This window comes from Denitrobacterium sp. (assembly GCF_056180635.1).
This window is the reverse complement of record NZ_JAZZJS010000079.1, coordinates 1-181,103: the sequence shown is the minus strand read 5'-3', so window position 1 is coordinate 181,103 and position 181,103 is coordinate 1. Positions and strand designations below refer to the sequence as shown.

Annotated in this window: 138 protein-coding genes, 3 tRNA genes, 1 other RNA gene, 2 pseudogenes and 1 riboswitch; of the genes and pseudogenes, 111 read left to right on the top strand and 33 right to left on the bottom strand. The window is 61.5% G+C overall.

Annotated elements, in window-relative coordinates:
- From AC04P6_RS07540 to AC04P6_RS07500, 9 genes are all read left to right on the top strand, one after another.
- The coding region (locus AC04P6_RS07540) for a cyclic pyranopterin monophosphate synthase MoaC (protein ID WP_475566012.1) at positions 1 to 275 on the top strand (275 nt) is incomplete at its 5' end.
- 173 nt (positions 276 to 448) lie between these two features.
- On the top strand, positions 449 to 1,249 hold the full coding sequence (locus AC04P6_RS07535) for a YebC/PmpR family DNA-binding transcriptional regulator (RefSeq protein WP_475566011.1): 801 nt from the start codon (positions 449 to 451) through the stop codon (positions 1,247 to 1,249).
- A 257-nt stretch (positions 1,250 to 1,506) separates the two neighbouring features.
- Positions 1,507 to 2,409, top strand: coding sequence for an FtsB family cell division protein (locus tag AC04P6_RS07530; protein WP_475566010.1), 903 nt, complete (start codon positions 1,507 to 1,509; stop codon positions 2,407 to 2,409).
- A 7-nt stretch (positions 2,410 to 2,416) separates the two neighbouring features.
- The gene (locus AC04P6_RS07525; RefSeq protein ID WP_475566009.1) at positions 2,417 to 3,349 is read left to right on the top strand and encodes a Ppx/GppA phosphatase family protein; all 933 of its coding nucleotides are present in this window, start codon (positions 2,417 to 2,419) and stop codon (positions 3,347 to 3,349) included.
- Between the two features lie 42 nt (positions 3,350 to 3,391).
- Positions 3,392 to 3,476: transfer RNA gene (locus tag AC04P6_RS07520), tRNA-Leu, on the top strand.
- 450 nt (positions 3,477 to 3,926) lie between these two features.
- Positions 3,927 to 4,994 (top strand): polyprenyl synthetase family protein, encoded by a 1,068-nt coding sequence (locus tag AC04P6_RS07515; RefSeq protein ID WP_475566008.1) that lies wholly within the window; start codon positions 3,927 to 3,929, stop codon positions 4,992 to 4,994.
- 80 nt (positions 4,995 to 5,074) lie between these two features.
- Positions 5,075 to 5,977 carry a peptidoglycan-binding domain-containing protein gene (locus AC04P6_RS07510; protein WP_475566007.1) on the top strand — a complete coding sequence of 301 codons (903 nt, stop codon included), beginning with the start codon at positions 5,075 to 5,077 and terminating at the stop codon, positions 5,975 to 5,977.
- A gap of 21 nt (positions 5,978 to 5,998) precedes the next feature.
- A complete protein-coding gene (gene glmU, locus AC04P6_RS07505) occupies positions 5,999 to 7,366 on the top strand; it encodes a bifunctional UDP-N-acetylglucosamine diphosphorylase/glucosamine-1-phosphate N-acetyltransferase GlmU (protein WP_475566006.1) in 1,368 nt (455 codons plus the stop codon).
- Positions 7,367 to 7,398: 32 nt separating this feature from the next.
- A complete protein-coding gene (locus AC04P6_RS07500) occupies positions 7,399 to 8,364 on the top strand; it encodes a ribose-phosphate diphosphokinase (protein WP_475566005.1) in 966 nt (321 codons plus the stop codon).
- Positions 8,365 to 8,742: 378 nt separating this feature from the next.
- Here AC04P6_RS07500 and AC04P6_RS07495 read toward each other — a convergent pair whose 3' ends face one another.
- Positions 8,743 to 9,855 (bottom strand): IS110 family RNA-guided transposase, encoded by a 1,113-nt coding sequence (locus tag AC04P6_RS07495; RefSeq protein ID WP_475566004.1) that lies wholly within the window; start codon positions 9,853 to 9,855, stop codon positions 8,743 to 8,745.
- Positions 9,856 to 10,101: 246 nt separating this feature from the next.
- On the opposite strand from AC04P6_RS07495, the gene AC04P6_RS07490 reads away from it, so the two are divergent.
- The 6 genes from AC04P6_RS07490 to AC04P6_RS07465 all read left to right on the top strand — a co-directional run bounded on the left by AC04P6_RS07490 (position 10,102) and on the right by AC04P6_RS07465 (position 19,122).
- The gene (locus tag AC04P6_RS07490) at positions 10,102 to 11,169 is read left to right on the top strand and encodes a DUF6994 family protein (RefSeq protein ID WP_475566003.1); all 1,068 of its coding nucleotides are present in this window, start codon (positions 10,102 to 10,104) and stop codon (positions 11,167 to 11,169) included.
- Between the two features lie 7 nt (positions 11,170 to 11,176).
- Positions 11,177 to 11,734: an aminoacyl-tRNA hydrolase gene (pth, locus tag AC04P6_RS07485; RefSeq protein ID WP_475566002.1), complete on the top strand. Its 558-nt coding sequence runs from the start codon at positions 11,177 to 11,179 to the stop codon at positions 11,732 to 11,734.
- A gap of 136 nt (positions 11,735 to 11,870) precedes the next feature.
- Positions 11,871 to 15,224 carry a single-stranded-DNA-specific exonuclease RecJ gene (gene recJ / locus AC04P6_RS07480; RefSeq protein ID WP_475566001.1) on the top strand — a complete coding sequence of 1,118 codons (3,354 nt, stop codon included), beginning with the start codon at positions 11,871 to 11,873 and terminating at the stop codon, positions 15,222 to 15,224.
- A gap of 2 nt (positions 15,225 to 15,226) precedes the next feature.
- On the top strand, positions 15,227 to 17,650 hold the full coding sequence (locus AC04P6_RS07475; RefSeq protein WP_475566000.1) for a RelA/SpoT family protein: 2,424 nt from the start codon (positions 15,227 to 15,229) through the stop codon (positions 17,648 to 17,650).
- A 31-nt stretch (positions 17,651 to 17,681) separates the two neighbouring features.
- Positions 17,682 to 18,353: an MBL fold metallo-hydrolase gene (locus AC04P6_RS07470; RefSeq protein WP_475565999.1), complete on the top strand. Its 672-nt coding sequence runs from the start codon at positions 17,682 to 17,684 to the stop codon at positions 18,351 to 18,353.
- Positions 18,354 to 18,492: 139 nt separating this feature from the next.
- Positions 18,493 to 19,122: a DUF47 domain-containing protein gene (locus AC04P6_RS07465; RefSeq protein WP_475565997.1), complete on the top strand. Its 630-nt coding sequence runs from the start codon at positions 18,493 to 18,495 to the stop codon at positions 19,120 to 19,122.
- Positions 19,123 to 19,140: 18 nt separating this feature from the next.
- Here AC04P6_RS07465 and AC04P6_RS07460 read toward each other — a convergent pair whose 3' ends face one another.
- Positions 19,141 to 19,914 carry a trimeric intracellular cation channel family protein gene (locus AC04P6_RS07460; RefSeq protein ID WP_475565996.1) on the bottom strand — a complete coding sequence of 258 codons (774 nt, stop codon included), beginning with the start codon at positions 19,912 to 19,914 and terminating at the stop codon, positions 19,141 to 19,143.
- Between the two features lie 214 nt (positions 19,915 to 20,128).
- Between AC04P6_RS07460 and AC04P6_RS07455 the strand changes: the two genes are divergently transcribed.
- The 9 genes from AC04P6_RS07455 to AC04P6_RS07415 all read left to right on the top strand — a co-directional run bounded on the left by AC04P6_RS07455 (position 20,129) and on the right by AC04P6_RS07415 (position 32,400).
- Positions 20,129 to 21,409, top strand: a complete 1,281-nt coding sequence (locus AC04P6_RS07455) for an aspartate kinase (RefSeq protein WP_475565994.1) — start codon at positions 20,129 to 20,131, stop codon at positions 21,407 to 21,409.
- Positions 21,410 to 21,457: 48 nt separating this feature from the next.
- Positions 21,458 to 22,498, top strand: coding sequence for an aspartate-semialdehyde dehydrogenase (locus AC04P6_RS07450; RefSeq protein WP_475565993.1), 1,041 nt, complete (start codon positions 21,458 to 21,460; stop codon positions 22,496 to 22,498).
- A gap of 205 nt (positions 22,499 to 22,703) precedes the next feature.
- Positions 22,704 to 25,274 (top strand): polyphosphate kinase 1, encoded by a 2,571-nt coding sequence (gene ppk1 / locus AC04P6_RS07445; protein ID WP_475565991.1) that lies wholly within the window; start codon positions 22,704 to 22,706, stop codon positions 25,272 to 25,274.
- A gap of 78 nt (positions 25,275 to 25,352) precedes the next feature.
- Positions 25,353 to 27,038, top strand: coding sequence for a polyphosphate--AMP phosphotransferase (locus tag AC04P6_RS07440; RefSeq protein ID WP_475565989.1), 1,686 nt, complete (start codon positions 25,353 to 25,355; stop codon positions 27,036 to 27,038).
- A gap of 20 nt (positions 27,039 to 27,058) precedes the next feature.
- A complete protein-coding gene (srtB, locus tag AC04P6_RS07435) occupies positions 27,059 to 27,952 on the top strand; it encodes a class B sortase (protein WP_475565988.1) in 894 nt (297 codons plus the stop codon).
- Positions 27,949 to 29,409, top strand: coding sequence for an amidophosphoribosyltransferase (purF, locus tag AC04P6_RS07430; RefSeq protein ID WP_475565987.1), 1,461 nt, complete (start codon positions 27,949 to 27,951; stop codon positions 29,407 to 29,409). The genes srtB and purF overlap by 4 nt, the downstream gene beginning before the upstream one ends.
- 12 nt (positions 29,410 to 29,421) lie before the next feature.
- Entirely contained in the window at positions 29,422 to 30,654 is a 1,233-nt protein-coding gene (gene purM / locus AC04P6_RS07425; protein WP_475565986.1) for a phosphoribosylformylglycinamidine cyclo-ligase, read from the top strand.
- A 3-nt stretch (positions 30,655 to 30,657) separates the two neighbouring features.
- The gene (purN, locus tag AC04P6_RS07420) at positions 30,658 to 31,278 is read left to right on the top strand and encodes a phosphoribosylglycinamide formyltransferase (protein ID WP_475565985.1); all 621 of its coding nucleotides are present in this window, start codon (positions 30,658 to 30,660) and stop codon (positions 31,276 to 31,278) included.
- Between the two features lie 138 nt (positions 31,279 to 31,416).
- Positions 31,417 to 32,400: an XdhC family protein gene (locus AC04P6_RS07415; RefSeq protein WP_475565983.1), complete on the top strand. Its 984-nt coding sequence runs from the start codon at positions 31,417 to 31,419 to the stop codon at positions 32,398 to 32,400.
- 78 nt (positions 32,401 to 32,478) lie between these two features.
- On the opposite strand, the gene AC04P6_RS07410 is transcribed toward AC04P6_RS07415, so the two are convergent.
- The 3 genes from AC04P6_RS07410 to AC04P6_RS07400 all read right to left on the bottom strand — a co-directional run bounded on the left by AC04P6_RS07410 (position 32,479) and on the right by AC04P6_RS07400 (position 35,208).
- Positions 32,479 to 33,657 carry a phosphoribosylaminoimidazolecarboxamide formyltransferase gene (locus AC04P6_RS07410; RefSeq protein WP_475565982.1) on the bottom strand — a complete coding sequence of 393 codons (1,179 nt, stop codon included), beginning with the start codon at positions 33,655 to 33,657 and terminating at the stop codon, positions 32,479 to 32,481.
- A 15-nt stretch (positions 33,658 to 33,672) separates the two neighbouring features.
- Positions 33,673 to 34,305 carry an IMP cyclohydrolase gene (locus AC04P6_RS07405; RefSeq protein ID WP_475565981.1) on the bottom strand — a complete coding sequence of 211 codons (633 nt, stop codon included), beginning with the start codon at positions 34,303 to 34,305 and terminating at the stop codon, positions 33,673 to 33,675.
- A 114-nt stretch (positions 34,306 to 34,419) separates the two neighbouring features.
- The gene (locus tag AC04P6_RS07400; protein ID WP_475565980.1) at positions 34,420 to 35,208 is read right to left on the bottom strand and encodes a DnaJ domain-containing protein; all 789 of its coding nucleotides are present in this window, start codon (positions 35,206 to 35,208) and stop codon (positions 34,420 to 34,422) included.
- A gap of 204 nt (positions 35,209 to 35,412) precedes the next feature.
- Between AC04P6_RS07400 and AC04P6_RS07395 the strand changes: the two genes are divergently transcribed.
- The 3 genes from AC04P6_RS07395 (at position 35,413) to aspS (ending at position 39,256) form a co-directional block, all read left to right on the top strand.
- The gene (locus AC04P6_RS07395) at positions 35,413 to 35,886 is read left to right on the top strand and encodes a hypothetical protein (protein ID WP_475565979.1); all 474 of its coding nucleotides are present in this window, start codon (positions 35,413 to 35,415) and stop codon (positions 35,884 to 35,886) included.
- Positions 35,887 to 36,021: 135 nt separating this feature from the next.
- Positions 36,022 to 37,326 (top strand): histidine--tRNA ligase, encoded by a 1,305-nt coding sequence (gene hisS, locus AC04P6_RS07390; RefSeq protein ID WP_475565978.1) that lies wholly within the window; start codon positions 36,022 to 36,024, stop codon positions 37,324 to 37,326.
- Between the two features lie 151 nt (positions 37,327 to 37,477).
- The gene (aspS, locus tag AC04P6_RS07385) at positions 37,478 to 39,256 is read left to right on the top strand and encodes an aspartate--tRNA ligase (RefSeq protein ID WP_475565977.1); all 1,779 of its coding nucleotides are present in this window, start codon (positions 37,478 to 37,480) and stop codon (positions 39,254 to 39,256) included.
- A 159-nt stretch (positions 39,257 to 39,415) separates the two neighbouring features.
- On the opposite strand, the gene AC04P6_RS07380 is transcribed toward aspS, so the two are convergent.
- Complete coding sequence (locus AC04P6_RS07380) at positions 39,416 to 40,837, bottom strand: helix-turn-helix domain-containing protein (RefSeq protein WP_475565976.1); 1,422 nt, start codon at positions 40,835 to 40,837, stop codon at positions 39,416 to 39,418.
- Positions 40,838 to 41,155: 318 nt separating this feature from the next.
- Here AC04P6_RS07380 and AC04P6_RS07375 point away from each other — a divergent pair, with 318 nt between their 5' ends.
- Together AC04P6_RS07375 and AC04P6_RS07370 are read left to right on the top strand one after the other, a co-directional pair.
- Complete coding sequence (locus tag AC04P6_RS07375) at positions 41,156 to 42,898, top strand: FAD-dependent oxidoreductase (RefSeq protein ID WP_475565975.1); 1,743 nt, start codon at positions 41,156 to 41,158, stop codon at positions 42,896 to 42,898.
- 192 nt (positions 42,899 to 43,090) lie between these two features.
- Entirely contained in the window at positions 43,091 to 44,281 is a 1,191-nt protein-coding gene (locus AC04P6_RS07370) for a hypothetical protein (protein WP_475565974.1), read from the top strand.
- Positions 44,282 to 44,646: 365 nt separating this feature from the next.
- On the opposite strand, the gene AC04P6_RS07365 is transcribed toward AC04P6_RS07370, so the two are convergent.
- Positions 44,647 to 45,624 (bottom strand): LuxR C-terminal-related transcriptional regulator, encoded by a 978-nt coding sequence (locus AC04P6_RS07365; RefSeq protein ID WP_475565973.1) that lies wholly within the window; start codon positions 45,622 to 45,624, stop codon positions 44,647 to 44,649.
- Between the two features lie 292 nt (positions 45,625 to 45,916).
- Between AC04P6_RS07365 and AC04P6_RS07360 the strand changes: the two genes are divergently transcribed.
- The 5 genes from AC04P6_RS07360 (at position 45,917) to vapC (ending at position 53,057) form a co-directional block, all read left to right on the top strand.
- Positions 45,917 to 47,515, top strand: a complete 1,599-nt coding sequence (locus AC04P6_RS07360) for a YfcC family protein (protein ID WP_475565972.1) — start codon at positions 45,917 to 45,919, stop codon at positions 47,513 to 47,515.
- 249 nt (positions 47,516 to 47,764) lie between these two features.
- Complete coding sequence (locus AC04P6_RS07355) at positions 47,765 to 49,606, top strand: NAD(P)-binding protein (protein WP_475565971.1); 1,842 nt, start codon at positions 47,765 to 47,767, stop codon at positions 49,604 to 49,606.
- Positions 49,599 to 52,301, top strand: coding sequence for a formate dehydrogenase subunit alpha (gene fdhF, locus AC04P6_RS07350; protein ID WP_475566013.1), 2,703 nt, complete (start codon positions 49,599 to 49,601; stop codon positions 52,299 to 52,301). The genes AC04P6_RS07355 and fdhF overlap by 8 nt, the downstream gene beginning before the upstream one ends.
- A gap of 199 nt (positions 52,302 to 52,500) precedes the next feature.
- A complete protein-coding gene (locus AC04P6_RS07345) occupies positions 52,501 to 52,653 on the top strand; it encodes an AbrB/MazE/SpoVT family DNA-binding domain-containing protein (protein ID WP_475565970.1) in 153 nt (50 codons plus the stop codon).
- Entirely contained in the window at positions 52,650 to 53,057 is a 408-nt protein-coding gene (vapC, locus tag AC04P6_RS07340; protein WP_475565969.1) for a type II toxin-antitoxin system tRNA(fMet)-specific endonuclease VapC, read from the top strand. The genes AC04P6_RS07345 and vapC overlap by 4 nt, the downstream gene beginning before the upstream one ends.
- Positions 53,058 to 53,059: 2 nt before the next feature.
- Here the strand turns inward: vapC and selA are convergent, their stop codons facing one another.
- Complete coding sequence (gene selA / locus AC04P6_RS07335) at positions 53,060 to 54,331, bottom strand: L-seryl-tRNA(Sec) selenium transferase (RefSeq protein ID WP_475565968.1); 1,272 nt, start codon at positions 54,329 to 54,331, stop codon at positions 53,060 to 53,062.
- Between the two features lie 246 nt (positions 54,332 to 54,577).
- On the opposite strand from selA, the gene AC04P6_RS07330 reads away from it, so the two are divergent.
- From AC04P6_RS07330 to AC04P6_RS07290, 9 genes are all read left to right on the top strand, one after another.
- Complete coding sequence (locus tag AC04P6_RS07330; protein ID WP_475565967.1) at positions 54,578 to 55,936, top strand: Na+/H+ antiporter NhaC family protein; 1,359 nt, start codon at positions 54,578 to 54,580, stop codon at positions 55,934 to 55,936.
- 211 nt (positions 55,937 to 56,147) lie between these two features.
- On the top strand, positions 56,148 to 57,698 hold the full coding sequence (locus AC04P6_RS07325; protein ID WP_475565966.1) for a S1C family serine protease: 1,551 nt from the start codon (positions 56,148 to 56,150) through the stop codon (positions 57,696 to 57,698).
- 107 nt (positions 57,699 to 57,805) lie between these two features.
- Positions 57,806 to 58,519 carry a UMP kinase gene (gene pyrH / locus AC04P6_RS07320; protein ID WP_066660998.1) on the top strand — a complete coding sequence of 238 codons (714 nt, stop codon included), beginning with the start codon at positions 57,806 to 57,808 and terminating at the stop codon, positions 58,517 to 58,519.
- A gap of 80 nt (positions 58,520 to 58,599) precedes the next feature.
- Positions 58,600 to 59,157, top strand: a complete 558-nt coding sequence (gene frr, locus AC04P6_RS07315) for a ribosome recycling factor (RefSeq protein ID WP_475565965.1) — start codon at positions 58,600 to 58,602, stop codon at positions 59,155 to 59,157.
- Positions 59,158 to 59,163: 6 nt separating this feature from the next.
- A complete protein-coding gene (locus tag AC04P6_RS07310) occupies positions 59,164 to 59,952 on the top strand; it encodes an isoprenyl transferase (protein ID WP_475565964.1) in 789 nt (262 codons plus the stop codon).
- A gap of 1 nt (position 59,953) precedes the next feature.
- Positions 59,954 to 60,901, top strand: coding sequence for a phosphatidate cytidylyltransferase (locus AC04P6_RS07305; RefSeq protein WP_475565963.1), 948 nt, complete (start codon positions 59,954 to 59,956; stop codon positions 60,899 to 60,901).
- Positions 60,888 to 62,087 carry a 1-deoxy-D-xylulose-5-phosphate reductoisomerase gene (gene dxr, locus AC04P6_RS07300; protein ID WP_475565962.1) on the top strand — a complete coding sequence of 400 codons (1,200 nt, stop codon included), beginning with the start codon at positions 60,888 to 60,890 and terminating at the stop codon, positions 62,085 to 62,087. Before AC04P6_RS07305 ends, dxr begins: the two co-directional genes overlap by 14 nt.
- 513 nt (positions 62,088 to 62,600) lie before the next feature.
- Positions 62,601 to 63,827, top strand: a complete 1,227-nt coding sequence (locus AC04P6_RS07295) for a c-type heme family protein (protein WP_475565961.1) — start codon at positions 62,601 to 62,603, stop codon at positions 63,825 to 63,827.
- 149 nt (positions 63,828 to 63,976) lie between these two features.
- The gene (locus tag AC04P6_RS07290) at positions 63,977 to 65,293 is read left to right on the top strand and encodes an ammonia-forming cytochrome c nitrite reductase subunit c552 (protein ID WP_475565960.1); all 1,317 of its coding nucleotides are present in this window, start codon (positions 63,977 to 63,979) and stop codon (positions 65,291 to 65,293) included.
- Between the two features lie 184 nt (positions 65,294 to 65,477).
- Here the strand turns inward: AC04P6_RS07290 and AC04P6_RS07285 are convergent, their stop codons facing one another.
- Positions 65,478 to 67,157, bottom strand: a complete 1,680-nt coding sequence (locus AC04P6_RS07285) for an L-lactate permease (RefSeq protein WP_475565959.1) — start codon at positions 67,155 to 67,157, stop codon at positions 65,478 to 65,480.
- Between the two features lie 519 nt (positions 67,158 to 67,676).
- On the opposite strand from AC04P6_RS07285, the gene AC04P6_RS07280 reads away from it, so the two are divergent.
- The 5 genes from AC04P6_RS07280 to fdhD all read left to right on the top strand — a co-directional run bounded on the left by AC04P6_RS07280 (position 67,677) and on the right by fdhD (position 74,483).
- Positions 67,677 to 70,838 (top strand): molybdopterin-dependent oxidoreductase, encoded by a 3,162-nt coding sequence (locus AC04P6_RS07280; protein WP_475565958.1) that lies wholly within the window; start codon positions 67,677 to 67,679, stop codon positions 70,836 to 70,838.
- Positions 70,839 to 70,854: 16 nt separating this feature from the next.
- Positions 70,855 to 71,745, top strand: coding sequence for a 4Fe-4S dicluster domain-containing protein (locus tag AC04P6_RS07275; RefSeq protein ID WP_475565957.1), 891 nt, complete (start codon positions 70,855 to 70,857; stop codon positions 71,743 to 71,745).
- Positions 71,745 to 72,437: a formate dehydrogenase subunit gamma gene (locus AC04P6_RS07270; protein ID WP_475565955.1), complete on the top strand. Its 693-nt coding sequence runs from the start codon at positions 71,745 to 71,747 to the stop codon at positions 72,435 to 72,437. Before AC04P6_RS07275 ends, AC04P6_RS07270 begins: the two co-directional genes overlap by 1 nt.
- A gap of 6 nt (positions 72,438 to 72,443) precedes the next feature.
- Positions 72,444 to 73,352 (top strand): formate dehydrogenase accessory protein FdhE, encoded by a 909-nt coding sequence (locus AC04P6_RS07265; protein ID WP_475565954.1) that lies wholly within the window; start codon positions 72,444 to 72,446, stop codon positions 73,350 to 73,352.
- A 285-nt stretch (positions 73,353 to 73,637) separates the two neighbouring features.
- Positions 73,638 to 74,483 carry a formate dehydrogenase accessory sulfurtransferase FdhD gene (gene fdhD, locus AC04P6_RS07260; RefSeq protein ID WP_475565953.1) on the top strand — a complete coding sequence of 282 codons (846 nt, stop codon included), beginning with the start codon at positions 73,638 to 73,640 and terminating at the stop codon, positions 74,481 to 74,483.
- Between the two features lie 7 nt (positions 74,484 to 74,490).
- Here the strand turns inward: fdhD and AC04P6_RS07255 are convergent, their stop codons facing one another.
- Entirely contained in the window at positions 74,491 to 76,059 is a 1,569-nt protein-coding gene (locus tag AC04P6_RS07255) for a helix-turn-helix transcriptional regulator (protein WP_475565952.1), read from the bottom strand.
- A 159-nt stretch (positions 76,060 to 76,218) separates the two neighbouring features.
- Here AC04P6_RS07255 and AC04P6_RS07250 point away from each other — a divergent pair, with 159 nt between their 5' ends.
- Both AC04P6_RS07250 and AC04P6_RS07245 read left to right on the top strand, forming a co-directional pair.
- A complete protein-coding gene (locus tag AC04P6_RS07250) occupies positions 76,219 to 77,907 on the top strand; it encodes an FAD-dependent oxidoreductase (protein ID WP_475565951.1) in 1,689 nt (562 codons plus the stop codon).
- 144 nt (positions 77,908 to 78,051) lie between these two features.
- Complete coding sequence (locus AC04P6_RS07245; protein ID WP_475565950.1) at positions 78,052 to 78,822, top strand: phage tail tip lysozyme; 771 nt, start codon at positions 78,052 to 78,054, stop codon at positions 78,820 to 78,822.
- Between the two features lie 90 nt (positions 78,823 to 78,912).
- Here the strand turns inward: AC04P6_RS07245 and AC04P6_RS07240 are convergent, their stop codons facing one another.
- Positions 78,913 to 79,152 (bottom strand): hypothetical protein, encoded by a 240-nt coding sequence (locus AC04P6_RS07240; RefSeq protein WP_475565949.1) that lies wholly within the window; start codon positions 79,150 to 79,152, stop codon positions 78,913 to 78,915.
- 42 nt (positions 79,153 to 79,194) lie between these two features.
- Positions 79,195 to 79,521 carry a hypothetical protein gene (locus AC04P6_RS07235; protein ID WP_475565948.1) on the bottom strand — a complete coding sequence of 109 codons (327 nt, stop codon included), beginning with the start codon at positions 79,519 to 79,521 and terminating at the stop codon, positions 79,195 to 79,197.
- Between the two features lie 304 nt (positions 79,522 to 79,825).
- Here AC04P6_RS07235 and AC04P6_RS07230 point away from each other — a divergent pair, with 304 nt between their 5' ends.
- From AC04P6_RS07230 to AC04P6_RS07210, 5 genes are all read left to right on the top strand, one after another.
- A complete protein-coding gene (locus tag AC04P6_RS07230; protein ID WP_475565947.1) occupies positions 79,826 to 80,905 on the top strand; it encodes a site-2 protease family protein in 1,080 nt (359 codons plus the stop codon).
- Between the two features lie 3 nt (positions 80,906 to 80,908).
- The gene (ispG, locus tag AC04P6_RS07225; protein WP_475565946.1) at positions 80,909 to 81,973 is read left to right on the top strand and encodes a flavodoxin-dependent (E)-4-hydroxy-3-methylbut-2-enyl-diphosphate synthase; all 1,065 of its coding nucleotides are present in this window, start codon (positions 80,909 to 80,911) and stop codon (positions 81,971 to 81,973) included.
- Positions 81,974 to 82,072: 99 nt separating this feature from the next.
- Positions 82,073 to 83,860, top strand: a complete 1,788-nt coding sequence (locus tag AC04P6_RS07220) for a proline--tRNA ligase (protein WP_475565945.1) — start codon at positions 82,073 to 82,075, stop codon at positions 83,858 to 83,860.
- Positions 83,861 to 85,195 (top strand): peptidase U32 family protein, encoded by a 1,335-nt coding sequence (locus AC04P6_RS07215; RefSeq protein ID WP_475565944.1) that lies wholly within the window; start codon positions 83,861 to 83,863, stop codon positions 85,193 to 85,195.
- A gap of 103 nt (positions 85,196 to 85,298) precedes the next feature.
- Positions 85,299 to 85,616 carry a CDP-alcohol phosphatidyltransferase gene (locus tag AC04P6_RS07210; RefSeq protein WP_475565943.1) on the top strand — a complete coding sequence of 106 codons (318 nt, stop codon included), beginning with the start codon at positions 85,299 to 85,301 and terminating at the stop codon, positions 85,614 to 85,616.
- Positions 85,617 to 85,664: 48 nt separating this feature from the next.
- Here AC04P6_RS07210 and AC04P6_RS07205 read toward each other — a convergent pair whose 3' ends face one another.
- Positions 85,665 to 87,119, bottom strand: coding sequence for a helix-turn-helix transcriptional regulator (locus AC04P6_RS07205; protein ID WP_475565942.1), 1,455 nt, complete (start codon positions 87,117 to 87,119; stop codon positions 85,665 to 85,667).
- A gap of 187 nt (positions 87,120 to 87,306) precedes the next feature.
- On the opposite strand from AC04P6_RS07205, the gene AC04P6_RS07200 reads away from it, so the two are divergent.
- The gene (locus AC04P6_RS07200; protein ID WP_475565941.1) at positions 87,307 to 88,938 is read left to right on the top strand and encodes an FAD-dependent oxidoreductase; all 1,632 of its coding nucleotides are present in this window, start codon (positions 87,307 to 87,309) and stop codon (positions 88,936 to 88,938) included.
- Between the two features lie 116 nt (positions 88,939 to 89,054).
- On the opposite strand, the gene AC04P6_RS07195 is transcribed toward AC04P6_RS07200, so the two are convergent.
- Positions 89,055 to 89,450 carry a hypothetical protein gene (locus tag AC04P6_RS07195; RefSeq protein ID WP_475565940.1) on the bottom strand — a complete coding sequence of 132 codons (396 nt, stop codon included), beginning with the start codon at positions 89,448 to 89,450 and terminating at the stop codon, positions 89,055 to 89,057.
- Positions 89,451 to 89,566: 116 nt separating this feature from the next.
- Here AC04P6_RS07195 and AC04P6_RS07190 point away from each other — a divergent pair, with 116 nt between their 5' ends.
- Positions 89,567 to 92,470 (top strand): insulinase family protein, encoded by a 2,904-nt coding sequence (locus tag AC04P6_RS07190; RefSeq protein WP_475565939.1) that lies wholly within the window; start codon positions 89,567 to 89,569, stop codon positions 92,468 to 92,470.
- 91 nt (positions 92,471 to 92,561) lie between these two features.
- On the opposite strand, the gene mazG is transcribed toward AC04P6_RS07190, so the two are convergent.
- Positions 92,562 to 93,491, bottom strand: a complete 930-nt coding sequence (gene mazG, locus AC04P6_RS07185; protein WP_475565938.1) for a nucleoside triphosphate pyrophosphohydrolase — start codon at positions 93,489 to 93,491, stop codon at positions 92,562 to 92,564.
- Positions 93,492 to 93,702: 211 nt separating this feature from the next.
- Between mazG and AC04P6_RS07180 the strand changes: the two genes are divergently transcribed.
- Positions 93,703 to 93,778 (top strand) — tRNA-Ala (locus AC04P6_RS07180).
- 116 nt (positions 93,779 to 93,894) lie between these two features.
- Here AC04P6_RS07180 and AC04P6_RS07175 read toward each other — a convergent pair.
- Positions 93,895 to 94,017 carry a hypothetical protein gene (locus tag AC04P6_RS07175; RefSeq protein ID WP_475565937.1) on the bottom strand — a complete coding sequence of 41 codons (123 nt, stop codon included), beginning with the start codon at positions 94,015 to 94,017 and terminating at the stop codon, positions 93,895 to 93,897.
- Between the two features lie 341 nt (positions 94,018 to 94,358).
- Between AC04P6_RS07175 and AC04P6_RS07170 the strand changes: the two genes are divergently transcribed.
- The 3 genes from AC04P6_RS07170 to AC04P6_RS07160 all read left to right on the top strand — a co-directional run bounded on the left by AC04P6_RS07170 (position 94,359) and on the right by AC04P6_RS07160 (position 96,120).
- Entirely contained in the window at positions 94,359 to 95,372 is a 1,014-nt protein-coding gene (locus AC04P6_RS07170) for a M15 family metallopeptidase (protein WP_475565936.1), read from the top strand.
- Positions 95,373 to 95,383: 11 nt separating this feature from the next.
- Positions 95,384 to 95,623 (top strand): hypothetical protein, encoded by a 240-nt coding sequence (locus AC04P6_RS07165; RefSeq protein WP_475565935.1) that lies wholly within the window; start codon positions 95,384 to 95,386, stop codon positions 95,621 to 95,623.
- 137 nt (positions 95,624 to 95,760) lie between these two features.
- A complete protein-coding gene (locus tag AC04P6_RS07160; RefSeq protein ID WP_475565934.1) occupies positions 95,761 to 96,120 on the top strand; it encodes a hypothetical protein in 360 nt (119 codons plus the stop codon).
- 230 nt (positions 96,121 to 96,350) lie between these two features.
- Here the strand turns inward: AC04P6_RS07160 and AC04P6_RS07155 are convergent, their stop codons facing one another.
- Positions 96,351 to 101,015 carry an InlB B-repeat-containing protein gene (locus AC04P6_RS07155; protein ID WP_475565933.1) on the bottom strand — a complete coding sequence of 1,555 codons (4,665 nt, stop codon included), beginning with the start codon at positions 101,013 to 101,015 and terminating at the stop codon, positions 96,351 to 96,353.
- 393 nt (positions 101,016 to 101,408) lie between these two features.
- Positions 101,409 to 101,852 (bottom strand): hypothetical protein, encoded by a 444-nt coding sequence (locus tag AC04P6_RS07150; RefSeq protein WP_475565932.1) that lies wholly within the window; start codon positions 101,850 to 101,852, stop codon positions 101,409 to 101,411.
- A gap of 387 nt (positions 101,853 to 102,239) precedes the next feature.
- Here AC04P6_RS07150 and AC04P6_RS07145 point away from each other — a divergent pair, with 387 nt between their 5' ends.
- From AC04P6_RS07145 to AC04P6_RS07095, 11 genes are all read left to right on the top strand, one after another.
- The gene (locus tag AC04P6_RS07145; RefSeq protein ID WP_475565931.1) at positions 102,240 to 102,845 is read left to right on the top strand and encodes a cytochrome c3 family protein; all 606 of its coding nucleotides are present in this window, start codon (positions 102,240 to 102,242) and stop codon (positions 102,843 to 102,845) included.
- Entirely contained in the window at positions 102,846 to 104,588 is a 1,743-nt protein-coding gene (locus AC04P6_RS07140; protein ID WP_475565930.1) for an FAD-dependent oxidoreductase, read from the top strand. It begins immediately after the preceding gene.
- Positions 104,589 to 104,693: 105 nt separating this feature from the next.
- Positions 104,694 to 106,154, top strand: coding sequence for a helix-turn-helix transcriptional regulator (locus tag AC04P6_RS07135; RefSeq protein WP_475565928.1), 1,461 nt, complete (start codon positions 104,694 to 104,696; stop codon positions 106,152 to 106,154).
- A 175-nt stretch (positions 106,155 to 106,329) separates the two neighbouring features.
- Positions 106,330 to 106,629, top strand: a complete 300-nt coding sequence (locus AC04P6_RS07130; RefSeq protein WP_475565927.1) for a hypothetical protein — start codon at positions 106,330 to 106,332, stop codon at positions 106,627 to 106,629.
- Positions 106,630 to 106,858: 229 nt separating this feature from the next.
- Positions 106,859 to 111,433 carry a YhgE/Pip family protein gene (locus tag AC04P6_RS07125; protein ID WP_475565926.1) on the top strand — a complete coding sequence of 1,525 codons (4,575 nt, stop codon included), beginning with the start codon at positions 106,859 to 106,861 and terminating at the stop codon, positions 111,431 to 111,433.
- Positions 111,434 to 111,567: 134 nt separating this feature from the next.
- Positions 111,568 to 112,527, top strand: coding sequence for a 3'-5' exonuclease (locus AC04P6_RS07120; protein WP_475565925.1), 960 nt, complete (start codon positions 111,568 to 111,570; stop codon positions 112,525 to 112,527).
- A 92-nt stretch (positions 112,528 to 112,619) separates the two neighbouring features.
- Positions 112,620 to 112,702, top strand: a riboswitch (adenosylcobalamin-variant (AdoCbl-variant) riboswitch).
- A gap of 70 nt (positions 112,703 to 112,772) precedes the next feature.
- The gene (locus AC04P6_RS07115; protein ID WP_475565924.1) at positions 112,773 to 114,221 is read left to right on the top strand and encodes a hypothetical protein; all 1,449 of its coding nucleotides are present in this window, start codon (positions 112,773 to 112,775) and stop codon (positions 114,219 to 114,221) included.
- The gene (locus tag AC04P6_RS07110; RefSeq protein ID WP_475565923.1) at positions 114,208 to 115,002 is read left to right on the top strand and encodes a DUF4430 domain-containing protein; all 795 of its coding nucleotides are present in this window, start codon (positions 114,208 to 114,210) and stop codon (positions 115,000 to 115,002) included. Before AC04P6_RS07115 ends, AC04P6_RS07110 begins: the two co-directional genes overlap by 14 nt.
- Positions 115,002 to 115,853, top strand: coding sequence for an energy-coupling factor transporter transmembrane component T (locus tag AC04P6_RS07105; RefSeq protein WP_475565922.1), 852 nt, complete (start codon positions 115,002 to 115,004; stop codon positions 115,851 to 115,853). The genes AC04P6_RS07110 and AC04P6_RS07105 overlap by 1 nt, the downstream gene beginning before the upstream one ends.
- The gene (locus AC04P6_RS07100; RefSeq protein ID WP_475565921.1) at positions 115,838 to 117,223 is read left to right on the top strand and encodes an ABC transporter ATP-binding protein; all 1,386 of its coding nucleotides are present in this window, start codon (positions 115,838 to 115,840) and stop codon (positions 117,221 to 117,223) included. The genes AC04P6_RS07105 and AC04P6_RS07100 overlap by 16 nt, the downstream gene beginning before the upstream one ends.
- On the top strand, positions 117,223 to 117,900 hold the full coding sequence (locus AC04P6_RS07095) for an ECF transporter S component (protein ID WP_475565920.1): 678 nt from the start codon (positions 117,223 to 117,225) through the stop codon (positions 117,898 to 117,900). The genes AC04P6_RS07100 and AC04P6_RS07095 overlap by 1 nt, the downstream gene beginning before the upstream one ends.
- Before the next feature lie 95 nt (positions 117,901 to 117,995).
- Here AC04P6_RS07095 and AC04P6_RS07090 read toward each other — a convergent pair whose 3' ends face one another.
- Positions 117,996 to 118,175 (bottom strand): hypothetical protein, encoded by a 180-nt coding sequence (locus tag AC04P6_RS07090; protein ID WP_475565919.1) that lies wholly within the window; start codon positions 118,173 to 118,175, stop codon positions 117,996 to 117,998.
- 78 nt (positions 118,176 to 118,253) lie between these two features.
- On the bottom strand, positions 118,254 to 119,111 hold the full coding sequence (locus AC04P6_RS07085) for a P-loop NTPase (protein ID WP_475565918.1): 858 nt from the start codon (positions 119,109 to 119,111) through the stop codon (positions 118,254 to 118,256).
- 244 nt (positions 119,112 to 119,355) lie between these two features.
- Here AC04P6_RS07085 and glmS point away from each other — a divergent pair, with 244 nt between their 5' ends.
- From glmS to AC04P6_RS07040, 9 genes are all read left to right on the top strand, one after another.
- Positions 119,356 to 121,182, top strand: a complete 1,827-nt coding sequence (gene glmS / locus AC04P6_RS07080; RefSeq protein ID WP_475565916.1) for a glutamine--fructose-6-phosphate transaminase (isomerizing) — start codon at positions 119,356 to 119,358, stop codon at positions 121,180 to 121,182.
- Between the two features lie 9 nt (positions 121,183 to 121,191).
- Positions 121,192 to 121,818 carry a holo-ACP synthase gene (acpS, locus tag AC04P6_RS07075; protein WP_475565915.1) on the top strand — a complete coding sequence of 209 codons (627 nt, stop codon included), beginning with the start codon at positions 121,192 to 121,194 and terminating at the stop codon, positions 121,816 to 121,818.
- Complete coding sequence (locus AC04P6_RS07070) at positions 121,815 to 122,690, top strand: NAD(P)H-hydrate dehydratase (RefSeq protein ID WP_475565914.1); 876 nt, start codon at positions 121,815 to 121,817, stop codon at positions 122,688 to 122,690. Before acpS ends, AC04P6_RS07070 begins: the two co-directional genes overlap by 4 nt.
- A 35-nt stretch (positions 122,691 to 122,725) precedes the next feature.
- Positions 122,726 to 124,861, top strand: coding sequence for an NAD-dependent DNA ligase LigA (gene ligA, locus AC04P6_RS07065; protein WP_475565913.1), 2,136 nt, complete (start codon positions 122,726 to 122,728; stop codon positions 124,859 to 124,861).
- 4 nt (positions 124,862 to 124,865) lie between these two features.
- The gene (locus AC04P6_RS07060; RefSeq protein WP_475565912.1) at positions 124,866 to 125,633 is read left to right on the top strand and encodes a TlyA family RNA methyltransferase; all 768 of its coding nucleotides are present in this window, start codon (positions 124,866 to 124,868) and stop codon (positions 125,631 to 125,633) included.
- A 153-nt stretch (positions 125,634 to 125,786) separates the two neighbouring features.
- Positions 125,787 to 127,151: a DUF711 family protein gene (locus AC04P6_RS07055; protein WP_475565911.1), complete on the top strand. Its 1,365-nt coding sequence runs from the start codon at positions 125,787 to 125,789 to the stop codon at positions 127,149 to 127,151.
- A gap of 56 nt (positions 127,152 to 127,207) precedes the next feature.
- Positions 127,208 to 128,785, top strand: a complete 1,578-nt coding sequence (locus AC04P6_RS07050; RefSeq protein WP_475565910.1) for a polysaccharide deacetylase family protein — start codon at positions 127,208 to 127,210, stop codon at positions 128,783 to 128,785.
- A 203-nt stretch (positions 128,786 to 128,988) separates the two neighbouring features.
- Entirely contained in the window at positions 128,989 to 129,639 is a 651-nt protein-coding gene (locus AC04P6_RS07045; RefSeq protein ID WP_475565909.1) for a TetR/AcrR family transcriptional regulator, read from the top strand.
- A 36-nt stretch (positions 129,640 to 129,675) separates the two neighbouring features.
- Positions 129,676 to 134,157 (top strand): acyl-CoA dehydratase activase-related protein, encoded by a 4,482-nt coding sequence (locus AC04P6_RS07040; protein ID WP_475565908.1) that lies wholly within the window; start codon positions 129,676 to 129,678, stop codon positions 134,155 to 134,157.
- 112 nt (positions 134,158 to 134,269) lie between these two features.
- Here AC04P6_RS07040 and AC04P6_RS07035 read toward each other — a convergent pair whose 3' ends face one another.
- From AC04P6_RS07035 to AC04P6_RS07000, 8 genes are all read right to left on the bottom strand, one after another.
- Complete coding sequence (locus AC04P6_RS07035; protein WP_475565906.1) at positions 134,270 to 135,943, bottom strand: helix-turn-helix domain-containing protein; 1,674 nt, start codon at positions 135,941 to 135,943, stop codon at positions 134,270 to 134,272.
- 2 nt (positions 135,944 to 135,945) lie between these two features.
- Positions 135,946 to 136,812 (bottom strand): dimethyl sulfoxide reductase anchor subunit family protein, encoded by an 867-nt coding sequence (locus AC04P6_RS07030; protein WP_475565905.1) that lies wholly within the window; start codon positions 136,810 to 136,812, stop codon positions 135,946 to 135,948.
- Positions 136,805 to 138,217 carry a radical SAM protein gene (locus AC04P6_RS07025; RefSeq protein ID WP_475565904.1) on the bottom strand — a complete coding sequence of 471 codons (1,413 nt, stop codon included), beginning with the start codon at positions 138,215 to 138,217 and terminating at the stop codon, positions 136,805 to 136,807. The genes AC04P6_RS07030 and AC04P6_RS07025 overlap by 8 nt, the downstream gene beginning before the upstream one ends.
- Before the next feature lie 48 nt (positions 138,218 to 138,265).
- Positions 138,266 to 138,889 (bottom strand): Tat proofreading chaperone DmsD, encoded by a 624-nt coding sequence (gene dmsD / locus AC04P6_RS07020; protein ID WP_475565903.1) that lies wholly within the window; start codon positions 138,887 to 138,889, stop codon positions 138,266 to 138,268.
- 102 nt (positions 138,890 to 138,991) lie between these two features.
- On the bottom strand, positions 138,992 to 139,858 hold the full coding sequence (locus AC04P6_RS07015; RefSeq protein WP_475565902.1) for a dimethyl sulfoxide reductase anchor subunit family protein: 867 nt from the start codon (positions 139,856 to 139,858) through the stop codon (positions 138,992 to 138,994).
- Positions 139,859 to 140,482 (bottom strand): DMSO/selenate family reductase complex B subunit, encoded by a 624-nt coding sequence (locus tag AC04P6_RS07010; RefSeq protein ID WP_475565901.1) that lies wholly within the window; start codon positions 140,480 to 140,482, stop codon positions 139,859 to 139,861.
- An 11-nt stretch (positions 140,483 to 140,493) separates the two neighbouring features.
- The gene (locus tag AC04P6_RS07005) at positions 140,494 to 142,923 is read right to left on the bottom strand and encodes a DMSO/selenate family reductase complex A subunit (RefSeq protein WP_475565900.1); all 2,430 of its coding nucleotides are present in this window, start codon (positions 142,921 to 142,923) and stop codon (positions 140,494 to 140,496) included.
- A gap of 220 nt (positions 142,924 to 143,143) precedes the next feature.
- The gene (locus tag AC04P6_RS07000; RefSeq protein ID WP_475565899.1) at positions 143,144 to 144,592 is read right to left on the bottom strand and encodes a response regulator transcription factor; all 1,449 of its coding nucleotides are present in this window, start codon (positions 144,590 to 144,592) and stop codon (positions 143,144 to 143,146) included.
- A gap of 253 nt (positions 144,593 to 144,845) precedes the next feature.
- Between AC04P6_RS07000 and AC04P6_RS06995 the strand changes: the two genes are divergently transcribed.
- Positions 144,846 to 146,591 (top strand): FAD-dependent oxidoreductase, encoded by a 1,746-nt coding sequence (locus AC04P6_RS06995; protein ID WP_475565898.1) that lies wholly within the window; start codon positions 144,846 to 144,848, stop codon positions 146,589 to 146,591.
- Between the two features lie 17 nt (positions 146,592 to 146,608).
- Entirely contained in the window at positions 146,609 to 147,139 is a 531-nt protein-coding gene (locus tag AC04P6_RS06990; protein WP_475565897.1) for a cytochrome c3 family protein, read from the top strand.
- 82 nt (positions 147,140 to 147,221) lie between these two features.
- Here AC04P6_RS06990 and AC04P6_RS06985 read toward each other — a convergent pair whose 3' ends face one another.
- From AC04P6_RS06985 to AC04P6_RS06975, 3 genes are read right to left on the bottom strand one after another with little or no spacing between them, the layout of a single operon-like run.
- The gene (locus AC04P6_RS06985) at positions 147,222 to 147,698 is read right to left on the bottom strand and encodes a pyridoxamine 5'-phosphate oxidase family protein (protein ID WP_475565896.1); all 477 of its coding nucleotides are present in this window, start codon (positions 147,696 to 147,698) and stop codon (positions 147,222 to 147,224) included.
- 21 nt (positions 147,699 to 147,719) lie between these two features.
- Positions 147,720 to 150,224 (bottom strand): excinuclease ABC subunit UvrA, encoded by a 2,505-nt coding sequence (locus tag AC04P6_RS06980; RefSeq protein ID WP_475565895.1) that lies wholly within the window; start codon positions 150,222 to 150,224, stop codon positions 147,720 to 147,722.
- Between the two features lie 50 nt (positions 150,225 to 150,274).
- Positions 150,275 to 150,934, bottom strand: coding sequence for a TetR/AcrR family transcriptional regulator (locus AC04P6_RS06975; RefSeq protein ID WP_475565894.1), 660 nt, complete (start codon positions 150,932 to 150,934; stop codon positions 150,275 to 150,277).
- A gap of 113 nt (positions 150,935 to 151,047) precedes the next feature.
- Between AC04P6_RS06975 and AC04P6_RS06970 the strand changes: the two are divergent.
- Positions 151,048 to 153,018 (top strand): annotated as a pseudogene (locus AC04P6_RS06970) (FAD-dependent oxidoreductase).
- A 139-nt stretch (positions 153,019 to 153,157) separates the two neighbouring features.
- Here AC04P6_RS06970 and AC04P6_RS06965 read toward each other — a convergent pair.
- Positions 153,158 to 154,732 carry an FAD-dependent oxidoreductase gene (locus tag AC04P6_RS06965; RefSeq protein WP_475565893.1) on the bottom strand — a complete coding sequence of 525 codons (1,575 nt, stop codon included), beginning with the start codon at positions 154,730 to 154,732 and terminating at the stop codon, positions 153,158 to 153,160.
- A 283-nt stretch (positions 154,733 to 155,015) separates the two neighbouring features.
- Between AC04P6_RS06965 and AC04P6_RS06960 the strand changes: the two genes are divergently transcribed.
- The 23 genes and pseudogenes from AC04P6_RS06960 (at position 155,016) to AC04P6_RS06850 (ending at position 176,213) form a co-directional block, all read left to right on the top strand.
- Positions 155,016 to 156,398, top strand: a complete 1,383-nt coding sequence (locus AC04P6_RS06960) for a LuxR C-terminal-related transcriptional regulator (protein ID WP_475565892.1) — start codon at positions 155,016 to 155,018, stop codon at positions 156,396 to 156,398.
- A 176-nt stretch (positions 156,399 to 156,574) separates the two neighbouring features.
- Positions 156,575 to 157,381, top strand: coding sequence for a nitroreductase family protein (locus AC04P6_RS06955; RefSeq protein ID WP_475565891.1), 807 nt, complete (start codon positions 156,575 to 156,577; stop codon positions 157,379 to 157,381).
- 167 nt (positions 157,382 to 157,548) lie between these two features.
- The gene (rsmI, locus tag AC04P6_RS06950) at positions 157,549 to 158,406 is read left to right on the top strand and encodes a 16S rRNA (cytidine(1402)-2'-O)-methyltransferase (protein ID WP_475565890.1); all 858 of its coding nucleotides are present in this window, start codon (positions 157,549 to 157,551) and stop codon (positions 158,404 to 158,406) included.
- 20 nt (positions 158,407 to 158,426) lie between these two features.
- Positions 158,427 to 158,957, top strand: coding sequence for a M48 family metallopeptidase (locus tag AC04P6_RS06945; protein WP_475565889.1), 531 nt, complete (start codon positions 158,427 to 158,429; stop codon positions 158,955 to 158,957).
- A gap of 238 nt (positions 158,958 to 159,195) precedes the next feature.
- A complete protein-coding gene (locus AC04P6_RS06940; RefSeq protein ID WP_475565888.1) occupies positions 159,196 to 160,407 on the top strand; it encodes a coiled-coil domain-containing protein in 1,212 nt (403 codons plus the stop codon).
- A gap of 47 nt (positions 160,408 to 160,454) precedes the next feature.
- Complete coding sequence (locus AC04P6_RS06935; protein WP_475565887.1) at positions 160,455 to 161,426, top strand: coiled-coil domain-containing protein; 972 nt, start codon at positions 160,455 to 160,457, stop codon at positions 161,424 to 161,426.
- Positions 161,427 to 161,526: 100 nt separating this feature from the next.
- Positions 161,527 to 163,107: pseudogene (gene metG / locus AC04P6_RS06930) on the top strand (methionine--tRNA ligase).
- A gap of 3 nt (positions 163,108 to 163,110) precedes the next feature.
- Entirely contained in the window at positions 163,111 to 164,058 is a 948-nt protein-coding gene (locus AC04P6_RS06925) for a TatD family hydrolase (RefSeq protein WP_475565886.1), read from the top strand.
- A gap of 41 nt (positions 164,059 to 164,099) precedes the next feature.
- A complete protein-coding gene (locus AC04P6_RS06920; RefSeq protein ID WP_475565885.1) occupies positions 164,100 to 164,627 on the top strand; it encodes a flavodoxin family protein in 528 nt (175 codons plus the stop codon).
- Positions 164,617 to 165,573: a 16S rRNA (adenine(1518)-N(6)/adenine(1519)-N(6))-dimethyltransferase RsmA gene (gene rsmA, locus AC04P6_RS06915; RefSeq protein ID WP_475565884.1), complete on the top strand. Its 957-nt coding sequence runs from the start codon at positions 164,617 to 164,619 to the stop codon at positions 165,571 to 165,573. Before AC04P6_RS06920 ends, rsmA begins: the two co-directional genes overlap by 11 nt.
- 137 nt (positions 165,574 to 165,710) lie before the next feature.
- Complete coding sequence (locus tag AC04P6_RS06910) at positions 165,711 to 166,052, top strand: Veg family protein (RefSeq protein ID WP_475565883.1); 342 nt, start codon at positions 165,711 to 165,713, stop codon at positions 166,050 to 166,052.
- Positions 166,053 to 166,119: 67 nt separating this feature from the next.
- Positions 166,120 to 166,195 (top strand) — tRNA-Ala (locus AC04P6_RS06905).
- Between the two features lie 80 nt (positions 166,196 to 166,275).
- Positions 166,276 to 167,103, top strand: coding sequence for a TrmH family RNA methyltransferase (locus tag AC04P6_RS06900; protein WP_475565882.1), 828 nt, complete (start codon positions 166,276 to 166,278; stop codon positions 167,101 to 167,103).
- A 278-nt stretch (positions 167,104 to 167,381) separates the two neighbouring features.
- Complete coding sequence (locus tag AC04P6_RS06895) at positions 167,382 to 168,086, top strand: cytochrome c3 family protein (protein WP_475565881.1); 705 nt, start codon at positions 167,382 to 167,384, stop codon at positions 168,084 to 168,086.
- 202 nt (positions 168,087 to 168,288) lie between these two features.
- A complete protein-coding gene (locus AC04P6_RS06890) occupies positions 168,289 to 168,957 on the top strand; it encodes a cytochrome c maturation protein CcmE domain-containing protein (RefSeq protein ID WP_475565880.1) in 669 nt (222 codons plus the stop codon).
- A gap of 28 nt (positions 168,958 to 168,985) precedes the next feature.
- Complete coding sequence (locus AC04P6_RS06885; protein ID WP_475565879.1) at positions 168,986 to 171,181, top strand: heme lyase CcmF/NrfE family subunit; 2,196 nt, start codon at positions 168,986 to 168,988, stop codon at positions 171,179 to 171,181.
- Position 171,182: 1 nt separating this feature from the next.
- A complete protein-coding gene (locus tag AC04P6_RS06880) occupies positions 171,183 to 171,908 on the top strand; it encodes an ABC transporter ATP-binding protein (protein ID WP_475565878.1) in 726 nt (241 codons plus the stop codon).
- Positions 171,908 to 172,621 (top strand): heme exporter protein CcmB, encoded by a 714-nt coding sequence (locus AC04P6_RS06875; protein ID WP_475565877.1) that lies wholly within the window; start codon positions 171,908 to 171,910, stop codon positions 172,619 to 172,621. Before AC04P6_RS06880 ends, AC04P6_RS06875 begins: the two co-directional genes overlap by 1 nt.
- 46 nt (positions 172,622 to 172,667) lie before the next feature.
- Positions 172,668 to 173,432 (top strand): cytochrome c biogenesis protein CcsA, encoded by a 765-nt coding sequence (gene ccsA / locus AC04P6_RS06870; RefSeq protein ID WP_475565876.1) that lies wholly within the window; start codon positions 172,668 to 172,670, stop codon positions 173,430 to 173,432.
- A gap of 15 nt (positions 173,433 to 173,447) precedes the next feature.
- On the top strand, positions 173,448 to 173,666 hold the full coding sequence (locus AC04P6_RS06865; protein WP_475565875.1) for a CcmD family protein: 219 nt from the start codon (positions 173,448 to 173,450) through the stop codon (positions 173,664 to 173,666).
- On the top strand, positions 173,667 to 174,479 hold the full coding sequence (locus tag AC04P6_RS06860) for a UTP--glucose-1-phosphate uridylyltransferase (RefSeq protein ID WP_475565874.1): 813 nt from the start codon (positions 173,667 to 173,669) through the stop codon (positions 174,477 to 174,479).
- 576 nt (positions 174,480 to 175,055) lie between these two features.
- Positions 175,056 to 175,937 (top strand): homocysteine S-methyltransferase family protein, encoded by an 882-nt coding sequence (locus AC04P6_RS06855; RefSeq protein WP_475565873.1) that lies wholly within the window; start codon positions 175,056 to 175,058, stop codon positions 175,935 to 175,937.
- 6 nt (positions 175,938 to 175,943) lie between these two features.
- Positions 175,944 to 176,213, top strand: coding sequence for a hypothetical protein (locus AC04P6_RS06850; protein WP_475565872.1), 270 nt, complete (start codon positions 175,944 to 175,946; stop codon positions 176,211 to 176,213).
- 49 nt (positions 176,214 to 176,262) lie between these two features.
- On the opposite strand, the gene ssrS is transcribed toward AC04P6_RS06850, so the two are convergent.
- Positions 176,263 to 176,440, bottom strand: a non-coding RNA gene (gene ssrS / locus AC04P6_RS06845) — 6S RNA.
- Positions 176,441 to 176,677: 237 nt separating this feature from the next.
- On the opposite strand from ssrS, the gene AC04P6_RS06840 reads away from it, so the two are divergent.
- From AC04P6_RS06840 to AC04P6_RS06825, 4 genes are all read left to right on the top strand, one after another.
- The gene (locus AC04P6_RS06840) at positions 176,678 to 177,667 is read left to right on the top strand and encodes a glycosyltransferase family 2 protein (protein ID WP_475565871.1); all 990 of its coding nucleotides are present in this window, start codon (positions 176,678 to 176,680) and stop codon (positions 177,665 to 177,667) included.
- A gap of 107 nt (positions 177,668 to 177,774) precedes the next feature.
- Entirely contained in the window at positions 177,775 to 179,292 is a 1,518-nt protein-coding gene (locus tag AC04P6_RS06835) for an LCP family protein (protein ID WP_475565870.1), read from the top strand.
- Positions 179,293 to 179,375: 83 nt separating this feature from the next.
- Positions 179,376 to 180,323: an LCP family protein gene (locus AC04P6_RS06830; protein WP_475565869.1), complete on the top strand. Its 948-nt coding sequence runs from the start codon at positions 179,376 to 179,378 to the stop codon at positions 180,321 to 180,323.
- 183 nt (positions 180,324 to 180,506) lie between these two features.
- On the top strand, positions 180,507 to 181,103 hold a 597-nt coding region (locus AC04P6_RS06825), incomplete at its 3' end, for an ABC transporter permease (RefSeq protein ID WP_475565868.1).

Below are 181,103 nucleotides of genomic sequence, written 5' to 3'. Positions count from 1 at the left end.
CCATGTGCCATCCGCTGCTCATCACGAAATCGAAGGTCGAGTGCACTCCCGTGTATGCGGGCGATCGCGCCGATGGCCGCGTTGGCATTCACATCACGTCGACGTTCGGTGTAACCGGAAAGACGAGCATCGAGATGGAGGCGCTTACCGCCGCCAGCGTTGCGTGCCTTACCGTGTACGACATGTGCAAGGCCGTCGACCGCGGCATGGAAATCATGGACGTTCGCCTGCTGAAGAAGGATGGCGGCAAGAGCGGTCTGTGGGAGCGTGCCTAGCGCTAGCCCCACGGTAAACGCCTCTCATTCGTTCACGCGCCCCAGCCTTGTCTGTACGTACGCTGTAGACATGGGCCGCTGGGGCGCGTTGTTCGTAGGGTGTGCTACACTAGGCAATTGCGTTTTGCGCATGTGCGCACGCTGAGCATCAACGAGTATTCGAAGGGAGTGCTATGTCAGGGCATTCTAAGTGGGCAACCACCAAGCACCGCAAGGCGGCCCAGGACGCCAAGCGTTCGGCGCTGTTCGGTAAGCTTTCCCGCAACATCACCGTTGCGGCTAAGGAAGGGGGCGACCCCAACCCCGACAACAACGCATCCCTGGCGGCCGCCATCGAAAAGGCGAAGGGCTATTCTCTTCCCAAGGATAAGATCAAGACCGCTATCGATAAGGCGTTTGGCAGTGGCAAAGACGCCGCCGCTTACGAGTCGGTAGTCTACGAGGGCTACGGTCCTGCGGGCATCGCCATCTACTGCGAAGCCCTTACCGACAACCGCAACCGCACGGCTGCCGATGTGCGCAGCGCGTTCACGCATGCGGGCGGTAACCTGGGCACCAGCGGCTCCGTTGCGTTCATGTTCGAGCGCAAGGGCCAGATCATGGTTCCCAAGGAAATCGACGGCGGCAAGAAGGAGGGCATGAAGCCCAACGGCACTGCTGGCGACGAGGAAGAATTCATGATGACCGTCGACGAAGCCGGCGGCAAGGATTACGAAGACGCCGACGAGCAGTGGATCGTCTACACCGCTCCCACCGACCTCATGGCCGTCAAGAAGGCTCTCGAGGCTGCGGGCGTTGAAACGCAGGGCGCCGAGTTCATCATGGAAGCAACCACGCCTACCCAGGTAAGCGCTTCCGACGCCAAGAAGGTCATGCGTCTGGTCGACCGTCTGGAAGAGCTCGAAGACCTCCAGAGCGTGTACCACACCATGGACATCACCGACGAAATCGCGGCTGCTCTGGAAGAAGAATAGCAAGCGATATTTCGCAACTGCAGGGCACCCGTGCGCATATGTGCGTGCGGGTGCCTTTTCTTTTCAAAAGTGTTGAATTCGTACGTTTCCCATGTAGTGGGCTGAAAATGAATCGCACCAGGTAGATAGCCTGTTCCGCGGCTGCGCGCCACTCGATTATGAATTCAGGCCCGATTTGCCTTCCCGGTGGAATGCCCATCGCCGTGCGTGATAAGATAAACGCACCGAAGCATTACACGCACTATAAACCAACTACGATGCTCAAGGGGTCTGTTCAGGTGTCAAGCCAAGCGCATATCGTCGATTTCGAAACCGCGAAATCCGCTTCTCGCGCACGTCGAGGCTCCCGCACCTCCTCCGTATCATCTGCATCCGGCGCACGTGCGCGCTTCGCTTCGGGCGAAGACTATCGCGCCTCTGCCGAAGAGCGCCTTCAGTCGCGCATGTCGTCTCGCGGTTCTGCGAGCGCATCCCGTTCCAACCGCCGCGCTTCATCGCGTCGCGAACGCTCTCATGCTGAGCCTGCTCGCGCCGAGCGTACGGAACGCAAGCAGAGCGCGTTCCAGAAGCATCGTCATGATGCGCGCAAGAAGAAGGCGTCGCGTGCATTCGATCGCTTCGAGCAGAAGCAGCCGTCGACGCCGTCCGAGTCGGGTCCCCGTGCCGCCGTCTACCGCGGTCAGATGGGGTCCACGCATCGCAAGTCGGCGCGCATGCAGAATGAGCGTTCCAGCATGCAGCGTGCCAATTCCGCACCCGCCCGTCAGGCGGCTCGCAAGGTGCGCCTCGCCGTCGCCGTGCCGCTCGCGGTGCTTGCTTGCATCACGGCTTGCGCCGTCTTCCTGTATTCCCCCGCGCGCGATTACTACACGGCCGTTCGCGATCAGGCGAAGATGGAGGCCGAGTACGTGATCGTCTCGCAGGAGAACGAAGAGCTTCAGTCCGATGTTGCCAATCTCTCCACCGATGAGGGCATGGAAGATGCCGCACGCCAGGGGTATGGCATGGTGCGCGAGGGCGAGACGTCCGTGCACGTCTCGGGCCTTTCGGCGGATAGCACGTCCGTCGATGTGACGAGCCTCACGCCTTCAAGTGATATCAAAGCTCCCGACACATGGTATTCGGGGGTGCTCGATACGTTTTTCGGCTATTCGGGATAGGAGCGCCATGGGTCGCTATGCAGCCATCGATATCGGCACGGTCACGTGCCGTTTGTTCATTGCGGATGTCGACGAGAGCGGCTTGCATGTTTTGGAACGCCGCTCGTCCATCGTGAATCTGGGCGAGGGCGTGGATGCGACGGGCGTCCTGAAGCCCGAGGCCATGGAGCGCGTGCGTGCATGCGTTGCCGGATATCAGCAGGTCATTGCCTCGTACTCGGCTCCCGATCGCGAAGTCTCGCTTACTGCGGTGGCAACGTCTGCTTCCCGCGATGCAGCCAATGCCGCCGAGTTCGCCGAAATCCTGAAAGGGGAGGGCGTTCAGCTTTCCGTTATCCCCGGTACGCGCGAGGCGGCGCTGTCATTCATGGGCGCGTCGTGCGATTTCGTGGGCGAGCGCTTGCTGGTGGTGGATTCCGGTGGCGGCTCCACCGAAATCATCGCGGGCGTGGGCGGCGAAGAACCCCTGGTGGCGCATTCGTTCGATATCGGTTGCCGTCGCGTGACCGAGCGCCTTCTCGCGGGCGATCCGCCTACGGAAGACGAGCTGCAATCTGCGCGCGACTTGTGTCGTAGGAACTTCCAACCATTCTTCGAGCGTCTTGCCGAAAGCGGATTCGCGCCGCAGCGCATGGTTGCCGTTGCCGGCACCGCCACGTCGGTGGTTTCCGTTCACGAGGCCATGGACCCGTACGATTCGTCGCGCGTGCATGGCTATACCGTTTCCCGCGACGTCCTTGCGCAGGAAACGGCCCGTCTTGCCGCCATGCCCGTCGAGCAGCGCCGTACGGTTACGGGGCTGCAGCCCGATAGGGCTCCGGTCATCGTTGCCGGCATGGAAATCCTGGGTCAGGTGCTCGATTGCGCGGGCCTGAATGCGTTCACGGTAAGCGAATCGGATATTCTGCAGGGCATCATCATGGCCGCTTCGTCGAAGTAGGCTTCTGCTATCATGTCCTAAGCCTTGCGGGGCCAGTCACTCGGGAGCGTGGCGGAATTGGCATACGCAGCGGACTTAAAATCCGCCGCCTTCGGGCTTGTGGGTTCGAACCCCACCGCTCCTACCATTTCATGTCCATAAACCTCGTCGGTGGGGTTCGAACCGATGAGGTGGAAACGCGACAAGCGGACGCCACGGTGTGGCGTCCGCCGCGTTTCGGTCGAGCGCCCCGGGCGCGAGACGTGGATTTCCGCGAAGCGGAAATCGTGAACCCCACCGCTCCTACCATTTCATGTCCGTAAACCTCGTCGGTGGGGTTCGAACCCCACCGTCCAACGGCGTTTGCGCCCATACACCGAATGACGTATCGAGTCGTTATGCGTCTGTGGGGTTAATGCGCCGTATTCATGCGCATGGGCGCGTATGCATTGCTTTCTATCCTATAATGCACAATATGGTGTTAGGGGTGCATAGCAACGGCATTTTATCAAGTCTGGCCCTTGTCGTGCATCGTTACAAAAGATAGTACATGCAGATGGGGTCGGGCACCGCCTATGCCCGGGGAAGAGTTCGCATCGTGAGACAGCAACAGTCCGCTCGCGCTTTTGCCGAGTTCCTTGCGTCCGCCGATTATGATTCTGCCACGTTCGGGGAATACCTCGACCATTACGCAGACAAAGTGGGCGAAGTCGTCAATTCCTTCATTCCCGAGGGCAGTCATCCCGATATGGATCGCTACCTCTATGGGCCCCTGTACAAATACAGCGAAAACGGGGGGAAGCGTCATCGCCCCCTCATCTGCTTCGCCGCGTGCCGTGCGGTTGGCGGAGACGTCGCACGTGCTGTTAGCGCCGCTGCGGCCATCGAGCATTTCCATACGGCCGCCCTCATTCACGACGATATCGCCGACGAGGCGGAACTGCGCCGTGGCGTGCCCTGCCTCCACCTCACCGAGGGCATGGGTCTGGCCATCAACGCTGGCGACCTGGGGCTCACGCTTGTGAACGGCACGGTCGCCCTCGACCCCACGCTCGACGACTCCACGAAGATCCGCATCATCACAGAGCTCACCGAAATGACGCGCCGCACCATCGAAGGCCAGGCGCTCGACATCGGCTGGGCGCGCGATGGGCGCTACGACATCACGCCGGAAGACTACTTGGTCATGGCAACGCATAAGACGGCCCACTATTCGGGCGCGGTGCCCCTGGCCATCGGCGCCATCGTCGCCGGCGCTTCCGAAGCCGAAATCGAAGGCCTGCGCAACTACGGCCTCGATACCGGTCTTGCGTTCCAGATTCAGGACGATCTGCTCAACCTCATCGGCAGCGAGGAATCCACGAAGAAGGATTTCCGTAACGACATCACCGAGGGCAAGCGTACCCTGTGCGTGGTACATGCCCTGCAGAATTCGCCCAAGCGCGATAGGCTCGTCGAAATCCTCAGCTCGCATGAGAAGGACCCTGCCATCCTGGAAGAGGCCACGATGATCATGCAGGAATCGGGCAGCATCGACTACGCCCGTTCCTATGCGGAAAACCTCACGAGCATCGCGAAGAACCGCCTGCTGGAAATCGTCGGCCCGTCGCCCGCGCGCGATTTGCTCATCTCCATGGCCGATTGGTTCGTCAACCGCCTCAACTAGCCCTCTTGCCGTTCGTAGGGAACGTATGAAAGCCTGCCGCGGGCGTGTTATACACATGTCCGCGGCGCTACAATGGCTGTATGGATACAATGCAAAAAAATGACACGGGCGCTGGCGTCCTCGACGTTCAGCAAAAGCTCGCGGAACTTAATTTTCTCGCGGATAGCCAGGTAACTGGTACGTACGACGATGCAACCGCCGTCGCTGTCTCCGCATTCTGCCAGGCGAATGGTCTTCCTGGCACCACCCAGGTGAACGAAAAGGTGTGGGCGGCCCTGCTCGACGCCACGTTCCATCTGGGCGACCGAACACTCTATCTGCGCATGCCGTATTTCCACGGCAACGACGTGAAGCAGCTTCAGAATGCCCTGAACGCGCTGGGCTTTGCTTGCAACGACGATGGCATCTTCGGTGCGTATACCGAACTCGCCCTTCGCAAGTTCCAGCTGAACATGGGCCTTCCTTCCGACGGCATTGCCGGCGCTTTCACGTATCGCGCGGTGCATAACCTGCATCATTCGTGGGAAGGCAAGCCTGGCCCCCAGGCCGCCGTCCACGTTGGGTTCGCGCGCGCTTCCGACGTGCTCGAACGCAACGCGCTCTGCCTGTTCGGCACCGATTCCTTCACGCGTTCCGTTGCGGCGCGCATGTCTAACCTCGCGCTTGCAACCAACCCTGCGTCGAAGATCGTCAGCGCCGATTCCCTGCTTGTCGCGCCCGACGAGGACATGCTCCTCGTTCAGATCGTGGTGGGGCAGGAAGAGCCTCAGCAGAACATTCCCTTCGTGACGTTCGATTCCGAGGAAACGCTCGGCCTGCGTCTGCGCACTGCCATGGGTGCAGCTGTGCAAACGCCCCCGCGCATCGCCATCAGCCTTCCTTCGGCGCAGTGGCAGGATGCCGGCGAAGGCCGTTCCGCACAGCATTACGCCATCGCACTGCTCGATGCCATCTGCGCGGCGCTTTCCCCCGAAACCGATTAATTCCGCAGGAAGAAGGATAGAATGAACGCTTCCGCGATTATCTTGGCCGCGGGTGAAGGCACTCGCATGAAGTCTCGCCATCCCAAGGTGAGCCATAAGCTTCTTGGCCGTCCCCTGGTGCGTTGGGTCGTCGAGGCCGCGCATGATGCGGGCATCGAGCGCGTCGTTACCGTTCTGGGTCACGCACGCGAGGTCGTCGAGCCCATCGTTTCCGACACGCGCATCGTCGTGCAGCAACAGCAACGCGGCACTGCCGATGCGGTTTCGTCGTGCGCATCCGAATTCGAGGGCGTAACGGGTTCGCTCCTCGTTCTTTCGGGCGATAGCCCGCTCATTACCCCCGAAACCCTTTCGGCGCTTGTTGCCGCTCGCGAGCAGGACAATGCCGGCGTCGTGGTGCTCACCATGCAGCCTTCCGACCCCACGGGATACGGGCGCATCGTTCGCGATGCGGCAGGCCAGGTCGAGCGCATCGTCGAGCAGAAAGACTGCACGCCCGAGCAGGCGCGCATCGCCGAATGCAACTCGGGTTTCTACTGCTTCGACGCCGAGCTCCTCTTCGGGGCGCTTTCGAAGGTGGGCACCGATAACGCTCAGGGCGAGTTCTATCTCACCGATGTCATCGAAATCGCCCGCAATGCGGGCCGTTCCGTTCTGGGCTTCTGCGCGAAGGACTCCAGCGAATGCCTGGGCATCAACACGCGCGTGCAGCTTTCGGAAGCCACGCTGGTTATGCAGCGCCGCATTAACGAGCGCCATATGCTTGCCGGCGTTACCATGGTCGACCCGTCCACGGTGTGGATTGGCCCCGACGTGAAGCTCGCGCAGGACGTCGAGATTCTGCCGATGACCACGCTCATGGGTGCGGTCGAGGTTGGTCCCGACACGGTGCTTGGCCCGAATACGCGCCTCACCGATACGACGGTGGGAGCTGGCTGCGTCATCGATGAAACGGTCGCCGTGGAAGCGGTTATCGACAACGACTGTACGTGCGGCCCCCGCGCGTATCTGCGTCCTGGAACGCACCTGTGCGAAGGCGCGAAGGCCGGCACGCACGTCGAAATCAAGAAGTCCACGATTGGCCCGGGCAGCAAGGTCCCGCATCTCAGCTACATCGGCGACACCACCATGGCTGGCGGCGTGAACATCGGCGCCGGCTCCATTACCTGCAACTACGATGGCGAGCGCAAGTGGCCTACCGTCATCGGCGAGGGCGCGTTCGTGGGTAGCGACACCATGATGGTCGCGCCCGTGAACATCGGCGCGAACACCATCGTGGGCGCTGGCTCGGTTATCACGGAAGACGTTCCCGATAACGCCCTGGCCCTGGGCCGCGCGCGCCAGTTCGTGAAAGAAGGATACCGTGCTCCCAAGCAGGAGCAGCAGTAAGCACGTCATTAGCTATTGGGAAGGTTGAAGCAATGGCACACATCATCGACATGAAAAAGCAGATGAAGCTCTTCTCGGGGTCGGTGAATCGCGAGCTCGCCGAGCAGATTGCCAATGAGCTCAAGATCGATCTTGGCAATGTGAAGCTCGAGAAGTTCGCCAATGGCGAAATCTACGCGCGCTACCTGGAAAGCGTGCGCGGCTGCGACGTCTTCATCGTTCAGAGCGTCGCGGGCTCGCACATCAACGATGCGCTCATGGAGCTGCTCATCATGATCGACGCCGCCAAGCGTGCGAGCGCCCGCACCATTTCCGCGGTCGTCACGCATTACGGCTATGCGCGTCAGGAGCGCAAGGCCGCTCCCCGCGAGCCTATCACGGCTCGTCTGGTGGCCGACATGCTGGAAGCCGCCGGTGCCACGAACATGATTTCGGTCGACCTGCATCAGAACGCCATCCAGGGCTTCTTCGAGATTCCCGTTAACCACATGACGGCAATGGGCCTCTTCGTCGACTACTTCAAGAACAAGGGCTGGGACCCCGACGAGGTCTGCGTCGTTTCCCCCGATGTGGGTCGCGCCAAGGCTGCCAAGAAGTTCCAGACGAAGCTCGACAGCAGCATCGCCATCATGCACAAGGACCGCCCGCGTCACAACCAGAGCGAAATCACCGCGCTCATCGGCGATGTGTCCGACAAGATCTGCATCATCAACGACGACATGATCGACACGGCGGGTTCCCTGGTGGCCGCTGCCGATACGCTGAAGGCCAAGGGCGCTCGCAGCGTGTACGCTTGCGCAACGCATGGCCTGTTCAGCGGCCCGGCGTACGAGCGCATCGCGAACTCCTGCATCGAGGAGGTCGTGGTCACGAATGCCGTGCCCGTGCCCCTCGATCGTCAGAACGGCAAGATCAAGGTTCTTTCCGTTGCCCCCGTGTTCGCCAAGACGATCAAGAACGTTTTCGAATACGGCAGCGTTGCCGCACTGTTCGAATAGGCTCGTCTGCATAGAGCTTATGCCGGAGCGTCTCGCGCGAGCGGGGCGCTCCTTTTAATATGAGCAGGACATTGTCAAGAGGCAAAATCGGGCCTGACCCCAATCAATCGGGGCCAGGCCCTTCCTCTATCTCCACCCGGTCGCGGCGACCTCGGCGTGTCTTTCCGACGCTCGTCCTTGCAGTTTAATATCCGCCCATGGCGCCTTCGCGCTGGGCAATCCGTTGCTACGGCTGGGGTTGCCTCGTCGCTCGACAGTCTTTTGACGCGGGTGGCGCCTGATGGCGCTCGCAAAAAAGGAGACTGGAGTCCGCCCCAACGGCCTCGGATTTACCGCGATGCGGGAGGGATGGCTCTATGCCGCCGGCACCCGCGCCGGCTACGCCCCCTCGGCCATGAGGCCGATCGCCCACGCCCAGCATGCCAGCTCGCGGGCGGTGGCCACGTTCGCCTTGTTCTTGTGGACGCCCCGGTCGAGCAGCGCCTCGCGCCTCCCGACCAGCCTGCGCACGCCCTTGGCCGCATGCCGCCTCGCGGCCGGGTCGGGCGCCTGGCCCGGCGAGAGCTCCTTGCCGTGCGCGGAGCAGCTCGCGTAGTGCCAGGCGGACTCGACGAGCGCGCGCCGCAGGTGGCGGTTGCCCGCCTTGGTGATTCCGCCCTTGCGCACGCTCTCGCCGCTCGAGTGCTCGGAGGGGACGAGCCCAATCCACGCCGCGAACGACCTCGCGTTCCCGAACCGGGAGAACTCGCCGGCCTCGAAGACCAGATCGGCCGCCGTGGCGACGTCGATGCCCTTCAGGCAGCGCAGCGAGTCCACCCGCCTCTTCCAGCGGGGCCTGGAGGCCTCGGCCGCCACCAGCTTCTCGAGGCGCGCCTTCTCCTCGCACGCCGCCTCGACCCGGTCGATGTAGTAGGCCAGGACGTCGCCGTCGGCCTTCTCGGGGAAGGATATGGACTTCGCCCATGCCCAGTAGGCCGCCGTCCAGTTCTTCTTGCGCCGCCCCGTCGGGGTGAGCTCGTCGAAGACGTGGCCGTGCCTGAGCAGGAACTTCGACATGAGCTGCTTGGAGCGCGTGACCTCCTCGCGGGCGTCCTCGAGGGCGCGCGCCAGGTCGCGGGCGGCCTCGCAGCCGTCGTCGGGGACCCACACCTCCACGACGTTGCCGACCGAGAGCATGCGGGCGAGGAACGCCGCGTCGTTGCGGTCGTTCTTGCGCCTGCGGTCCGCCGCGGGCTTGATCATCTTGGAGACCGCGCCGACGGCGCAGTCGACGCCGAGCGCCGAGAGCTTCTTCTGCAGGTCGAACCCGGTGACGCCGGATTCGTAGACGCACCTGACCGGCTGGGCCAGCGTCCCGAGCCATTCCGCCAGCGCGACGTGGTCGTAGCCGAACGAGGCGTTGGTTACCTCGCCGGTCATCACGTCGAGCGCGGCGGCCCTAATCGAGCGGGCGTGGACGTCGAGACCTACGAACGTGGTAGCATTCATCATGAGGTAGCCCCTTCCATGTATGCGGCGTGGCCGCTTGGCGAATTTGACACTCACATTGTCGGCCTAATCCGCGCGATATTCATGCAGGAGGGGCTTCCTTTGTCGCGTCCTGCTCATATCGTCTTTCGCCCGCGCGGGCCCAGGGCGAGCGCTCGTCAGACCGTTTGCTAGCTTATCAGGGTATTTGCGACTTGGTGAGTTATAATCTGTTCCATTGGCGGCGAGCACGAAATGGGGGAGATTGCCGTGTCTGGGTCCAGCATCGAAAAACTGTATGGCAAGAAGAAGTGCCAAGCGGCCTTTGCAGAGGGCGTTCCGGCGAAGAAGCTCATCGAGCAGATTGCCGAAATGGTCTCAGACGACGATCGCTTTACCCAGGTTTTCAACGACGTCAGCTCCCAGCTGCGCAATTTCGAGGACTACGCTGGCCTGGAGGATTGGGCCGACAAGATCGCCGCGTATAATGCCCTGCGCAAGAAGGGCGCTCAGGTGCGTCTGCGTACGGCGGCCGATGCCCTCGCCCTCATCGAATACGAGTGCGCGGCGCGTCAGATGGCGCGTGGCACGTCGTTCGATTCCGATGGTTCCATGGCCGAAATCGTGGATGCTGCGGCTAGCGGCAACAAGGGTTCCGTCTCCAAGATTGGCACCACCGAAGGCGGTATCGACCTGCAGTTCGTCTTCGACGAGGCGACCGCGCCGCGCGCCGCTGCGGTGCTCTACGCGTACCTGTGGAGCCCCGACTCCCTGAAGATGCTCGAGGGTTCGTTCTGCTCCTGCACGCTCAATACCATCGATGCGCTGCTCGAGGCGGGTGCCGAAGAAGGCGCCTCCAAGCAGCTCGCGCTCCTCACGTATCTCTCGCATACCATAGGCAATTTCATGCCTGGCACCAATGCGGGCGGAAAGGGCCAGTTCAACGCCATGCGTGCCGAACAGGAACGCGTGCAGGGCTACTGGGACCTCACGCTCATGTGCATCAAGGCCTGGTATTCCAACATGCAGAACCCGCTGGGCTTCCCCCTGAAGAGCGGCGAGGCCTGGTGGAAGAGCTTCGGCGACTGGAATGGCTTCATCGAGGCGAACTACCTGCAGGATTACGTCACGGTTGGCGAAGATGGCATTTACGAGGTCGTCCCGTTCTACGAGGGCCATAGCCTTGCATCTCCCGTGCCCCACGGTGCCGAGGTGGCGAAGTGCATTCAAGCAATGAATGTGCGGATTATCGCCCGCGGCCTCCGCATGCGCTATGCTCTAACGCAGCGTAACGCGAAGGGCGGCGACTTGAAGCTGTTCTTCAATTCACAGAAGTAGGAGATTCATGTATCTGGTGGTTGGCCTGGGGAATCCCGGCGAAGAGTACGAACATACGCGCCATAATGCGGGGTTCGACACGCTCGATTGCCTTGCCGAAGAGGCGGGTGCGCGCTATTGGAAAACCGAGTGCGGAGCGCTCACTTCGAAGGGGGCCCTCGCTGGCGAAGACGTCGTCTTTGCCAAGCCCCAGAGCTACATGAACACGTCGGGTGGCCCCGTAAAGCAGCTCCTGGCTGCGCATGGCGTTACGCCCGACCATCTCATCGTCATCCACGACGACCTCGATATCGAGCCCGGTAACATCCGCGTGAAGTTCGGCGGTGGGCATGCCGGCCATAACGGCCTGCGTTCCATCTGCGACAAGCTCGGCACGCGCGATTGGTTCCGCGTGCGCTGCGGCATCGGGCGCCCGCCCGGACGCATGAGCGTTGCCGATTACGTCCTTTCCCGTCCGCGTAAGCAGGCGGAAGAGGAATTTCGCGCCAGCGTGGAAACGGCTGCGCGTGCGGTTCCCTTCCTCATTCGGAACGGCTTGGAAAAGACGCAGCAGGAATTCAACTAAGCTCGAAGCAGAGGGGCGAAACGGGTTCGAACGTTTCGCCCCTCTTTGTTTACGGGAGCACCCCACTCGTGGCAATGCCGTCCGCTTTGTGCGAGAATGGATTGCGAAACACAGTGACGCAGTTAGGTTTACGCATATGACGGCTCGATTTTGCATTCGCGCGGCCGATGAGGCCGCTGTATCGGTATTGCAGCGAACACTCGACATCCCTCGCTTCATGGCGAGGGCGATGGTTGCCCGCGGCATCTCCACGCCGCAGCAGGCCACCGACTTCCTTTCCCCTTCGCTCGCGCGCGACTGGGCCAATCCCTATGCCATTCCCGGCATGAAGGAAGTGGCCGACGGCATGGAATCGGCGCTGCGCACGAACCGCCGCATCTTGGTGTTCGGCGACTTCGACCTCGACGGCGTGTCGGCAACTGCGGTGCTCACGCGCGGCCTGCGCGCTCTGGGTGGCGACATCGTGCCGTTCATTCCCCGTCGCAGCGACGAAGGCTATGGCCTCACCGCCGCGGCAATCGACCGCTTCATGCAGTATCGCCCCGACGTGGTCATCACCGTCGACTGCGGCATCGCCTGCCGTGAAGAGGTGAAGACGCTCCAGCATCGTGGGGTCGAGGTGTTCGTTACCGACCATCACGAACCCGCCGACCTGGTGCCCGTCGACGTTCCCGTATGCGACCCGAAGATCGACGACTCCTGCAGGCAGAGCATGCTCGCGGGCGTGGGCGTGGCCCTGAAGCTCGTCCAGGTTCTGGGCGCCCGTTTCGGGCAGCCCCATCTGTGGCGCGAGTATACCGACCTGGCAACGCTGGGCACCGTGGCCGACCTCGTGCCGCTCGTGCGCGATAACCGCGCCTTGGTGGCCGATGGCGTCGCGCGCATGAACGATGTGCCCCGTCCCGCTATCGCCGCGCTGCTTGCCTGCGCGGGCGCGCTCGAGAATCCCGTTGCCTCCACGTCCCTTTCCTTCAGCATCATTCCGCGCCTTAATGCCGCGGGCCGCATGGGCGACGCTGCAGCTGCGCTCGACTTGCTTCTGGAAGACGACTTCGACAAGGCGAGCGAACTTGCTTCCGCGCTCGAGGGAATTAACGACCAGCGCCGTGCCATCGAGCTCGAGCTCACCGAAATCGCCACGCTGCAAGCCCAGGAAACCTACCATGGCCAGCGTGCGCTCGTGGTTTCCGGAAAGGGCTGGCACGAGGGCGTGAAGGGCATCGTCGCGAGTCGCCTCGTGCGCTCGTATGGCGTGCCCGTCATTCTGTTCACCATCGACGACGAGGGCGTTGCGCGTGGCAGCGGCCGAAGCGTTGGCCAGGTGAACCTGTTCAAGGCCGTGGAGAGCACGGCCGATCTGCTCACGCGCTTCGGTGGCCACGAGGCTGCGGTGGGCGTTACGCTTCCCGCGGAAAACCTCGATGCGTTCGCCAAGAGCCTCTGCGAGTACATGGATGCGCTTCCCGAAGACAACTTCCATCCGCGCATCGACATCGACGCCTGCGTCGACCTCGATGAGCTCACGTTGGAAAACGTCGAGAAGATGCAGCTCATGGCTCCGTTCGGTCAGGAAAACCGCCAGCCGCGCCTTCTCGCGCGCAGCGTTTCCCTTGCCAAGAGCCGCGCCGTGGGCGCCGACAAGAACCATCTTTCCACGATGCTCACCGACGGGCGCAATACCTGCGCGGGCATTATGTTCCATTGCCCCAACATTCCGCAGCTCATGAACTGCGGATGCGTGGTGAATGCCGCGTTCGAGGTGCAAATCGACACGTGGCGTGGCCGCCGTTCGGTGAAGGCCATGCTGTCGTCCATCTCGCCCGTGCAAACGTGCCGTGCGCTCGAGGCTTGCATCAGTTCCGAGCACCGCAACTACATGGACGGCCTCTTCGCCATCGACGAGGAAAGCGATTTGGCTGGCACCGCCCAGGAAGACGACGCGGAAGTCGACCGCATGGAAGAGGAGCGCGAACGCAATCGCCAGACCTGGGAAGAGCTTGCCGCAAACGACCCCGAGGCCCTGCGCAGCGCCATCGTCGCGTCGTTCATCGGTGAAGATAACGAACTCTTCGACTCGCAGCGCCAGGTGCTCGATGCCCTGAAGGAGCGCGAATCCACCCTTGCCGTCATGGCCACGGGCCGCGGCAAGTCGCTCGTGTTCCAGGTGCATGCCTCGATGTGCGCGCTCGCCAAGCATACGGCTAGCCTGTTCGTGTATCCGCTGCGCGCGCTCATCGCCGACCAGGCATATCACATGCGCCAGGCTTTGCAGCCCTTCGGCGTTAACGTCGAGGTGCTCACGGGCGAATCGGCTCCCGAGGAGCGTTCTCAGATCTTCGACGGCCTTGCGAATGGCGCGGTCGACCTGGTGCTCACCACGCCCGAGTTCCTGTCGTTCCATGCCGCCGAGTTCGCCCAGTCGAAGCGCATTGGTTTCGTGGTGGTAGACGAAGCCCATCATGTGGGGCTTGCGAAAGCGGGCAATCGCGATGCGTATGCCCATCTCGACGAGGCTGTTCGCGCGTTGGGAAACCCCGTGGTGCTCGCGCTTACCGCTACGGCTCCCGCCGATGTCGCCCATGACATCGAACGCGTGCTGAACGTGGGGGAGTGTGTGCTCGACCGCACCGAACGCGAGAACCTGCGTCTCGACGACCAGCGCAACATCAAGTACCGCGATCCGTATGTCGCGAACCTCATCGCTTCGGGCGAGAAGACGGTCGTGTACGTGAATTCGCGCCAGCAATCGGTGGCGCTCGCGCGCACGCTTCGCAAGCTCGTTCCCAGCATGGCCCCGTTCATTGGGTTCTACAACGCGGGGCTCACGCGTGCCGACCGCATGCATGTCGAGGAGATGTTCCGCACGGGCGCTCTTTCGGTGCTCATCTCCACGTCGGCGTTCGGCGAGGGCGTGAACATCCCCGATATCCGCCATGTGGTTCTCTACCACATGCCCTTTAACGAGGTCGAGTTCAACCAGATGAGTGGTCGAGCCGGCCGCGATGGCCAGGAAGCCTGGGTGCACCTGCTGTTCGGTTCGGCCGATGCCGCCATTAACGAGCGCATTCTGGGCGACGCCACGCCCAGCCACGATACGCTCGGTGCGTTCTATCGCGTGCTGAAGCGCATCGGCAACGAGCATGGCGATTCGTTCTTCGCGATATCCGACGAGCAGCTCGCTGAGGAAGTCGCGGCGTTCGACCCGCGCGTGAACGTTTCCGCCGCTTCGGCGGCGTGCGCGGTCGCCGTCTTCCGCGAACTGGGCCTCATCGAAACCGACAGCGCCGACAAAGCCGGGTTCCGGCGCTCCATCCGCATCGTCCCGGCCGAAGGAAAGGTCGAGCTCACCGATAGCGTGCGCTATCGCGAGGGGCTCGATGAGATTGGCATCTTCCGGTCGTTCTGCGATTGGGCGACGAAGAGCAGCGTGGCCGTCTTGCGCCAGCGCATTGCGCGTCCCATTCTGCCCGACGAGAAAAGCCAGGGGTAAGTATGAACGAAATTCCCAACAGCAACGATATGGCGAACGGCGTGGGCGACGAGCTTCTGGGCGAAGCGCGCGAGCCTAATGGCGGTGCGTCGCGCTTCACCGATGGCTCCGATGCCCTCATCGGGCGTTCGCATGCCTACGAGCTGGCTATTGGCTCTACGGCGGGCATGGCCGACCCCGCAATGGTCACGGAAAGCCGCACGCCCGAAGAGCGTTTTGCCTACCTGCAGGAATCTACCCGTTCCTATCTAACGCAGGAGGATGAAGACCTGCTCGAGCGCGCGTTCGTGTTCGCGCGCGACGCCCATGCGGGGCAGTGTCGCAAGAGCGGCGAGCCCTTCGTGTCGCATCCCGTGGAAGTGGCCATCGTTCTGGGCGACCTTCGCATGGACGTGGAAACCATCGCCGCTGCTCTGCTGCACGATGTGGTGGAAGACACCGATACCACGAAGGAAGACCTCGCAGAAACGTTCAACGAGTCCATTGCGGAACTGGTGGATGGCGTGACGAAGATCACGCGCATCGAGGTCGAGAACCTTTCCGACGAGCAGGCGCAGACCATCCGCAAGATGTTCGTGGCCATGAACAAGGACATCCGCGTCATCGTCATCAAGCTCGCCGACCGCCTGCATAACATGCGCACGCTTTCCGCCCTGCGTGAAGACCGTCGCATCTTCAAGGCGCGCGAGACGCTGGAAATCTACGCTCCCATTGCGCATCGCATGGGCATCAGCCAGATCAAATGGGAGCTCGAAGACCTGGCGTTCTTCTACCTCGAGCCGAACAAGTACAAGCAGATTTCGCGCATGGTTGCCGAAAGCCGCGTCGAGCGCGAGCAGTACCTGGGCAATGTCATCAACATCCTGCGCGGCGAAATGGAAAAGGTGCACATCAACTGCTCGGTCATGGGCCGTCCGAAGCACCTGTACTCCATCTACCGCAAGATGACCACGCGCGGCAAGGGCTTTTCGGAAATCTACGACCTCATCGCCGTGCGCATCATCGTCGATACGGTGGCGCAGTGCTATTCTGCGCTGGGTGCGGTGCATAGCCTATGGCATCCCATGCCCGGGCGCTTCAAAGACTACATCGCCATGCCGAAGTTCAACATGTACCAGAGTCTGCATACCACGGTCATAGGCCCGGCGGGCCGTCCGCTCGAAGTGCAGATTCGCACCGTGGAAATGCATCGCATGAGCGAATACGGCGTTGCCGCCCACTGGCGTTACAAGGAAGGCTCCAGCAGGGGGGACGCCAATTTCGACCAGCAGCTTGCCTGGCTGCGCCAGATGGTCGACTGGCAGGGCGAGACGCAGGACTCGCGCGAGTTCCTGAAATCGCTGAAGGTTGATTTGGCTCCCAGCGAGGTGTTCGTGTTCACCCCGCAGGGCGACGCCATGCAGCTGCGCGCCGGCTCGACGCCCGTCGACTTCGCATACGCCGTTCACACCGAAGTGGGCAACCATTGCGTAGGCGCCAAGGTGAACGGCTCGATCGTGCCCTTGTCCTACGAATTGCAGATGGGCGACCGCGTGGAAGTGCTCACGCAGAAGAGCGCAGGCCCGTCGCGCGACTGGATCGACCTGGTGAAGACGCCGCGTGCCCGCAGCAAGATCCGGGCGTACTTCACGCGCGCGTCGCGCAGCACCGACGTGCAGGAAGGCCACGAGCGCCTCACGCGCGAAATGCGCAAGCATGGCCTGGGCATTTCCAGCACGAACGGCATCCGCGCCCTGAAGTCGGTTGCCTCCCAGATGGGCTTCAACGATACCGATGACATGCTCGTGGCCGTGGGCACGGGCAAGGAAAGCACGCAGGGCATTGCGAATCGCCTGCTGAAGATTCTGGCCGACAAGGGCAGCGAGGAAGTGGACGAGAAGGCGTTGGGGAAGTCCGATTCTTCGACGGGCAAGCTTCCCCCGATGCTCACCTCGGTGCGCCATCCGAAGACGAAGAAGCACGCGAAGCCCAGCAACGGCATCATCGTGAAGGGCCTCGATGGCGTGCTCGTGCGTCTGTCGCGCTGCTGCAACCCCGTTCCGGGCGACGACATCGTGGGCTTCATCACGCGCGGGCGTGGCGTTTCCGTGCATAGGCACGACTGCCCCAATGCCACGAGCCTCATGGAGCATCCCGAACGCATCATCGATGTCGAATGGGAAAACTCGCCGCATGGCACCACCTCCTACAAGGTGGAAGTGCACATCGATGCTCTCGACCGCATGAACTTGCTGCGCGACGTCGTGGCCGTGCTTTCCGAGGCGGGTGCCAACGTGCTCACGTCGTCCACCGCGTCGCATCGCGATAGCATGGTCGAGATGCGATTCCTATTCCAGGTGAGCAGCGTTTCCTCCATCGAGCGCATTCTCACCAAGCTCAAGGCCGTCGAAGGCGTCTTCGACGCGCATCGTATGATGCCGAAATAAGTCGCGCCATCTGGCGCATGGAAGGATACTCATGTCGTTTACCTACCATAAGGGCAATGAAACGCGCACGGTGAAGGGCGGGTGCGTCGACGTTCGCTACGTGGTGCTGGGTCCCATCGCGAACAACACGTACCTCGTCGACGACGGGGAAGGCGGCGTAATCGTGGTCGATCCGTCCGCGAAGCCTCGCGCCATCCTGGACGCGTGCAAGGGCGCGAAGGTTTCCGCCTATTTCATCACGCACTGCCATTGGGACCACGTAAGCGCGCTGGCCAAGTTGGTGGAGGAGGCTCCCGCGCCCGTGTACTGCGGACGCATCGACGCGCCGCGCGTCGAGAGCGGCCAGAAGGCCTACGGCATGGACATCGCCGGGTGCCCGGTCGACCATGCGCTCGAGGACGGCGCGACGTTCCAGGTGGGTGCCACCACGTGGAAGGCCATCCTTACGCCAGGGCATACGCCGGGTGGCATGTGCTTCTTCGCCACGCGCGGAACGCACCCGGGCGCTCCCGTGCTCCTTTCGGGCGACACGCTCTTCTGCGGCAGCATTGGCCGCACCGATTTCGAGGGCGGCAGCATGACGGCCATGCGCGCATCGCTGCGCAAGCTCGGCAAGCTTTCCGACAAGACCCTCGTGCTTCCCGGCCATAACGAAATCACGTCCATCGGCAACGAACGCCGTCGCGTGCTCGAGGCATTCTAAAACGCAATCCCACAATTAAGCTCGTTTTAAGCCCATAGTGGGATGCTGTCCCGTAAAATGCCAGGTTTTAATGCGATAGCGGGAAATCCAAATACGTTACAATGGGAACCTGCTTGTGTATGCTGCCAGAGGAGAGTAGATGGCTCGCAAACAGAAATACGATTACTTCAAGGCTTTTGAAAAGCAGGCCGATTTCGCCTTGCAGGAAGCCGATTTGCTGATTGACGTTATCGAGAACTTCACCACCGCCGAAGCGGTGCGCGAGGTTATTCCGAAGGCTCACGAAATCGAGCATCGTGCCGACGAAGTGAACCACGAAACGTATATGGCAATCGCCAAGTCGTTCATCACGCCCATCGACCGCGATGACATCCTTGCCATCGCCGGCGCGCTCGACGACGTAATCGACGACATCGAAGACATCATCAACCTGTTCTACATGATGGACGTGCACTTCATGCACAAGGACATCATTGGCGTGGCGCACCTGCTCCGCAAGAGCTGCGAAGCGCTGAAACTCGCCATGACGGAGTTCCCGAACTTCCGCAAGTCGCCCGAGTTCGCTCAGGCCCTCATTTCCGTGAACGACTTCGAGGAGCAGGCCGACGAGCTGCACGAGAAGCTCATGCACAACCTGTTCACCGTCGATGCGGAAAACCCCATGCGCGTGGTGGTGTGGAGCCGTATCTTCCTGAAGCTCGAGAACTGCTGCGATGGCTGCGAGCATGTCGCCGACGTTCTTTCCACGGTGCTGCTGAAGAACGTGTAGGCGCCTGCCGCAAAAGCATTATCGAAGGTGAAGCCGCTCCCGCCACGTGGGGCGGCTTTCTTGTGCGCGCTTGCGGCGCTTCGCCTCGTCGGCAAGGTTTTCGGGCGTGCGTCGCTTGTAGCGGATGGTGCGCACGGGCTGCGCGACCACGTCGGAGACCGTCTGGGTGAGGTCGTGCGCGGGCGTGGTGTGCCAGCCGAATGCCATCGAGCCGAAGCGGATGCCCATGATGAGCAGCAGGCAGATGATGGCCGACCAGCTGTCGAGGAAGTGGAAGCTCTTCATGATGGCGAACACGGTGGTGCCGAACAGGGCGGCGGTGCCGTAGAGCGAGCCAGGGCGGAAGGCGCTGATCTGCTTGTTCATCATGATGTCGCGCATTACGCCGCCGCCGATGGACACGACGGTGCCCAGCACCACGGCGGGCACGATGCCCAGGCCAGCGGAAAGGCCCTTGCCTGCGCTGATGATGGCCCACATGCCAACGGAAAGGCCATCGACGATGTCGATGACGGGGTTCAGGTACGTGGTGAGGCGGCCGAAGTAGAACACGAGGAACGCCGTGATGACGCACGCGATGATGAGCTCGGGTTTCTGGAAGGCGTAGATGCCGTAGTCCTGCAGCAGGATATCGCGCAGGATGCCGCCGAACAGGCCCATGATGATGGCGATGACCATGGTGCCGAAGATGTCGTACTGCGCTCGCGACGCACTCATCGAGCCGGAAATGGCGCCGGTGATGGTAGCTAGCATTTCAAACCAGAACGGAATGGTGAGCACGACTTCGAGCACTGAAAACCCCCTTTAAGCGAACGTGATGCCGTGCTGCCATCATACCCGCATGGCATTCGCCCGCAACACCCGTGGCGGCAAATCGCGAAGGACTTTCACGATGACTGGTTACGGCTAGTTTGTGCACTTTAGTCTGAAAAAGTGCCGCAGTCTTCGGACGGCTTGTCTGGGACTGGTATGATGGGGGCGTCGAAGGTCGATCAGAAAGAACCAGATGGCACTAATCGTAGCTAAATTCGGAGGCACGTCGGTTGCCTCTCCCGAGCGCATCAAAATGGTCGCGCGCCGTCTCATCGCCATGAAACAGGCTGGTAACGACGTCGTCGCCGTGGTGTCCGCCATGGGTAAAACCACCGACGAACTCGTTGGCTTGGCGTCGTCGCTCTCGAGCAATCCTCCCGCGCGTGAAATGGACCGCCTGCTGTCCACCGGCGAGCAGGTTTCCATGACGCTTCTGGCCATGGCCATCGAAACGCTGGGCTACCGCGCGATGAGCTTCTCGGGCCGTCAGGCGGGCATCGAAACCGACACCGAGCACGCCAAGGCGAAGATTCGCCTGGTCCATGCCGACCGCATCAAGAATGCCGTCGAGTCGGGCATCATCCCCGTTGTCGCGGGCTTCCAGGGCATCGACCAGAACGGCGACATCACCACGCTTGGCCGCGGTGGCAGCGATACCACGGCCGTTGCCGTTGCGTACGGCATCGGCGCCGATATGTGCGAAATCTATTCCGACGTCGATGGCATCTACACGGCCGATCCGCGTGTCGCGCCGCGCGCCAGCAAGCTCGACGTCATCAGCTACGAGGACATGCTCGAGCTTTCCAGCGCCGGTTCCGGCGTTCTTCAGAGCCGCGCCGTCGAATTCGCGCGCAAATACCATGTCGTTATTCATTCCCGCTCGGCGTTTTCCGATGCGCCGGGCACGTTGGTCAAGGAGGCCGATCCTATGATGGAGCAGGCGGTCATTACCGGCATCGCCCACGATACGTCCGAGGTGAAAGTCACCATCCGCGATGCGGATGACACGCCCGGCATCGCCGCCAAGGTGTTCTCCTCCCTGGCCACCAACAACGTGAACGTCGACATGATCATTCAGAACGTTTCCGAAGATGGTCACACCGACATGACGTTCACCTGCCCCGAGGCCGATCTCCCGCGCGCTCGCGCTACGGTCGAGCGCCTTCTGCCGAAGGTTGGGGCCCGCGAGTATCTCGTCGACGAGAGCATCGCGAAGGTCTCCATCGTGGGCACGGGCATGAAGTCGAGCCCCGGCGTTGCCGCCAAGGCCTTCACCACGCTTGCGGAAAACAACGTGAACATCGAGCTCATCTCCACGAGCCCCATCCGCCTTTCCGTGGTGGTGAACGCCGAGCAGGTCGAGCTCGCCGTGCGTTGCCTCCATACCGCGTTCGGCCTCGATGCCGACAGCGTGTTCGAGGAGACCATGCTTTCCGCCGAGGAAATCGCGGCCAAGAAGAACAAGGGCCGATAGGTTTTGCTTTCCCAGTCTGCACGATAGAACACGAAGGAGCTTACAAACATGGCGTGGACCAAAGAAATGCCCGCTCATCCCGTTGTCGCCGTCTGCGGAGCCACGGGTGCCGTGGGGCAGGAATTCCTGAATGTCCTCCACGACGTCGACTTTCCCGCTGCCGAGGTGCGCGCGCTGGCAAGCGCTCGTTCCGCGGGCAAGGAACTTCCGTTCGAGGGCTGTGGTCTGCAGAAGCCCGGAAACCTCATCGTGCAGGAAATGACCCCCGAAAGCTTCGAGGGCGTCGATATCGCGCTGTTCTCCGCGGGCGCCAGCGTGTCCAAGCAGCTGCGCGAGGCCGTGGTTGCCGCAGGCGCCGTGATGATCGACAACTCCAGTGCCTTCCGTATGTGCGAAGACGTGCCCCTGGTGGTGCCCGAAGTGAACCCCGACGACGTGAGCTGGCACAACGGCGTCATTGCCAACCCGAACTGCTCCACCATCGAAATGGTCGTGGCTCTGAAGCCCCTGGCGGAAATCGCCCCCATCAAGCGCATCGTGGTTTCCACGTACCAGGCTGCCAGCGGCGCGGGCATGCCCGCCATGCTCGAGGTGCAGGAGCAGACGCGCCAGTACCTGGCCAACGAGCCCATGAAGGCCGAAGCCTTCGCGCATCCGCTGGCATTCAATTGCATTCCGCGCATCGACGTCATGCTCGAAGACGGTTCCACCAAGGAAGAGTGGAAGATGGTCGTGGAAACGAAGAAGATCATGCATGCTCCCGAAATTGGCGTGAGCGCCACGTGCGTGCGCGTGCCCGTCATCCGCTGCCACGGCGAGTCGCTGAACGTCGAGTTCGACGGCCCCGTTTCCGTGCAGGCTGCCTACGATGCCTGGAAGGAAGCTCCCATGATCGAGGTCATGGACGACCCGGCCCAGGACGTGTATCCCATGCCTGGCGCGCTCGCCGGCACCGACCCGGTGTACGTGGGTCGCGTGCGCGAAGACGCCTCCGTGGAAAACGGCTTGAACTTCTGGCTCGTCATGGACCAGATTCGCAAGGGCGCTGCGCTTAACGCCGTGCAGATTGCCCAGCTGCTCCTTCCGTAGCAGCCGCTCTCTCAACGCGTTTCCAGCCCCGCCGTCCGCACGGCGGGGCTTTTCGCTTTATGGCCCCTAAACTTCCAAAACCCCGCCTGATGGCAGGGGGGAATAGCGGTAGAATTGGAACGTATCGAGTGCTAAAGCGTTTTGGCGAGAGTGGGGGAAGCCAAGCGAAGCTCCACCCGCTTCTTCAGATAGAAGGAGGACGCCGATGATGGAAAAGAAAGCACACGTTCCAGGGGGGTTCAGCGAACCGGAATTTCTAAGCGCCGATGCTCGGGCGCGCATGGCGGCACGCTGTCCGTACATGCAAAACCGCGAGCTTTCCTGGCTCACGTTCAACGAACGCGTTCTCGACCAGGGTGCCGATGAAACGGTTCCCCTGCTCGAGCGCCTGCAGTTCGTCTCCATTTTCTGGAGCAACCTGCAGGAGTTCTTCATGGTACGCGTTGGCAGCCTCACCGACCTTTCGCTGCTGAAGAAGGAAGTCATCGACACCAAGTCGAACATGACGCCCAACGAGCAGCTCGACGCCATCTATGCGCGTTGCCACGAGCTCTATCCCCAGCAGGAGCGCATCTTCAACGAAGTGCAGAGCCAGCTTGCCGAAGCGGGCGTGCGCCATCTTTCGTATGCGCAGCTCGACGATGACCAGCGCGCCTACGTAAGCGATTGGCTGAAGACCAACGTCTCGCCGTTCCTCAGCCCGCAGATCATCAATGCGCGCCATCCGTTCCCTCATTTGGAGAACGGCGCGCTCTACATCGTCGTGCGCCTGGTGGAGTCTTCCTCGAAGAAGAAGTCGGACATGACGAAGGAAGAGCGCCGCGCCCTGAAGGAGCAGCGCAAGAAGGTGAAGAACCAGGGCGCCGAGGGCGTTACTCTGGGCATCATCCCGCTTCCCGCGAAGTCCCCGCGCCTCATCAAGGTGCCTGGCGATGGCGTGAACTACGTCCTTCTGGAAGACGCCATCGAAGCCAACGTGGCCGAGGTCTTCTCGATGTACACCGTGAAGCACACCAACATCATCTGCGTCACGCGCAACGCAGACCTCGATGCCACCGAAGGCGCCGACGAGCGCGAAGAGGACTATCGCGAGCACATGAAGAAGATCCTGAAGCGCCGCGGCCGCCTTGCCCCGGTGCGCCTGGAGAGCAAGCGCAAGCTATCCTCCACGGTGGGCGAGTTCCTCATGTCGCGCCTGAACCTGAAGCCGCATCAGTGCTTCGTCACGAGCGTGCCCTTGAACATGGGCTTCGTGTTCGGCTTGCCCGGCATGGTCGACGACATCACGCGCGCCCAGCTTACCAGCGCGCCGTTCGCGCCGTGCTGGCCGGGGCAGTTCAAGCGCTCCCGCCGCATCATCGAGCAGGTGCAGGAACGCGATGTGCTCCTTTCGTATCCGTACGAGAGCATGGACCCGTTCGTACAGCTCCTGCGCGAAGCCGCTGCCGACCCCGACGTGGTGTCAATCAAGATCACGCTCTATCGTCTGGCCAGCCAGTCGCACCTGGCCGAGGCGCTCATCGCCGCCGCCGAAGTGGGAAAGGAAGTCACCGCGCTGTTCGAGCTGCGCGCGCGTTTCGATGAAAGCAACAACATCGAATGGTCGCAGCGCTTCGAGGAAGCTGGCTGCAACGTCATCTACGGCTTCCACGATTACAAGGTGCATAGCAAGATCTGCTGCATCACGCGCCAGACGGCCGATGGGCTGCAGCACATCACGCAGCTTGGCACGGGCAACTACAACGAGAAGACGGCCAAGCTCTACACCGACTTCAGCTTCATCACCGTCGATCCGCGCATCGGCCGCGATGCCATGGAATTCTTCCGCAACATGGGCCTGGAAAACGCCTCACGTAACTACGAGACGCTCTGGGTTGCTCCGCTGCAGATCAAGCAGAACATCCTCGATGGCATCGACGAGCAGATCGAGCTCGCGCGTTCGGGTGCGGAATGCGGCTTGTTCTTCAAGACGAATTCCATCACCGACAAGCAGGTGATCGAGAAGATCGCCGAGGCGAGCCAGGCGGGCGTGCCCGTCACGCTGCTCGTGCGCGGCATCAGCTGCCTCGTGCCGCAGGTGCCTGGCCTTACCGACAACGTGCGCGTCGTTTCCATCGTGGGTCGCCTGCTCGAGCATAGTCGCATCTACGGCTTCGGCCCGCGCGAGAGCATGCGCATCTACCTTTCCAGCGCCGACCTCATGACGCGCAATATGGACAAGCGCGTGGAAATCGCATGGCCCGTGGAAGACGAGGCGTGTCGCAAGCGCGTGTTCTCGTTCATGGATGCGTGCATGCACGACAACATGAAGCTGCGCGAACTGCGTGCCGACGGCACGTATACGCCGCTGCGTGCGTTCCTGGGCGAGAAGGACACGCCCTACAATGCGCACGAGGCTCTCATCCTCGCCGCGGCCGCAGAATCGAAGGCAGCGCAGGAAGAGGAGCTTTCTGGCAAGACGGCGTTCGAGAAGCTCAGCATGCAGGCGCAGGAATCGCGCCGTGCACAGGTGCGTGCGCGTCAGGCGAGCAACCTCGAGGAAATCTACCGCGAGGCGCTCAATCACGAGGTCGTGAGCGAGAACGACGCCGCACTCGAGCCGTACGTGAAGGCGGCCGTGCAGGCCGTGCAGGCTATCGAGGGAATCGATGCCGCCACGATGGTTCCCGCCGTGGCCGCGGCCATTGCCGCCGCCATGCCCGCGGCGCAGGTGGCCGTCGAGCCCGAGGAAAAGAAGCCCGCAGATGAAGAGCCCGATACGGGGTTATCGGAATAGGGGATTGAACGGTACGGGGCGCCGCTCGACGGCGCCCCGTTGTTTGGAGCGCGATTCGGCGCGTAGGGAGAGCAAGTGATGCTGGATAAAATCGATTTCAATGTGGCGCCCATCACCAAGGAGGAATACAAGCCCATTCACGACGTCCTGGTGAATAAGCTGGTCGTTCTGCAGCAGGAGGCGCATGAGAAGGGCATCGGGCTCGTGGTGCTGTTCGAGGGCTGGAACGGCGCGGGCAAGGGCGGCCGCATTTCCGACTTGCTGTACAACCTCGACGCGCGTGCCACGAGCGTGTGCGTAACCGAAAGCTACGACGCGAAGGCAGCGAAGCGATTCGCCAAGAAGGGCTACGATTCCACGGGCTTCTACCCCATGATGCAGGAGTTCTGGAAAAATCTGGGGCCGCGCGGCAATATGACGTTCTACGACCGCGGATGGTATGCCAAGGGCATGGAGCGTCTCTCGGGGCGCGCGCATGGTTCGGTGCGTCATCTGGGCAGGGATATCGACGACGAGACGCTTGCGCGCTACGTCGAGGCGACGAAGTCGTTCGAGCGCCAGCTGGTCGACGATGGCTACATAGTCGTGAAGTTCTTCCTGCATATCGGCAAGAAGACGCAGCGCCGACGCTTGCGTGCCCTGGCTAGCAACGAGGCTACGGCATGGCGCGTGGAGGATGGCGAGCTCGAGGCCACGAAGAACTACAACGACGTGTACGAGTTCTTCGACCGCCTTCTGCCCCTTACGAACTACGATTTCGCGCCATGGGTGGTACTGAATGGGGAAGACAAGCGCCGCGCGAACCTCGCCATCGTGCGTACGCTCGTGAATGCGCTCGAAGAAGCGGTGAACGTCGCGCCCAACCCCGATGATGCAGCGGCGGCTGCGAAGGCCGCAGCCAATTCCGCGGGTGGGAACCTGCAGCCGCAGGCCGACGAGCGCACGCGCACGCCCGAGGAGCAGGCTGCGGTGCGCACTGCGAACGAAACCCAGGCGAAAGCCCAGGCAGCGTTGGCGCCCGCGTCGTCGCGCTTCGCCATCGTGAGCGACCATCCCACGCTGAAGGGCGTCGACTACCATCTACGCCTCGATCCCGAGCAATACAAGACCCAGCTCAAATACGAGCAGAAGCGCTTGTTCAATCTCGAGCTCGAGATGTACCAGAAGCGCGTCCCCCTCATCCTCATGTACGAGGGGCAAGACGCTGCCGGAAAGGGAGGCTCCATCAAGCGCGTTGCGCAAGCGCTCGATGCGCGCGCCTACACCATCTATCCCAGCCCGGCTCCCACGAAACCCGAACTCATGCACCCGTTCCTTTGGCGCTACTGGACGCGCCTTCCCAAGGCGGGGCATGTGGGCATCTACGATCGCAGCTGGTACGGCCGCGTGCTCGTGGAGCGCGTGGAGGGCTTCGCATCTCCTGCGGAATGGGCGCGCGCGTACGACGAGATCAACGAATTCGAGCGCGACCTCACCAATTGGGGTGCCATCCTGCTGAAGTTCTGGGTCGAAATCGACCGCGAGGAGCAGATGCGCCGCTTCCAGGCACGCGCCGACGACCCCAGCAAGCAGTGGAAGATCACGGAAGAGGATTGGCGCAACCGCGACAAGTACCCGCAGTACCGTGAAGCCGTGGAGGATATGTTCCGGCTTACGTCCACCGAGTTCGCGCCCTGGATTATCTTGGAGAGCAACGACAAGCGCTATGCCCGCGTGAAGGCGCTGCGCATCATCAACGATGCGCTTGAGGCGCGTTTGCACTAATCGGGTTGCAGGAGGTTCGCATGGCTCAGCATGCAGGCGATGAGTCGCAGGAAATGCAGGAATCGCAGGAAAAGAAGAAGCGGAAACGGGGAATCTGGGGCATCGTCTTCTGGGTTGCCCTTGCGGTGTTCATCGTGGCCGCTGGCGCCCTCGCGTATATCGTGTGGGGCTATTGGTCGGCTAGCAAGGCTTACGACGATATCGCCTCGAACGCATTCACGGCGGAAAAGAAGGAAGCGTCCACGCTCGCGCAGTTCACGGTCGATTGGGATTACCTGCGCTCGGTGAACCCCGACGTGGTCGCATGGGTGTACATCCCCGATACGAACGTGAACTACCCGGTGGTGCAGGGCTCCGACAACGAGGAATACCTGCATAAGGATTTCGGCGAGGGCGAGGGCTTTGCCGCGCGCGGCGGCACGATCTTCCTCGATGTGCTCGACAAGCCCAACATGGCCAGCCAGAACAACGTGCTCTACGGGCATCACATGCGCGACGGCTCGATGTTCGCGGTGCTTTCCGACGACTACATCCACCAGGATTTCTTCGATTCGCATCAGACCATCTACGTGCTCACGCCCACGATGAACTACGAGTGCAAGGCGTTCTCGCTCGTGCTCACCGACGGGTGGGATGCCATCGTGGAAACCGACTTCCCCACATCGGAGGCATGCACCCAGTACGTGCAGGACAAGATCGACCGCAGCGTGGTAGAACCGGCGTCCGGGTTCCCCAATGCGGCCAGCGTTACGAAACTATTCTCGTTTTCGACGTGCGACTACCAGGAAACCAATGGTCGTGCTGTATTGTTTTCGCAAGTTGTCGATACTGCCGTTCCAAATGCGGATAATAGCGGTAGTGAAACCAATCAAGACGCAGCGGCGGTGAAAAACGCTGCGAAGGAGGGTGCATGAGTACAAGCGTCATGCCGGGCGAGCGTCCGGACAGGCTCGAGGAAGCCTGCGCGGTATTTGGTGTATTCGCTCCCGGTGAAGACGTAGCGCGTCTCACGTGCTTTGGCTTGCAGGCGTTGCAGCATCGCGGCCAGGAAAGCGCCGGCATTGCCGTGGGCGATGGCGAAACGGTGATGGTGTACAAAGACCTTGGCCTGGTAACTCAGGTCTTCAATGAGAATGCCCTTTCGGCTCTGCGTGGAAACGTTGCCGTGGGGCATTGTCGTTATGCCACCGCTGGCGGTGGCGGATGGGAATCCTCCCAGCCGCATATTTCCGCCATCGACGACGTGCTCATCGCGCTGGCGCATAACGGCACGCTCGTGAACACGGGTTCCGTGCGCGCCCGCCTGGTGGGCGAGGGCATCGACCTTCGTTCCAACACCGACAGCGAAGTCGCCGCGAAGGTTATCGGCCAGGAAACGAAGCGCACGCACCATTTGCGCGACGGTATCCGCGCCATGATGCAGATTCTCGAGGGCGCCTACGCCATGGTGGTTGCCACGCCCGTTTCCCTGTACGCGTTCCGCGACCCCAATGGCATCCGTCCGCTGTGCATTGGCCGCCTCGCCAATGGCGGTTGGGTCGTGGCCAGCGAAACCTGCGGCCTCGACATCGTGGGCGCCGAATACGTGCGCGACGTCGAACCGGGCGAAATCGTTCGCTTTTCCGCCGATGGCATGCATAGCGAGCAGGGTGTTCCTGCCGGCAAGCGCGCATCGTGCATCTTCGAATACGTGTATTTCGCACGCCCCGACAGCGTGCTCGATGGCCAGGGCGTTTATCAGTCGCGTCGCGACATGGGCCGCATCCTGGCAAGGGAGGCTCCCGTGGATGCCGACCTCGTCATCGGCGTTCCCGACTCGGGCCTTCCCGCGGCCATGGGCTATGCCGTCGAAAGCGGCATTCCGTACGCCGATGGCATCGTGAAGAACCGCTACGTGGGCAGGTCGTTCATTCAGCCCACGCAGGCCATGCGCCAGAACGCCATCCGCATCAAGCTCAATCCGCTGCCCAGCGTTATTTCCGGCAAGCGCCTCGTCGTCATCGACGACAGCATCGTGCGTGGCAATACCAGCAAGAAGCTCGTTTCCATGCTGAAAGACGCGGGCGCCTCTGAAGTTCATTTGCGCATTGTTTCCCCCGAGGTGCTCTGGCCGTGCTTCTACGGCATCGACACCGACACGCAAGACCAGCTCATCGCCGCGAATATGGACAACGCGCAGATGTGCGAGTTCATTGGCTGCGACTCCCTGGCGTTCATTTCGCTCGAGGGCCTGCACAGTGCGGTGCATGTCGACCATCCCGGGTTCTGCGACGCCTGTTTCTCGGGCGAATACGTTACGGAAATCCCCGCGCCCCTTCAGGAGAAGGGCTTTTTCGAGAAGAATCGCCACAAGACCAGTTCGATAAGTTAGGAGCTTATACGTATGACGGAACGAATTACCGTGAGCGCGGCCCACGCCGATGACGCCCCCGCTATGCCGAGCTGGGTGGCGGAAGACACGGTTACCTATGCCCAGGCCGGCGTCGACACCGCCGAGGGCGCTCGTGCGGTGGATGCCATCAAGGAAGCCGTTCATGGCACGTATCGCCCCGAGGTCGTGGGTGACATCGGCGGCTTCGGCGGCCTGTTCTCCATCGCCGCTGCGAAGGACATGGAAGATCCGCTGCTCGTTTCCGGCACCGACGGTGTGGGCACGAAGCTGCAGGTTGCCAAGCTCGCCGGCAAGCATGACACGGTGGGCATCGACCTCGTTGCCATGTGCGTGAACGATATCCTGGCCACGGGCGCCGAACCGCTCTTCTTCCTCGATTACATCGCCATCGGCAAGCTGAAGAGCGAAGCGGTTGCCGAAGTGGTGAGTGGCATCGCGGAAGGCTGCAAGCAGGCCGGATGCGCCCTCATCGGCGGCGAGATGGCGGAACATCCTGGCGTTATGGACCCCGACGAGTACGACCTTTCCGGTTTCTGCGTCGGCGTGGTCGATCGCCCCAAGATGCTCGACCCCGAGCATGTGAAGGTGGGCGACGTGCTGCTGGGCCTGGCTTCCAGCGGTCTGCACTCCAATGGCTACTCCCTGGCACGCAAGGTGTGCATCGAGGGCCGTACGCACTACGAAGTGCGCCTGCCGCGTCCTAGCCTGGGCGGCAAGAGCGTCCAGGACGCCATGCTGGCTCCCACGCGCATCTACGTCAAGCAGGTCCGTGGCGCCGTCGAGGCTAATCCTGGTGCCGTGCATGCCCTGGCCCACATTACGGGTGGTGGCATCACCGAGAACCTGAACCGTGCGCTGCCTAAGAACGTCGACGCCCTGGTGAAGGTGGGCACGTGGGATATGGAGCCCATCATCCCGTTCGTGTGCCGCGCTGCCAAGCTCGATGAAACCGAGGCCCTGAAGACCTTCAACATGGGTCTGGGCATGGTGCTCATCGTCGACCCGAGCCAGGCCGATGCCGTGAAGGCTTCCCTGGAAGCTGCTGGCGAGCGCGTGTTCCGCGTGGGCGAAATCGTGGAAGGCACGGGCGTCGTGCGCTACGAGAATGCCGAAGCGCTGTTCCCCGAGCTTCCCGCCGACGAAGAGCAGCCCGCTGCTCCCGAGGCTCCTGCGCCCGAAGCGCGCACGAGCGACCGCGACATGTACGAAGTAGACGGGGAGTAAATCATGGCAGAGCCCCTGAAGATCGGCGTTCTCATTAGCGGTAGCGGCACGAACCTGCAGGCCATCATCGACGAAGTGGCGGCGGGTAACCTCAACGTGCAGGTAGTGAAGGTCATTTCCTCGCGTCCCGACGCGTACGGCTTGAAGCGTGCGGCTGAAGCGGGCATCCCCACGGTTTCCCTGAATCGCGACGTGTACGCCGACCGCGCCGTGGCCGATTCGCTCATCGTGTCGGAATTCCGCGACGCGGGTGCCGAATACGTGGTTATGGCTGGCTACATGCGCATGCTTGGCCCCATCGTGCTCGACGCGTTTCCCGATCGCGTGCTGAACCTGCATCCTGCATTGCTGCCCAGCTTCAAGGGCGCGCATGCCATCCAGGATGCGTTCAACGCGGGCGTAAAGGTTACGGGCGTCACGGTTCATTTTGCGAACGCCGAATACGACAAGGGCCCCATCGTCGCCCAGCGCGCCGTTCCCGTGTGCGAAGACGACACGCTCGATACGCTTGAAGAGCGCATTCACGAAGTGGAGCACGAGCTCTATCCGTGGGTTCTGGCGCATCTGGCGGCGGGCGACATCACGGTCACGGAAGACCGCAAGGTCCATATTGCCAACGCGTAAGCGCTAGCGAATACGCCTGATAGGGCGGTGGGGCGGCCATTCGGCTTCGCCCTGCCGCCCTTTTCGTTTTCCGCTTGACGCGAGAGGCGGAAGGGTTATCCTTCAACAAGAATAGGTACATGGCACGAGGAGGGATCGATGCGCGAGGAAACCTTGCTGCAAATTATCGAAGCACTGAAATCGGGGGAGACTCCGCAGCTCAGCGAAGAGGCGTTTGCCTGCTTTAGCGTTCAGGCCACGGAAGGCAATCCCCATATTTCGCCTGCAACGGCGCAGGCGATTGCCCAGGAGCTCACGAGCGACGATATACCCACGTTCGAACGAGCGCTCGACGCGGTGCGCGCGGGCGAGCTTGCCTGGCTTGGCTTCAAGGTCGTGTACGATGCCACGGCCGCACAGGCGAATACCGATAACAACGTGACCAAGAAGTACGGGGAACAGGGTTCGGCCAATGGGCAAAGCGGCGTGTTCTTCTGCAGCGATGCGAAGGAAATCGTGGCGTCGTGGGAGTATTCCCCGCGCGATACGTTCCAGATGAAGGACGTCACGCGCGGTCCTTCCATGCATACCGAGCAGTTCGAGGGGCTAACTTGGTGCTCGGTGCCGTTGTTCGGCAGCGTGCGCGTATGGCTTCTGGGGGCGAGCGATGCGGCTGCGGAAGTGGCGGCGCTTGCGCACCATGTGGGCTTCCGCGTTACGGTGGTCGACGATGATGCGGCGTATTTGAACGAGGATCGTTTTCCGCGGGCCGAGCGTATCTTGCTGAGTAGCTTCGACGACTTGTTCGAGCTCGAGGCTTCTCCCGCGGATTACGTATGCGTGCTCACGCGCGGGCATATGCACGATCCCGAGGGCTGCCTGTGGGCTACGCGCCATAACGCGCATTACGTGGGCATGATGGGCTGCGCCGGCAAGAACAATACCGTCTACGAGCTGTGCAAGGCGCAGGGCATCACCGACGAGCAGTGGGAGCGCGTGAAGCGCCCCATCGGCTTGAAATTCGGCGCGAAGACGCCTGCCGAACTTGCCATCGCCATCGTGGCGGAGCTCGTGGACGTGCGCTATCGCGAGCGCTACAGCCAGGCGGCGCGCGACAAGCATGATGCAAGCTTGGGTCGATAAGCTGCGTGTTTCGGAATGAGGGCATGAAAAAGCCGCCTCGTGTGAGGCGGCTTTCTTGTTGCGCTTGAGCGCTCGATCCTAGTGATGGAACAGGCGCATGCCGGTGAAGCACATGACCATGTCGTACTTGTCGGCCGTTTCGATGACGTTGTCGTCGCGGATGGAGCCCCCGGGCTCGGCCACGTAGCGCACGCCGCTCTTGCGGGCGCGCTCGATGTTGTCGCCGAAGGGGAAGAAGGCGTCGCTGCCCACGCTCACGCCGTCGAGCTTGGCAATCCATTCGGCCTTTTCCTCGGCGGTGAGCACTTCGGGCTTCACCTTGAACGTCTGCTGCCAGGCGCCTTCGGCAAGGACGTCCATGTATTCGTCGGACGTGTACACGTCGATGGCGTTATCGCGCGCGGGGCGCCTGATGCCGTCGACGAACTGCAGGCCCAGTACCTTCGGGTGCTGGCGCATCCACCAGTTGTTGGCCTTGTCGCCTGCCAGGCGCGTGCAATGGATGCGGCTCTGCTGGCCGGCACCTACGCCAATCGTCATGCCGTCCTTCACGTAGCACACCGAGTTGCTCTGCGTGTACTTCAGCGTGATGAGGGACAGGATGAGGTCGTTCTTGGCCTCGCGCGAAAGCTCCTTGTTCTTCGTGACGATGTTGTCGAGCAGTTCGTCGTTGATTTCGAAGAAGTTATGACCCTGTTCGAACGTGATTCCGAAGACGTCCTTGTATTCCTGGGTTGCGGGAACGTAGGTGGGGTCGATTTTCACGACGTTGTAGGTGCCCCTGCGCTTGGTGCGCAGGATTTCCAGGGCTTCTTCCGTGAAGTCGGGGGCGATGATGCCGTCGGAGACTTCGCCCTTCAGGAAGGCAGCGGTTGCCGCATCGCACGTGGTGCTAAGCGCTGCCCAGTCGCCGTAGGAGCAGAGGCGGTCGGCGCCGCGAGCGCGGATGTAGGCGCAGGCAGCGGGGGTGAGTTCCGCGTCGTCTTCCACGAAGTAGATCTTCTTTTCCAGGTCGGTGAGCTCGGTGCCCAGGGCGACGCCGGCGGGGGAGACGTGCTTGAAGCTTGCCGCCGCAGGCAGGCCCGTGGCCTCGGACAGCTCCTTCACGAGCTGCCAGGAATTCAGGGCGTCGAGGAAGTTGATGTAGCCGGGGCGACCGTTCAGCACCTCGATGGGCAGGTCGCTGCCGTCGCGCATGAAGATGCGCGCGGGCTTCTGGTTCGGATTGCAACCGTATTTGAGTTCGCATTCCTGCATGATGGTTCCTCTCGTCTAGTCGCCCAGGTTCTTGTTGAAGATGCGCACATCGCCGTGCACGTTCGCGTACAGCGAAACCTTGTTGTCGGGGTTCAGCGCCTCCCACACTTCGTCTGCGGTGGGCAGGTCGACCTCGATGGGCTCGCCCGCGAAGGTGGGCAGGGGGTTGCCGTCGCCCTGATAGGTGCTGATGAAGTAGCCCTTGCCCTCGTCGACGCCTTCGTAGGCGAAGAACTCGCGCAGGCAGCGGCCGCTCTTGTGCTTGAGGATGGACAGCTCGAATGAGCCGTTGTCGTACATGATGGCCGAAATGCGCGGGGTGAAGTTGGGAGCGTCGGGCTCGTATTCGCGCGTGGCCAGGGCGGCGCGGAAATCGCCGGCGTTGGCGATGGTGTCGGTCTGGTCGCCATTGGTAACGACCAGGGCGCCGTCGATCTTGCGGACGGGATGGTAGATGATCAGGCTCGGGTCGGTGAGCTTCGCGGGGTCGTGCGCTTCGGTGCGAATGCCGTCGCTCGTTGCGGTGAACACGCGGTTGCGCGAGTTCTCGCTCCTACCCATGATGAAGTAGTAGACGACGTCTTTTCCAACGACGATGCCGCGCCCCGGATAGGGGTTGCTCTTCAGGAGTTCGGTCAAAGATGCCATAGCTGCCTTCCGTCCGTGAATGGGGTGAATGCAGCAAGTATATATCGTGCGCAAGAGGGCCCTCGCGCATACGCGCGCGTATGCGGAAAAACGCCACTCTGCATGCGCGAACGGTTAGCGCGCGACCTTCGCCTTCTCTTTCGTGGTGCGCCAGGTTTCGATGAGGCGGCGCAGCGTGCCGATGTCGTAGGCCACGGCGATGCCGAAGAACACGAGCAAGCCCATGCCGATGCTGGCGCCCAATCCGGGCATGAGGAACATGATGAGCGGCCCGAAGAAGATGATGAAGGGGATGAGCAGGATGCTCGAGCAACCGCGCACTTCGCGGCTCACGGCGAAGAGGATGGTGGCGATGAGGTAGACGAACATGCCCGTTGCTACGCCCCCGAAGGCAGCGCAAAGCCCCAGGATGGCAGCCTTTACCGCAATGAGGATGCTCGTGCGCTTCAGGTTTTCTTTCGCCTCGGCGGCTTCTTCCGCCGCCGTTTTCACCGGGCGTTGCGTGAAGACGCTCGAAAAGTCGACGAAGTCGAAGGGGTCGGCGCCCTGCGTGCCGCTGCGGTTGGTTCCGATGTCGTCCCAGCTGGTCCAGACGTAGGTGAACGGCTGCCCAGCGAAGGGGTTCTGCTGGGCGCTGCCGCCCCGAGAGCCGCCATAGGGATGCTGGTACGTGCCCGCATAGCCGGCGCGGGGGCCGAATTCTGGGTCCCACTTGCGGGAGAGAAGCACGTCGCGCGCCTCGTTGATGCGCTTGGTGGCATCTTCGGCTGACTTCTTCTTTTCCGGGTCGGTGAACTTGTCGGGGTGGTTTTCCCGGATCTTCTGGCGATGGGCCGCTTTGACCTCGTCGTCGGTGGCTCCGTCTTGGAGCCCGAGTATGTTGAGCGCTTCGGATTTTTTCATGATTGACACCATACGGGCCAACCGGTGTTTCGTCCATCTGTTTTTTCATGTGTCAACAGGGCGTAACCCTTCCGATGGCGTCTTGGGAAACCCAATGGCGATTCTTACGAAACGATGAATGATGCGTGTCGTTGCCGGCTGGTAAGCTATCCTGATGCATTGTCTATACAGTAACGAGTTGAACGGATGGCTATGGCGGAAGACATGAAGACGGGGGACCAGGGCGAGGGCAAGCAGGAAACGCAGCCAACGGAGGCGCCTTCTCCCGATGACGCTTCCCCTGCGCGGGAAAGCGCGCCTCATGCTTCCCAGGGAGCACCCGAACCGCCAGCCGACTGGCGTGCCGAAGACAGGCCGCAGGGGCCGTTTATGCCTCCGTTTGGAAACGATGGCGGCGCACCCGTAGAGCTTAGTCCCCTCATGAAGATCGCCTGCGTGGGCATGGGCATCTTCCTGGGCATCTTCAGCTTCATCATCCTGCTGTTCGTTTCGCCTGGCCGTGGTGGGCGCCTGCAGGCTTTGCGCTACTGCGTGATCGGCATGCTCATCGGCTTTGCCATCGATCTTGTCGTGCTCATGCTCATGGGCTCGTCATCCGACGTGATGAACCTGTATTCGGCGTTCGACCTTTCCGGCGCCACGTCGGGCGGGTCTTCGTCGGGTGGTAGCGTGTTCTAGTGGAATTCGCCTTCCGCGCATCCGCGGATGGTAGAATGCCGAACTACAATCATTCGATAACGTGCAATCGTCCCGAACAGGGCGGCGGGCCGCGCGGAAGCGCGGCCGCATGCGTAGAGCAAGGAAGGCGCCACCATGGCAATCCAGAAACCCGAGGGAACCGAAGACCTGCTTCCCGTCGACGAGCGTTTTTACCGTCATTTCGTGGATACGGCAGCGCGCGTGTTCAGCTGCTACGGGTACGAGCCCATCGAGACGCCCCTGTTCGAGCAGACCGAGCTCTTCGTGCGCGGCATCGGCGAATCCACCGACGTGGTGGGCAAGGAAATGTTCACCGCCATTTCGGGTAACAACCTGAAGACCCTGCTCGAGGGCGGCAAGATCCGCTCCAAGAGCCGTCTTTCCCTGCGTCCCGAAGGCACGGCCGGCGTGGTTCGCGCCATTGCGCAGCATGGCCTGGCGCCTCAGGGTGGCGCCCCCGCCAAGCTCATGTATGCGGGCCCGATGTTCCGCGCCGAGCGCCCGCAGAAGGGTCGCCTGCGCGAGTTTCACCAGGTAGGCGTTGAGTGCATTGGCGCCGACGCGCCATCTATCGACGCCGAGGGCATTATCATGCTCATGCGCTTCTACGAGGAAATCGGCCTGCCGCGCGAAAACATGCGCCTGCTCATCAATTCAATGGGCGACGAGTCGTGCCGTCCTGCGTATCGCGAATCGGTGCGTGCCTACATCGAGGAGCACGCCGCCGACATGTGCGAGGATTGCCGCCGTCGCGCCGACCTCAACCCGCTTCGCGCCTTCGACTGCAAGGAAGAGGCGTGCAGCGCCATCATGGAGGGCGCTCCGAAGATTCCCGACGCCCTGTGCGACGATTGCAAATCCCATTACGAGCAGGTGAAGGCCTACCTCGATGCTGCGGGCGTAAGCTACATCGAAGACCCAACGCTCGTTCGCGGCCTCGATTACTACACGCGCACCGTGTTCGAAATCCAGGTGGATATCGAGGGCATGGGCTCCCAGAGCGCCATTGGCGGCGGTGGTCGCTACGACGGCCTCATGCGCGAGGTCAGCGGCAAGGCCGCCCCGGGCTTCGGCTTCGCCATCGGCTATGAGCGCTGCAAGATCGCGCTGGAAGCTGCGGGCGTGGAAACCACGAGCGAGAAGGCATGCGACCTGTTCATCGCCTGCGTCGACGATTCCACGCGCGCTGCGGGCTTCATGCTCGCGCAGCAGTGCCGTGATGCCGGCCTCTCGGTGGAAATCGACCATCAGAACCGCAGCCTGAAGAGCCAGTTCAAGCTTGCCGACAAGCTGGGTGCCACGAAGGTGGCCGTGCTGGGCCCCGATGAAGCCGCCAACCGCGAGGTCAGCCTGCGCGACATGGCCACGCACGAGCAGCAGCCCGTTGCCTTCGACGACCTGGTGTCCGCCGTTCGCTAGGCGCCTATTCTGTCATCCTCGTAGGCATTTACGACTATTCCGCGCATTCGCGGTTTGCAACGTGCCTATGCGCTACAATGCTTTAGTTTGCGAATAGTCCCGCGCGGGTTGGCCGCGCGATTCGGATTGGTAACAAGGAGCATTAGGCAAGATGGCAGATTTCAAGAACGAATACTGCATGCACACCCGCACGTGCGGCGAACTGCGCGCTGCGGATGTCGATGCGCAGGTCGTGCTTACCGGTTGGGTATGGCATAACCGCGACCATGGCGGTCTGATTTTCGTCGACCTGCGTGACCGCGACGGTTACACGCAGTGCGTCTTCGACCCCGACTGCGTCACGGCAGAAGAGTTTCATGTTGCCGAGCATCTTGGCCGCGAATTCGTCATCGAGGTCAAGGGCACGGTGCGCGCACGTGGCGAGGGGAGCGTAAACCCCAATATGGCCACCGGCGACATCGAAGTGCTCGCTAGCTCCATCAAGGTGCTCAACACCTCCGTTACGCCTCCGTTCTCCATCGAAGACGGCATCGAGACCGACGAAACCACGCGTATGAAGTGGCGCTACATGGACCTCCGCCGTCCCGAGATGTACAAGTCGCTCTTCCTGCGCCACACGGTTGCCCAGGCTATGCGCGGCGCCCTGAACGCCCGCGGCTTCCTGGAAGTGGAAACGCCCATCCTGGCGAACTCCACGCCCGAAGGCGCCCGCGACTACATCGTTCCCAGCCGTCCCAATCCCGGCAAGTTCTACGCGCTTCCCCAGAGCCCGCAGCAGTTCAAGCAGATGCTCATGTGCGGCGGCATCGAGCGCTACTACCAGATTGCGCGCTGCTTCCGCGACGAAGACCTCCGTGCCGACCGTCAGCCCGAGTTCACGCAGGTCGACATCGAAATGAGCTTCGTGAACCGCGACGACGTCCTGCAGATGATGGAAGACGTCATGGCCGAGGTTCTGGCCGCCGTGGGTGTGGAGCATTCCTTCCCGCTGCAGCGCATGCCCTGGAAAGAGGCAATGGACCGCTTCGGTTGCGATCGCCCCGACACGCGTTTTGGTATGGAGCTCGTCGAGCTCACCGACATCGTGCGCGGTTGTGGCTTCGGCGTGTTCAGCAAGGCCGTGGAAGCTGGCAACATCGTCAAGGCCATCAACGCGAAGGGCGCAGGCGACTGGAGCCGCGGCGACATCGAGAAGCTCGCCGACGTGGCTGCCGCCAATGGCGCCAAGGGCATGGCCTGGATCGCCTACACCACCGATGGCAAGGAAAAGAGCCCCATCATCAAGTTCCTGGGCGAGGAAGTGCACGAGGCTATCAAGAAGGCCATGAACGTCGAACCCGGCGACCTGCTCCTGTTCGCCGCCGACACGTTCGCCGTTGCGAACGCCGTTCTGGCTGCCCTGCGCCTGCATATGGCCGACCTGCTGGGCATCGACCGCAGTGGCCACGCCCTGCTGTGGGTCGTCGACTTCCCGATGTTCAACTACGACCCCGAGGAAAAGAAGTACGCTGCCGAGCATCACCCCTTCACGATGATTCCCGAGGAAGACATCGAGAAGATCGAAACCGCTCCGCTGGAAGTGGGCAGCTACAGCTACGACCTCGTTATGGACGGCTTCGAAGCTGGCGGCGGCACCATCCGCGTTCACAACGCCGAGCTGCAGAAGCGCATCCTGCGTCGCGTGGGCGTTTCCGAGGAAGACCTCGAGCTGAAGTTCGGCCACCTGCTGCATGCGCTCGAGCTGGGCGCTCCTCCGCATGGCGGCATCGCCCTGGGCCTCGACCGCCTTTGCATGCTGCTGGCTGGCAAGGACAGCATCCGCGACGTCATCGCCTTCCCGAAGACGAGCAGCGCCGCCGACCCGATGACGGGTGCCCCGAACGTCGTTTCCGGGCGTCAGCTGAAGGAAGTCAACCTGCGCATTCTCTAAGTGCCCAGTTGCATAGATTGCCTAGCGCCTCCCCTCGGGGAGGCGCTTCTGTTTGCACGAGGTGGGGCGTTTCAGCTTGCTGCTCAGGCGGCAAAGAAGCGCGCCCGAGTCGTGATGCCGACTCGGGCGCGTGCTCTTGGGGTATGTGACGCAGTTGGGCTATGCGGCGTTCAGGCTGTCGATGATTTCCTGCTTGCTGTGTACGTCGAGCAGCGAATAGATGCGCTTCAGATGCGTGCGCACGGTATTTTCGCTGATGAAGAGCTTCTTGGCGATGCTGGGAGCGTCGTATCCATGGGCCACGAGGTTGAGCACTTCGATCTGGCGCGTGGTGAGGCCATGGGCGTTGCCCAGGCTTTCGGCCTTTTCCTTCAGTATGTCGCGCTCGGGGTCGGCGGATTGCTCGCTGGCCGATTGCGCTTGCTTGCCTGGCGCATCCTTCTGCTTATGCAGCACGAAGAACATCACGAGCGAGCATGCGTAGAGAAGCAGGAAGATGAGCACGAGTGGCTGCGTCGTGCTGGTGACTATCTGGTGCAGCGTGCGGCTGAGCATGCTCGCGACGCCTTCGGTAAGGTAGAGCGTGCCGGCCATCAGGCCGTACACGAAGTCGATGGGAAGGTTGCGGCTGTTCGCGATTTCGATGCTCTGCATGGGAACGACCATGGAAAACACGACGAAGAACGAGCTGCTGAGGAACGAGAGCATGGTGTGCTGCGACTGGGGCAGCACCGCGAACAGCAGCATCGTGGTGGCGATGATGGGGAAGACCACCGTGTAGGCTGCGGTGATGGACGGGTCCTTCTTCAACGCGAGCCAGCAGATGCCCATGATGGATGCGCTCGCGATGTTCTCCAGGTGGATGAGCAGCGCCTGCTGCGTGAAATCGAGCGGCTGGACGGGCGAAACTCCGGTGATGGTGATGCTGGAGATAATGGCCGCGATAAATCCAATCATGGCGATGCAGAGCAACGGCTTGAAGAGCTGCTGGGCGATGGTGCGCGTGGGGCGGCGCACCGTTTCTGCGGCTTCGCCGTGCTCCGCTGTGCCCTTCGTGCAATACAGCAGCACGAGCGTGGCGAACGCCATTACGAACACCGCGAACAGGATGCCCTCGCTGGGCGTGGCCAGGTACACGGAGAAGGGGATGAAGGAAAGCGCCGATCCGAACACGAGGATCTTCTTGGACGAGGGCGCGCCCATATTCGCGAAGATGCGTATCCAGCTGAAGAAGAGCAGGGTAGTGCCCGCACCCAGGCATGCGCCAGAGCAGAGCGCCAACCCGAAGGCAGGCGCGAACACCTGCCCCAGCAATAGGATGAGGCCCGCTGATACGGTGAGCGTCGCGAACAGCAGGATGTCTTTTTCGGCCAAGCGGCGATTGCGCGTGCCGATGCTTGCCAGGATGAAGAACGTGACGATGTTGGCTATCGAGAGGGCCGTGCGCCACGTGTCGGCGGCGTCGACTCCCAGAAGGGTTCGGGGTAGGAACGTAAATCCCCAAAGCGAGAACGAATTGAGCGCGAGAAAGCAGGCATAGCCCGCCACGGCTGCCCAGAAGCGCGGTTTGCTCTGAAGCATCGACTTGTCCCTCCGATAGGTCGTCCGATTGGACGATTGAAACCCCCGCATGGCCGCGACGGCGGCCGCGCGTGCGCGAATCCCTCCCATGGAAAAGCGCGTTGTGATTATCGCATATGCGATGCGCTCCGTTCGGCTAATGGGTGATTATTTACATTGCCCCAGGTAATGCTTTCACATGGATTAGGTGATTCTGGAAAACATGGACAACGGGTGAAGAAATCGTGGTGACGGTTGGTCTAGCATGCGCTATGAATTCGCGGGGCGAAAGAAAGGGAGTGCCCCGCATCTCAGTTACCTTGAGGAGGGAACTTAGGTATGGAACAGATTTCGAGAAGGGGATTCCTTACGGGCGCGGCTGCCGCTATGGGCGCTGCCGCGGCTGCAGGCGCTGGCCTGACCGGCTGCTCGTCTCCGAATGCGGGCGGCAAGTCCTCGGCTGCCGCTTCCGGCGAGCAGATGACGGCTTCCGCTGCCAAGAAAGTGACGTGGAGCTTCGAGGTTGCTCCCGAAATGCCCGCCGATAACGAGATTTCCCAGACGTATACCGCTGACGTCGTCGTGGTTGGCTCGGGCGTGAGCGGCATGTGCTGCGCCGTGTCCGCCGCCGAGTCCGGTTGCGACACCATCGTGGTCTCCGCTGGCACCAAGGCCGTTGGCCGCGGTGGTTCGAACCAGGCCATCGGCTCGAAGTACCAGAAGGAAATGGGCATCGAGGATAGCGTCGAGGCTCGTCGCGAGCAGACGATGATCGAGCAGCTCGCCGCCACCATGTTCTGCGATATGCGCAAGTGGTCCCGCTGGGAAGCCAACTCCGGCGCGTTCATGGACTGGATGATCGACAAGATGGCCGCCAAGGGCCTTTCCTGCTCGCTGGAGCCCGAGTACATCGACCCCGATGGAGTCATGTCCTCTCCTGCGGCTTCGCATAACTTCTTCAACGCCGACCAGCCCCTGGGCGTGTTCTACGGCGCTCCGCTGATCGCTCAGGCGTATGCCGACACCTTCACCGACGACCTGGGTGGCAAGATCTACTTCCAGCACAAGGCCTACTGCCTGGTGCGCGAGAACGACAACAAGGGTCGCGTCTCCGCCGTCATCGCCAAGGACGCCAACGGCAACTTCGTGAAGTTCGAGGCCAAGAAGGCCGTTGTCCTCGCCACGGGCGACTTCTCCAAGAACGAGGACATGATGGCTCGCTACTGCCCCTGGGCGTACGAGAAGATGAAGGACCAGCTGATGTTCGGCGAGCCCGACTACGACGTCGAGATGAACTACAGCGGCCTGATGGATGGCATCGGCCAGCGCATGGGCCTGTGGGTAGGCGCCGCCTGGCAGCGCACGTTCCCGAACCCCTGCGCCATCAACGGCGCAGGCCTTGGCCCTGCGATGTGCGTCGTCGACAACTTCCGTGGCATCAACCTGGCTTCCGACGGCAAGCGCTTCATGAACGAGAACACCAACTTCGCCTACGCTGCGTATGCGAAGCTGCAGCTTCCCGACCAGACCGCGTATGGCATCTGGGATACCGCCTATGCCTACACGCAGGAAGAGTGGGAAGGCCTGGGCTGCACGGTTGGCGAAGTGAATGGCATTCCGAAATCCACTCCCGAGATGATGATTGCCATGTGGGACAAGAACGTCGAGTCTGGCAGCTACGTGAAGGCCGATACCATCGACGAGCTGCTCGCCAAGCTGGACGGTCTGGACACCGCCGAGGCCAAGAAGAGCATCGAAGCCTACAACAAGTACGCCGAGCAGGGCATGGACGAGGAATTCCACGTCAACCCCTCTCTGCTTCATCCCATCAAGACCGGCCCCTTCTATGCCGGCAAGACGGTGGGCGCCACGTTCCTTTCCACGATGGGCGGTCTGCGCACCAATGCCGACATGCAGGTGTGCGAGGAAGACGACACGCCCATCCAGGGCCTGTACAACGTTGGCTCCATGATTGGCGACTTCTACGCCAACTCGTACAACTTTGGGTTCCCCGGCCAGAACCTGGGCGCAGCGTGCGGCTGCTTCCCCTGGCTGCTCGGCCGCGATCTGGCCAAACTGTAGGCTTGATCCTGTAAGCAGGAACCATCCCTCCCAGAGGCGGGGTCGCGTTCGCGCGCGGCCCCGTTTTGCATTGTAAGATGGGAACTCCTTCCTAAGTTGTGTACAATTGAGATGCGGGTTCGCCCGTAGAGTACATGGGCGCTGCGCGTTGCTGAATGACGGCACTTCGCGCGGCATGGAGTAGGAGGGACTATGGTCAAGATTGAACGGGGAGGGCATCGCATTGCCATTGTGGTGCTTCTGGCCGCGATTGCGGTTGTAATTGCTATGGCGGCGCGTCCGGGGACGGCGCTTGCCGACGAGCAAGCGGCTGGCGCGCTTTCCGATGTGGTGAAGGCGGATTCGAGCGGCTTGCCCCTGCTGGGCAACGACTACGTCTGGGCGGGGCAGGAAATGTGCCTGCAGGGCGAATCGCTTCGCAACGACTATCTGGGTGCGGGCGATAGCATCGCGCTGCTCGATTGCGATGTGCTCGGCAGCGTTCGCGCCGCGGCCCGCAGCATCGACATCGCCGACACGTCGGTGGTGCAGAACATCACGGTAGCGGCTCAGAGCATCGACATTCGCCAGAGCCGTGCGAACGTCATCGCCGCCTCATGCGAGTCGTTCTCGTATAGCGGTCTGTGCTCCAACATGGTCGTGTACGCCGGGCGCGTCTACATCGACGGCGAGGTAACGGGCGACGTCTCCGTGCAGGCCGGTTCGGTGGAAGTGGGCCCGAACGCCCATATTGCCGGCACGCTCCACGTCAACGCTTCCAGCGATCCCGTGGTGTCGCCTGAAGCATCGGTGGGCAATTTGGAATTCACGCGCATCGATCGCGGTAACGATGCGGGCGTTGCCGGCGCGGCAGGTGCCGTGTTCGCTGGCATGCTTTCCGGCATGTTCATCGTGCTTGCCCTCCTGTCCGTCGTCTCCACGATTGTGGTGGCGCTTCTGGCCGAGTGGCTGTTCCGCCGCCATACCCTGGGCGCGGCGCGCATGATGCGCGAGCGCACGGGTGCCATGGTGGGAACGGGCGTCATCGGCGCCGTGGTGGCTCCTGTGGCGGTTATCCTGCTGTGCGCGCTCGTGGTGACGCTGCCAGTGGCTGGGGCTCTCACGTTGGCCCTCATTGCCCTCACGATCGTTGCCGAGGGCTTCCTGGGGGCTTCCATCTTCAAACTCGCGTTCCCCAAGATGGGTCGCTTCAAGTGCGCCCTGGCGGGTGGCGCAATCGTCGGCGTGGTGGGCGCGATTCCGTTCGTTGGCGGCATCGTGCGCGTGCTCGCGTTCATGTATGCCTTGGGGTACGTGCTCCAGAGCGTTTTCCTGGGTAGTCGCGGCGCCGACGCATCGCAGGGCGGGGAAGGCGCTCCCGCTTCGAATGCTTCCGCGCAGTAGTTTCATTGCATAAGCCGTCTTCGCAGGGTGGCCGCACTCTGGCGCGTGTCCGATGGGATGCGCGCCATTTTTATGCGCTCATGCGGCCTTAGCGGGGCAAAATATTCACGCCCTGCCCATAATCGTGAGGATTCTATTCAAATAAACCGTTATAAACCGTGAAAATTTGCAAACATGCTTGCAAAGTGAGCGAATGAGGGGCAATATACGCCTCACGAGAACGGCGGCATTCGCGTTGTGCCCTCCTTTTCGCTCAATGCAGCCGGGCCTTTGCTATCTCTCACATTACCCGAGCAAAGGGCATTCCGTTCGACTACTAAGCGTCGTTTCCATACGACGCTTTTTTATTTCTCGCGGGCCCCGTCCTAGGCGCTCCAGAAATCGCGTACGAGGGAATGGCGGTCGGGCTGGGCCGTCTTCTTCAGGATGTTGTGCACATGCACCTTCACCGTCGAAAGCGCCAGGTTCAAGTCGCTTGCGATGTTCTGGTTGTCTTTCCCCATCACGATGAGGCGTATGACGTCGCACTCGCGCTTCGAGAGGCAGTTCTTCTTGGCGTAGAGCGGCAGCACGCGCTCGATCGATTCCTCCATGGCCTCGTCCTCGCGCTCGGGAGGCGCGTCGTAGCGCAGGTGAAGCGTTTCGCCCGCCCAGCGCATCGTCGTGAGCGCCAGGCAGAGGAAGAGCATGTTTTCCATGGGGCTGCGCTCGCTGAAGAACCACATGTCGTCGGGTAGGGTGGACGGATCGAAGATCAGCTGGACGTAGACGTTTTCCAGCACGATGCCCACGGTGCAGGCCAGCGAGACCCAGTATGTGACCTTGTGTCGCTTCAGGGCCGAGCGCATTACCTCGTCGCCCGTAGCGAACCAGTAGGCGATGACGCCCATCATCCAGAATAGCAGAATCTCGCGCATGGAATAGAAGCAGAACTCGCGCGCCTGCACGTTTCCGATAACGTTAAAAGCGATAAGGCTCGCGATGGCATACGCGACGATGGGGACCACCGTGAGCGCCCTGCTTTCCTTGCCCAGGTAGCTGCAAATGGCGCGCCATAGGAAGTAGAACATGCCCGCTCCCGTGACGATGGTTGCCTGCGGGTTGCCAACGTCCCAAAACGAGGATGCGTTCAGCACTTCGGTGGGCGTGATGAAGTCGTCCTTGAACACGAGCGACACGTCGATGAAGTAGAAAATGAAGCAGATGGTGAGAAAGAGGAACGGCTTTCGGTGCGAGACGAAATACGCCGAAAGGCTCGTTGCCGAGGCCATCATATACACGAACATAACGCTGAGCGTGTAGTAGAACAAAACGGTAAGCATCGCGCCAAGCCTCTCTCTCATCCCTCATGACGTCGTGCCGTTTAGCGTGGTTCATTCTATACCTCATTGCCGGATAGCGCGCTTGTACCTGCGGGCTATTCGGTGACGTGAGCTGCGGTTTATTAATGGTGTATGCGCGCGCGGGCAGATTTAGTCACGAAATACATCTGCGCAGCGACTCTTCTACATCTGGGCGCTCTTTTTTCCTAATGCAAAAGTTGCGGTATCGGCGTTGTGCCGATAGCGAGCATGTGCCCGGGAGTCCGAATGTGCGGATGAGCCCATGCTCGTTTATTCGAGTAGAGGAGGAAGCATGGCTGAGGGAGCAGCATCTGTTTCGGCGCCTATGGAAGGAGCTGAAACGAAGGCAAAGCGGAACAAGGGGAAGCGCAAGTTCAGTTTCCCGTCCGCGTTCACCATCTTGTTCGCGGTGACCATCATCGCGGCCCTGTGCACGTACTTCGTGCCGGCGGGTCAGTATAGCAAATTGCTCTACGATACCGACACGGGCATGCTGCAAATGACGGCCCCTTCGGGGGAGGTCGTCGAGCTTGACGCAACGCAGGAAACGCTCGACGAACTTGGCGTAAAAATCGATATCGAACAGTTCACGTCTGGCGCCATCACGAAGGCGGTAAGCATCCCGGGAACGTATGAGAGCCTCGAGCAGAATCCGTTCCCCTTCACCGACATACCCTATGCGATGGTGTATGGCGTTATAGACGGCATCGACGTCATGGTGTTCATCCTGTGCTTGGGCGGTCTTATCGGTGCCGTGAAGGCAACGGGGGCGTTCGAGAGCGGCCTGAGCGCCCTCACGCGCAAGACCAAGGGGCGCGAGTTCCTGCTGGTCTTCGGCGTGTCCTGCTTCATGATCTTCGGCGGCACCATGTGCGGCCTGGAAGAGGAGGCCGTGGCCTTCTATCCCATCCTGGCACCCGTGTTCATCGCGCTTGGGTACGACTCCATCGTCACCGTGGGCGCCATCTTCATGGCCAGCTCCGTGGGCACGACGTTCTCGACCGTGAACCCGTTCTCGGCCGTTATCGCCTCCAATGCCGCAGGCACGGTGTTCACCGAGGGTATCGGCATCCGCCTGTTCGGCCTCATTGTGGCATCCATCGTGTACATCCTGTACCTGTACTGGTACAGCAAGAAGGTTAAGGCGAACCCCGAGTTCGGCTACGCCTACGAGGATAGCGCCAAGTTCAATGCCATGTGGAAGCTCGAAGACGGCGCAGGGGAGCAGCATGTGTTCTCCGCCCGCAAGAAGATCGTCCTGTGCATCTTCGTGGCGGCCTTCATCATCATGATCGTGGGCGTTATGAGCCTGGGCTGGTGGTTCCCGCAGATGGCCGCCGAGTTCGTTACGCTGGCCATCGCCGTTATGCTCATCGGTGGCTGCGGCAAGCAGGGCATTGGCGAGGCCAAGATGGTCGACGCGTTCAGCACCGGCGCTTCCAGCCTGGTTCCCGTCGCCCTCATCATCGGCCTGGCCCGCGGCGTTAACTACGTCCTGAATTCCGGCCTCATCAGCGACACGATGCTCTACAGCGCCAGCAACATCGTCGCCGGCATGAGCGGCCCCGTGTTCATCATCGCGCTGCTGCTCATCTTCTTCGTGCTCGGCTTCGTGGTTCCCTCCTCGAGCGGCCTGGCCGTGCTGAGCATGCCCATCTTCGCGCCCCTGGCCGACACGGTGGGCATTCCCCGCTGGATCATCGTTGCCGCGTACCAGTTCGGCCAGTACGCGATGCTCTACATCGCGCCTACGGGCCTGATCATGGCAACGTTGCAGATGCTGGACATGAAGATGTCCCATTGGTTCAGGTTCGTCTGGCCGATGATGGTGTTCACCCTCGTGTTCGGCGCGGTGCTCCTGAGCATTTGCACCCTGGTGTTCGCCGTGTAGCGCCAGCTGCCCGAAATACCGTCCTTTGGCGTCGTTCCGTCTTGGAGCGGCGCCATTTTTGTGCTTGTCGGCCAATGTTTCGATTGTGTTACATGTCGATGCGGCGGACGTGTAGTTATTAGGGGAAAGAAACGCTTTTGCGCGATGGGGTGTTAGCCCGATGGGGTGGTCGGTACAATTACGGTAACGCGAGATGCCGCGAAGCGCATGCATCCGCGCAAGACGAGAAGCGGTTATGCAAGGAGATGTATGTCAACAGTAAAGTTCGGCGCGCACGCTCATGCGGATGCGCGTATCGGCGAGTTTGTGCAGAAATTCCCTCGCCGTGCTGAGGCTACGCCGCCGGGCATGTGCCCCGTGGCAGTTGTTCAATCGCTATTGCAGACGTCGGCGGCCCAGACGTGCGGAAAGTGCGTTCCCTGCCGCGATGGCCTGCCCCAACTGGCCAAGATGGTCCAGTCAGTGCTGGATTGCGAAGCCACTCCCGAAGACCTGGAGCGCATTCGCGCATTCGCGGAGGTTATCGCCGATTCCTCCGACTGCGCCATCGGCTACGAGGCCGCCCGTTCCGTGCTGGAGGGCCTCGACCTGTTCGCAGACGAGTTCGCCAGCCATGTGAACGAGCGTAGCTGCCTTTCCGATGTGGAGCAGACGGTTCCCTGCGAGACGCTGTGCCCCGCGCACGTGAACGTGCCGGCGTACGTGGCCCTGGCGGGCCAGGGCGATTTCGCGGGCGCCATCGGCATGATCCGCAAGGACAATCCGTTCCCCACGGCGTGCGCGTTCGTGTGCGAGCATCCTTGCGAGACGCGTTGCCGTCGCAAGCTCCTCGATGCCCCCATCAACATCCGCGGCATCAAGAAATACGCGGTAGACAACCTGCCTGCCGACGCCGTGCCCACGCCGAAGCGCAACCCCGACACGGGTCGCAGCGTCGCCGTTATCGGCGGTGGCCCCGCCGGCCTCACCTCCGCCTACTACCTGGCCCTCATGGGTCATAAGGTCACGGTGTTCGAGTCGCATCCCGAACTGGGCGGCATGATGCGCTACGCCATTCCGCCGTATCGCTTCCCGCGCAAGCGTCTCGACGAAGACGTGAAGGCCATCCTGTCCGTCGGCAACATCGAGGTGCGCTACAACACCACGGTCACCGCGGAAGACATGAAGGAAATCGCCGAGTCGTTCGACGCCGTGCACGTGGCCATTGGCGCCCAGAAGGGCCGTACGCTCGACATTCCCGGCGCTGCTGGCGCACGTGGCATCATTCCCGCCATCGATGCGCTCGCCCATGCCGGCCTCCCCACGTTCCCCGACATGCAGGGCAAGAACGTGGTCATCGTCGGCGGTGGCAACGTGGCCATGGACGCCGCTCGTTCCTCGGTGCGCGCCGGCGCCGCCAGCGTCACGGTTGCGTATCGCCGTAGGCTCGAGGACATGACGGCCCTCGACGCCGAAGTTCACAGTGCCATCGAAGAGGGCGTCGAAATGCTCATGCTGCAGTCGCCCGCATCCGTCGAAACCGACGAAGATGGCAACTGCGTCGCCCTTATCACGCAGCCCCAGATGATCAGCGCCGTGAAGCGCGGTCGTCCTGCTCCCGTGGCTGCCAACAAGCCCGAGGTGCGCATTCCCGCCGACCTCATCCTCGTTGCCATCGGCCAGGACATCGTTTCCGCGCCGTTCGAGGAATTCGGCCTGAAGGCCAATCGCGGCTGCTTCGCCACTAGCGCCGAGCTGCAGACGGAAAGCCATCCCAACGTGTTCGTGGGTGGCGACTGCCAGACGGGCCCCAAGACGGTCATCATGGCCATCGCCGCCGGCAAGGTCGTCGCTCGCAACATCGACGAGTACCTGGGATTCCACCATACGCTCGACTGCGGCGTGGAGGTTCCGCCCGCGGCTCCCAACGACCTCACCGAATACGGTCGCGTGGAAGTGGTGGAGCGCCCCGCGCGCGAACGCAAGCTCGATTGGAATGCCGTAGAGGTCGAAATGACCAAGGAAGAAGCCGTTCAGGAGTGCGGTCGCTGCCTGCGTTGCGATCACTTCGGCTGCGGTACGCTCGTGGGAGGACGTGTTGAAATTGATTAATCTGGTTATCGATGGCCAGCAGGTTTCCTGCTCGTCCCATGACACCATTCTCTCCGCCGCCCACAAGGCGGGTATTCGCATTCCCAAGCTGTGCTTCCTGAGGGGTACGAACGATATCGCCTCCTGCCGCGTGTGCGTGGTAGAGGTCGAAGGCGCGGGCCGCTTGGTTACCGCCTGCAACACGCCTGCCGAAGAGGGCATGGTCGTTACCACGAACTCGCCGCGCGTCATGGCCGCCCGCCGCACCGCGCTGTCTCTGATCCTGGCCAATGGTGGCCAGGCTGCCCTGCAGGCTCCCGACGGCCAGGCGACCGAGTTCGCCAAGGTCTGCCGCGAGTGCGGCGTGGAAGCGTCGGAATTCGAAGTGGCCACCAAGGAGGAAAAGCCCGTCGTCGAGGGCAATCCGTTCCTGGCGTACGACCCCAACCTGTGCATTCAGTGCCAGCGTTGCGTGGGCGCCTGCAACAAGCGTGCTGGCAACCATACGCTCGTGGCTGGCAAGCAGGGCGTGCGCTCCACGATCCTGGCTCCGTTCGGCCCCGATTGGAAAGCCACCGACTGCGAGTCGTGCGGCAACTGCGCCGAGGCGTGCCCCACGGGCGCCCTCACCGAGCTTCGCAAGCGCGCCTACAATGCCAGCGAGGTAACGTACACGCGCACCACGTGCCCCCATTGTGCCGTTGGCTGCCAGTACGACTTGGTTGTGAAAGACGGTCGCATCGTCGACACGCGTGTTGCGAAGGGCCCCTCCAACAATGGCCTGCTGTGCGTGAAGGGCCGCTCGGGCAGCTTCGACTTCGCCCAGTCTCCCGACCGCCTCACCACGCCCCTCATCAAGGACCGCGCCACGGGCGAGTTCCGCGAGGCATCGTGGGATGAGGAGCTCGACCTGGTTGCGTCCAAGTTCACCGAGCTGCGCGATACCTTCGGCGGCAAGGCGCTTGCGGCGTTTGCCTGCGCGCGTTCCGCCAATGAAGACATCTACATGCTTCAGAAGATGGCACGCACCGCGTTCCGCACCAACAACGTCGACAACTGCGCACGCGTGTGCCATGCCCCCAGCGTTGCGGGCCTCGCCCTCACGCTCGGCTCCGGCGCCATGACGAATACCATTCGCGATATCACGAAGGGCGTCGACGTCATCATGCTCGTGGGTTCCAACCCCGAGGAAGCGCATCCCGTGCTGGGCATGCAGATTCGCCAGGCCGTGGAATCGGGTACGAAGCTCATCGTCGTCGACCCGCGTAACATTGGCCTCACTTCGAAGGCCGATATCCACCTGAAGCTGCGCCCCGGCACGAACGTGGCATTCTCGAACGGCATGGCCCACATCATGATCGAAGAGGGCCTCATCGATCGCGAGTTCATCGAGCAGCGCACCGAGAAGTTCGAAGAGTTCAGCCGGATGGTGGCTTCCTACACGCCCGAGCGCGTGGCGGAAATCTGCGGCATCGACGCACGCGACCTCATCCAGGCCGCCCGCCTGTACGCGTCCGCCGAAAAGGCCCCCATCATCTACTGCCTGGGCGTTACCGAGCATTCCACGGGCACTGAAGGCGTTATGTCGATGTCGAACATGGCCATGCTCTGCGGCAAGCTGGGCAAGCCCGGTTGCGGCGTGAACCCCATTCGTGGCCAGAACAACGTTCAGGGCGCTTGCGACATGGGTGCGCTGCCCACCGACTTCACGGGCTATCAGAAGCTTACCAACGAAGACGCCGTGAAGAAGTTCGAAGAGGCCTGGGGCGTCGAACTGCCGCGTTGGCAGGGCCTGCGCGCCACGGAAGTGTTCCCGGCCGCCATTGCGGGCGATGTTAAGGGCCTGTTCATCTTCGGCGAAGACCCGGTACGCACCGACCCCGATACGAACCATGTCATCCGTGCTCTGCAGAGCCTCGACTTCCTGGTGATGAGCGAGCTGTTCATGACGGAAACGGCCAAGTACGCCGATGTCATCCTGCCCGGTCGCGCCTACGTGGAAAAGGAAGGCACGTTCTCGAATACCGAGCGTCGCGTGCAGCGCATTCGCAAGGCCGTGGAAGGCCCCGAAGGCTCGCGCCTGGATATCGACATCTTCGTCGACATTATGAACCGCATGGGCTACAACCAGCCCCAGGTTACGTCGGCGCAGGTTATGGACGAAGTTGCTAGCCTCACGCCGTCGTTCGCGGGCATCAGCCATGCGCGCCTCGACAGCGAGGAAGTTGCCGGTCGTGGTCTGCAGTGGCCCTGCCTGGGCCCCGACCATCCGGGTACGCCCATCATGCACGTGGGCAAGTTTACGCGCGGCTTGGGTGCGTTCTCGGTTGCGGAATACCGTCCGTCGCAGGAACAGCCCGACGAGAGCTTCCCGCTCATCATGATGACGGGCCGTATCCTGAACCAGTACAACGCGTGCGCCATGACGGCTCGCACCGAGGGTCTGAACGAGATCTGCGGTTCTTCGTTCATCGAGGTCAACACCAAGGACGCTGCCGAACGCGGCATTGCCGATGGCGACAAGGTGCGCGTGTTCTCGCGTCGTGGCGAAATCACCTCGACCGCGCGCGTGTCCGATAAGACGAACGTGGGCGAGACGTGGATGCCGTTCCATTTCCAGGATGGCAACAGCAACTGGCTCACCATCGCCGCCCTCGATAACATCTGCGCCGCACCGGAATACAAGGTGTGCGCCATTCAGGTCGAGAAGGCGTAAGCGCCCTTCATACTCAAGCGCAGGGGAGCGCGGGCATCTGCTCGCGCTTCTTTTTTGTTGCCGTGCGTTTCTATGGGGTATATACTTAAGTATATACATAAGGTAGGAGGTGTTGGAAATGCTCACAGCCAAGGTCATAGCAAACGGGGGTTCGCAGGCCGTCAGGATTCCCAAGCCATATAGGTTCAATAGCGACGAAGTGTACGTAAATCGTATCGGCGGGGTGGTGTGTCTTATGGAAAAGGGCAGCGATCGCGCTGAGGTAATGGCGCGCGCACTCGAACTGCTCACCGACGACTTTATGCAGGAAGTGGATGAACTGCCTGTTCAGGATAGGAACCTGTTCGAATGACCCTGTATATGTTCGACACCAATATCATCTCGTACTTGCTGCGTGGCTCATCCGAAAGCGCGCGCAAGCGACTGGCGCAGCATGCGGCCGACGATTTCTGCATTTCGTCGATAGCCTACGGCGAGCTGTCGTACGGCGTGCTTCATAGTTCCAATCCCACGCGCAACCAGGTAGCGCTTAGCTTGTTTCTGTCCGGGGTAGATGTGCTCCCATTCGATGACGAGTGCGCTCAGGAATATGCGCGCATCCGCAACGACCTGGCGGTTGCGGGGAAGATGATAGGTGCGAACGATTTGCTCATCGCCGCGCACGCCGTTGCGGCGAAGGCAACCCTGGTAACGCATAACGTGCGCGAGTTCTCTCGTGTCCAGGGTCTTGCGATCGACGATTGGTGTGTGGGGTAGGGCTATTTCCGCAGTTCCGTGAAGTACGAGGCGATGCCTTGGGCGATGGCCTCAACTTCGTCGTTATCGAGCAGCGTGCGTGCGTCGCAGATAAGCTGTTCGTCTTGAACCGTGGCTAGGATGGGCGTGGGACACTCCTGCGCCAGGTATGCGCGCGCGTCTTGTGCGTTGCCGTGCAAAAAGCGTATCGCAACGCGGAAGGTGGGAATGTCGCAGGCGCGCAGGTTGTGCTCATCGGCATGCGATATGCCGGGGATTATTTCCGGCACGGCGTTGCCGGGCTTCACGGTGGCAAGAATCGCGCTTTTCAGCTGCTCGGCCCGTTCCGCCGTGTCTTCGGGGCGCTCGGTGAGCATGCGCAGCGTGGGGATGGCCGTGATCGCATTGCCTTCCGCATGCAGGCGCAGCGTTGTTTCGAGGGCAGCCAGCGCCATGTTGTCCAGCTGAAGCATGCGTGCCATGGGGCTCTTGCGCAGGCGATCGATGCATTTCCTGCGTCCCGCGAGAATGCCAGCCTGCGGCCCGCCCAGCAGCTTGTCGCCGTTGAAGGAAACGATGTCGGCCCCTTCCCCCAATGAGCGAACGACGCGTTCTAGTGGATGGAAATCCTCGGCGAAAGCTTCTGCGCTAGTGGGGCCCAGGTCGAGGTACTCGTATAGGGCAAGCGATGCGCACGAACGCTTCTCGATTGCCTTATCGGCGAGTTTTCGCAGCTGGCGCATGCTAACCGTCTCGGCATTTCCTTCGATGGCGAAGTTTCCGGGCGCGGCTTTCAGCAGCAGGGCGCTTTCGGGGGTGAGGGCGCGCTTGTAGTCGTCGAAGCGCGTGCTATTCGCGCAGCCCACTTCCGCCATGCGCGCGTTCGCCATGCTCAGGATGTCGGGAATGCGCAGGCCGCCGTCGAGTTCCGCGAGCTCGGCTCGGCTGATAACCACCTCGTGCTCGCGGGCGAATTCCGTGAGCACGAGCAGCATGGCGGCGGGGTGGCTGCTCACGGCAAGTGCCGCCTCGGCCCCGGTGAGCTCGCATAGCAACCGCTCGTAATGGGAGCGCCTGTTGGCGTGCGCCATGTTCGACACGCTGTATTCCACGTTGCAGAATCCGGAGGCCGCCTGGCATGCGGCGATAACTGCCTCGGGTGACATAATGCCGTTACCCAAATCGGAGCGGATGATCGTTCCCGTGGCATTGATGACGCGCCTGAGCGAGGGGCGCCCTTGCGCGTTGCTGCTCGCAAGGGCCGTGCTGGCGTATGCGCTTGAAACGTGTCCCATGATGCGTGCTCCTTCGGGTTTTTCGGCGCGGGTATGCAGTCCCCGGCCGAAGCGAAGCAATCGGTGGCTATACGCATCGTAGCGCAATGCGGCATGCGTGAGCGCGCATTTCTGGGGGCCTGCGGCGGTCTCGTTGGCGTTTCCCCAGGTCGCGTATGCGCGGTATTCGTCTTTATCGTGCCCGGATGATATTTCCGCCCGCGTCGAGTACAATCTTCCGGTGTCATTTTTCGGGAAGGATCGAACATGGTGAATACGGAAAAGAAGAGCGCGCTCGCACTCGTTCCATTCCTGACGTTCATCGTCGTGTATCTGGGCGCGGGCCTCATTCTGCAGGCCCAGGGCGTCGAGCAGGCGTTCTACCAGTTCCCCGCGGTAACAGCCGTGTTCATTGCGACTATCGTCGCCTTCGCGCTGTTCCATCGCAACGGCATCCACGGCAACTTCGCCGTGTTCGCGCGCGGCGCTGGAAGCGAAGACATCATGACCATGCTCATGATCTTCCTGCTTGCGGGTGCGTTTTCCGAGGTCGCGAGCGCAATGGGCGGCATCGAGTCGACGGTTAACCTGTGCGTTTCGTTCGTTCCCGCCGCATGGCTCGTGGTGGGCATGTTCGTGATTTCCGCGTTCCTTTCCACCGCCACCGGCACGTCCATGGGCACGCTGGGTGCGCTCGTTCCCATCGCCCTGGGCATTGCCAATGCGGCGGGCATCGAGCTTCCCATCGTCGTGGCCTCGTGCATCGGCGGCGCCATGTTCGGCGATAACCTGTCGATGATTTCCGACACGACCATCGCGGCCACGCGCACGCAGGGCGTGGAGCTGAAGGACAAGTTCCGCACCAACTTCTTCTGCGCGCTTCCCGCCGCCGTGGTTGCCATCGTGCTCATGCTCATCTTCGCGCCCATCGCGGCTACGGGTGCCGCCGAGGTGGGCAGCTACGACCTGCTGAAGGTTCTGCCGTACGTGCTGGTTCTTGTGCTGGCGCTGCTGGGGCTCAACGTGTTCCTGGTGCTCGTTTCGGGTATTGCCGTGGCAGGCATCATCGGCATCGCGTATGGCGACCTCACCGTGCTCACGCTTTCCACGGAAATCTGGGTGGGCTTCCAGAACATGATCGAGGTGTTCATCCTCTCGATCTTCATTGGCGGCATTGCCGAGCTCACCAAGGAACATGGTGGCTTGGGCTGGCTTATCGACAAGATTGGCAAGGGCCTGCATGGCAAGCGTTCCGCCCAGGTGGGCCTGTGCGCGCTGGCCGGTCTTACCGACGCCGCTACGGCAAATAACACCATTGCCATCCTGGTTGACGGCGAAGTGTCGCGCGACCTTAGCCAGAAGTACCGCATCGACCCGCGTCGCACGGCTTCCATCCTCGATACGTTCACCTGCATCGTGCAGGGCCTCATTCCCTACGGCGCGCAGTTCTTGCTGGTGGTAAGCCTTACCGGTGGTGCGGTGAACATCATCGACGTGATTCCCTATAACTACTACCTGTTCCTACTCGCGTTCTTCACGATTCTCTCCATCTTCGTCCCCGCGTACGAGAAGCTCACGCTCAAGGGCGAATGGGATTGGGAGAAGGGCAAACCCGCAGGCGAATAGGCGCGTGTATCGTTTTTGGAACCACGCATAACGATTTCAATGGGAAGGGCGGCTTTGCCGTCCTTCTTGGCTTTATGTTGTACTACCGTTGGTGTACCTTGGTGTCGGGATTATTACGCGTGCCGCGCGTTCCGCCTGATGGCATGTAGCAATGATAAGGTTTCATCAGTTTCTATTTGTTGTGGTCAACTATGGATAGGACGGCAATATCGTGAACAACGAACAGTACAACCAGAATTCTGGTGCGCCGGTTCCGCCTTCGAGCGCCAACGGCCAGGCGCAGAACGGATACCCCCAGCAGCCCGTGCAGCAGCCGGGCCAGCAGGTTCCGCAAGGGGCACCTCAGGCCCCGTACCAGGCTCAGCCCCAGACGAGCCAGCAAACGTATCAGCAGCCCGGCGCGCAGCAGGCGCCCGGACAGCAGTATGGCGCGCAGCAAGCGTACAGCGCGCCCCAGCAGCCCTATACGGCACCCCAGCCACAGCCCGTGCGTGCTCATGCCTCGAATGGCAAGTCGGGCGGCGGGCGCACGTTTGGCCTTGCGTTCGCGGGTGCTGCGTGCGCATGCGCAATCGCCGCGGTATGCGTGCTTGGCTATAACGCCATGACGGGCAGCTCCATGGGCGGCACTACCGTAACCCTGGGTTCGTCGTCCAGCTCTACCATCAACGCAACCGACGAAGATTCCACGCTAGCCGAACAGGTCGCTGAAAAGGTTCTTCCTTCCGTGGTGGCTATCGACGTGTATTCCGATACGTCGGGCGTGGGCAGCCTGCTCGGCTCGTCTTCCAGCTCCTCGCTCACTCAGTCGTCGCTTGGTAGTGGCGTCATCATCTCCACCGATGGCTACATCCTCACCAACTACCATGTCATCGATTCGTCTGACGCCTTGAAGGTCACGGCCAACGGCGAAGAGTACGACGCCAAGGTTGTCGGCTACGACTCCGCTACCGACCTGGCAGTTCTGAAGATCGAGGCCACGGGCCTTACCGCCATCGAGATTGGCGATTCTTCGTCGCTGAAGGAAGGCCAGTGGGTCATGACGGTGGGCAGCCCGTTTGGCCTGGAGCAGTCGGTTGCGACGGGCATCGTCTCGGCTACCAACCGCACCATCACCGTGAGCGATTCCAGCAGCTCGTATTCGGGCTCGTCTTCCTCGACGGTGTACACGAACATGATTCAGACCGACGCCGCCATCAACCCCGGTAACTCGGGCGGCGCGCTCGTCGACGCCAACGGCGCGCTCATCGGCATCAACTCGGTCATCGAGTCGTACTCGGGTAACTACTCGGGCGTTGGCTTCGCCATTCCCGTGAACGATGCCATGAACATCGCCCAGCAGATCATCGAGGGCAAGACGCCTACGCATACGTACCTGGGCGTTGCGCCCGTGTCCGTTACCAGCACGCTCAACCAGCGCTATAAGCTGGGCACCGATTCCGGCGCGTACGTGAACTCGGTTATTTCCGGCACCGCCGCCGATAGCGCGGGCCTGCAGGTGGGCGATATCATCACCAAGATCGACGACACCGCGGTAACCGATTCCTCCTCGCTCATCGCCGCCGTTCGCGCGCATAATCCTGGCGACACGGTAACCATCACCTTCCTGCGCGATGGCGTGGAGCAGACGGCGCAGGCAACGCTTGGATCCGACGATACCGCCAGCTCATCGTTGAATTCTTCCAAGAAGAGCAGCTCAACTTTGGGGCTTGGCAGCGGGGGATACTCCTCCTCGAGCGAGTCGGGCAACGCTGCAGCGTAAGCTTGAGCACTTTGCGTGAAAACAGGGAAAAGGCCGCGGAACATGCGGCCTTTTCTGTTGGTTCACGGTAAGATAGGGCCAAATCGAATGAAAGGGTGTGTAAGCCAATGTCCGATTACAAGTACAATCGCGTTTTGCTTAAGCTTTCCGGCGAGGCCCTCATGGGCGATACGGGATACGGCATCGATCCGAAGGTCGTCGAAGAGCTGGCCGAGCAGATCAAGCAGATTGTCGACGACGGCATCGAAGTTGCCGTTACCGTGGGTGGCGGTAATATCTTCCGCGGTCTCGCGGGTTCTGCCGAGGGCATGGACCGCTCTCAGGCCGACTACATTGGCATGCTTGCCACCTGCATGAACGCTCTTGCCCTGCAGGATGGCTTCGAGCGAGCCGGCATCCAGTGCCGTGTGATGAGCGCCATCGAGATGCGCCAGGTCGCCGAGCCCTACATCCGCCGCCGCGCCATCCGCCATCTGGAAAAGGGCCGCGTTGTCATCTTCGCTGCCGGCACGGGCAACCCGTACTTCACCACCGACACCACGGCCGCTCTGCGCGCCCTGGAAATCGGTGCGGAATGCCTCATGAAGGCAACCAAGGTCGATGGCATCTACGACGCCGACCCGAAGACCAACCCCGACGCCAAGCGCTTCGACCACATCTCGTACCTCGACGTCATTTCCAAGGAACTGCACGTCATGGATACCACGGCCACGTCTCTGTGCATGGATAACGCCATGCCCATGCTGGTGTTCGACCTCACGGTTCCCGGCAACATCGCCCGCGTCCTGAAGGGCGAAAACGTCGGCACGACGGTTAGCTAACGTGTAAAATAGCAGGTAGCGATTATCGGTACAGGCGAACGGGGCGGGGTCCCGGCGTCACTGTTCTTGAAGGGATACTCATGGTAGAAGACATCATGCTCGAAGCCGAAGGGCGTATGAATAAGGCAATCGACTCGCTGGAAGATGCATTCGGCAACGTTCGCACGGGCCGCGCCAACGCTATGGTGCTCGACCGCGTTCGCGTGAATTACTACGGCGTTCCCACGCCCGTGAACCAGATGGCTGCCATCAAGACTCCCGACGCCCACATGCTCGTCATCGAGCCCTGGGACAAGGGCACGCTCGGCGGCATCGAGAAGGCCATCGCCGAAAGCAACATCGGCATTACCCCGAACAACGACGGCACCTGCATCCGCCTCGCGTTCCCGCAGCTCACGGAAGAGCGTCGTCTGGAACTCGTGAAGCAGTGCAAGACGTACGCCGAAGAGGCTCGCGTTGCCATCCGCAACGCCCGCCGCGACGCCAACGCCGCCGTTGAAAGCGAAGTGAAGAACGACGGCCTGCCCGAAGACGACCAGCGTCGCGCGGAAGCTCAGATCCAGAAGCTCACCGACAGCTACGTGGCCAAGGTCGAAGAGCACTTCAAGAAGAAGGAAGCCGAGGTCATGGCTATCTAGCCTCGCGTGGTTTCTTCCTTGAACAAGGCATTCAGCGACATATTCCCCGATATTCCCGCCGACATCGATGCGTCTGCATTCGATGAGAGCCGCGTTCCCCAGCATGTTGCCGTCATCATGGACGGCAACGGCCGTTGGGCGAAGAAGCGCATGCTCAACAGGCTGAATGGTCATAAGGCCGGCATCGAGGCCGTGCGCGAGACCATCCGCTGCGCGTCGGATATCGGGGTTCGCTATCTCACCATCTACTCGTTCTCAACCGAAAACTGGAAGCGTCCTCAGGAAGAGGTCGTGGGGTTGATGAACCTGTTCGCGAAGACGATGCTCGCCGAGGTCGATGGCCTCGACGAGGAAAACGTCCGCGTTATGACCATTGGCGATACGTCTGCGCTGCCCGATGATACGCAGCGCGCGTTCGAAGATGCCTGGAACCAGACGAAAGACAACACGGGCATGACGCTCGTCGTTGCGGTGAACTACGGCTCGCGTGCCGAAATTACCGGCGCCGTTCAGGCTCTTGTCGATGAGGCGCTTGCCCAGCAGAAGGCTGGCGGCGATGTTGCGCCCGTATCCCCCGAGGATATCGCGCGTCATCTCGACACGGCGCTCATTCCCGATCCCGACCTGGTTATCCGCACGAGTGGCGAAATGCGCCTCTCGAATTTCCTGCTCTGGCAGGTTGCCTATTCGGAGTTCTACTGCACCCCCGTGCTGTGGCCCGATTTCAATCGGTACGATTTTCTGCGTGCGATTCTAAGCTTCCAGGGTCGCGCCCGTCGGTTCGGGGGAGTGTAGCGTGCCCGATTCGTCGTTCGAACCCGAAGAGCAGACGCGCGGACAACGCGCGCGTCGTGCGGTAAGCAATGCGCCGCATAAGGCGAAGCAAGTCGCCTACGAGAAGACCCCCGACCGCTTCAAGAACGCCACGAGCCTGCAGGTGCGCTTCCGCACGGGCGTCGTGTACGTTCTCGTTTCCATTTTGGCGGTTCTTTTCAGCGATATCACCACGGTCGTGTACCTGTCGCTCGTCTCGGGCATCTGCGCGGGCGAGTTCTATTACATGATGCGTGCCGATGCGAAGCTTCCCAACGAAACGATTGGCGTTGTTGGCGCCGTGGCGTATCCCATCGCCATGTGGCTGTGGGGCCTCACGGGCATCGCGCTCGTTGCCGTCCTGCACATGATGGCCCTCTTCATCTGGTACGTGTACTGGATGCGCGCCCGCGTGGGCGATGTCGCCATCAGCTTCTTCGGCGCTGGCTACACCGGCATGCTCCTGTCCAGTCTCATCCTGCTGCGCCATTCGGTGGAAGAGCCTTGGAGCGGCGTCATCCTGCTGGTTCTATTCTGCAGCATCTGGTTCAACGATGCCGCGGCGTACTTGTTTGGCAGCAAATTCGGCAAGCATAAGCTTGCTCCGCGCACGAGCCCCAAGAAGAGCTGGGAAGGGCTTATCGCCGGCCTGGCCGTTTCGGGGGCCGTTTGGTGCGTTATGTCGTTCATTCCCGGCGTGTCGATGCCCATTCCCATGGCCATCCTCTTCGGCGTCCTGTGCGGCGGCGCGGGGGTCGTGGGAGACTTGGCCGAAAGCCGCATCAAGCGGAATGTCGGCGTGAAGGATTCGGGCACGATCATGCCTGGTCACGGTGGCTTGCTCGACCGATGCGATTCCCTGTTCTTCGCTTCGGTGGCGGCCTATATCCTGCTTTTGGTTGGAGGTTGCATTCCCTATGTCGCAGTGTAAGCGCATTGCCGTTCTTGGTTCTACCGGATCTATTGGCGTTCAAACGCTCGATGTGGCAAGGCAGCACTCCGACGAGCTGAAGGTGGTTGCGCTTGCCTGCGGTAGGCGTGTCGACGACATGATTGCCCAAGCCCGCGCATGTGGTGCCACGTACCTCGCATGCGGGCTGGAAGAGCCTCCCGCACTCACGGCAAGCCTCGATGGCCTCGATTATCAGGTGGGCATGGATGCCGTGGTATCCCTCGTGCAGCTGCCCGAAGTCGATATCGTCGTGAATGCCCTGGTGGGCGCTGCTGGCTTGCGTGCCAGTTACGAAACGCTCCGCGCGGGCAAGGTACTCGCCTTGGCGAACAAGGAATCCCTCGTCGTGGGTGGCGACCTGATCATGCCCTTGGCTGCGCAGGTCGATGCGCGCCGTCGCGAGCAGGGCGTTGCCCCTGCCGTGGGCCCTGCTGGCGCCCTCATGCCCATCGATAGCGAACATGGGGCAATCTATCAGTGCCTGCTGGGCGAAGAGCACAAGGAAGTCAGCTGCCTGTGGGTTACTGCATCGGGCGGCCCGTTCCGCGGTCGTACGCGCGCCGAGCTCGAAGGCATCACGCCCGCTCAGGCGCTTGCGCATCCCACGTGGAATATGGGCCCGAAGATCACCATCGACAGCAGCACGCTCATGAACAAGGGTCTCGAGGTCATCGAGGCTCATCATCTGTTCGATATGCCCTACGACCGCATCAAGGTGGTCGTGCAGCCGCAGAGCGCCATCCATTCCATGGTGGAGTTCACCGACGGCAGCGTGAAGGCGCATCTGGGCACCACCGACATGCGCATTCCCATCCAGTTCGCGCTCAGCTACCCCAAACGCTGGGAAGCGCCGGTGGCTCCGCTCGACTTCACGCAGTTGGGAAGCCTGGAATTCTACCCGGCCGATACCGATACGTTCCGCTGCCTGGCACTTGCGCGCATTGCGGGCAACGAGGGCGGTACGCTTCCGTGCGCCATGAATGCCGCCAACGAAGTTGCGGTCGCGTCGTTCCTGGCGGGGGAGTGCACCTACCTGGGCATTGCCGAAACGGTCGAGCGCGTCATGGACGCGCATGCGAATGCCTCCGTGGAAAGCCTCGAGCAGCTGGCTGCGGTCGATGCCGCGTCGCGTGAGGCGGCTCGCGGGTTCATTGCCGCTCGGTAATTGTTGCGGTTGGTGTGATGCCGCTAGCCTTGCCGTCTGGTCGCCGTTTTCTCGCTCGGGGATTATCGTTGTTTGGAAACTGCTACCGGCTGCTTCCATCTGGGTTGTCGGTTCCTCGTTAGCGGGTTTATCGCCACTTGGTAATTGTGCGCTGTCCTTTTCCGGAAAAATGTACTTTTTGGCGTGATTTGCAGGCGGAATAAAGCCTGAATCGTTTGCGAACTGGGAAAACGTTTGTGCGTTTGGATTGGCCTTGTCCTTTTCCGGAAAAATGCAACGGCAGATTCTCGTTGCCGTGGCGTCCCTTGCATTGATTTCATTCCTTACTATTTGTTCATGTTTGCGTTTTCGCATTCTCTTGCGGGCGGGAACGGGTATCGTGACTGAAAGAGATTGGGTTTGTTTCGGGGGAGTTTCATGTCTCGTTTGTGGTCTCGGGGTAAGGGGTTTGGTGTTCAGGGCCGCCTGATCCTCCATCTTGCCATCGTTATAGTCGTCCTTTCCTCTGCTGGCATGGCGATTGCGTTCCAGCAGAGCCGAAGCCAGGCCTACGATTCCGCCACGGAAAAGGCAACCGCTCTTGCCGACCAGATGGGGGCCGTCTGGGATTACGTGGAGACGCATCAAGACGCTATCTCCGCTGACGCTTCCCAAGGCCCTTCCTCGGGTGGCTACATTTGTATCATTTCGGTAAAGTCGGTTGCCGCCAACTTCAGCGATGTTTCCACGAGTTCCATTCGCTATACGTCGCTACGTCCACGCAATGTTCTTGACGAGCCCGACTCGTTCGAGCGTGAAGCAATGGAGCAATTTAAAGCTAACCCCCTGCTTACATCGTATGGGGCCATTGATTCCTCTACGGGTGAAGAACTGTATCGATATATGAGACCCGTTCGTATCGAACAGTCGTGTCTGGGATGCCATGGCGAACCGGAAGGCGAGCGCGATGCGCTTGGCTACGCGAAGGAAGGGTACGCAATTGGTGACCTGGCGGGCGCCTTGAGCATTAGCGAATCCATGGACGTCTACTACGGGGAGTCGGAGGGGCAGTTTGCCAGCTGGCTCGTCATCTCGTTTGCTTGCCTGATCGTGGCAGTTGTGGCCATGTTTGCAATAGTGAAAAAATTCGTGCTGAAGCCTGTATCTGCCATGTCGAAGGCGACGAAGCGATTTTCCGAAGGCGAGACGTCATATCGCGTGGAAGTGCCGCGGCGCAACGACGAGGTGGCTTCCCTTGCTCGCGATTTCAATGGAATGGCGGACGAAATCGAAGATCTCTATTCTGGTTTAGAAAAGCGCGTTGAGGAGCGCACGGTTGAATTGGAGCGCATAAACGCAACCCTTTCCGACGCTCTTGCTGCCGAACGGGAAGATAAAACGCGAGCCTTGGAACGGCTTAAGGCGGAACGAGAGGAAATGTCTCGTCGGGTGTTCGAACCGTTCAGCGTTGGCGATTTCGTTTTCGATCGCGCCAAGTACGCGGTGAGCAAGCGTGGGCAGGCAGTTCCCCTAACGCCCAAGGAGTTCAGTATCGTATTTGCGCTTGCCTCACGCGCAGGTGAGGTCGTTTCTCAGCAGGAATTGGTGCGAGAAGCATGGGGCGAGGAGTATAGCGTCGAAATGGTGGGCCTTGCAGTGTACGTACGGCGTATACGCAAGAAAATCGAAGATGACCCTGCTCATCCGACGGTGATACTCACTATCTGGGGCGAGGGCTACACTTTCGCCGTACATGATTAACAAGTGTCAAGCTTTCTCAATCTCCTGTTTATGGCTTTGTTTCGAGGTGGGGAATAGGGTTGTTTCGGTTGGCTCCAGGGTGGACGATGTGCGGGGTTCGCCATCCATCGGAGTCGAGGGTGCTTTAGGAGAAGGGAGATAGAATGCACATGAGCAAAAAGAGCACCGTTGTCGCTACCGTGGCTCTTATCGCCACTTTGGCGGTGGCTCTGGTTGTTGCTGGATGCGGCAATGGCCCGCGTTCGCGTTCGACGAGTGTTGGGGTGGATACCACAAGCGAAATGAAGACGATGGCGGAGTACGCTGAGGAATTTCCGCTTGAATATCAGTCGAGCCAGCAGACGCGTGTCAATGCGAAGGGCTTTACCATTGGTCATAGCGTGTCGAACTTGCGGGATATCTGCGAGAGACCCGTTATGCGCGACGTCAATGGCGACATCGAATGGAATGACGATGGCACAATGAGCGTGTTTACGAGCGAATACGATGAGGAGACGGGCCAGTATATCGTGCCCGAACTATCCGACGACCAGCTCGAGAAGTTGAACCTTAAGTCTGGATGCATTTCTTGCAAGAGCTCCAAGTTCAACGAAATCTACGCCCAGCAGGGTGCCGCCGCATATGGAAACGTGTACAACGGGGAAGCGCGTAGCATCGTCAATGACGAGTACTGGGATTGTGCTATGTGCCACAATGGAACGCCTTCTGCCGCTACGGTATCGCCTCAGCTTGTGTATTTTCAGGCGCTGGGCGAGGGGCTTGCCGACAAGCTCGACCCTAAGATGGCGGTATGCGCGCAATGCCATAACAGCTACGATTACCGAAGCAGCATCAAGACCGAAGAAGATTTGGAAACGTTCAAGCCGTATCGCTACGGCAGTGATGTTGATGCCGTCTTCAAGAGCGCCTATGAGGATGGCGTTAACTTCGCCGACAACGAGCTTGGCCTTCCGGAGAGCTATGTAGTGCATGCCAATATCGAAGGGTACATGGGCACGACGCATTACCAGATGGGCGTAACGTGCGTAGACTGCCATATGCCCAAGACGACGGATACGGAAACGGGCAAGTCGTATCGTAGCCATTTCAGCGCAAACAGTCCGCTTGAGAGCGAGGACTCTCTTAATTATTGCCTGACGTGCCACAAGAGCCAGGGCATCGAGAGCACGGAGGCTATGGTCGATTTTGTGCGTGCCAAGGAAAGCGCTTTCGCGTCTGATTTGGAGACGCTTAAGGCGGATATCGATGGCTATGGAACCGACCTCTCGAATGCCATAGCCTCGGGGTCTATGAGCGAGGATGCGATTTCCCAGGCCAAGGAGGATTACGCGCGCGCAACGTGGTATTACCAGGTAATGATAACTGGTCCGTACGAAAGTGCTGGCAGCCAGATTGCCATGGTCGATTCCAGTGGGCTGCTTGCAAAGGCTCATGCATCCATCGACGAGGGCAGGGGCCTGATCTAGAACGTTGACGGCTTTCCCGCAAAGCCGTAGAGACGCGTGCCTTTGTCGCATACCCCAAACGAAAGGACCCCGACGTCGTGCAGAGCGTTTCCTGCCATAAAAAGGCCTCCCATTTCTCGTGTCCAAGAACTGGGAGGCGGTTCAATCGCATCGGGGTCCTTTTGCGTGCGTAATTGTCGTTGCCCTACGGCAGGATGAAGCTCAGCACGCCGGATTCCAGGAAGACGAGGCAGCAGAGCACTACCAGGAAGCCAACGCTCCAAGGCAGGACGCTCTTCATGATGTCGGCCTCGTGCTCGTTGGTAGCAGCGGCGGCGATGGCCAGCGACTGCGGGCTGATCATCTTGCCCACGACGCCACCCATGGTGTTTGCAGCCAGGAACAGGTCGGGCGTGACATTGGCCAGCGCGGGGTTCGCCTGCGCGGCGGAGTACTGCAGGCTCGAGAACAGGGCGTTTGCGCTCGTGTCGCTACCGGTAACCGCGGTGCCGACCCAGCCCAGCAGGGGCGAGATGAAGGCAAACGCGGGGCCCGAGCCGGCAAGGAACTCGCCGATGCTGATGGTCTGGCCGCTGAAGTTCATGACGTAGGCCAGCGACAGTACGAGCACGATGGTGAGCGCGGAATAGCGCATGCGGTAGCACGTGGAACCCAGTTCCTGTACGGCTGCACCCATCGACATGGCGTAGCGGCCCTTCTCGGTGAAGATCGTGTAGATGAGCGCGGAGATGAGGCCCGCCACGAGCAGCATCGTGCCCGGGTTGGAAAGCAGGTTGAGCGTGTACGTCGTGCCCGGGTCCTTGCCGGCGGCGGAAAGCACGGAGCCAGCGGAGATGACGGGCCAGGCGATCTTCAGGTCGGTGGAGGTGAGCAGCGAGGGGATGCCCAGCTTGCACACGCCGAATACCAGCACGACGATGATGTAGGGCACGAGGGCCATGAAGATGCGGGTGCCCGTGAGTTCGCTTGCGGCTTCCGCGCTAACGGGCGGCAGGCCGAAGTCGGAGCGGACGGCGTCGACGCCACGGGGCTTCCAGAAGCGCATGAACACTACCAGCGCGGCCATGGAAACCAGGGCAGCCACGACGTCGGTGAGCTCGTATGCGAAATGGTTCGAGCACCACCACTGCGTGAGGGCAAACGAGCCACCTACGACCATGGCGGGAATCCAGCACTCGCGGGCGCCGCGCTTGCCGTCGAGGATGATGACGAGCAGCAGCGGCACGAAGAGCGCGAATAGGGGAGCCTGGTAACCGACGATGGCGGCCACGTGCTGTGCGGTGGCGGAAGCCACGGAGGCATCGCCGCCTGCCACCATGTTGCCTGCGGTGGTGATGGGCGTGGCAACCGCGCCGTAGGCGACGGGAGCCGTGTTTGCCAGCATAACGGCCAGAGCGGCGCGCTTGGGCTTCACGCCTAGGGCCAAGATCATGGTAGCGGTGATGGCGATGGGGGCGCCGAAGCCGGCGAGCGCCTCGAGCAGGCCGCCGAAGCTGAACGCGATGAGCATGGCTTGGATGCGGATGTCGCCGCCGCCAACCTTGTCGAAGAACTTGCGCAGGTCTTCGCTGCGACCGGAGCGAACAGTCACCTGGTAGAACCATACGGCAAGAAGAATGATGAACACGATGGGGAAGGCGCCGAAGGCGGCACCCTGCGTGGCGGATGCCAGCGCATAGCCAAGGGGCATCTGGAACGCGATCACGGCAACCAGCAGTGCGGCCAGCAGCGCGACGGCGGCGGAGATGTGCGCCTTCGCCTTCACGCCGATGAGCATCACGAAGAACGTGAGCAGGGGCACGCACGCCACCAGGGCGGAAAGGCCCAGGTTGCCTGCAACCGGATCGGTTAGTGCTTGGAACATAGGGATTCTTTCTTCGAAAAACTGCAATACCTTGCGCGGCAGAGGGGGCGCTGCGCGTGGGTAATACTAGCTTTTGGCCTATTTCGGGCCCGGCTCGTGGCGGTCAGCGGTGGAAATCCGCCGATGTGCGTTACCACACTTTTTTGAATCTGTGTAAAGAATCTGGAGAGTGGAGTAATTATGTCGATGTTCGGAATATTCGATGAGCGCGAGCTTTGCCTATGATATGAGGCACCCTAGTGCCGTTCGTCCTGAAAAAGGGTCCTCTGGGCACGGCGAGCCTTTGGGCGCCCTTGTGCCGCTTTCGCGTTTCCGAAGCTCTGAACTGGCATAACGATAATGACACCCTTCGTGCTATGCCATTTCGTCGATGCGTATGAGAAAAATAATACGGTTAATGCGATTCCTCACTTTGTTGCCATGCCGTATAAATCCCCCTGACGTTCCAGGCCCGCTATGCCGTCGCGTGGCCCGGAACGTTAGAGAAGGTAAGACGAGAAGAAGCAAAGGAAGGAAAGCATGGATCTAACGAGGCGTGGCTTTTTCAAGGCCTCCGCGCTGGCTCTTGCCGGCTCGATGGCCTACGAGCTCTCGTCAGCGTCTGAAGCATTCGCCATGGATGCCGACGACAGCTGGAAACTCGTGAATACGGAAGAGTACACCAACATCTGCTGCTATTGCTCAGGTGGTTGCGGTGTAATCTGCTCTGTTCGCGATGGCGAGCTCATCAATATCGAGGGCGACCCCGATCACGCGGTCAATGAAGGCGGACTGTGCCCCAAGGGCGCAACTATGTTCCAGCTCATCAAGGTCGTTGACGATAAGACCGGTGAGGTTATCCCGAACCCCAACCGCGTATACAAGCCTCTGGTGCGTCGCCCGTACTCCACCGAGTGGGAAGAGATTTCCTGGGAAGACGCGATTGACGAGATTTGCCGTCACGTCAAGGACACCCGAGACAAGTACTTCATCGAGCGCGATTCCGATGGCAAGACGGTGAACCGTCTGGAAGCCGTTGGCCACCTGGGTGGTTCCCAGCAGAACTCCGAAGAGGAATACCTCATCCTGAAGTTCATGCGCTCCATCGGCCTCGTTGCCGTGGATAACCAGGCGCGCGTGTGCCACAGCTCCACGGTTGCCGGCCTGGCCCCTTCGTTCGGCCGCGGTTCCATGACGAGTCACTGGGAAGACATCGCGAACGCCGATGTTATTCTGACCTGCGGTTCCAACAACGCGGAGAATCATCCCGTTTCCATGAAGTGGGTAAACCGCGCTCTCGACGCAGGTGCCAAGTGGATCGTCGTCGACCCGCGCTACACGCGCACTGCGGCGCTTTCCGACCTGTACTGCCCGATTCGTTCCGGCACGGATATCGCCTTCTACGGCGGCATGGTGAACTACATCCTCGAGAACGATAAGTGGCAGCACGAGTATTGCCTTAACTACACCAACATCTCCTACCTTATCGACCCCAACTACAGCTTCGACCCCACCACGGGCGAGTTCACGGGCTGGGATGAGGCTACGAAGTCTTACACCACCTCTACGTGGGGCTATCAGACGGACTCCGAGAGCGAATGGGATACCTCCGAAACCGGCACCTACAGCTGGGTTTCGAAGGACGGCGTGCCCCATTTCGACACCCCCACCCTCAAGACGCCCAAGAAGGACGCGACGCTGCAGGACCCGAACTGCGTGTACCAGGTAATGAAGAAGCATTACTCGCGCTACACCATCGACGCCGTTGCCAGCGTGTGCGGCATGGATGCCGAAACGCTCGAGCAGGTCTACGAGCTCTACACCAGCACCGGCGAGCCCGGTAAGGCTGGCACTATCCTGTACGCCCTGGGTCAGACGCAGCATCACTACGGCGCCAACAACTGCCGTGCGATGAGCATCATCCAGCTTCTGCTGGGCAACGTGGGCATCCCCGGCGGTGGCGTGAACGCCATGCGCGGCGAGCCGAACGTTCAGGGTTGCACCGACATGGGCATCATGCCCGCCGACCTGCCCGGCTACCTGCATTGGCCCGACGCCGACAGCACGCCGTCGCTTTCCGACTGGTGCGCTCACGAGACGTACTCCGACGGCTACTACACCAACAAGCCCAAGTTCATGGTGAGCTTCCTGAAGAGCTGGTTCGGCGAGAACGCCACGTTCGACAATGATTACGGCTACGACTGGCTGCCGAAGGTTCACAAGCCCGCCAACTGGACGACCATCCGCACGTTCGAGCATATGGCCGAAGGCACGATGAAGGGCTACTTCGCCCTGGGCCAGAACCCGGCGCATTCCGGTGCGAACGCGAAGAGCATCCGCCAGAGCCTGGGCAACCTCGACTGGCTGGTCTGCTCCGATATCGTCATGACCGAAACCGCCAGCTTCTGGGATGCCCCCGATATGGACGGTTCGAAGATTGGCACCGAGTGCTACTTCCTGCCCGTGGCCTCCATCGTGGAAAAGCCCGGCACGATCCTGAACTCCGGCCGCATGATGCAGTGGCGCCAGAAGGCCATCGAGCCGCAGGGAGACACCAAGACCGACCTGCAGATCATGACGCTTCTGCACAAGAAGCTGGCCGAGCTGTACACCAAGGAAGGCGGCGTCTGCCCCGAGCCCATCACGAAGGTGAAGTGGGACTACGAGACCGACGGCGAAGCGGACTTCCGCAAGGTCGCCTGGGAACTGAACGGCTACAACGTTGCGGGTTCGAACTTCGACAAGAACAAGCCGAACCTGATTTCCGGCTTCGCGAAGCTGGCTGCCGACGGCTCCACGGCATGCGGCACGTGGATCTACAGCGGCTACTACAACAACAATGATGCCGTGCTCGATCCTTCCGAGCAGCCCATCTCGAGCCGTGGCAAGGAAGACCCTGGCAACATCCACCTGAATCCCAAGTGGGCGTTCGTGTGGCCTGCGAACCGCCGCATCCTGTACAACCGCGCTTCCTGCGACATGAGCGGCAAGCCGTGGAATTCCGACAAGGTGCTGGTGGAATGGAACGGCGCGAGCAACTCCTGGACCACCAACGACGTGCCCGACTTCGTGGCCTCCAAGACCACGGCCGACGGCGCCACCGAAGGCGTGGCTCCCAACAACAAGGCGTTCTTCATGCGCTGGGAGCAGAACGCGTGCCTGTTCAGCAATGGCATGAAGGACATGCCCCTGCCCGAGTTCTACGAGCCCTTCGAGAGCCCCACGAAGAACAGCCTGAACGGCCGCAACGAATCCCCGATGATTCAGTACGCCGACGACGAGAGCGTGAAGCGCGGCGATAGCAGCGAGTTCCCGATCGTCGCAACGACGTACTCGCTGGCCGAGCATTGGCAGACGGGTGGCCAGTCGCATTGCTGCCCCGCGTTGAACGAAGCGCAGCCGAAGCAGTTCTGCGAGATCAGCGAAGAGCTGGCTGCCGAAAAGGGCATCAAGAACGGCGACATGGTGCGCATCTGGAACAACCGTGGCGACGTGAAGATGTACGCCATGGTGACGCGCCGCTTCGTGCCGCTGCACGTGAACGGCGAGACCGTACACGAAATCGGCCTGCTGCATCACTGGGGTTGGGCCAATACCTTCACGGGTAGCGACCTCACCAACGACCTGACGCCGAACGTCGGCGACCCCAACAGCTTCATTCCGGAATACAAGGCGTTCCTCGTGAACATCGAGAAGGCGTAAAGGAGGGAATACGATAATGAGCGAAAAAGCAATTCTATTCGACTCGTCTAAGTGCACTGGCTGCAAGGGCTGCCAGGTAGCCTGCAAGACGTGGAACAATCTTCCTTCCAGCCTTGAGTACAACGCCGGCGAGTTCACCGGTTCTCTTCAGAACCCCATCGACCTGAACGGCACGACGCGCCGTATCGTCACCTACAACGAGGCGGACAACGGCAAGAAGTATGGCGTCAACTGGGCTTTCGGTCAGCGCTCTTGCATGCACTGCGATAACCCGAGCTGCGTTTCCGTGTGCCCCAGCGGTTGCCTTTCGGTAGACGAGTCCACGGGCTTCGTGACCGTCGACGAGGAAAAGTGCATTGGCTGCCAGTACTGCCGCAGCGCATGCCCCTTCGACGTGCCGCGTCATACCGGCGTGGGCGCCCTTAGCGGCGACATCGTCGTGAACAAGTGCACCGGCTGCGTCGACCGCATCAAGCAGGGCCGCAAGCCCGCATGCGTGAGCACGTGCCAGCCTGGCGCGCTGCAGTTCGGCGATCGCGACGAGATGCTGGAAATCGCGCACGAGCGCGTGGCTAAGCTGAAGGCCAAGGGCTTCAAGGATGCCAGCGTCTACGGTGAGACGGAAGTGGGTGGCACCCATCAGATCATGGTGCTGAAGTACCCCATCTCCCAGTACGAGCTGCCCGAGAACCCGCAGCGCAACGGCCTGGTGGACGCGCTTGGCGTCATGAAGCCGCTCACTGGCGTGGGTGCGGCCGCCCTGGTGGCTGGCCTGGGCCTCTCGTTCATCACGGGCGTGGGCTACAAGCGTCACGAGATGCGTTACGACGAAGCCGCGCACGATGTCATCGACGTCGAGAACGGCGAGGTCATCAAGCACATCGACAAGGAAGCTGGTGAGCGATAATGGCAACCAAACGTTACATCAAGCGCCATTCGCTGCAGACGCGCGTCACCCACGGCATCGTTGCCTGCAGCTGTCTCTGGCTTATGATCAGCGGTCTGTTCGTGTTCGTGCCCGCCTTGGCGGCATTGAACCCGGGCCTCACCCAGGGCATGCGCATCAGCCACCGCGTGGTGGGCGTCATCTTCATCTTGGCTCCCATCGTGAGCGCAATCGCCGCTCCGGGCGGGTTCAAGGCGTTCCTCGCCAAGTACTTCGCCAAGTGGACGCCCCAGGACGTCGAGTTCGTGAAGAAGTTCGTGCCCTACATGCTTGGGCCGAAACGCGTGCACATGCCCGACCAGGACGAAGTGAAGAGCGGCCAGCGCGTCGCCGACGGCATGCTCATCGTGGGTGGCATTCTCATGGCCATCTCCGGCGTGGTGCTGTGGCTGGGCACGAGCGTGTTCCATGCCGATGCGGGCACGCTGCAGGTCATGCGTTTCATCCACGACCTGTTCTTCCTGCTGCTCGTCATCTTCGTCGTGGCCCATATCTACCTGGGCGCTGGCGTGTTCCAGCCGTACCGCGGTACCATTAAGCTCATGTTCGGCAAGGGCGAAGTAGCCGAGTCTGATGCTCTGTATCACTGGGGCTTCTGGGCTCGTAAGGAAATCGAAGACGGCAAGAACGTTGTCGTCCGGGAAGAGAAGTAGTTTTACATGGATCTGAAGCTTGTTCATCGTGCCGTAGAGGCGTATTGCAACGATGCCGAAACGGCGGACCGGGCACGGCTTGAGTTCTTCGAAGGGCTCTTTGCGATTCAGCAGGAGCAGGCGGACCTCGTAGCTGCGGAAATCGGCTACGAGGCGCCCGCCGCCGAAGATGCCGGTGCCTGGTATTGGTCGGATGAGGCCATCCTGTCCCATGCTCCCATCCGCATCGACGCGGCGTCGTTCGCTGTGTTTGCGGAAAAGGTCGCTGCGTACATGGCGCAGCATGCGGGCTTGGCCAGCCAGGCCGCATCGGCGCTCGAGGCGTTCGACTGGAGCGCGTTCTGCGCGAAGGCAAACCTCGCGCTCGCTGGTTCCGACCCCATGGCGTTTTTGGAGGACGTCCTTTCGCGCATCGACGAGTTCGACGTTCCCGCCGAGCTCCCCGCCAACGTCGCTGCGCTCGTCATCCGCGCTACGCTGCGCCCGTATCTGCAGGTTGCCCAGCAGGCAATCACCAATGTCGTGGGCGACGAAGTGCGCAGCCATGCGGGTAACGCGCCCGTTGCGTGCCCCGTATGCGGCACGCCGGCTGCGGCCTCCATCGTCTTCGATGGGGGAGAGCAGGGCTCCAGCAACCGCGAGCAGTTCTGCGCGTCGTGCGGTTGCCAGTGGCCCTACGAGCGCATTCGCTGCGGCGTGTGCGGCCAGACGAACCAGGGTCACCTGCATTACTTCCATATCGAAGGCGATCCGGCGCATCGTCTGCAGAAATGCGACGAATGCGGCCAGTACGAGCGCGTCGTGTTCCAGAGCGATATCGAAACCGCTCCCTGCATGGAAGTCGAGGACGTGGTTATGGCCCGCCTCGACCATGTAGCGCTCGATCCGCGCTTCAGCGTGGAAAGGGAGTCGTAAGCAAGGCTCCATTGCCGCTGCGAAGGCGGCATTTCGCAAAACGCATTCGTGAACAAGCTCGCACGGGGTTGCGTGGTCGCTTCGGTTGCGCAACCCCTCCCGAGCCTCTTTTCGGGCCCTCGTTGCGCACATTTCGCACGGCCCGTTTCCCCATTTCAGCCGTATTTGGCGCTCATTGGCGCAATGCGCTTGCAAAAATGCGCGTTTCTCCCGTTCAACGTCTTCTCGATGAGCTATCATGTGCGCAGTTTCTTCTATACGGAACTCTTTTACTAGGAGTAAGCCATGCAGGCTATCGATTCATCGCATGATATCGCCCAACAGGAAGATCGCGCGTGCGCGAACGTCTACGCGAACGGCACCGCCGAAAGCGCGTCGGCCATGCTTCAGACCGAAAACGCCGTGCGCGTTTTCGTGAACGGCGAACTCACCATGCGCTTGATGTGCTCTGCCGACCACCTCATCGAGCTGGTGCTGGGGCGCATGCGCACCGAGGACATGATTTCCTCGGTCGATGAAGTCGATCAGATCATGGTGTGCGAGCATGCCACGCGCGTGCTGGTGTACCTGAAAGACCGCGAGGCGAATGTCAATCACGAGCACGTCGACACCGTGGCCACCTGCTGCACGTTCAACAGCAATCTGAACAGCATGTTCGTGAAGGATGAGGAGCTCACGCCCGTCACGCCCATTCCCTGGACGGTCGAGCAGGTGTTTTCCCTGTCGCGCAAGTTCGAGGAAGACACGCCGGCCCATCGTGCCACGTTCGGCGCCCATAGCTGCTATCTGGCGAAGGGCGAGGAAATCCTCTATTGCTGCGAAGACCTGGGGCGCCACAATGCGTTCGACAAGGTGGTGGGCTGCGCCATGCGCGATGGCGTCGACCTGACGCAGTGCGCCGTGTTCACCAGCGGCCGCGTTCCCACTGACATGGTGGCCAAGGCCATCCGCGCTCACATTCCCACGCTCATTTCCAAGGCCGTTCCCACCGACCTCACCGTCGAAATGGCCTGCGCGTACGACCTCACGCTCATTTGCAGCGCGCATTCCGATTCGTTCCGCGTGTTCAACGACCCGTTGCGCGTGGTGGCGGAAAGCCCGCGTCCGAAGGAAACTCCGGCAGCTTCGTAGCCTGGGCCTACGCGCTCGTTTCGAACATGTCCATGAGCTCCTGCTTGGAGTTGATGCCCAGCTTGCGATAGATGTGCGTGGTGTGCGTCTTCACCGTTCCCGTGGTCACGAATAGCGCATCGGCTATGTAGGGCAGGCTGCGTCCTCGGGCCAGGTAGGAATACACTTCCGTTTCGCGCTTGGTGAGCTCGAAGCGCTCGGCGAGCGCCGCGATGCGGTTGTCGAAGTCGTCTTTCATATCGTCTATCTGCGCTTCTGCCGGTTTGGGTTCCGCTTCCTGCGCGGGCGCGTCGAGCGCGTACTGCATCTGGGATGCGAGCGTTTCGGTTTGCGTGATGAGCATGAGGAAGAGCAGAAGCATGCTTGCGCCACATATGGCGGAAAGCGTAGGGATGCCGCCGAAGACCTCGCTGGGAAGCTGCTTGCCCAGCATGTGCCCACCCAGAACCACTGCGGATATGAGCGCCTGGCCGGTTGCGAACGCCAACAGGGGAGAAATGCCCTGCTCCTGGGTGTTTTGCGTGATTATGACGTACACGAGCACCTGCAGGAAGATGGCCGAGCCGTTTACGAGCGTGCCGCATACTCCGTAGGCGGGCTCGCCGATGACCACGATTCCCATGAGTCCCACTGCCGTGAACGAAAGCGCTATGCGATACACGCTGGTGATGGAAAGGGTATCGTCGGAGTAGGCGAGGGGCACGAGCGACATCGTGGCGATGAGCGCGCAGACGATGATTCCCATGAAGAACAGGTACGATGCGCGTTCGTAGGAATTGCCCATGAGGAACGATCCCACCAAGTTGCCGATGAACGATGCGGCGATGAGGATGGCCATGGAGCGCCAGGGCAGCAGCCGCGTTTCCCAAGCGCCCGCGCTCACTTCGCCAGGCGTGGGGTTATCGGCCGATCGCACGGGGAAGACGTCACGCGTCTGCGCGTGGCGCGCGCCCGCGTCGAGTCGCCAAAGCGCCCATGAGGCAAGGGGCAGCAGGGCCACGATGGCATCGTCGGCCGGGTTGGGCAGGGCGGGTAGCAGCAGGTATTCCAAGTAGGCGAAGAGAAACGAGAGCACGACGAGCGGTCGCGTGCGTTTCGCACCCAGCGAGAAGCGCGCTCCCCAGGCGCAGCCAAGAAGCGTGACGCAGATGCCGTCCACCGCTCCGCAGGCGATGATGCCCGCGCTCGATTGCAGGCGCAGCGCTTCGGTGAGCGCGACGGTGGATGCGAAAACGAGCAGTGCTGCTGCTAGGAGCATGCCCCTGTGAATGCGCATGCGCCTCCTGCGCGACGCAATGGCGATGCAGATGGCGAAGAGTATGGCGCAGGCCTGCGAGACGAAGAAGCCATTCTCGATGCCGATGCTGTAGTACGCTTCCCCCGATGAGGGAATCATGGCGGGGCTGAGGTAGCACAGGAATCCCCACGACCATAGAAACGACGAGCCCACGACAACGCGAAGAGCTCCCATGGTGTCTTCCCAACGTGCTGGCATAACCAATCCCTCTTTCGTACAGCAGGCGCCCTCCAACGCCACGGCGCGCACCTGCATGATGCCGCGCTGCCGCAGTGACATGGTAGCGTATCGCGTTCGGCGGGGCTAATGCCGACCTGGGCGTTTAACCAGGGTGGATGAAATTTCTACCCTTTCGGTAGATGCGTTTTCCCGTGCCGTGGGGCCACTATGGGCGCAAAGGGGCACGGGGAGGTGTCCCAAGGAAATAGGAGGGAAGATATGAACCAAGAGGAAAAGACCGTATCGCGCGACGTGAGCCGTCGCGGATTCATCACGGGCGCGTTCGCGGCAGCCGGCCTGGCCGCCGTCGCGGGCGTGGCGGGATGCTCGAGCCCGAAGACGGGCGAGGAGAAGGCAGCGTCGAAGGAAGCCGCTTCCTCGGCGAAGTCGGGCGCGATGCAGACCACGAACCCCAGCGAAGCCGTATGGCCCGTGGTGGAGGAAATCGAAGTGGGTTCCGCTGGCGAGGGCCAGATCGCGTTCGTTGCCGACCCCATCACCGACTTCGTGGCCGAGCATGACGTGGACGTGGTGGTGTGCGGCCTGGGCCCTGCGGGTGACGCGGCGGCGCTTGCCTGCGCCGAGGCTGGCCTGAACACCGTGGCCGTGGAAAAGCAGTCGAGCGGCAATTACAATTCCGCCACCATTGGCGGCCTGAACACCAAGATTCACCAGCACTGGGGCATGTCCTACGACGTCGACGAGTTCCTGGCCGACGCGGTCATCGACTCTGCGTTCCAGGGCGATATGACCCTCTACAAGCACTGGATCGAGAACTGCAGCGAGGCCGTCGACTGGTACGTTGGGCATTTCGACAATCAGAACCTCGACGATTACAAGCTCACCTTCGCCGCGGGCGACTTCCCCGACTTCAGGGAGCCCTACGACAAGACGTCGCTTTCCCGTTCGTGGAACACGTCCATCAACCTGCCGTACCCTCCGGGCGAGCTTGCCAGCATTCTGGCGGGCATCTTGCAGAAGGCCGGCGTGCAGATTCGCTACAGCACGCCCGCGTGCCAGCTCGTCACCGATTCGTCCGGCAAGGTCACGGGCGTTGTGGTGAAGAGCAGCGACGGCTACGAGAAGTACAACTGCGCCAAGGGCGTCGTGCTTGCGACGGGCGGCTACGAGTTCAACAAGCAGATGCTCAAGGAGCGTTGCCGTCCGCGTAGCGTTCCCGGATCCTGGCTCACGGGCGCGTTCGGCAACACGGGCGATGGTCATCAGATGGGCCTTGCCGTGGGCGCCGCGGAAGACGAGTTCCCGCAGGCCATCATGCTCGACCCCGAGCAGCTGATGCCCTACGTGCGCGTGAACAAGCTGGGCAAGCGCTTCACGCCCGAATACGAGCCCTATGGTCACCTGGCCCTGGCCATTCAGGCGCAGCCCTCGGCGTACGACTACTACATCGTGGACAGCGCGCTGGAAAGCAAGATCGACAAGATCTGGACGCCCAGTTCCTCGTGCTACGGCCCCAAGGAAGTGTGGGTGGGCGCCGCGATGAGCCCCAATGCGGTTCAGGCGAACACGCTCGAGGAGCTTGCGCAGAAGATCGACGTGCCCGTGGATGATTTCGTCGCCACGATCAAGCGCTGGAACGAAATGGCTGCCGCGGGGAAGGACGAGGATTTCAACTTCCCGGGCAACATGATGATGACGCTCGACACGCCGCCGTACTATGCGACCAAGGAGTTCGCCGACGGCTTGTGCACGGCGGGCGGCCTGCTGGTGGACACGGAGTGCCGCGTGCTCGACCATGACCGCCAGCCCATCGAGGGCCTGTTTGCGGCTGGCCTTACCTCGGGCGGCATGTTCTACAACACGTACCCGCACAACCTGAACTGCCTGTCGCATACGCGTAACTGCCTGATGGGATACACCATCGGCAAGGTGCTGGGCAACCTGTAGCCCATTCGCGCGAAGCGGCGCCGATACCCTCCCAGGGCCGCTTGCAAGGAAGTCCGTCGCGTCCATCGCGGCGGACTTCCCGTGTATCGCGCCGAATCTCGTTCTGCCGTATCATGGGTGGAACCGTGACGGATGGGGGTGCGCATGGCTTCGAATGGAAACGGTTCGCGTCGACCGAGCGTGAGGAAAAGCGCTCCGGGGGTTAATCCCGCGCGTTCGCTTGCCCTTGGCGTTGCGGTAATCTTCGCCCTGCTCGTGCTTGCCCTGGGCGGCTTGTTCGTGACGTGCTCCCAGCAACCCGCCACTACCAACGATGCATCGGGTGATGAAGCGCTACTGGATGCGCGCGACGAGAGCGAGCCCCTTGCCGGCGACGATGACGATGATGCCGCCGATGAGGACATCGTTTCCCAGTATCTGTTCGCGCAGGGCTACGATGCCGCACATGTGGCGGCCATCATGGGCAACATCCGCCAGGAAAGCGGCTTCGAGCCGCAGGCGTGCGATGGCAAGTACTACGGCCTGTTCATGATCAGCGGCGACAGGTTCAATGCGCTGTATGCATATGCCCAGGCGAAGGGCACCTCGTGGGGTGATACGCGCACCCAGATAGAATTCGCCGTGTCGGAGCTTACCGGCGGGGGAGACGCTGCCGATTACGCGTCTGCCCTGAACCTCTACCTTGCGGGCCACGATACCGCGTCCGATGCGTTCGTGGCATATGCCGACCTCTCGTCCGCAACCGAGTACTTCGCGCTTGCGTATGAGCGCTGCGTGGGCGGAAGCGATTACAGCTCCATAGCCAGCAGCCTTACGGGCGGGCGCTACGCGACCCTTCAGCAGCTTTCCAAGCGCCAGTCGTATGCCGATGAGTATTACGAGGGGCTTACCGCGGGCGACCAGGCGCAAGCGTAGCGGGACGCCGAACCGGTTGGGGCGTGAAACGCAAAGGCGCCCAGCCGAGGTCCGCTGGGCGCCAGGGGGTCTATTCGATTGTGAAATGCGCTAGAGCAGATGCTGCATCATGGCGGCTTGCACGTTCACGCTGCGCATGCGTGCGAACGGACGCGTGACGCGGGGGATGCTGCCCGTGCCCTGGATGCGCGGAATGGGGCCCGTTTGGGCCATATCCGGCTGCTTGGCATTCATGCTGCGATACCCGCCCTCGGTGGAGAGGTACGGGCACAACGGCTCTTGCTTCAGATTATGCTTTCCCGCAAACACTCGTTTGGACGATAGGAACATGGGAGCCCCTCTCTCCGCTGCTAACCCCAACTACCGTACCTGCTACGCCAGTTTGGAGTGCTGTTCCTGCTCGATTGCGTTGAGTTGATCGATGTAATCGATGACCTGCGATCCCAGCGGGGTTACGACGTACCCGCTGCGCGACCGGTATTTCTGAATACACCCTACCGCAACCAAAGCCTGCATGAGCGGGTTCAGCTTTCCTTTGCTGACGTGGAAGAGCTCGGCTATCTCTTCCTGGCTCTCGCGGACTCGCTCACCATCGACCGTACCTACCTGTAGTTTGCTTAAGAGCTGAAGCAGGCGATAGGTGTCTGACGTGAGCAAGCCCACGAGGGTGTGTGTTGCGTTTAAGTGCTGCATTTGCATACGATTATAGTCATTAGTGCAAAAAAGTAAACTCACAAAGTACAGAAAATTAGACCAAGTGAATATGCGAGGGGCTGCCGGTAAACGTGATGCGGGGTAGTACCTAGGACATGTGGCGTGAAATGGGCAGGATATTCCCGAGTCTGCATGCGTGAGCGCGGTAGCGTATGCGGTGGGGGACTGCATCAAATGGATTACGGTATCGTGGGCTTTTGGGAGTGCTTGGGCGTGCCCGCGCGTGGGCTTCTATAATTGGCAGGGCATAACAAAGACTCCCCGTTTGGGGGTTGAAAGGATTGCATGCATGGATGTCTTGCTGATGATTCTGTATTGCACGATTGTGCTCGGCATTCTCGTGGTCATACATGAAGGGGGCCATTTCCTGGCCGCCCGCGCATTCGGCGTTCGCGTAACTGAATTCATGATCGGCCTGCCCGGCCCGCGCGTGGGCTTCATGTTCCGCGGCACGCGCTTCGGCGTTACCGCCGTGCCCCTGGGCGGGTATGCGCGCGTATGCGGCATGGAAGCGGGCGAGGAAAGCCCGCATCTGAAGGGCACGCTCGCGTGCGTCTACGAGCGAGGCGTCGTGAATATGGAAGACGTGGCCCAGGAACTGGGCATCAGCGACGACGAGGCGTATCACGCGCTCGACGAGCTTTCCGAGTGGGGCACCATCGCGGGGCCCCGCCGCACCGATAAGTACAACACGTACCGCACGCTTTCCTCGAAGGTCGCCTGCGATGGCGGTTCGTACGAGGAAGGCGACCCGCGCCCGCTGGAGGGCGTCGACCTCGATGCCTTCCTGGAAGCGGAACGCGCGCAGCAGTACCGTTCGCTGCCGTTCTGGAAGCGTTGCGTCATCCTGCTGGCGGGCCCGGGCGTGAACCTGTTGTTCGCCCTGCTCGTTTTCGTGGTCATCTACTCGTTCGTGGGCGTCGACACCACGAACTCGGCGGGCGAGGCGGTTCATATCCAGGTCGATCCGCTGCGTGCCATCTTGGCGGGCTTGAACTACATCGGCATGGTCATCATGGCGGTGGGTCAGCTGTTCAACCCGATGACCGCCGCTCAGACGGTGTCCGATTCCACGAGCGTCGTGGGTATCGCGGTGCTTTCCAAGAGCGCAGCGGAGGCGGGGCTTCTTTCCTTCACGATGTTCACGGCCATGATTTCCGTGTCGCTGGGCATCATGAACATGCTCCCCATTCCGCCCTTGGATGGCGGCCGCTTCGTGGTGGAAATCTACCAGCGCATTCGTCGTCGCAGCGTGGGACAGGCTGCGATCAACCGCCTCAGCATGGCGGGCATGGCGTTGTTCATGCTCCTGTTTGTGGTTATGCTCAATCAGGATATTCAACGGTTCATTTTCGGGAATTGGGGGTAGTCGGTGAAACCTTGCCAGAAGACGCATCGAGTGATGGTTGGTTCGGTGCCTGTGGGAGGCGGCGCGCCGTGCGCCGTGCAGTCGATGGCGTGCATGCCAGCCGATGACGTTCAGGCGAACCTCGACCAGATACAGCGTCTTGCCGATGCCGGCTGCGAAATCGTGCGCGTGGCCATCCCGCGCCGCAATTGCCTCGATTCCTTCCAGCGTATTTGCGAGGAATCGCCGTTGCCCGTCGTGGCCGACGTTCATTTCGACGCTCAGATTGCCATCGAGGCTGCGCGCAGGGGTGCGGCTAAGCTGCGCATCAATCCCGGCAATATCGGCGGCCTCGCCAAGACCGACGCCGTCATCGATGCCGCAGGCGAAGCGGGCATTCCCATTCGCATTGGCGTGAACGCGGGTTCCCTGGACGACGCCCTGGCCGAGCGCGCCGACCTATCGCTGCCCGAAAAGCTCGTGGAGAGCGCTGCCGGCTACGTCGAGTATTTCCAGGGCAGGGGCTTTACCGATGTCGTGGTTTCCGCGAAGGCGAGCGACGTGCCCACCACCGTTGCCGCATACCGCCTTCTATCTCAGCGCATCCCTCAGGTGCCGCTCCATATTGGCGTCACCGAGGCGGGAACGCTGTTCCAGGGCCTCGTGAAGTCGGCTTCCGGCCTGGGCATACTGCTGGAGGAGGGCATTGGCGACACGATGCGCATCAGCCTCACCGACGACCCGGTGCAGGAAATTCACGCTTGCTGGTCGCTCCTTTCGGCGCTTGGCCTGCGCCGTCGCAGCCCCGAGCTGGTGAGCTGCCCCACGTGCGGCAGGTGCCAGGTCGACCTGATCGGGCTGGCCAAGGAGGTCGACGAGCGCTTGCGTTCGGTGGCCAATCCCATCAAGGTGGCCGTCATGGGCTGCGTGGTGAATGGCCCCGGCGAGGCGGCCGATGCCGATATCGGCGTAGCATGCGGCGCGGGGCAGGGCGTTATCTTCAAGGGCGGAAGTACCCTCCGCAAGGTGCCCGAAGACCAGATCGTCGAAGCGCTCATGGCCGAAATCGCCAAGCTCCCGCAGAAGTAATCTGCCGCTTGGTGTTCACGTTCGCACATTCGTTGAAATTACGGGGCGTGCCGCGCGTTTGCGCTAGTATAGGCACGTTGTAGACAGATAGGATTTCAGATGACACAGATTATGCGCATGAGCGCCCTGTACGCGCCCACGCTGAAAGAAGTTCCCAACGACGCCGATATCGTCAGCCATCAGCTGCTCCTTCGCGCGGGCATGATGCGCAAGAGCGCCACGGGCCTGTACAGCTTCCTGCCCCTGGGCTGGAGGGTAATCAAGAAGATCGAGAACATCGTGCGCCAGGAAATGGATGCCATCGATGCTCAGGAAATCATGATGCCCGAGCTGCAGCCGGCCGAGCTGTGGCATGAAAGCGGCCGCTGGGACGACTACGGCCCCGAGCTCATGCGCATGGAAGATCGCCACGGTCATGGCCTGTGCCTGGGCCCCACGCACGAAGAGCTCATCACCAGCCTCGTGCGCAACGAACTGAAGTCCTATAAGCAGCTTCCCCTCACGCTGTACCAGATCCAGTCGAAGTTCCGCGACGAAATCCGTCCGCGCTTCGGCCTCATGCGCAGCCGTGAGTTCATCATGAAGGACGCGTACAGCTTCCATGCCAGCCAGGAATCGCTGCAGAAGACGTACGAGGACATGAGCGACGCCTATGCTCGCATCTGCGAGCGCCTGGGCCTCGACTTCCGCCCCGTTCAGGCCGACTCGGGCCAGATTGGCGGCAGCGTGACCTGCGAGTACCATGCTCTGGCCGATGCCGGCGAAGCCGAGCTCGCCAGCTGCACGTGCGGCTGGGCTGCTAATAGCGAGGTTGCGGAATGCCTGCCTCATCCCACGGAGTACGCGGAAACCGAGCTCAAGAAGGTCGAAACGCCGGGCGTGCACACTATCGCGGAACTCGCCGAGTTCCTGAAGTGCCCCGAAAGCGCCACCGTGAAGGCCATGGTGGGCAAAGACGCCGAGGGCAACCCCGTCGCGTTCTTCGTTCCTGGCGACCACGACCTGAACGAGCTCAAGGCCGAGCGCACGGTCGACGGCTTCGCCCTCATGACCGACGAGGAAATCGAGGCCGCTGGCCTGCCCAAGGGCTCCATCGGCTGCGTTGGTCTGCCCGAAGGCATGCGCGTCATCGCCGACCGCAGCCTGAAGGAAATCGCCCACTGGGTGGTTGGCGCCAACGAAGACGGCTTCCACTATGTGGGCGCCGAGCAGGGTCGCGACTTCTCCGTCGACGAGTGGGCCGACCTGTGCACGGTGCGCGAGGGCGATACCTGCCCCGAGTGCGGCGCTCCCGTGAGCATGTGCCGCGGCATCGAAGTGGGCCAGGTGTTCCAGCTGGGCACCAAGTATAGCGAGAACATGGGCGCCACGTACCTCGACGAGAACGGCAAGGAGCAGCCGTTCATCATGGGCTGCTACGGCGTGGGCGTTTCCCGCTGCATGGCCGCCATCGTCGAACAGCATAGCGACGAATTCGGCATCGCGTGGCCTGCCAGCGTGGCTCCGGCGCATGTGTGCGTCCTGCCCCTGGTCGTGGGCGACGACGTGGTGCAGCCCGTTGCCGAGCGCGTTGCGCGCGAGCTGGCCGACCTGGGCGTGGAAGTGGTCATCGACGACCGCAAGGAGCGTCCGGGCGTGAAGTTCGCCGAGGCCGACCTCATGGGCTGGCCCCTGCAGATCGTCGTGGGCAAGCGTGGCGTAGCCAACGAGGAGCTCGAGCTGAAGGTTCGCTCCACGGGCGAGAAGTCCACCATCTCCTTCGACGAATACGCCGAGGCCCTGGCGTTCGCCAAGCGCGCGAGCAAGCCCATCGCCTCGTTCCTGCAGCAGGCTGCGAACGTGCGCATGGAAGCCGCCGTTACCGCCGTTCGCTCCCAGATGAAGTAGATGTCGTTTTCCAGCTTGGGCGCCGCATACGGCGCGTATAAGGAATCGCAGGACCATCCCGCCCCCGAGCTCCTTGCTCCGGCGGGCGGGTGGGAGCAACTCGCTTACGCTATCAGGTTCGGCGCCGATGCCGTGTACCTTGCAACCGACAAGTTCGGCTTGCGCAAGCGTGCCACCAACTTCAGCTTGGAAGACCTGCCCCAGGTTGTCGCCTATGCGCACGACCATGGGGTACACGTGCACGTTACCGTGAACGCGCAGATGCATCGCGCCGATTTCGACGACCTGCCGCGGTATCTTGCGGCTATCGACGAGGCGGGCGCCGATGCCGTGCTCGTTAGCGATTTGGGCGCCCTGCGCATGGCGCGCCAGTACGCGCCGCACGTGCAGATTCACGTGAGCACGCAGGCGAGCGTCTCGAACGCGCAATCGGCCCTGGTGTGGCACGAGCTTGGGGCATCGCGTATCGTGTGCGCCCGTGAAATGAGCCTCGAGGACATTGCCGCCATGCGCGAGGAGCTTCCGCGCGAGCTCGAACTCGAGGTGTTCGTGCATGGCGCCATGTGCATGGCCATTTCCGGCCGCTGTCTCATCAGCGACTACCTTACCGGTCGCAGCGCCACCGATGGCAACTGCACGCAGCCGTGCCGCTGGAAGTATTCCCTGGTAGAGGAAAAGCGCCCCGGCGAGTATTTCCCCGTCGAGGAAGACGAGCGCGGCAGCTACATGCTGAACGCGAAGGACATGAACATGCTCGCGTATCTTGGCGAGCTGCGACGCATCGGCGTCGACTCGGTGAAGATCGAGGGACGCAACAAGCGCGCATTCTACGTGGCCACGGTCGTGAACGCGTACCGCCAGGTGCTCGACGGCGCCGATCCGGCCGCTTTTGCCGGCGAGCTGGAAACGGTGTCGCATCGTCCGTATGGCACGGGCTTCTACTTTGGCCCCGCGCATCAGACGCCTGAAAGCGATGCGTACATCCGCCCGTATGACTGGGCTTTCGACGTGCTGGAATGCGTTCCCAAGGGCGATGCGTGGCGCGTCATTGGCCTGTGTCGCAACCGCTTTTGGGAGGGGAGCGAGCTCGAGGTGCTTGCCCCGCACGAAAGCGTGCGCACGTGCATCGCGCGCAACGTGTGCCATCTGCCGTATGAAGAGGCTACGATTGACGAGCGCGAGCGCCCGCAGTGGCAGCGAAGCGCGCCGCAGCCCTTCGAGTTGCCGGTGGAGTGCGCTAATCGCACGATGGAGCTCTACGCGTTCGACATTCCCTTCGCGGTTGAGCCGCATGCCATCTTCCGCATTCAGCGTTCCAGTCGCACCACCAAGTAGCTATCGCGGGCGCCGCTATCTGGCGCCCGTTTTTGTTCGCGTATGAAAGCGCGCAAGTGCGGTATCATTTCCCTATATCCGTCCAGGGAGAAAGGGATGCTCTATGGGAAAGCGTGCCGAGGAAGCATTGGATATCGCGACGATCGATGACCTGAAGACGTATCTGCGGGTGAGCCATGCGGCGTACATGCAGGTGGGCGTGTACACGTATTACCTCACCGACGTGAATTCCCACGAATGGCGCGTGCAGGATACGAATGAGCTGAACGAGAAGGCTCATTACGTCGATTGCAGCGACCTGGTTACCTCGCTCGATGAGTTCCTTCATGTTCCCTTCACCGATGAGGGCGAGAGCATTTCCGACCTGTTCGCCGACGCTACGTTCTTCGCGAGCGAGGGTTCGGTGAAGGATTTCGATTAAACGCCGGTTTCGCTGGCTTTGCGGGCTGCCTTCGGGTGGCCCGCTTTTTTATCGGTTGGCGCGCTGCTCGGACACGTCTTCCACGAGGTCGATGAGCGATTGCTTGCCGTCGACGCCAAGCTTGCGGTAGATGTTGCGCACGTGCGTCTTCACGGTGCTCTGGGAAAGCGTGAGCTTGTCCTGGATGTAGGGGACCGAACGGCCGTTGGCCAAGAACAGCATCACTTCGCTTTCGCGCGCCGAGAGCGCATGCTCTTCCGCGAGCGCGCTGCAGGCGTCTTCCAAGCTGTCGTGATGGTCGGGTTCCTGCACGTCGATGAGCTGCAGGGCTTCAATCGACGTGAACACGAACGACTGCGCGAACGCAAGCATGAGCGCGCAGACGACGAGGAGCACGTAGATGGCCATGGGAGTGCCGTTGATGGTGGCCTGGATGGCGAACCCTGCGGCAATGTAGCCCGCCAGCGCCGCCATCCATTCGGTTGCGCACGCACGCGCGAGCACGTCGAGCGGCGAGCGCCCCGAGCGCGAAACCAGGTCGGCGTTGAGGTACCACAGGAACAGGTCGAGCAGTACGAATCCGAGCGTCGAGAGCGCGCAAGCCCATGCGTAGCATTCGGGTGGGACGACCAGCGCGCATACCGTTCCCGCCATGAGCGCGAATACGCCCAGCTGGCTGAAGCGCTTCAGCATATGCGTGGGAGTGCAGCGCATGGCGAGGACAAACGAGAGCACCGTTGCCGCCGTGGCGCCCAGCATCATGCATGCGGCGCCGCCCGTGGGCTGGCCGGCGTATTCCCAGCCATAGAGGGCTCCCAGGGCGCATCCCCATGCGAAGCTCACGCAGATCATGAAGATGAGCAGGCGCGTAGGGGCTTTGCCGCTGGTGGGGTCGACGCGGCGGAACGACGGGGGACGGGGCTTGTTCTGCCTGGTTCCCGCCAAGATGAACGTGCCCGTGAGGGGCAGGCTGCAGACGATTGCGTATGCAGCCAGCGGATGGAATGCGCTCAACACGAAATACAGCACGCCAGCCATGAGCGCGCCCGCGGTGAGGTGCATCATCACGCGTTCCGAGCGGATGCGCGACCAGACGATATTGCCGGCGATCATGATGAAGGCGTTCGACATGCCCGCAAGGCATGCGGCTATCACGATGATGGGCATGCTGGCGTAGGCGACCGCGACGATGAGCAGGATGGTCGCAAGCGATTCCATGCTGCCTGCAATGACGATGGCGTTGCGGTTGCGCGCGATGGTTGCCAGGCGCGTGGAGCGGATGAGGAACAGCAGCGCGTAGGCAATGGCGAGCCCCGCCATGAGGATGGCGCGCGACCAAATGGAGATGGTAGGGGAAGATGTTCCGCCGTAGATGACGGTGCCGAAGACCACGCAGAAGAGCCATGTGTAGTGCGTGCCGAAGCCCAGAACCTCCCAGGCTCGATTCGCGAAGGTGCGGCTCTTTTCGCCCCCAGCGTCGCACGCGAGCAGTTGATTATCCATTGTTTCCCTCCCGTTCGCATTGTACTCGAATTGGGTGAGGGGCGCTGGTCGGCGGGGTCGACCGTTTAGGATGAAATCGGCGATTCACGTTCTTTCGTACTGTCTGGTCGTGGTGATTCCCCTGCCGCGAAGGTCATGATGCGGCTGTCCGCAAAAGGGACGGACAGGGAAATTCTAGGAGGGAATTATGACCATCGAAATGAATCGACGCGCGTTCCTATCGGGCGCTGCGCTCACGGGCGCGGCTGCCATGATGGGCCTGGCTGGCTGCAGCAGCCCCAAGGGGCAGACGAGCGGTTCCAGCACGCAGGCTGCCACCGATAGCGCCGAGCGGGACTACCTGGAGCAGAAGAGCTACGACATTTCGGAGACCAAGGACTTCGACGTCGTCGTGGTTGGCGCGGGTGGTGCCGGCATGTCGGCTGCAACGCGTGCGGCCGAACTGGGCTTGAACGTCGTCATCCTCGAGCAGCATTCCGCCACGGGTGGCACGACGATGTTCACCGAGGGCCTGTTCGCAATCAACAGCCATATTCAGAAGGAAGCGGGCAAGAACCCGCCCGATCTGGGCTACGACCTGTTCACGCAGGCCATGGACTACCATCATTGGTACGCGAACGGCACGCTGTTCCGCGAGTACATCAACGAATCCGCCAATGACATCGATTGGATGGAAAGCCTTGGCATCAAGTTCAAGGGCGTTGGCACGATGTGCAACAACGAGTACAACACCTGGCACCAGTACGATTACCAGGAAGGCGAGCTTTCCGGTAAGCCCTACGTCGAGCAGTGGACGGCTGCCGTGAAGAATTCCGGTGCCGAGCTGGTTCTGAACAGCGAAGCCGTGAACATCGTCATCACCGACGGCGCTGCGACGGGCATCATCGCCAAGCAGAGCGGCAAGTACGTGCAGTACAACGCTTCCAAGGGCGTTATCCTGGCTACGGGCGGCTATTCCGACAACCCCGAGCTCATGAGGGAATTCGGCAAGAACCCCGACCGCATCCAGCCCATGGGCGCGGGCGACCGCAATGGCTTCGGCATCAACGCCGCACGTCAGGCTGGCGGCACGCTGGCTCCGTCCCCTGGCTGCCTGGTATTCTACGGCGGCTGCATCCCCGGCATCGATTACGGCTGCCATCTGTACTGCGCTTCCGCGTTCCAGCCGTACTTCTGGATCAACCAGGATTGCGATCGCTTCGTAAACGAGTATTACGCCGAGCGCAACTTCAGCTTCTCGGGCGATGCCCAGAGCATGCAGGACCGAGTTATCTCCATCGTGACGCAGGCCCAGATGGACAGGATGTACGAGCAGGGTGGCTCCTTCGGCTGCGGCGAGTACATTCACGCGGGCGAGCCCCTTACCGATCTGTGGACCGAATTCCAGGCTCAGGTGGATGCCGGCAACAAGGCCGTGCACAAGTGCGACACCCTTGACGACCTGGCCAAGGAGCTCGACCTCGACGCTGCCAAGCTGAAGGCTTCCATCGAGAAGTACAACGGCTACTGCGCCACGGGCGTCGACGAGGAATACGGCAAGGCCGCCGAGTACCTCTTCGCCCTCGAGTCGGGTCCGTATTACGCCTTCGAGCTGAACGTGGGCATCTTCTCCACGGTTGGCGGCATGAAGATCAACACGCATGCCCAGGTGCTCAACGAGGATTCCGAGCCCATTCCGCATCTGTATGCGGCTGGCTGCGACGCGGGCGGCATCTATGGCGACGCCTACGACGTGTCCATCTGCGAGGGTTCCTGCCAGGGCTTCGCGGTGTTCACGGGCAAGATGGCCGCCGAGCATTGCGCGGGCAAGACTGCGTAGTTTCATAGACCGATGCAAACGCGGCGGCATACCCTCCCACGCCGCCGCATGCGCATAGAAAGATGGACCGGATGGCATATGCCGTCCGGTCCATCGTCGTTACGTGCGTGGCGCGCTTACTCTTCCGATGAGGGGTGAACGCTCTTCTTGAAATCGTCCCAGGTTGCAACCTTGGTCTTCTTGATTTCCTTCAGCGCCGCCTGCCAGCGCTTCGCGTTTTCGGCTGCGGGTAGCGTTGCCTTGAACGCGTGCGTCATGAGTGGCTTTTCGGGCTTGCGCAGCCCGGGGATGACCACGAGGAGGGGGACCATCGGGTATTCCTTGCGCGAGCAGTATGCGCAGAGGATGTAGAGGTCCTCGTTATTGGCGCGCTTCCAGCTTGCGTCGCCCAGGAGCTTCGCGAGCTCGCTTTCCTCGATAATCATGTCTTGCGCGGGTTCGCCCTTGTGTTCCCGAGCCCAATCGATCAGTACGTTTGCAATCAGTTTCTGGCGGTCCGTCAGTGTTTCCATGAGAGCCCCTTTCGATTGATATGCTCATCATAGCGCAACCGTTGAGAAACGGCGCTCAGGTATATCTGCCCATAGTGCTATAGTTGCCCTCAAATTTCGTTTTACTAGGAGGCATAATGCTTCAACCCAATGAAGAATTGCACGGTTTCCGCGTCGAGAGCACCGAGCCGCTCGCGGAAATCGATGGCGATGCAATCGTCATGCGCCATGCGAAGAGTGGCGCGCGGTTGCTGTACCTGAAGAACGAAGACGCGAACAAGGCGTTTTCCATTGCGTTTGGCACGTCGCCCGTCGACGACACGGGAGTGTTCCATATTCTGGAACACTCGGTTCTGTGTGGCTCCGACCGCTTCCCCGTGAAGGAGCCGTTCGTGAACCTGCTGCGCACGAGCATGCAGACGTTCCTGAATGCGCTCACGTTTTCCGACAAGACCATGTACCCGGTGGCCAGCACCAACGAGCAAGACCTGCTCAACCTCATGGATGTTTATCTCGATGCCGTGCTGCATCCGGCCATCTACACCGACAAGGCCATCTTCGAGCAGGAAGGCTGGCACTACGAGCTGGAGGCGCGCGAAGATGGGTCTGAGCGCCTTGCGTACAATGGCGTGGTGTTCAACGAGATGAAGGGCGCCCTTTCCGAATCGGAAAGCGTTCTGTATCACGCCGTAAACCGCGCGCTGTTCCCCGGGACGTGCTACGAGTTCGAAAGCGGCGGCACGCCGCGCGCGATTCCGCAGCTCACGTATGAGCAGTTCCTCGATTCTCATGCGCGCCACTATCGTCTGGACAACTCGTACATCGTGCTGTACGGCAATCTGGATATCGACCGCGTGCTCGGCTTTCTGGACGAGCGCTATCTGGGCTGCTTCGAGCCGCGCACGGAAGAGGCTCCGAACCCCCGTGGGTATGCGCAGCCGCGCGTGTCGCTCGATAACGTCGTGACGATGACGACGTCTCCCGAAAACGCCTGCGTGGGCCTGGCCTACGTGGTGGGCGACTCGCGCGACTTCGAGCGCGTCCTGGCGAGCGATATCCTGATGGATGCCCTGATGGGTGGCAACGAGTCGCCTATCAAGCGCGCCGTGTTGGACGCTGGCCTGGGCGGCGACGCCACGGCGTATCTGCTGGATGCGCAGGCGCAGCCTGGCGCCATGTTCGTGCTTCGCAGCGCCAAGCCCGACTCTGCGCGCAAGTTCATGGAGGTTGTCGAAGGCGAGGCAAAGCGCCTGGTGGAAGAGGGTATTCCACGCGATGCCCTGCAGGCGTCCCTCGAGCAGATGGTGTTTTCGCTGCGCGAGCGCGATCGCGACATGGCTGATGGCGTGGTGCTTGCCATGAACGCGCTTTCCGGCTGGCTGTACAACGACGACGATGTGACCACGTACCTGCATTACGAGGAGCCGCTGGCGCACATGCGCGAGGGCCTCGACAATGGCTATTTCGAGCGGCTGCTCGATAGCCTCATCGTTTCCAATGCGCATAAGGCGCTGGTCGATTTGCGGGCCACTTCGGATGAGGGTGCTGCAGCGGAAGAGGCCAAGGAGCTTGCCGAGCGCGAGAAGGCCATGAGCGACGACGACCGTGCGCGCGTTCGTGCCGACGTTGCAGCCTTGCGCGCGCGTCAGGAGGCGCCCGATTCGCCCGAGGCGCTTGCCACGCTGCCGCAGCTGCATGTGAGCGACATTGGGCCTGCCGTTCCCGATCCGGAAACGGTGCATCGCAACGACTTGCCGCTTCCGTACCTGTATCACGACATTCCCACGCGCGGCATCGACTACCTGTACGCGTATTTCACGCTTAATGGCCTTACCTGGGAAGACATGGCCTATGTTGCCGTTATGGAGCAGTTGCTGGGCGTGCTGGGCACCGATACGCGCACGGCTGCGGAAGTGGATATCTGGGCGCGTCAGCATCTGGGCGCGTTGCGTTTCTTCACGGAAGTGCATGTGAGCAGCAAGGATCCCGAGGATATCACGCCGCGTTTCATCGTTTCCGCCAGCGCGCTTTCCGAGGAGCTCGACTCGCTCGTCGAGATTCCCCACGAGGTGTGGGCGCATACCGATTTCAACGACAAGGAGCGTGTGCGCGATGCGCTCGTGCAGGCGCGTATCGCCATGGAGCAGGGCTTTATCGCGACAGGGCACGCGAAGGCGACCAGCCGTCTTGCCTCGTACCTCTACACGTCGGGCGTGCTCGACGAGCAGCTGCACGGCGTCGATTTCTACCTGTTCCTGAAGGACCTGATCGACAATCTCGATGCGCGCTTCGACGATTTGCTCGCGCGCTTGAACGGCATTCGCGACCGCGTGTTCACGCAGGCCAACTGCCTGCTGAGCTTCACGGGCGCGAAGGCCGACCTGGAAGCGTTCGCGCAGGCCGCAGGCACGTTCGACATGCCGGTGGGCACGAGCGAGCAGGTGTTGGAGATTCCCGCGCCCCAGGTAAAGCGCGAGGCATTCGTTATTCCCGGCGACGTGGTGTACGTTGCCAAGGGCGCCAACCTGCGTGACGTATCGCCGCATGGCGGCGCTTGGTCGGTGCTTTCCAACGCGCTTTCGTTCGACTACCTGTGGAACGAGGTGCGCGTGAAGGGTGGCGCCTATGGCTGCGGTTTCCGCCGCATGCCCATCGGGTTTGCGCGCTTCCATTCGTTCCGCGACCCGCGCATCGACGAGACGCTCGAGCGCTACGATGCCGCCGCGTCGTGGCTTGCGTCGTTCGACCCTTCCAACAACGAGATGGAAGGCTACATCGTAAGCACGGTGGCCACTCACGATGCGCCCGTGAAGCCGCGTATGATGGCGCGCCGCGATGACGCGCTGGTGTTTGCCAAACGCGATGCCGATTGGCGCGAGCAGATGCGCGCGCAGAAGCTGGCGGTTACGCCGCAGAAGCTGCGCGAGCTCTCGCATGCGCTGGAGGTTGTGGCGGAGTCGCCTGCGATCTGCGTGTTCGGCAGCGCCGACATCATCGATGGCGCGAAGACCGAGTTCGGGCCGCGCATCGAGCTCATGTAGGGTAGCGGGCTTTTTCGCAGTGCATGAAAAGGCCGGGCCTGGGCGTGTTCCAGGTCCGGCCTTCGTGTTTGCGCTTGCAGGTGGCAGGTGCTTACTGTTCGCGTTCGGCGCCTTTCGCGGCATTCCAGAGGTCGTTGAGCTGCTGGGTGCTGTAGTCGTCGATGCGCTTGCCTTCGGCGTGTGCGGCGGCTTCCATGTGCTCCCAGCGACGCTGGAACTTGTCGCACGTGCGCCTGAGGCAGGTCTCCGCGTCCAGGTGCTCGCGGCGTGCGACATTCACCAGGGCGAATAGGATGTCCCCGAACTCGAGCTCGGCTTCAGGCGAGCGGGGTTCGGCGGCTTTGAACTCGGCGATTTCCTCTTCGACCTTGGCCCAGACGTCGTCGGTTGAATCCCATTCGAAGCCAACGCTCACCGTCTTGCGCGACACCTCCTGGGCGCGCATGAGGGCTGGCTGCTCGCGCGATGCGTCTTCCAGCAGGCCGCGCGGCGCGTTCGGGTCGAGGCCGGCGGCGCGTAGCTTCTCGGCGCGGGCGGCGTCCTTGAGCTTGCGCTCGTGGCCCTTGATGACGTCCCACAGGTCGAGCACCTCGTCGGGCGTCTGCGCGGCAGCGACTTCCTCTTCCGAAAGGCCTGCGGCTGCCATGGCGGCCTGCGCGCCGAACACGTGCGGATGGCGGCGGACGATCTTCTCGTTCACGTCGTGCGCTACGTCGTCGATGGTGAATTCGCCCTCGTCGGCTGCAATCTGGGCTTGCAGCACGACTTCCAGCAGGACGTCGCCCAGTTCTTCGCGCATATGGTCGGCGTCGCCCTCTTCGATGGCGGAAACGGCTTCGTACGCTTCCTCGATCATGTTCTTCGCGACGCTCTGATGCGTTTGCTTCAGGTCCCACGGGCATCCGCCATTGGGGTCGCGCAGGGTGGCGATGGTTTCCACGAAGGCGTTGAACTGGGGATGGTCCGCAGCGCTAGCGGGATTGGGGACGGGTTTCGGCGTGCGCGCGCTTTCTTCCTGCATGGGCTCTCCTTTGCTTTTGCGTGTATTGGGTATCATACGCGACTTGCGCGAGCGCGGTGCGTCGGGGGAGGGCGAAGATGGAAAATCGAGATTGTGGAGAAGAAAGCGCTGAAAAGAGGGCTGTTTACACGTGGTTTGCAAAGACTTGTGAAGAAATGCGAATCAGCGCTTGACCGCTTTGGAGAGTTTGATAATATAAGCAACGCTTCACGGGGCATTAGCTCAGCTGGGAGAGCGCATGGCTGGCAGCCATGAGGTCAGGGGTTCGATCCCCCTATGCTCCACCAAAATTTACAGGTCCAGAAATGGGCCTGTTTTTTTATTCTGCACAGTGCACCCCACCTAAGCCCCTCTGCTCGGCCTTGCGTAGCGTCAGTACGCTACGGCCTCGCGCTTGCCATCGTTATGCCGCTGGCCTTAGGCCCAGGTTGTTCGGATCTTCGGCAAGCTGCCGGGCTCCTTCTTCTTGCAGGCGTTTGAACAGGGCAAGTGCGGTGTCGTAGTCGAGATAGTCGCTTGCGGGCAAGCAGTGCTCCCTCTGAAGCCATTATGCCTTCAGGGCGCATGAAAGACTTCTTGTTGGGAATCCTATTCTCAAAGCGTTAACTGCTGAACGATTACGTGGGTTGCGCTAGTGGCTTGTCGTGCGGGGCGTTTCGCGTTCCGGGGAGCTTTGGATTATGTCGGCGGGCTGCTTGTGCGGCCCGCTGCGTTTATAGGCGTGTCCCCCTTGTAATCTGCCCTCCTATTCCTCTCGCTCAATGCTAGCTATAATATCCCATATGGAAAGAAGGGCTGGGGTTTGGCCGCGGCCGTCTATCTGGAGGGGGAGTCGTGAAGAGAATCGTTGCGCTTTGTGCCGTATGCATGGCTACGTGTTTGGCGCTTGCCGGATGTGGCGCGTCGTCGGGCGACGCCCAGAAGGGCGACGCGTCGGGCCAGAAGAGCGAATCTGCGGAGGTTCAGTCGCAGGGGATTGACTACATGGTCCTCGTGAACAAGCTCAATCCCTTGCCCGAGGGCTGGGAAGACGCGCTGGAAACCGTGCATTTCACCAATTCGGTTGGCGACGACGTGGAAGTTGAGACGAAGGCGTACAACGCGTATCTCGACATGAAGGACGACCTCGAAAAGGAAGGGGTCTACGTCGACCTCGATTCGGCGCGCCGCAGCGTTGCCGACCAGCAGCGAATCATGGATGAGTTCACCGAAGAGTACGGTGTGGACTATGCCAAGAAAACCGTTGCAACGCCTGGCTATTCCGAGCACCATACCGGCCTCGCGCTCGACCTGTACCTCATCGTCGACGGCAAGGACATCGTCGAGAACGAGGACATGATGCAGTATCCCGAAATCTGGACGAAGATTCATGCCGACCTGGCCGAGCACGGCTTCATCCTGCGCTACCTCGAGGGCGATGAGCACATTACCGGCTACGGCTACGAGCCCTGGCATATTCGCTACGTCGATAGCCCCGAGGTGGCGAAGGAAATCACCGAAAAGGGCATTACGTTCGAAGAGTACCTGGCGGGCAAGGTGGAGCCGGAAGTCAGCTACGACTACGGCTCGTCGTCGCTGTACTCTAGGGAAGAGCTGGAGCAGGCGGCCGTTCAGGTGAAATGCCAGTTCGCGAGCTTTGGATGCGAGCTCCATAGCCTGCGCTACGCCGGCGACGAATGCGATACCGCGGAAAACCTAGCGTGGCTGAACAGCCTCGACGAAGGTGCCCAGTACACGCATGTCGCCGAGTTCTATTCCAGCTTCCATACGCCCGCTCAGGCGAGCGGAGCGTGGGAGCCGAATGCCGAAATGACGGACTACCAGTGGTGGCTGGCGCGCACCGATGACGGTGGATGGCAGCTTGTGACGTACGGATACTAAGAGAAGGCAGCATGCACGACGGCAGTAGCGCAACCTATATCGCCAACCTCCCCGACGGCGTTGTATACGACAGCCTGGGCGGAGGCGATTCGGGCCGTGGCAGTGGAGGCGGTTCGGGCTATGGCGGTGGTTGCCTTGGCTGTCTGGGCAGGATCCTTATGGGGTTGATGACGCTAGGCGGAACAATTATCGTCGTGGCCTTACTCGGGCTCTTCGTATTCATGCTCGTTAGCGTATTCTCACATTCGTAGAGCACGCTCCGCGGCTCGCATGCGGTTGCTAGCGAGCGGTGGGGTGTGCTCGCAGCGTTCGGTGGAGGGTCCTCGCATGCTAGAATCAAGAGGGGTTTGCACGATAGCGCGAACTCAAAGCGTGCGTGAGGGGTCTCATGAATGCAAAGAATGGGTCGGTCGCAAGGCGTTTCCTGATTGCCCTTGGCATCATGCTGGCAACGGCTGTGGCAATCCTTGGCATCGCCATTTCGCCTGCTGCATGCGCAGACGATGGCAATCTGGCTGCCGCCGAAGTCTCGCCTCTTGATGATGGTGGTAATCCCGCTCGCACCATTATGATCTACTTGGACGGCGCTTCCTCCGAGGAGAACAACCCCGTATGTTCCGCCATGCTCAAGGAATACATGGCGTCCAAGTTCGATCGTAGCGATTTCCGCATCATCGTCATGACGGGCGGCTCGCTCAAATTTTGGGACGCCTTGCCCCGCTTGAATCAAATGATACTAAACCTGTAATATATTACAGTTGAGGTGATAAGTCGCCGTGTGCGACGCGCTGATACCTTGCGTTCGTTTCGGTTGCGGCTGTTGCCCATGAGCCCGCATTGTATCCCGGAAACGAAATGGACGCGGGGCTTTCGCCGCCGCGTCCATTCTTTGCTCGTGAGATCCCTTGATGAGAACGTTCACTGCTACATGCTCGTTGCAATCACGCCCTTCGGGCTCTCATTGCCCTGCTGGTAGGGTTAACCCAAGCCGTACCAGCCAATGCCCTCGTAGCGCCAGCCAACCGACACGAGGTGGTCGTTCTCGGCCTTGCTGACGGTGTAGTTGTGACTGCCGGAGTTGTTCCTTGCGGCAGTGGGGTCTACGTTGGGGTTGAACTGCCTGTAGAGCGGTACGCCGTCTTCGTTTGCGGAGTACCAGCCGATGCCTTCGTAGCTCCAGCCAACCGACACGAGGTGGTCGCGCTCTTCGGCGCTCATCGTGTAGTGGTGGTCGGTGCCGGAGTACAGACGGTATACCGGCTTATCGCTCGTAATGGGAGCCGTCCAGCCCGTTCCCTCGTACTTCCAGCCGACCTTCACCAGTCCGTCGCGTTCCCCATCAACGCCGGTGTAGAAATGCTCACCGGAGTTCGGGTTGTACAGGCGGTGCATGGCTACTGACGTGGGATTCGTGCTCGTCCACTTCGCGTAGAGCGTCAGGCTGCCCGTAACGGGGGTCTCGAAGTCATAGGCGTTGGTGCAGTCCGGATCGGTGAACCAGCCGCCAAACTCGAAGCCTTCGGCCGTCGGGTCGCTCGGCTTCGTTGCCTTGGTGCCGTACTCCACGTTTTGGGTATCGGGCGCCGTGCCATGGCCGTTGGCGTTGAACGTCACGTCGTAGGACCAATTGGCGTACAGGGCCAGGTTGTTGGTAACGCTATCTTCCCCGAAGTCCCACATGTTGCCCTTCGTGGTCCAGCCGGAAAGCGTCTGTCCCTGCTTATGCGGGGCGTTTGCGTCGGCGTCAGACTGGCTGATGAGTTCGCCGTACTCCACTTCCTGCGTTCCCAGCTTCGTCTCGCCGTCGTAATACGTCACGGTGTAGGTGCGAGGAACCACCTGTGCATACAGGTAGGTGTCTTCGCTGACCTCGGTGTTGAAATCGAAGGAGTCGGCAGTCGTGAAGTCGGGGGCGCTGGTTTCGCTGCCCTTGAACCAGCACGACTTGTCGCCCTCGAGGAGAGCGTATTGCGCTTGCGTGCTATCGTCGGCGAACGCGTAGACATCGTCTGTCGGGTTGTATACCTTGGTTCCGGTTTCCACCTCGTAGCTAGCCACATCTGGGTCGATGTCGACCGTGGGGGTGTACACCAGCGTGTAGGTCACCATGTGCGTCTCCGGCGGGTTGTTCTTTTCAACCCACTTGGCGTAGAGCGTCGTGTCCGCCGTTAGCGCCGTGTTCTCCAGGCAGGGCTTTTGCAGATCCGGGTCGGTGAACCAACCGCCGAACGTCCACGCATCCTGGAGTTCTCCCGAAAGCGTCGGAACCTTTTCGCTGAGTCCCTCGACCTTATGCCCGTACTCGATTTCCTCGTCCGGCGGAAGGGTAACGCCTTCTTGGCCCGCAAGCGCGCCGCCGTTGTACGTTACGCTTACGCGTTGCTGAACGAAGCTACCCATGACTGCCACGTCGGATGCGGGCATCGTGAGCGTGTAGACATTGGTATCGCCTTGGCGTTCCGGAACGAACGCTTCGCCGACGGAGGCATCCGTCTCGGAAGTTGCCAGAACCGGAATTGCCCAGATCTCATCCATGCCGAACTTGTCTGCCGGGGCCACCGTCAGTTCGACGGTCTCTCCGTATGCTACCTCCGTGTAGTAATACGTGTAGTTCTCGTCGTCGGTGTATCGCTCATCGGTAGCGGGATTCTCAAAGTAGATGCAACTGCCGGCTGCGGGGGTGATCATCTGCTGCGAGCCGCCATCTGCGTCGGCTACCGTCTTGTTCACGACGGCCACGGTGGCGACCGTGTACTTGACGGGGGCCCACTTGGCGTACAGCGTCATGCTGCCGTTAACGGGCTCGCTGAAGTCGTAGGGGGTGTCTCCACTCTCATCCGTGCACCAGCCCTCGAACGTGTAGCCAGTGAGCGTGGGCGCTCCCGGGACCTTTACCGATGCGGTTGCGTCGGACGTGAAGGTCTGCGCGTCGGGCTGACCCTGGGCCGCCTCGGTTGCGTTGTCCGGTTCGTTCATGTCGAACGTCACCGTGTACGCGTTGCGGTACTCGACGTGGTTCGCATTGTTCTTGCATACGCGCTTTTCTACGCCGGGCTCATTGGAGGGGGTCCACTCGCCCCAGTCGTGGCCGGTGGGCGGAATGATGACGTCGTCCTCAGCGGCCTCTATGGTTCCTTCTGCGTCCAAGAAGTACTTGCCGCAATCCGAGCACCTATAGTGTTCTATCCAACCGTATGCGTCGCCGCCCGTGCAATCCGTCGGGGCCTTTGCGTCGTAGTGGGTCAAATTGTGCTCGGTGGCGGTGACGGTAAGCCAGTCGTAGTCGCCTTCGCTCGTCAGCGGAATCACCTGGTCGCCATCATTGTTGTAGACGAACGGACGCACATGGTAGACGCCCGGCTCCGTGAACGTAACTTCGCCGGTGCCCTCATTGACAATGATGCCCTCGGATTCCAGTTCGTAGCTTTCCCAGCGGACCTGCGTATCGATCTTCTTGCCGGTCTTGTTGGTTACTACGTACGACATCTCGTCGTTCAGATTGATTGGCGTGCGGTAGAAGCCGGTATAGCTTCCCGATGCCGTGATGTTGGGATTGTCGAGCCCGGTGTTCACGATGTCTATTCTCACCACGGGGGTGAGAGCCGGGTTGTTGTTGGTGGGATTATTGTTCAGGTCCGTCAGGTCCTGGCCTGGCTCGGGGCTTTCGCCCGTCACCTGGCGTACGCCATCTTTGATGACCCACCTAATGTAGATGCTTTGGCTTTCCGCATTCGCCTTGGGCGCAATCGTACGCGTTTCGCTGTCGTAAAGGAATTTCCCTTCCGCGCTTTCGCTTACCAGGGTCTTGTCGTTGTAGACAACGCCCGTTTCATCGCAGAGCTGCCAGCTGCCCCAGTCCGTCGTGAATCCGTAGAAGGGCACGTTGTACCTGTTGTAGCCTTCCAAGGTGATGGAATCGAGGTCAAGCATGTTCTTGTCGTACAAAACGTAATTCGTCTTCGGCGTCTTCACGGACCCCAGGTTGTACAAGGGGTACGTTGAGGCAACGTGCGAGCTTGTTTTATCGGTTTTCGACTCTATCTTGCCCGGGGTCTCGTAGAAGAAGTTTTGCCTGGAACTCGCAGGGACGTCAACGTCGTAGTAGTTGCGCGCCGTGTCGGTCACGTTGCTCCAGGAAATTTCTTCGCTCTTTGTCCAGCCCGGTGCGGTGCTATGGGTCGTGTACGTGCGGTCGTTCGAGATGTCGTAGCTATCAACCTGGTTGTTGTTGGTGACGCGACAATACAGGTCGTCGGTCGCCGCGCATCCGTAGGAGGGCTTTTCCGAATCGTTCGTGTCGAACTTGATGACGAGAGACTGCTTGTCGTAGTCGCCGGTATTGATTCCGCCGATGCCGCCAAAGGCGGAGGAGGAATAGAAATCGCCGCTCATGGCGTAAATTGCAACCTTATAGCTCAGGACGGTTGGCTGCTGGTACGTCTGAGTGTACGTGGTGGTCGACGTTTCCTGCGCGACGGTCGTTCCCGTGTGTGCGGGAAGCGAGATGGTGGTCTCGACGGCTTTGCTTACCTCTTTGGACTCGCTATGCCCCTGCTCGGCGCCGAGCGCTCCGCCCATCTTCCAAGCGGTGCCCCAGTCGAGCCCCATCGAGACGGATTCCGACGAAGTGCTGGTGGACGAGCCGCTGCCAAAGGTGTCGTCCGACCAGAAGCTCGTCTCCGAGCTGGATTCGGTCTGGGACAGGCCGATGTTGGCGCCGATGTTTTCCGACAATTCGAAGGACGCGAGGCCACCCAGGTTCGTGGTGGTCGTGTTCGTGACGGAATCGCCCAGCACGGCCGAGTGCAAGATGTCCTGCGCCGAGCCATTGGTGATCACGGAATTGTTAGCAGCTCCGGGGACGACCTCGCCCTCGGGAGTCGGTCCGCTCACGTACTGAAGGCCCGTAGCGGCTACGGGAACCGGCTTGAAGTCATAGAACACGATGCCGAATGAGACGTAGTCGAAATTCGCCGATCCGCCCTTGCAGTTGACGGCGGTGACGACATTCGCGAAGCCTGGCATCGTTTCAGTCGACTCGAGGCCTTCCAGCCTCGTTTCGCCGGCCTCATCTGCGTCGAGGAATTCTTGAGCCGAGAGAGCTCCCGTGGTGTTCTGGCATTCGTAGAGTGACTGCGCCATCAGATTGCGCGCGTCGTTCAGGTTCGAGATTCTCTTGACGCCCGAAACGCTGAACTGGTCATAGCCCTTATCGCCCGCGTGGGATGGAGTCGTTTGCGCGAGCTTGCTCCTGAGGCTGTAGCAGCTCCAGGTTTCCTCGACGTACTTGGTTTCGCCCTGACTCATATTGAAATAGGAGTCGAAGCCATTTTGCGACATGTTTCCCCCGATGGGCTCCTCCCCATAGAGGTCTACAAGCTGAGTCGACTGATCGCGGAAGACGCTGGCTGCAATTCCGCTCCATTGGGGCAGAAGTTTCGTCTTCACGATGTTTTGCAGGTTGTTCGAGCTGAGGGTGAGCGTCGGCTTGCCGGAATCGCCGCCCAGGCTCTCGTAATTGAATGTGTCGTTGAGCGTAAATGACTTGATTTGCGTGTTGTTGTCGTCGGTGTACTGCTGATTCGTGGCTCGCATTTCACCGTACGACACGTCGTCGCCCCATGCGGTAAACGTAGGTGTCACTGTAAGGGCGAGGACGCACAATACGCAAATGAACGCCCTCAATCGGTTTTTCATGGCTACCCCTCTCTCTTGACCCGTTCCCCAGCGCCCTGGCCAAGCGCAGCCGTGCTTGGGTTCTACCGATGCGTTTGCGTCGGAGAGCGCAAGTTGCCCTATTGTCCTTGAATGATACTCGCGAGCTTATATAGGGGGGGGCTAAGTAAGCGGAATGTTACTTTATCGATTACATTGCTGGGGCTCGTTTTGCATGTGACCCGCAGTGGACTTTCGGAGAGCCCCGCAAAAAGCAGTTGGACCGAAAACCTGCGTTTCCGGTCCAACTGTCGCGATTCGCTTTGCCAGCCCGAGGGCGCTTCTGCGTACGCTGCGGGCTGGTTTTTGCAGTTGTGCTTGCTAGGCGTTCAGCTTCTTGATGTTGTTCGCGAGCCAGAACATGATGGCCGCGAGAGCGAGCGAGAAGACGAGCGACCACTGGAAGGTGCCCTGCACGATGGCAAAGATGATGCCGATGACGCAGAGGACTAGGTCGATGAGCGTGAATACCCAGACGATGCCCACCTTCGTGCTGTCGTTTGCCGCGCGAATGCCGAAGATGCCGCACAGCAATGACCATATGGCCATGAAGATGCACAGGATGGCTACGATGGATCCTACGCCCGTGGCGAGGTTGGCGGTGCTGGTCGAGACGCCTGCGGCTGCAAGATCCGCGGTAGATGCGCTGCCCAGCGCGCCGATGCCCACGATGAGCATGATGCCGGTTAGGAAAATGATGACTGCGCCGACAATCTCGATGATGGAGAATACGAGCAGTGCTTTCTGGCTTCCGCTGCGTTCCATGATGGTCCCTTTCCCCTTGGCTAACGATAATGTAATTATGGTGGAAAAATATTACCCTGTCTATAACAAATAGGCAACGGAGGGCGTGCGCGGCGAGGTTGGCTCGCGTCGTGACGGGTGGCTGTTCTCGTGGCAGGGCGCTGGGCGAGGTAGGGTGATTCGGGGAGCCGAATTCGCCCATGCGCTGAGCGCCCTAGGCTAGTTCGGCCTCTTTCGCCATTCGCTTCCCGTATAACCCCTCCTCCTTCCACGCTTACCCTGAAGGGTTAGTGAATCCCTATGACCAGCGCAAACGAAAGAATTACCCTACGGGGGTACTAGGCGGGTGAGTGGGGGAGTAGCAACATCGGTCGCACCGTTAAGTCAGCAAGAGTGGAAGGAGAGCTGATGGCGGAAAAGGACACGTCTGCGCAACAGAAGCAGACGACCGACGGTGCGCTGGAGGGTCAGCCGTCGATGGCTTCGAAACGCAACAAGTGGGTTGTCCCCGGCGTTGTCGTTGCCGTAATCATCGTGTTGGGAATCGGCTTTGGCGTTTGGCATGAATCGCCCACGTTCTGCAATGCGGTTTGCCACGATCCCATGGACGCGTACGTTGAAAGCGTGACGAACGGCCACGTGGGCATGGCTGCCTACGACCACGTGCAGGCGGGCAAGAACTGCCTGAGCTGTCACGAGCCGAAGCTTACCGAGCAGGTTAGCGAGGTCATGATCTGGACGAGCGATGCGTTCACCACCGACGAAGAGGGCAGGCTTGCTCCTTCGAAGGACTTCGCAAGCGAGGAGTTCTGCGCGCGCAGTGGCTGCCACGACATGAGCGAAGTAACCAGCAGCACCTGGGGCTTCGAGGGCAATGCTGCGCAGTACAACCCCCATTCGAGCCATCAGGACCAGGCCCTGGAGTGCGGCGACTGCCATAAGGCGCACAGCACGAGTGTTCTGGTTTGCAATGATTGCCATGCGCTGAATGCGCCTGAAGGCTGGGAGGGTTAAATGAGCTCGCTATCTCGACGTAGTTTTTTCAAGGGTGCGGGCGTGGCTGCTCTTGGCGTGGCCGCTTCCAGCGCACTCACCGGCTGTGGTAACAGCCAGAAGGTTCCCGAGAACACCCCGAATCTGAGTGCGGGCGGGTCGGGCACGCCTTCTTGGCTGGGCCAGGCTCCCGTTATCAACGAGTCCGACATCACCGAGACCATCGACACCGAAGTTCTGGTCATCGGTTGCCGCACGGGCGGTCTGCCTGCCGTTATCTCGGCGGCTGAGAATGGCGCGAAGGTGCTGGGCATCGACCGCGTTTCCAAGGTTTCCAACCCCCGCGAGGACATCGGCTCCATCGATTCGAAGCTCCAGCAGGAGTCGTTCGCCCAGTTCCCCGAGTTCCGCATCGACAAGATGGAAGCCATGGAGGACATCGTGCGCTATGCCAACGGCTTTGCGCGCTACGACCTCATCAAGCTGTGGGCCGACGAATCGGGCGCCTGCGTTGACTGGCTTACCGACATCGTCGAGCGCGACGGTCGCATGGTCATGAACTTCGAGGGCGGCCTTCCGCCGGAGTCCGAGGCGCGCGATAAGGCGTATGCCACGGGCCACAGCCCCGAGAAGACCGACCTGGTGAAGGACGACAAGGACTTCACGTTTGGCGTTTCCCTGAAGGAGTACGCCGAAGAGCTGGGCGCCGAGTTCCGCTGGAACACCGAGTTCGTCAAGCTTGAGCAGGACGAGAGCGATCGCGTGGTGGCCGCCATCGCTCGCGATGTGAACGACCGTCACTATATTCGCATCAACGCCCCCAAGGGCATCATCATCGCCACGGGTGGTTACGGCAACAACCTCGAGATGATGCAGGCGCGCCAGCCCTGGAACCAGGACCTGCGCATTCCCGTGCCCGCTCGCGGTGGCAACCCCACGGGCGATGGCATCAAGGCCGCGCTGTGGGTTGGCGGCAAGATGGACCCGCTAGGTGCTGCCGTTACCTTCAACCGCGCATGCTGCCGCCCCACCGAGACGGCCGGCATGGGCAACCAGGACACGGCTTCCAATGCCAACGGCGCCAACTGGTTCTGGTTTGGCGAGCAGCCGTTCCTGAAGATCAACCTGAACGGCAAGCGCTTCTGCAACGAGTCCGGCCCCTACGACTACATGCTGCACTCCGCGTGGATGCAGCCGCATCACACCTACGTTGACATCTGGGACTCCGACTACGTCGAGAAGGTTCGCCAGATCAACGAAGTGGGTTGCTGCCGCCTGTATCCGTTCGACAACGGTGCTCCGTCCAACATGCCGATCCAGGCCATGGAGGGCATGTTCGAGAAGTCGATCGAAGCTGGCTTCATCCAGCGCGCCGACACGATGGAAGAGCTCGCCGAGATGCTGAACCTGCCCGTCGAGGAGACGGTTGCCACGTGGAAGCATTACAACGAGATGGCGTATTCGGGCAAGGACACCGACTACAACAAGGAGTCCTACCGCATGATTCCGCTCGACCAGCCGCCGTACTACGGCGTGCGTGCGGGCGCATGGTTCCTCGCCACGGTCGACGGCGTCATCATCGACACGAACATGCATCCCGTTCGCGAGGACGACTCGCCGATCGAGGGTCTGTACATGACTGGCGATGCCTCGGGCGGCATGTTCGCCGTGAGCTACCCGAACCTGTTCACCGGTTTGGCGTGCGGACGCACGATGACGTTCGGTCGTCGCGCTGGCATGCTGGCCGCAACGGGCCAGGCGTAAGCCGATTCTTTCTGGGCTGGCTCCTCTGCGGGGGAGCTGGCCCGCTTTCTTTTCGTGTGCTAAGGTCGGAGTATCTTTTGGCGAGTGAGGGATAACTGGGGCTCCATGGCAGCGGCTGAACAAAACGAGAGGGAAACTACCGCGTCCGTGTTCGACGCGCGCTTCTGGCGCGTCACGGCGGCGCTTGCTTGCATGGTGTTTTCCGTTTCCATGATGAATCAGGCCGTGTTTCCCCTGTTCGATTCCATTTTCATGTTCGCACGCGACATTTCCGTCACGGCGAACGCCGTGTTTATGGTGGTCGTGGGCCTGCTCGCCGCCTTCAAGCCGAGCGTGCTGAAAATCGAGCGCACGGGCGAAATCGTCGTCGCCGTGTGCCTTATCGCGGGCTCGCTGCTCATGCTGCCTGCGTTTTCGTTTTGCAATGCGCCGTTGCTCATTCTGTCGTCGTGCCTGTTCGCGATTGGACGCGCGGGCGTGACGCTCGTAATCGGCCTGGCGGCTACCGGCTTCGATGCACGCAAGGCCTCCGCCTGCATTGGTATCGCGTTCACGGTGCGCCTCGCCCTGGAGTCGTTCATCTGGCAGGCGCCGGTATTCGTGGGCGTCGTGCTGTTCCTCGTGTGCCCGCTCGTGTCGTTCCTTCTGGCCGCTGGGCTTACGCGCCCGCTCGTTTCCGAAATCGCGCACGCGGAGGCTCCTGCCGACGTGGCCATTACGCAGCCCACCACGTTTCTGCCCCTGGCGAGCCAGTTCTTCGTGTGCCTGCTGCTCTTCTCGATGGCGTTTGGCTTCGGCCTGCGCTTCGGCGAGGTAGGGGGCATGCCGCTTGCCAACATGATCGGGTTCATCCCGGTGGCGCTTGTGACCATCTACGCGCTCGTGCGCCGCAGAAGCTTCAACGCCGATGTCGTCGTGCAGATTTCGGTTTTGCTTGTGGCCGCCGGCTTCTTCCTGGCGAACGCTTCGCCGAACACCACGCTCGTCACCTCGAGCGCGCTTCTTGCCACGGGCAACGCGCTGTTCGAGATGATTGCCTGGCTCGTGCTCATCATGCTTGCCGGCCGCAACCGCAAGAATGCGTTGGCCGTGTTTGCATGGGGCCGTGGCTTGGCGGGGTTCGGCACGCTCATCGGCGCGGCCATCGGCATGCTGGGCAACGTGTTCATGGGCTACGACCAGGGGCTGTTCGTGTTCGTGCCGTGCATTCTCATGATGACGGTCGTGGGCTATGCGCTTATCGGCATGCGTTCGTTCAGCTTCACCGAAGCCATCGAGGGCGTAACCGCTGCGCCCGCCCCGGCCGACCTGTCCGCCGGCTTCGACGGCTCCGCCGCGTCCGAGGTCTCTCTTTCCCAGAAGTGCTGCGCCGTAGCCGACGAGTACGGGCTTTCGCCTCGCGAGCGCGAGGTGCTCGAGTTCCTGGCCGAGGGGCGCGATCGCGCGTACATCGAAGAAGAGCTCGTCATTTCGCGCAACACCGTAAAGGCCCACGTCAAGCATATCTACGCGAAGCTTGACATTCATTCTCACCAGGATCTTATCGCCCTCGTGCATGGTGACTAGCGGATGCTTTGGCTGCGGGTTCCGCCTCGCGGCTGGGCTGCGCTTCGTCGTTTGCCAAAGCATTTGGACGGCCTCTGATGGGCGCCGTGCGCACGGCATGTTGACATTTTGAAATGGTACCAAAAGTGTCGTATTTGCTACAATTGACGCAGGTAGCCTAGCGAAGGGGGTTCCGATGGGTTGTTCGTTGCTTGAGCATCGGTTGGAAGGCGCCATGAGGGATGCCGTTGGCGAAACGGGGATTCGCGTCATTAGGGGCGTTGAGAAGCTTGCCGCTCGCCAAGGGGGAGAAAACACCATTCATAATTATCAGCTCCTGGGCAAGCGCGCCCTTATCGTGTGCGGCGTGGTGTTTGCGGGTGTGCAAGCTGCCGCGTTCGTGATTGCGCGTCGGAGCGAAGAGCGCCGTATCGAACGCGTGGTTCGTCGTGTGCTCGAGGAAGAGCGCCGGGAAGCCGAACTCGAAAACGCGTAAGCGCTTTGCGCTGGTGGTCCGCTTTGTTCGAGGCGTCTTCAGCGCTCTCATCTTGCGTTGTTGTTGCGTCGTCATGCGCTGGCGAAAAGCGGAATGCGGCTAGCACGCAAACGGGCAGCCTAGATGCCCTGCGCGTGGCAAATTGCCATGAGCGGAATGCAAGCACGGGGATTGATATGCCATCGTGAGAACGTCGCTTGACATATTGAAGCGAGACGTAATTGCGCTCGTGAAGAATCCCATCGCCTTGTTGGTGGTGGGTGCTCTCCTTGTGCTGCCTGGCTTGTACGCGTGGTACTGCATCGTGGCAAACTGGGATCCGTACTCGCATACCGGGAACATCCCCATCGCCGTCGTAAACGAGGACGAAGGCGCTACGCACAACTTAGCGGGCGACATCAACATTGGCCAGCAGGTCATGGGGGAACTCGAGGATAACGACAGCATTGATTGGCGGGTCTTCGACAGCAGGGAAGAGGCGTTGGAGGCCGTCGATGCAGGCGTTGCGTACGCTGCGATCGTGTTTCCCAGCGACTTGAGCGAAAACCTCGTCGGTATCTTCGACGGCTCGAGTGAAAAGCCCACGATTTACTATTACCCCAACGAAAAGTATAGTGCCGTTGCCACCAAGGTAAGCGACTCTGCCGCACAGACGCTGGTTCTCAAGATCAACCAGGGGTTTTCCTCCACGGTGAACAAGAAGATCCTGTCGTCAGCGCAGGACCTGACGGAGAAGCTCAACGTGAGGGCCGGCGAGACGCATCAATCGGTATTAGAGGAAATGCGGTCAATTCAGGCCGACCTCGACACGGCGGTCGCCTCGCTCGACGACGCGTCATCCTCCATCGCGGGCTGGCGCACGGCGGCCCAGGAGGCTCGGGATTCCCTCGTGACGACGTCCGAGCTGCTGCCGGGGATAGCCTCTTCGCTGGACGATTCGGGTGCCCAGCTAAATGACTTGCGCTCTGGCCTGGGTGATTACGAGGCCCGCCTCTCTACCAATGTCCTTTCGTCGGCGGCGAGCGTGTCATCCATGTCGAGCCAGGCGGCGGTTTCGCTCGGCAACGCAAAGGAGGATCTTGCGCGCGTAAGCGAAGACCTTCAGCGCATCATCGACGTTGCGTCGGGCACGGGCGACGAGGAGCTCAAGAGCACAGCGGAGAGCCTCTCATTTGCCATTACGCTCATACGTGGCGCCGTAGACGGGGCAGATGCCCGCGTTCAGGAAATCAATGACACCGTCCAGCAGACGACCGATGGCGTAACGGACGTTACCAGTCGCATCCACGGCGACGCCATGCCCAAGCTCGACCAGGGCACGACCGACCTCTATCTGTCGCTGACGAACCTTTCCGTCGCCCTAAGGCAATTCGAACCGCAAATCGATGGCCTATGCAACGTGCTGTCCGAAACGGATGCTGCGTTGGCTACGGCCGAGACTTCGGTTGCTGACGCCAAGATCTTGCTAGGCACCATTCGCGACAACTTGGATGGCACCATGCAGGACATCGGTGCCATCGGTGGGGCCCTCGAGCTGGAAAAGCTTACGGAGCTTCTGGGCGTCGACGTCGAAAACGCGGGCACGTTCATCTCGACGCCCGTGCAGATGACCACCGTTGAGCTTTATCCCGTTTCCAACTACGGCACGGCGGTTGCTCCGTTCTACACTAACTTGGCGTTGTGGGTGGGTTGCTTCATCCTGGTGTCGCTCATGAAGGTCGAGGTCATGGGCTTCTCGGAGGCTAGCGCACGGCAGCGCTACTTCGGTCGCTGGATGCTGTTCGTCATCTTGTCGCTCTTGCAGTCGCAGGCGATTTGCGGCGTCGACATCCTGCTGGGCATCGATTGCGCCAACCCCGTGCTGTTCATGCTGGCTGGGGCGGTGTGCTCGTTCGCGTACATGAACCTCATCTACGCGCTGGTGAAAACGTTCCGCAATATCGGTAAGACGCTGTGCATCTTCCTGCTGGTAATGCAGGTGCCAGGTTCGTCGGGCATGTATCCCATCCAGATGATGCCCGATTTCTTCCAGTTCATTCATCCTGCGCTCCCGTTCACCTATGGCATCGACGCCATGCGCGAGGCGCTTTCGGGGCTGTACGGGTCGGCGTACGTTCTCGACTTGCTAGCCCTGTTGCTCATCGTTCCCGGGGCCCTCTTCATTGGCCTGGGGCTTCGTTCGCTCATGGCCAATCTGCTCGTGATGTTCGACGACGAAATGCGCAAGACGGGCTTTTTCGCAAGCGAGGATTACGAAGGGCAGATGGAGCGTCGCGGCATGCGCGGCATCGTGCGCGCGCTCATGGCGCACGACGATTATGCGGAGGAGGTGGAGCGCCGGGCTTATAGCTTCTACCGTCGGTATCCGCACATTCGCAGGGTGGGCGTGACGGCGCTGTGGGTAATTCCCCTCGTCGTGCTCATCGTCATGCTGCCGCTGAATAGCGCGCTCAACCTGGGTACCGATACGAAGCTTGCGGTGCTCGTGGGGATGCTCGTGTTCTTGCTCATCGTGCAGATGGGCCTTATCGTTCAGGAGTACACGCATGCAACGGTGCGGGAGGAAGCGCAGCTCATCGGGCAGGATTTGCTGGTTGAGTTCGGACTTGAACCACCTGCCGAAAGCGAGGGCGCGAGCGTTGTTCCCGCAGTGGAAGCGCTGCAGAAGAAGCCCTCTCGCCGTGGGCCAACGCGCGATATCTTCGTTACGGACCTGCGCCTTGGTTCCAAGAGCGTCATCGGCGTTGTTGTGACCGTGTTGCTGGTGGTAACGCCTTCGATTTACGCGTGGTTCAACATCGCCAGTAGCTGGGACCCGTATGGGGCGACGGGCGGACTGAAGGTTGCCGTTGCCAACGAGGATGCAGGGTACAAGGGCGATTTGCTGCCTATAACCATCAACGTGGGCGACACCGTGGTCTCGCAGCTGCGCGGTAACTCTAGCTTCAACTGGGTGTTCGTGGATGACGAGGAGGCGGCGAAGGCGGGCGTCGATAGCAGCGAGTACTACGCCGCCATCGTGATTCCGTCCGATTTCAGCGCTAACTTGCTTACGTACCTTACGGAAGACACCGCGTATCCCAACGTGCTCTACTACACGAATGAGAAGGAGAATCCCATTGCGCCCATCATCACGCAGAAGGGCGCCGCTTCCATACAGGAAAGCATCCGCGTCAGCTTTACCGAACGCGTGGACCAAGTCTCGCTTGGCATAGCCTATGACATCCTGAGCTACGTGAAGAACCCGAAGATGAGCGACTACGTGGCCAAGATGAGCCGCCATCTGGATGACGCAACCGCCGATGCGAAGAGCGCGGCAAAGCAATTGGGGACGCTGTCTGGCCTGATGCGCACAACGTCGAGCATCGTCGACTTGCTGGGCGCCACGCTCGATGGGCTTCAGGAGTCGGCGGACACCGCGAAGGGCGCGCTTGCCGATGCGGAATCGGGCGCGCAGAGCGCGTCGGAATCGCTTGAGGAGCAAATTGGCATCATCCGCGATTCGTTCAGCGGGGATTCGGTGAACGTGGACAAGGTGACTGACGCGATGAACGTTGCGCTCGACATGCTCTCGCTTGCCGCCGATGCGGTGCCGGGCATCATCCAGGAGCGCATCGACCGATTCCAGCAGCTCATGGGCGAGAGCGGCGTGAGCGAGGCGGAGAAGCAGCAGACCCAGGTGCTCATCGACAGCCTTAAGGCCGCGAAGGAGCACGCGGAGTCGACCGCCCGTTCGGTGCATGAGGCCCAGCAGGAGGCCAATGCTATCGTCGATAGCGCTCAGGCAGACGTTGGGGAGGCGAAGCGCCTCTTCAACGATGAAATCGCGCCAGCTTATGATGCCCTGCGCTCGTCCATCGGCAATGCGGCATCGTCTGCGAAGAGCATCGTTTCGGATCTGGATGGTGCCGTCTCGGGCTTGGGCGATAGCACGGGTGGTTTGTCTAACCAGCTTGACACGTTTGCGAACGGTCTTTCGGATGCGTCGGGCAAGCTCGATTCGGCGGCGACGCGCGTTGGGGATGCGAAGCAGCGCGTGGCCGATGCGCTTGCCTCGGGCGATGTGAAGCAAATCGAGCAAATCATCCTGGGCAACGACGCCGAGACGATGGCAGCAAACCTTGCCCGCCCCGTGCAGCTCGAACGCGAGCCGGTCTATTCCGTTTCCAATTACGGTTCGGCCATGGCGTCGTTCTATACGGTCCTCTCGCTGTGGGTGGGCGCCCTCGTCATGATTTCCACCATGCGCGTGCGCATCGTGGAAGAGCGCTTGGAAGAGCTGCGGAAACGCTACGGGAAGATTCGCCCGCGTCACGAATTCTTCGGTCGGTACGGCATCTTCTGCGTCATTGGCTTGCTTCAGAGCTCGCTCGTGCTGCTGGGCGACCTGACGCTGCTGCGCATCCAATGCGCCGATCCGGTAGGGTTTTTCCTGTTGGGCCTGTTCGTAGGGCAGATGTTCTGCCTAATCGTATATACGATCACCGAGCTCTTCGGCGATGTGGGCAAGGCGGTCTGCGTCATTCTGCTCATCATGCAGGTGGCGGCTTCGGGTGGCACGTTCCCCGTGGAGATGTTCGACCCCATCCTCATCGATGTCGCGGCGTACCTGCCATTTACCTATGCCATGACGCTGCTGCAGGAATGCGTTGCGGGCCCGTTGCTGGTGAATGTGGTCATTGGCGTTGCCGCTCTCTTGTTCATGGCGGGCGCCATGCTCGTGCTGGGGCTTCCGCTGCGGCGCCCGTTCAGGAAGATGAATACGTTCTTCGAAGAGCAGCTCGAGAAGACGGGGTACATGTAACGCCCGATTGCAAGGCTTCGCCAGGTCGCGGGCGCTTTGCCCTGCGTGGAGGTTTCCTTGGCGCTTCGATGGGCTCGCGCCCGGATGATACAATGCGGAATCGAAAACCATAATGCCACGGGCAAGGAGCACGCATGAACGTAAACGAGGCGCTCGAACACGCTAATTCATTCTTTATCGCCGATTTCATCTACGCCGCGGGCGATGGCGCCATGCGGTCCGAGCGCATGAAGAACGAAGAGGCCATTCAGCAGCTCGTTGCGGCGTACTTCGAGCAGGAGAACCCTCCGTTTTCGTTTGACATCGTCTTGGAACTCGCCGACCGCAATCGCGATCTGTGCGACAACCTGGGCACCGCCTACAACGGCGACCGTGGCCTGAATCTGCCGCGCGGCCTTTCCGACGAAACCACCATTGCGGGCATCGCCGCCATGCAGGGCAATACCGTGAAGCGCGTTGCCAAGAAGCTGCAGGGCATCGACGCGGTGGGGCAGGGTTATCGCCTGGCGCCCATGGGCGGCACCGTCGTGGGCATCGACATCGAAACGACCTCGCGTAACCCCGACCGCGGTTACATCATCGACGTGGGTTGGGAAACGATGGAGGTCGCCGAGGGCCAGACGCCCGTCGACCCGCATACGGCCCGCTGCGGCCTGCCCGCCATGTATGAGCAGATTGGCGTGCCGCTTTCGGAGGTGCATGGCATTACCTGGCCCGACGTGGCCGACAAGAAGCCGTTCCGCGAGGACAAGGAACTGCAGGCCCAGGTGCTCGCGGCCTTGGAATCGCACCCCTATATGGCACACAATGCCGCGTTCGAAGATGCGTGGTTCCTGCTGAACCTGCCGGGCTACGCCGAGGGGCGCAAGGCTGGTCGCATCATTCCCATCGACACGCGCGAAATCTGCCGCGCCATCGACACCGATGCCGCCTCTATCTCCTTCAAGCAGCGCCCGTATGCGCTCGAGAGCTGGGCGCGTCGCCGTGGCACGCTTGCCGCCGACGAAAACGAGCGCCATCTGGGCCTGGACGACACCGAGCTCATGATGCGCACCGTAGTTGCCGAACTGAGCCGCGCGAGCTTGTTGAAATAGGCGTGAACCTGCACCCTCGCGAAAGCGAGGGTGCTACAATGTCGGGATTGATATTGGCAAGGTGGAATGCGCCGGGCGCGGCGCGGGCGGCAGTGCGATGCCGCCTGGGGAAATGCGAGTGAGACTCTCGCGCTATACCAGTAACCGTAAATGCCATCGGAGGGAGCCCTCGCAGGCGTGCGAGCCCTTCGGATAAGGCGAAGTCGGAATGCCCATCTACCGCATAGCCCTGGAAGGAAGGTCCCATGCTGGGGAAACTATCTCGTCGTGCTCCTATCGGAGCGTTCTTCGCGGCAGCACTCGTGTGCTCCGCCCTCTTCGGATTTGCGGCAGTGCCGCAGGCGTACGCAGGCGATACGCAGCTTGTTACGCAGGATGTGTCTGCCAATTTGCCCGATGCAGACAAGCAAGAGCAGCTGCTCTACAACCTTACCGAGCGATTTGCCGCTACTGGTGGCGACGAGGCGATTACCAATGATACGTATTATGCCGCACTCGCCCAGAACGTCCTCGGCATTCATGTGAATCTTGATGCAGAGGCTATCGAGAAGAGCGTTGTGGCATATCTGCAACAGGGCGGTGTGAATGCTGGTACTCTTGCCAAGTACATCACGGCTCTTCAGGCTGCGGGCGTTGATTGCTCTGCTATGCAGTATGGCGGCAAGACGTACGACCTTATTGCGAGCATGGGCGAAGCCATGGACGCAAACAGCATGGGCATTTACAACGCCGTGTGCATTTTGCCCGTGTACACCTTCGGCTACGATATGTCGGGCGCCAAGTACACCAAGGCCGAGTTCATTGAAGCTATTCTGAGCGCTCAACAGGCCAACGGTTTGTTTGGCTCTGAATATGCTGGCACCCTGTACACGGACGTGACCACTTCGTCTCAGGCTCTTCTGGCTCTCAACCTGGTGCGCGACGACGATGCGAGCATCGATGCTGCCGCCGATAAGGCTATCGCAGCGATAAAGTCGCTTCAGCAGGACGATGGAAGCATCAAGTACGAGGAAAATGAAGCATACGCCAGCACGCATGTGGACTCCACGGCTTTGGCCATTGTCGCTTTTTCTGCTTGGGGTATAGACGTTACGAGCAGCGATTTCACCACGGAGAACGGCTCTACGCCGCTTGGCTTTCTGGTTGCTTTTGCTAATGCAGACCTTAACGGTATGGATGATGATTTGATTTTCAACGAGTCCATGTCGGCTTCTGCGGTGTTCCTCGCTCTGGCGACGATTGACGCCAACGAGGCTGTTGGCTCTATGGTAAATCCACTCGAAATGAAGTTCTCGATGTACCGTCTGTACAACCCGAACTCGGGCGAGCATTTCTACACTAAGACCACGGCCGAGCGCAACCATCTGGTGAGCGTGGGTTGGAGCGATGAATCGTACGGCTGGGTTTCCCCGGCTGTGTCGGATGCCCCGATCTACCGCCTGTACAATCCTAACGCCGGCGACCACCATTACACCGCCAGCGCCGAGGAGCGCGACAACCTGGTCTCGTTGGGCTGGAACTACGAGGGCATCGGCTGGTACAGCGATGTCGATAAGACCGTTCCGCTGTATCGCCAGTACAACCCCAATGCCATTGCGGGCGCTCATAACTTCACTACCCATACCAGCGAGCGCGACACCCTGGTTTCGCTGGGCTGGCACGACGAAGGCATAGCCTGGTATGGCGTCAAATAGCGAAACGCGCCCAACGGAAGCAATCGACGAGCGCATCGCGCCCGGCGCGCCCGCCTGCCAGGAGCCTGCTCCTGCGCGGGTGGGCGCCCGCGTTGTCGCGGGCATCGCACTCGCCGTTGCGGTGGTGCTCGCCTGCGTAAGCGGTGCGGTGTTCGTCACGTCTTCCCCGCAGGGCGCGCAGGAAAGCCAGCAGGCGACCGTAACCCAGCAGGAAGCGGCCGAATCGAACGGCAGCGCCGAAGCGGCGCATCAGGAAGCGGCTGCCGAGCAGCAGGAATCCGCTCAAGAGGAACAGCAGCAGGAGGGTGCTCCAGAAGAGGCCGCGGCAGAGGCGCAAGCCCAGCAGGAGGCTCAGTCCGCCTCGGGCGATCAGCCCCAGCAGTCCGCGGAATCGGGCTCGTCCGCCGCGGCTCCCGCGTCAAGCGCACCGTCTGCCCCCGCACAGGAGCAGGCCGCAACCGTAACGGTGAAGATCGCGATCGATTCTTCGAATGCGCATGCGTATAACAGCGATTACCCCTCGTCGATGGGCAGCAAGACGCTCACGCTCGAAGAGGGCTCCACTGTGTGGGATGCGCTCAATTCCATGGGCGTGAGCGTGCGCGGCAGCTCCACGTACGTCCGCTCGATCAACGGGCTCTCCGAATTCGACTGCGGCAACAGCAGCGGCTGGATGTACAAGGTGAACGGCTCGTTGCCCACGAAAACCTGCGGTAACTACGTGCTTTCCGATGGCGATTCCATTCTGTGGGCGTATACGTGCACGATGGGCGACGTGTGATGCGCAACCCGTTCGCCTTATGCCACCCTGGCGTAACGCTGAGCTACCTGGCCCTCGTCATCGTGCTTGCCATGGCGATGGTGCATCCCGTATACACGTCCCTTGCCGTTGCCGGGGCGCTTTCCGCGGCGCTGTATGTGCGCGGATGGCGCCCCTGCTTGCGCATGCTAGCGTATTTGGTTCCGTTTGCCCTGGTAATTGCCACGTTGAATGCGTTCATCGTGGGTTCGGGCTCCACGGTAATGCTCGAGGCGCTTGGCGTCGTGCTCTATGCGGAGTCGTTCGCCTACGGGCTGTGCATGGGCGGCATGTTCACGGCGATGTGCCTGTGGTTTTCCGTGTTCGGCAGCGTGCTCGATAGCGAGGCGATTCTCGCGCTCCTTTCGAACCGCATGCCCGCAATCGCCCTTGTCATAAGCCAGATCATGCGCCTCGTGCCGCAGTTCGTGGCGCGTGGCCGCGATATCGCCAACGTGCAGCGTGCGGCGACGTCTGCCCATGGACGCACGCTCCCCGACGCCATGCGCACCATTTCGGTGCTGATGGGGTGGGGTATGGAAGATTCGCTCGTGCGTGGCGCGAGCATGCGCGCACGTGGCTATACGCGTGGGGGAGGGCGCACGGCGTATCGTCGCCACCGCTTCCGCTCGTTCGATGCGTGCGTGCTGCTTTGCGCCCTTGTCCTAGCGGCATTGGCGGGCCTTTCTATGGTGCAGGCATCCGCGACGTTTCATTTCTACCCGATAATCGCCGGGTACGTTTCGTGGTGGGGCGTGCTTGCCTACGTCCTGCTGATCATCGTTCCGTTCGCATGTGCGGGCAGGGAGGAACTGCTATGGCATACGCGGTAGAGGCGCATCGTCTTTCGTTCGCCTATCCGCTTCCGAATGAAGGCGGATACGGCGCACCCGTGCTGCGCAATCTGGACTTCCAGGTGGAGGCGGGTTCCTTCTGCTTGCTATGTGGGGAAACGGGCAGTGGCAAGACAACGCTGCTGTCGCTCATGAAGCCCGAAATCGCTCCCGTGGGGCATATGGAGGGCGAGCTATACGTGCGCGAAGGCGGCATCGGGTTCGTGTTCCAGCATCCCGAAGACCAGATCGTGTGCGATTCCGTATGGCATGAGCTTGCGTTTGGCCTGGAAAACATTGGCATGGACCCCGACGAGATGCGTCGTCGCGTTGCGGAAGTCGCGCATTACTTCGGCATCGAGACGTGGATGCGCCGACGTACCGCCGATTTGTCGGGCGGGCAGATGCAGCTTTTGAACCTCGCATCCATCATCGCGCTGCGCCCGGGGCTGCTTCTGCTCGACGAGCCTACGGCGCAGCTCGATCCGCACGCGCAACGCCTGTTCATCGACCTGCTTGGCCGCGTTCACCGCGACCTGGGCGTAACGGTTATCGTTGCCACGCATGCGCCTGAAATGTACGCGGCGTACGCGAGCGATACCCTTTGCCTTTCCGAGCTCGCACCGCTAGCGCCGCTGCCCGAGCTGGGCGCACCTGGCGCTAGCGCCACTGGCGAAGCGTGCGTGCGCGTGTCCGACCTGCACGTTCGCTATGGGCGGCAGGAACCGTGGGTGCTGCGCGGTGCCGATTTGGAGCTTGCGCCCGGCGAGGTGCACGCCATCGTGGGTGGGAACGGCTGCGGCAAGAGCACGCTTTTGCGCACCATCGCGGGTGTCGTGGCTCCTGCGCGCGGGCATGCGCGTAATGCGCTCATTCGCGAGCAGGCGCTTCTGCCGCAGAATCCCAAGACGCTCTTCGTTTGCGATTCGGTGGCCGATGAACTGCACGAATGGCACGAGCGTTGCGGCTATGGCGTGGAAGAGGAGCGTGAAATGGCGCAGCGGTTCGGGCTGGATGGCATGCTCGATCGTCATCCGTACGACCTCTCGGGCGGGCAATTGCAGCATCTCGCGCTCGCGAAGCTGCTGCTGTGCAAACCAAGGCTCCTGCTTGCCGACGAGCCTGCGAAGGGCTTGGACGCCCACGCTCAGGCGAACGTCGTGCGTACGCTGCGCGAGCTCGCGCGCGAGGGCGTGTGCGTGGCGCTCGTGACCCATGACGTCGATTTCGCGCGCGTGGTCGCCGATCGCGTGAGCATGCTGTTCGATGGCCAGGTGGTATGCACGCAGCCCGCGGAAAGCTTCTTCGCCGACAATCTCATTTATACGCCCCATGATCAGGCGCGCCTGTTTGGGGCGATGGAATCGTAATGCGCAGCGCAATCGAAATAGCGTGCCTTCTGGCGGTGCCCCTCTGCCTGGGCGTGTGCGCGGTCCTTGGTATCGACCAGGTCGCGCTGCTGTCGGGCGTGGTGGTGCTTGCCTCGCTGGCGCTGTTCTTCATGCAGTTCGAGCGCAGTCGCCCGCGCCTGCGCGACATCATGCCCATCGCCGTGCTGTCGGCCCTGGCCGTGGCGGGTCGCATTCTGTTCGCGCCTCTGCCCGACGTGAAGCCCGTGTCGGCCATCGCTATCATCGCGGGCGTATCCTTTGGCCGCACGAGCGGCTTCATGGTAGGCGCGCTCACGGCGCTCGTTTCGAACTTCTTCTTCGGGCAGGGCCCCTGGACGCCGTGGCAGATGTACGCGTGGGGTCTGGTAGGCTATCTTGCCGGCGTATGCGCGCAGATGGGATGGTTCAAGCGCATGCCCGCCGTGCTTGCGTACGGCTTTCTTTCGGCGCTCATGTACGGCGCGATTCTGAACCTGTGGTCGCTTATCGGGTTCTTCCATCCGCAGACGTTCGCGGAAGGCCTGGCCATCTATGCGGTGGCCGTGCCGCTCGATGCGCTCCATGGCCTGGCGACCGATGGCTTCCTTCTTGCGCTCTACGTGCCATGGCGCAGGAAGCTCGAGCGCATCAAGCGCAAATACGCCCTGGTAGATTAGCTTTTTTCCAACTATTACGCGCCCAAACCGAAAACGGGACGACGGCCGCGTGGTCGTCGTCCCGTTGCATCTAGCCGCTGGAATGCGCGGCTGGCCTACCGCCAGGGATCGCGTTCGAAGAGCGGCTCGCGTTGCGGCGCGTCGTGCAGGTCGGAATACGGGTCGTATCCGTCGTCGTCTTCGTTGATGGCGCGGATGGGCTGGGTTTTCTTCGGCTTGGGCGCCTTGCGCTCGCTTTTGGCGGCGTTTTTGGGCTGCTTCTTCTCTTCGCTCATGAATGCGACTCCTTATATTCGGGCGCGAAAAGGGCGCCGGATGAACCGGCGCCCTCAGTGTACGCTATTTGCGGTAGCTTATGCGAACGTGCGCTGCGGTGCTGCGGCGATCTGGTCGATCACGGCATCGAGCGCGCCCTGCACGTCGTATTCCTCGACCTTGCCGGCGTCGCACTTCGCGGCGAATTCCGGATCGATGGGCAGCGTGGCGTAGGCGGGGATGCGGTACTTTTCCGCAACTTCCTTGCCCTGGGGCTTGCCGAACACGTACTGCTTTTCGCCGCAGTGCTGGCAGGAGTAGTATGCCATGTTCTCGACCAGGCCTAGCACGGGGACCTTCATCTCGTGGGCCAGATGCACGGCCTTGCCCACGATCATGGCCACGAGTTCCTGCGGGGCCGAGACGGTAACGATGCCGTCGACGGGCAGGCTCTGGAACACGGTGAGCAGAACGTCGGACGTTCCCGGAGGCATATCGACGAACATGTAGTCGATTTCGCCCCAGTTCACTTCGTTGAAGAACTGCTTGACGGTGCCGGAGACAACCGGGCCGCGCCAGGCCACGGGCATGTCTTCCTCGGGGAGCATGAGATTGGTGCTCACCATCTTGATGCCCGTCTGCGTCTGGCAGGGGAGGATGCCGTCTTTATCGGCGGTAAGGGGATTGGTGACGCCGAAGGCCTTCGGGATGGAGGGGCCGGTTACGTCGGCGTCGAGGATGGCGACCTTCTTGCCGCGCTTCTGCGCTTCGCTCGCCAGCAGGCAGGTGACCAGGCTCTTGCCTACGCCGCCCTTGCCGGAGACAACGCCGATGACGTGCTTCACGGTAGAGCGCTTGTTGGGCATGAGTACTTGGGGGCCGGTGCTCTCTCCGCCACCGCACCCAGCGGAAAGCATATTCTTTTCTTCTTCGCTGAGAGGAGCTTGTTCAGCCATGGATACCTTCTCTCGTCTCGCTCCTTATATGCTGAGCGGAATCGTAGCACAAGGGAGGTTGTTTTAAGCGGAGGATAAATCAAATGGCGGCAGTTATTTCTCCAGGTATTCGGCCCGTGCGGTTGCAGGGCCCGCCTCCGGTTGAGAAAATCTGTGGCTTCGCGCGCGGATTGAAGCGCGGAAGAGCGTGTTTTATTACACTAGGTTGAATGACTATGCACACGGCACCAAAGAAGGAGCGTATATGTGCGGCATTGTGGGTTACACCGGCACCCAGCCGGTTGTCGATAGATTGATTGAGGGGCTTCGCCGCCTGGAGTATCGCGGGTACGACTCCGCGGGCATCGCGGTGCAGGCCGGCGACGGCACGCTTTCCGTTACGCGCAGGGTTGGCAAGGTCAGCGGCCTGGCCAGCGCCGTGGCGAACGTGAACCCGGAAGCTACGTGCGGCATCGGCCACACGCGTTGGGCCACGCATGGCGTACCCAGCCAGCAGAACGCGCATCCCCATGTATCCTGCGATGGCGCCATTGCCGTCGTGCACAACGGCATTATCGAGAACTTCGCCGAACTGCGCGAAGAGCTTATCGCAAGCGGGCACGAATTCCGCAGCACCACCGATACCGAGGTAATCGCCCACCTGGTGGAAGAGGCCTACGAAGGCGACCTGCTGGAAGCCGTGCGCACCGCCACGGTGCGTTTGGTGGGCAGCTACGGCCTGGCCGTAACCTGCGCGAACGAGCCTGGTCGCATCGTGGTTACGCGCCGCGATTCCCCAATCGTGCTCGCGTACGGCGAAGACGGTAGCTACGTGGCTTCCGACATCATCGCCGTCATCCGCGCGAGCCGCGATGTCACGGTGCTGGGCGACGACCAATTCGCCGACATGCGCCCCGATGGCATTGCGTATTCCGACGCCCAGGGCGCCGAAATCGAACCGAACGTCATGCATGTCGACTGGGATATCGACGTTGCCGAAAAGGGCGGCTATCCCGACTTCATGCTGAAGGAAATTCACGAGCAGCCTCGCGTGGTGCGCGATACGCTGGCAGGCCGCATGGTGGGCGGCGCGCTGAAGATCAACGAGCTGGGCATGTCCCTCGAGGAACTGCAGCTCATCGATCGCGTGTACGTTATCGCCTGCGGCACAAGCTACCATGCTGGCCTGGTTGCCAAGCAGCTCATCGAGGCATGGGCCCGCATTCCAACCGAGGTGGAGGTGGCAAGCGAGTTCCGCTACCGCAATCCCATCATCACGCCCACCACGCTGGTGGTTGCCGTGTCGCAGTCGGGCGAAACGGCCGACACGCTGGCGGCTATCCGCGAGGCGCGCATCAAGGGCGGCAAGGTGTTCGGCATCACGAACGTCATTGGCAGCCCCGTGGCTCGCGAAAGCGACGGCGTCATCTACACGAAGGCCAACAAGGAAATCGCCGTGGCCTCCACGAAGAGCTTCCTGGGCCAGGTCGTAAGCCTCACGCTTCTTTCCATGGTGCTCGCGCAGGCCAAGGGCAAGTTCACGCAGGCGCAGACGCGTCTCCTGTTCCGCGAGCTCGCCGATACCGCCGAGCAGATCGAGACCATCCTGGCCGACACGAGCGCCATCGAAGAAGCCGCGCTCGCGTGCAAAGACGCCAACGATGCGCTCTTCATCGGCCGCGGCATGGGAAGCGCCATCAGCTACGAAGGCGCCCTGAAGCTCAAGGAAATCAGCTACCTGCACGCCGAGGCATACGCCGCCGGCGAAATGAAGCATGGCCCCATCGCCCTTCTTTCCGAAGGGTTCCCGGTTATCGCCGTGGCCACGCAGAGCCCCGTATACGACAAGGTCATCTCCAATATCCAGGAAAGCCGCACGCGCGGTGCCCTGGTCGTTGCCGTGGCAACCGAAGGCGACGAGGAGATTCGCAAGCACGCCGATTACGTCATCTACGTGCCCCGCGTGCGCGATGCGTTCAGCGCCATCACCGTCTCGGTGCCCCTGCAGCTGTTCGCCCGCGCCATCGCCGTGGCACGCGGTTGCGACGTCGACCAGCCGCGCAACCTGGCGAAATCGGTTACGGTCGAATAGGGTCGCGGCATGGCGCACAACCCCGAACAGCCCATCCAGGAACAGCCCGCTTCGCCCGAGACCGAGCCTTCGCCATTCGACGAGGGCGTGGGTCTGGGCGTCGACATCGTGCGCATCGACCGCATGCGCGCGGTGCTCGAGCGCTCCCCTCGTTTCAGGCAGCGCGTGTTCACGGAAGGGGAGCGCGCGTACTGCGATAAGACCAACCAGCCCGAAATTCACTACGCCACGCGCTTCGCCGCGAAGGAGGCCGTGCTCAAGGCGTTGGGAACGGGCTTTTCGAAGGGCATCGCTCCCGCCGACGTGGAAGTCGTGCGCCTGAAGAGCGGCCGTCCGCAGGTGCGTCTGCATCGCCGCGCGAAGGAAGTTGCCGACGAGCTGGGCGTTCGCGAACTGCCCATCTCGCTATCCTTCACGCATACCGATGCCGTGGCCTGCGCTATGGCCATCACGTTGGAGTCCGACCGCGCCACGGCGCGCCGCACCGACCCGATGGACGAGCTGGCCAAGCAGTTCAAGGAAACGCGTTCGCTGCTCGACGACATCCCCGTCAAGCGCCCCAAAACGCGTATGACGCCGTTTGGCGTACAGCAGGTTGCCGCGCACGATGCGAAGGGTTCCGGTGATGCGGAATGAGGCAGTATACCCAGAAGAACATCTACGACTTGCTCCCGTTTCCCGAACCGCAGATGAACAAGTATTCCCGCGGCAAGGTAACGCTCATCGTGGGAAGCGCGTCGTACCCTGGCGCCGCAGCGCTCGCCTCCATCGCGAGCCAGCGCGCTGGCGCGGGCTATACCGAGGTGTTCGTGGACGATAGCGTGGTGGCCCAGGTGCAGGCGCATCACCCCTCGCTCGTCGTGCGCTCGTGGGATATGTGGGATGCTTCCAGCTTGAAGCCCTCCACGCCCGACCATCCCCTTGCCTACGTCATTGGCAGTGGGTTCGATACGAACGACCCGTACATCGGCGCCATTCTGCGCCGCTTGCTGAAGAACGCCAAGGCGCCCGTGCTGGTGGATGGCGGCGCCCTGAAGCTCATGCCCGCGCGCAAGATGCGCGACATGTGCAAGCAGCGCTATCAAGATGGCTATCCCACCATCGTCACGCCCCATGGCGGGGAAGCGAAGGTACTGGCCAGCGTGTTTGCGCTGCCCGTAGACGACCCGGAAGAACTCGCGCTCACGCTTTCCCAGGCATATGGCGCCATCACCGTTCTGAAGGGGCCCGATACGTATATTTCGGATGGCGACAACGTGTACAGCATGACCGAGGGAACGGCCGCCCTGGCCAAGGCGGGCACGGGCGACGTGCTCGCGGGCATCATCGGGGCGTTTCTGGCCCAGGGGCTTGGCCCCATCGAGGCCTGCGTGCTTGGCACGACGCTGCATGCGCGCGCCGGTAAGCTTGCGGCCGAAGAGCTCACCAGCATTTCGGTATGCGCCGAGGACGTGATTCGCTTCATGCCCGCGGCTATCAAGGATATGTCCAGCGGCAGGGTCCAGTAGCCCTCGCCCTGTTCGCGCTTAGGAAGGAAGACGGCGTGGCGGAAGAGATTCAGAGCCTGTTCGATAGCGAGATGGCGGCGGATGCGGTAAGCGATCCGGGTGCGCGCATCGAGGCGCTTCGACGGGAAATCGAGCATCATACGTATCTGTATTACGCGAAAGACGCCCCCGAAATCTCCGACGCCGCCTTCGACTCGCTCATGCGCGAGCTGCGCACGCTCGAGGCGGCTCACCCCGAGTACTACGATGCGAATTCGCCCACGCAGCGCGTTGGCGGATACGTGGGCGAGCAGTTCGCCCCGGTGGTGCATGCCGCGCGCATGTACTCCATCGACGACGCGATGGGCCTAGAAGAGCTCGAGGCGTGGATGGACCGCCTCGAGGAAACGCTCGGGCGCTTCGTGCCGCTGTGCTGCGAGCTGAAGATCGATGGCAGCGGCATTGCCCTTACGTACGAAGATGGGCGCCTGGTGCGCGCCAGCACGCGCGGCGACGGCACCACGGGCGAAGATGTCACCGCCAATATCCGCACCATCCGCGATGTGCCCCTGCGCTTGCGCGACCAGGCGCTTTCGCGTCTGTCCGATGCGGAAGCCGCTATCGAGCTGCGCGGCGAGGCGTACATGCCCAAGAATAGCTTCGAGAAGCTGAATGCCGCCGCAGCCGCCAACGGCAAAGATGGGTTCGCCAACCCGCGTAACGCCGCCGCGGGCAGCCTGCGCCAGAAGGACCCGAACGTCACGGCCCACCGCGACCTCTCCACGTTCATCTACGCTACGGCCAGCAACGCCTCGTTCCGCATGGAAGGCCAGTTCGAGCTGCTGGAGTGGATGCGCGAGGCGGGATTCCACGTGAACCCCGACGTGGCTTTGTGCTCCACGCGCGAGGAAGTGCTCGCGTTTTGTGAGAAGGTGCTCGAGAAGCGCTCGTCGCTGCCGTACGACATCGACGGCGTGGTGGTGAAGGTGAACGAGTTCGCCATCCAGGATGCCATGGGCTTCACGGCCCGCGCCCCGCGCTGGGCGATTGCCTACAAGTTCCCGCCCGAGGAGAAGACCACGCTCCTGCGCGACATTACGGTGCAGGTGGGGCGCACGGGTGCGCTCACGCCCGTGGCCGAGCTGGAACCCGTGCGCATCGCCGGTTCGGTGGTGGCGCGCGCAACGCTGCATAACGAAGACGAAGTTCGTCGCAAGGACGTGCGCGTGGGCGATACCGTCATCGTGCGCAAGGCCGGCGACGTCATTCCCGAGGTGCTTGGTCATGTCCCCTCGCTGCGTCCGGCTGATGCGCGGGAATGGAGCATGCCCGCCACGTGCCCCAGCTGCGGCAGCCCCGTCGTGCGCGAGGAAGGCGAAGCTGCGTATCGTTGCGTGAGCATCGATTGCCCTGCTCAGGCGCATGAACGCCTGGTGCATTGGGCGAGTCGCGGCGCGATGGACATCGAGGGCTTGGGCGACGAGGTCATTGGGCGTCTGCTGGAATCGGGGCGCGTCACCGACGTGGCCGATTACTACAACCTGGGCGAGTACGACTTGGCTACGCTCGATATGGGCCGCGTGAACAAAGATGGCGAGGCCATCCATCTGGGCCCCGTCGTGGCGGCGAAGATTCTGGCGGAGCTCGAGGCCAGCAAGAGCCGCGGTTTGGCGCGCGTGCTGTTTGGCCTGGGCATTCGCCACGTGGGCAAGACGACCGCCGAGTCGATTGCCGCGGCATATCCTTCCATCGAGGCCCTTCGCAACGCCACCGAGGAGCAGCTCGCAGCCATCGAGGGCATTGGCGGCATCATCGCCAAGAGCATCTACATGTTCCTGCGCACGCCGCAGAACGAGCAGGTCATCGACCGACTTCTGCAGGCTGGCGTGGTGATGGAAGAGCAGCGTTCCGAAAGTGGTAAGCCCCAGACGCTCGCGGGCCTCACGTTCGTGCTCACGGGCACGCTTTCCCAGAGCGGCATGTCGCGTACCGACGCTGGCGCCGCGCTGAAGGAAATGGGTGCGAAGGTCAGCGGCAGCGTGAGCAAGAAGACGAGCTGCGTCATCGCGGGCGAAGCTTCCGGCAGCAAATACGACAAGGCCATTGCCCTGGGCATTCCCGTCATCGACGAAGCCGCATTCCTGCAGATTCTGGAAACGGGCGAAGTGCCCAGCGTCATTGGGGAAGCGTAAGCGCATGGCAGGCAGCCGCCAACAGGGGAGCGCGCGCCCGAAGAAGCAGCGCCTTGACGAGCTGATGATCGCCCGCGGGTATTGCGAAACGCCCGACGAGGCGAAGCGTCTCGTCATCGCCCACGAGGTGAAGGTGGGCGATGAGTACGCCACCAGCGCCGCCGTGCGCGTGCCGTGCGATGCCGACATCTGGGTGAAAGACCGCTCTCGCTATGTTTCCCGCGGCGGCTACAAGCTCGAGGGCGCCCTGCGCGCGTTCGAGCAGTCGGTCGAGGGTGCGTCGTGCATCGACATGGGCTCTTCCACCGGTGGCTTTTCCGATTGCCTTCTGCAGGCGGGCGCGGCTAGCGTCACCTGCGTCGACGTGAATTACGGCATGCTTGCGTGGAAAGTGCGCAGCGATCCGCGCACCATCGTGCGCGAACGCACCAACATTCGAACCGCCACGCCCGAGGAGCTGGGCGCCCCGTTCGACATCCTCGTGGCCGACCTCAGCTTCATCGGCCTTGCCAGCCTGGCGCCATCGTTCGCGCGTCTTTGCCATGAGGGCAGCGTGTTCATCGGCCTCGTGAAGCCGCAGTTCGAAAGCGAGCATGACGAAACCGAACGCGGCCTGGTAACCGACCCGGAAGTTCGCAAGCGTACGGTGGAGGAGGTGCGTCTGGCGCTGCAGGAACATGGCTTCAACGTGTCCGGCGTCATCGAGTCGCCCATCCGCGGCAAGCGAGCGGGCAATATCGAGTATCTCGTACGCGCCGTTTTCGGCGCATAGGGCTCCATTTGGGCGTTTTGGCGCCCTCGTTTTGTAGACTCCGTTGTTCTCCGTGTTTGTTTACTTTAGTCGGCTAAATTATTTTCGCGCGAAAGCTATACTGGGTAAGCAAATCAGCTCCGCCGCACCGCGGCACGGATGAAGGATGAGCGCATGCAGATTACCCCGGCCGAAATCGCCGAAACGCTGGCAATGGTGAGCCAGCAGCACCTCGATATCCGCACCATCACGCTTGGTTTGAACCTCCGCGCATGCACGCACGAAGACATCGACGTCGTCGCGCGCAAGGTCTACGACCGCATGACCACCGCCGCCGAAAAGCTCGTGCCCACGGCCGAGCAGCTCGAGCGCGAGTTCGGCATTCCCATCGTGAACAAGCGCATCTCCGTTACGCCCATCGCGGAAATCTGCGGCGCCGTTACCGCGCAGGACCTCACGCCCGTCGCCGAGGCCATGGACCGCGCCGGCAAGGAAGTGGGCGTCGACTTCGTGGGCGGCTTTTCCGCGCTCGTGCAGAAGGGCGCCACGGCAGCCGACGAGAAGCTCATGAACTCCATCCCGCATGCCCTCGCCGTTACCGACAACGTGTGCAGCTCGGTGAACATCGCCTCCACGCGCGCAGGCATCAACATGGACGCCGTCTGGAAGATGGCGAACATCATCATCGAAACCGCGAAGGCCACCGCCGACCGCGATTGCATCGGCGCCGCCAAGCTCGTGGTGTTCGCAAATGCCGTGGAGGACAACCCCTTCATGGCGGGTGCGTTCCATGGTTCCGGCGAAGCCGATGCCGTGGTTAACGTGGGCGTTTCCGGCCCGGGCGTAGTGCGCAACGTGCTCGCCAACATGCCCAAGGACGCCTCCATCACCGAAATCGCCGAAGCCATCAAGGCCACGGCGTTCAAGATCACGCGCGCCGGCGAGCTCATGGCGCGCAACGCCAGCGAGCGCCTGGGCGTTCAGCAGGGCATCCTCGACCTTTCCCTGGCTCCTACGCCCGCCGAGGGCGACAGCGTCGCCGAAATCCTGGAAGCCATCGGCGTGGGCCAGTGCGGCGGCCCCGGCACCACGGCGGCCCTGGCCATGCTGAACGACGCGGTGAAGAAGGGCGGCGTCATGGCGTCCAGCAGCGTTGGCGGCCTGTCTGGTGCGTTCATTCCCGTGTCCGAAGACGCCGGCATGATTCGCGCGGCGGAATCGGGCGCCCTGTGCCTCGAGAAGCTCGAGGCCATGACCTGCGTCTGCAGCGTTGGCCTGGATATGATCGCCATCCCGGGCGACACCTCGCCCGAAGCCATCTTCGGCATCATCGCCGACGAGGCGGCCATCGGCGTCATCAACACGAAGACCACCGCCGTGCGCGTGATCCCGGCCATCGGCCGCAGCGCTGGCGAGACGCTCGAATTCGGCGGCCTGCTTGGCTCTTCCCCCATCATGCACGTGAACGAGCATGCGGGCAGCGTGTTCGCGCATCGTGGCGGTCGCTTCCCCGCTCCGATTAATTCGCTGAAGAATTAATCGCCTATGCCCAAGGAGTATCTGACAGGGTAGAATACGTCGGGAGGGGGCTCGATATGTCAGATACCAATCGCAATATGAAATCGCGTCCGCACGTGAAGAAGCGTGCGGCGCGTGATACGTCGCTCGAAGCGAGCGGGCGCCAGCATCCCACGCAGCGCGCCGCTCGCGAGCATGCCCAGCTTGCGGCCGAGCATAGTGCCGAAATGGAACGCGAGCGCGTGCGCCATCAGCAGGCGGTGCTCGAGCGCCAAAGGCAGGGCGCGTCCTCCAATCGCGTGCACGTGAGCGACGTGGGTGGGGTCACGCATGCCGTAACGGGTCGCCATCCGCGCGTTTCCGCGGGCGACACGGGCAGTGCCCCGCGCATCGACACTTCGTATGCCAGGCAAACGCAAACCGGCGCCTTCACGCCTGCGGTACGCGAAGAGCGTGCAGGCTCGTATTCCGTGGCAGGCGAGGGCCTTGGGTTCGTTCCCCATCGCAAGAAGGCCCCGAAAGCCGCGCTGGTCGCCCTTGCCGTGGTGGTCGTGGCCATCCTGGGCTTCGTCATGTACCAGACGTCGTTTTCCCCCATTCCCGTCGTTGTGAACGGGGTCGAGATGTCCGTCGCGCGTAGCGACACGTATGGCCAGGTGGTCGAGAAATCCGGCGTGCAGGTTACGCCCGGCAAGCTCCTCGCGGTCGATGGTTCGGTGCTCGACGACAAGGGCGGTGCGCCGTATTCCATCGTCGTGAACGGCGAGGCGGTCGATCCTGGCGCGCACGTGAGCGCCAACGACGTTATCTCGGTGGGCGACGGCAACGACACGACTGAAGACTATTCCGAGTCCACCCAGGTGGAAGCTGCCGAATGGGTCGACGATGGCTCCAAGGGCGCAATTCACCAGGTTATCAGCCAGCCGCAGGACGGCGTAGTGGCCACGCGCACGGGCGATGTCTCCGGCATCACCGTCGACGGCGTGGAAGTGCAGCAGGTGCAGGATGCGGTGCTTTCCCGCTATAGCATCAACACCGGCGGCGAGAAGGTCATCGCGCTCACGTTCGACGACGGCCCGTGGGATGAATGGACGGGCGAGATCCTGGACATTCTGGACGCCAACGACGCGAAGGCGACGTTCTTCATCGTGGGCGAGCGCATTTCCGAAGCCTCGAACGGCAACGACCTCATCATGCGCGAATACAATAGCGGGCATCAGCTGTGCACGCACACGTTCGACCATGCCAAGGGCAGCGGCAAAAGCGTGAACATCAGCTACATGTCGCCCGAAGAGCAGGTTTCCGAGGTCGAGAAGGGCCGTCAGGCCATTTCCGACGTGACGGGCGTGGAGACGAGCCGCGTGGTTCGCTGCCCGGGCGGTAACTACCCGCTGGAAACCGCGCAGATTCTGAATCAGTACGTGACGTGCGACGTTGGCTGGAACATCGATACGCGTGACTGGTCGCGCCCTGGCGCGGCGGCTATCGAGGAAGCCATCCTCAGTGCCGATCCGGGCAACATCATCCTCATGCACGACGGCGGCGGCGACCGTTCCCAGACGGTCGAGGCGCTCCGCTCGGCGCTTCCGAAGCTGAAGCAGCAGGGGTACCGCTTCGTCACCATCGACGAGCTCCTCGAATACCATAAGGGCTAATTCGCCTGGCCCATAATGCAGCCTTTTGGATGCCGTCGCGTTCATGCGGCGGCATCTTTCCATTTGGAAACGCTTCGCGTGAATGCGACGTGTGGGCGGTTGCGTCCTTGCGCGAAGGTGACTACAATGCTTTTTATACAGACTGTCAAATATCGTGCATGGTGTATAAAACTTGCGTCACGCACGTAGCGACAAGGGGAAGCATGCCTGAGCCTATAACGGGCGCCTGCTCGTCAGACGCCGTATCCGCGGAAGCGCGTACCGACCGCCGCTCGGCGCGCACGAAAGCCGCGTTGCGCGAAGCGCTCATCCAGCTCATCAACGAGAAGGGCTTCGACGCCATCACCGTTGGCGACTTGTGCGAGCGCGCCGACATCACGCGCGGCACGTTCTACAACCACTACAGCGACAAGGATGCGCTGCTCGTGGCCTGCGAGGACGAGATCATCTCGGAGCTCGAGGCCATTCAGGCGCGCATGAAGGAGCTCGACATCGTGCAGACCACGCTCTGCGTGAAGCGCAAGAAGCCCATTCCGCTGCTGGTGAGCCTGTTCGATTACCTGCGCAGCCAGGCGTATTTCCTGGGCGCGGTGATGGGGCCGTACGGCGACCCGCGTTTCGAGCGCAATCTGCTCACGCGCGTGCGCGAGATTCTCATTGGCTCGGTGCTGCACGAGCGCTACCGCAAAGACCCCACGCCCTTCGTGAACTACTACGTCACGTTCTACGCTTCGGCGTACCTGGGCGTCATCAAGGCGTGGATAGAAACGGGCATGCGCGAATCGTCCGAGGACATGGCGGTAATCGCCCAGCGTCTGCTGTTCATCAAAGCCGGCGAATCCATCAAGCTGTAGATTTCGGCCCCGGGCCGTTTAGAAGGAGACTTCAACATGACTAACGCAAACGTGAACGAGCAGATGCGCATCGGCGTCGACGTGGGTTCGACGACGGTTAAGCTACTGGTTCTGAACCCGCAGGACGAGACGGTGTTCTCGGTGTACCGCCGCCATCACTCCGACGTGCGCGCCACCATCGTCGACATCATCGACGAGGCGCTGGAGCAGGTGGGCGACGTGCCCGCCACCATTGACATCACGGGTTCGGGCGGTCTACTCCTTTCCCAGTGGCTCCAGGTGCCCTTCGTGCAGGAGGTCGTGGCCAACAAGACGGCCATCGAGCGCATCATCCCCGCTACCGACGTTGCCATCGAGCTGGGCGGCGAGGACGCGAAGATTGTCTACCTCGACGGCGGCATCGAGCAGCGCATGAACGGCACGTGCGCTGGCGGCACGGGCGCATTCATCGACCAGATGGCGACCCTGCTCGACACTGACGCGTCGGGCCTGAACGAAATGGCCAGCCGCCACACCATTATCTATCCCATCGCGAGCCGCTGCGGCGTGTTCGCCAAGACCGACGTGCAGCCCCTGCTGAACGAAGGTGCCAAGAAAGACGACATCGCGGCCAGCGTCCTGCAGGCCGTGGTCATGCAGACCATTTCCGGCCTGGCATGCGGTCGCCCCATCCGCGGCAACGTGGCGTTTCTGGGCGGCCCCCTTCATTACCTGTCCGAGCTGCGCCAGCGCTTCATCGAGACGCTGGAGCTCACCGAGGAATCGACGATCATCCCCGAGGAATCGCACCTGTTCGTGGCCCGCGGCGCGGCATTCGCGTCGGAGGAGAACGACGAGGTCGTTTCCCTGGGCATCCTGAAGCAGCGCATGGCCGATTTGGGCGATGTGCAGGGTAGCGAGGTTCCGCGCCTGGAGCCCCTGTTCCGCAGCGAGGAAGAGCTCGAGGCATTCCGCGAGCGCCATGCGAAGGCGGCCGTGCCGAAGGGGAACCTTGCCGATTACCGCGGCGAGGCGTACCTGGGCATCGACGCGGGTTCCACCACGCTGAAGTCGGCCCTCATCGGCAAGGGCGGGGAAGTGCTGTACAGCTTCTACGCCAATAACAAGGGCGACGTGCTGGGTACGGCGCGCCGCATGCTTGGCGAGCTGGAAGCGCAGATCCCGCGCGACCAGAACGGCGAGCCCCTGGTAACCATCGGCCATACCACCACCACCGGCTATGGCGAGGCGCTGCTCCTCGAGGCCATTCAGGCCGATAGCGGCGAAATCGAGACGGTCGCGCACCTGCGCGGCGCACGCGAGCTCAACCCGAACGTCGACTTCATCCTCGACATCGGCGGTCAGGACATGAAGTGCATGACGGTGAAGAACGGCGTCATCGAGCACATCATGCTGAACGAATCGTGCAGCGCCGGTTGCGGCAGCTTCATCGAGGCGTTTGCCACGTCGCTCAACCTTTCCGTGCAGGACTTCGCCAAGGAGGCCCTGCATGCCGAGGCGCCCGTCGATTTGGGCAGCCGCTGCACCGTGTTCATGAACAGCCGCGTGAAGCAGGCTCAGAAGGAAGGCGCCACCGTTGCCGACATCAGCGCGGGTCTTTCCTACTCCGTAATCAAGAACGCCCTGTTCAAGGTAATCAAGCTGCGCGACGCGAGCGAGCTGGGCGAGCATGCCATCGTGCAGGGCGGCACGTTCTTGAACGACGCCGTGCTGCGTGCCTTCGAGAACCTGGCCGGTCATGACGCCATCCGTCCCGATATCGCCGGCCTGATGGGCGCATGGGGCGCCGCGCTTCTGGCACGCGACCGCGCCGCGGGCGAGGGTACCAAGATGCTCACGCCGCAGCAGATCGACGAGCTCACCGTGAAGCACAGCACCGTGCGTTGCGGCCTGTGCTCCAATAACTGCCTGCTCACCATCAACGACTTCGGCAAAGACCCCGAAACGGGCCGTCGCCGTCGCTTCATCACGGGTAACCGCTGCGAGCGTGGGGCGGGTGCGAAGACGAAGAGCAACGACGTTCCGAATTTGTTCGACTTCAAGAACGACTTGCTGTTCAATCGTGCCGTTCTCCCTGCGGAACAGGCGAAATACGGCACCGTGGGCATTCCCCGCGCGCTGAACATGTACGAGAACTACCCGTTCTGGCATAGCTTCTTCACCACGCTGGGCTACCGCGTGGAGCTTTCCAGTGCCAGCACGAAGGAAACGTACGAAGCGGGCATCGAATCGATGCCGTCGGAAAACGCGTGCTACCCGGCGAAGCTTTCCCATGGCCACATCATGGAGCTGCTCGAGCGCGACGTCGACTTCATCTGGATGCCCTGCATCCGCTGGGAGCGCCAGGAAGACGAGGGCGCGAACAACCACTTCAACTGCCCAATCGTCATGAGCTATTCCGAAGCGCTGAAACTCAACATCGACGAGCTGCGCACGAGCCGCACCGACTTCCTGAACCCGTTCATTCCGTACGACGACAAGGAAGCGCTCAAGAAGCGTCTGTACGAGCACCTGTCGAAGAACCGCAAGCGCGAGCTGGAGCAGCGTGGCGAGGCGAACGTCGCCGTTCCCACGCGCAGGGAAATCGACGAGGCCGTCGACCGCGCCTGGCAGGTCGACCTCGACTTCAAGAGCACCATGCGCGCCAAGGGCGAGGAAACGCTGCGCTGGCTCGAGGAGCATCATGGCCACGGCATCGTGCTGGCTGGCCGCCCGTACCATATCGACCCGGAAATCAACCACGCCCTGCCCGAGCTCATCACGGGCTTCGGCATGGCCGTGCTCACCGAGGATTCAGTGGCCCATCTGGGCAATCTCGAGCGCAACCTGCGCGTGTACGACCAGTGGATGTACCATACGCGCCTGTACAACGCGGCGCGCGTGGTAACGCAGCGCACCGACCTCGACCTCGTGCAGATGATGAGCTTCGGCTGCGGTCTCGACGCCCTTACTACCGACGAGGTGGAGGAAATCCTGGAAGGTTCGGGCAAGGTGTACACCCTGCTGAAGATCGACCAGATTTCGAACCTGGGTGCCGCGCGCATCCGCATCCGCTCGCTCATGGCCGCGCTCGAGCAGCGCGCTGGCGAGGAGGAAATCTCGCATGAGGAAGAGGGCATGGATCCGGCCATCGACGAGGCGCAGCTGAACCGCGATGCTGCCAACGCCGAGCTTGCCGATGCCCGTGGCGCGTGCGTCACCGACGGCTTCGAGTTCAAGGCGAACCGTGAAACTGCATCCACCGAGTTCCCGCGCGTGGAATTTACCGAGGAGATGCGCGAGACGTACACCATCCTGGCACCGCAGATGAGCCCGATTCACTTCGAGCTGCTCGTGCCCCTGTTCCGCGCCAATGGCTACAACCTCGAGCTTCTGCCCGCCGTCGACCACGGTGCCGTGGAAGCTGGCCTGAAGTACGTGAACAACGACATCTGCTATCCGTCCATCCTGGTAACCGGCCAGATCATGGAAGCTGCCACGAGCGGCCGCTACGACATGGACAAGACGGCGTTCATCATCACCCAGACGGGCGGCGGCTGCCGCGCGACGAACTACATCGCGCTCATCCGCAAGGGCCTGCATGAGGCTGGCCTCGACCAGGTTCCCGTGGTGTCGCTCGCGTTCAACAACACGGGCGAAGTGAACTCCGGGTTCAAGGTCACGCCGAAGATGCTCCTTACGGCCATCCCCGTGCTCGTGGTGGGCGACCTGCTGATGCAGATGCTCTATCGCACGCGTCCATACGAAGCCGAGCCTGGCAGCGCGAATGCCCTGTTCCGCAAGTGGATGGACTACCTGGTTGAGAACGAGATGTCGATGAGCCGCCGGCAGTTCAACCGCGTGATCGAGCAGATCGTGCAGGAATTCGACGAGCTGCCCTGCATCGATTTCGGCAGCAAGCCGCGCGTGGGCGTGGTAGGCGAGATCCTGGTGAAGTTCCACCCCACGGCCAACAACGACATCGTGGGCACCATCGAGGCTGAAGGCTGCGAGGCCAACGTGCCCGGATTGGTGGACTTCTTCCTGTTCGGCATGCTGAACCCCGCCGTGCGTCACAAGGAGCTCACGCCCAACTTCAAGAAGTACCTGGGCGCCCGTTCGCTCGTTTCGTTCTGCGAGGCGCAGCGCAATCCCGTGCGCAAGGCCCTGGCTGCCAGCAAGCGCTTCGAGCCCATCATGCGCATCGAGGACATCGCTCGTGGTGCGAGTGACATTCTCGACCTGGGCAACACCATGGGCGAGGGTTGGCTGCTCACGGGCGAGATGGTAGAGCTGGTGAACGAGGGCGTGCCGAACATCGTGTGCACGCAGCCCTTCGCGTGCCTGCCGAACCACGTGGTGGGCAAGGCCGTCATCAAGGAGATGCGCCGCCAGTACCCGCAGAGCAACATCGTGGCCGTTGACTACGACCCCGGCGCTTCCGAAGTGAACCAGCTCAACCGCATCAAGCTCATGATTGCGGTGGCGAAGGAGAACCTGAAGGAAGAGCGCGCCAAGAAGGCCGCTGCCGCCGAATAGCCTGCGTGTCGCCTCGTTGGGGCGAGCGCATACGTGCAAACGAGAGGAACCCGCTCATTGAGCGGGTTCCTTTGCGTATTGGGCTATGTAGCTGGCTCGTGCCGCGATAGGGTTAGTAGCTTGGCTCGGGCGTGGCGGCAATAAGGTCGATGATGTCCTGGCGCTTGTGGACGTCCAGCTTCGTGTAGATGTGCTTCGCGTGCGTGCGGACGGTGTTTTCCGAAACGACGAGTATCTCGGCGATGCGCGCCACCGTGTTGCCGCGGGCGATCATTTCCATGATTTCGGTTTCGCGTTTGGTCAGGCCGTACTCTGCCTGTATCTCGATGCAGCGTGTTTTCATGAAGTCCTCGGGAGCCTTCTGCACGTCTTCGGGTTCCGCGGGCGTTGCGGGAGTCGCGACGGTTTCGGCTTCGATGGCCTTTACGGGGCCTTGCTCTTCCTGGATGGGTTCGTAATCGAATGCGGTGGGGGCATTTTCGTTGATGGTGAAGCCCAGGGTGCGCATGCTGGCGGCGTGCTTCTTCGTGCCGCTGATGGCAGGGTCGAGCGAGACGAACTCGACGCCTTCCGTCTTGGCTGCGTCCACGTAGGTGGGGCGTACGCCGCCACGCAGGAAATAGAGCGCCAGAGAAAGCACGAACAGGCTGATGGTGGTGTCGATGAACTGCGCTCCGAAGGCGGGGTCGCCCGTCTGCGTGGACGAAAGCCCGAACAGGAGGCCTGCGTTCTGCAGCAAGTAGACGACCGAGCCAAACGCGCCGTAGATGAACGCGGGGTTGATCCCTCGGTCACGCGCAATCTGCGTGCATTGGAGCAGCATGATTACCGATGCGAGCGAGAAGAGCGCGTAAATGAACCCTGCCGCATAGAACATGTCGCCTGGGGCGAGGAAGGGGAATATCACCATCGCCGCCGCGACGAAGGGGAAGAGCGCGAGGAACACGATGCGAATGTCGATGGAGAAGGGCTGGCGGTGCCAGAGGATGAGCACGAGGAGCGATACCGCGAGCACGCCCACCATCGAGGCGATGTTGGTGATGTCGCCCATGGCCGCGTCGGATAGCGCCCAGGCGCGTACCACGCCCGAAACGAAGCCGATGGCGCCAATTGCCATGGCGGGCTTCCAGTAGTCGCGGATGAGCGCGGCATAGATGCGCGGGCTTTCGCGGGGAATGTCCTCGAACTGCGATTGCTCGAAGTCGATGCGCCTCGTCGATATCATCGCGCAGAGCCCGCATATCGGCACGAGGATGAGCGGCATGAGGTACACGGTAACCGCGGAAGGCACCAGGTAGAGCGTGAAGTACACGAAGGGGGCCAGGGCCGTGCCCACGAGCAGGCAGAGGTTGCCCTTCGCCGCGTTGCAGGCGGAAAAGAAGCGCTGCCACGCCATGGCGAATCCGGCGCCGCCCACGCCCAGCAAGATGCCCGCCAAAACGACGAGCGGCACCTTGGCGACTTCGAGGTAGAGCGCCGCGATGAGCGTGCAGGCGCCTGCTGCCATGGGCAGGGCTCCCGTGAGGATGAGGGTCTTTCGTATGATGCGCGGGAAGAAGTACGCCGTTGCCGTGGTGGCGAGGAACGTTGCCAGGAACGCTGCCGATTGGGCCATCGAGAAGGCGAGCGTTACCTGCATGGTCTGGAATTCCATTGGGAAGAAGGGGAACACGCCGCCCCATAGCGAGATGGCGTTCATGGCCATGTAGACGGCGTAGCCCAGCACCGAAATGTCGATGAGGGGCTGGTAGCGCTTCATGAATGCGATGATCTTTACGCGCGTCATGGTTACAGCCCCGCCGTCATGTAGAGGCAGTAGAAGCCGAAGCGCACGATGAAAATGCCAGCAAGCCCCAGGAATGGGCTAGCCAGATCCCAGGAGAGCCTTGCGTTCGGCGTCTTGTGGGCGCTCATCAGGCCGCATCCAAGGGCGATGGCGCACAGCGCGCACGAAATGGCCGCCAGGGTGGCGTAGAAGCCAGCCTGGTCGTTCGTGGCGGAAAGCGTTCCATGGATGGCGGGCAGGGCCAGGCATTGCTGAATCTCGCTTGCTGCGAGCGCGATGAGCGCCGCGCCTGCGATGCCGATGATGACGAGGTTCGTCGTGCGCGATGCTAGCGTGCGCGACGCGCGCAGCGTGAGCCGCGCGAGGAGGCATCCGCCGAATACGGCGAGCGCGATTTGATTGAGCTGCGTGAAGGGGAGGGCCCAGGCGATGATCGTGCGAATGGCGTAGGCGTTCGCCGTGAACCAGATTTGGCCTAGAGCGGCCGCGATTCCCGCGATGAGCAGACCCGTGCGAAGAACCGTGAGCTTATGCTTGCTGTATCCCATGAGCCAGCGAAGCCATACGATGCCCACGAACACGACGGCGGCTAGTACCTCGTTCGAGAGGGGCGAGCGCCCCACGCCCGTGAGGACGAACAGCGAGTTCGATGGCTTTCCCAGGTGGGTAGTGGAGGCCAAGACGCCCAGGATGGCCAGCGATATGGGGATGAGCAGGTAATGGTCGAGCTTGGCCTGCTGCTCTTCGGAAAGCTTGCCCGCAAGCATGTAGACCGCGAGCACGATGTAGGCGAAGGCTGCGGTTGGCCCGAGCGTGGTGAAGAGCGCGAGCGAGAGCTGCGAGAGCCCGAAGGCGATTCCATCAGTCATGGGCGCGCTCCTTCCTTTCGTCTTCAGCCTGCGCCTGCTGGTTGCATGGGTGCGCATGGGAGCTGTGAGCGACTATTGTCGTGGCGTCGCCGGGCTCGATGGCCTGCAAGCCAACTTCCCGAAACACGCGCTGCCCCTGCGCCGAGCGCTCTATTATGCCAGAGGAAAGGAACAGCGCGTGGTCGGCAATGGCGCTCGACACGCTTTCGTAGGAAAGGTGGGCCGGGTCGAACGAAATCATGCCCTGCGAGTCATCCCATGCGTAGGGGGCGTCGACGGCGTCGAGCAGCGCAGCCATATGGTGGGCGTCTTCCTCGAAGGCGTGCACCGTCTCGTAGAAGAACGAACGCTGCGAGAAGCGGTAGTTCGGCAAGGCGATGCGTCCGCCGGCATTCTGCTCGTATACCTGCGCGGTGTTCTTGTTCTCGAGCGAGCAGTAATGAATGCCCAGCTTGAGGTTCTTTTCCATTGCCCAGAGCATCAGCTCGAGCGCGAGTTCCTCGCTGCCCGCGATGGGCAGGGCGCCGGCGTACCCATAGTCGTAGGGTACGCGGTAGGGGTCGGCCACGAGCTTGTATCCGCGCTGCGCGTATTCTTCCGCGTTATGCAGGGGGAAGCAGAACTCGAGCAGGTTGATGCCGAAGGCGCCCATCGCGTCGAGGCGCAGGAGGATTTCCTGCATTTCGTCCTTTGTACCGGGTATGACGGGCATTTCGATCATGACGGCTGGGATGTGGCTCGTGGCCGCTTCGATGCGATTCCAAGTATCCTCGCGTGCGTCGACGTCGTCGTCGAGCTTCACGCTGAAGCGAATCTCGTCGAGCCCCGCGTTTGCCAGCTGCTTCAGGAGCTGCGTGTCGAGATTGCTGCCCGAGGTGTACAGGCGCAGGTGAGCGTTGGGCTCAACCTCGCGCACGTGCGAGAAGAATGCGAGGGTCTCCTGTGGGAACAGCAGGGGTTCTCCGCCCGTGAGTGCAACGAAATCGAGGCCGTCCATCTGGCGGCGGAAGGCATCGATTTCGGTAATGCAGTCTTTCTTCTGCGATTTGTAGGTGTCGTAATCGCACTGGTTCGGGTTGAAGCAGAACCAGCACGCGCGATCGCATGCGAGCGATACGAACTCCGAGACGCTTCGAACGCCCGTCTGGCAGCGTTCGCATGCGGGGGAGAGCTTGCCGTAGACGATGCTCTTGCCGTCGTTCCTGAACGTGGCACCGGCTTCGTGCAGCTCGTTGCGCAGGGTCGCGCATCGCGCATGTGTGCCATCTGGGCTTTCGTCGATGGGAACGCCGGAAGACGACATAACGAGGCGAAGTTGCTTCGCCTCGTTATGGAAGTGGGTCATGTATGTACGATACTCGTCATGCGCGAGCTTTCGAATGTCGGATGCATCTATAGGGCGCACGCAGGCTTCCTTCCTCCCCGCAGCGGGCTACCTGATTGATGGGCGGCGCTAGCGAGCCAGCGGCACGACAAGGGGCGTAAGCTCGAAGCGCTGCTGCCAATCGGCGAGCGTTGCACGTGCGAGCTGGGCCAGGCCCTTGTAGAACCCCAGTTCCGCGCCTTCTTCGAACAAATCGAGGAAACGCGGGGCCCAGGGGAGAAGGTGCTCCTCGAAGAACTCGTCGAGAGCCTCATCGGCAACGTCGTTTGCCACCGACCACGAAAGCATGAGCAGCATGAGTCCGAAGTGGTCTTCGGGTTCCTTTTCGCTTAGGTTGATCTTGATGAGGTTGTCGCGCATCCATTGACGCAGCGCCAGCGTTTCGTTTCCGAAGATCACGCTTTCCGGGTCGGTGTAGACGGAACCCCAGGGCGGCGCGGGCAGCGTGTAGGGCCCAATGAAGAGGCGGTTGTACTCCTGATGGAGCGCCTCGGAATCGTCCCGCTTCACGGAATCGGCCATGAGCGTGAGCGCGCTCTGGGCATCGGGCTGACCGTATTCCCAGCTAACAGGCGTGTTTTCTTCGGCAAGCCAGGCACGGAGCGTGGCGCACTGCTCGGACGAAGGGTCGATGTAGAACAGCGATCCCAGCGCATGGGCGGCGGTGCCGATCTGATGGTAGCCTTTACTCATCGTATGTATCCTTCCTCTACGATGATGCGTGTGCTTTGCAGTAAGCGGGGCCAATGCTTGTGGTCATTGGCCCCGCTAGGCAACTCGTCTGTCGTAGGCGCGCTACATAATACCAACGTTAAGCATGATTCCGTAGAAATCTACGCGAACCAGCGCGAGGGCGACGAAGACGATGACGCAGCCGAGTGCGGCGAGCGCGATGCGCGAGTGGTTCTTGAGCATGCCGAATGCCCAGATGACATAGCCGGCGAAGGCGAGCACGGATGCTGCGATAGCGAACATCTGGTAATCGCCCATGCGGTCGGCCAGCGTGGCACCCGTGGAGCTCATCGCGGTGCCAGCGGCGTAGCCCTGGGCAACCAGCACGATGATGGCGCCGAGGAGGGCAACTGCGCCGATAACGGCGAGAATCTGGATGCTCTTGGAATCCATGTCGTAATCCGCCAGCGCCAGCACGCAAGCGGCGAGGGGCGCGCCGCCCAGCAGTGCCAGGAAGATCTGGCCAATCCAGCCATATGCGCCGTTCCAGGTGATGAGCGAGGGGATGGCGTAGGCGAAGCCGGTGAAGGCAGCCGTGAGCAGCGCCAGAACGACCAGTGCGATGCCGAATGCCTTGTGGAAGCCGGCGGCGGGGCGCTTGGCCAGGGCGATTGCCCAGTACGCGATGGCAGCGGCAATCGAGATGCCCGCAACGACGATTTCGTTCGTGAGGGGCGATACGCCAATGCCGTTGACCATGTTGAAGATGTGAGACGGCGAGCCCAGATGCATCATGGCGGCGATGAGGCCGGCGACGAGCAGCAATACGGCGATGCCCAGGACCATCGTGGCCTTCGTGCTCTTTTCCTGGCTGTCCGTGGGGAAGAAGCCCTGCACGCAGGCTACCAGCGCGATAGCCGCGAGGCCCGTGGGGGCGAGGAGCGTGAAGACGAGCAGAGGCAGTTCAGCTTGTGCGTATGAAAGTAGCATTTACATAACCTCCTTCGGGTTCATGAGCTCGCCTTCCAGCGTGCCGCCCTTATGCGAGACGACGGAACCCTTCATGATGGTAGTGGGGGACGTGTAGGAGGGGTCGGGAAGCGGGGCGAGCCATTCGCTGTCGCCGTACTTCGCCTTCATCTCGTCGGCTGGGCCGAAGTCGAGCGCGTAGAGCGGGCAGGCATCGACGCAGATGGGGTTTTCGCCCTTGGCGACGCGCTCGGTGCAGCCGTCGCACTTGCGCATCTGGCCGAGCTCCTCGTCGAACGAGGGAACGTTGTAGGGGCAGGACATCTCGCAGTACTTGCAGCCCACGCAACGGTTGTGGTCAACCGATACGAAGCCCTGCTCGTCCTTGTGCATGGCGCCCGTGGGGCATACCTGCGTGCAGATGGGGTTCTCGCAGTGGTTGCAGTTCATCGAGATGTAGTTAACCCATACGTCGTTGGAGCGGACGACGCCCTTCGCGTCGACCGTCTGGCCGCCGCCGACGTACTCGTAGATCTTGCGGAATGCCACGTCGGCAGACAGGTCGTGGTAATCCTTGCACGCCAGCTCGCAGGTCTTGCAGCCCGTGCAGCGAGAGGCGTTGAAATAGAATTGATATTCAGTCATGGTTGTCTCTCCTAGCCAATCTTGCGTACGCCAGCGATGTTGGAGTGCTGCGGATTTCCCTTGGCAAGCGGCGAGGGATGCATGTTCGTGAGCGTGTTGATGCAGCCGCCCTTGTCGATGCGGTCGCCGTCCATGTCGGCATCGCGCCAGGCGCCCTGCGGGATGGCGAGGGAGCCGGGGATGATGCGCGGCGTGACCTTGGCCTGGATCCAGACTTCACCATGATCGTTGAACACGCTTACCATCTCGCCATTCTCGATGCCAAGCTTTTCGGCGTCGATCGTGTTGATCCAGACTTCCTGCGGCGCAGCCTGCTTGATGACGTCGATGCTGCCCCAGCTGGAGTGCGTGCGGGCCTTGTAGTGGAAGCCGATGAGCGTGAAGGGCATTTCCTCGGTGCAGTCTTCCCAGCTGTCTACGCCGGGAGTGAACAGCGGGATGGGGGCGATGACGTCGCGCTCGTCGTCGAGCTCCCACGTCTCGGCGATCTTCTGAAGCTGTTCGGAGAAGATCTCGATCTTGCCGGACGGCGTCTTCAGGGGGTTCGCGGCGGGGTCCTCGATGAAGGTCTTCAGCGCGGGGGTGTAGCCCTTGGGGTCGCGGTAATGGAACTCGCCCATCTCGTAGCCCTCTTCGTAGCTGGGCAGACGGGGATCCTTGGCGCGGGCGGACTCGTAGATTTCCTTGGTCCAGCCTTCCTGGTCCTTGCCGTCCAGGTACTCTTCGCGCACGCCAGCGGCCTCGCAGAGGTCGGCGCATACGTCGAATGCGCTGCGACGCTCGAACTTCTCGCCCGTGGTGGCGGGGCTTGCGAACGTCACGGAAGCGACGTCGCCCGACCAGCCGTCGTTGATGATGCCCTTCTGCTCGGCGCGCATGATGTCGGGGAGCAGGATGTCGGCGTACTTGGCGGCATCGTTCATCATGGTTTCCCAAACCAGGATGAATTCGCACTTGGATTCGTCGACGAGGATGTCGTGTGCCACGTTGGCGTCGGAGTGCTGGTTGGTGAAGCAGTTTCCGCCGTATTCGACCAGGAACTTGATGTCGGTCGAGAGCTTGTCGGCGCCCACGACGCCGTCGTGCAGGGCGGTCATCTCGTGGCCGTGGTCGATGGCATCGGCCCAGGAGAAGATGGAAATCTGCGTCTTGCAGGGATTGGTGCCGCCGATCCAGGGGATGCTGAAGCTGTAGGAACCTACGCTAATGCCCGAGTTCATGCCCTTGCCGCCAATCTTGCCAACGAGGCAGGGGAGCAGGCTTACGGCCAGGCAGGCCAGCTCGCCATTGGAGTGGCGCTGGATGCCCAGGTTCTGGGCGACGAACGGACGCTCGGCTTCGGCCAGCTCATGAGCGAGCTTCGTGATGCGCTCGGCTGGGATGAGGGTGATCGCCTCGGCCCATTCGGGGGTCTTCTCGATCTTGTCGTAGCCCTTGCCCAGAACGTAGTCCTCGTAGGACATGTTCTTGCCCTTGTAGGCCTCGGGCATCGTCTCTTCGTCGAAGCCGACGCAGTACGTGTGCAGGAACTCGCGGTTGACCTTGTCTTCCTTGATGAGGACGTAGGCGATGGCGGCTACCAGCGCGGCGTCGGTGGAGGGGCGAATGGGAATCCACTCGTCGCTCGTGTTGGCCACGGTGTCGCTATAGCGCGGGTCGATGTGGATGTACTTGGCGTTGGGGTTCACGCGGTGAGCCCAGTTGTAGCCGTGCTTCGCTTCGCCCGTGGAGCCCATCATGGTGTCGGAAGGAGCCCAACCCATGCAGATGACCAGGTCGGAATCCTGGATAGCCGCGGGCGTGGAAGCGGCCGTGCCACCCCACATGTACGGAGCGGCCTTGGTTACCTGAGCGGCGGAATAGGTGCCGTAGTAGCCCAGGTAGCCGCCCGTGTTGGCAAGCCAGCGGCCGATGGGGCGACCGGTCAGGCTGTATACGCCGGAGCCCAGCGTCCAGTACACGGCTTCGGGACCGTATTCCTTATACGTCTTCTGGAGCGCGTCGTTGATGGTGGTGATGGCCTCATCCCACGTGATGCGCTCGAACTTGCCCTCGCCGCGTTTGCCAACGCGCTTCATGGGGTACTTCAGGCGATCGGGATGGTTGATCCAACGGCGCACCGAACGGCCGCGCAGGCAGGCGCGCTGACGGCTGTTTTCCTCGTCGTCCCAATCCTTGGTTTCGGACTGAATCCACTGGATTTCGTCGTCCTTGACGTGCATCCAAAGCGGGCAACGGCTGGCGCAGTTGCAAGAGCAATGGCTCTGGACGACCTTCTCTTCGGCGGACTCCTGATTCGCCTCGGCAGCGAAAGCGGGTTCGACCTTCTCGAACATGTCGTCGATAAGGATGCCGCTTACGGCAGCGGCGGCGGTGATGGCCCCCGTTCCCTTTACGAAGGACCTTCGCGAGACATTGCCGGAAGAAATACTTGTCTGCATGTTCTCCTCTTTACCTCTCTGCTTTCTCGTCTTGCAGATGCGGGAGGGAAGACGCTTGATGGGGCACCGGTTCCCCGTTGGGCATAGCTTCTCCTTCTGCATGGCGGATACTTTAGTTTTTGGGCGGGTGATAGCACATCACATGTAATATGTGAGATTGCGTAATGCCTGTTCAGAAGCTGTGTCTTGTTTTCTGTGGCGGGTGAGGGCGCGCGATGCGCTACCCGATGAGCGAGACGATTTCCTCACGTGAATGGGCGCCCGTCTTCTGGTAGATATGGCGCGTATGCGTCTTCACGGTGTTCTCGGAGAGGAAGAGTTCGGCCTCGATTTCGGCACGGCTCTTGTTCTGACCCAGGAGGGCGAACACCTCGGATTCGCGCTCGGTGAGGTTGTAGGTTTCCGCGAGCTCCTTGCAGCGGCGCTCGTAACGCGCGCGCTCGCCAATGACGCGCGTGCCCGTTTCCAGCGAGATGCCGCAGGCACCCCAGTCCTCGTTCACGGCCTTTTCCTGGCGCCAGATGATGAGGCACACCGCCAGAAGCGTGATGCAGATGGCCGCGATAACGTAGAGGAACGTCTGGTCGGATTGCAGCTGCATGGTATGCAGCGTGCGCTTCGAGAGCACGCCCAGCAGGATAGCACCTTCGCTGCATGCCCTGGCGCAGGCGAAGGGGCGCAGACTGGGCACCTCGTAGCGATGGCAGATGGTTGCCATGATCATGAGCGCGAAGATGGTGAAGCAAACGTAGGCGAGCTTGCCCAAGAACGACGCGAAGTAGGCGAATGGCCACGACGTGATGGGGATGAGCAGCACCGCGACCACTGCTACGGGAAACATCATGCGCGCGAATTGGCGGAAGTCGATGTTATGCGTATGCGCGGTGCACAGCAGCAGCGTGATGCCCACGAGGCACGTGGCGCTGATGCGGAACATGGAACCTCCGATGCCCGTTTGCTCCTGCAAGCCCGAGATGCTGGAAATGAGGGCTGCGATGGTCATGAGCGCGATGAGGCGCGTGGGCAGCGGGTAGCGGATGTTCGGCCCGGCGGGGCGTTCGTTGGGCAACGTCATGAGCGATAGCCACGCGCAGATGAAGGAGCCGATGGGCATGGCGCTGATGGCGATGAGCGCGGCCGGCTGCTTCAGGTTGCCGACGATGAGCGATACGCCGAATGCCGCGATGCAGCAGCCGCCTGCATATACCAGTAGCTGCGCGGTGTTCATGCGACTGTATACCTGGGCCCACAAGCAGAAGAGGAAGCCACCGCCGATGGCGGTGATGATGCTCGTGAGGATTACCACGGCGGGGCCCAGATGCATGGGGAAGGCGACCCCCGCGAGGAAGAGCGTGCCGAGGGTGGATGCGATGCAGGCGATTCCCGCGGGGCGCATGTGCTTCGAAATCATCTTGATGCGCGGTGCGAATATGGCGAGCATCGCGAGGGTTCCCACATCGCCAATGCGCATGCCGATGTCGAAGAGCGTGCGCTCGTTCTCGAAGGCCGGGTTGGCTGGATAGATGGAGGAAATGTGAGTGAGGCACAGCCAGGACACGAACAGAGCGAGGCCAAGATACCTCAGGGGGAGTAGCTTCACGCGGGAATTTTCGCCTTCAATCGACGAAATGAAGCCCGGATACGCCTGCTCCTCGGTCTGATTTTCCATCTCTTCCGCCATTGTATTCTGCCCTCCAAGAAATGCCATATTAAGTATAGCAAAAGTAGTAACACCTGATGAGGTGGCGGGTGACATGCGGGTGAACCGCATTTAGCCCTAACGCGCATGCATTCACCCGTGTTCATTGCGTTTGGTGGCTATACAAAGAATGTGTGCAATGCTGCCCGCGCTGCGGGAACAGTATCTTGTGCAGCTGAAAAAGGCAAGTGGATTACAGGTAGACACAGGAGGGAAGTAATCTATGGGCAAAAACGAATGCCTAGAACCTACGCGTCGCGGTTTCCTCAAAGCCGCGGGTATCAGCGCGTTGGCTGCCGCGGGCGCTCTGGGAATGGCAGGGTGCTCTTCTTCGGCATCTGAAACCGCTGCCGTGAAGAACGCCGGCGGTGTAGGAAGGTTCAACGAGGACCTCTACACCGACGTGTTCCCCGTTAAGATGCGCAGCATTCCGGTGCGCGATCTTGACAGCGACCTCACGCGCACGGGCAACGTGGCCTTCGAAATGCGCACCATCCCCGAGAGCGAAATCGTTCGCACCGAGGAAACCGACGTTCTGGTTGCCGGTTGCGGCCTCACGGGTTCCGTTGCGGCCCTTTCCGCTTCCGATGACGGCACCACACAGGTGCTCTGCATCGAGAAGATGGGCGTTGGCCGTGGCATGTTCGAGGGTATGGGCGTTATCGGCGGCAAGAAGATGGAAGAAGCCGGTAACATCGTCGACAAGGCCGAAATGATGGACGTCATGCGCTTTGCCGCCCAGTACCGCGTGCCCGTCGACCCCATCAAGCTCTGGGGCGACCGCTCCGGCGAAGCAGCTGACTGGCTGCAGGAGAAGTTCGACGAGGGCGAAGGCCAGATCCAGACGTTCTTCAAGGCTGGCAACCCCGCCACGCACGGCTATGGCGCTCCCCAGACCGAAATCGCCTTCAAGAGCGAGCAGTGGTCCGAGCAGACGACCAGCAACGCCGGTGGCGCTGGCATCATGATCGTTGCCGACCTGGCGAACACGTTCAGCAAGCGCCCGAACGCCGACCTGCGCTACAACACCGCCATCGTGCAGCTCGAGCGCGAAGACGGCGGCCGCGTGACCGGCGCCATCTGCAAGGATGAGTCCGGCTACTTCCGCGTAAACGCAAGCAAGGGCGTCATTCTGGCAACGGGCGGCTTCGAGGCCAACCCCACGATGCTGAAGGCCTGGTGCCGCACGGAAGACGTGACCAACTACGCTTCCTGGTGCCCCAATACGGGTACCACGGGCGACGGCCAGCTCATGGGCCTGGCCGTGGGTGGCCAGATGGACCCGCTGCCCGCAGCCATCATGAACTTCGACTTCGGCAACCCCACGGGCTTCTACAGTGGCGCGACGGGCCTGAGCCCCTTCCTGGGTGGCATCATGGTGAACGAGAAGGGCGTGCGCTTCTGCGCCGAGGACCTTCCGTTCCAGGCTCGCTCCAACGCCATTAGCGCCCAGAAGGGCTGCGGCGAGCGTACGTGGCGCCTCTCCAGCTCCACGCAGATGGCCGCTCTCGACGACGCGAAGCGCGAGAAGGCCCTGACGGCATTCGACGGCATCGTCGAGAAGGGCTGGGCGTTCCGCGCCAGCAGCCTGGCCGAACTGGCTGAGAAGATGGGCTGCGACGCCAAGACGCTCGAGGACGAATGCGCCAAGTTCAACGCGTTCAAGGACGCGGGCAAGGACGAGGACTTCAACCGCAACATGGCCAAGGCCACCAAGATCGAAGGCGAAGAGTTCTTTGCCATGATCCATCAGTCCACCATTCTGGCAACCGTTTCCGGCCTGGTAGTTGACTACAACTGCCACGTGCTCGACTACGACAACAACGTGATCGAGGGCCTGTACGCTGCCGGTGGCGCTTCGGGCGGCTTCTTCAGCGGTAACTATCCCCGCAACATCTTCGGGCCTTCGGTGGGTCGTTGCGTCACCTTTGGCTACGTGTCCGGCGAGCATGCAGCGAAAGGAGAATAGCAATGGCGGAGGAAAACATGCCTCAGGAACTCCAGAAGAAGATGCATAAGAAGGGCATCGTGGCAGGCGTTATCGTCGCCGTCGTGATCATTGCCGGCATTGGTGCGTTCGCCTGGCACAACACGCCTTCCTTCTGCGGCACGGTGTGCCATGACAGCATGGGCGAGCACCTGGCCAACTACGAGGGCACTGACGCTTCCAACGGCGCCGGCCTGGCTCACCTGCATGCGGGTGCCAAGGTAACGTGCCTCGATTGCCACAAGGCCGAGCTGGATGTTCAGCTCGCCGAGCTGGGCTCTCAGCTTTCCGGCAACACCGACGACCTTGGTCTTGCCGAGCGTTACTACGTGGATAACGAGACGTGCCTGTCCTGCCATGGCGGCAGCTACGACTCGCTGGCCGAGAAGACGGCTGGCCTGGGTGCGTACAACCCCCACGCAAATCCGCATGGCGAGATGAACTGCAACGAGTGCCATAAGGGTCATGCCGAGCAGGTTGACACCTGCGGCCAGTGCCACGCAAACGGTGGCCAGACCATGCGCTCCTAAGCGATTCCGCAGCATATAACGCGCAAGCGACCCGCATTCGTGCGGGTCGCTTTGTTTTGCCAGGTGGTTTTGCGGTTGGGGCTTACTCCCCGGGCTTTCGCTTGGCGGAGTAGTCGCGCACGGTAACGCGTATTAGGGCGACGGCGCGTGCCATGCGTTCGTCGATGGCGAAATCGCTACCGGTTTGATGCTTCATGAGCGCAGCGAGCGCATGCGCCTTTTCGGGGCCGTCGGGTAGGATTTCGGCGATTCCGCGCCCGATGAAGGATGCGTATGCCGAGCTGTAGTTGCAGGGAACGTCGCCTCCGGAAACGAGCCCTCCGTCGTGGTCGACCTCGATGCAGACGTGCGGGTCATGCTCGATGAGGTCGAGCTTGTGGCCCTTGCGCGCGCCGTGCATGTAGAACGTGAACGCTCCCTCGTGCGCTTCGTAGCCATAATGGAGCGGCACGACGTAGGGAAAGCCCTCATCCATCAGTCCCAGGCGCAGGATCTTGCCTTCCTCGACGATGGCCAGGATGTCCTCGAATGCGCTCACTTCTCGGTCGTGCCTTCTCATGGCGAATCTCCTCGTGCTTCGTTACAGGTATGCGCCCGTAATGCTTTCGGGCGTGCTCGCAATCTGCTCGGGCGTGCCGGCCGCGACAATGCGGCCACCTGCTTCGCCCCCGCCGGGCCCCAGGTCGATGATGTAGTCGGCGTTCGAAATCATGTCGAGGTCGTGCTCGATGACGATTACGGTGGCGCCCGCGTCGATGAGGCTCTGCAGAACGTCGATGAGCACTTCCACGTCGAGCGGATGAAGCCCGATGGTGGGTTCGTCGAACACGAACAGTGCGTTGGATTGGTTCTTTCCCATCTCGCTCGCGAGCTTCAGGCGCTGCGCTTCGCCGCCCGATAGGGAAGGCGTGGCTTCGCCGAGCGTGAGATAGCCCAGCCCCAGGTCGTGGAGTACCTGCAGCTTCTGAACTGCCTTCTTTACGCCCGTCATGCCCTCGATGGCGCCCAGCGCCTCGTCGACCGAGAGCGCCATGAGGTCGGGCAGGCTCGGCCCTTCCTGGTTGGAAAGGGGAATCTTCCATGCATCGGGGGCGTAGCGTGCGCCGCGGCAATCGGGGCATTCGATGTCGACGTCGGGAAGGAACTGCACGTCGAGCGATATGCTTCCCGTTCCGTCGCAGGTGGGACAGCGTAGCGAACCCGTGTTGTACGAGAATGCCCCCGCCTTCAGCCCTCGTTCCTTTGCCAGGTTGGTGGCGGCGAACGCGCGGCGGAGCGTGTCGAGCACGCCCGAGTAGGTGGCTACGGTCGAGCGCACGTTGATGCCGATGGGCGTGGCGTCGATGAGGTTTGCCCGCTCGATTTCGGCGGGGTTGATGCGCACGACGTGCTCGGGGAGCTTCTCGTTAGCGAAGTGCGCCTTGAGCGCGGGGATGAGACTTTCCAGGACGAGCGTCGTCTTGCCCGAACCCGAAACGCCGGTGATGGCCGTGAGGCAGCCCAGCGGTATGTCGATCGTCAGCGGCTTCACCGTGTGAATCGCGCTCGTTTCCAGGTGTATCGCACCGCGTTCGAATATATCGCCTGGTGGTGTGGTGCGCTTTCGCACGGTACGTTCTCCCGAAAGGAACGCCCCGATGCGCGATGTGGGCGTATGCGCCACCTCGTCGACGGTGCCCTGCGCGATGACGTTTCCTCCCGCGGCTCCCGAACCGGGGCCGATCTCGACGATGTGATCGCATTCGCGCAGCACGCGCACGTCGTGGTCTACCAGCATGACGGAGTTGCCGTCGCGAATAAGGTCGTCGACAACGCCCAGCAGCCCGTCGACGTTCGAGGGATGCAGGCCGATGGAAGGCTCGTCGAGCACGTAGAGCACGCCGTTAGTGCGATTTCGCACCGCACGCGTGAGCTGCACGCGCTGCCGTTCGCCTGTGGAAAGCGTCGAGGAGGCTCGGTCGAGCGTGAGGTATCCCAGGCCAAGCTGCTGAAGGCGATGAATGGGCTCTTCCATGCCCGAGAAGATCGATTCCGCCATGGGCTGCATGTCATGGGGCAGTCGAGGCACTACCGTGGGAATCCACGCGGCCAGCTCGTCGAGCGTCATGGCCGTGGCTTCGTCGAGCCCGATGCCGCAGAGCTTGGTGGAGCGCACCTTCTCGGAAAGACGCGTGCCGCCACAGCTGGGGCAGGGGCCTTCCTTCAGGTACTTTGCAACGCGCTTCAGGCCCTTTTCGTCCTTTACCTTCGAAAGGGCGTTCTCCACCGTGTAGATGGCGTTGTAGTAGGTGAAGTCCATCTCGCCGGCGATGCCCGTTTTCTCGTTGTGGTAGAGGATGTGCTTCTTTTCGGCGGGGCCGTGGTAGACGATGTGCCGCTCTTCGGGTGTGAGCTCGCAGAACGGCACATCGGTGCGTACGCCCATCTCCCGGCAGATGTCCTTCATGAGCGACCACATCAGGCTGCCCCACACCGTTACGGCACCTTCGTCGATGGTCTTGGTTTCGTCGGGAACCAGGGTGGAAACGTCGACGGTGCGCGCCACGCCCGTTCCCGAGCAGGTGGGGCAGGCGCCCGCGGAATTGAACGCCATGTCTTCGGCGCCGGGGCCGAAGAAGGAGGCGCCGCATTCGGGGCATGTGATGGGCAGCTCGAGAGCAACGTTCATGGTTGGCGGCGCAAGGTGTCCGTTGGGGCATGCGTGGCTACCCAGGCGCGAGAACGCCAGGCGCAGGTAGTTCAAGAGCTCGGTGGATGTTCCGAAGGTCGAGCGCACGTCGGGGATGCCCGGGCGCTGGCGTAGGGCCAATGCGGCAGGAACGTGGCGCACTTCATCGACGGCGGCATGGGCATTCTGGGAGATGCGGCGCCGGGTGTAGGTAGAAAGCGCGTCGAGGTAGCGGCGCGATCCTTCCGCGTAGAGCACGCCCAGGGCCAGCGACGATTTGCCGCTTCCCGATACGCCTGCGATGCCAACCGAGCACCCCAGCGGGATGTCGACGTCGATGTTCTTCAGGTTGTGCACGCGTGCGCCCCGCACGGAAACGTGGTCGGGCGCAGCGATATGAGAATGCGTAGTTTCCATGCGTCCATTATGGCAGATGCGCTGGACGCATGCCCGTCCTCGGATAGGTTCTAATCGCGCGCCTGGGGCGTGTGCCAGTCGCAGGGGTCGGGTGAAGCGAGCGCGCGAATGCCCGCGATGATGATGCCAATGCCGTCGTGGAAGGTCTCTTCGGAATAGGCGCCCGCCGCTGTTTCGCGCCAGCTGTCTCCCGATGCCGCCTCGGGCATTTCGTGTTCGTTAACCACGTCGCGAATCTCGCCTTGCAGGAAGCCGCCCAGAAACGCGTCGATGAGGCGCCAGGCCTTGCGCAGAACCTCGGGCGGAATGCCCTGGTCTTCGTGGAGCGCGTAGATGCACTGCGTGTGCGCCGCCAGCGCGGGGCTTTCGCCCGATGCCTCGATGAGGTGCAGGTGGGCGGATGCGTGGTTGAGGTGCATCTCGCGGATGGATGCCGTGGTGCGCCGGATGGTGTCATCCCAGCGCTCGCCGGGGATGGGATGCGTGTCGACCTCGGTGAACGCCAGCGCCACCGCTGCTGCTTGGATGGCATCGACGGAGGGGTAGTAGCGGTAGAGGGCCATGGCGGTCACGCCGAGTTGCGCGGCGAGCTTGCGCATGGACACGCCCTCGATGCCGATCTGGTCGGCGAGCTCGAGTGCGGTCTGTGCGATTCGCTCGGGTGTGAGCTGCGCGTTTTCCTTCGATGCTGCTTGCTGCTTGCCTGGCATGGGCGCTCCTCCGTCGAGGTCCTTGCATATTGTTCGTCTACAGTGTAAACTAACCGCGTCGGTATACAGTGTATACCAGAAAGGGAATTGCCAAATTACAGGGAGGGAGACTCATGACAGAGAGAAACGTGAGCCGTAGGAACTTCGTTACGGCCGCCGCGTTGGGCGCCATGGCCGTGGGCGCGAGCGCGTTTGCGGGATGCGCGCCCAGTGGAAAGAAAGCCGCTAGCACGAATGCCGCAGGTGGCGAGGATGCATCTTCGTCGATGTACCAGAATATCTACTCCGAGGGCGTGAACCTCATGCCCGCGCGCAAGGCAACGTGCCCTGGTCCTCGCGGTCCGATTGCGTTCGAGGCCACGGTGGATACGAGTGCCATAAAGCGCGACGAGGGTTTCGACGTGGTGGTCGTGGGCGCTGGCGTGGGCGGTCTCATTTCCGCTCTGAAGGCGGCCGACATGGGCACGAAGGTGCTCCTGCTCGAGAAGATGACGCGCGGCCGCGGTTGCTTCGAGTGCTTCGGCGCCGTTGACGCCCAGATCCAGAAGGAAACGGGCAGGGTGGTGGACCGCGCCATTCTGCTTGACGAAATCTATCGTGCCGCGTACTACCGCATTCGCCCCGAAGCGCCGCGCACATACGTCGAGCGTTCGGGCGAGGCGACCGACTTTTGGCAGGCCATGCTGAACAAGGGCGCCAACGGCTTCGTCATCACGCCCGTCGCCGAGGCCCCGGCCACGAATGGCTTTCCCGCGATGACGCAGTTCATCCCTTCCGAGCTGGGTTTCTACGATAGCCCCGCGCTACCCGAGACCGCCTCGGTGCGCAGCGGCCTTTCGGGCATATACGTCTGCCTCGAGATGCAGGACATTGCCAAGAATGCGTATCCCGATAAGATCGATATGCGCTTCAGCACGCCCGCCGTGCAGCTCGAGCGCGATGCGAGCGGTCGTGTCACGGGCGTTATCGCACGCGACGAGGATGGCTATTTCCGCGCGAATGCATCGAAGGGCGTCGTGCTTGCGACGGGCGGCTACGATGCGAACCCGGAAATGATGGAAGCCTGGACGCGTCCGGAAGACTACGCGAACTCCAGCTGGTGGAACCCGAGCTGGGGCACCACGGGCGACGGTCACATGATGGGCCTTGCCGTGGGCGCGCAGATGGACCCGATTCCGCATCCTGTCATGAACTTCCGCTGGGGCACGCCCACCAGTTTTGCCGACTTCCGCACGTGGAATGCAGTGTATCTGGGCATCCTGGTGAACGGCCGCGGCCAGCGTTTCGTGCGCGAAGACGGCCCGTTCCAGGTGGTTTCCAATGCGCAGAACGCTCAGCCCGGCTACGGCAAGAACTGCTGGTACATCTTTGACGAGGCGATGAGCCAGGGTCTGGAAGACGGCGGTTTCTAGGAGTTCAAGAGCAAGGGCTGGCTCTACGAGGCCAGCACGCCCGCCGAACTGGCCGAGGCATGCGGCATTGACGCCGAGGGGCTGCAGGCGACGCTCGATCGCTATGCTGGATTCTGCGTCAATGGCCGCGACGAGGATTTCGACCGCGACCTCTCGCAGACCATGCCCTTCACTGGTGGCAAGCTGTACGCGTTCACTACGAACAGCAACGTGCTGGCAACTACGGGCGGTCTGTGCATCGATGGCAACTGCAGCGTCCTCGATATGGAAGACAATCCCATTCCCGGCCTGTTCGCTTGCGGCAATGCATCGGGCAGTTTCTTCGCGGGCAATTACCCACGCCACATTCCGGGAACGTCCATCGGTCGCGCCATCACGTTTGGCTACGTCGCCGCGGAAAGCGCGGTGAACGGCACCATTGGCCAGGGACCGAAGCTCGACGGTAATGCCCCCGACCTGTTCGCCTATGGCGAGGGCAACGCGGTGGGTGCAGACGCACGTACCGAAGCCGAGGCGCTTGGCCTGTGGAACAAGTACAACCCCATTCATGGCTCGAGCCTCGACTACACCGATACGCAGCTGGGCGGTAACGCTATGAGCTGCAACAACTGCCATGAGTATCGTGCAGGCGGGGAAACCGTCGCCGATAACATGACGTGGCTCGGCGAATAACCTTCCTCTGCGTTCGCGCGCCATATCCCTCCTAGGCGAGAGCCCGCTCGGAATGAGCGGGCTCTCGTTCGAATGGGGAGGGCGCCGCGTGTTGGAGGGGGAGGGGGCTTTGCGGCGCTTCGGGATAGTCGATGTGGGGCTATGCCGAGATGTACTCGATGGCGTAGGCTCCTGCGTGACGGCCGGAGTTGATGTTGTTCGCCATGCAGCTGGCAGGCATGCTCACTGTGTAGGTGTTGCCATAGAGCATGCAGCCGTCGGTGCCCACGGCCCACAGGCCATCGATGGGCTCGTCATCGGAGTTCACAACCTGGAACTGGCGGTTCGTGCGAATACCGCCGATGGTGGAGAAGTAGAACAGGCCGTGCTCGAATGCCCAGAACGGGCCGTTCTCCATGGCCACCAGCACGCTTGCGTCCTTGCCGAAGTCGGTGTCATGGCCGCTGGCGCAGAGTTCGTTGTAGTGCTTCATTTCGCTTGCCAGGGTGTCGGCGGGCACGTTGATGGCCTTTGCCAGCTCCTCGAGGGTGTCGGCCTTGTGCACGCCGGCGCCGCTTTCCATGCCGGCGGCTGCTGCCACGGAGAGGGAATCGGAAACGGGCGGAATCGTCTCGTCGATCTGCTTCATAACGGCTTCGTTCATGATGACGTACGACTTGGTCTGGCTGAGCACGCTGTTGCAGGCGTAGGCCTGGTTCTTCACGATGCAGTTCTCATCGGTGAAGCGCTCGCCCTTCTGGTTGACGAAGACGACCGGGCCGCCGTTGCGGATGCCCAGAGCGCCCAGGGCCGACTCGAAGTCGGCGCCCTTCGTGCCGGGCTCGCGCATGACGCAGCGCTTGGCGCGCTCGTCGACGCCGCCCATGGAAAGGGCCATGTCCAGGCCGTCGCCCTCGTGATGGGGGAAGCCCTTGCGCGTTACCAGGTCGGGGTTGATGCCCATTTCGCGCAGCTTCTCGTCGTTGTCGGCATAGCCGCCCGTGGCCAGGATTACGGCCTTGGTGTTGATCTGGATGTAATCCTTGCCCTTTTCGAACACGATGCCGCTGACCTTGCCATCTTCGGCCAGGAGCTCACGACCGCGTGCGCTGTAGATGATTTCAACGCCCTGCTCTTCGGCCTTGTTGGTCATGGGCGTGATGTAGCCTTCCTTGGCGCCTCCGGCGTACCAGTGGAATGCGGGAAGCTTGCCCTGGCCGCGGTAGTCGTCTACGCCGTCGAACTTAACGCCGTTGCTCATGAGCCATTCGACGTTCTCGGCCGAGACATCTACCAGGTCCTTCCAGGCGCGACCGTCGATGAGGTAGTTGCAGAAGTCGAATTCCTCGCCGATGACGTCTTCGAACGTGAAGCTGATGCCCGTTTCCTTCTGCATGTCGGTGCCCAGGGCGAAGATGCCCTCGGTGCCATGGCCGTTGCCGCCGGTGTTGGTGTTGGCTTCGATGAGGATGACCTTGTTGCCCTTGGCGGAGGCGGACACGGCGGCGGAAAGGCCGGACATGCCGCCGCCCACGACGACGATATCGGCTTCGCGCGTTTCGGAAATCTCGTAGGAAGAGGTCGAGGATGCCTCTGCCTTGGTGCTCTTAGTTTCCTCCGTGGTGGTGGATTTGGCGGAGGTGGACTTGGGTGCGCAACCTGCCAAGCCCGCGATGGCGAGCGTGCCGATGGCAGCTCCGCCGGTGATAAAGTTTCTGCGTGAAAGTGTAGCCATGGATTACCTTCCTCACTTGTTGATGTGGCTGCTGTATCTCAGCGAGCCCCTCCATGGCGCCTACGATAGTCGCATGGGCGTTTTCGCACATCAAGCAAAGGGCCTATTACGTGCTTGAGGCATCAAGCAAAGTGCTTGAACTTGCTTCAATTCTTCAACGGGGCGGTGCGCGAAGAACTATCCGTGTTAGAGTTGCCGTGGAAGCGAGAGGGTAAAGATGTTGAGATTGCTATCACCATTTTCCAGCGGCCTGCTTTGGGCATGGGGCTATTTGGTCCTGTTCGTGTCGCCCTCGTTTTTCGTCGACTCGCCCCTAGCGGGCATCGGCTTTTCCGAGGGGCCGTATCTTATTGCGTCGTTATGCGGCTATGCCGCCATGGCCATCCTGTGCGAGCGTGCGGGAAGCGGAGCTTCGCTGCCCGCTTCGTGGGCTGGTTGCGCGGGCATGGTTCTGGGCGTGCTCATGGTTTCGCTGCTGCGTTTGGGCGCGGTTCCCGAAAGCGCGGAGCTGCTTCTGGCTGCGAGCGTGCTGGCGGGCGTGGGGCTTGCGGCATGCACGACGGCGTGGGGCGTGGTCCTCGCGCGCCTCGATGCCGATACGCTCGAGAGCACGGCGCTTAGCTGGTGCCCGTCGTTCGCTCTCGTCTCGTTCGTGGTGTCGTTCGCGGCTCTGGCGCAGGATTTCGCGCAGCCCATCATCTACGTGCTTCTCGTCGTGCTTCCCTTGGCCGCGCAGCTGGGGCTCGTGCGTACCGTGCGCATGGGCGGGGAAGGCGATTCCGCTGGCTTCGCGCATGCGAATGCCCAAGCGCGGGGCTCGTCGCTGAGGATCGTGCGTGCCGATGCGCTTACGCTCGTGAACCTGCTCGTTTCGTTTCTCTCGCTGTCGTTCGTGTGGTCGGCCGTATCGTCGCTGCGGAGCGGCACGTTCGGCGTGACCACGTTCGTGTTCGCCGTGGGCGCGCTGGTGCTGTGGGGCGTCTTGTGGTTTGCCTTGCGCAACACCAGGCGTTTCGGCTTGTCTACGCTGTATGCGTGGACGTTGCCGCTGGCGCTTCTGGGCGTCGCCTGCGCTTCGGTCGGCGGCGTTTCCATGCTTACCGTTGCATTCGTCATGGTGCTCGCGGTCGACCTGGGCTTCGAAGTTGTCGCCAAGCTCTCCATCCTGCTCATCGGCAAGCGCTGGTCGGGGCACGAAGGGGCTGCGTTCGCGTTGTGGGTCGCCATCATCAACATGGCGGGCCTGATGGGGCCGCGCCTGTGGGACGCGATTCGCCCTCTTGCGGATTCGTGGGGCTTTTCCACGGTGATGCTGTTTGCGTTCATTCCCTTCGCGCTGGCCGTGGTGTTCGCGTTCGGAGGTGGCGGTTCGTTCTTCCCGGGTCCCCGCGCGGACGCAAAGAGCACGGAGTCTGCGGTCGAAGCGGCGCCCGATCCCGTGCAGGCGTTTTGCGACAGCCTGGAGGATGCCTATGGGCTCACGCCGCGCGAGGCCGAAGTGGTATCGCTGCTTGCGCGTGGTTGCAGTCGCGCCTACGTGCGCGAGACGCTTTACATCTCGAAAGGCACGGTGGATACGCATGCGTATCGCGCCTATGCCAAGATGGGCATCAAGAGCAAAGACGAGCTGTTCAAGCTCGCCCATCAGGCGGGGGACCGTTCCTAGCCGTTCCTCTCGGCTCCATTGGGCTTACGTCGCGTGAAATGTAACGGCGCAATGACGTATTGCGTACAATCATATTTTATGGAAATCGATATGGTACATTCGGGCGCGGAATTGTGGGGCGCGGTGCGGAACGGCCGCATGCGCGTCGAGGACACGATGGGCCGAAAGGGGTTCCCATGAGTGAAAGCAAGGCAGCCGAGACCATTCGCGTAGCAGATCCCGAAGAAGCGCGTACGTTTTTCGAGGCTATCGGGTCGCGCGTTTCGTGCCGCGCCTTTGAATCGCGTCCGGTGGAGCAGGAGAAGCTCGATGCGCTGCAGGCCGAAATCGATAGGGCCAATGAGGTGGAGGGCTTGCACTTTCAGCTGTATGGCCCGCGCGACGGCGGCTCGGCCATCGATATGAACGAGCGAATGTTTGCAGGCGAGGTGCTGTACTACATCGCGCTCGTGGCTCCGAAGGACCCGGTTATCGAGGAGAAGCTTGGCTACTATGGCGAGCGTCTGGCGCTTCTGGCCACGTCGCTTGGTTTGGGAACCTGCTGGGTTGCCAGCACCTACAACCGCGAGACCGTGCGCGTCGAGCTTGCCGAAGGCGAAGTTCTGCATGACGTGATGCCCTTCGGCTATGCCATTCAGAAGACGCCCCTCAAGCAGCGCACCATTCGCGCAGGCATTCGCGCCCGCGACAAGAAGTTCTCCCAGCTGTATGCGGGTCCCGTGTCGTTCGACCAGGCTCCCGTCTGGATCCAGGAGGCAGTCGAGGCCGTGCATGCGGGCCCCTCGGCGGTGAACGAGCAGCCCGTCGTGTTTGCTCAGGAATCCGCCGACGCTCCGGTGCGTGCCACGCTGCCCACGGTGAAGAGCGGCATGGAGTACACCGACCTGGGCATTGCCAAGCTGCATTTCGAGCTCGCCGCCGCCGAACACGGCGTGCGGGGCGCATGGCAGTGGGGCGAGGGCGGGTCGTTCGTCGTCGAATAGCGCCGCATTCGCAACTCCGCGAGCCCCGCTGCCACAGCAATTCGGCAGCGGGGCTTTTCGCGTATGCCATGTGCGCGAGATGAGGTATCGCTGCCCGTTGCGCGCGGCGCCCGCTTGCCATGGTGTATGCTGCTAGCCATATGCCAAACGAAACGAAAGGAACGCGCATGTCGGGTGTGCTCTATATCTGCCCCACGCCGCTGGGCAATCTGGGTGATATGACGCCCCGTTCGCTCGATGCCCTTCGCGAGGCGTCGGTGGTGTACGCGGAGGACACGCGCGTTACCGGCAAGCTCCTTTCCCTTTTCGATATCCATGCCCATCTGCAGCGCTGCGATGAGGCGAGCATTCAGGCGCGCGCTGGCGAAATCGTGGAGCGCGTACTTGGGGGCGACGTGGTGGCGTACTGCAGCGATGCGGGCATGCCCGGCGTATCCGACCCGGGCCAGCGCCTTATCGCCGCCGCGCGCGAAGCCGGCGCTCCCGTCGTGGTGCTTCCTGGCGGAACGGCTGTTGCCACTGCCTACGTGGCCAGCGGTTTCACCTGTCCGCGCTTCTATTTCGGCGGTTTCTTCCCACGCAAGGAAGGCGAGCGCGAACGCGTGCTGCAGGGCCTGGCCGCGCTTGATTCCGTGCTCCTGTTCTACGAGAGCCCCCGCCGTGCGGCCGATGCGCTGGGCGTTATCGCGCGCGTATTTCCCCGCAGGCGCGTTGCTCTGTGCCGCGAGCTCACCAAGGCGCACGAGGAAATCCTGGTGGACGATGCGCCCGCAGTGGCGCAGGAGATTGCGCGTCGTACCGAGGCGGGCGAGATGCGTGGCGAATGCGTGCTGGTCATCGACGCGCCCAACGACGCCGAACGCGAAGACGCCCATGCCGATGCGGCCATCGACGCTGCAACGCGCGCTGCGGAGCTGCTGGCCGAGGGAACGCATTCCCGCAAGGACGTCACGAAGGCGCTGCAGAGCGAGTTCGGCCTGAAGCGCAACGAGGCATATGCCATCGTGCTGGAGGCGGGGGCTTGATAGAAGACAGTCTGCGGTTCGTGGACGAATTCGAGGTCCGCGTCCTGCGCAAGCGGGTGAAGACGCTGCGCATTCGCGTTATGCCGCCCGACGGCCACGTTCAGGCGAGCGTGCCCATGGGCATGCCCTTTTCCCATGTCGAGCGCTTCATTCGCGACAAGCGATCCTGGATTCTGCAGCAGCAGGAGGCGCTGCGCTCCTCGCCGCAGACCACCGCGGCCCTTGCCACGCCCGAAGACGTGCGCGAATGGCGGGCGGTGGTGAGCGCGTTCGTGCCCCAGCTGGTCGCCCGCTGGGAGCCCATCATGGGCGTGCGCGTGAAGAGCCTGGCGTATCGCAACATGAAAAGCCGGTGGGGAAGCTGCCAGCCCTCCACGGGGCGCGTGTGCGTCAACGTTCGCTTGGCGCTCTATCCGCCCGAATGCCTGGAATACGTCGTCGTGCACGAGCTCTGCCACCTTTTGGAGCCCAGCCATGGTCCGCGCTTTCACGAATTGATGGACGCCTTCCTGCCCGATTGGCGCACCGCGCGCGACAAGCTGAAGGCATAGCGTTATCCCATGTGAGCCACTATGAAACCCTTCAAGTGGCATTCATATCCTGTCCATACATCCTCCATGGGCAAAATGCCAGCTCAAAGGCCAATGCGGCGTGATTTCGGCTGCTTGGCGGCCGTGTGAGCGCCCCGCGCTTTGAGGGTGGGAAATGACCTTCGGTATAATGAGCCGAGCTTTGCGTTCTACCGTGGAGCAGGCGACGGCATGTTGCCGTCGCGGAAAGGCATGGTACATGACACCAGAAACGCACTACAAGCCATGCGCGAGTGCGCGTACGGCCGCGCAAGCGGCCCTTCGCGTGTCCTCGCGTTTCCTCCGAAGAGAGCATGCACGCCATTTCGCATCGCGCGCCGCATTCTCGCTCTTCGTCTCCTGCGCGCTTGTGGCCGGAACGATGCCCACCGCCGCTTTTGCCGACGATGCCGCATCTTCCGACATCGATGCATCCGCCGAAAACCTTTCGACCCTTCAGAAGCAGGTCGAGGCTTCGGCAAACGAGTACAACACCGCCATCGACAAGCTTGCTAGCCTGCAGGAGCAGATGGAGGATAACCAGCAGCGCATCGACGAGATCAACGAGCAGCTTCCCGAGCAGGAAAAGCGCAGCGCCGACGCGTTCCGCGTGCTGTATGTCCTGCAGCAGGAGAGCGGCGGTCTCATCGAGATGGTGCTGAGCAGCGAGAACTTCACCGAGTTCATCCGCAATATCGATTACCTCGATTGCCTGCACGACCATAACGCCAACGAGCTGGCCAAGCTGACGTCGCTCAAGGAAGAGCTCGAGTCGACGCAAGCCGAGCTGCAAGAGGCCACCGAGCAGGCCGAAAGCGAAGCGGCTCGTGCCGAGCGCGCTCTGGCGCAGGCTCAGTCGGCGCGTAAGGAAGCCCAGGAAAAGGCCGAGGCCATCGCCGCGCAGCAGGCTGCCGAAGCCGCTGCAGCCGCCGCCCAGGACGCATCCGATGCCGGCTCGTCGAACGAGGCGGGCGTCGATGCCCAGAACCCCGCGGTCGACACGTCTGCGGAAGATACGTCGGGCAACGTGAGCGGTTCGGTTTCCTCGGGTTCGGTGGATTGGTCCGCCGACAAGACGTCGTTCGTGAACCAATGGTCGTCGCGTATCGATTCGTATCTTGCCGGGTCGCCCCTTGCGGGCCAGGGCAGGGTATTTGCCGAAGCCGCATGGGATTACGGCGTCGACCCGCGTTGGTCGCCCGCGATCTCGTACGTGGAAAGCAGCATGGGCGCATACTGCTTTAGGTCGTATAATGCATGGGGATGGGGTTCTTCCAGCTGGGGTAGCTGGGAAGAGGCTATTCGCGCCCATGTATCCGGGTTAGCGCGCATCTATGGAAGCACGCTCACCTACGACGCGGCGCGCAAGTATTGTCCGCCGAATTCAACAGGGTGGTACAACAAAGTGTTAGCGCAGATGGAATCAATCTAATCATGAAGCGGGGGATGGGGTGCATAGTCGCTCTATCCCTTGTCGTAGTGTGCGCATTTCCGCCTAGCGTCGCCTGGGCCGATTCCACCTGGTACGAAACGGCTGCTCCCGTTTCGGAAGCGGAGATGTCCGACCTGCAGAAGCAGGTTGAGGAAACGTCCGCCGCATACGATGAGGCCACGGCCGCCGTCGAAACCCTCCAAGCCGAAATCGAGGCCAATCAGAAAACGCTTTCGCAGGTGCGTATCGAGCTCGACGCCCAGAAGGACGATTCCGCGGCCGCCATGCGTCTCATGTACAAGATGCGCCGTGGTGGCTATGGCCTCATCGACCTGCTGGTGAACACGGAAGACATCAACGACTTCATCGACAACTGGGAATACCTCGATAGCATCGAGCGGCACAACTATAACCTCATCGAGCATTACGCCGGGCTGAAGGCCACGTACGAGCAGACGGAAGCCGAGCTCGCGCGTCAGAAAGAGGAAGCCGACCAGCGTCAGAGGGAAGCGGCCGATGCGCTTGCCGCCGCGGAGGCGGCTCGCGAGGAGGCTCAGAACCGCGCTGCCAAAGCGGCCGAGGAAGAGGCGGCCAAGCTTTCCGCTGCGGGCGTCATCGACAACAGCGTCGATTGGTCGGTTGGAAAAGAGCAGTTCGTGGCCACGTGGACGCAGCGCATCGACGCGTACTTCGCGGGCACTCCCATGGCGGGCACGGGCAAGGCCTTCGCCGAGGCCGCATGGCAGTACGGCGTCGACCCGCGCTGGTCGCCCGCGATCACGAATACGGAAAGCAGCAACGGCGTGCATATCCCGGGCGGCTATAACGCCTGGGGTTGGACGGATGGCAAGGGCGGGTACCGCACGTTCAGTTCCTGGGAAGACGGCGCGCGCCAGCATGTCGCCTACCTCGCGCGCTCGTATGGATACACCATCACCGTCGCCCATGCTCAGAAGTACTGCCCGCCCAATTACGAGTGGTGGTACAGCAACACGCTCGCCAACATGAGGAAAATCTAAAGAGTGGTTATAAGGCCCTAATTGCCGCTATACTCGTGAACTTGCAGAAACTAATAGGCCCGCGAACCGCGGGTGGAGGGTTAGTCGAAAGAGAGCACCCATGTCGAAAGGCACTTTCAGCATCACCACGCCTATCTATTACGTGAACGCCGCGCCTCATCTGGGCACGGCATACACCACCGTCGGCGCCGACACGCTTTCCCGTTACAAGCGCATGGACGGCTACGACGTAGCTTTCGTCACGGGCATGGACGAGCATGGCCAGAAGGTCGCGGACACCGCCGAGGGCAAGGGCATGACGCCCCAGGGCTGGTGCGATAGCATGGAGCGCGCCTTCCGCGACACGTGGGAGCTCCTCGACATCAGCTACACCGACTTCGTGCGCACGACGCAGGATCGTCAGACGCGCACCGTTCAGAAGTTCTGGAACGACCTGTACGAGGCTGGCTGGCTCTATAAGGGCAGCTACGAGGGCTGGTACTGCGTGCACGAGGAAACGTACTACGCGGAAAGCGACCTCGAGAAGAACGAAGAGGGCGTGTACGTGTGCCCCGATTGCCATCGCCCCGTGCAGACGGCCAGCGGCGAGGAGAACTGGTTCTTCAAGCTCTCCGAAATGCAGGAGCCGCTGCTGAAGTTCTACGAAGAGCATCCCGATTTCATCCTGCCGCAGACGCGCCGCAACGAAATCGTGAAGTTCGTCGAGGGCGGTCTGAAGGATCTCTCCATTTCCCGCTCCACGTTCGATTGGGGCGTTCCTCTGCCGTTCGACGAGGGCCATGTTGCCTACGTGTGGGCCGACGCCCTGCTGGCGTACCCCACGGGCCTGGGCTTCGCCGACCCCGATCGCGGTGACGAATTCCAGAACCGCTGGCCCTTCCAGTATCACTTCGTGGGCAAGGACATCACGCGCTTCCATTGCGTGATTTGGCCCGCCATGCTCATCGCCGCCGGCTGGCCGCTGCCCGAGCACGTATTCGGCCATGGTTTCCTGCTCACCAAGGGCGAGAAGATGAGCAAGAGCAAGGGCAATGGCGTTATGCCCAAGGACCTCGTGAAGGTCTTCGGCGTCGACGCGTATCGCTACTACTTCATGAGCGATGTGCAGTTCGGCCACGACGGCAACATCTCCATGGAGCGCATGGTGCAGGTGTACAACGCCGATTTGGCCAACACCTGAGGCAACCTCTGCTCGCGCGTGTTCAACATGACGGGCAAGTACTTCGATGGCAAGGTGCCCGCTGCACCTGCCTCTGCTGCCGAAAACCCGCTGCGCGAGGTTTCCGACGCCCTGTACGAGCGCTATAACGCCTGCATGAGCCAGGTCGACTTCACCGGTGCCGCCGCTGCCGTTCAGGAGCTTGCGGGCCTGGTGAACCACTACGTAGAGGATTCCGCTCCCTGGAATCTGGCGAAGGACCCGGCCAAGGCCGACGAACTCGCGTCCGTTATCTACAACGCCCTCGAGGCGTGCCGCATCATCGCGCTGTTCATGGCGCCGTTCATGCCCAACACGTCTAACGAGGTCTTCCGCCGCCTGTCGCTGGGCGACATCACGTCCGTTGTCGACATCCAGGCCGCAAGCGTATGGGGCCAGCTGCCCGCCGGCAACGCCGTCGAGAAGGGCGATCCGCTGTTCCCGCGCCTGGCGCTCGACGACATCGACCTGAATCTGGAGTAGCGTATGACCGAAGCCGATCCCGTTTTCTACGACACGCTCTTCAGGAAGAAGCGCAAGAACGGCACGTACAAGACCGTGCCCGCTCCCAAGCTGGAGGGAAAAGTCGCCGACACGCATTGTCATCTGGGCATGGTGAGCCACTGCGACCTTTCCCTCGCGCGTGCCGCGTACTACGGGGTCGACTTCCTCTGCAACATTACCGACATCGTGGAAGATGCCGGTGCTACGTATGCGGGGCTCGACGGCTGGAAGATGGGCGCATCCGCCTGGTTGATGCAAATCGCCCCCGATGCCTTCGTTTCCCTGCCCACCATTCGCCTGGCATGTGGGTGCCATCCGCACAACGCGAAGGATTACACGGGCTTCACCGACGAAAAGCTCCAGCAGAAGCTGCGCGACCCGCGCACGAGCTGCCTGGGCGAGGTGGGTCTCGACTACCATTACGACCTTTCCCCGCGCGACGTGCAGAAACGCGTGTTCCGCAGGCAGGTTCAGCTGGCGCATGAAAGCGGCTTGCCCCTGGCGCTGCACATTCGCGAGGCGCACGACGATGCGCTGGCCATCATGCGCGAGGAGGGCTTTCCGGCTGCGGGAACCATCCTGCATTGCTGCAGCCTTTCGCCTTCCGAGCTGGAACCCTGGCTCGAAGCCGATTGCTATATCGCATACGGCGGGGCCATCACGTTCGCATCGTCCGACGAGGCGCGCGAAGCCGCGAAGCTCGTGCCCGAGAGCAGGCTCCTCACGGAAACCGATTGCCCGTACATGACGCCCGCGCCCCTGCGCGGCGAGGAGAATGGCCCCGAGTTCATCATCTTCACCGCGGAGCGCCTTGCGGAAGTGCGCGGCATCGAAGCGGGCGAGGACCGTGCGCGCTTCCTGAAGGTGCTGCACGACAACGCGATTGGCCTGCTGAATAGAAAGCCCACGGAATGGCAGAACGCGCGATAATATGCGCTTCGCCCCGGCTTGCGGGGCGCTCTGCCCAAGCTGTGCGCTTGGCGCAGGTTGCGCTGAGGCGCCTGTATCCCCACGACAAGCTTACCTGCATCTATCTTGCGAAACGTTCTATTTCGCCGTGCGTGGGGTGCGATGCGTGCCGCGATGCGGGTTCGTGCTTCCGCCACGACGACATGGCCGAGCTGCTCGCCCTTGTCGCGCGCGTCGACGAGCTCTACATTGCGAGCCCCATCTACTTCGCGGGCCCGCCTGCTGGCTACAAGGCATTTCTCGATCGCTTTCAGCCGCTCTTCTGGAAGGATGCGCGTCATGGCGCCAAGCGCCCCGCGTACTTGCTGGCCATCGGCGAGGGCGGCGACCCGTATGGGTGGGAGCCACTGATCACGTGCACGCGTTCGGCGCTTCATCTGGCGGGTATCACCATGAAGCGCGCCGTTGGGTGCATCGGGCGCGATGCGTCGTTGCCCGCGCACGTGGCCGAATGGCTTGGCGTGCAGAATGCCGATGAGGCACTTTTCGATGATCCCGATTCCGCGAAAGGAAACGAACATGCCCGATAAGCTTTCCCCGTTGGCGAGCGTTTCCGCTACGCGCGACGTGCTCGATGCCCATGGCCTTGCCACGAAGAAGGCGCTGGGCCAGCATTTTCTCATCAACGATGGCGTCGTTTCCAAGATTTGCGCGCTCGCCGAGCTCACGCGCGACGACGTGGTACTGGAAGTGGGTCCCGGCATCGGGACGCTCACGCTCGCGCTCTTGCGCAAGGCGGGCAAGGTCATCTCGGTCGAACGCGATACCGACCTGCCGGCTGTGCTCAAGCGCACGTGCGCCCCGTTTGCGTCTTCCATGGAAGTACATGTGGGGGAGGACGTCGAGAGCGTGCCCGTGGAAGGTTCCGATGCGCCGTTCTGCCTGATCAGCAAGGATGCCCTGGAACTTACCGCCGAGCAGCTGCCCGCGCAGCCCAACAAGCTCGTGGCCAATTTGCCGTACGCCGTCGCGGCGACGCTCGTGCTCGATGCGTTCCAGCGCTACGAATCGCTTCAGAGCGCCACGGTCATGGTGCAGGCGGAAGTGGCCGACCGCATGGCGGCCAAGCTGGGCACGAAGGATTACGGTGGCTTCACCGTGAAGCTGGGGCTGTACGCGCGTCCCGCCGGCCGCTTCAACGTGTCTCCCGGCAATTTCTTCCCGCCTCCGCGCGTCGACAGCAGCGTGATTCGCCTCGACCGCATCTCGCTCGCCGAGCTGGGCATTACCGAAGACGAACGTCGTGCCACGGCCGTTATGGCCGATGCGGCATTTGCCACGCGCCGCAAGACCATCCTCAACTCTTCGCGCACCTATTTCTCGGGTCGTGCCTCTGCTGGGGTTGAAGTTACGCCCGATATGCTGCGTGAGGTATTTGCCGAAGCTGGCATCGACGCGGGGCGCCGTGGGGAGTCGCTCTCGTTCGAGGAATTCACGCGCCTTGGCTGCGTTGCTCATGCGCGGGGCATTGCTTAGCGCATCTGGGCATTCGCCCCAATTGTGAAACATCGGTTAAGTTTACCTGCAAGGTCCCATTCATCTGCGGTTTGTTTGACGGGCGTGATAGAATGCAGCATGCCGTCTTTTATACGATATGACGCAAGGAAGTACGAATGGAACTAGAACAGCAGGTTAAAGTAGTCGATTCCATCCATCAGAAGCTCGATGAATTCGTCGGGCAGCGCCTTTCGGTGCGTGCGAATATGGGTCGTTCCAAAATCGTCGAGTCCGAAGGCGTGCTGGTGCAGGTTCACCCGCAGCTTTTCATTATGGAAGTCGATCGCAAGCGCGGTCGCAAGTCTCGTCAGTCTTACCAGTACGTCGACGTGCTCACGGGCACCGTCGAACTCAGCCAGAATGGCGAGTCCCTCTTCGGTTCGCTCATCGAATCCATCGGCGGCGAAAACGAGGAGTCGCCTCTTTCGATGATGGAATCCGCTCAGGTGGAGAACTAATTCATAAGTCTCTTTCCGCTTGACATTCAGCAGGACAATGGGCAAAATACCTTCTTGCTGAACCAATGGGGATGTAGCTCAGTTGGGAGAGCGCAGCGTTCGCAACGCTGAGGCCGAGGGTTCGATCCCCTTCATCTCCACCATTGATTGCATAGGCCGCTCGCGAGTTTTCGCGGGTGGCCTTTTTCGTGTATCGCGCCATATAGAGAAGCCGAGGAACGCCATGTTGTACCAGATTACCGACCCCACCGACGAACGCGTCGCCCCCTTTGCGGGCATGCGCGACGCCCAGTTGCGGGGCGACGAGGGGGCTGGCCCCGGCCTGTTCATTGGCGAGTCGCGCAACGTCATCAACCGCGCCCTCGATTCGGGCGTGCGACCGCATTCGCTGTTCATGGAAGAGAAGTGGGTCGATAAATCGCAGGACCTCATCGAGCGCTTCGGCGAGCTGGGTGCGCCCAGCCTGGTGGCTTCTCCCACCGTGTTCAAGGCCATTACCGGCTACGACGTCACGCGCGGTGCGGTGGCGTGCCTGCATCGTCCGGAACTGCCCTCTCTCGAGAGTGTGCTTGCGGGGGCGACGCGCGTGGCCGTGCTGGAAGACGTTATGAACGCCACCAATATAGGTGCGGCGTTCCGTTCCGCCGCGGCCCTGGGCATCGATGCCGTGCTGCTTACCCCGTCGTGCCACGACCCGTTCTACCGCCGTGCCGCGCGCGTTTCCATGGGCACGATCTTTCAGGTGCCGTGGACGCGCATCGGTCGCCGTCATGAGCAATGGGCGGCCGAGGGCATTCCGTTTCTGGAAAGCCTGGGCTTCAAGACGGCCGCGATGGCCCTTTCCGACGACAGCGTCTCGCTGGATGATCCGCGTCTGCGGGAGTGCGAGAAACTGGCCATCATCATGGGCACGGAAGGGGAGGGATTGAACCCCGAAACCATCGCCCGAGCCACTTTCACGGTGAAGATTCCCATGGCCCATGGGGTCGATAGCCTCAATGTCGCCGCCGCGAGTGCTGTAGCCTTTTGGGAGCTACGCAAACGCTACTAGTGGTATAGCAGAAATGAGAGATACAAAATATGTATCTTCGTTAATAAGTCCCTGGGCCTGCGGAAAGGCTCAAATCCTTGGTTCTGCGCTGGCAAAATAAACGTTGTGTATCAGTCGATGATTTTGTATGATAACGCGGTCAGGTCAAGAATCCCCCTTAATGGGTGATGCCTTGACAAGGGGTTTTACCGTACAGTGCGGAGGTGTGGAAGCGTGCACTTGCAGCTGCATTCTTCCAACTGGAGGTAAAACGAGAAGCATTTGGAAGGAGGTTAGGAATGAGCGAGGAGACTAAGGGATCCACCACGGCCGCGACTCAGCAGGCAGCTGCAGAGCCTGCTAACAAAAAGAAGAAGTGGCCTATCGTGGTGGGAATCATCGTCGTTGTGATCGCTGTCGCGGGCATTGGCTTCTGGAACTGGCATAACCAGCCGAGCTTCTGCAACGCGATCTGCCACACGTCGATGGATGCCTACGTTGCCACGTACGACCAGGAGGCTAACACCACCGGCGTCGACAAGTACGGCAACGAGGTATCGAACACCAATGCGATGCTGGTTGTGTCGCACAAGGAGCAGGGCGTAAACTGCCTGGGCTGCCATGTGCCCACCCTGTCGCAGCAGCTCACCGAGGTCGCTGAAACCATCACGGGCGATTACTATTACCCGCTGGAGGAAGTCGGCACCGAGGAGCTGATGGTGAACTCGGGCCACGAAGAGGGCACGGGTGATGAGTTCTGCCTGAAGAGCGGTTGCCACGAGATTACTCGTGACGATCTGACGCAGATGACGTCCGACATGGACTTCAATCCGCATCGTTGGCAGCACGGCGAAATCGCTTGCAGCGAGTGCCACAAGTCGCACCGCGCGTCGGTATTCTACTGCACGCAGTGCCACTCTGAGGCGTCTGCAAGCATGCCGGATGGCTGGCTGACGTACTCTGATGGTCAGAAGGCGCTTGCAACGGCGGAAACTCTGTCGTAGCGTCTGCCTAAAGAGGCACCAAACGTTGTTCGCTAGAGGGGTTTAGCGTTCAACGAGCAATACGAAGGGACTTGTCGGTTCGCCGACAAGTCCCTCGTTGCTTTTTTGGGGGTATTGTCGCTTCTGTAATACGAGGGTTACCTCTCTGGTACCATTCGGTATTCTGGGTGACTGCCGTGAAACAGGTGGGAAGGAAATTGCGTTGAACGCTAAAACGAAGAAGCGCATGATTGTCGTTACGGGCATCATCGTCATGGTGCTCATTCTCATTCTTGCGATTGTAGGTGGAAGCACTTCCGCCAAGACCATTGGAATCGCCGAAGCTCTGAGCGGCGAGTACATCGACCAGCGTGTGCAGGTTACCGGCAATGTCGTGGATAACTCGTACACTACTACCGGCAACGTGCTCACGTTCAGCATCTACGATCCCGACAATGAGGAAGTCAGCACGCTCAACGTCAGCTACGACGGCGCAGCCGCTTCCACGTTCGGCAACGATGTCACGGCCATTTGCACGGGCAAGATTGGCAAGGACGGCGTGCTCTATGCGAGCGAGATGGTAACCAAGTGCCCCTCCAAGTACGAGAGCGGCACCGAAGCGCTTACCGTCGACCGCATGCTGGGCTACGACTCCGACATCACGGGCACCACGGTGCGCGTGAAGGGCCAGATCCAGGCTGGCAGCCAGAATGCTGCTGGTCAGGGCGACCGCTTCGTGCTCGCCGACCCCGATACGGGCGCGGTTGTGTCCGTTCAGTTCGACGGTGCCGTTTCCGAAGAAACGCTCGCCGATGGCGCCTCCGTTGTCCTTACGGGCAACCTCACCGCTGAAGGCAAGTTTTCCGCGACGAGCGTGGCTCTGGCTGAATAGCCCCGCTCGGTAAGAAAGGTTTTCATCTATGGCATTTACCGGTTTGATGGGGCTGCTGGTGGGTTTTGCGGGCATCATCGTGTCCGTTGCCTGCCTGATTATCGGCACCATTCTTCGCTCCAAGAACCCGCAGGGTTCGGGGGAGACGCTGGTGTGGGGCGGCCACGTTGCCGTCGTCGTCACCTTCCTGGCTCTCACGTTCTGCTGCGGTTTGCTCGTGTTCTGCTTCCTTACGGGCGACACGAGCATCGAATACGTGGTGAGCGCGCAGAGCAAGCAGACGGGCGTGTTGGGAGTGCTCTATCGCATTTCCGGCCTGTGGGAGGGCCGCGAGGGCTCGCTGCTGTTCTGGGCTTGGCTCATCTCGCTGTTCGCCAGCGTCATGGCGATTCGCAACATGAAGCACACGCACAAGCTCGACAGCGTGGCGCTCGTCGTCATTCAGGTCGTGCTTGCCGGCTTCGTGGGCATTCTGCTCTTCTCGGAAGATAACTGCCCGTTCGTGGCAATGGCCGAAAGCTATTTCGACTCCGAGGGCAACCTCACCGGCGCCGCTGCGCTGTGGGGCATGAACACCCTGCTCGAGCATTGGGCCATGGCCATTCATCCGCCTGCGCTCTTCATTGGCTATTCGGGTCTTACCGTTCCGTTTGCCTATGCGGTTGCCGCGCTCGTGGTGGGCGATAGCAGCGATGCGTGGGTGCGTCGCTCGCAGCGCTACACCATGGTCGCCTGGTGGATGCTGGGCATTGGCATCGGCCTTGGTTCCGTGTGGGCCTACGTCGTCCTTGGCTGGGGCGGCTACTGGGGCTGGGACGCCGTGGAAAATGCCAGCTTGCTGCCGTGGCTCGTGGGCGTTGCGCTCATTCATAGCCTCACCATCTACCGTCAGCGCGGCGCATTCAAGCGCTGGTCCATCATGTGCGCGTGCATCACGTTCGCGTTCGTCATCACCGGTACGTTCATTTCCCGTTCCGGCCTGATCGAGTCGGTGCATGCGTTCGAGGGCGACCCCGTTTCCCTGGCGCTGTTTGGCTCGCTCATCGTGCTTTCCCTGCTCGCGGGCATCGTTGGCCTGGCATTCCGCTGGAAGCGCTTCGCTCCCCAGAGCGCAAGCGACGAGGCTGTGGAGTCGCTGGCTTCCCGCGAAGCTGCCTACTACTTCAATAACGTTCTCATGCTCGTCTTCGCCATCCTGGTGTGCTACCTCACCGTGGCGAGCGCCCTTCCCAGCTGGATGCCCTTTGGCGGCACGAGCGTGAGCACCGGCACGTACAATTCCGTGGCGCGCCCCCTTGGCGTGTTCTACCTTGCCGTTCTGGCCGTGTGCCCGCTTCTTGGCTGGTCGTTCACCGACCGCAAGTCGTTCGTGGCCAAGGCCAAGATTCCCGCCATCTGCGGCCTCGTGCTCTTCGTCGTGCTGGTGGCGTACTCCTTCATGTACCTGTTCCCCAGCTACGACGCCATCATCGACGCCGGCGGCAGCGCGGGCATGGGCCTGGCGGCCGAAGGCCCCGGTTGGTACTACAAGGGGCTCACCATCGTCGGGTTCCTCGTGGCCAGCCTGCTGTTCTTCAACACGCTGTTCATGATCGCACGCGCCTGCAGCGCGTATGCGAAGGCCCACGGCACCAACCCCGTCGTCTCGTTCTTCAAGATGATTGGCGGCAACGCCTCGCGCATTGGCGGCTATACCGCCCACCTGGGCATGGGCGTCATTCTCATCGGCCTCATCTGCTCTTCGATGTACGTCACCGAAAAGACCAGCTACGTCACCTACGACGAGGAAGCCGATACCGCCGAGGAGTTCACCATCCAGGACTTCACGCTGAAGTACACCGGTAACTACATCTACGAAGGCGACAGCGGCAACGACATCTTCTACGTCGTCGAGTTCGACGTGTATCGCAACGGCAACTACGTCGGCCACGTGGCTCCCAGCATGCAGCTGGTTGAAAGCACGCAGCAGACGAAGTCGAACGCCGCCGTCATCAACTTCGCCGAGGAAGACCTGTTCGTCGTGTACAAGGGCGTGAACAACGCCGGCGACTTCAGTCTCGACGTTCGCGTTAACCCGCAGATCAGCCTGGTATGGGCGGGCTTCGGCATGCTCATGCTCGGTTCCGCGATTGCCGCCCTCGGCCGTCGCACGAGCAAGAAGAAAGCGGTAGCCGCGCCCGCCGAAACCGGCGCTTCGGCTTCCGCATCCAACGAGGAGGAATAGCGTGGAAGACGCCCCCCAAGCCGCAATCGATCTTTCCCATGTGAGCAAGGTGTTCGGTCAGCGCAAGGCCGTCGACGACCTGTCGCTGACCGTGCCTGCGGGGGCGTTCCTTTCCATCTTCGGCCCGAACGGGGCGGGGAAGAGCACGCTGCTGCGCATGCTCGCCACGCTCTCGCGCCCCACGCGTGGCCGCGCACGCCTTGCGGGAATCGACCTGAAGGACGACCCCGATGCCGCGCGCGAGCACATTGGCCTCATCTCGCATAACTCCATGCTCTACGGCGACCTCACGGCCGAGGAGAACCTGCTCCTCGCCGCGCGTCTATACGGCATCGTCGACGCCCAGGAGCGCGTTGACGAAATGCTCGAAGCCGTGGAGCTGTCTCACCGTCGTCTCGATACCGTGCGCACGTTTTCCCGCGGCATGACCCAGCGTCTCTGCATCGCGCGCGCACTTCTGCACGATCCCGATGTCGTGCTGCTCGACGAGCCGTATTCCGGCCTCGACCCGCATGCCGTCGAAATCTTCGACACGCTCATCGAGCAGGTGCGCGATGGCCGCACGTTCGTGATGGTCAGCCACGACCTGCGCAAGGGCTTCGGCGTGTGCACGCATGCCCTGGTGATGGCGAAGGGCCGCAAGGTCGCCTATGCGCCCAAGGATGAAATCGATTTCGACGCGTTCGAGGCGTTGTACATGAAGACGGTAGGGATGGGGGTTTCCTAATGGCCGTTCAGATTCGCAAGCCTTCTACCTTCCAGCAGTATCTCAACCTGCTGGGGAAGGACATGCGCCGCGAGTTTCGCACGCGCGAGATGCTCACCGCCATGGGCATCTACGCGTTTCTGGTGCTGGTGGTGTATGGCGCCGCGTTGTCCCAGACTGCCAACACGTTCGACGTGCTGCAGATGAGCGCGGGCCTTCTGTGGGCCCTCATCGTGTTCACGTCGCTGCTGGGCCTGAATCGCAGCTTCGCGCACGAGCAGGAGAATGGCTGCCTCGAGGGCATCCTTCTCGTGCCGCTCGACCGCAGCGTGGTGTTTCTGGCGAAGGCAACGAGCAATTTCCTCTTCCTTCTAGCAGTGGAAATCATCGTGCTGCCCCTCTTCTACTTCTTCTTCCTCACCACCACGACGCCGTCCGACAATTGGCCCATGATGTTCCTGCCCCTGCTGGTGGGCACCATCGGCATTGCCGGCATCGGCACGCTGCTCGCCACTATCACGGTGAACACGCGCGGCAAGGACGTCCTTCTGGCCGTTCTGTTCATCCCGCTTATCTATCCGCTGCTCTACGCATGCGTTTCGGCCACCACCGTCGTCATCGCCGGGGGAGACGTGCAGGGCGTTTTCATTCCCTCGCTCGCACTGGCCGGTGGCTACGACGTTGTGATGGTCCTGCTTTCCTGGGTGCTCTACGATTTCGTGATCAGCGCCTAGGAGACTCTCTTCGTATACAAGTCCGCACTTCGACAAAAGGAAAGGTATGACTAGGAACACTCAGAAAAGCCCCCGTGTGGGTGGATGGTGGGATTCCATTGCCCCCGCCATCACGCTTGTCGGTGCGCTGCTGACGACCGTGGGCTTCGTGCTCGCGTTTACGCTGGCAGGCCCGGTTAATGGTGCCGCGGTAGACGGCGTGGAGGTCATTGGCGGCCAGATGGTTGCCAACCAGCTGCTCTTCTCCCAGAAGATCTTCTACTTCCACGTGCCCACGGCCATCGCCAGCTTCGTGGCTCTCACCGTTACCGCGTACTACTGCGTGCGCTTCCTCATGACGCGCGATGCCGCCTACGACCTGCGTGCGAAGGTGGCAACGGAAGTTGCCCTCGTTTTCGTCATCGCCGTTATGGCCACGGGCGAGATGTGGACCCGCTTCGAGTGGGGCGTCTGGTGGACGTGGGAACCGCGTCTTACCACGTACCTCATTCTCATGCTGCTGGTAATCGCGTACTTCGTGCTGCGCGCATCCATCGACGACCCTGAGCGCCGCGCCGTCTTCTCGAGCGTGTTCGGCCTCATCATGTTCGTGGATGTGCCCATCTGCTTCATGATCACGCGCCTCATCCCGTCCAGCGTGCATCCCGTTATCTTCCGTACCGATTCGGGTCTTTCGCCCGATATGCTCGTGCCGTTCCTGCTTGCGCTGTTCGGCATGCTGCTCGTCACCTACGGTCTGTTCCGCCTGCGCGTGCGCGTTGCGGAGCTCGATTCCCGTGCCGAGCGCATTAAAGAGCAGCTAGACGATTAACCCGAAGGAGCAACCATGAACTCGATTCTCGAACAGATTTACGCAACCATTCTCCCTTCCGCCCCTTATGTTATTGCGGCGTATGCGCTCGTTTGGCTCGCGCTTTTGGTGTACGTTGTATTCATCACCGTGCGTCTGAAGAAGACCGAAGCTCAGATGGCGGTGCTGGAAGAAGCGTTGGCTGCCAAGAGCGTCGACGCCACCGATAGCATTACCAAGAAGGAAGTTCACTAAATGAAGGCTCTCATTCCTGCAGCTGGCATGGGTACGCGTTTCCTGCCCGCAACCAAGGCGGTTCCCAAGGAAATGCTGCTCGTAGTCGACCGTCCGGTAATCCAGTACGTCGTCGAGGAAGGTCTTGCTTCCGGTGCCGACGAAGTCGTGATTATCAACAGTCGCGAAAAGAAGGCGATCGAAGACCACTTCGCTCCCAACCCCCAGCTGGAGGAAACGCTCGAAGGCCGCGGCAAGAAGGCCTACGCCGAAGCCGTGCATCATGCTGGCAACCTGCCCGTGAGCTTCGTGTATCAGGACGAGCCCCTGGGCCTGGGCCATGCCGTGCTCTGCGCTGCCGACAAAACGGCCGGTGAGCCCTTCTTCGTGCTCCTGGGCGACGTCATCGTCCCCGGCAACGACATGCTCAATCGCATGAAGGCCATTTCCGACGAGCACAATGGAGCGAGCGTCATCGCCGTGCTTCCCGTGCCCGACGACCAGGTAAGCCGCTTCGGCGTTATCGACGGCGTGGAAGTTGCCGATGGCGTGTGGAAGGTCAACGGCCTGGTGGAGAAGCCGCCCGTAGAGGAGGCTCCCTCCAACCTCACCGTATTCGGCCGCTACCTGCTCTCTCCGCGCGTTATGGAGCTCCTCTCCAGCGTGAAGCCGGGCGCTGGCAATGAAATCCAGCTCACCGACGCCCTCGACGCCGTTCTGGCCGAGGAGGAGATGTACGCGATGGTCATCAGCGACGACGAAGGTTTCGACACGGGCACCGTTGCCACGTGGCTCGATACGAACAATCGCCTGTACGCTCGCAAGAACGCCTAGTTCTCGCGCGTTCAGATAGCCTAGTTTCGGGGCCCTGCCAATATGGCGGGGCCCCGTTGTGTTTCAGCCTGCGTATGCGTCATGGAACGTTGTGGGGACTGCGTATGTGGGGCGTGCGATAGGCGTACTTCGCCTCGGCGCATCCTGCGCGTGCGTTTGGGGTGGAATAAAAGAATGGCCCGAGCCTGTAAGGGAGTGGGCTCGGGCCAGCAAGGAGGGATGGTGCTTGCGCACCCGCTGCCCGGTAGGTTAGGGAGGAGGGAGAACCGGACAGCTTCAAACTTTAGGAGGGATAACCTTTCGTTTGATGAGTCCATTATAGAAGGTGGGAATGCAGAAACCACGACAGCGCCGTGCGCGTTTTATGAACTGCGTATCGGTAGAGTAACAGGCTTACCCCAGCGACGTTACAAACCGTTTCCATGGCTGGTTCTCGCCATGTTCGCGATGCTGCGTTCCGCCGCTTTCCCTGTGCATTCGCGTGGGGTTCTTGCGGGTGGGACGCTATACTTACAGGAACGCAATGCCATCGATCGGGCGCTCTGGGTGCGCCGATTTCGAATAGATAGGAGCACCATGGCGGATATCCAACTGCGCTTCCACAAGGACATGCTCGTTCTTTCAGGATGCCTCACCGAAACGCTTGGGGCTCAGGGCTTCGACGAGGCCCAGCAAATCCTGCTTCCCGTAATCGAGCCCGAGGTCATCGAGGAAACGCTGCGCCTGCAGGTTGCCACGGGAGCGCCATGCCTCGTTGCGCCCACGGCGGCTATCACGCGTGCTCGCTTGGCTCACGTGCGCGCTTCCGACAAAGACGAGCAGATTGCGAAGGCCGCCCTTCAGATTGTCGCCGCTTTCAAGCCGCAGCACGTCATCGCCGAAATTGGCGCCACGGGCCTTCCCATCGACCCGTCCAGCAAGTCGTCGCTCGTGGCGAACCGCGACCAGTATGCCCGCGCCGCGCAGGTGCTGGGCGCCGAAGGCGTCGACGCCTTCTTCCTGAATGGCCTTGCCAGCCTCGATGACATCCGCTGCGCTCTCATGGGCATTCGCAAGGAATGCTCTACGCCGGTATTCGTGTCGGTAGACGCCGCGGAAGACGGTACGATCTCGGGTGGCCGCGAGTCGCTGGAAGATGCCGCGCGTCTTGCCGCCGAATTCGAGGCGGATGTCTTCGGTTTCGGTGCCGCTGCCCAGCCTGCGGCGCTTTGCGAGCTTGCCCGCCGCGTAGCCGATGCCACGCCGCTTCCGCTGCTGGTGCAGGTGAGCGTGCCCGAGCCTCCCGCGCGCCGTCCGCGCCTCAATCCTGGTGCGTTCGATTCGCCCGACGGCATGGTTGCCATCGCGCGCGACTTGCGTGCTGCGGGCGCCCAGTTCCTGCGTGCAACGGGGAAGGCGACGCCCGCCTACACGGGCGCTCTTGCCGCGGCCGTTGCCGGCCTCGACTGCGTCAGGTAGGCGCGCATGGGCATTCGGCAGCCTATTAGCAACATCAACCGCAGCGACGATTACGGCGTGCTTCAGCGCGTCGTCTCGAAGCTCTTCGAGCGCACCGATGTGGTGAGCCGCATGGATGTGGTCATTTTGGCCGAGTCGTACGACCTTCCGGCCGACCTCGAGGAAATCGTGTCGCTTCTGCCCCCGGGCCATTACACGCGCGAGCGCCTGTGCGATCAGCTAAATTCCGCCATTGCCGGCCACGCATGGGGCCAGGTATACGGAACGGTGGAGTAGGGCGCATAGCCCCGTAAACGAGAGGCGGGCAGACCGCATGGTCTGCCCGCGTAAAGCCTCACCCCCGCCCTAAGGATGAACCCACCTCAGAAAGGTGGGTGCCCGCAGCTTGGTTCCTGGCTTTCGCACCAACGGGTGCGAATCTCCATTTCGCAAGCAATGTAGAGCTCCCTAACAAAATGCATCGGTCCATCGCAATATTACGGGGATCGAAGGTGAAGCCTAGCTAGACTATATAGCATTTGGGGGTGCGAATTAAAGCCTTGATATCTTCTCCGTAATGTGGTGAACTAAAGATATTGCGGCAGTATCAATTACCCGCCCAATACGCCTCTATGCAGGCGTTTCTTTATATCGAGCCTCATGTCATCAGACGTGCGTATGGCTTCTTCCGCGTGACCCCGTATCTTCCATGTCGATACGCTATCATTATGCGGAATTCGCTAACGAAAGGAACGCCGCAGATGACACAGACTTCCCCCAAGGTGTCTATTCTCGTGCCCGTGTACAACACGGAAAAGTACGTGGGAACGTGTCTCGATTCGCTCGTTGGGCAGTCGCTGAAGGACATCGAAATCGTCTGCATCAACGATGGCTCCACCGATTCCTCGCTGTCGATCATGTCGCAGTACGCGCAACGCGACGCGCGCGTGCGCATCATCGACAAGCAGAACACGGGCTACGGCGATTCCATGAACTGTGGCCTGGCCGCGGCGCGGGGCGAGTACATCGGCATCGTCGAGCCCGACGATTTCGCCTCGAAGCGCATGTTCGCCACGTACGTGAAAGCCGCCGAGCGCTTTGGCGCCAGCGTGGTGAAGGCGAACTACCGCGAGCACCGCGAGGGCGCGTGGCGCGATCCGCTGGCAGTGGTGTACGGCCAGTTCGCGTACTCGAAGCCCTTTTGTCCTGCTAGCATGCCCGCTATCGTGAACACCACGCCCAGCATCTGGGCGGGCCTGTATCGCCGCGATTTCATCCTGGGGCAGGGGATTAGCTTCAGCCAGACGCCCGGCGCGTCGTACCAGGACGCCTCCTTCGCGCATCAGTGCTGGATCGCCGCCGACCGCGCGGTGCTTCTGCGTGACGGCTACCTGCATTACCGCATCGACAACGAGGCTAGCTCCTCGAAGTCTTCCGCGAAGGTGTTCCAGGTTTGCTACGAATACCAGCGCACGTTCGATTTCCTGAGGAACCGCGGCGAGGAAGCGTATCGCACGTTCGCCCCGGCGCTGAACGCGGCTCGATGGAACGGCTACAAGTGGAATTACAACCGCATCGCGGCCGACAGCCATCTTGCCTTCGCTCAGCAGTGGGGACGCGAGATGCTCGACGCGAACGAGGAGGGCATGCTCGACATGGCGTTGCTGCCCGCGCAGGACAGGCAGCACGCGCAACTGCTCATGAGCGATGCGGAGGGCTTCTGCAAGCGTTTTCCCGGCGAAATCGCGTAGCGTTCACTTATGTTAAATGACCGCAAACGCCTGCGGCGATGGCAAAGCGAGGGCGTTTTGGGTTACCCTAGGTGCTTATGTATGGCGAGTTAAGCAAGAGGTAATCAGTGAGTCGCAAGAAGAAAGATTACAGCGTGCCGCGAGGCGCGAATCGTTTGTACGGCGACCCTTATGCCCAGAACGCCTATAACGGCTATGGCAATGGGGCGTATGGCGCGAATGGCCACATCCCCCAGCAAAACGCAGGTTATGCCCAGCCTGGGCAGCCCTATGGCGCTCCCCATGGCGCGGCCAGCCCGTATACCCAGAATCCGTATGGCCAGCCGCAGTACGGCAGGAACCCCTACACGCAGAACACGCAGGGCAGGCCGTACGATTATGCCTCGGGTGCTCGTCGCGCCCAGCAGGCCCAGCAGCAGTACAACCCCTACGCCCAGCAGGCGCAGCGGGGCGCCTATCAGGCGGCCACCGGCGCGCCGTACCAGAGCCGCTATGGCTATCAGGGCGGCAACGCCCAGTACGCGCAGCAGGCTCCGCGCGGCAAGCATGCCAAGGGTGCGGGCGATTCGTTCGGCTCGCATGCGGGCGGCCCCGGTTCCACGGGCTCCATCGGCAAGCGCAAGATGAAGCGCGGAAAGAAGATCGCGCTCATCATCCTGGGCGTCATCCTCGCGCTCCTTCTGGCTGCCGGTGCCGCGCTTGCCTGGTACATGCATTCCATCGACAGCGCCATGCAGCTCGACGATGCCGACAGCATCAACGCGGCGCTCACCGACGTTTCCATGGACAAGCCATTCTACGTGCTCCTTCTGGGAAGCGACTCCCGCGAGGGCTCAACGTCGGAGTCGTATAACACCACCAACGCGTCAGACGTCATCATCCTCGCGCGCGTCGACAGCACGAGCAAGAAGGTCACGCTCGTCTCCATTCCGCGCGACACGGCTTGGGTCGATGGCTCGGGCAATACCGTGAAGCTCGACCAGGCCTATCAGCAGGGTGGGGCGGCTGCCAGCATCAAGGCGGTCGAGTCCATCACGGGCGTGAAGATCAGCCACTACGCCGAGATTCGCTTCGGCCAGTTCGAGACGCTCGTCGATTCGCTGGGTGGCATCGACGTCAACGTGCCCACCACCGTTTCCTACGCCGATGCCCTTACGGGCGAGCAGGTCACCGTGGAAGCTGGCGAGCAGACGCTCAACGGGCAGGAAGCGCTCATCTTCGCGCGCGCCCGCCACGATTACGCTTCCGACGAGGAGTCGAACAGGCAGAAGGCCGTTCGCCAGATCGTGGGTGCCATCGTTTCCAAGATCCAGTCGAAGTCCGCAGCGGAACTGCCCGGCACCATCATGCAGGTGGCTAGTTGCGTGGGCACCGATTTCACCAGCCAGGAGCTTCTGCAGCTCGCCGTTTCCTTCAACAGCGGCGTTACCATGTACAGCGGCAGCGGCCCCTCGGAGGGCGATTACGATGGCGAGCTCGACGGCCAGTGGTTCTGCTACGATGATCCTACGGGTTGGTCGAAGCTCATGCAGGTTGTCGATTCCGGAGGGGATCCCTCGACGGTAAGCTACTCGGGCGACGTCGTCACGTTGCCTGGCTCCACCGACAAGGTGACCATCTCGTAATAGGGATAAGACGCTCGGGCTGGCGCAATGCAGGGTTTGCGCTGCAAGGGGCCCAGGCGTCGAAATGGGAAAGGAACAGGGGAATGAAGAGGAATGTTGCGAAAGCCTTAGCGCTTGCCCTGGCTCTGAGCCTTGGTATCTTCGCTCTGGCGGGCTGCTCGTGCGCGAAGCAGGAGGCGACCCAAGACGATTCGTCGACGAACGTGTCCGATGTTTCCGAGGAAGTAGTGGTTCCCACCGAGCCGTTCTACGTGCTGGTGGTTGGCGACGATAGCCGTACGGGCACCATCGAAGCGGAAAAGGAAAACCAGTCCGACACCGTCATGCTCGTGCGCGTCGACCCCAAGACGTACCACATCACGATCGTCACCATCCCGCGCGATACCACCACGAACATCAACGGCAACGACACCAAGTTCGACCAGGCGTATCAGTATTACGGCATCGAAGGTACGGTGCAGGCGGCCGAAGACCTCACGGGCGTTAAGATTTCCTACTACCTCGACATGGGCTTCGTGGGATTCGTCGACTTCGTGAACGATATCGACGGCGTCGACGTCACCGTTCCCATGACCATCTCGCTCACCGACATCATCACGGGCAAGAAGATCACGGTCGAAGAGGGCGACCAGCACCTGAATGGCAACGAGGCCCTGGTGTACGCTCGCGTGCGCAAGGCGTACGGCGACGACATGGAGGCCATCCGCCAGACGCAGGACCGTCAGATTCTGCAGAGCCTCATCACCAAGGTGAGCAAGCTTCCCGCCGACCAGGCGAGCGTTATCGTTCCCATGTTCGTGTCGCAGCTCACGAACACCAATATGGATTCCGCCGTTCTCTCCAAGCTGGTGGAGGACTTCGCCAACCATAGCGACTCCATCACGTTCGACTCCGCGAGCGGCCCCTATCAGGGAAGCATCGTCGACGGCATCTGGCTCATCCCGCGTGACGAGGAAACCTGGGCTCAGATCATGGCCGTGGTTGATGAAGGCGGCGACCCCGCAACCATCATCGCCCCGAAGAACGTGTAGAACGAGCTCGAGACCGCCCGCACAACGCCTTACGAATACGGCTGGACGTGGGCGGTTTCGTTGTGTGATAGACTATGCGGGTTGTATTAGCTGGACGGATTAAGATTGCTAAAAACTTTCTCTAATATTCTGAAAGACAACTGGCAGTGGCGTACCCAAATCAGCCACCTTGCCGTCTTCGAATTGAAGAAGCGTGCACGCGGTGCGGTGCTTGGGTGGGCGTGGCTCGCCATCAAGCCCATCGTCTTCGTTGTCGTCTTCTGGTTCGCTTTGGAAGTCGGCCTTCGCGCAAGCAGCACCACGTCGGGCGCGTATCCCTATTTCGTGTGGCTCGTCGCGGGCCTCATTCCGTGGTTCTTCATGTCCGACATGGTGAACACCGGCTCCGACGTGCTTCATCGCTACCCATACCTCGTGAACAAGGTGAAGTTCCCGCTTAGCGGCATCTCCACGCTGTACACGCTGTCCACGTTGCTCATCGATTCGGTGCTCTTCGTGATTCTGATGTTCATCTACACGGCATATGGCATGCCTTGGGATATCTACCTCATCCAAGTGCCCATCCTCCTTGTTCTCATGTCGGTGTTCTGGAACATGGTTTCCATCATGAACTCCCAGATTTCGGGCATGAGCAAAGATTTCGGCCAGCTCATGAAGGCGCTGAACAACCCCTTCTTCTGGCTGTCGGGCATCCTATTCAACATGGAGATTCTGGGGCCCGCGGGCTTTGGCTGGGCGGCCGACATCATGCTCTTCAATCCCATCACCTTCTTCGTCACG

Bases quoted from the DNA above. Each gene is read 5' to 3' on its own strand.
- AC04P6_RS07215 (WP_475565944.1), top strand. From the start codon at position 83,861: ATGTCGTTTTCCAGCTTGGGCGCCGCATACGGCGCGTATAAGGAATCG.
- AC04P6_RS07330 (WP_475565967.1), top strand. From the start codon at position 54,578: ATGGTGAATACGGAAAAGAAGAGCGCGCTCGCACTCGTTCCATTCCTG.
- AC04P6_RS07270 (WP_475565955.1), top strand. From the start codon at position 71,745: ATGGCAACCAAACGTTACATCAAGCGCCATTCGCTGCAGACGCGCGTC.
- ccsA (WP_475565876.1), top strand. From the start codon at position 172,668: ATGACTAGGAACACTCAGAAAAGCCCCCGTGTGGGTGGATGGTGGGAT.
- AC04P6_RS07105 (WP_475565922.1), top strand. From the start codon at position 115,002: ATGCGCAACCCGTTCGCCTTATGCCACCCTGGCGTAACGCTGAGCTAC.
- AC04P6_RS07245 (WP_475565950.1), top strand. From the start codon at position 78,052: ATGGCTTCGAATGGAAACGGTTCGCGTCGACCGAGCGTGAGGAAAAGC.
- fdhD (WP_475565953.1), top strand. From the start codon at position 73,638: ATGCAGGCTATCGATTCATCGCATGATATCGCCCAACAGGAAGATCGC.
- AC04P6_RS06995 (WP_475565898.1), top strand. From the start codon at position 144,846: ATGGGCAAAAACGAATGCCTAGAACCTACGCGTCGCGGTTTCCTCAAA.
- AC04P6_RS07495 (WP_475566004.1), bottom strand. From the start codon at position 9,855: ATGATGAATGCTACCACGTTCGTAGGTCTCGACGTCCACGCCCGCTCG.
- AC04P6_RS07140 (WP_475565930.1), top strand. From the start codon at position 102,846: ATGAGCTCGCTATCTCGACGTAGTTTTTTCAAGGGTGCGGGCGTGGCT.
- AC04P6_RS06830 (WP_475565869.1), top strand. From the start codon at position 179,376: ATGAAGAGGAATGTTGCGAAAGCCTTAGCGCTTGCCCTGGCTCTGAGC.
- AC04P6_RS07500 (WP_475566005.1), top strand. From the start codon at position 7,399: ATGGCACACATCATCGACATGAAAAAGCAGATGAAGCTCTTCTCGGGG.
- AC04P6_RS07145 (WP_475565931.1), top strand. From the start codon at position 102,240: ATGGCGGAAAAGGACACGTCTGCGCAACAGAAGCAGACGACCGACGGT.
- AC04P6_RS07205 (WP_475565942.1), bottom strand. From the start codon at position 87,119: ATGGATAATCAACTGCTCGCGTGCGACGCTGGGGGCGAAAAGAGCCGC.
- AC04P6_RS07130 (WP_475565927.1), top strand. From the start codon at position 106,330: ATGGGTTGTTCGTTGCTTGAGCATCGGTTGGAAGGCGCCATGAGGGAT.
- AC04P6_RS07440 (WP_475565989.1), top strand. From the start codon at position 25,353: ATGCTGGATAAAATCGATTTCAATGTGGCGCCCATCACCAAGGAGGAA.
- AC04P6_RS06980 (WP_475565895.1), bottom strand. From the start codon at position 150,224: ATGGAAACTACGCATTCTCATATCGCTGCGCCCGACCACGTTTCCGTG.
- AC04P6_RS07015 (WP_475565902.1), bottom strand. From the start codon at position 139,858: ATGCTACTTTCATACGCACAAGCTGAACTGCCTCTGCTCGTCTTCACG.
- AC04P6_RS07450 (WP_475565993.1), top strand. From the start codon at position 21,458: ATGGCGTGGACCAAAGAAATGCCCGCTCATCCCGTTGTCGCCGTCTGC.
- AC04P6_RS07240 (WP_475565949.1), bottom strand. From the start codon at position 79,152: ATGTTCCTATCGTCCAAACGAGTGTTTGCGGGAAAGCATAATCTGAAG.
- AC04P6_RS07355 (WP_475565971.1), top strand. From the start codon at position 47,765: ATGTCAACAGTAAAGTTCGGCGCGCACGCTCATGCGGATGCGCGTATC.
- AC04P6_RS07255 (WP_475565952.1), bottom strand. From the start codon at position 76,059: ATGTCACTGCGGCAGCGCGGCATCATGCAGGTGCGCGCCGTGGCGTTG.
- AC04P6_RS06840 (WP_475565871.1), top strand. From the start codon at position 176,678: ATGACACAGACTTCCCCCAAGGTGTCTATTCTCGTGCCCGTGTACAAC.
- AC04P6_RS07535 (WP_475566011.1), top strand. From the start codon at position 449: ATGTCAGGGCATTCTAAGTGGGCAACCACCAAGCACCGCAAGGCGGCC.
- recJ (WP_475566001.1), top strand. From the start codon at position 11,871: ATGACGGCTCGATTTTGCATTCGCGCGGCCGATGAGGCCGCTGTATCG.
- AC04P6_RS07040 (WP_475565908.1), top strand. From the start codon at position 129,676: ATGACTAACGCAAACGTGAACGAGCAGATGCGCATCGGCGTCGACGTG.
- AC04P6_RS07005 (WP_475565900.1), bottom strand. From the start codon at position 142,923: ATGCAGACAAGTATTTCTTCCGGCAATGTCTCGCGAAGGTCCTTCGTA.
- AC04P6_RS07395 (WP_475565979.1), top strand. From the start codon at position 35,413: ATGAAGACGGGGGACCAGGGCGAGGGCAAGCAGGAAACGCAGCCAACG.
- AC04P6_RS07045 (WP_475565909.1), top strand. From the start codon at position 128,989: ATGCCTGAGCCTATAACGGGCGCCTGCTCGTCAGACGCCGTATCCGCG.
- hisS (WP_475565978.1), top strand. From the start codon at position 36,022: ATGGCAATCCAGAAACCCGAGGGAACCGAAGACCTGCTTCCCGTCGAC.
- AC04P6_RS07475 (WP_475566000.1), top strand. From the start codon at position 15,227: ATGAACGAAATTCCCAACAGCAACGATATGGCGAACGGCGTGGGCGAC.
- AC04P6_RS07090 (WP_475565919.1), bottom strand. From the start codon at position 118,175: ATGAGCGAAGAGAAGAAGCAGCCCAAAAACGCCGCCAAAAGCGAGCGC.
- AC04P6_RS07455 (WP_475565994.1), top strand. From the start codon at position 20,129: ATGGCACTAATCGTAGCTAAATTCGGAGGCACGTCGGTTGCCTCTCCC.
- AC04P6_RS06910 (WP_475565883.1), top strand. From the start codon at position 165,711: ATGGAACTAGAACAGCAGGTTAAAGTAGTCGATTCCATCCATCAGAAG.
- AC04P6_RS06940 (WP_475565888.1), top strand. From the start codon at position 159,196: ATGACACCAGAAACGCACTACAAGCCATGCGCGAGTGCGCGTACGGCC.
- AC04P6_RS06875 (WP_475565877.1), top strand. From the start codon at position 171,908: ATGGCCGTTCAGATTCGCAAGCCTTCTACCTTCCAGCAGTATCTCAAC.
- AC04P6_RS07195 (WP_475565940.1), bottom strand. From the start codon at position 89,450: ATGGAAACACTGACGGACCGCCAGAAACTGATTGCAAACGTACTGATC.
- AC04P6_RS06850 (WP_475565872.1), top strand. From the start codon at position 175,944: ATGGGCATTCGGCAGCCTATTAGCAACATCAACCGCAGCGACGATTAC.
- AC04P6_RS06965 (WP_475565893.1), bottom strand. From the start codon at position 154,732: ATGGCTACACTTTCACGCAGAAACTTTATCACCGGCGGAGCTGCCATC.
- AC04P6_RS06925 (WP_475565886.1), top strand. From the start codon at position 163,111: ATGACCGAAGCCGATCCCGTTTTCTACGACACGCTCTTCAGGAAGAAG.
- AC04P6_RS07285 (WP_475565959.1), bottom strand. From the start codon at position 67,157: ATGTTCCAAGCACTAACCGATCCGGTTGCAGGCAACCTGGGCCTTTCC.
- glmS (WP_475565916.1), top strand. From the start codon at position 119,356: ATGTGCGGCATTGTGGGTTACACCGGCACCCAGCCGGTTGTCGATAGA.
- AC04P6_RS07160 (WP_475565934.1), top strand. From the start codon at position 95,761: ATGAATGCAAAGAATGGGTCGGTCGCAAGGCGTTTCCTGATTGCCCTT.
- AC04P6_RS07030 (WP_475565905.1), bottom strand. From the start codon at position 136,812: ATGACTGATGGAATCGCCTTCGGGCTCTCGCAGCTCTCGCTCGCGCTC.
- AC04P6_RS07165 (WP_475565935.1), top strand. From the start codon at position 95,384: ATGCACGACGGCAGTAGCGCAACCTATATCGCCAACCTCCCCGACGGC.
- AC04P6_RS06990 (WP_475565897.1), top strand. From the start codon at position 146,609: ATGCCTCAGGAACTCCAGAAGAAGATGCATAAGAAGGGCATCGTGGCA.
- AC04P6_RS07250 (WP_475565951.1), top strand. From the start codon at position 76,219: ATGAACCAAGAGGAAAAGACCGTATCGCGCGACGTGAGCCGTCGCGGA.
- rsmI (WP_475565890.1), top strand. From the start codon at position 157,549: ATGTCGGGTGTGCTCTATATCTGCCCCACGCCGCTGGGCAATCTGGGT.
- ppk1 (WP_475565991.1), top strand. From the start codon at position 22,704: ATGATGGAAAAGAAAGCACACGTTCCAGGGGGGTTCAGCGAACCGGAA.
- AC04P6_RS07150 (WP_475565932.1), bottom strand. From the start codon at position 101,852: ATGGAACGCAGCGGAAGCCAGAAAGCACTGCTCGTATTCTCCATCATC.
- AC04P6_RS07210 (WP_475565943.1), top strand. From the start codon at position 85,299: ATGGGAAAGCGTGCCGAGGAAGCATTGGATATCGCGACGATCGATGAC.
- AC04P6_RS07525 (WP_475566009.1), top strand. From the start codon at position 2,417: ATGGGTCGCTATGCAGCCATCGATATCGGCACGGTCACGTGCCGTTTG.
- rsmA (WP_475565884.1), top strand. From the start codon at position 164,617: ATGCCCGATAAGCTTTCCCCGTTGGCGAGCGTTTCCGCTACGCGCGAC.
- acpS (WP_475565915.1), top strand. From the start codon at position 121,192: ATGGCGCACAACCCCGAACAGCCCATCCAGGAACAGCCCGCTTCGCCC.
- purM (WP_475565986.1), top strand. From the start codon at position 29,422: ATGACGGAACGAATTACCGTGAGCGCGGCCCACGCCGATGACGCCCCC.
- AC04P6_RS07050 (WP_475565910.1), top strand. From the start codon at position 127,208: ATGTCAGATACCAATCGCAATATGAAATCGCGTCCGCACGTGAAGAAG.
- frr (WP_475565965.1), top strand. From the start codon at position 58,600: ATGGTAGAAGACATCATGCTCGAAGCCGAAGGGCGTATGAATAAGGCA.
- purF (WP_475565987.1), top strand. From the start codon at position 27,949: ATGAGTACAAGCGTCATGCCGGGCGAGCGTCCGGACAGGCTCGAGGAA.
- selA (WP_475565968.1), bottom strand. From the start codon at position 54,331: ATGGGACACGTTTCAAGCGCATACGCCAGCACGGCCCTTGCGAGCAGC.
- AC04P6_RS07000 (WP_475565899.1), bottom strand. From the start codon at position 144,592: ATGGAAAATCAGACCGAGGAGCAGGCGTATCCGGGCTTCATTTCGTCG.
- AC04P6_RS06975 (WP_475565894.1), bottom strand. From the start codon at position 150,934: ATGCCAGGCAAGCAGCAAGCAGCATCGAAGGAAAACGCGCAGCTCACA.
- vapC (WP_475565969.1), top strand. From the start codon at position 52,650: ATGACCCTGTATATGTTCGACACCAATATCATCTCGTACTTGCTGCGT.
- AC04P6_RS06860 (WP_475565874.1), top strand. From the start codon at position 173,667: ATGAAGGCTCTCATTCCTGCAGCTGGCATGGGTACGCGTTTCCTGCCC.
- AC04P6_RS07410 (WP_475565982.1), bottom strand. From the start codon at position 33,657: ATGCAGGAATGCGAACTCAAATACGGTTGCAATCCGAACCAGAAGCCC.
- AC04P6_RS07400 (WP_475565980.1), bottom strand. From the start codon at position 35,208: ATGAAAAAATCCGAAGCGCTCAACATACTCGGGCTCCAAGACGGAGCC.
- AC04P6_RS07380 (WP_475565976.1), bottom strand. From the start codon at position 40,837: ATGCTTCAGAGCAAACCGCGCTTCTGGGCAGCCGTGGCGGGCTATGCC.
- AC04P6_RS07265 (WP_475565954.1), top strand. From the start codon at position 72,444: ATGGATCTGAAGCTTGTTCATCGTGCCGTAGAGGCGTATTGCAACGAT.
- AC04P6_RS07010 (WP_475565901.1), bottom strand. From the start codon at position 140,482: ATGACTGAATATCAATTCTATTTCAACGCCTCTCGCTGCACGGGCTGC.
- AC04P6_RS07230 (WP_475565947.1), top strand. From the start codon at position 79,826: ATGGATGTCTTGCTGATGATTCTGTATTGCACGATTGTGCTCGGCATT.
- AC04P6_RS07035 (WP_475565906.1), bottom strand. From the start codon at position 135,943: ATGACGCGCGTAAAGATCATCGCATTCATGAAGCGCTACCAGCCCCTC.
- mazG (WP_475565938.1), bottom strand. From the start codon at position 93,491: ATGCAGGAAGAAAGCGCGCGCACGCCGAAACCCGTCCCCAATCCCGCT.
- AC04P6_RS07470 (WP_475565999.1), top strand. From the start codon at position 17,682: ATGTCGTTTACCTACCATAAGGGCAATGAAACGCGCACGGTGAAGGGC.
- AC04P6_RS07370 (WP_475565974.1), top strand. From the start codon at position 43,091: ATGGTCAAGATTGAACGGGGAGGGCATCGCATTGCCATTGTGGTGCTT.
- pth (WP_475566002.1), top strand. From the start codon at position 11,177: ATGTATCTGGTGGTTGGCCTGGGGAATCCCGGCGAAGAGTACGAACAT.
- srtB (WP_475565988.1), top strand. From the start codon at position 27,059: ATGGCTCAGCATGCAGGCGATGAGTCGCAGGAAATGCAGGAATCGCAG.
- AC04P6_RS07170 (WP_475565936.1), top strand. From the start codon at position 94,359: ATGGCTACGTGTTTGGCGCTTGCCGGATGTGGCGCGTCGTCGGGCGAC.
- AC04P6_RS07360 (WP_475565972.1), top strand. From the start codon at position 45,917: ATGGCTGAGGGAGCAGCATCTGTTTCGGCGCCTATGGAAGGAGCTGAA.
- dxr (WP_475565962.1), top strand. From the start codon at position 60,888: ATGTCGCAGTGTAAGCGCATTGCCGTTCTTGGTTCTACCGGATCTATT.
- glmU (WP_475566006.1), top strand. From the start codon at position 5,999: ATGAACGCTTCCGCGATTATCTTGGCCGCGGGTGAAGGCACTCGCATG.
- AC04P6_RS07365 (WP_475565973.1), bottom strand. From the start codon at position 45,624: ATGAGAGAGAGGCTTGGCGCGATGCTTACCGTTTTGTTCTACTACACG.
- AC04P6_RS07115 (WP_475565924.1), top strand. From the start codon at position 112,773: ATGCTGGGGAAACTATCTCGTCGTGCTCCTATCGGAGCGTTCTTCGCG.
- AC04P6_RS06855 (WP_475565873.1), top strand. From the start codon at position 175,056: ATGGCGGATATCCAACTGCGCTTCCACAAGGACATGCTCGTTCTTTCA.
- AC04P6_RS07275 (WP_475565957.1), top strand. From the start codon at position 70,855: ATGAGCGAAAAAGCAATTCTATTCGACTCGTCTAAGTGCACTGGCTGC.
- AC04P6_RS07465 (WP_475565997.1), top strand. From the start codon at position 18,493: ATGGCTCGCAAACAGAAATACGATTACTTCAAGGCTTTTGAAAAGCAG.
- AC04P6_RS07295 (WP_475565961.1), top strand. From the start codon at position 62,601: ATGGCGATTGCGTTCCAGCAGAGCCGAAGCCAGGCCTACGATTCCGCC.
- pyrH (WP_066660998.1), top strand. From the start codon at position 57,806: ATGTCCGATTACAAGTACAATCGCGTTTTGCTTAAGCTTTCCGGCGAG.
- AC04P6_RS06900 (WP_475565882.1), top strand. From the start codon at position 166,276: ATGTTGTACCAGATTACCGACCCCACCGACGAACGCGTCGCCCCCTTT.
- AC04P6_RS07530 (WP_475566010.1), top strand. From the start codon at position 1,507: ATGCTCAAGGGGTCTGTTCAGGTGTCAAGCCAAGCGCATATCGTCGAT.
- AC04P6_RS07060 (WP_475565912.1), top strand. From the start codon at position 124,866: ATGGCAGGCAGCCGCCAACAGGGGAGCGCGCGCCCGAAGAAGCAGCGC.
- AC04P6_RS07135 (WP_475565928.1), top strand. From the start codon at position 104,694: ATGGCAGCGGCTGAACAAAACGAGAGGGAAACTACCGCGTCCGTGTTC.
- AC04P6_RS07190 (WP_475565939.1), top strand. From the start codon at position 89,567: ATGCTTCAACCCAATGAAGAATTGCACGGTTTCCGCGTCGAGAGCACC.
- dmsD (WP_475565903.1), bottom strand. From the start codon at position 138,889: ATGAGTAAAGGCTACCATCAGATCGGCACCGCCGCCCATGCGCTGGGA.
- purN (WP_475565985.1), top strand. From the start codon at position 30,658: ATGGCAGAGCCCCTGAAGATCGGCGTTCTCATTAGCGGTAGCGGCACG.
- AC04P6_RS07095 (WP_475565920.1), top strand. From the start codon at position 117,223: ATGCGCAGCGCAATCGAAATAGCGTGCCTTCTGGCGGTGCCCCTCTGC.
- AC04P6_RS07110 (WP_475565923.1), top strand. From the start codon at position 114,208: ATGGCGTCAAATAGCGAAACGCGCCCAACGGAAGCAATCGACGAGCGC.
- AC04P6_RS06885 (WP_475565879.1), top strand. From the start codon at position 168,986: ATGGCATTTACCGGTTTGATGGGGCTGCTGGTGGGTTTTGCGGGCATC.
- AC04P6_RS07280 (WP_475565958.1), top strand. From the start codon at position 67,677: ATGGATCTAACGAGGCGTGGCTTTTTCAAGGCCTCCGCGCTGGCTCTT.
- aspS (WP_475565977.1), top strand. From the start codon at position 37,478: ATGGCAGATTTCAAGAACGAATACTGCATGCACACCCGCACGTGCGGC.
- AC04P6_RS07085 (WP_475565918.1), bottom strand. From the start codon at position 119,111: ATGGCTGAACAAGCTCCTCTCAGCGAAGAAGAAAAGAATATGCTTTCC.
- AC04P6_RS07055 (WP_475565911.1), top strand. From the start codon at position 125,787: ATGCAGATTACCCCGGCCGAAATCGCCGAAACGCTGGCAATGGTGAGC.
- AC04P6_RS06895 (WP_475565881.1), top strand. From the start codon at position 167,382: ATGAGCGAGGAGACTAAGGGATCCACCACGGCCGCGACTCAGCAGGCA.
- AC04P6_RS07070 (WP_475565914.1), top strand. From the start codon at position 121,815: ATGAGGCAGTATACCCAGAAGAACATCTACGACTTGCTCCCGTTTCCC.
- AC04P6_RS07220 (WP_475565945.1), top strand. From the start codon at position 82,073: ATGACACAGATTATGCGCATGAGCGCCCTGTACGCGCCCACGCTGAAA.
- AC04P6_RS07100 (WP_475565921.1), top strand. From the start codon at position 115,838: ATGGCATACGCGGTAGAGGCGCATCGTCTTTCGTTCGCCTATCCGCTT.
- AC04P6_RS07235 (WP_475565948.1), bottom strand. From the start codon at position 79,521: ATGCAAATGCAGCACTTAAACGCAACACACACCCTCGTGGGCTTGCTC.
- AC04P6_RS07120 (WP_475565925.1), top strand. From the start codon at position 111,568: ATGAACGTAAACGAGGCGCTCGAACACGCTAATTCATTCTTTATCGCC.
- AC04P6_RS07200 (WP_475565941.1), top strand. From the start codon at position 87,307: ATGACCATCGAAATGAATCGACGCGCGTTCCTATCGGGCGCTGCGCTC.
- AC04P6_RS07405 (WP_475565981.1), bottom strand. From the start codon at position 34,305: ATGGCATCTTTGACCGAACTCCTGAAGAGCAACCCCTATCCGGGGCGC.
- AC04P6_RS06865 (WP_475565875.1), top strand. From the start codon at position 173,448: ATGAACTCGATTCTCGAACAGATTTACGCAACCATTCTCCCTTCCGCC.
- AC04P6_RS07375 (WP_475565975.1), top strand. From the start codon at position 41,156: ATGGAACAGATTTCGAGAAGGGGATTCCTTACGGGCGCGGCTGCCGCT.
- AC04P6_RS07290 (WP_475565960.1), top strand. From the start codon at position 63,977: ATGAGCAAAAAGAGCACCGTTGTCGCTACCGTGGCTCTTATCGCCACT.
- AC04P6_RS07415 (WP_475565983.1), top strand. From the start codon at position 31,417: ATGCGCGAGGAAACCTTGCTGCAAATTATCGAAGCACTGAAATCGGGG.
- AC04P6_RS06955 (WP_475565891.1), top strand. From the start codon at position 156,575: ATGAGTGAAAGCAAGGCAGCCGAGACCATTCGCGTAGCAGATCCCGAA.
- AC04P6_RS06985 (WP_475565896.1), bottom strand. From the start codon at position 147,698: ATGAGAAGGCACGACCGAGAAGTGAGCGCATTCGAGGACATCCTGGCC.
- AC04P6_RS07510 (WP_475566007.1), top strand. From the start codon at position 5,075: ATGGATACAATGCAAAAAAATGACACGGGCGCTGGCGTCCTCGACGTT.